Origin of the sequence: Yersinia frederiksenii ATCC 33641, assembly GCF_000754805.1 — a bacterium.
Classification (GTDB): domain Bacteria; phylum Pseudomonadota; class Gammaproteobacteria; order Enterobacterales; family Enterobacteriaceae; genus Yersinia; species Yersinia frederiksenii.
Genome location: NZ_KN150731.1, coordinates 3488660 through 3719345 on the forward strand (window position 1 = coordinate 3488660; position 230686 = coordinate 3719345).

Consider the following 230686-nt stretch of genomic DNA (forward strand, 5'->3'; position numbering starts at 1 on the left):
AGTCTCTCAACTCTGCCATATAAGCTGCGCGCTCTTTCTCGGTGGCATTTTCTTTTAGTGGGCCAAGTTGTTTCTCCGCCGCCTTCAAGCCGTTGATATCGCCCTGTGTGCGCACAATATCACTGACCTGGCTGCCTATCTCACCTATCAGCTGCGCTTCCCGCAGGCGGTTTTGCTCTTTCTCTTTGTCGAAAATAGGCGACAGGGCGTTGTTGGCGTGCTCGACATCGCGACTCAGGTCATCAACATTTTGCTGTTGTTTCTCGGTGTCACGAATGGTGATGGTGCCATCGGAGACTGCCGCATGGGTGATGCTATCGGCGTGACCTTCATTGTTGACGCCCGTCAGCAAGCCGTTGGCCATATTACCGGTAAACTGACCGCCGATATTGCCGCCGGTGCTGATGCCCACACTTTGATGCTCAACCTTGAAATCGGCTTTATTTTCAATATCACTGAAGCCCAGCGTGCCAGTATCCAGTGTGTTTTTATCGGCGGTAGCGGTGGAGCCAATCACTGCGCCGTCAAGCTGAGTATGCTCGCCGACTGTAATATCAAAGCCGCCTTTGCCTGCAAAAATGCCGGTCTGTTCCTGCACCGAATCAAAGTTGCTGTGCATCTTGTCCTGGCTGGCATTGATGCTGGCGCTGCCGGTCATCGAACCGAAATTGAAGCTGCCACCGACACTGGCGTCTTGCTGCTTCGAATCGTAACGGTCGCTGTCTTGCTGGCTTTGCAGCAGCAGGTCACGGCCCACATCCGCTTTGACTGTTTCCCCGCTGACCTGCGCGCCTTGCAGCACGGTGTCGCGGCCACTGGTGATGTTGAGCTGGTTACCGGCATTGACCGTGGTTTCCGTGTAAGAAACCCCGTTGCCGCTTTCACTGCCTTTGCCCTTATTCAGGCTGGCCGACACATTGATGCCCCAGCCACCCTGACCGGCACCAATACCTACGCCCAGTGAGCCGCCGCTGCTGCTGTTACTGCCGTCCAGCGTCTGGCTCTCTTGAGTGGATTGCAGAATCACATCGCGATTGGCTGTCAGACTGGCGTCTTTACCGGCCTGTAACTGGCTGCCCTGTACCACAATGTCGCCATCCTGACCTTTCACGCCGTTACCGGTGGCGGTGATATTCAGGTTATTGCCCGCCGTCAGGGTGCTGCCCTGATGGGTGGTTTGATTAACGGTTTGTTCTGACTTTGACGACTGGCTACCATAAGACAGACTGACACCAATGGCATTTTGGTCACGGGCATCCAATGTGGCCAGTTGCCCGCCTTGCACTGCCTGCATGCCACTGAGTGCCGCCTTCACACCTTGCAGAGCAGCCAGCCGGCCATTGCTTTCTTCGCTGGCGGCTTTGGCGGTGGTAACGGCAGTATTCAGGGCGCTGCCCACCGTGCCGGACAGGGCCAGTGTCAGGCCGCTCGATTTTTGCTCGACGGTATGGGTCTGGCTGCTCTGGTTTTCGGCCGCCAGAATACTGACGTTTTTCCCGGTCAGATTGATGTCTTTACCGGCTAACACCTCGGAGCCTTTTACCGTCAGGTCTTCACCGGCGGTCATGTTGACATTGCCCAGTAGGCTGCCGACGGTGCTGCCCACATTGGACGTCGATTGGCCGGTATCAGTGACTTTGGTGCTGTTACTGCCCACCGTCACACCAATACCCCCGGTGCTCATCAGGCCGGATTTTTTCTCCTCACGCAGATGAGATTCACTTTCACTCTGCTGCGCGGTGCCGATAATGATGTTCTCTTGCGCCCGCAGATTAATATCGTTATCGGCCACCACATTACTGCCAATGACCACGATATTTTTACCGCTGACATCAATAGAACCCGCCGATAGCATTGAGCCCACCGCCAGTGTCTGGCTAATACTGTCTTCAGTGCGGGTGGTAGTGCTGGACGCCAGCCCTTTGCTTGTTCCGGTATGAGTGCGCTGCGCATCATGTTGTTCAGTCTGGGTGGTGAGGTTGACATCCCCGCCCGCCGCCAGTGTCAGCGCACCCGAAGTTTGTACCGCGCTGGCACTGATATTGATGTCGTGTGCCGTGTTCAGGTTGATATCGCCGGTGGCGTTCAACTGGCTGCCAAGCAGGGTTTCATCATAGAGATCCACCGAGCTGCGACTGCGTTTGCTCGACGATTCACCGGTGACATTAAGGCTGTCAGTGGCCGCACTGAGGTTAATATTCTGCGCCTGCACATCAATACTGCCGGCATTAATGGTGGCTCCCACGGCGGCCAGATTGTTAACGTTGGCGGTCAGTGCGCCACCGACATTCACTTCACTGCCCAGATGGCGGATATGCTCACTGGTCGAGCTGCTACGGCCATAATTTGCCGTTATCTGGTCGCGGGTTTGCACCGTATTGAGCAACCAGTCGCCGCCGGTATTGACCTGTAAATCCTGACCGACATTGAGGCCAGCGCCTTGCATGATAAAGTCACGTTCAGTATTGATAACCGCGTTATTGCTGACATTGATGCTGGCCAGCGGCCCCAGCACGGTTTGGCTGCGCTGGACGGCCCCATTATCACTGCTGAGCTGCGCACTGTCGGTGCGCAAAATGATATCGCGGCCGCTGTCCAGTTGCAGGTTGGTGGCAGTTAATCGGCTGCCCGTCAGGTCAATATCACTGTTCAGTGTACTGAGTAACATGTTGCCGCCCGCCTGAAGTAAACCCCCGCGGTTATTCAGGTTGATGTCCTGCGCCATGCTGATTTGCAGGTCATTGGTGGCGTTGATAGCCCCCTGATTGGTGAAACCCTGAACCTCGGTTAAGGCGATATTCTCTGCCGAAATGAGCGCGCCGTTGGCCTGTAAGTCGCCCGGTTTAACACCCGCCAGATAGACCACCGGCACCAGCACAGTTTGCCCGGCGACTTCACGGCTTTCCATCAGCACGATATTGGTGGTTAATGTTGCCATCTGCTCCGCACTAAGGTGGGTGCCGAGGGCAATATTGAAGGCTTCACTATATTCGAGGCCTGCCGCAAATAATTCCTCGAACTGCTCCTGGGCGCTACGGTAATCACTGGCTACCGTCTGACCGGTCAATGCCAGCACCTGATCGCGCACCAGACGCTGTTCATAGGCGTTATCCCCCAGACGTTTGAATATCACATTGGGGTCGTTATTCAACTGCTGCAGCACGTAGTCGGATCCGCGCCAGTTATTCAGGTTGGCAAAGGCAGGATTCGTTTCTATCAAGTACTGGCTGTTGACGGTGTAGTCAGTACTGAACTGATACAGCCCGCCATTAGGCGGTGTCAGAGAAATACCGTTAAACTCGATGGCCAGATCTTTTCCGCTATTGTTACTACCCTGGGGAGGCGCAATGGCACCGGGATTAGCCCCATTGTTGATCGTGGTGCCACTGCCGCTGACGGTTTGTGCGGTGAGGCTGGAGGCATATTGGTTAGTCGCGCGCGCGCTCACCTCGGGGCCCCAATCTCTGTGCCATAACCCGCCTTTATAGTTACGGTAATTCCACTGACCGGAGGAGGTGGTCTGCTCCATCAGGCGTTGTGCACTTCCCCAGCCATCTTGTTGCAGGGTCACTCCGGTGAGGTTAATCTCACCCTGAGCACTGATTTTACTCCAGAAATTCTCCAGCGTGCCCACCTGTGGGGTCAGGTTCCTGCCGGCTAACAGTTGCGCCTCCGGGCTGATGTTATCGATGCTGTTATAGGCGATAGTCGACGTATAATCGGTGCCAATATAATCGCTGTTATCTGCCCCCTCATGAGGCGGCTCGCTATAGCGCCCACCCGGTATATCGGGGTTTTCCACTGTCCAGTAAGCTGACCCATTCACCGTGTCGGCCATCACAAAGTCGCTATTGGCGGTGAGAATATGGCGGCTATTGGTCAGAGTTGTGGCGTAAATCAGCATATCCTGGCCGGATTCAATCAAGCCGGAAATATTGAGCACCTGAGCCGCCTGCTGGTAATTCCCACCACTGTCTTGCCCGCCCGCCAGAATAACCTTACCCATACCTAAAATCGTGGTAGTCGGCGCGGTATCGGTGTCAGTGACGGTATCACTGTTTTCAATCACCGGAGCCAGTAAGGCTAAAGTACCATTTTCATCCGTGGCACCGATCAGGGCGTTCGGGCCGGAGTTAGTGATGCGCTCGCGTGCTTTGAGTGTGGCCTGTGCACTAATAATGGTGCCCGTATTGAACAGGGTATTAACGTCGGTATTGAGCAGGCCGCTGGTCAAGATATCGCCGCTATTTATCAATGCGCCCACAGCTTTGAGATCGGCTTGCGTTGCAATAATCGTGCCGCTATTCAGTAAGCTGTTTGAGTCGGTGCTGAGTTTGCCACCCGCGAGCATTTGCCCGCTATTGGTCACATCGCCAGCGGTGGTCAAAGTGAAATCACGCCCAGCTTGAAGGGTAGAACCCGCCAGATGGTTGAAATCACTCTGCAAGTTGATCGTCAAATCTTCACTGGCCGTCACCTTGCCTGCATTGTTGTTCAGTTGGCTCAGTTTTAAATGGATGCTATTGGCTGCCAGTACGCCGCCCTGATTATTGAGGGTTTGCCCGGCATTGGCACTGGCATTGATGGTGAGAGTACCAAGGGCGAGTATATTGGCACGCTGCGTGCTGATATCTCCCTGAGTGGCAGTGATATTCATCTCACGAGCTTGGGTGTAACTGTCACTCAGATCAATCCGGCTGCCGGTTAATATCATGGTATCGGCGGCGAGGGTTTGTCCTTGGGCGATTAATTCCTGACGAGTATTGACCAGCAAATTACCGGATTCTGTCAGGCGGCCATCACTCTGTATGCCCGCGCCCAGCAGGCTGTTGCTGTTGCTGTTTACACCTTCGGCTTGTAGCGAGAGTGTGCCGGTAGACAGCAGAGTGCCATCACGGTTATCAATATAACCCGGCAGATTTAGGTTGAAATCTGTGGTTCCGGTTTGCGCAATCACGCCGCCCACATTAGAGAGGGTTTGCGCGTTAAAGGTTATTTTATCTGCAATCAAGCGGGCATTATTGGTATATAACACCGAAGTCGTTGATGCCGACAGGCTCTGGCTGGCAAGCACCTCAGCCCCGGTGAGATTGATGTCCCCGCTTTGTGCTGTGAGGGCCACATCACGGCTTTGCGTCTGACTACCGCTCAGATCGATACTGTGCGCATTGAAGCTCTGCGCCGTGCCGCTAATATTTTTCCCTTGGGCGATTAACTTGCCGCTGGCTTCTACTTTCAGTGTGCCACTGGTAATGCTGCTGTTGTCGGATTTTACGCCCGCACCTAACACAGCATTTCGGCTGCTATTAACCTCAGCCGCACGCAACGAAGTGTCACCCGCCGCCGCAATAGTGCCACTGTTAGTCAGTTTACCTGCGGTAGTGAGCTGGGTATTAGCACTGGCATAGAGCACCCCGGTATTCTCTATTTCAGCGCCGGTTTTCACCACTAAGTGCTGTGCGCTGTTGATTTGGCCACTGTTCATCAGCATGCCGTCGGCGGTTATGGTGATATCGCCTGCCGAAGCTCCTATCTCTCCAGCATTGCGTACGCCGACACCAGTTTCAGTACCGATCAAGCGGATTTTACCGGCATACATGCCGCCTAAATTGGCGACATCTACCGCGACGGTAGGACGTGGGCTGCCATCGCTGGCTTTGGCATTAATGCTCTGATGCGCGGCATCCACCTGATTACGTCCGGTGGTAACATTCAGTTCTTTGGCCCAAATACCGGCATTCACTTTGACGGAACGCGCGATCAGATCAGTATGGTCCTGACGGCTGCTGTCCAGGCCGTTGCCCTGAATAACAATTTCGCCTCGTTCTACATCGTAGCCCGTCAGTTGGCCATTAGTGAGTTGTGCCTGACCGGTGGTTAATGTCGCGCGGTTGGCGTTGATAAAACCGCAGCCCTCGCAGGTAATACCTGATGGGTTGGCAATCACCACCTGCGCTTTGCGCCCGGCCACCTCGATATAACCATTGAGTTTGCTTGGGTCGCGGCTGTTCACTTCGTTGAGGATAATACTGGCCTCACCGCGTGCCAGCCACGGGTTGCCATCCACCACGCCAGCAATCTGGGTTTGGTTGGGACCGTGGCCGTTATTGAGGATCACGCCGCGATTATCGACATCGAACTGGTTATAAACGTTACGTGAAACACCGCCGCTGCTCGGTGTTTGGATATTCACCTGTGGTGTGCCATTGGCGCTGTTGATAATGGTCGGTTGCTGATTAGTCGGCGCACTACCATCGGCGACAATATTGGCCTGAGCGGATAATGAGACACAGCCGAATGCCAATAACAGGCTGAAACTGAGAGGAGATAATGCACTAATACGACGGCTTTGAGTGTGCCCGACACCTGATGACGCAGAAGAGGCGGCCTGACCGGAAGCAGCAATATCAGCCACGACCATCAGCATGCCACGCGCCTTGTTAAACACGATACGGTACAGGTTCTTATTCATGGTTCATTCTCAAAGAGTCGTGATTAATCAGGCGCATTAGTATTGCCAGTTCAGGTTAAAGCCCACCGTCACCGAGTCGGTTTTAAAGCCATCGGGCTTAGACAGCGGTTTACCGGCAAACAAGTCATATTGGGTATGAAACACGCGGCCACGCACCCCGACGACACTGCCCGCCAGATGGTGGCCCAATAAGTAAGGGTCGCTACGGCCGCCGACTTCGCCGTAATCCACACCGACATACAGTTCATGCCCCGGCAGTGGGGTATACCAGCCCAGATCATTGCGCACCGTCCAGCCACGATCGGCATTAAGGGTGCGTTCGCCGTCAAACCCGCGCACTGACCAGCGCCCGCCGATACTGAACTGATCCTGCGGCGTCAGTGGGGTGTTAGTGCTTTGGCGCTGATATTGCAGGTTGTAATGGAAGTTTTGTTTTTGAATGGCAAAAGGAATATCCAATTGCGCATTCATGCGCAGAATTTTGCTTAACGCAGTGGCTTCGCCGAAATACTCTTCTTGTGCAGGAACCGCACCAAACCAGCGAGTGCCGCGTTGATAACTGATACCCGCGTCCAGAGTTGCTTGTGAAATAAAGTGCCGATGTTGTAACCCGACACGCCAGGCCGAGGTGCGGCGGCGCTGCACTTCCACTTCGGTATCATTGATGTAGTTTTTCGACGAGCGAGTCAGTACATCATAGGTCAAAGTGGTTTTCTGGCTGGCATTGCGGTGCAACAGGCGGCTAAGTTGCAACGAGACATTCTCACTTTCCCCACGATAGCTATAGTCGCCATTCAGACCCGCTACGGTCTGATGATAGTCATAACTGCTGGCGGTCAACCCGGCGGTCCAGTAGCCGAACGGCAGCGAGTAATGGCCAGTCAGGTTATTGGTGCCTTTATCACCGCGATTCTTCATTGAACCACCGGCAGAGACATAGAACTGGTCACTCAGGGAGAGGGGATTATCCAGAAATAGTGTCGCGCCAGCTTGATAGCGGCCGGTGCTGCGGGTGCCTGAGTCATCCAGTGAAGCCGCCAATCGCCACATTTTGCTCTGTTTCCAGCTCAGGGCGATATCGGTTTCACCGGGTTCAGTACCGGGGATCAACTCCATACTGGCCTGCACGGTGGGCAGACGCTGGAGATTTTCCAACCCTTGTTCAATATCACGTAAATCCAACAGGTTACCGGGGCGGGCAGGGAAGGCACTGAACAGTGTGACATGGCGGTCACTGTCTGGCGTGAGCTCAACACTGCGTATTTTGCCGGGCACAATTTGCAGCGCCAACGTGCCACTGTTCAAATCCTGTTGCGGGGCCAGCACACGGGTGGTGATATAGCCGTGGTCGACCAGACGATTTTGCAACTGGCTCATTAACAGATTGATGCCCTTGGCACCCAAACACTGGCCTTGCGCCTGATTGGCGATACGTTGTAGTGGCAACCAGCGCGGCAATGGCTCTGCGCCACTGATTTTTATGCGATCAATGGCAAAGCAGGGTTTTTCCGCCGGGAAAGAGAGGCGACCCAAAGAGGTTGAGGGTGCAGATAAACGTACATCCGGTATTGCAGGGGCCAGACGTTCTTCCAGGGCGCGTTGTCGTTCCTGTTGGTGAATACTTTGTTGGATAGGTGCTAATTCTGCGCCATAACTAGCATGTGGAATGGCGACCATGGGCAATAATACACCCGCGAGTAAACTCAAATAACAGGAACGCAGCACGATAAAACCCTTCCCCATTGATTGGGGGAAAATAAGTGTAAAATAAATTTCGCGCAGTATGCTTATAAAATCACCATTTACAACGTGTTTTTAAACTCGTAGAAATAAATGAGAAATGGCATCATTAATTGTAGGAAATATCATCAAGATAAATATTAAATCGTGGGAAAAATCTTATTTCTTTAGGTTGATTCTTGTTTTTTTAAAGATGATACGAGTGATGGAACGTAGAATTAAAAAGTAATGCCCCCAAAGAGAGGGCCAAAAAATTTAAAAACGAACACGGAATCCAATATTAGCCGTTATTGGTGTTTCAATTTTTGAACCATGGAGATAATCCACTTCAGCAAAAATAGTGGCATTACTGGCAACGGTGGCATCAACACCCACACCATATTTTCCGACATTACCGGAAAAGTTATTATCGAAGCCAATACCATTAATCGCTACTGCATTAGTTTTGATAAATTCACGGGCAATAGCCAGTTTAACATAAGGTTTGATCGCCATTTGATTCACAGTATAAGAGGCCGCCAATATTGAGCCTAACTCACCTTGAATGCTATCTGCTTTAGCCACGTCCGCAACCATACCGTTATTGAGGGCATAATTTGCACTACCAATACGTGAATAACTTACTTTGCCATAAGGCTCTAGTACAAGATTGGTATAAACAGGCAACTGATAACCACTTTCTAAAGAGGTGGTAAACGCATTCTGGCTGTATTCTGCACGGGCACCCTGAGCACTCAACTCATTATTAAAACGGTTAGCTTTGAGCACCGTATCAATATAAAGCCCGCTTTGATCCAGATAGGTCAGGTAGAAGCCGCCACTGTAACTGCGAATATCGCCATTTCCACCATTACTGCGAGTCGCTTTGACATCGGATGAACTGTAGCCGGTAAATGCGCCGAGCAACACATTACCCCGACTCAATCCGAGTTGTTTATCAGCCCCAATCTCCATGCCGCTTAAAGTATTTTTGAAAGAGACATTTTTATTATCAGACAACCGACTGTCATCAGTAAGATAGCGAGCCCAAACACCAACAGTGCCATCAGCATCCGTTTTTAATTCGCCCTGGCGTTGACGCAAGGTACTCAGTTCCGCATTCAGGATATGCCGCGGTGCTGCGGCCATATTCAGCACATTTTGTGCCGCGGAACTGAGCACTGGGGTTGTAGCGATTTTATTTGGTACTGTAACGGGGAGGTCTGCTGCGTTAGTCGCCAAATACCAGTCAGTGCTGCCATTAGTTTCTTGTTTGTATAGCCCATATTGATAAACGCCTAAATCCACTACACCGCCCGTATTGAGTAAACTGAATTGAGCATCGCCACTATTAACATGTACCAATGCCAGGCTGCTGGCGGATTGCGGCTCTTTACCACTGTCTTGAACAGTAATACCAAATTGACCGGTCGCCTGCTGCGAGACTGTAATAAAATCACCGGCATTGCTGGCAAGCTGGGTGGTCATGGCAAAATTACCCTGACCGGACAGATTCTCTATCTCCAGCCGGTTAAATTGCCCACCGGCAGAATAGGGCTGCAGGTTGATATGCCCCCCTTGCATTGTCACATTGTTGATTCGGGTCACCAGCACCGGCCCCAGGACTTCAGGAGGCGAAACCGGCACCACACTCGTGCCTACCCAGGAAGGGCCAAGGTCGACTAAGCCCGCTACAGTGAGGTTTTCAATGGTGACATTGGCAGGCAGGGCGGGATTGTGGGTGGTCACATCGCTGGTATAGGTATCATTATTGGAAATAAAAAGTTCTGCACCCGCGGCGATATTGAGATAGCCTTTCGACTGGCTATTGAGTCCCAGAGTCATATAGCCGCCATCATTAATCTGGCTATTTGTCACGATCCCCGCAGTTTTAACCCCAAGCAACCCGCCCTGATTAACAATAGTACCGATTGCAAAAGCATCGGTAACCTCGAACCAACCGCCATCATCCACAGTGGTATTATTGGCTGTGCCGGCACTGCTCCCGTTGGTGACAGCAATGTGGGATTTTGAAACAATACCATTATTGATGTGTCCGTGAACCCGGCCATTATTAATGACACCACCGTTACGCACAATTTGTCCGCCATTATCAACGACTTCATTGTTGACGGTTATCCCCTCTACAATCGGTGTAAAAGCCCAGACCTGAACAGGTAATGTGACGAAAGATAGACTGATAATGCCGGCCAATAATGTTTTGTCCATAAAACCCTCAAAAAGATTAAATGCGGTGAGATGATGCCATATCACCCATTACAAAAAGAGACGTACCGTACCCCCTTGGGGCGGTTTGAAAGCAATGTTTATCAGCGGCGATATGCATTGATAAAAATACACTGACACGTAACGAATACTAAATCTCAAGGGCTATTTACCCCAGATAAAAGAATGCTGATTTATATTTTAGCGCGATGAAAGTAGCACAGTTCACCTTGGGTTTATAATAGGTTGAAGTTGTTTTTTTGATAATAATTGGCAAAAAAAATAAAATACGTAAAATTCATAAGAGGATAATCTTAGTTTATATTGAGAATATTCTTGAAAATATCGTCGAATATATTTTATTACATAAAGTGGGATAATTCAGGGATGTCAGTCTTAATATTGCTATTATTCGCTGCAGGCGAGCAGCGTTAACTTAAAAACGAGATTATTAAACAAAGCATGAGAAGGGGAGGTTTTCGATTTTTGAAGGACCAATGGTTCAGTGATGGGCTGATTATGTAGATGACAACCGAGAGAGAATGATTCGATCCAAAAAATAATCTATAAAAATTACCACTGCGCGCGGCTCTTGGGCCTCCAGTTGGTCAGTCTTCCCAAAGGGGCCTTAGCCCCCAATATTTAATCAAGACAGCGTTTATTTACGCTCTTTGTTCGCTTGTGCTAATACAGACGCTGCTAACTGTTTGGTTAATGCACTAGAATGCGGATTATCAAGTGCAACAGATGCTTTATGTTCCATTTCTCCACTTGTCTGATTGGGTGTTCCTCGTTGAGAGAGAGCCGAACCAGCCAGACTTTTCTGGATTGCAGAAGAGTTAGGATCATTTAAAGTCTTGGCTGCAACGGAAGCGACTTTACCAGATGTTTGTTTTGTATTTTTACTCATGGCCTAAATCCTTTTAGTCGAAGTATTGATGTGGAATATATTGTGCTTAAATTTAAATGCAACGCAATATATTGTGCTAATCCTAATGTGTGGTGGTAAATCTTTCAATAGCCACTCAGACCTTTACTGGACTAAATTACAGTTAGTGGCTTACTCGGTATTTTATGTTGTCAATTTAACCAGAAATGATGTTATTTAGATTTTTTAACCACTATGAGTACGTAAATGGGGGGCCACGGACACCTTTTTGTAGCTGAAATCCAGTCCTGTAGGGCTATTTTTGTTTTTCAGTCAACAGCATGAATGGTGCGCATATTTACCAAGCTGCTGTCAGCACCCCATACCATCACTACCACTTATAACTTGCTGTTTCGATTCATAACGATTGCTGTCTGGTTGATTGAGTAGTGCTTAACTGTGGGCTATATCGTCAGATCGGTTCGCTGCCTCATGGCTGTTGCCATCGGGGGATTATGATTATTGTTTGGGCTAAGAGTATGGGCGAAGAAAAAGAATGATGGCTCAGTCACTCTGAAGCCCAAAAACTAATAGCCTGTTATTAGGTTATATTCACGCTGGCAAAGTCCTGATTAAAAAGTTAGGGCTTTTATTGTTTAAAATAGAACTGATTTTGGTTTTAAATTTAGGGGGGGAGTCTTGCTATCGCTCTGTTTTACAAACTTTTGACAACTTTATACAGCAAACAGACAACTCGCCGCATGATAAGATGAATAATCGCTGCACTACTCCCCGAGTCCTGCACAAGAGGTTTTATCATGTTAATAAAACAGGTCGTGAGAATAAAACAGGCAGCAACTTTATTTATCTTATTCATGCTCCCGCTATTTGTTATGGCCAAGGCGATAACTCCCGCCGTCACTGTGAAATCAGAACTTTCTGCGCCAGTCATGTTGGCCAACAGTGAAGATAAAAATTACCTAAAAATATCTCTGACGGGTTTTAATCTCGACAGCAAACGTCGTAGCCCAATTAATCTGGCATTGGTGATTGACCGCTCTACCTCAATGACCGGCGACCGTATCGAGAAGGCGCGAGAAGCTGCAATTCTGGCAGTGAATATGCTTGATGCCAGTGATACGTTATCGGTGGTGGCCTATGACAACAATGCTGAAGTGATTATTCCGGCAACTAAAGTCAATAATAAGCCAGCGCTGATTGCCAAGATTCAACAGCATATCCACCCGATGGGAATGACGGCCTTATTTGCCGGTGTCAGCAAGGGCATTGGTCAGGTGGATAAAAACCTGAATCCTGAGCAAGTGAACCGCATCATTCTGCTGTCTGATGGACAGGCGAATACCGGCCCAACTTCTATCAGTGAGCTCTCCGATCTGGCTCGAATGGCTGCGAAAAAGGGGATTGCTATTACCACTATCGGTCTGGGTGAAGACTATAACGAAGACCTGATGACTGCTATTGCTGGCTACAGTGACGGTAATCACTCCTTCGTGGCCAATTCTGCCGATTTGGAGAGTGCTTTTACCAAAGAGTTTCAAGATGTGATGTCGGTGGTAGCACAAGATGTCATCGTCCAGATTAAAACGAGCAGTCAAGTGAAACCCATCCGGCTGCTAGGTCGTGACGGGGCTATCTCGGGTAATACGGTTAACGTAAAGCTAAACCAGCTTTATTCCAATCAGGAGAAATACATTCTGCTGGAGGTGATACCAGAGAAGGGGAGTGATAATCAGAAAAAAAATCTGGCTGACGTCAGTGTCAGTTACCTTAATCTCAGCAGCAAGCAGCAAGATAATGTCAATGAGCGGGTTATCGTCAGCTACAGCAAGTCGGCCGCCAAGGTCAGTGATGCAGTTTTGGAAGAAGTCTTGGCAGAGTCAGAGATTCAAAAAACGGCTCTGGCCAATGACGAAGCCATCAGGCTTATCGATGCAGGGAATAAGGAAGAGGCGAAGAAAGTATTAGAATCCAATGCTGCCGCATTAGGCTCTATGTCATTCTCCAGCCCTGTCGCCGAGAGAAAAGTGAGAGAGAGCACGACTAAGCAGCTCAAGCTGGCGGAGGATATTGACAGTAAAGATGCCGCCACCTACCGTAAGGAATTAAAAGAACAGAACTACAATGTCAAACAACAGCAGAAGTAACAGTTAATTTTATGCTGAGTCAGTGGGTTGGCTCAGCGTTTCCATGGGATGGAAGATGAAATCGTCGAAAAGTCTGTTTCTTTTTACCTTTATCACATTAGTGATTTTTTCCGCGATTGCCTATTTTGGCTATCGTACGCTGACCCATGAAACTCTGTTACGTCACTACCAAAACCAACGTTTAGCCCAAAGCCATACTGAGCAAGTTAGTACTTTTATTTTGGCTCTACTGAATCAAAATGCTGTGCGCCTTGGCTCGATTGCTTCCTATATTAATTTGGACAGCAAAACTCTCAATGCATTGGTCGCACAGGAGAGCAGTATTGATGCTCTGTTTGTGCTGAAGAAAAATCAGCTTTTATTCCCCAATGCCGAGTTTGCGCTGACGGAAAAAGAAAAAAGCTGGGTGCAGGCCATCACTTCTATTGTGCAAGATCCGAGTCTACTCTACAGCCACCATTTTACCGACGAACAGACCCAGCCAACCTCCGGCTGGTACCTTAGTCGTGATTCTAGCGATCCGTTGCTCATTTATTGGCAGCAGCAGGGCAGCCACGTGGTTGGTTTTAAGGTTTCCTACGTCAAACTATTGTCTGATGTGATTAACTCGCTGGATTTTGACTATGCACCGAACACATTGCAGGTGCTGGATGATGGGCGCTTGCTCTACCAAAGTGATTATCAAACGTTAGCCAGCGATCGGGTGGCATTGAACTCCCAACACCTGCCTTACCCACTAAGCGCCTGGCAGATCGACTATTATGCCAAAGCGGTGAACAGCACTCCTCTGTACCTTTGGGGCGGGCTGATGTTGGGGCTTCTGATGGTGATTATTGGGTTGGCAATGTTGTACCTGTACCGCGAGTACACCCGTCAGTTGCGGCTCGCGCAACAGCAGGTTAGTTTTGTGGGGCAGGTATCTCACGAGCTAAAAACGCCGTTGACCAACATCTCTCTGTATGCCGAAATGCTTCAGGAATTACAACCGGAGGAAAGTCCGCCCTCTAGCCCCAGTCAGCGCTATCTTGCGGTGATCCTCAATGAGAGCCAGCGGCTCTCTCGTCTTATTCAAAATATCCTCAGCTTTACCAATGCGCCAAAAGTCCACTTGCAGCCAGTAATGTTGCGCCCATTGCTCAACAATATTTACCACGCCTTTACTCCCGCTTTTGCCGCGAAAGATATGGAATTGGTGCTAATTGTTAATGGCGATATTCACCTCACAACTGATGTCGATCGGCTGACACAAATTATCAGTAACTTTCTCAGCAACGCCGAAAAATATGCGGCGCAGGGAAAGCGGGTGGAATTGATGGCCGAGCAGTCCGACAGCATGGTATTGATTCGGGTACAAGACTACGGCAGCGGTATTGCCGCCAAAGAACTGAGAGCCATTTTCCAGCCTTTCTATCGCGTGAAAAGCCACATTACCGAGGGTGTTTCAGGTACCGGTATCGGGCTCACTATTGCCAGGCAACTGGCGACAAGTTTGCAGGGCGAAATTTTAGTCAGCAGTGACCCAACAGGCAGCTGTTTTACCCTTAAACTGCCCATCACACCGTATGAAAAAGCCAACATAGGCAAGGAGCCATCAACGTGAAAATATTAATTGCCGAAGATAATGCCCATATTCGCAATGGCCTGATGGAGGTTTTGGCGCATGAAGGTTATCACCCTATCGCGGCAGAAAATGGTGTTCAGGCACTGGCGCTTTACCGTCAACAGCAGCCGGATTTTATTATTCTCGATATCATGATGCCGGAACTTGATGGCTATAAAGTCTGCCGGGAGATCCGCAAGCACAACTGGCAGATACCTATTGTCTTTCTATCCGCCAAGGATGAAGAGATTGACCGGGTGATTGGATTAGAACTGGGGGCGGATGATTACATCAGTAAACCCTTTGGTATTCATGAGATGCGCGCCAGAATCAAGACTATTGCCCGCCGTTGTCTACGACAAGCCCCCCTCTCGGAAGAGGATGCTGGCTTCCCGTTTGGTGATCTGACGGTTATTCCGAATGAGCTGTGCGCGACCCGAGGTGAGCAGCGCCTTGAGCTGTCACTGCGCGAAGTCAATATTCTGCGTTATCTTTATCAACACAAAAATCGAGTCGTTACCCGGGATATGTTATTTGATGCGGTGTGGGGATATGACCATTTGCCGCAGAGCCGGACACTGGACCAGCACATTTCCAAGCTTCGCAAGACTATTGAACTCGACCCCGTTAATCCTGTATTGATTCGCACCGTGCATGGCACTGGTTATCGATATCAAGGTGGCGAGTGTAATCATCCCACATAACTCTCTGCTCACTATTCAGCCTGGCTAAAGCACCAGGCTGATAAAGTTTTAATCGCTAACATGAGTCAGTAGAGCAAACAATTTTCCTTCAAATGTCTTACTCACCGGCCATGCGGTAATATCGACCCGCTGTGGGAGATGAAAACCGCACTCGGTCAGCAATTGCTGATACTCAGCATCTCGCCATGCCGTCATTTGATTACCGAACCGCGTGACAGCACCATTTTCTTCTATTGCCCAGAATAAGGTTGAACTGGTCTGCGCCTCTTCATCCCAAATATTCTCCGTCAGTAATAGGTGAGGATTGGCAAGAAACAGCCCCTGCGGGCAGCGTTGCCAGCTTGGTTCTGCCAGACCCTGACGTTTTATTTCAGCAAAATCATGTACTTCAACTAGCAATTTACCTTTCGGAGTCAGCCACTGTGCGCAGTGGCGCAACAGATCCCGGGCTTCTGTGGCACTGAAAACATTGATTTCACCAAAGGTCATCATAATGAAATCGAATGGTTGAGCCGGGGTATATTCCCGGACGTCCTGCTGTTGGTATTCGATGTTGAGCCCTGCTGCCAGCGACTGTTGGCGGGCATACTCGATAGAGGCGGGCGAGAAATCCACCCCAGTACAGTGAAAGCCGCGTTGTGCCAGTAACTGGCTATAGAACCCTGGACCACAACCGAGATCGAGAACCCGCGCGTTAGCAGGAAGTTGCTGGGTAATCCAGTCGACTTGCTGCTCGATGATCGCTAGCTTCCGGCTGGCCCAATCGTGCTCCTGCGACAGGTGGTTATCCAGCATGCGCTGACTAAAGTCGGGGGCATCCCAAGGGATTTTGCTTTCATCTGCCGACAGTTTTATCGGTTGGCTAATAAGAATGATATCGCTGATATCCATAGAAACTCCTTGTGCCCCAATCCTAAGATAGGGGCGTGATTTTATTTGTTGATGCTTCCGGTCATTTTGGTGAAATTGAACCAGCGCCCATTTTCCGCCTTCATCATGTCGCGATCGCGAATCGCGTAGGGGTTATCGCAGGCCAACCACTCCAACCAGGCTTGCTCACAGCATTCGCTCTCGGTGCACATATCTATCTGTAAAAATGCGCTTTGTTGCCAAAGTTGTCGCCACCAGTCGACAGTAAAGAAGTTTATCTCCGGCTGCCAGAAAGGTGCCAACTCTGGTGGGACTCCTTGGTTAAAAGGTGTTTTTAATCCGGGCACAACAATCGCTACGCGCCCGCCGGGTTTGATAACCGGTGCGAGGTGGCTATCGAAAAACGACGAGCTGGCACCGAAGTAGTGGTACGAATCAATATTTAGCAGCGCATCAAAACTGTTTTCAGGAAACGGCTTCTGGTGTGGGAGGTCAGCCACATCCATATTCAAGGGCGTAATCTGCTGGCTCATTCCCTTCTCTTCAAAGCGCTGTGCGTTATCTGCAGCGGCAATCCACAAATCCATTGCGACCACCTCAACACCAAACTGACTCGCAAGATACATTGACGTCAGACCGGTGCCGCAACCCAAATCGAGCACTCGCATGCCGGGTTTTAGCGCCAGTGACGCGCAGACTTCTTCCGCCAGTAGCAGGGCGTTCGGCCCCATCATATTGGCGTGGACATATTCACGAGAGAACAAGTCACGGGAAAACAAGTCACGGGAAAATATGGCGTCCATCGCTATCTCCTTAGCAGTTATCCAACTGGGCTCGAACATTATTCAGCCCGGTGGTGTTGATGCGGTATGGCTGACCATTAACGGACTTGATCAGTTTTTTGGTTTTGAGTTTTTTGAAGACGGCGAGTGTGCAGTCGCTGAGCAGCAGCCCTTCGCGGCTATAACATTCAACCGATGTGATGCGCCCGGAGGTATCGCGGATGTGCGCAATACGTCCACCTTTGGCGAGAACGTGTAAGGTACGTTGTTCCTGACGGGATAAATTCATACTGGAAAACCTGTTAATCATCATGTGCAAAACGTGCAAACACACAGCGGTGTCCGCATTCGATTTCGGCGCATTGATAACCAGTCCGGCCTGAAAAGGTCGGTAAGCTGATTATCGGATGATTACATTCTCCAGCATCAAGCCTCGGTATGAGTTGAAAGGGATTTACATCGTGAATAATAACACGTGGTTTTTGTGTGGGAATAGCCATGTCCGAAAAATGTGATCCGCAAAAAGAAAACTAGCACACGGTGGCAATCCTCCTATTGCCGGAGCACCGTTTGCCAAGATTCGCACCGCCTTGACCAATGACAAGGCGGCTAAGGTATTAGCCACTTTATAATCAGGGCCGTTTTTCCTCTTACTGGTATGAAAGCATGGCTTATCAACTGAATCTTAATTGGCCCGAATTTTTAGAGAAATACTGGCAAAAACAGCCTGTTGTATTGAAAAATGCCTTCCCGAACTTTGTTGATCCTATTACGCCGGATGAGCTGGCGGGTCTGGCGATGGAAGCTGAGGTTGATAGCCGTCTGGTCAGCCATAAAAATGGCCTGTGGCAGGCCAGTAATGGGCCATTTGAGCACTTTGATAATCTGGGCGAAACCGGCTGGTCGCTGTTAGCACAGGCGGTTAACCACTGGCATGCCCCGTCAGCCGAACTGGTGCGCCCATTTCGGGTGTTACCGGATTGGCGCTTAGACGACCTGATGATCTCCTTTTCTGTTCCGGGCGGCGGTGTCGGGCCCCATATCGACCAGTACGATGTTTTTATCATTCAAGGGATGGGCAGCCGTCGCTGGCGCGTTGGTGATAAGCTTCCACTGAAGCAGTTTTGCCCACACCCAGCACTGCTGCACGTCGAGCCTTTCACGCCGATCATTGATGAAGACTTGGCTCCGGGGGACATTTTATATATTCCGCCGGGCTTCCCACATGACGGTTTTACCCATGAAACCGCTTTTAACTACTCGGTCGGTTTTCGTGGGCCGAACGGCCGGGATTTAATCAGCAGTTTCGCGGACTATGTGCTGGAGAACGATCTTGGCGGTGAGCACTATAGCGACCCTGATTTAACCTGCCGGGAGCATCCGGGGCAGGTAGAGGATTATGAACTTGCGCGTTTGCGCCAAATGATGCTCGACATGATTAATCAGCCGGAAGATTTTAAACAGTGGTTTGGCCGTTTCGCGACAACGCCGCGCCACGAGCTGGATATCGCCCCGGCAGAGCCGCCTTACGAGCAAGATGAGATTGCCGACGCCTTGAAGCAAGGGGCGGTTTTGACGCGCTTGAGTGGGCTACGGGTTCTGCGAGTTGCTGACAGCTTCTTCATCAACAATGAGCGTCTGGATACTGTCGATCCTAAAGCGGCTGATGTACTGTGTCGCTACACCATTATTGGGGAGAAAGAGCTGGGTGAAGCCTTGAAAAATCCAGCTTTTATCGCTGAGTTAACCGACTTGGTGAATCAGGGCTATTGGTTCTTCGACGAGTAATCACGCTATTCTTCGTGGCTTCCGGGGGCGTACACCGTTGCGCATTTCGGAGGCTAACTTTCTTAAAATCCCGGTTATCGCAACATATTCTATTTCCAGTCTGGCGCATGATTCTTGGCCCGAAAATGACGGACATAGAAAAGGTCCATGCTTGTTCCTGCCTCTTAAAGCCAATATTAGCTTATCACCACAGACTATTTGCAATAGGGCCATCAATATTAAGTAGTAGGGTTTATGGATTGCTGCATTGATGAGCGGCTCCTCCCTGTGGCAAGTTGCTCTTGCTCTACGGGTGGAGCCGTGAATTATGAATGGATTCCCCGATGAGGCCCTGGTGAGGCGATATCAGCATTTGTAGACAGAGCTTGATAAAAACAGGATATCCATGCAAATCGTGTTGGTACTTTTTAGCTCTGTCACAATAAATATAGACACTTAACACCATGGGGGGAACGGGTGAAAACCACTCTTGTAACACTTTAAGGAAAATGATATTACAGGTGGTTAAGATTAATTAATTTGATTACAATTATTAACACGGAAGGTATGTTGCGAAAATGAATATCAACGTTACGGATACGCCAAATCCAGCAGACGAAGAGTATGTCATCAATGGACTTTGGGCTCACAATAATAAAACAGAAGTCGTAGACATTCACCCGTTACTCCTCACTGTTACCGATGACAACGGTAAAATTGTTGCAGGATTAGTTGCCAGGACATGGTGGGGCGGGCTTGAAGTCCAATATCTTTGGGTCAGTGATGAATATCGTAAAAGTGGTTATGGTCGCCAGTTAATGGAACAGGCTGAAGAAGAAGCGATTAAGCGTGGATGTCACATGGCTTATGTGGACACTTTCGATTTTCAGGCCAGAGGTTTTTATGAAAAGTTAGGTTATAGCGTATATGGCAATTTAGGAGGGTATGCCAAAAAACATACCAGATTCTACTTGGCGAAAGAACTTTAACCCATTTTTGATCGACGAGGTCATCATGGATTTGCCCGATAAAAATAATGAAATTTATTTCAAGGGCCTTATTGCCATGATGGAACACTTAAGTGAGCCATGGGGCATTAAAGATCTAAACTCTCGTCATATTTATATGAATAAGGCTGCTTACCTCTATACCAATACGCCATTGAGTTTTGAGATAGAAGGGAAGATGGATGATGAGTTTCCAGCTCATTGGGCTGAGTTTTCTCCAGAGTTTATTGAACATGATAAAAGGACAGAAGAGTCCCAAGACCGCGTTACCGTAATAGAAACACATTATTGGTATGGTAAAGATACTCTGACACCCTATATCAGTGAAAAGCTGCCTATTTATAATGATAGAAAAGAAGTTATCGGTGTTATGTGGAGTGCTAAACCACTTAATACTTTATCCCCACTAAAATATATAAACCAACAAAAACCCAGTGTTCTCACAACTGAAATTAATAGCAGTACCTTCACTCGGGCTGAGCTTGACGTTATATTTTTAATGCTGCAAAGATTTTCTGTTAAAGAAATTGCCAAGATATATAACATCAGTACTAAAACGATAGAAAATAGAATATATACTATTTATCAAAAATCTGATGTCCACTCGTTGCAACAATTTGAGGAGTTTTGCAAATTTGCACATTTGGATAATTATATTCCGGATCGACTGGTGGCAAAAGGGATCCAGTTTATCTGACAACTAAGGGTACACCTTATCGTGATCAAAATTGAAGATTATCCATTGAGCCGAGTGCCACAGGATAAAAGGGTTTCGTTTTTAAGTGTTGCTATTGTTCATATGGGAATGTTGACTGCGCTGGATCAATTTATGCTGGGCGCAGTACTCGGTAATTCCATGACTTTGGTTGATGCATTCACTGCGATCCTTATCGGCAGCATAATATTTGGTGTGGTGACTTACGGTCTTGGTCTGGCGGGGATGCGTGAAGGGATTTCCGGCAGTTTGCTGGCCCGTTGGTGTGGTTTTGGTCGTTTAGGCTCTGTACTTATCGGCATTGTCGTTGCTGTCAGTTTGCTCGGCTGGTTTGGCATTCAAAACGCGATTTTTGCTAAATCTCTCGATTTTGCCTTAGGCCATAAACTGGGGTTCGGCTTTGCGGCGGCCTTATCGGGGAGTTTGCTCACCATCTTGGTTGCCTTTGGTTTTAAAGCACTGCGTATTGCTGCCCGCATTGCGGTGCCGATGTTTATTTTGCTGGTGGCTTATATCTCAATAACCACCTTGTCAGGTCATAATATCCACGAAATCATCCAATTAGTTCCACCGGGTGACCCTCTGCCGATTAGCGCGGGTATTACGATTGTTGTGGGGGGAGCCATTGTGGCGAGCCTGATGACCCCTGACCTGACGCGCTACTCCAAAAATGGTAAGCATGTTCTGGGGGTGACAATCTTCACTATCATAGCCGGGGAGTTTATCGTCAACGGCCTGGCTATTCTGATTGCGAAAACTCTTGGTACAGCGGATGTTGTGACCATTATGTCTCAAGCGGCTGGTGGTGCGGGCCTGCTGGTTGTGGTGTTCTCTACATTAAGGGTCAACGACCTCAATTTGTACTCTTCATCACTCGGTATTGTTAACGCAGTTGAAGGCTTAACGGGTAAAAAACTGAAATATACCTTCACCACGTTAGTTATTGGTGTATTGGGTACCACACTGTCTGTTTTGGGAATATTGGATCGTTTTGTCGACTTCCTCACTGTTCTGGGCGTCGTGTTCCCGCCAATTATCGGCATTATGCTGGTGGACTATTATATATTGCGAACTCATCGCAAGATTCTGGATAAAAGCCGCCAGGAAGGAAAACTACCTGACGAAACACCAACCATCGGCTGGGTGGCGATTATTGCCAGTATTGTCGGCAGTGTGGTGGGGTTGGTGACTGAGTGGGGGATTCCGACCATCAACTCATTGGTTGCCGCCAGCGTTATCTACTGGGTATTCAAAGTGGCCATCAGTCGCAATCAAAACCCAGTTGAATCAGAAAAGGCGATTTAATGTTGTTGTAAATCGTATAAAAACTCCTCAGAGCATGGGGAGTTTTTAATTCGATAATGACGACTTGCGATTAGAAATAATAACGTTGTAGTGCATTAAACGCGCTATTGGCGATCGACAGTACTGTATTTGGATCGCCTTCATCTTCAAGATGCCATGCTGCTGAAAACACTTATTGTTCCATCAGACCCTTATTAATTCACAAATCATCAAGATATTGCCTAGTCGGCACATTGTGAAAAGTATAGCTCAGGAAAGCCTCTCAGCTGCTTTTGGTCGCCAATGTGACTGTCGTTATTATTTAATAAAACAAGTGACTCCCTATTTCCTTATGTACCTGGCATAGTTAATCCATTCAATAAAATGGCTCACTAACTTTGGACGGCGATGCATGGCGGCGGCAAATCATTGGACACGAGAACAGCTGTTAGTGGCATTTACACTGTATAGCCAAATCCCCTTTGGAAAATTACATTCCAGGAATCCTGATATTATTCATTATGCCGAGTTGATAGGTCGAACACCTTCAGCATTAGCCATGAAGTTAGTTAATTTCGCCAGTTTGGACCCTTTTATTATCGACTCAGGTCGCAAGGGGCTAACTGGGGCTTCTAACGCCGATCGGCTCTTGTGGCGAGAAATGAATGAGAATACAGAAGCTTTTGAACAGCAATGTCAGCAGGCAATTAGCCAGCTAGAAAAACCGGTGACTCAACTCTTTGATAGCGGGATTAAAGACTTCAGTGGTAAAGAAAGAGTTTCCATTATTAATGCTCGAATTGGTCAGCAGTTGTTCCGTAAAAATGTTCTACAGATCTATGAGAATCGCTGCTGTATTACTGAATTAGAAGAGCCGATGTTATTAGTGGCTAGCCATATTCGCCCTTGGAGCCATGGTGCAGAGCATCGGCTTAACCCCAGCAATGGTTTGTGCCTTTCCAGCTTGCATGACCGGGCTTTTGATAAAGGACTCATTACCTTTAATGAGCATTTGGAAATGGTGTTATCCACGCAAATCAAAAAACTCAAAAGCCGTATCAGCGAAGTTAATTTTACTGAATATGAAGGACGTAAACTGCGTTTACCAGTTCAGTTTTCTCCTGATGAGGGGCAACTGGCCTACCATCGGCAAAATATTTTCTTAGGCGGCAAATAGGGATGAACTAAAAGTGGGATGTTTAGATAGAATATATCCATAAATAAAAAGCGCGACATAAGCCGCGCTTTGCTATTTCTCATTTTGTTAATTCAATAAGAATGATTTACCTTGTTTCAGCACTAAATCACAGGCTTTGGTTTTGATTTTTTCTGTGATTTGCTCACTACCTAGATCATTCAGATTCAAACTCTTGCCTTCGCCCATTTTCAGCAATCCACCTAAACCTTCCTGATAATCCTGACTCTTGGCATTTTCAGTACTGGTGATCCCCAATTTACTCATTAATTGGTCTTTAATGGCAGTGGTACCATTGGCGGATAGCACGTTATTTTGCACGCAATATTGCAATATACCGGTGGCATTAGTCATGGAACTGGCACTCAGGCCTTTATCTCCACCATTAAGTAAACCGGTTAGTGACGACAGTGAAGATGAGCTGTCGCCTGATTTGCTGTACTGGTCTGCGGCACTTTTTACTGAGTCCAATAAGCTATTTGCATTAACTGAACCGGCTAGCAGTGTGGTGGAGAACGCCAGAGCCAGTGTCAGGCGATGAGTGATATTCATAGAAACTCCTGTTTACAGTGGAGAGCACAGCGATAGCGCGCAATATCGCAGAAAGGCTGCCAATCATTATCTTCGGCGCTAAGAATAACGTACAAGATGCATTTTTCTGATAGGCGTTATCTGATAACCGAGCTATTTATTATCATAAGTCGGTTGAGCACGATAACTAGCTCAATGAAATGTTGTCAGCTTCATGCTACTGTTTTATTGGCATTTATCCTAACCGATGCTCTCTATTTCACAGGACTATCATGCGTAACTTATCTTTGCTGCTTTTTCTTCCCATCTCATTATTTTCCAACGCAATTTTTGCCATGGATTGCAGTAAAGCGACGACAGTGACAGAGAAGAATATCTGCTCCAGCAGCCAGTTACTGCAATTGGATGCGGTACTAAATAAAGATTATCAGGCCCATATTAAGCAGCAGGATAAAGTGGTGGCGAAACAGCAACAGCTGGCCTGGTTGAAAGAGCGTGACCTGTGTCAGGATGATGTCTGTCTGAGTAATAGCATGATAAACCGTATTAAAGCGCTGTCTGGCAGTGGCAATGTTTCTGTTATTAAAGGTGCCTCCGAGCAATGGGATTTTATTCTCAGTGTGGCGGGGTGCAATGATGATAAATCCTATCCGACTTGCGAAGGGGCGGGCGCCCTAGATATTTTCAAGAAAGATCGTGGTGAACTATTCCAGCGTATTGCGATGGAGAATATTTTTATTGAGCTGGATACCAAAGGTAAAGCCACAACTAACTTGATAGAGATGTATGGCGATAATAATAGTGGATTGGTTATCGAAGATATTAACTTTGATAACCATGATGATATTGCGCTACGTAATGGTAATAGCGGTGGTTATGGTGGGCCATCTTACGATATTTATCTGTTCGATGTTGCCAAACAACAGTTCCGTATTAATGCTAGTTTGACGGAACTGGCCAGTACTAATCTAGGTCTATTTGGCGTCGACAAAAAAACGAAAACCATTACTACTTTTACCAAAAGTGGTTGCTGTTGGCATCAATCCTCAACTTATCAGCTTGCCAATGATAAGCCGGTGCTGATAGAGGAAGTGACCGAAGCCTATACCGCAGATGGTGAGTCAGTGGTATTGACCACCCGCGAGTGGGTTAACGGAAAATGGAAAGTTACCGAGAAAACGGAAAAGGCTGAATAAAATGCGAGTCGGTAGTGTGGATTATGAATTTATCTGTGGCAGTGATGTTGTGCGCGATGGCATGTATATGGAAGTTCGCATCACAGAGACTAATCCTTCACGGCAGATAGCTGAAGTTTTCTATTCGGATGTGTTGGCCACTTTTACCCTTAGTTGTTTCGAGCAAGATATTCCATTTGAAGTCACAGCGCTGCCTTAGGATTATTTTCTGTCGGTGCCATCCCAGCAGAAACAATGCGAAAATTTGATGAAAGTTGCATTGTTAGTGGACATGAATTCAAACCGGATGAAATTAAACAATTGCGTGAGAGATTTAATCAATGAAACAAAAGAGAAACTACAGCAGAAAATGTGGGCAGCATAAAAGTTCTACTGCCCGTATCGATTAAGGCATCAGACCAATAAAGACTGTTTTCTTACGTGGGCCGGTCATCAACCCTTCCAGTTCTTCGACACATTTTAGGTAATGCGGCGTTTTCTTATGGGCTGCCACTGCATCTTCATCGGCATAGGCTTCATAGATATAAAAGCGGGTTGCAATAGTTTCGTCCCGCAACACATCAAAACGTAAATTTCCGGGCTCGCGAATAGAACCTAAATGATTGGCACGGAAAACCTCAATAAACTGCTCAACTTTGTCATCTTTTACATTAATTTCGACGAGGGTGACATGCATGGCTTTCTCCTTGTCATCGCTTGCCAGCCAAAGGCTGGCAGCTATTTATATTTAACCTTTTTCATGTAGGAACAGCTGATAAGCCGTTTCTGCATTCTCATTGTTATGTACCACAGCATGTACTGCTTTCAGCATGGCAATGGGCGCTTCTGACTGGAAGATATTTCGGCCCATATCCACGCCAGACGCACCTTGGTCGATGGCCTGATAGCACATTTCCAGCGCATCCCGCTCTGGCAATTTTTTACCGCCAGCAATCACAATAGGTACCGGACAACCGGCAGCAATGCGCTCAAAGCCAGTGTCGACATAATAGGTTTTGATCACCTGCGCACCCATTTCGGCGGCGATACGTGTCGCTAAAGAGAAGTAGCGCTGGTCACGGGCCATGTCTTTACCGACGCCAGTTACCGCCATAGTTGGCATACCGTAGCGCAAGCCTTGGTCGACTAACTGGATAATATTCTTGATTGACTGATGCTCATGCTCGGTTCCGATGTAAACCTGTGCCGCCACGGCGCAGGAGTTGAGCCGCAAAGCATCTTCCATCGCTACAGCCACGGCTTCGTTGGATAAGTCGGTCAGAATCGAGTTAGCTCCAGATGCACGCAGCACCACTGGGCGGTTAGCGGCCGCAGGAACGATACTGCGCAAAATACCGCGAGTACACATTAAGACATCGGCATAATCAAACAGCGGGGCGATATTGATATCAATCCGCTCCAAACCGGTGGTCGGCCCCTGAAAATAGCCGTGATCAAATGCCAGCATCACGGTGCGGTTGGTTTTTGGATTGAAAATCCGCGCCAGACGAGATTGCATTCCCCAATCAAGCGAGCCGCAGCCTTTTAGCGTAAACGCAGGATTTTTCTGCGGCACGCCAATTCCGAAGTCTTTACCGTCTTTGATATCGTCTAAATCAGCCATCTGTAATTACTCCAAACGGAGGTGAGAAATAATAGTGTGGCCCGCCGCCACCATGCAGCGGGCCGCCGAGATTAGAAATCGTATTTGTCGATATTCTCTTTGGTGAAAATGACCCGCTGCGGCAGTAAGACAATACCGTTGCCTTTAGCTTCATGGTCATAACCTTGCACGCTGTTTGGTACCACTTCGACGATGCCAATGTTCGGGATATCAATTTTATCGCCAACATTCAGGTCGCCTTTTTTCAGCATTTCATTGGCAACGTACACTGAGATTTTGCCTTGATTCACCACATCCCACAGGCCGAACTCTTTGACTGTGCCGCGTTCAACATAAGGGCGCATCACATTCGGGGTACTGAAGCCGACAATCGCCACATTGTCGCGTTTCAGGTTTTCTGCGGCCTGGGCTGCGGCGGGCAGGGCGTTAGCATCAGGGGCAATAATGGCATCGAGATCACCATATGCTTTCAAAATGCCTTCCGCGGTTTGCAATGATTTGGTGGCGTCGTTATAGCCAAACTGGGTGGTTACCACTTCCCAGCCTGGGTGTTCTTGCTGGATTTTTTTCTTCGCTTCATTCACCCATTGGTTCTGGTCGGTCACTGTTGGGCTGGAATAGAAGAACGCCACTTTGGCTTTGTCTTTTTTCACCTGATTGGCTGCCATATCAACCAACATTGACCCTAATTGATTTGGTGTCCCTTGGTTGATATAAATCGAGCGACATTCTGGTTTGGTGTCAGAGTCCCAAGTCAGAATTTTGACGCCCCGCTGCATGGCGCGTTTTAACGCCGGGCACAGGCCATCCGGTGAAACCGCAGAGACGACAATGGCGTTATAGCCTTGGTTGACGAAGTTATTGATCAACTGAACCTGGCCCGAAACACTGGGCTCTGTCGGTCCATCATAGGTGACATCCACGCCCAGCTCTTTACCCGCATCGACGGCACCTTTACCGCCACTGGTGAAGAAGCCAACCCCGACCAGTTTCGGGATAAATGCGATGCGCTCCGCCGCTTGCGCGGCATGTATAGAGCCAAAAGTGATACAGGTAAATCCGAGGGCACAAACCAGCGCCAGCTTTTTTAATCTTGGTGTTTTCATTGCATTCTCCGAATCACTGTTCTGTAAGGGGTAGAGAGGTGTTGGCATTTCGCTACAATAATTTCTATATTAATTAAAGTGTTAACCTAGGGTGTGTCTGCTGCGACGACGTTGCAGCCATTCATAAATCAGATGCCGATGCAGGCTAATGGAGCGGCCAACCACCACCAGAATCAGTAATGCACCGGACAGTGCGCTGGATATCTGGTTTGGTGTGCCAATCATTTGCAGGCCCTGTTGCAAGTAACCCACCAGTAATACCGCCAGTGCTGTACCCAGGATGGAGCCAGAACCGCCATAAATATTGGCGCCCCCCAAGACGACGGCAGTGATAGCCGGCATCAGGAATGATGCCCCTAAATCAGAGCGCGCAGAGCCGAAGTAAGAAACCAATAAGACGGCTGCAATGGCAGAGGCCACGCCGGTTAGGGCATACAGAATGCATAGGGTGCGCGCGACAGGCAGAGCGCTGTAACGTGCCACTCGGCTGTTTTGCCCAATAAGGAAAACGTTGCGGCCACTGTGGGTGCGGTGCATAAGCAGCCAGAACAGCAATACGCAGACCATAAAGATAACCAATGGTATTGGCAGGCCGAAGAGAGTTTGGTTGGCAAAATCGGTAAAGGCGGTTGGGAAGCCGCCAATCCCTTCATAACCTGTGGCACCCGACATACCTGATAGCAGCAGTGCGCTGCCACCGAACAGATACATGGTACCGAGGGTAATCACAAGCGGGTTGACGCCGGTATACAGAATCAACCCGGCGTTAATCAACCCGCACAGTGCACCGACCAACAATGTCAGTGGGATGGCGATACTCATCGGGATACCGGCTTGGAACATCACGCCTAAGAATATTGAGCACAATCCAATTGTGGAGCCAAATGAGATGTCGATACCGCCGCTCACAATCACCATCGTCAGCGGCAGAGCCACTATGCCGATACAGATAAAGTCACTGGTACTGAACAGCAGCACATTGATATCCAACATGCGCGAATTTGATAAACCAAACAGCAGGATTTCCAGCACCAACAAAGCAGCCAGAGCCAGTTCCCATCCGTAACGCCGGTGAAAGCTCGTGTAAAGACTCATCGTGCCACCTCTTTTTTGATTTTGTTAAAAGGCTTGTTGTTATTAACGGATTTATCGTTCGACGATTTATTGCTATTGGTTTTCTTCTTCTTATCGTCCCTGACTGGATGAGTGGAGAATCTGGCATATTTCTGTTGGCGGAGATTGCGTTCTACTGCGCAGCGCAGGCGGCCATCGAACACCAGCACTCCTAGCAAGACCAAACCGGCGATAAAGTCATTCCACCAAGCCGGGAGGCGCAGTAGGACTAGCACACTGTCGATTTGTGTCAGTAGATAAGCCCCGAGGATCGCGCCAATAATGGTGCCAGTGCCACCCAACAGACTGATCCCACCCAGCACACAGGCGGCGATGGCTTTCATCTCCAGCCCATTGCCAGTCTGGTTCGGGATGAAGCCAATTTGTGAGGCAAAGACGATCCCGGCCAACGCCGCCATCACGCCATTCATTGAGAAAGCAAAAATGCGAATACTGTCAGTGCGGATTCCCAGTTGACGTGCACCTTGCAAGTTATCGCCAGTGGCATAGATGCTGCGGCCAAAGGCTGTTTTCCCCAGTAATAAGGCCATGGCGATAATCAGCAACATAATCAGCCAGCCAATGGGCGAGATAGAAAACAGAATGGGCGTTGATAAGCTTTTGAGATCGGCGGGTAACCCTTCGATCCATTTGCCACCCGTTAGTAAGAGCATCAGGCCGCGATATAACCCCAGCGTACCCAGGGTGGCGACAATCGCCGGGATCCTCAGCCAAGTGACCAAAATGCCATTAAAGAAGCCGGCCAACATGCCCACCAGCAGAGCAAACAAGCAGGAGAGTGCCAATCCGAAACCGGCATTGAGTGCCATACCCACTGTCACTGCACATAAACCGGTAATGGAGCCGACAGAGACATCGATATTGCGGGTTAGCATCACCATCGTGGCACCGATCGCCAACAGGATCAGGATCTGCGCGCTGCTGAAGATCATGGTGAAGGTTTGCAGACTAAAATAGTTACTGTCGATCACGCCGAGTAGGGCAAATAAGGCGAGAATCGCCAGTAGTGCGGTGCCTTCACGGTTATTTTGTATAAATTTCAACATGATGCGCCCTCATTTTCAGCGGACTGATGGGCGTCGGTATGATGTTCACCGAAAGCCAAATGCATAATGGTATCGACGTTCATGGCACTGCCATCCAGTGCGCCACTGATTTCTCCTTGATGCATTACCAACACGCGATCCGCCATCTGCACGACTTCCTCTAGATCTGACGAGATAAAAATGATCGCCACATGCTGCTCGGCAATACTGCGGATCAATTGATAGATATCACTGCGGGCTGACACATCCACACCACGAGTGGGTTCATCAATAATCAGTAAAAGCGGATTGGCCTCCAGACACTTGGCAATCAGCAGTTTTTGCTGGTTACCCCCGGATAAAGTGCGCACCGGTTGCTCGAGGTGATTGAATTTGATGTTCAACGCTCGACGATAACGTTCCAGAATGGCAGCTTCCTGTGCCGGGTGAGTCCATAACCCTTGATTGCTCTGAGTCAATGAGCACACATTCCAACTTAATGGAGCGTCCAGATAGAGGCCGGACGCCTGCCGGTCTTCTGGCAGATAAACCAGGCCCGTAGCCAGACGATTGACGGTTTTCATGGTAGTGATGTCGATATCTTCTAGTAAGACGCGGCCACCACTGGCGGGGCGTAAGCCATAGAGGGTTTCGGCCAACTCAGTTCTGCCCGCACCCACGACGCCCGCTAACCCCAGAATTTCACCAGCACGAACCTCAAAAGAGATATGGGCAAAACCTTCACCACTCAGATCGCTCACTTGTATCACCGGTTGATTTGACTGAGCGCGAGCTTGAGAGCGGCGGTTGCCGGGTAGCTCTAACCATAATTTTTGGGTGTCAGATAATTCACTATTTTTAGCCTGCGGGGTAATAGCCTGAATAATAGTGTCGGTTGAGAAATCGGCGGTTGCCCCACTCAGGGCGATGCCGCCATCGCGCATGACACTGACCCAATCGGCCAACTGACGAATCTCCGGCAATTTGTGGGAGATAAAGACCACGCCGACACCTTGCTGCAATAACATTTTTATCTGGCTGAATAAGCGATTGGTTTCCGCTGGTGTTAGCGAAGCGGTGGGTTCATCAAGAATTAAAATACGTGAGTCACGCATCAAACCACGCATGATCTCCACTAATTGTTGGTCGGCGACATCCAGTGAACCGGCACTGGCCGATAAATCCAAATGACAGCCCAAGCTTTGCAGCAACTGCGCCATCTTCTTTTTATCGGCTTGGTGCTTGGGTAACCGGAACAGAATATTTTCCTGCACTGACAGATTGGCGAATAGCATTGGCTCTTGCGGCACCAGATAAATACCTAGCTGATGAGCCTTGGCAGGCGTGAGGTTAAGACAGGGTTGCCCACTGATCTCGATGGTGCCGCTGTCTGGTGGCAGCACGCCGGCAATAATCTTCATCAATGTCGATTTACCTGCACCATTCCCCCCCAATAGGGCATGGACCTGACCCGGCAGCAGCGTAAAGTCGATACTTTTCAATACCACTACACCAGAAAACTGTTTGCTGATACCACGTACTTGGAGCAGCGGTAGCGGGGGGATGATAGTCTGCGACATCGTAGCTCCAAGTGAACAAAAATAATTTAAAATTAAAAGTGTTCAAAAAAGATAGCTGTATAATCCCATTTATGGCGTAATCAAGATCACATTTCTGTGAATAAAAAAATTTAAATTAAAATATGTTCAAATATGTTGTTTAAGCTGTTAGCGTAGTTATCAAGTGATATTTAACATTCATGGCTCTGGGATTGAGCCGATGAATGATCAGTAAAGTCAGAAGAGAAATGTCGGGAATGATGAAAGAAAAAGCGGTAATGAAAGAAAAACCCATGTCGTCCAACGATGAATACAAATATCCGGGTAATAGCATGAGTGAAGAGGAACTGCTCGCTCGCATTGCGTGGTTTTATTATCACGATGGCTTAACACAAGGGGATATTGGCGAACTGCTGGGGCTGACCAGGCTGAAAGTCTCCAGATTACTGGAGAAAGGCCGTCAGTCCGGGGTAATCCGGGTACAGATTAATTCGCGTTATGAAGGTTGTCTGGAACTGGAAAACCAACTGCAACAGCATTTTGGCCTCAAGCATATCCGCATCCTGCCTTCTCTGGCAGATCTTAGTATCAGTAGCCGGTTGGGTATTGGTGCCGCGCACTTATTGATGGCGTTGATACAACCGCAACAACTGCTGGCAGTGGGGTTTGGCGAAACCACCATGTGTGCACTACAGCATTTGAGTGGTTTTATCGCCTCACAGCAAGTTCGCTTGGTGACACTGTCCGGCGGAGTTGGCTCTTATATGACCGGAATTGGTCAGCTAGATGCCGCTTGTCAGGTCAGTATTATTCCTGCGCCGTTGCGTGCGTCCAGTGCCAAAGTGGCCGAAACATTCCGTCAGGAAAACAGTGTGCGGGATGTGATGCTAGCGGCACGAGCGGCGGATGTTGCGGTGGTTGGTATTGGCTCGGTGAATCAGCAAAAAGAAGCCACTATTTTGCGCTCCGGTTATATCGGTGAAGGTGAACAACTGATGTTCAGCCGCAAAGGGGCGGTCGGCGATATTCTCGGCTACTTTATGCAGGCCGATGGCGCATTAGTGCCAGATATGCAAATTCATCAGGAATTGATCGGTATTTCACTGGCAGAACTGACCAATATCCCGACGGTCATTGGTGTCGCGGGTGGGGTTGAGAAATCAGAGGCAATTGTTGCTGCGCTACAAGGCAAGTATGTGAATGCGTTAGTCACTGATGAGCTAACCGCACGTTCTATTATTAAACTGATTTGATTGGCTATTTTACTTGCCAGCTCCGGTTTTTCCGCGCTGGGCGCACCTAACCTGACTGCGACAATGACGCCAATAGTTTTTTCTTTTACAAAATTTCATTTATGGCAGTAGAGGACTGGTTTATTCATAAATCCATATAAAACAGAGGATAGCGCAATGAGTCAACTCTGTACGACCACCACGTCGGGTGAATACCTGATGGCTCTGGATGCCGGCACTGGCAGTGTTCGGGCTGTGATATTTGATCTTAATGGTCATCAGATAGCAGCCGGGCAGGCTGAATGGCTACATCTTCCGGTGCCTGATGTCCCAGGGTCGATGGAGTTTGATTTAACCACCAACTGGAAATTGACTTGCCAGTGCATTCGCCAGGCACTGCATCAGGCTAAACTCCCGGCCAGCGCTATCCGCGCGGTGGCGGCTTGCTCAATGCGCGAGGGTATTGTGCTCTATGATCGCAGCGGCAAGCCAATCTGGGCCTGCGCCAATGTGGATGCGCGTGCTAGTCGTGAAGTGAGTGAGCTGAAAGAGCTGCATAATGATGGATTTGAACTGGAAGTCTATCAATGCTCTGGCCAGACACTGGCGCTGAGTGCGATGCCACGGCTGCTGTGGTTGGCACATTACCGGCCCGATATTTATCGTCAGGCGGGGACGTTAACCATGATAAGCGACTGGTTGGCGAATATGCTCAGTGGCGAATTGGCGGTTGACCCTTCTAATGCAGGCACCACCGGAATGTTGGATTTAGTCACCCGTAACTGGCAGCCAAACTTGCTGGAAATGGCCGGATTACGTGCCGATATTTTATCGCCGGTCAAAGAGACGGGCACCTTACTTGGCCATGTCACGGTACAAGCAGCAGAAGAGTGTGGCTTGCTGGCAGGAACGCCAGTCGTGATGGGCGGTGGCGATGTACAACTTGGCTGCTTGGGGCTTGGAGTGGTACAACCGGGACAAACGGCGATATTGGGCGGTACCTTCTGGCAACAGGTGGTCAACTTGCCTCAACCAATCACCGACCCCAAAATGAATACACGCATCAATCCCCATGTTATTCCCGGTATGGTGCAAGCAGAGTCCATCAGCTTCTTTACCGGCCTGACGATGCGCTGGTTCCGTGATGCATTTTGTGCCGAAGAGAAATTGTTGGCACAGCGGCTGGGTATAGATACTTACAGTTTGTTAGAAGATATGGCGGCACGCGTCCCCGCAGGCGCTTACGGGGTAATGCCTATATTCTCCGATGTGATGCGTTTTAAATCTTGGTATCACGCTGCACCTTCATTTATCAACCTTTCACTCGACCCTGAAAAATGCAACAAAGCCACCTTATTCCGCGCGTTGGAAGAGAACGCCGCTATAGTTTCGGCCTGTAATCTGGCTCAAATTGCCGAATTTTCTGGCGTCAAAGCTTCTTCCGTCGTCTTTGCGGGCGGAGGATCAAAAGGCAAATTGTGGAGCCAAATCTTGGCGGATGTCATCGGAATTCCCGTGCGCGTGCCGGTTGTTAAGGAAGCCACCGCGTTAGGTTGCGCCATTGCGGCAGGCGTCGGTGTTGGGCTCTATGAGGCGCTGGATAAAACCGGTGAGCGCTTGGTTCGTTGGGAGCGAGAATATACGCCAAATACCGAGCATAAAGCACTCTATCAAGCAGCCAAAACAAACTGGCAAGCGGTGTATACCGACCAGTTGACGCTGGTGGATAGTGGGTTGACGACGTCTTTATGGAAGGCACCCGGCCTCTAAAATTGACTATCTTGTTTGCCAGCTTGAGCTTCGGGGCAGTGCTCATCACCGTCACATACTGATGTATGCTCCGGTTCTTGCGCGCTGTCCTCCCTCAATTTGCCTGTACCGATAACGTCAATTGGTTTCGTGGAGTAAATCGACAACAAAAATATAAAACAAAACGATAGGCGGAAGAGTCAAGCGTCCGCGTCAGGAATGGCGCGGCTCGAGCCTCCGGGATGGATTTACGGCGTCTTTACGATCTACCTGTTCTCTCTGCGCAACACCAAAAACCATTGCTATGTTGCAAGTGCTTGGATAGCATTGTTGCCCCCTTTTGTTGCCGATGATGCCACATCCGATGATGAATACATCAAATAAGACAGAATCACCTGCTGGGCAACTTAACCTGCCAAACATATTGCGGGAGAAAGAGAACGTTCAGCGCATTTTAGTTATTAAATTGCGCCATTTCGGCGATGTTCTCCTCACGACCCCTTTACTGAATACACTAAAAGCGAACTATCCGCAGGCCAAAATTGACGTTCTATTATATGGCGGCACGCAAGACATGCTGCGAGAGAACAACACCGTCAATCACGCGTTTATTGTGGATCGTGGCCTCAAACATGCAGGTTTGAAAGCCCAGATCAGTGGTGAAAAAGCACTGTTTAATGCATTAAAAGAGCACCATTATGATCTGATTCTTAATCTATCTGATCAATGGCGTGCGGCGGCCTATTGCCGCTTATTAAAGCCCGGCTTTAGTATTGGTTTCCACTACCCCAAACGCGACACTTGGCTATGGCGCTACTGCCATTCTACTTTGGTGGATATTCCCAATGCGGGTGAACGGCACACCGTGCTGAATAACCTGGATATCCTCGAGCCATTACAGCTGACTGATATCAACACCGACGTCACTATGTCTTATAGTGCGCAGGATGTTGAGCGGGTAAAACTGCTATGCCAGCAATACGGTATGGGCGATGACCCTATTCATAACTATATCGTGATCCAGCCTTCTGCCCGTTGGAAGTTTAAAACTTGGGCCAGTGAATCATTCAGCCAACTCATAAACCATCTAACTGAACAGAGTGAAACTGTGCTGCTGACCGGGGGCAAAGATCAAGCTGAACTAGACTATATTGCTGAAATCATTGCCGGTTGTACGCAGACAGAAAAAGTTATTAATTTATCTGGTCAGTTGGCACTGCCGGAACTGGCAGTATTGATCGATAACGCTAAGCTATTTGTTGGTGTAGATTCAGTTGCAATGCATATGGCTGCGGCACTACAAACCCCATCAGTCGTGCTGTTTGGCCCCAGCAATCTTAATCAATGGCATCCATGGCAGGCTCCACACACTCTGTTATGGGCGGGTCACTACCGAACGTTGCCACATCCTAATGAGATAGACACTGACACCACCGATCGCTATTTGAATGCTATTCCGGTGAGTGATGTTATAGCGGCTGTTGATACTTGGCGCGCTCAAAGCCAGTGATGTGCAATAGCAGTTAAGATTGCGTAAAAACGCTTATATATCAGTAACATTATTATCTTCTAACCCGCTCAAGCTGAGAGAATTATGATAACCCCATCGACTTCTTCGCCGGTCACTGCACCGGCTAACCGTCGTAGCGAAATGCTGAGCGGTATGACAGCATTGCTGCTAGGTATTTCTTTACCGTCATCCAGTTCCCTTATTAATATATCGCTGGTTTTAGTCTTAATTTGTCTAATTATTAATCGTAAATCATTACAATTCAAACCCTTACTGACAAATCCGTTAATCTACCTACCTGCTGCGATGTTTGCGTTATTGGCATTGTCATTGCTGTTCCATCACAATAGTTATGGCCCGGATATGGTGGGTAAGGATAAGAAATTTCTCTATGTTCTGCCGTTGGCCCTTTTCTTTATTAACCAACCTCGCCTGATAAAGCTATTTTGTATTGGATTCTTAACGGCCAACGCTGTGGCATTGGCCGGTACATTGGCCGTTGGGGTGTTGCACATCCCTATTGGTAATGTGGACCCAACCAATCCCACTATCTTTAAACTGCAAATTACCCAAAACTTCTTTATGGCTTTGGCGGCGACGTTGTGGTTGGCATTGGCGGTGAAAAATCAGGGCTGGAAGCGCTGGGGCTATGGCTTGCTTGTAGTGCTGGCAAGCTACAGTGTTCTGTTCTTGATCTTGGGACGAACAGGTTATGTCGCATTAGTGGTTGGGTTCGGTGTGTGGCTGTTCTTCTCACTGGGTAATCATCAACGCGGGCTATTGGTGGTGTTGGGTGTAATTGCATTCACTGCATTGCTGTTTATTCCTAATAAAGCAACACAGCGTATCACTCAGGGTGTTGATGAGATAAAAGTCTGTATGGCTGCGTCATCAGATAATGTAAACGATGCCTGCCGAACTTCCATGGGGCAACGTTCGGCATTTGCTATAGAGGCAGTGCGATTAATTAAAGAGTCACCGATTCTTGGTCATGGTGCTGGTGGCTTCTATTACGAGAATCCAGAAATAAATTACAAAATAAATAACCCACATAACCAATATCTGCTGGAAACCATTCAATCCGGTGTGGTTGGGTTGATTATCTTCCTCGCATGGATGGTCTGCTGTTATCGAGTTATCTGGCAACAACCACCGGCTCTGCGCAATATCTTGCTGGCAGTACTAACCAGTTATATGGCCTGTAACTTCTTTAACTCATTCTTATTGGATTCCTCTGAAGGTCATCTATTTATGACATTCGTGGCTATTTTGGCGGGTTACTCGGTGACGGGTTCTCAGCCAGCCTTGGATAAGCGGTATAGAGAATAACAGCCTATTCATACAAGATGGCAGGCAATGTAACGGCCCACTATGGGGGCCGTTTTTCGTGGTGTTGTTCTATTTGCCACCGCGACATTTTTAATCGACTACTATGGGGTTTTATCACTCATTAGATCTTGATAATGAGTAGCCTAAAATTAAGATGACGATCTTAACAAACAGAGCAATATGTAGATCTGAATGAAGCATTGTTTAATGTAATGTGAGTTTTTTATACTAAATTTGCCCATTTTATTTACGTCACTTCTTATATAGTAATAATTCCAAGTTAGTATGAAAGGATAATTCCCACACCATTTCATCACTATAGCCTCATCTCCCATCAGACATTTCAACAGAAAATATCAATCTTTTTAATGTGATAACTAGAAGTAATGGATATTTTCTTTATTTCAATTAATTTTCTATTCTGGTGTTTTATGCTGAATTTTGTTGTTTATTTAAGATAATGTACCGATGCATTGTTTTGCTGTGGGGTTAGTGGGTGAGAGTTTGTCTTAGGGTAAATGTAACGATTGTTTTTTAACTTTAAGCTAACAAATGTAAATGAATTCTAAATGAAAGCTAAGTAACACGGGTTATATTGCCCATTTTATTGCTTCTTCGTACAAAAATGACTACCTGAATAAAATATAAGAAAAGTATCAGGCTACTTTTTATAAAAAATGAAACGCAGCCTAAAACCAAGCCTAAAATCCAGCTAATCACCTGCAATAATGAGGTAGGGGGATGCAATGGTTAAGTTAAAAAAGAGATAATCTTTATAAGATATGGACTATTTTTTATTTGAGATGACTTTGTTTTTAACTTATTGATTTTAATGGTTATTTTTTATTTTAACTTATGCGTCAAACTTTTAATATTAGACCATGAAATTATGGTGTGCAAGTCAGTATATATCTTTACCCATTCCTGTTTTATTGAATGAACTCACATACTGTTATAACCCTAAATGACTCATTTAAGAAAAACAGATTTCTATGCTAACTGAGTGACTTTTATGCAGTGAATTATACTGGGTAATAGTCCAATGAATATAGTAAATGATGACTTTGATCACTATTACAAAATTCTGATGTATGTGATAATTTTTGCAACAATTTACATATTGTAAAATTTGGTCTACTTTCCGGGCATTATGCAATAGTTTTAAAGGAAGCTATCATAACTATGTATTTATATTGATAAGTGGGTCCAGGTGAATCTGTTTGTAGGATAAGCAGAATCTACATTCAACTTAATTTATCCAACGTCATTGAGAACATCATGGCCAATTCATCTACGAATAAATTATCTTTACCGGCCCTAACGTCATTAGTGGTCGGTTCAATGATCGGTGCCGGTATATTTTCATTACCAGCAACTTTCGGGCGGGCAACCGGTGGATTCGGTGCACTTATTGCCTGGTGTATTGCTGGGGGTGGGATGTTAATGCTGGCTTTTGTTTTCCAAACATTAGCTCAGCGCAAACCTAATCTTGATTCCGGTGTGTTCATTTACGCAAAAGAGGGCTTTGGGGATTATCTTGGATTCGCTTCTGCATTAGGTTTCTGGGCCGGTACTTGCATTGGCAACGTCTCTTACTTTGTGCTTATCAAATCAACATTAGGGGCATTCTTCCCCATATTTGGTGACGGTAATACCATTCCCGCTGTATTAGTTGCCTCCGTTATTTTATGGGGATTCCATATCCTGATATTGCGGGGAGTTAAAGAGGCGGCAGCGATTAATACTATTGCCACCTTTGCTAAAATTATTCCCATTTTCATTTTCGTCATCGTGCTGATTTTTGCCTTTAAAGGGGATGTATTTGCACTGAACTTCTGGGGTACGCCAGATGTCGTTAAAAGCGTCGATTTATCCCACTTGAATGATTATGGCTATGTTGGACATGCGGCGGCAGTTATGGCCCCGGTAGTGGAACCCGAGTCTTTATTCTCTCAAGTACGTAGCACAATGTTGGTTACCGTATTTGTGTTCTTAGGGATTGAAGGGGCGAGTGTTTATTCACGTTATGCCAAAGAACGTAGCCATGTTGGTATTGCGACTGTCCTCGGTTTTATTGGGGTTCTATGTCTGTTAGTGCTGATCACTATGCTGTCTTATGGTGTTCTGCTGCGTCCAGATCTTGCGGCATTACGCCAACCATCAATGGCCGGTGTACTGGAAGCTATTGTTGGGCGTTGGGGGGCAATCTTTATCAGCATAGGCCTTATTATCTCGGTATTAGGGGCTTATTTATCTTGGTCACTATTGGCCGCGGAAGTGCTGTTCTCGGCAGCTAAGAGTAAAAGCATGCCGAAAGTATTTGCCACTGAGAACAGTAATGCTGTGCCTTCATCTGCGGTATGGCTGACCAATATCTTTATTCAAGTGTTCTTAATTCTGACACTGTTTACTGACTATGCTTTCCAATTAGCATTGGAATTAACCAGTTCATTAACCTTGATTCCCTATCTATTAGTTGGGGCTTACGGATTAAAACTGGCCTGGACCGGTGAGACTTACGAAACAAATGCGCGTGGTCACCGAAAAGATCTTATTTTTGCCCTCATTGCGACCTTCTATTCCGCACTGATGATTTACGCAGGTGGTCTGAAATACTTGCTGTTGTCGGCCATTATCTACGGTCCTGGAACTATCTTGTATTTGATTGCCAAACGTGAACAGCATCAAAAAGCCTTTAATACCTACGAAAGAATACTGTTTATCGTGCTTATTGTGGCGGCGGTTGTTGCGCTTTACAGCATCTTCACCGGAATTATCACCATATAATTTATTGGAGTTCTTATGTCAGATAAAGCTAAGAAAACTCACGCCAAAACGAAGTTTGGTGTTCACTCTGAAGTCGGGAAGTTGCATAAAGTGATGGTTTGCGCTCCTGGTCGCGCGCATAACCGTCTGACCCCCAGTAATTGTGATGAATTATTATTTGATGATGTTCTGTGGGTAGAAAGAGCGAAACGTGACCATTTTGATTTTATGACCAAAATGCGTGAGCGCGGTGTTGATGTGGTTGAAATGCATAATTTGCTGGCGGAAACTCTCGACAATCCTGCAGCGAAAAAGTGGATTCTGGATCAACAAATAGTGCCCAACGAAGTGTCATTGGGTATTTTGCAGGAAACTCGCAGTTATCTTGAAAGTCTGACATCACGCGTATTGGCCGAAGTGCTAATTGGTGGGTTGTCTACCACTGAACTGCATAGAGATGGCAAATGCGACAAAGAAGAACTGAAGCTGATCCGCGAAGCGGTTGGCATCACGGAATATCTATTGCCACCTTTGCCGAATACACTTTATACCCGTGATACCACCTGCTGGATTTATGGTGGCGTGACACTGAATCCACTGTATTGGCCGGCACGTCATGAAGAAACCATCCTGACTACCGCAATCTACAAATTCCACCCAGACTTTGGTGACGCGAATGTGAAAGTTTGGTGGGGAGACCCGACACAGCACCACGGTACCGCGACATTGGAAGGCGGCGATGTTATGCCGATTGGCAATAAAACGGTGTTAATTGGTATGAGTGAGCGCACCTCTCATCAGGCCATTACTCAGTTGGCTCAATCGCTGTTTAAACAAAGTGAAGGGCAAGTCGAGCGCGTCATGATTGCCGCCATGCCAAAACTGCGTGCTGCAATGCACTTGGACACGGTGTTTACTTTCTGCGACCGCGATGTGGTCACTCTCTATCCGGCGATTGTTAATCAGATCCAAACCTTCTCATTGCGTCCAGATAAAGGCCCAACCGGCATTAAGTTAAGCCGCGATAAGGGCACTTTTGTGGAAGCCGTCGCTGGGGCATTGAACCTGAAAAAACTGCGTGTAGTTGAGACGGAGGGTAATGATTACGACACTGAACGTCAGCAGTGGGATAGCGGTAATAACATGGTTGCTCTGTCACCTGGTGTGGTCATGGCTTATGACCGCAATACAAAAACCAACACCCAGTTGCGTAAAGAAGGGGTGGAAGTGATTGAAATTGTTGGCAGTGAGTTAGGCCGTGGGCGCGGAGGCGGTCACTGTATGACGTGCCCAATTATTCGGGATGCCGTTGACTACTAATTCCCTTTGTACTTGAAGTCGTAGGGGGTTAGCTACGTGCACTTACCCGAATCACTGACTTATGTAAGCTTATCGGGATGCGCTTAGTGGCAGCCTACTTACAACGCCAATGACTTTGAGTGTAGATAGAGCTGCTCTTAAAAAAATAGCCGATAGTGAATAGCAAAGTAGCGCTATTTTACTATCGGCTATCTGAATCTATCCCTTGTTTAATGGGTGCCGTGGGATGGCAGGAAAGGAATGTTAACTTATTTTATTAATACTGAAATGTGTTGTGATGAGCTGAAAAGGACTGTCGAGTGAAATACGTTTATGTAGTGTGCTTCTTGCTTATTGTGGTTCTGACCACACTGTTTGCCTTCCAAAATAGTGGTGCGGTTAACTTATCTTTACTTTTCACGCAAATAACACTACCTATTTCTGTACTAATTGTGCTGATCTATTTTTTAGGGATGTTTACAGGGGGATTATTAGTCACACTGATAAGAGCGCTGCTGCGCCGTATGTCACAGAAAACAGATAACAAAGTGTGAATAACTAATCTGCAATAATTTTTTGAAAATCTGACTCAACGAGATCTTATAGTGAAGATAAAAACAGTCGTCACCTTGCTATTAACGTTTCTTCTCGCTGCTTGCGACAGAACTCCCCCAGAAGTCGTGGAAAGTGTGCGTCCGGTAAAAATATTTACCGTCGAAGACAGTGGGCAAAATGGAACTCGTTATTTTCCGGCTCGATTGCAAGCTGGCGATGAAACTCAGCTTTCTTTTAAACGCAGCGGACAATTACAGCAGTTGCTAGTTCGCGAAGGTGAGCAGGTCAAAAAAGGCCAGAGAATTGCCATGCTTAATGATACTGATCTGAATTTGCGGGTCAGGGATCGTCAGTCGACCTTTAACTTGGCGCGAGATCAGTTTAACCGTTTTAATACATTACAAGGGCAAAGAGCGGTTTCACGTGCCGAGCTGGACGTGCGTCGCGCTGAGATGGAATCTGCCCGTGCCGCGTTAGAAATTGCACAAAAAGAACTCAGTGATGCCACTATTACCGCGCCTTTTGACGGCATTATTGCCAATGTTAATGTGCGTAATCATCAGGTTATGGCCCCAGGTCAACCGGTGGCAACATTGAGTGCATTAGATACGCTGGATGTGGTCTTCAGTGTGCCTGAACGTCTGTTTACCACCCTGGATATCAGCAATCGTAGCTACAGGCCTACGGTATTACTTAACCATCTGCCGGGGCGTGAATTTATTGCTGAATATAAAGAGCATACCACCTCAACAACCTCTGCTTCCCAGACCTTCCAGGTGACGCTGACCATGAAGCGTCCACCGGATATGCCATTGCTTTCAGGTATCAGTGGCCGGGTAAGAATTAACTCCGGCAATCTGTCTGGTACCGCCCAACCGACTATCGTGGTGCCGGTAGAAGCGGTATTTAATCCTGACAGTACCCAGTTGAATGATGCGCGGGTCTGGGTCATCAAGAATGATGACGGGCAGATGCACGTAGAAGAACGCAACGTTCAAGTGGGTCAGCTTACCGCGAATGGTATTCAAATCACTTCCGGGTTGGCTGATGGCGAACAAATCGTCTCCGCAGGTACCGGTGAGCTTCGCCCAAATCAAATCGTCCGGGCTTGGGTACGTGAGCGGGGTCTCTAATGAAGCTGACTGATAATTTCATCAATAATAATACCCGTATCTGGCTAACGATTCTGTTGCTGGGTATTGGTGGCGTTATTGCCTATCTCAATATAGGCAGGCTGGAAGACCCAGCCTTTACCATCAAAACGGCAGTGGTTGTGACCCGCTATGATGGCGCTTCGGCACAGCAAGTTGAGGAGGAAGTGACATTACCCCTGGAAAATGCCATTCAGGAGCTCTCTTCTGTTGATGATGTCACTTCAATTTCCAGCGCCGGTTTATCGCAAATAACCATTAATATCCGTGCGCAATATGGCGCGAATGAGTTACCGCAAATCTGGGATGAATTGCGGCGTAAGATAAATGACAACAGTGTGCGCTTGCCTCCTGGAGCCAGTGCTCCGATGGTCAATGACGACTTTGGTGATGTGTACGGCTTCTTCTTCTCACTGACCGGTGATGGCTACAGTAATCAGGATTTACGTAATTTCGCCGAGCAACTGCGGCGTGAACTGGTACTGGTACCTGGGGTCGGTAAAGTGGGGATCGTCGGTATTCTGCCCGAAGAAGTTCAGGTAGAAATTTCCCGCGCACAGATGACGGCAGCTGGCATTACGCCACAACAGCTATCCGATTTGTTGAGCCGCCAGAATGTGGTGTCCGATGCCGGTCAGCTACAGGTGGGCAGTGAGTCGATTCGTTTGCACCCCACCGGTGAATTCCAAAGTGTACAAGAGTTGGGGAACTTACTGGTTAGCCAGCCCGGTAGCCCGAAGAGCGTTTATCTACGTGATATCGCGACGGTAACACAGGGCTTTGGTCATTCGCCCACCAATATTTATCGCGTTAATGGTAAACCTGCACTGGCATTGGGGATCTCATTCGCCCCGAACGTCAACGTTGTTAACGTGGGTAATGCCATAAAAGCTCGACTGGCACAGCTTGAAGGTGAGCGCCCGTCTGGCATGTACATCAACGTGTTCTATGATCAGTCGCATGAAGTTGAAGGGGCGGTAAACGGCTTTATCCTGAACTTCTTGCTGGCACTGTTAATTGTTGTTGTCACCCTACTGATTTTTATGGGGGTACGCAGCGGTGTGGTCATTGCCATCTCGCTGGCGCTTAATGTCCTCGGCACCTTGCTGATTATGTGGCTATTTAATATTGAGTTACAGCGAGTGTCGTTAGGGGCGTTAATTATTGCGCTCAGTATGCTGGTGGATAACGCCATTGTGGTGGTGGAGGGTGTCGTCGTGGGCCGCCAGCGCGGCGAGAGCATCTTTACGGCTATCAGTAATGTGGTTAAGCGCTCAATGATGCCACTATTGGGTGCCACTATTATAGCTATTTTGGCCTTTGCACCTATCGGCTTGTCCAATGATGCAACCGGTGAATACTGTAAATCGTTATTCCAGGTGTTATTGATCTCGCTGATGCTGAGTTGGTTCACTGCACTGACACTGACGCCAGTCTTTGCCAAGTGGGCATTCCAGAACCAGAAACCCGCGCAGGAAGAGGCTGATAAGCCCGCCAAGCAACCTTATGATGGTTGGTTGTTCCGCTATTATCGCGTGATTCTGAACAAGTTGCTGCAACACCGTACCGTCACTTTGGTGCTGTTGGCCGCATTATTGGTGGCATCGGTGGTTGGGTTTGGCAATGTGCGCCAAAGCTTCTTCCCTCCCTCCAACACGCCAGTCTTCTTTGTTGATATCTGGCTACCCTATGGGACGGATATCAGTTATACCGAAGAGGTGGCGAACAAGGTTGAGCGGTATATCAAGCAGCAAAAAGGGGTGGCTGACACCATGGCGACAATTGGTCAGGGCGCGATGCGCTTTATGCTGACCTACAATGCCCAGCGTCACTATCCTAACTATGCGCAGGTTATGGTTCGTACCGACCAACTTGACCAAATACCGGGTTTGATTGATGAAATCGAATCCTACATGCATGACGAATACCCGCAAGTTGATGCACAGATAAAACGCATCATGTTTGGGCCATCAAACAACAGTTCCATTGAAGCCCGCTTTATTGGCCCGGATCCAGAAGTTCTGCGCTCACTGGCCGCGCAAGCGGAGAAAGCGATCATTGCTGATCCAATGGCTGATGGTGCAAGGCATGATTGGCAGGGACGTAGTAAAATGATCCGGCCACAATTCTCCGACTATCTGGGCCGTGAGCTGGGGGTGGATAAACGCGAGGTTGATGGCACGTTGCGCATGAGCTTTGGTGGCCTGCCGGTAGGGTTATATCGTGACGGTACTCGCTTGATGCCGATTGTACTGCGAACGCCGGATGCCGAACGGCTCAATGCCGAACGACTCAATGATGTCATGGTATGGAGCCAGGCTCGTCAGGCCTTTATCCCAATTGATAACGTCGTTACCAGCTTTGAAACCGAGTGGGAAGATCCATTGATTATGCGCCTGGATCGCAAACGCACATTGACGGTACAGACAGATCCGACCCAACAGGGTGGAGAGACGTCGGCGGAACTATTGCGGCGTATCAGACCGGGGGTTGAGGCTGTGCAGTTGCCACGTGGTTATGAACTGGAATGGGGCGGTGACTATGAAAGTACCAAGGAAGCTCAACGCGGTATCTTCATCAGTTTACCTGTCGCATTCTTGATTATGTTTGTGGTGACGGTATTGATGTTCAGCTCTGTGCGCAACGCGGTGGCTATCTGGCTGACAGTGCCCTTGGCATTGATTGGCGTGACCGTGGGCTTCTTGCTTACCGGTATTCCGTTTGGCTTTATGGCCTTGTTGGGGCTGCTAAGTTTAAGTGGGATGCTGATTCGTAACGGTATTGTACTGGTAGAAGAGATAGGCTTGCAGCGGCAGGAAAAACCGCTGCGCGAGGCGATTATTGATGCCTCTACCGCGCGTCTGCGGCCAATCATGCTAACAGCATTTACCACTGTACTGGGGCTGGCACCGCTGCTGAGTGATGCTTTCTTCCAGAGTATGGCGGTGGTTATTATGTTCGGCTTGGGCTTTGCAACCGTGCTGACATTGCTGGTGCTGCCAGTGATTTACAGCAGTATGAATCCAGAACCTAAAGAAAAACTCCATGATGAGCCGGTGAGTGAATAGCTCGCTTATCATGTTATTCCGCTTGTCATAACCTCAGCAGCCCCACTATCGGGGCTGTTTTTTTATCTGGTGATCTTTTTTAGATGGGTAAATAATAAATATCCTGTCATTGCAAGGCCAGTACTGCCAGCGATAACGAATGTTATTGGGATGCCGATATAATGAGCAAAACCGGAGCCGATAACGGAGCCAGCAACCAGTGTTGCTAATTGCGCGCTGCGGCAACTGGTTGAAATGATACCTAACATACTTGTGGGTGCTTCATTCTGTAAAACAATATTAAATGACATCATAATGCAGGAGTAACAAAAACCATTAATAAACCAAATAGTACAGAAAATATAAATATGGAGATTGTCAAAAATCAGACAGAAGGTACCGGCAATAAGTACCGTTATACTAAAGCCAATAAGCCCAAAAATCATCAACCATTGGTTGCCAAATAATGAATGTGTTCTCTTGAATAAAAACCCAGATAAAATAGCACCAGCAGCGGTGCAACTCACAATAATGCCAAATGTATTGGGACCAAACCCCTGTTCTCTTAATAAAGCAGAAAGAATGGAATCATATAAACCAAGTGTAAGCGAGGCGGCCATAACGACTAAAAAAGAAGAGTAAAATCCAGGTTTTTTCCGAATAATATTATATGCTAGTCTGAATCTAGGCAGGGTTTCTGTTGCTGTTTTTGGTTTTTTAACCCATCCAATAATAAAGCCCATTCTTATGGTAAGTAACACTGTGGTTAGTGTCATGATGGCTGTTAAATAAAAAATACTTTGCAAGTTTATTGTTATAGAGATGAAAGATACAAATAAAGGTGAGGCTATTTTTATGCATTGATCACTAATATTACTTAATGCGGTAGTTGATAATATTTGCTCTTTATTTAATAATTCCCTGATAAGTATTTGTTCAGCTGGTGAAAACCCTAAATTACTGATTCCTTTTAAAAAAATCCCAATAAAAAATAATTCCTGATTAGTTTCAGTTGCAAGCCAGAGTGAAGTTGTCAATCGAGCTAATGAACTTGCTAATAATATTACCACCGGCGAGTATCTATCTGCCAATTGACCAATAAATGGCCCTAATAATAGCCCAGGGAAACCATATAATACCGCTGCGATTCCTAGCTGGTAGGCGGGGGCATTAAAATGGAAACTCATTATAGTGAATATAAGAGTAAAATCAATCCAAACTGAGATAGAGTTAAACACTCGAGATGTAAATAAATAAGGGAATCCAGCTATAATAAATAATTTTAGCATTAAAAATATTTCTTATTTATTTCATGTGAATGTTTTTTTGTATAAAACCGATTGTTGATAACAAAACCATCAAGATCTCTTTGCTGCATATACTCTGCTAATTCACTTGTTTTATTAATGAAACCTTTTCCATTAAAATTCAGAGAGGTATTACATAGTACTCCATAGCCGGTTAGCTTTTTAAAAGATAAGAGAAGTTGGTAAATATGATTATTCTGATTTTCATTAACTGTTTGTGGTCTCGCTGAACCATCAATATGAGTAATTGCTTGAAGTTTTTTATCTAAAACATAGGTAAAAAATAACATGTGAGGACTGGTTTTTTTTATACCAAAAATATCAATTGCATCACTTTGTATACAAATGGGAGCTATTGGCCTAAAAGATTCTCTGTTTTTTATTGTATTTAAACGTGCTAGTGTAGATTTATTAAAAGGTGCTGCTAATATTGACCTATTTCCTAATGCTCTTGGGCCGATCTCAGCATTACCACCCACCCAACCGATTATATTTCCCTCGGCTAATGCCGCAGCAATATTGTCATAGTCTAAATTTTTATATTCAAGACCAACTATATCTATTATATCATCATTAAATTTTTGGCCGCAGTAAACGCTCCAATCAATTTTTGCATGACCTGTAAAATAAAGTTGTGCATCAATGGCTGTTCCAATAGCAGAACCTGAATCATTTGTGCATGGAGGAATAAATACATCATCAAATAATCCACAATTTAGCCATTTCCTATTCCAGTCACAATTTAAACCGCAACCACCGCTTATTAATAGTGGTAACTTTTTGTTAACAAGTTTTTTGACTTTATTATAGAATTTTCTGAAAATAGCATCAGAAAAATGCCCTGCAAATTGCTTAAAAACATCACTTTCGACGCCTATATTATATAAGTGTGACTTTACAAATTGAGTTTTACATAGTCGTTCATGACACAATGGTATTGATAATAAATAGGATATTAATTCATCATCCTGAATTGTTCTCTTTTCCCTATTACAGTAAGCTGCCAAAGCCATTATTTTACCAGCATCACCTAACCTTACTTGGCCTTGAGTAAATGGAAAGGTTTTATCAGCAATTCCATATGAGAAAGCATAACGAATGCCTATATCAGGAATAATATCAGCCAGTTTTTTAATTTTAACATATTGGTCTATATAATAGAATGAACCAATACGTCCTTCCCAAAGAAGTGCATAGCAAGGTTTTCCTTGGTGAAAAGGCGACATACCGTAGGCACACAATAAATGTGATCTTTCATGAGAAGAGGTAAAATAAAGAGCGTCATACTTGAGGAAATTTATTTTTGTTGGCTTGGTTAACTCTAATCCGAAGTAACCAGCCCCAATATTAGAACTATGCAAACTATTTCCTGATGACCAACCACTAAGAGAAATAATATCTGGTGAGTCATTAATAGTTGATAATGCTTCTATAATGCACTCTGAAGTAATACCACAATAACGAAATCCAGAACATTTTTCTGCTTCATGAGAGAAAATTAACTGGTTATCTTTAATATAAGAAATGCTGCCATCATGCCCTGGTTTAAACGATAAAATTTTCATTGGTTACTTTTCCCATGGCTAGCTTGACGCTTTATAGTTTCAAGTAATTTAGGGGCAAAGGGGGAACCAGAACTAGGCCCAGCTCCTAAGAAGAACATTACAGATTCTTCGACTTCATTTACGCTAAGTAACTTATTTATTTCCCTATCTAAAAAATAACCTGTTGGCCAAGAGCCTAACTGCATGGCAGTAGTAATTAGTTGAAATGTTTGAACTAAACAGCCTATATCAAACAATGCGACTCGATAGGCTCTGGAGTGAGGATATTTCCACCACATTTTTTTAAAGCATGATGTGATAAATATACCAAAAGCCAAGTCTTTAGCGAACATTTGGGCACAAAGCAGACTACCTAATTTTTCACCACTAATATCGGTACTGATTAGTGTCAATTCATGTCTATGAGAGTGATAGTGATATATTCCTGGTACTAGTCCGATAATATTTAAAGCAACCAAGTAAGCTTCACTCGTTTGTAGGGAACCTCCTGATGGGGAGGTGCGGCGATAACCAATAGGTTTTAGTCCTACGGCTGTCATTTCGGTACGGTTTGGACCATGGGGTATACCAAACGTCCAGAATAATACCTCGGCAACTTTTTGCAGTGAAATCGCTTCTATCTTGAATTCTCTACTGGTTTTTCGTGCCAATAGAGTATCCATCAGTTTTTTATCAGATAAGAAGTTTTTGTTCGGTTTTGGTAATGGGATTTTCTTACCTGAGCGTTGATAGTCTAACTTGGGAATATTCTCTGTTATTGATGCGCAGTAATTTACATATCCTTCATAATTATCATCAGTTGGTAAGTCCATTCCTTTGTTTAAGATAACTTGAGTTCCAATGTGAAATATTTTTGATAGACAATCCCAACCCCAGTAAGACATATCTCTTTCATCATTATCTAATATTTTACTATCCAGAATGTTTTTATCTATTAATGAGTTAGTAAACGAATCTCCATTGACAAGTTCTCTTATTCTTTTTATATAATCATTGTTTATCTCATATTGATTATGATATCTATAATCCCATAAAATAAATTCACCATTAATTATCGCTATAAAAATAAAAGGGTCAGCTTTTTTCATTTTCACTCTACTTATCTATAAGCATGGCAGTCAGGTGGACTGACCGCCGATTGATATTAAAAACTATGGTTACACGGGATTAACGGGGCCTGTATAAGCATCATTGGATTGATATGAAAGGCTTGGCTCTATAGATATTTTGTTCATTATAAATACCTTATGAATTTATTAGGTTGGACTTTATTAATTGGTTGTTTTAGTCACTTAAAATAAATGACTAGAATAGGCTAAGTGATACTCTCAATTTATACAATCTTAAGTTTATTTTTTAAGAGTTTCTTTTTATATTCTTCTGAGGTTTTTCTATGTATAAAATAAGTAATTTAGTCGAATTTTATTAGTTAATATTAGGAGGGTAATTTATGACAATTAAATGAAATTAGTGGACCGCAGATGATCCTCTCGACTGGGCATAGGCGATATTAACTCATACACAAAACCAAATTGTGCGCTACTTCTCTTCCTGCCCCTGAGTCTTCGTCGTGTTGTTCCAATATGAAACATCATTCCTCCATTATTGTTCCATTATGGAACGTTTTCGATATCCATTTTCAGCTTATTTTTTGCGCTTATAGTGGTTCCAGTTTCATCAAATTGACCCTAAAAATTATTCATTAGCACGTTATCTCTTACGCTACAGGAGCAAGGTATGCTGAAAGTCATTCAATCTCCGTCTAAATATATTCAAGGTGCCAATGCACTACAGTCCATTGGTGAATTCTCTAAGTTACTGGCTAATAACTATTTTATCATCGCTGATGATTTTGTGATGAAGTTGACGGCCGATACCGTAGGCTCAAGTTTGCAAAATAGTGGGCTGGAAAATCATTTCAGCCGCTTCAACGGCGAATGTTCTCGTCAGGAGATCGAGCGTCTGACCGTGGAGCTGAAAAAATATAATTGTAATGGGGTGATTGGTATCGGTGGTGGGAAAACCCTCGATACAGCCAAAGCGATTGCTCACTACCAACATATCCCAGTGGTGGTGGTGCCTACGATTGCCTCGACTGATGCGCCAACCAGCGCACTGTCAGTGATTTATACCGAACAGGGGGAGTTTGCCGAATATCTGATTTATCCGAAAAACCCAGATATCGTGCTAATGGATACAGCCATTATTGCCAAAGCACCGGTGCGTTTATTGATTGCCGGTATGGGTGATGCGCTCTCGACTTATTTTGAAGCACAGGCCTGTTTTGATGCTAAAGCCATCAGCATGGCGGGCGGTGCATCAACGTTGGCGGCGGTCACATTGGCCCGTTTATGCTATGAAACATTGCTGGCAGAGGGTTACAAAGCCAAGCTGGCGGTAGAAGCCGGTGTTGTCACCGAAGCGGTTGAACGCATCATTGAAGCCAATACTTATCTAAGTGGTATTGGTTTTGAAAGTAGTGGTTTGGCGGCGGCTCATGCCATCCACAACGGCTTTACGGTTTTGGAAGAGTGCCATCACTTGTACCATGGTGAGAAGGTGGCTTTCGGCACCCTGACACAATTAGTTTTACAAAACAGCAGCATGGAAGAGATTGAAACAGTGCTCTCATTCTGCCAGCAATTAGGTCTACCAATCACATTGGCAGAAATGGGTGTTGAGCAGGATATCGAACGCAAAATTCGCGCGGTAGCCGAGGCCAGCTGCGCGGAAGGTGAAACCATCCACAATATGCCGTTCACCGTCACACCAGACAACGTTTATGCTGCAATTATTGTAGCGGACAGTTTAGGGCAGGCTTTCCTTAACTAAGCTGAGTGACAGATAAGCTAACTGACTGAGCTTGCCGGTGCCCCTCATCATCGGCAGCTCTATTTTCCCGGCATTCCCGTTCGCGGAGCATAAAATGAAAAAATTAATTAATAGCGTTGAGAGTGTATTACAGGAACAAATTCAGGGGCTGGTTGAGGCTCATCCTGAGCTGGTATTGCATCAGGAACCGCTTTTTATCACTCGGATAGATGCTCCGGTAAAAGGTAAAGTGGCATTGATGTCTGGTGGTGGCAGTGGCCACGAGCCAATGCACTGTGGCTTTATCGGAGCAGGAATGCTGGACGGTGCTTGTCCCGGCGAGATTTTTACCTCACCAACCCCAGATCAAATGTATGAATGCGGCCAAGCCATTGATGGCGGGCAGGGGGTGCTGATGCTGATTAAGAATTACACCGGCGACATTCTTAATTTTGAAACGGCCGCAGAACTGCTGCATGCCGAGGGTACGGCGGTTGCCACCTTAGTGATTGACGATGATGTCGCCGTCAAAGATAGCCTGTATACCGCAGGGCGGCGTGGGGTGGCTAATACTGTCATTATCGAAAAATTGCTGGGTGCTGCTGCGGTTCGGGGTGATTCATTGGATGAATGCGTCGCACTGGGCCAGAAAATTAATAATCAGGGGCATTCTATCGGTATCGCACTTGGCGCTTGTACTGTGCCCGCAGCTGGCAAACCGTCCTTTATTCTGGCGGAAAATGAGATGGAGTTTGGCGTGGGAATTCATGGTGAACCGGGTATCGAACGCCGTCCATTTACTTCGTTGAATGAGACTGTCGATGCCATGTTCCAGACCCTGATTGAGCACGGTAGCTATCAGCGCACTTTACGCCATTGGGACCGACAAGCTGGAGATTGGAGCGAAACACGCCAAGCTAAGCAGCCACTGGCAAAAGGCGATCGGGTGGTTGTGCTGGTGAATAATTTGGGAGCGACTCCACTGTCAGAGCTTTATGGTGTTTGGCACCGTCTGGCGGTCTGTTGTGCCGAGTTTGGTTTGACCATTGAGCGCAAGTTGATAGGTTCTTACTGCACCTCGCTGGATATGCAAGGTATGTCTATTACGATGCTAAAAGTGGATGATGAGCTGCTGTCATTGTGGGATGCGCCGGTCAACACCCCGGCACTACGTTGGGGCTGCTAATACTCTGAATTTTTCACATTGTAGGTATGTTGGCGGCAGTTGCTGACCTGAGTCACTGATTTATGTCAGCTTATTTACCGCCTTCCTGCAGTTTGAAATCTATTGGGTGATAATAAATTTAATGTAAAACAATATATTACCTATAAATCAATATATTACCTATAAAATAATGTGCCTGGAGAAAACCATGGGACTTACCAAACAACAAATTGTCAGTTGGTTACAGCTCTGCGCTGAGGTTTTTAGCGAACAACGCGATTTTCTGACGCAGTTAGATACCGAAATCGGCGATGGCGACCATGGCCTGAATATGAATCGCGGTTTTAATAAAGTGGTCGAGAAATTACCTTCATTTGCTGATAAAGACATCGGTTTCATCTTGAAAAATACCGGCATGACCCTGCTTTCAAGTGTTGGTGGAGCCAGTGGCCCTTTATTTGGGACATTCTTTATTCGCGCAGCCCAGAGCACCAATGCTAAGCAGAGCCTGGATTTGCCAGCAGTTTGTCAGATGTTTAAAGATGGAGTTGAAGGCGTGGTGATGCGCGGCAAAGCGGAGCCGGGCGATAAAACCATGTGTGATGTTTGGTGGGCAGTTGTCGCGCAACTTGAACAAGCCAATCAACAGAGTGTTCCGCTAGTAGAGGCTTTACAGCAAACCGTCGAACGCGCCCAGCAGGCACTGGCTGGGACTATCACCATGCAAGCTCGCAAAGGTCGTGCTAGCTATCTTGGTGAACGTAGCATTGGCCATCAAGACCCTGGAGCGACATCCGCGATGTTGATGATGCAAGCTCTATGGCAGGTTGCCAGCCGCTAATGTGGCTGAACCGACAAGATTATCAGGAGGAAAGATGGTCAATCTGGTTGTAGTTTCTCATAGCGCGCTGCTGGCTCAGGGAGTGGCCGAACTGGCACAGCAGATGGCTCAAGGGGGCTGTCAGTTAGCCGTAGCCGCCGGCGTCGACGACCTGGATCATCCTATCGGCACGGATGCTATTAAAGTGATGGAAGCCATTGAATCGGTTTATTCCCCATCTGGCGTACTGGTGTTGATGGATTTAGGCAGTGCCTTGCTCAGCGCCGAAACCGCGCTGGAGTTATTGGACCCAGAGATGGCGCAAAACGTACAACTCTGTGCAGCGCCGCTGGTCGAGGGGACTCTGGCCGCGGTGGTGGCGGCATCATCCGGGGCGTCGCTGGCTGAGGTCAGTGCTGAAGCAATGGGGGCCATGGCGGCTAAGGCAACTCAGTTAGGCGTCAATACCTCAACACCGGCTATTCATGAGACCGAGGCTGCTAAAGCCGCACCTGATGCACAAAGTGTCAGCTGGGTCGTGCGTAATCCTAATGGGCTGCATGTCCGGCCTGCGGCCAAATTGGTTGAAGTTTTGGCACCTTTTGCCGCGGATCTAATGCTGGAAAAGAATGGTCAGTGCGTCAATCCGCGCAGCTTGAATCAGTTAGCGATTCTGCAAGTACGCAAGGGCGATACTATTCGCCTGCTAGCCAGTGGTGCACAAGCCGGAGAGGCACTGGATGCCTTTATGCAACTGGCTCATCAGCATTTTGGCGAGTCAGTCACCACCACCAGTGACAGTGGATTTACTGGCGTAATGGTTCCACGCGGAGCTATTAGGGCCCCTGTATTGCAGTGGCTGCCTGAGCCCCCGGTTTTTTTACCGCAAACCATTCATGCCGGGCAAATTGCGAGTCAGCAACAGCGGCTACATCAGGCTCTGGTGCAAACCACGACCGATTTACAGCAATTGGCACAGCAGGCAGAACAGCAAATTAGTACTGAGGCGGCGGCTATTTTCAATGCACACGCAATGCTAATAGATGATGAAGAGTTACATTTGGCGATGGATAACCGGATAGCGCAGCAGTTGGTGGGTGCCGAATCCGCACTACAAGATGAGTTGATGTCCATGGTGGCGGATTATCAGGCACTGGATGATGACTATTTACGCGTCCGGGAACTGGATATTCGCGATATTCTTAATCGTACATTAGGCCATTTGACGGGGTTGCCTCCTGTTCCGCTCTCAGTTAGCAGTGAGGTTTTATTGTTAGCTGAAGAGCTATTCCCTTCACAGATGGTTGGACTGAGCCATCAGCAAGTCAAAGGCATCTGTTCAAGCAAAGGGCATATTATGTCTCACAGTGCTATTTTGGCTAAAGAGTTAGATATTCCGATGCTAGTGGGAGCGATTGGATGTCTTGAGGCCAGCCGCAATGGACAACAAGCGTTATTAGATACGGCAATCGGTGTTCTTAAACTTCAGTAAAACTCATGGAAATAGCAGCCTAACGTAGGGCTGCTATTTGCGGTACTAAATAACCTAGTGGCGTCAAAATTTGTTTTTTCCAGTTGTATTGTTCTTTTATTAATGTGGCGCTGGCTTGCCTGATCTTATCTATTTCAAATTGGGTTAACTGGCAAATCTGACGAATCACTTGCGCTAAATTAGCCGCATCCCCCGGATTATGTCGAAATCCATTAATACCATGTTCAACTTGCTCACTGAAACCTCCTGAGTCGGCAACGACTAATAGTGCTCCCTGCTTTCTGGCTAACCAGCGTGACTCCATAGGAATCAATCCATTCGGCTCATTCTCAGCAGAAAGAACACATACCCGCGTATTACGCCATTGAATAAGACATGCCATCAGTTCGCGATCAAACGAATGTACGATTGAAGATTGTATGTTGAGTAAGCCAGCTAATGCCGATAGTTCCGGTAAAATAGGTTCGCTCATAATGACAGGATGAATTTCACCATTCAGATAACTGATTGCCTTAAGTAATAAATCATGGCGTTTGTAGCGTACACCTCTTCCGAGTGTAACGGCGAGAGGTTGTTCCAGGGGTATTCCATGAGATGACAATATGTTACTGATTTCGCGATCACTACGGATTCGGAACCAAGGGTCATTAATATCTATTCCGGCGGGAACCGGTAGCAATGTTTGTGGAGCTGCGCCGTATTGTGTCACTAAATGATTAGCGAGAAAGTGGCTGATATGACCAACTTTAATTGTCGAGTCGATCTTAGCCCAATGGATAGGTAATGATTCAGCCATAAGACGTTCTGGATTAGGTAATGGCATTTCATGATTAAATGCGGTGCCATGAGAAATATAGATAATCTTTAAATTAACCCCCTCAAGAGCGGCGTGTAAGCTAGCAATTAAAGGGGTAAATGCGAATGACGGCTCATGACAGAATACCAACGTAATATCATAGTTATCACTGATATCAATGACCTTTGCCGCCGCTGCCGCCGAGGATATTTTCCAATTTTGTAAATCCCCAAGAAAAGTATCCCCATATGGCCATAAACATCCAGTTCCTTTACCGGATGTCATGTTAGGTACAGTGGAAAAGGTCCCGCGCATATGATGAATTTTATCTACATAACGAGCGCGGTTAATTTTATCGAAGAACTCACTGTATTTACTGCATGCAATTTCAATAAAGTGTGGTTCTAAGTGAATGTTGTTATGAGATAAAAATTTAATTACTTCGGGTAAAACCTGAATCTGGCCTCTTATATAAGAGCCGACGCCACCAACAAAAATTTGAATACCCTCAGTGGCTAAATGAATAATGCCAATTTTTAGGCTATTTCTACGATTGTACTTAACTTTATGTCTTGGCATAAAAACCTCGATTTTAACCAGAAAGTAAAATGTTTATTGACTCACATTATCACCTGTCATTTTTTAGATATCTTATAGTTATTGATGAATAAATAGTCTAAACCACAATTTAAAAATAAATGGATTGCATCGGCGGGCGTTTCAACTATTGGCATCCCTTTAGTGTTCAATGATGTATTCAGTAGTATAGGAATTCCGGTCTTATCAAAAAAAGCCGTAATTAATTTATGGAATTTTTTATTAAGATGTTGTTTAACAGTTTGCACTCGAGCACTGCCATCGATATGAACAATTGAGGGGAGATCAGCTCGATATTGTTCTTTTACATAAGCAATAAAGAGCATGTAATCACTGTCATGAGTTAGATTGAAATAGTCATGTACTTTTTCATGTAAAACTGCGGGCGCAAATGGTCTAAAATCCTCCCGGAACTTAACATTGGCATTAATATGATCTTTCATCTGCGGGTTGCGAGGATCAGCAAGAATACTTCTATTCCCTAAGGCTCGTGGCCCAAATTCAGACTCTCCCTGGAACCAAGCAATAACGTGGCCTGCCGCAATAGATTCTGCCGCCCTGGTTTCAATCTCATCATCATAGGTATACTCAATTCTCTCCTTATACTTTTCCAGCTCCGTTAGTACGCTAATATCATTATAATTTTTACCGAAGAATGTTGAGCCACAGTGCCGGGTCCGTCCTTTTTTAAGGACCTCCAGCCAACCATAATAGCAACAACCGATCGAAAGCCCATTGTCACCTGCCGCAGGCTGAATATAGAGATGCTCGAACTCGCAATCATTAATAAGTTTCTCATTAGCCGTTGCATTTAATGCCACGCCGCCAGCGTAAGCAAAATTCGCCATAGGATAAAGCTGGTAGTAATAGTTGAACAGATAGAATAGAGCCTCCTCAAGCTTGGTTTGTGCCCACCAAGCCAGATCTGCATAGTATTGGAAGTTATCATGGAAATGCGTTGGGTGACTGTTTAACTGTGGGTCAATATTTATCCACCAGTCATTACGCAATATGACTTTGCCTGAATTGAAAAAGAAAGGTTGCCAGTCAATAATATCAGGTCTGCCATAGGGTGCTAACCCCATCAATTTACCCGCACAATCAAGTTCCCCAAAAATATACAGTGCAATCCCTTCATAGAATTCACCAATAGAATTTTCTATTTCCCATGTCGCTGCGGGATATTCTTTTCTATCTTTGCGATTAACCCAGCGGGAAAAATCTTTAAATATAGGTGTTATTTTCCCATTTTGGTAAACATAATAACTGCACGTTTCCCAGTAGCGATAGCGATTGTTGATGTGGATATTATTCGTGCCATAGACACCTTCACTCAGATCATTGCAGTTATCCAAGCTGCCACCATGTCCATCAATAACTACAATCCCCATATCATCAAAGGGCGATGTTCCTATTGCACTATAGGCATGAGCCAAATGATGAGAGAGTGTGACTACAGGAACCATAGACGGTAATACTCTATTCTTTCGGTACTCTAATTTTTCGCTGAATAGTGGGTTATGAGAGTTTTGCTCAACTATCAGAGTGAGGTCACTGTATTCAATGCCGGCCGCATCTAAACAGTATTGAATAGTCATGTTATCATTGAATCCATCATGCTTTATTCTTGATATTCTTTCTTTTTCTACAGCGAATATAATTTTTCCATCTTTCATTAAACAAGTTGAACCATCATGAGAGAGAGCTGTGCCAAGAATATAAATAGGTTTTTGCATAATTAATATCCTTATTAATTTAGAGCAAACTCAGTTAAGTAGATAGGCGAGTCGGCGTGATAGTGCCAGCGTGGTTAGGGATGGGTTAGCGGCTCCAGGGCGTGGGAATGTACTTGGACCAACAGCAAATAAATTACTTATATGATTAAACTCTTGGTTTTCATTCAATATATCACCTAGTGGCAGAGTACTACTTTCGTGATTTTCGGTACCAAGAGGGCTTATCCATGTCACTGGAACATTATAATTGACTATCCTTGATGGGGAGCGAAAATGATGATGTACATCTCCCATTGTCCGGACATGTACAATAAATTTGGCTTCAAAAGCCAAAGGTTCAAAAGGGATATTTGCATCATGGCAAATTCCACACCAAAATGTATTTAACTCATCCTTTTCTCTTTGTATTAATGTGTCTTCCGCATTACCTAAATCACAGGATATGGATAACGGCATATCTTTATTATCTATTTCTGTGGTGATACAACCATGAACAGATGGAATTTGTTCACCCATCGTCCAGGCTTCTAATTCAATACCAAAATCTGATGTACTAATAGTAAAGAATAAATTAAACCTCTCACCATACAGGCTGGGGCTAAAAAAGATAGCATCGGGCCTGTTATCCATTAATTCTCTCAACTTGCTAGGGACGTTGTTTCGCTCAAATGTTACATTAAATCCCTGAACAATATGATCAACCAGGCCAGTCATTTTTTTTGCTATAGAATGCCCTGTATCATAGAGCACTTGAGTGGCTAAACGTGAGTTTTCAATAGTACCTAAGGCAAGAACACATTTATCAGCCCAAACATGATGTATCTCATTCGTGCCCATATTCTTGAGTTTGGCTCCCACACATTTTCCATTTCTAATAATAAGTGCGACGGCTTCATATCCAGAAATGATGGGAGGAGGTATCCTTAATTGATTATTTTTTTTCCAGTAGGATAAAGGGGAATAGGCTTCCCAACGATCCGATGAATCAATCATTCTGGTTACTTGAGGTGTAATCTTAAATTCAAAATTAGCAAGTTTAAAAGAATAGTCATTATCATCACTCTTTTCTGCCCATGCCAACAGTTCAGACTGAACTTGTGTATAAAGTGCCGGGCCACCCAACCAACTTTCGGTGAGATCACTGACAACGTTGGTGGGCCAGTATTTAAGAGTATTTGCTTCTATTGGTAGGATTACACCATGCCAATATAGTGAGCGGCCACCTACCCTTCGCCGTAAGCAGGTACCTTTCGAAAAATGAGGTTCACTCAATGAACGCCATGAACGATAGGCATATTTATCGGTACTTTCATTTTTCCAAAATTCATCGGCACGCAGGTAATCCTCTCCAGCATTAATATGATTGAAATCGTCAGCAGGCCCCGCGTCAATAACAACGATATCTTCAATCTCTCTTTCATTTAAATGCTTAGCTAACTCCAAACCTGACATTCCGGCCCCTAATATAAGAATGTGAATTTTTGAGGGGATATCTGGTGCCGTTTTGTGTGTGCTAGAATACCTGATATTCATTGTATATCCTCTAATGTAAAATGTTTTTTTAAAAGTTAATAGTATTAAAACTAAATAATTTCATCTATGCTGCAATCGATATGTAAATTCCTCCCAAGGTTCTTTAGGAAATTTAGCTTGTACAAGTTTTTTATTACTCGCCAATCGAATTCCTATCTCTAATTCCCCTATTGCATGCATTCGTATCCATTCAAATAACTGCTGAGCCGCTTCTGTAGGACGATCTGGCATCACTTTTATATGGTGATATTCTGATCCATAAAACTCAGTGAAAGCGGAATACTCTGTTACTGCGCAAGGGAGACCAGCTATTGCTGCTAGAGCAGGCCCTAAGCCGACACTCTCCACATTTTCCACATTGGGGGTAAATAAAACCGCACCTGATAATACATGGCAAATAATAAGCAAATCAATTTCATCTAAATACCATTTGTTATCTCTATTTTTATACGTCTGAAGTGGAACTTCATCCAAAAATATAATGTCCTCATTAAGGTTCAATAAATCAACTTGTTCTGTTAGATAATATGCATATTCGGGGTCTTCATTCATATTGCCAAATATAAGTAGTTTTGGGGTGTCTAAATTGTTTTCTTTGTAAATATTTAATAGAGAATTAAATATATCGATTGATATCTCTATACCTTTAACTCGAAATATACGAACTGGAACTATAATAATGGACGAATTTGTAGAGATATTATGCTGTTTTAAAAAGTTAACATGAATGTGACTAAAGTTTGAGGTATCTATATCGGGTAATATATTCGGGATCACATCTGCTGTCAGTTTTGTTGGATAACTTTTGCATTCATTTGCTAAAGCCTCTGACGCGACGATCCATCTAGTGTAAATATTATCCTGTGGGATCGGTGTCAAAATATTTGGCATTTCAGGGTATAATCTTTCTGTCTGTTCATAGATAGCGTAGCTATTAAAGAGGTCATGATCCCAGAAAATCACTCCACCATAGTCTTTTTCATCCCAGTATTTTCTCGCCGCATTATGGATTGCCAGATTGACCGGCACGGCATCAGAGAGCGTCATGTTTAAACAGAAAAGCCAATCAATGTCATTATCTTCAAGCCAATGGGTAAAATAATCTTGATAGTATTCAGAAATTGAAATTATCTCTTTTTCAATAGCGATTATTTCCATCTGACTTAAGGAATCATATTTTGCCACTTTACTCCTTATATTAATAAATTGAGAGCTGAAATCCTCACTGCATGTTGAGTATTGGTGAATGGAATTGACTTTCATCCATGTTGGATAATGTGAATCCTGGCTACCGTAAGGGAAGAAATTTACTTTATCTGGCCGCCATGAGAACCCTAAATCTGTTGGTATCACATCAAATATGATGTTTTTTCTTATAGCGATTTCAACCACGTTTCTAAATATGGTTAGCAGGCCGCTTGTAGGAAGACCATCTCCTGATATAAGAGCCCACTTCATTTTCTTCATTATGTATCTCCTAAGGTTAAATATTTAATTTAATCGATTTTGATGATAGTATGCTCGTCAGTGCAAAGGTTGCTATGCAACTGATAAATACATAAAAAAATGCAATTCTCAAGGATGTTTTATCCGCTAGCATACCGATTAGTGGTGGTGTGATTAACAGACCAACTCGTGACATCCAAGTAGCGAAAGTGATCCCACTGGTTGCATTGATATTCGGTAATTGACCAATAAATGATATGGTTAGCGGAAATACAACTGATATACCCAAGCCAATTAACGAAAATCCCAGTATTGTAGAAATAAATGAATTAATACCTATAATTAGAATTACACCTAGAGCCGATAATGTAATCCCACATTTGAGAATTATTATTCTGCCAAATTTATTCGTAAAGTAATCACCAGAAACTCGACCGACAACCATTAATATTTGACATGCAAGATACGGTAAACCTGAAATCACAGATGAAACGTCATATGAGTCCTTCATGTATATTGCGCCCCAGATACTTGCTGTTTCTTCTATTGCACATGTAAATACAAGTATAATTAAAGCAAGGGCAAATAGTTGTTTTTCTGTTTGTCTTACACCTTTTTGCGTATATTTATGTGAAATAAATTTAATGTCTAACTGTTCATTGCAGAAATATACTATATAAATTATAAGCATGATTAAATTGACAAATAGTACCGTAATACTAAATTTTTCCATGGAAAAACCAAAACCAATAGCAGATACAGCGATAAGTCCCCCCCATATTGTCCCAATACTGCCTGCACCATGAAGACGATTGATAAAGCTTTGCCCATATTGTTTTTGTATATTGATGGCCTGTACGTTGATGCAGGTATCACCCCAGGAATCAAAAATACCGAACAGAAACAGTAATAATACAATGGCATACCATGATGACGAAAACGAAACAATTGATATAGAAATAATTAGGAACAGAAAACTTATAATTGTTGCCCAATACAATCCGATAAAGTTAATAAATTTTTTAGAAAGTAACCCAAAAATGATTGATCCAGCAGGAATTGCCGACAACATCACTCCAACCATATAGTTGTTAAGATTGAATTTTTCTTTTATATCTGGAATCCATGGAACTAAACTGGCATATACAACTCCGTGAATAAAAAAGAGTATCGCTAAAGTAATGCTTTTTTTTCTTTGTATTTCTATAGTCATTATGGTTTTTTCGTGGGTTTTATAGTTAAGATATATAATTGAAATCGAAGCCTAATATATTTCTATAGCCTATTCCTAAAGATGTTTTTTTTAATTTTATAGGTGTTACTTTATGCCATATAGTTGAGTTTTTATCTATATGGAATAATCCCTCTCCACATTCTAATGTATGTGATTTAATGATCCGTTTCTTCTCAATACAATAGAGTTCACTGGTGCCACCTTCAATATTGTATTTATCAATAACTAATGCAGATACAATATAGTTGCTCCCATCTTGATGTAAACCTTCGGGTGAGTTACAAGCTGAAAGTGTCGAGCTATCAATAAGTAAAGATATTTGATGGCAAGTGACTTCAACTTTTTTTAGTTTTACCTGAGGTTCGCACTCACATAACATTTCCACACATTTTTTAATAAGAATTTTCAGTAGAATTGAGTGGCTTAATGTCCTGTCCATAGGCGGAAATCTACGTATTAACTTCCGCAAGTCTAATGGGTGGTCTTCATGTTGAGAAAATTCTGTTAACTCTGGGAGAATAATATGATTTACTTCCCATTTTTTATTAACATATTCAACCATAAATCGACTAATACCTCTTTTTCTAAAGGGTTTATAGGCATGAAATTTTCGCTGGTCTTCTATGGATAAACTTGATATTAACTCTTGAATGCTATTGGGGACTAAATTCCCATCAAGAAAGCATTGTGCTTCTTGCAAAATAGTTTTTTTATCATTGATATATTTAGTTATTAGAAATCTCAATTGAGAAAGTTTTATATCATTCTTATCCCATCCTAATGATTCAAATGATAGTTCTTTCTTTACTGCGTCGATATTTACACCAAATTCATTTATATTAAATTGAATTATTTTATATTTAATTCCCATAATTAAACTATCATCCTGTTTTACTGAATGTTATTTAAATTAATATAAATAAATCATATGGATTTAATTATATTTAAAATGAATTTTCTGAATTGTGTTCGTAAGCTTTTTTTAATTTCTTTATTTTTATATATCAAAGATTGCTCTGCGGCAAGTTTTATAAAAATACATTTTTATGCATACTTTTCAAATTATATTTATCTTATTTGTTTTTATCTATTGTTTTATATGAGTCTATTTTTCTTATTATTTTTATAAATAATTTATTCGGATAACACTTTTTCGTTACTATTTTGTTTTATTAGAAGAAGTGTTTTTTAAACCAATAAATTGAATGACTAAATCTAATATGATCTCCTGAGTAATGTGAAAAATGTGATCCACATAAATGGAATTGCGTTTCATTTTGTGTATTGTGTGTTTTCAATACTAAATAATCCTTCAACTAATCAATAATAACGTAATGTGAGTTTAATCTGACGAGTATTAGCGACTAAGGATCATGAGATGCCAATTAATTTTCTGGGTAAAACACTATTGTTAGGATTAATGTCATTTGCTGTATTTGGTGAGGCAAGTGCACAGTATAATGCGGTTGTTTCTACCACTCCTCAGGGTAATGAGTTTTCTTCGATTAATGCTGCGTTGCAATCAGCTCCGCTGGATAATTCTCCTTTTGTTATTTTCCTTAAAAATGGCGTTTATACTGAAAGGCTTGAGATCACTCGTGGGAATGTTACGTTGAAGGGAGAGAACCGAGATAGTACGGTAATTGGTGCCGATACTGCCGCAGGGATGCTCAATTCACAAGGTGAGAAGTGGGGGACTTCAGGCAGCAGCACTGTATTAGTCAATGCACCCAACTTTACCGCTGAAGATCTCACCATTCGTAATGATTTTGATTTTCCAGCCAATAAAAGAAAAGCTGATACCGATCCGACAAAATTAAAAGATACCCAGGCCGTAGCACTATTATTGGCTGAAAAAAGTGATAAAGCACGTTTCAAGAAAGTGAAACTTGAGGGCTATCAGGATACGCTTTATAGCAAAACAGGTAGCCGAAGCTATTTCACTGATTGTGAAATCAGTGGTCATGTTGATTTTATTTTTGGCTCCGGTGTCACTGTATTTGATAATTGCGATATTGTGGCCCGCGATCGCAGTGATATTGAGCCACCTTATGGCTATATTACCGCCCCCAGCACATTAAAAACGTCACCCTATGGTTTGATATTTATGAATAGTCGTTTGACGAAAGAACCCGGCGTTCCCGCCAAAAGTTTTGCTTTGGGCCGTCCATGGCATCCAACAACAGCCTTTGATGATGGCCGTTATGCAGATCCGGCGGCGATTGGTCAGGCAGTATTTATCAATACGACGATGGATGACCATATTTATGGCTGGGATAAAATGTCCGGTAAAGACAAGCAAGGTGAGAAAATTTGGTTTTATCCGCAAGATTCCCGTTTCTTTGAGGCAAATAGTCAGGGACCGGGGGCTGAAATCAATGTAGGGCGTCGCCAGTTATCTGCTGAACAGCTTAAAGCATTCACTTTGCCCATGATCTTTCCTGACTGGATTGTTTATTGAGGATAAATGTTTATTAAGGGCCAGCAATTATTGAGTCTAGACAGGCAGTGACTCGCCCCCTTTAAATTGATGGATATCCAGCCGGTGAAGTTTCACTTTTCGCCATAATGTGGTGCGGCCTATGCCTAATAAGGCCGCCATTTCATTTAACTGGCCTTGGCATACCAGTGCCGCACGAATAATAGCCTGCCGTTCTAATTCTTGTAGTGATAGCACTGGCTGGGGTTGCGGCATATCGGGTTCCAAAAGTAATTTCTCGCCCAATAAATGTTCCGGTAGATCATTGAGATTAATACGATTATTACGGCACGCCATGGCGGCTCGTTCTACCACACTTTTCAGCTCCTGATCATTGCCCGGCCAAGGGTATTGGCATAACTGGCGGATAACACTTTCGTCCGGCTGATACTGGCAGTGGAAATGTTGCCCCAGGCTTGCCAGTGTATGCTGAACCAGCAGTGGAATATCTTGTTGGCGCTGGCGCAATGGCGGAATATGCAGCTCAAAAGATTGTAGGGTATAGAACAGTTGGCGGCGAAAACGCCCCTGTTTTACCAGCAGTGGCAGGTCTGCACCGGTAGCTGTAATTATCCGCACGTCCACCGGGATCACCCGATTGGAGTTCACCCGCATTACCATACCGGTTTTGACGATTTGCAGTAGCGCCGACTGCATTTCTGGTGACAGGTATTCGACTTGCTCCAGATAGAGCGTGCCGCCATTAGCCAATTCAAATTTGCTGGGTTGACCAGATTCCCCCTCGCTGGCATCGCTGCCAAGAAACTCCCGTGCCATTAGATTTTGTGGTAATGCTTGGCAATTCAATACGATATATGGGCCATCGGCACGGGTGCTGGCATTATGAATAGCTTGCCCTAATTGCTGTTTACCGACCCCTTCTTCCCCATGTAATAAAATGGGATGCCGGCCTTTAGCCGCCTGTTTGCCATATCGTACCAGGCGGCGCATCTCCAGTGATGCCACGGGCATATCATCAAAAGTATAACTGGCTCGCCCTAATTGGTTGTGAACCATTTGGCGTAGTAATTCTTGTGGATGCAGTAATGCAATAAAACCGCAGCGATCGCCATCAGGAATCGGCTTAAGGGTTAACAGCGCGGGAATAAATTGCTGTTGATTTTCAAAGGTGACTTCCACATGGCTGAGAGGGTTACGCTGCAAAATAGCATGAGTCAGTAAGGCGGGCAGGGTGAGCAACTCAGTGACTGGTTTGCCAAGGCTACTGGTTTCATCGAGTTGCAAAATAGCCGCGGCACGACGATTAAGGTATAACAGACAGCCACGTTGATCCCACGCCATGACGCCATCTTCCACCCCATCAAGCAGGGCATTTAACTCATTGAGATGGCGGTTAGTTTCTGCCAATAAGGTATCTGCATGGAGGTAATTACCAATTTCACGGGCAATTGCCAGTGTTAGCGGCAAATCACTGGCGGCGTTATCGGCCAGTAAACTGCCCAAGACAATGACTGCGCGTTGACGGCCGCTATTATCATAGACCGGAGTGGCACAAAACCGCCATGGATGCAGGGCTTGCTTGAAATGCTGTTGCCCGCTGACTTGTACCGGATGCCCTTCAGCTATCGCTAGAGCCGGGGCGTTAGTCCCCATTAACCCTTCGGTCCAATAACTACCACAATCAATGCCTAATTCTCGTAACTGGCTTATGGTTTGCGGATGGCCACATTGCCACAAGGTACAGCCACTTTCATCGAGAATGAATAGTACGCAGTGGCGCGATTCCATGTATTCGTAAGCATCTTCCAATGCCGCCTGGCCTAACACTAATAAGTCATTTTTTCGCTGACAAATTGATTGGAAAGTTGCCCCGGCGGCGCGGTGTGGCGCCCGCCATTGCTGAGTTTGCATCAGCTTTTGGCAGCGCAGCCATGAGCCAATCAGCGCGGGTGTTGCGACCGGCTCAGTGTGGCTCATTGAGCGCCTTAGATCCCGGATGACGCCAATGGATCTGGCCTGGCAGAATCAGCTGATTTTGCGCCAGCGGTGTTTCGGCTATTAATGCGGTGATCATCTCAAAACTATGGCGTGCCAGCCCTTGGCAATCTTGTGCGATGGTGTCAATTTTTAGCGGCAAGCAATCAAAAAGATAGTGATCATCAAAGCTGCAAAGGTGAATGTCGCTGTCCATTAATTGATGCTGATTGAGGTAGCGCAGCACCCCTTCGAGCAAGCCACAAGCCGCAGTAAACACCGCTTTGGGCGGACGGCCTAACTGTGCGCATAGCTGAGCAATCATTTCATAGCCAGAGCTGGGTAGGTAATGGCCATTAAGGATCCATTCCGGCCGACATTCGACCCCCGCTTGCTGCAACCCTTGTTGAAAACCGGCCAAACGATCGCGGGTCGGAGAGATGCGGGGCTGGCCACCGAGAAAGTAAAATTCATCTGGATGCTGACGGGCCACGTTTTCAACCAATGCACTGGTCGAGGCCACAGAATCGGTAATCACCAGCGGCAAATCTGACTCGCCAATTAATCTGTCCATCTGCACCACTGGCAGGCGAGCATTAATTTTTTGGTATTCACCATCATTGAGCTGGCTAGAGGCGACAATTAAGCCATCGACCTGGCGCTGCACCAAGCTGTTGACGGCCATCATTTCCTGACCGGGATTTTCATCAGTGCAGGCGATAAGCAACTGTAGCCCTGCTTCGCGGCATAACATTTCCAACTCACGAGAAATCAGGGCAAAACCGTGGTTGGTCATCTCCGGCACCACCAGCCCTATGGTATGGCTGCGAGTTGAACGCAGTGAGCGAGCATGAAAACTGGGTTGATAGTTATGCTCACTGGCCAAGGCTATAATACGATCCCGCGTTTCATCCGAAACACGATACTCCTTGCTGCGTCCATTGAGCACCAGGCTGGTGGTCGACTTCGACACACCCGCCATCTTGGCAATATCGTTGATGGTAATACGTTTGTTATTTTTCACTGAGTGAATCTGTCGCCTTGAAAGATAACTCATTCTATCATGGGCGAAGACAACAACCAGTGTTGCAGGCACAGTTCGGCACTTCCAGTGAAGATTGCCTGTGGGGGTTCTGCCGGGAAGTAGCTTGAGGTCATGACAGCCTCCCCCTGATTAATAAAGATTTCTATACTACAACGGTCACAAAGCAACTGTAATTGATGCAGTTGACCACGCCAGTAACGGAACTCCCGCCCCCCGGTGCGCAGGTTATTGCGACTCAATGTTATGCGCGCGCCATCCCATTCCAACATCAATTTATGACCCAACTCGAGGGTAAAAGGTGCACTGACGTCGACGATTATTTCAGCGCTGCTGATAGGAAAATGTGGAGCATCGTGAGCCGGTCCTTGCCATTGGCGGTGCTCACGACGCAGTGCGGTTAACTCGCGCGCGGGTTGCTGAATCAGTCTGTCACCCTGCAAGCTCAGCTCACGCGGGCAGGTCATGGTATGAATCCAGCCATAGGCCACGGTGGGTTGATACAACTCATCCTCATCTGGAATACCCATCCAGCCGAATAGCAAACGGCGGCCATCAGCGGCTTGCGTGGTTTGGGGCGCGTAGAATTCAAAACCGGCATCCAGTTCATGGAAATCCTGATGGCTGAAGGTCGCGTGGGGATAATCCAATTGACCGAGCAAATAACCCGCTTGGAAAGTATTACGATAACGTTCGGCTTCAGCAGGGATACCCTGCGGGCAGAAAATCAAAATATCCCGCTCGGCTAACCTAAATAAGTCCGGGCACTCCCACATATAACCAAAAGGCCCAAGACCACCGAGGTTCGAACCCGCAATCTCACCTAAATTCTGCCATTGGTGTAAATCATCTGAACGTAGCAGCAGAACTTTGCCTTGCCGTTGCAGGTCTTGCGCCCCTAACACCATGTACCATTGGCCATTGTGCTGCCAGACTTTTGGGTCACGTACATGACCGGTATAGCCCGCAGGCAGTGGGAGTACTGGCCCCAGTTTATCGAACTCCCCCCTGTCATTCTCTTGTGCTAAGCATTGGAATGCGGTGCGTGAACCATCGGGATATTTCACATTACCGGTGTAAATTAGGGTGATAAGGTCATCAGCAATGACGGCTGAACCGGAGTAACAGCCGTGACTTTCGTAGGCTTCACTGGGTACCAACGCCACCGGCTGATGCTCCCAATGAACCAGGTCAGTGCTGCGCCAGTGGCCCCAATATTTACTGCCGTGACGGCAATCCAGCGGGTTCCATTGATAAAACAGATGATAATAGCCAGCATGATAAATAAATCCATTGGGATCATTCAGCAACCCGACACAGGGGGCCAGATGCCAGCCCGGCCGGTGTGGATCTTGCGATGCGCGGATCTGACCGCGCATCACTGCCAGCGTAAGATGTTTGAGTAAACTGGCTTCTTGCATTATTCGCTGTCCGTTTTGTATTTAAGGAGTAAAGAAATAACAAAGGCGGCACCAAAAGCAATTACCAAACCAATCAGGTAGTTAACAATAGAATTGCCTTGCACAATGGCGATACCCGGAATGCCGGTTAAGCCAACGGCGGTCATATTGACATGATTGGCGACTACCCATGCGCCACCTAATGCCCCACCGGCCAGAGCCGCTAAAAATGGCTTAATAAAGCGCAGGTTAATCCCGAAGATAGCGGCCTCGGTAATCCCCAACATGGCGGAAAATGCTGATGGAATGGCAATCGCCTTAATTTTGGCATCACGGGTTTTAAAGTAGACCGCCAGACAAGCGCCGCCTTGTGCTACGTTCGCCATCGACCAGATAGGCAGCAGGAAGTTAACACCGATATTTGGATTACCCAGCAAACCTGCTTCGATAGCATGGAAACTGTGGTGGATACCGGTTATCACAATGACCGAATAAAGCCCACCGAACAGCAACCCGGCCAGCCAACCGGCATGAGTAATTAACGTGCTGAGTACCAGAGAAATTCCATCACCCAAAACTCGCCCGGCAGGGCCGATAAACAGCAGTGCGACGAAACCGGTAATAATCACAGTGAGAAATGGCGTGAGGATCAAATCCAGTGCATCCGGGATCACTTTGCGCAGGCGTTTTTCCAGCATACTCATAAACCACACGGCAAGCAGTACCGGGAATACCGTCCCCTGATAGCCAATCATCGCCACCTCCATACCAAAGAAATTCATGGTATGGAATCCACCGGCGACTCCCCAGGCATTGGTGAGAGCCGGGTGGGTTAGAATGCCGCCTAACGTTGCCCCCAAATAAGGGTTGCCACCAAACTCTTTCGCCGCAGTGAAACCAATCAAAATCGGCAGAATGATAAAGGCGGCGGAGCTGAACATATCCAGCATGATAAACAGTGCGCTGTTGGCATCTGCCCAGCCATAGGTTTTCACCATGCCGAGCAAGCCCATCAGCAAACCAGAGGCAACAATGGCTGGTATGATGGGGACAAAAATATTGGATAGCAGGCGAGCAATACGCTGGAAGGGGTTCAACTTACGGGCTGCGGCATCAGCTGCTTCAGACTTACTGGATTCGTTGATGCCCGCGACTTTGATAAATTCGGCATACACTTTATTCACCAGCCCGGTGCCGAAAATAATCTGTAACTGCCCAGCATTACTAAAGCAACCTTTAACTCCCTCCAGCTTTTCTACCGCGGATTTCTGTATTAGAGAGTCATCAGCCAACACCAAACGCAGCCGGGTGGCGCAATGTGCCGCACTCACAATATTTTCTTTGCCGCCAAGCAATGGGAGCAGAGCCTTTGCGGTCTCATTAATATTCATTATATCCCTCGCATATCCATTCCGAGTTTTGTGCCGCTATTGATCAACGCCAGCCGTTCATCGTCATGGATTGTCATAAAATAGGTTCCCGCCGTCACAGCCAATCCCCTGCGCGGCGGGGGATTATTAGAACCAGGTTTCCATCTGGATACCAAAGTTCCATTGACCGCCGGCAGCAAAATCATTCTTACCGAAGGCATCATCCTTGGCGTAGTTATCCAGATCCTGGCTCCAATCCATATAGGTGGCAAAGAGGCGTATTTCTGGCCGGCTAAAGAAATTACTGATATCACCTGCCTTGAAGGTCGGGGCAAAGGTCAATTTATAGAAGCCGCCACTGACTTTGTGGTAATCCTTATAACCTTGCGGGTCCAGATTCATATACTGATAGCTGCCCTCATAAGCCAGTGCAAAGTTCTCGGTAATTTCTTGAATCAGGCGGGCATTAAATGTTACCCATTTATAGCTATCGCCCTCGACATAGCGATCTTTACTTTGTTGGGCCAAAATTGCTGGAGCCAGGCTCCAATTTTGGCTCAGTGGCGTGGTGCCATAGGAAGCCAGACGCCAAGTGTCGGCACCGCTTGTCAAATTGCCATCAGAGCCAATGGATTTCACCTCTGCACCCAAGCCATGACCATAGAGTAATGCGGTTTTCGCGGTACCCTCGCGTAAGCCATAGAAGCTATCACCGTGATAGGCCAGCATAGCGTGAATACCTTTATCCGCCGCATTCGTATTCACGCTTTCGCCGTTATTGAGGCGTGCTTCATTATCTTTAGCGCGCAAGCCGCTCAACATCCATTGGAATGAGCCGCCGCTGTTATTGACTGCAATATAGTTATTGGTGGTGAAAATATAGCTCTGAATGTCACTGTTAACATTCTCGATTTCGCCATAATTACGGCCATATAACGAGAAGTTGCTTTTCAGATTATCAGCCCATTTGATGTCATAAATACCACCACCGGTCCCGGCAAGGAAGACCACGTCGGAATCAAGCCAATGAATATCAAAGTTATCGCGATCAAAACGCTTACCGGCCCACAAGGTACTGTCTTTAAAGATGCCATTGAACGTCGGTAAAGTGCCCAATTCGACAAATGCCTGGCGGACATTAAGGTCACTGCTATCGGCGGTCCAGTCGTTATAGCTACGTTGACCATCGGCCAGCATCACTTTGTAGCGAGTGGTAGCGCCGTTATCCAGCTTCTGTTTTTTCTCAAGATTAACTTCAACATAGGTGTCAGGCTCATTGCCTAAACGGCCAATGGCGCCACCAGTACTGCCTGCGGGAGAAACATACGGGCCGCCTTGTGTGCCGGTGCCAGAGCTGTTCATTAGCAAGCCAGAGCGGGCATAGCCATGGAACTCAAAGCCATTGTCACTCTGTGCTTTACTTTCTAACTTCTCGGTACGTTTAGCAACCTGAACGGTTTTCTCTTCGGCTGCAACCGTGCGAGTTTCTAGTTTTTGTGCTTGTTTTTCTGCTATTTCGGCCCGTGTCTCTGCATTTTTGGCGCGAAGTTCTGCTTGTTGCAGTCGCTGTTCTAAAGCATTAAGGCGGGCTTCGATATCCCTACTCGAAGAAGAGGCTGCTGAGGTAGAGGCCGCTGCACAAGAAAGGATAAGTCCTATTGATACAGCAAGATAGCTTGGTTTTATCATCATTTTTATATCACTCGGTATGTGATTGATTGTATTTATGCTAAACAGCTAAACCGGTTTTTCATGGCTAACATAAGGGTGATCCTTGGGGATTAGCAAAACATTTTGCTAACCCGATTCAGCTATTGTGATCTGGACTGCAAATCGAGTGATATGGCGTGAGAAATAAGGTGTTGAAAGGGGATAAAACACATAAAAATCGTGAACAGAGTAACCGGATGCTTACGTGGGCATCCGGTTACTCTGTTGGGGTAGGCTAGCGATGTTGTTGTAGAAACCGTGCCAGTTCCTGAGCATTCGGTAAGGCGGTCATAGCGCCTTTGGCGCTGGTGGCTAGAGCACCACAAGCTTGCGCTTGGTCGACAGCGGCGGCCAGATCCGTATCGAGGTACCAATCTGGCTTCTGTGCCAGTGCCGCCAGCAACCCAGCCACAAAAGCATCTCCTGCTCCGGTTGTATCTATTGGCGTGATTTTTCGGCTTGGATATTGTTGCAAACCACGGCGGTTATGCACCCAAACCCCCTCAGCACCTAATGTTACCAGCAGTAATTTGCAGGAATAGTTAGCCATCAGTTGTTCCATGGCGGCAGTGATTTCCTGCTGTGGGCAGATAAAATTCAGCTCTTCCAATGACAGCTTTACCACATCAGCCAGCTGCAATGCTTGTTGTAAGCAGGGCAGTAATTCTTGCGGTTGCCGCCAGATATCGGCCCGAATATTAGGATCAAAACTGACCCAGCCACCATCGGCTTTTATACGGCGCATGGCTTCAAATGCGGTACTGCGGCTAGGCTCCTGACTTAGGGCGATAGAACACAGATGCAGCCATTGATTTGGCTTAAATTCAGGTAAGTCAGCAGGTTGGAGGAACAAATCAGCACTGGGGGTCACCATGAAAGTAAAGGTGCGCTCACCGTGTTCATCTAAATCTACCACCACCGTTGAAGTGTGGTGCTCTGGATCGAGCTTCAGTGCGCGGGTATCAACATTTTCCTGCTGCAACACCTGCTGCATAAAGCGCCCAAAGCTGTCTTGCCCAACCCGACCAATAAAAGCACTTTTGCTACCCAGTCTGGCGATACCAACAGCAACATTGGCCGGTGCTCCACCGGGACATTTAAGGTAACTGTTTGAATTTTCAGGGACCAGATCAATGACTGCATCGCCTAAAACCCAAATGGTGTTTTCCATGATAAACCCCTATCTTCTTCAATCCTATTTGCTGCTAAAAGTAGAAGAATCGGTTTAGCAAAGCAACAAAATAATCTGCAATAGAGAAAAACAGCGAATAACGCGATTCAAAAGAATTTATCGCCACACCGCAGACAATGATTTCAGTGGTGAACGGGCGGTCTCTTTGCAACCCGACCTCATCATTTTTGATACTGGATTGCAGGCAAGACTTAAAGCCAGTGGGTATTGGCGTCGTTGGATAAATCTGCGATTCCGGTGTTGTGTACTGATTTCTGTCAGCCGCTATTGACCAATATTGTTCCCAGTAGGCAACTGCTCGGTAAAGTGTTTGGTGAGGAAAAGAATGCTGAGGATTTTGTGCAATTCTGAATTATCCTTTTAATATAAATGAGAATCATTATTCAAATTTATATAATATGAATAATATTCAAGTTATGAACTGTGTATAACACTGCATTATCGGGAGGATGGGGGGATTTAAATGGAAATAATAGAGTGTGTTATCATTTAAGAACTCATTACTTTTTAATCTACGGGCGTAGAATGACTAGCTTAAATAGATATTACCTATCCACTGATTAACCAGTGATCTATTTTTTATATGTAATGACGCCGTTTAATAACAGAATAACAGATAAATATAATAGTATTAAACTCAACCATTTCCGAGGGGATATTAGTTGAGCATTATGCTGCGTGATTTTATCAAGGTGATGACTCAACACTGGAGAGTTTTTCCTCGGCAAATGCAACCTTATTGCGCCCATTTTTCTTAGCCCGATAAAGTGCTTCATCTGCGGCCTTGAGTGAAGACACCAAATCATAGGATTGTAATGGGGAAATCCCTGCGCTCAAGGTCACAGTTGTGGAGACTTTATGATTGAAAACATGCGGAATATCGAGGCCTAAAACGCGCTGACGCACTCGTTCCGCTAACTGGCTGGCGTATTCTTCACTCACATGTGTCAATAACACCAAAAACTCTTCACCACCATAGCGCACTACGATGTCCCGCGAGCGCACGGCATCACGAATCGCCGCCGCAACCCGGACCAGTGCTTGGTCACCCATCGTATGACCATAGTTGTCGTTGTAAGCCTTAAAATGGTCGATATCGAGTAGCAGCACATAGTGATTACCGGGAGACTGGGCTAATAGGGTCTCGAGTTTATTCTCCAACCCACGGCGATTATATAAGCCGGTTAAGGGGTCTATCATACTTAAATCACTGAATTTTTCCCGCTCGTTATACAGGCGGGCAACCAATTTTCGGGTGAATTCATCACTGCGGCGCAGCATCAAATGATGTAAAGAAAAACCAATCAGAGGCAGCATTAACGTGAATATGATGCGAAAGATACTGTGGAAATCATCCAGCCAAATAACCGTGAATGCAGAAGGGGCAGTATGCAAACAAAAGGCAAGAAAGTTATCGGACAGCGCAATGGTGCCGATGAAGAAAATGGTAAACAAACTGAGTAATAAGTAGTTATTTTCATTAGTACCCAGATATTCATATTTAAGAATGATTTGCCAGGCCCAGAGCAGCCCCATCATAATTGAAAATAAATTCAATTTATCGACATAATTCTTCGAAATGAAAATCAAATAAGCAGCCGCACTGAGACTGATAATCGTGATCATAACAATCGGCAATGTCATCGCTGGCGTTTCAGGTGATGGTAATATCATACTGAAAATAGCTGATGCGGCATTAAGAAAGAGAAAAAGCAGTAAAGAGAGCCGATGTTTACTTTTCAGCAGCTGATCGTAGGAATGGCTATTCATATTCAATTCACTCTGCATAATGGCATGCTGTCAGTAGACAAATAAACAATATCCTCATGAGGCCATTTTATTCAGGCATCACGATAAATGGTTCTTCTAAGTGATTATTTTGATTTGACGCTTTTTATATTGTTTTAGGAATTTTCTTAATTAAAATTACCATTTTTGTTTCAGCCTGTCATCATGATGTCGACCAACTCATCAATTTACTCTGCTAAACCCTATCACCAGACAGTATCAATCAGGCTATTCCTACCAAATCAGGCGTTTTCTATCGACAACTTCATTGTGCAAAGTAGTGCAGATTTTTTCGTGGTGTTATATGATATTGGTTATCATTATCACTTGAGTGAGCCGTCATTATGATTACAGCGAGACTAGCAGCTTACCGTTTATGGGGGGTCAGTGGTTTATTGAGCAGGACAATGTCTAGTGGATGGGGAATATTATTGCCTTTCGCTTTGCTACCGGTGTTGGGCTGGGCTGATGTCACGGTCGGGGAGTTGCGCGTGCTGATCATTGTGGCGATGCTGGCAACCGTCAGCATGTTGTATCACGTTCGATTACGGCATTTTCTGCTATTACCATCTTGCCTGGCACTATTAGGCGGTATGGCGGCGATATTGATGCACAACGGCATACATTGATAAGTAGAGTTTTTAGCCTGAAAAGGCGATGAGATATAAGACTAGAGTGAACAATCATTATAGTTGGCAACAATAACTGAAATCATCGTGGTGCGAAGGGAGGGACTTGAACCCTCACGTCCGTAAGAACACTAACACCTGAAGCTAGCGCGTCTACCAATTCCGCCACCATCGCCCAAATGATTTCTTACTGTCTATCTTGAAGAGAATAAAACTTAGGATTTATATCACCAGCTTGGTGCGAAGGGAGGGACTTGAACCCTCACGTCCGTAAGAACACTAACACCTGAAGCTAGCGCGTCTACCAATTCCGCCACCATCGCATGTGCTGTGCAATATAAATCTTTACTGCTGAAGTTGTTCATTAAGAAAGAAATGTTTGGTGCGAAGGGAGGGACTTGAACCCTCACGTCCGTAAGAACACTAACACCTGAAGCTAGCGCGTCTACCAATTCCGCCACCATCGCGTACCGGAAACATGACTTTTTTGATGCAACCACGGGGGCGAATTCTAGAGATTTTCACGTTCAGGTCAATACTTATTTCCCCTAAGCGGGACGTTTGCTGTAAAAAGCATCATATGTTGAGCAATTGATTTGATTACCCAAGTATTGCCAATTTTAGGCCCTGTTCTTTATATCGGGGGATTCGTGTGGATAATGTGCAAATAGCTCGATTAGCCAATCAATTAGGACTCTGACTCTGGGGGCCAAAAAACGCCCCGGTGGGAACATAATAAACAGTGGCATTGTCGGTGGCGGCATATCGGGTAATACCTCAATCAGTTCGCCTTGTGTTAATTGGCGGTGAATTCCAGGTGTGGGGGCCTGAATTAGCCCCAAGCCCGCGACACCTGCCGCAATATAGGCATCTGCACCACTGACACTCAAGATACTGGGTAATATGCGGCTTTCAATCTTCCCTTGAGAAACAAATTCCAATGGATAATCGCGGCTATTTAACTGCGAGAAATAACCCACAGCCTGATGGCCCGTCAAATCGTCGAGTGATGTCGGGATGCCATATTTCGCGAGATAAGCCGGAGAGGCGCAGGTTATTTGTGGCTGCTGGCCAATATTCCGCGCCGTGAGTTGTTCATCATGGGGCAACCAAGCCCGCAACACACAATCCACACCTTCACGGAGTAAATCAATGGTGGTGTCGTTTGCCCCCAGAATCAATGTGATATGCGGATAACGCTGATAAAAGTCACTCAAGGCCGGGATAACCACATTGCGAGCTAGCGAATGTGGCATATCAATACGCACTTTCCCCTCCGGTTGCAGCCGCTGATGGCTGAACAGTGAGTTAGCCTCTTCAAAAGCTGACAGTAATTGGAGGCAGCGCTGGTAATAGAGGGAGCCTTCGGCGGTAATATTTACCTGGCGGGTGGTACGAACGAATAGACGGACGCCTAGTCGGTGTTCAAGTCGTTTTAGCGTATGGCTGACGGTGGCGCGTGGTAATTGCAGTTTTTCTGCGGCACGACTGAAATTGCCCAACTCAACAATACGGACAAAAATCCGCATGGCTTGTATCTGGTCCATCGGTACACCTGCTTATTGTTGGCGTTTTTTGAACAGTGATGAGCTATCTGCATTATTTATCTTTCTCTGCTAAACAACCACACTTTATTCCGACATCACTAATGGGGAATATCACAATGCAACAACGTCAATTAGGTTCGAATGGTCCGCTGGTTTCTGCTCTCGGCCTTGGCTGCATGGGAATGAGTGATTTCTACTCCACCAATCAAGACAGCAATGAGTCCATTGCCACTTTACATCGGGCACTGGAACTGGGGGTAACCTTGCTGGACACCGCTGATATGTATGGCCCATTTACTAATGAAGAGTTGGTAGGGCGGGCGATTAAGGGAAAACGTGATCAAGTCTTCTTAGCCACCAAGTTTGGTATTGTGCGTGATCCGGCAGACCCGACAGTTCGTGGTGTGAGCAGTCATCCTGATTATATCCGTAAGTCTATTGATGGCAGCCTGAAGCGGCTGGGGGTTGATGTTATTGATCTTTATTACCAACACCGTTGTGACCCAAGTGTACCGGTGGAAGAGGTCATTGGTACTTTGGCGGATTTGGTTACCGCCGGAAAAATTCGTTACATCGGCTTGAGTGAAGTCTCAGCAGCAACATTAGAGAAAGCCCATCAGATACACCCGATTACCGCAGTACAGAGTGAATACTCATTGTGGACGCGAGATGTAGAGACATCGGTCTTGGCAACGTGTGAACGTTTAGGTGTTGGGTTTGTGGCTTATAGCCCATTGGGGCGCGGTTTCCTCACCGGGGCGATTCGTAGCCCGGATGATTTAGCTGCTGATGATTTCCGCCGTAATAATCCACGTTTTCAGGGTGACAACTTTGTCTTGAATCTGACGTTAGCCGATACCGTGACGAAAATGGCACAAGAGAAAGGCATTAAACCGTCGCAATTGGCCTTGGCATGGGTACTGGCACAGAGAAGTTTCATTGTGCCAATTCCTGGAACTAAACGCCGAACTTATCTGGAAGAGAATTTAGCGGCTGTTGATGTGGTGCTCAGCCCGCAAGAGTTGGCAGCACTTGATGCCGTATTCCCCTTGCAGGCCGCAGCGGGTGAGCGCTACGGCGCAGAAGGGATGCTTCATCTTAACGCGTAATATTAACGTTTTTTCTTAGCATCACGTGGCGGGCGCCCGACAGTGGCCTGATACACCTTAAACCGGCCATTCTGTGCCAATACTTCATGGCTGCCAAATGCGGCATCCAGCAGCGCAGGATAAGGCAAGAAGGAGTTCGCCACGATCCGCAATTTACCGCCCACATGCAGGTGTGCGGTCGCACCACGGATCAACATTTCAGCCGCAGTCAGGCTCGTTTGAATCCCATCATGGAAGGGTGGGTTTGAAATAATCATCTCGAAGCGGCCTTTAATGTCAGAGTAGACATTACTGGCAATCACTTGTGCTTCAATATTATTCGCTGCCAATGTTGCCCGGCTGGATTCTATGGCTGCCGCGCTCACATCACTTAGCGTCCATTTGATTTTAGGTAATTGCTGCGCCAGAACCGATGCCAATACCCCGGCACCACACCCGACATCCAGCACACTGCCTTTAAACGGCTCACTGAATGTTGACAGCAGCAGGTGGCTACCCGAATCCAGTGAATCGCGGCTGAAGACACCAGGCAACGTTTTGACTGTCACATCACCGACTTGATAACTCTCCCACCAGGCATCGGCATCAAATTCTGGCTGTTTATCCAGGCGGCCATGATAAAGACCACAACGGCGAGCGCTGTCAATCTTGGTCAGTTGGGCGAAATCGGACAGCATTTCTTCTGCACTGCGCACGCCACTGCGGTTCTCACCCACCACAAAAATATCACTGCCCACCGGCAATAAAGAGAGCAGGTTAGCCAGTTGGAACTGGGCTTCTTGTTTGCTTTTTGGCCAGTAATAAACCAGCGTGTCGCAGGTGGCGACGGTTTCAGCTGTCGCCAAAAGACCGAATTGAACATTCTCTTCCAGCGTATTGCTCAGTAATTGCCAGTGGTGATATTGATTGGTGTGAACCCGTACCCCGGCGGCATCAAATTGCGCTGGCAGCGCATCTTGTAAATCACCGGCAAACAACACGTGGCGGGCTATAAATTCATCACTATGGCGCAGTATCACTTCACTGGCTGGGGTTAATGCTGACATCAGTCTTTGGCTCCTCAATAATATGATCGGGGATTATAGAGGTTTGTTGGCGCATGTTCGATGGGTTTGCTAGCATAGCGTCGAAATAGGGGTTGCTTTGACAGGAAAGGGCATGGCATCAAGACGAGACTTACTGTTACAACAGCTTGGCATCACGCAGTGGACATTGCGCCGCCCAGCCGTCTTGCAGGGTGAAATTGCGATACACTTACCCGAAGATACCCGCCTGTTAATTGTGGCAGACCCGCTTCCTGAACGCGATGACCCGCTGTTGTGCGATGTGTTGCGCAGCTTGGGGCTCACTCCAAGTCAGGCTTATACACTGACGCCGGAGCAGGTGGCGATGTTACCCGAAAAAACACAGTGCAACAGTTGGCGATTGGGCATCAGTGAACCACTTGCCGTTGCGGGTGCACAATTACACAGCCCGGCACTGGCCGGACTTTATCACGACGCGAGCGCTAAGCGCGCACTTTGGCAGCAGATTTGTCATCATGAAGCAGATTTCTATCCTGACGCCAGCCGATCTGGCCACAGCGTATCAAATTGAGCAAGCCAGCCACGCTTTTCCGTGGACGGAAAAAACCTTAGCCAGTAATCAAGGTGAGCGCTATCTCAATTTCAAGTTGAGTGTTGACCAGCACATGGTCGGCTTTGCTATTACCCAAATGGTATTGGATGAAGCCACGCTGTTTAATATCGCCATTGACCCACAGCATCAGCGCCAGGGTTATGGTCGTTTGCTGCTTGAGCATGTGATTGCGCAGTTGGAAACACGTAATATCTTCACACTTTGGCTTGAAGTTCGGGCCTCAAATGCAGGTGCGATAGCCTTGTATGAAAGCCTCGGGTTTAACGAGGTTTCCGTGCGTCGCAACTATTATCCAAGTGTTAATGGGCGCGAAGATGCCATTATGATGGCGTTACCTATGGGGTAGCACCGTTTTGTGGATAATAAATTGTCTATCCCGGTTAAATCAGGGAAAATACCGCGCTATAACACCGATTCCCGCTTTCCTGAATCACGCATTGCACCAGATGCCATGCCAGAGCAGGGCGGCCTAAAAGTAGAAAATTCAAACTATGTCTCCAAGTGAATATGCACAGGAAGTCGCGAAAAGACGTACTTTCGCGATCATTTCTCACCCCGATGCCGGTAAAACCACCATTACCGAAAAAGTGTTGCTGTTCGGGAACGCCATTCAGACCGCCGGTACAGTAAAAGGCCGTGGCTCAAGCCATCATGCCAAATCTGACTGGATGGAAATGGAAAAACAACGCGGTATCTCCATCACGACTTCCGTGATGCAGTTCCCGTATGGCGGTTGTCTGGTTAACTTGCTTGATACCCCAGGGCATGAAGACTTCTCCGAGGATACTTATCGTACTCTGACCGCAGTTGACTGCTGTCTGATGGTGATTGATGCGGCGAAAGGGGTAGAAGACCGAACCCGCAAGCTGATGGAAGTTACCCGTCTGCGCGATACACCGATTCTGACTTTTATGAACAAATTGGACCGCGATATCCGTGATCCGATGGAAGTGTTGGATGAAGTCGAACGTGAACTGAAGATTGCCTGTTCACCGATAACCTGGCCGATTGGCTGTGGTAAGTTATTTAAAGGGGTTTACCACCTTTATAAAGATGAAACTTACCTGTATCAGACCGGTAAAGGCCACACCATCCAAGAAGTGCGCATTGTTAAAGGGCTGAATAACCCGGATCTGGATGTCGCTGTGGGTGAAGATTTGGCTAAACAGTTCCGTCAGGAGCTGGAATTAGTTCAGGGCGCATCTCATGAATTTGATCATGAGGCTTTCCTGTCCGGTGATTTAACACCGGTCTTCTTTGGTACCGCTCTGGGTAACTTTGGTGTTGACCATATGTTGGATGGTCTGGTTGAGTGGGCTCCCGCGCCAATGCCACGTAAAACAGATACTCGTGAAGTGGTTGCGGCTGAAGAGAAGTTTACCGGTTTTGTCTTTAAGATTCAGGCAAATATGGACCCTAAACACCGTGACCGTGTTGCCTTCTTGCGCGTGGTTTCCGGCCGTTTTGAAAAAGGCATGAAGCTGCGTCAGGTCCGCATTAAAAAAGATGTGGTGATTTCCGATGCGCTGACCTTTATGGCGGGTGACCGTTCGCACCTTGAAGAAGCTTATGCTGGCGATATTATCGGTCTGCATAACCACGGTACCATTCAGATTGGTGATACCTTCACTCAAGGTGAAGATATGAAGTTCACCGGTATTCCGAACTTTGCACCTGAATTGTTCCGTCGTATTCGCCTGCGTGACCCATTGAAACAGAAACAATTGCTGAAAGGATTGGTTCAGTTGTCCGAAGAGGGCGCGGTGCAAGTCTTCCGTCCACTGACCAACAACGATCTGATTGTTGGTGCCGTTGGTGTTCTGCAGTTTGAAGTGGTTTCTTCACGACTGAAAAGCGAATATAACGTGGAAGCGGTATATGAGTCGGTCAACGTTTCAACTGCCCGCTGGGTTGAATGTGATGATGTGAAGAAGTTCGAGGAGTTTAAACGTAAGAATGAGGTTAACCTGGCATTGGATGGTGGCGATAATTTGAGCTATATTGCCCCAACGATGGTTAATCTTAATATTACGCAAGAACGTTATCCGGAAGTCCGTTTCCGTAAAACTCGCGAGCATTAATCGAGCTACAAGCCGCATTCTATCGGGGTATTAAGTACCCCGATTCATTAATTTCCTTCACTATTCCACCTCTAAGATAACTCTCACTTAGTGATAAAAATCTGACTTTAGTCCGATTCCGACTGTATTTTTTCCGAGATGCTCTATCTTTATAGGTACCAGCAGGACTGACTTGCATCAAATTAAGATCAGTTAACCTGCAGTAATCGTAAAGTATTCATCAAATACCCACCTACATAAGGTGGCGTAAGAATTTGCAAATCGGGGCGTTATATCCGATTTGGAATTCAAATCAAAAAAGGAAGAAATCGATGACAAACACAAAATTTGCCCGTTCAGTGATGGCTGTTGTTTTAGGTACTGCGCTTATGAGTGGGAGTGTGTTCGCCGAAGACACTATGCTCAATAAAGCCTCCAACGCTGTGGACAGTACCGGTGCTAAACTCGATAGTTCCATGAAGAAAGTTGATAACTACATGGGGGATAGCGCAGCGACAGCCAAAGTAAAAAGTGCGTTGCTGGAAGAAAAGTCCCTTAAAAGCACTGATATCTCAGTTGAAACTAACCATGGCGTTGTTACTCTCAGTGGTTTCGTGACTTCTCAGGCTGAAGCTGAAACGGCAGTTGAAATTGCCGGTAATGTTGAAGGGGTAAAATCCGTCAGCGATAAGCTACATGTGAAAGATCAGAAAACACAATCTGTCAGCGAATATGCTGGCGATGCGGCAACAACCAGCTCAATCAAAGCCAAATTACTGGCAGATGACATCGTACCGTCACGTAAAGTTAAGGTAGAAACGACCGATGGTGTGGTGCAACTGTCCGGTAATGTTGAGAATAAAGCTCAGTCCGAGCGCGCAGAAAGTATTGCTAAAGCCGTTGATGGCGTGAAAAGCGTTAAAAACGATCTCAGCATCAAGCCTTAATTATTATTCGGCTGATGGGTATTTCGTGGACAATAATATCATCCACGAAATACCTTTTAATCACTCCGATAGCCCAATAATTCATCCGATAAACCCAACTAATACAACTTCTGCTATATGCGCTACTGTTAGATAGGCAGAGGTAATTAAATAGTGATTTTCTGAACGAGAGTTTATGAAGTCATTTTTTCAAATGGTAAGGAGAAGCTTATGTTTCGCTGGGGCATTATATTTCTGGTCATTGCGTTAATCGCTGCGGCATTAGGTTTTGGTGGGCTAGCCGGTACGGCAGCCTGGGCCGCAAAAGTTGTCTTCGTTGTGGGTATTATCCTATTCCTCATCAGTTTGTTTACAGGACGTAAGCGGCTTTAGTTAGGCGTGATGGTTACAGCAAAGGTAAGAACGGGTATCCTCAACGCCTGTTGTAACGAATTAAGGATGGATGGTGGGATACAGAATACCTATCACGCTCGGTAATATTGAGCCACTCGCCTATAAGCCATACCAGCCCGGTAAAATGGCGTTGGTTTGTGAGGGCGGCGGGCAGCGAGGGATTTTTACAGCCGGTGTGCTGGATGAATTCCAGCGCGCCCGCTTTAACCCTTTTGATCTAATGATTGGTACTTCTGCCGGGGCACAAAACCTCTCTGCTTTTATCTGTGGCCAACCCGGCTACGCTCGCCGTGTCATTACCCGCTACACAACAACTGCTAACTTCTTCAATCCGCTGCGTTTTGTTCGTGGTGGTCACTTAATTGATCTGGACTGGCTGGTGGATATCACCTCTCAGCAGCTACCTTTGGCAATAGACCATGCCGAACAGCATCTCCAAAATGGCCGCGAGTTTCTCATGTGCGCTTGCCGCAGTGATGATTTCGAGCCCACCTATATATCCCCAACCCGAGAAAGCTGGTTATCCGCCATCAAAGCGTCCAGTGCTATCCCTGGATTATATCGTCAAGGTGTTGATTTAGATGGTATAAGTTATCAGGATGGAGGTATCAGTGATGCCATTCCCGTCGAAGAAGCCTATCGGCGTGGGGCGGATACGATTGTGGTTATTCGTACAGTTCCTTCGCAGGCGTATTATACGCCGCAATGGATGAAACGGATGGAGCATTGGCTGAGTGAAAGTAGCTTGCAGCAATTGGTGCGAATTATGCAGCAACATGAGCAAAGTTATCATCGCATTCAGCAATTTATCGAGAAGCCACCGGGTGATTTACGCATTTTCGAAATTTTCCCCCCTAAACCCCTTGCCAGTAATGCGTTAGGTAGCCGGGTTGCGGCGCTAAATCATGATTACCATTTAGGCCGCCGTTGTGGGCGCTATTTTCTGGCAACGGTCGGTCACTGGTTGCTGCCAAAGGATCCTTTGACGCCGTTTGATATCAAGGGCGAAAAAAACACGATTTCCCTCTCTCGTCGATTGATTCAGCCACAAGATATTAACCAGCCAGATGATATGGCAGAGTTAATTGATGCTGAGGATTCTTCTTTTGATATCAATAAATCGCCAGATATTATCACTCCGGTTAATGCAGTACAGGCCGCGGAAAGTCACCTTCCCCCTCAGATGACCGTGGCTGAGAGTGGGCTGAATATTCCGGCATCGACGCGGAGTAAAAAGAAACCGTTGCCAGCCGAGATTATTCGGTCTGCGGGGGCGGAAAATACCAAAGGTGATACGGCGTAATGGCACCGACTCGTGGGCAGATGCCATGTTTTTCCGACACACTCTATTTTGTTGATACGCATTGTCATTTTGATTTTCCGCCATTCAGTGGTGCAGAAAAGACCAGTTTAGAGAGTGCGGCGCAGGCAAATGTCCGGCAAATTATTGTGCCGGCGGTGAGTGCTGCTTATTTTCAGCGCATTGTTGATTTGGCTGCAAATTATCCACCGCTCTTTGCTGCACTGGGTCTGCATCCCCTCTATATTGCTCAGCATCAAGAAGTGGATTTAGCCCTACTGGCCTCATCGCTGGCGGATAAAACGGACAAACTGGTCGCTGTGGGGGAGATTGGTCTGGACCTCTATATGGATGAGCCGCAGTTACCACGACAACTCGCCTTATTGCATGCCCAATTGAAGCTCGCCAGGCAGCATGACCTGCCAGTTATACTGCATTCACGCCGCTCACACGATCAGTTGGCTGCTGCGTTACGCAAAATAACCTTGCCACGCACGGGGGTGGTACACGGCTTTGCCGGGAGTTTGGCGCAAGCGCAGGCATTCATTCGCTTGGGTTATTACATCGGTGTGGGTGGAACCATCACTTATGAGCGGGCGCAGAAAACCCGAAATGTTATGGCGGCATTACCGTTATCGGCATTATTACTAGAGACGGATGCCCCAGATATGCCACTTGCAGGTTTTCAGGGCCAACCTAACCGGCCAGAGCGGGCGGAACAGGTGTTTGCTGTGTTATGCGAGTTACGGCCAGAAGCACCACAGGAGATTGCCGCCCAGTTATTAGAAAATAGTCAGCGATTATTCCAGTTGCCCTCGCTCAAGACATTCACCTGGTAGATCCCGAGTCAAAACATACAAAACAGGCTAATAGTTAGCTTGCTTTCACTTCTTCCTTCTTTTTAGTGTGATTTGCATCACATTAATTATCTTGCAGTTGCTTCCAGTTGTGTTTATTTGTGACAGAGATTGTTTGATAGCGAGACCATGCCAGTATAATCCTCCCCACACACATTATTTAAATATAAATCATTAACAGGATTATCGACATGCTTATGAGTTTAGTCGGAATGGCGGTACTGATATTAATAGCCGTACTTCTTTCCAGTAATTTTAGGGCAATTAATATCCGCACTGTGGTTGGGGCCTTTATTCTCCAAGTGGGCGTTGGCGCACTGGTATTATATGTGCCAATCGGTCGTCGTATCCTTGGTGGCATGTCTCAAGGAGTGGCGAACGTTATTGCTTATGGTAATGACGGTATTTCATTTATGTTTGGCGGCTTGGTTTCCGACAAAATGTTTGAAGTTTTTGGCGGTGGTGGCTTTGTATTTGCCCTGCGAGTATTGCCCGTCATCGTATTTTTCTCTTCATTAATTGCTGTTTTATATTACCTCGGCGTGATGCAACTGGTTATTCGGGTATTAGGCGGCGGGCTGCAAAAGCTGTTAGGGACATCGCGTACCGAATCCCTTTCTGCAACGGCCAATATCTTTGTTGGGCAAACAGAGGCCCCATTGGTGGTGCGTCCCTATATCGCCACCATGACCCAATCTGAATTGTTCGCTGTAATGTGTGGCGGTTTAGCCTCGGTTGCGGGTTCTGTATTGGCCGGTTATGCGCAAATGGGCGTACCACTGGAGTATCTGATTGCAGCTTCCTTTATGGCAGCACCCGGTGGGTTATTGTTCGCTAAATTGATGGTGCCAGAAACCGAGAAAACCCGTGATACTGTTGATGCTGCTACCTTAATTGCTGAAGATGATCGTCCGGCTAACGTTATTGATGCTGCGGCATCGGGTGCGGCTTCCGGTTTGCAACTGGCGTTGAATGTCGGGGCGATGCTATTAGCCTTTATTGCATTGATTGCATTGCTCAATGGGATCCTCGGTGGGATTGGCGGTTGGTTCGATTATCCGCAACTCTCGATGGAACTGATTCTGGGCTGGGTGTTCTCGCCAATTGCTTATCTGATCGGCATTCCGTGGAGTGAGGCGATGGTCGCGGGGTCCTTTATCGGTCAGAAAATCATCGTGAACGAATTTGTGGCATTTATGAACTTCGGCCAATATCTTCAGGCTGAGGAGCTCGTCAGAGCTGCTGGTTTACAGGTGCTATCTGAACATTCTAAAGCCATTATCTCCTTCGCACTGTGTGGTTTTGCCAACTTGTCGTCTGTCGCCATTTTATTGGGTGGATTAGGCAGTATGGCCCCTAGCCGCCGCCATGACATTGCGCGCTTTGGCCTAAAAGCCGTAGCCGCAGGGACATTATCAAACTTGATGAGCGCCACTATTGCCGGTTTCTTCTTAGCACTGTGATCACTGCTGGTTAACCCTATTCCTGCCCATAAGCTATTCTTGATGCGAGTGGGCATTTATTCTCAATCGGGCTTAAATCAGGTTATTTTGTGATTTTAATCACATATAATTTAGTTTCGTTACAAGTTACTATTGATAAGTGTGAATTTGAACACTCTTCGCAGCCTGGTAACGTGTTCAAATAGAGCTATAAGTTAGTGCGGTGAGATGGATCTCAATTGCTACCCAAGGTGTTATCCGTGGGGCTATCTTCAAGGAACCAAGTCCGCTCGCCAACGTATTGAGCTTAATTATCAGAGAGACCAATCTGGTCTCTTTGCCCGCTCATAAATAAATGCTCAGTTTTGGCAATGTGCTGAAGCTGAAAAGTGTTGGAGAGTTTTATGACCGATTTAACCGCCTGCGCGAATCTAAATGATTATGCCAAACGCGCGCTGAGTTTGATGGATTTAACCACCCTGAATGACGATGATACCGACGATAAAGTTATCGCTTTGTGTCATCAGGCAAAAAGTCCTGCTGGTAATACCGCAGCCGTCTGTATTTATCCTCGCTTTATTCCTATTGCCCGTAAGACATTACGTGAGCAAGGGACGCCTGAAATTCGTATTGCAACGGTGACCAACTTCCCACATGGCAATGATGATATTGCCATTGCACTGGCCGAAACCCGTGCGGCAATTGCCTATGGCGCGGATGAAGTGGATGTGGTTTTCCCTTACCGTGCCTTAATGGCTGGTAACGATAAAGTGGGCTTCGAATTAGTGAAAGTGTGTAAAGAAGCCTGTGCTGCCGCGAATGTGTTATTGAAAGTGATTATTGAAACGGGCGAATTAAAACAAGAACATTTGATCCGTCAGGCTTCCGAGATTGCTATCAAAGCGGGTGCTGATTTCATTAAAACCTCAACCGGTAAAGTGCCGGTCAATGCCACGCTGGAAAGTGCCGACATCATGATGCGCACTATTCGTGACTTAGGTGTGGGGCAAACTGTTGGCTTCAAACCTGCGGGGGGCGTACGCACCGCTGAAGATGCCGCACAGTTCTTGCAACTGGCCGATAAATTGATGGGTGAAGGCTGGGCTGATGCTCGCCACTTCCGCTTTGGTGCCTCCAGTCTGTTAGGCAGCTTGTTGACAACACTGGGTCATCAAAGCGACAGCAAAACCAGCGGCTACTAACCGTTTTCACCGTTATTGAACTGAACAGAGGTATTGCGGGCTAGGTTGCCGCAGTGCCGCTTTTTCCATATTGACGTCAAGCAGGGGGATGCCTTGTTTCTGGCACAAGAAATTATCCGTAAAAAACGCGACGGTAAGCCACTGAGCGAAGAAGAAATTCGGTTCTTTATCAATGGTATTCGCGACAATGTGGTTTCCGAAGGGCAGATTGCTGCTTTGGCGATGACCATCTATTTCCACGATATGACCATGCCTGAACGCGTGGCGCTCACCATGGCAATGCGTGATTCGGGCACAGTATTGAACTGGAAGAGCTTGAAGCTCAACGGTCCGATTGTGGATAAACACTCCACTGGTGGCGTTGGCGATGTGACTTCTCTGATGCTCGGCCCAATGGTCGCTGCTTGCGGCGGTTATGTACCGATGATTTCAGGCCGTGGTTTGGGCCATACCGGTGGAACACTGGACAAGCTGGAAGCTATTCCCGGTTTTGATATTTTCCCCGATGACAGTGCATTTCGCAAAATCATTCAGGATGTCGGCGTTGCCATTATTGGCCAAACCAGCTCACTGGCACCTGCGGATAAGCGTTTTTATGCTACCCGTGATATTACCGCCACAGTGGATTCCATCCCACTGATTACCGCCTCGATTCTGGCTAAGAAACTGGCTGAAGGTCTGGATGCATTGGTCATGGATGTTAAAGTCGGCTCTGGTGCTTTTATGCCGACTTATCAGTTATCTGAAGATTTAGCACAGGCCATTGTGGGTGTGGCAAATGGCGCGGGTTGTAAAACCACCGCGCTGTTGACCGACATGAATCAGGTATTGGCTTCCAGTGCTGGTAATGCAGTTGAAGTGCGCGAAGCGGTGCGCTTCCTGACCGGTGAATACCGTAACCCGCGCTTGCTGGAAGTGACTATGGCACTGTGTGTCGAGATGCTGCTATCAGGTGGCTTGGCGCAAGATGTTGCTGATGCTAGATCCAAGCTGCAAGCGGTATTGGATAACGGCAAAGCGGCGGAAGTGTTTGGTCGCATGGTTGCGGCGCAAAAAGGCCCGAGCGATTTTGTTGAACGCTATGACAGCTATTTACCTGCCGCCATGCTGAGCAAGCCTGTATTCGCTGAGCGACCGGGTATTATCACTGCCATGGATACCCGCGCCTTAGGCATGGCTGTGGTTTCCCTTGGTGGAGGCCGTCGTCGGGCAACCGATCCTATTGATTACAGTGTCGGTCTTACCGATATGGCCCGTCTGGGGGCTCGCGTTGACAGTCAGCAGCCATTAACCGTAATTCATGCCAATAACGAAGATGACTGGCAGCAGGCGGCAGATGCGGTTCGCGCAGCAATTACATTGGGTGATAAAGCCGTGGAAGAAACTCCGGTGGTTTATCGTCGTATTACTGAATAAACGCCATACTTTAAAGGGAGCCGCTAAGCGTGCGACCCTATGCAGGAGAAAATGATGAAACGTACATTTATTATGGTATTAGACTCATTTGGTATTGGCGCCAGTGCTGATGCTAAGAAATTTGGCGACGAAGGGGCCGATACTTTGGGCCACATCGCTGAGGCCTGCGCTCGTGGTGAAGCGGATATTGGTCGTAGCGGCCCGTTGAAATTACCTAACTTGAGCCGTTTAGGCTTGGGTAAAGCAGCCGAAGAATCTACCGGTAAATTCCCGGTAGGGCTGGATAAGAATGCAGACATCATTGGTGCTTATGGTTATGCCAGCGAGTTATCTTCTGGCAAAGACACCCCATCAGGCCACTGGGAAATTGCCGGTGTACCTGTCTTGTTCGACTGGGGCTATTTCAGTGATGTGGAAAACAGTTTCCCACAGGAATTACTGAATAAACTGGTCAAACGTGCCAATTTGCCAGGTTATTTGGGTAACTGCCACTCTTCAGGTACCGTGATCTTGGATCAACTGGGTGAAGAGCATATGAAAACCGGGAAACCGATTTTCTATACCTCGGCTGACTCGGTGTTCCAAATTGCCTGCCATGAAGAGACTTTTGGTCTGGACCGTTTGTATGAATTGTGCGAGATAGCTCGCGAAGAACTGACCGAAGGCGGCTACAATATTGGCCGTGTGATTGCGCGTCCGTTTATCGGCGATAAACCGGGTAACTTCCAGCGTACCGGTAACCGCCACGATTTGGCTGTTGAACCGCCAGCGCCAACCGTGTTGAAAAAACTGGTGGAAGAGAAAGGCGGTGAAGTGGTTTCCATCGGTAAAATTGCCGACATCTATGCCCATGTGGGGATCACTCAAAAAGTGAAGGCCACGGGGTTGGATGCACTGTTTGATGCCACAGTAGAAGAGATGAAAAAAGCCGGTGACAACACTATTGTGTTCACTAACTTTGTTGATTTTGACTCTTCTTACGGTCACCGCCGCGATGTTGCAGGTTATGCTGCAGCATTGGAATTGTTTGACCGTCGCCTGCCAGAATTGATGGCACTAGTGAAAGAAGACGACATCCTGATCCTGACGGCTGACCATGGCTGTGACCCAACCTGGCCGGGCACCGACCATACCCGTGAGCATATTCCAGTCTTGGTTTACGGCCCGAAAGTTAAGCCGGGTTCACTTGGGCATCGTGAAACCTTTGCCGATATTGGCCAGACGGTTGCCAAGTATTTCAATCTGTCACCAATGGATTACGGTAAGAATATGCTTTAAGTCATTCGGCTACGCTGAGCGTGTCATTTTGAACCCGGGCAGTGCTCGCCCTCCTCACGTACTGCGTGTACGCTCCGGGGGCTGAGCACTGGTCGTGTCCAAGCTGCCTGTGCTCATCTACGCTGGTGATGGCTGATTTTATCCAAACTGTGCAAAGCAGCTCAAACTCAAAAATGGTTTGGTTATATAAATTTTAATTCTCTGATTTTTAAGGAAAGTGATTATGGCAACGCCACATATTAATGCTGAAATGGGTGATTTCGCTGACGTTGTACTGATGCCAGGGGATCCGCTACGGGCGAAGTTTATCGCCGAAACCTTCCTGAAAGATGTGCGCGAAGTGAACAACGTGCGTGGCATGTTGGGCTTCACCGGTACTTATAAAGGGCGTCCAATCTCAGTGATGGGCCACGGTATGGGTATCCCATCCTGCTCTATCTACACCAAAGAGCTGATCACGGATTTCGGCGTGAAGAAAATTATCCGCGTGGGCTCCTGTGGTGCAGTTCGTGCTGACGTTAAATTGCGTGATGTGGTTATCGGTATGGGCGCTTGTACGGACTCCAAAGTCAACCGCTTGCGTTTTAAAGACCACGATTACGCGGCAATTGCTGATTTTGAAATGACGCGTAACGCGGTTGATGCTGCTAAAGCAAAAGGGATTGATGTCCGTGTGGGCAATCTTTTCTCGGCTGACCTGTTCTATACGCCAGATCCGCAAATGTTTGATGTAATGGAAAAATACGGCATTCTGGGTGTAGAAATGGAAGCCGCAGGTATCTATGGCGTTGCCGCAGAATTCGGTGCAAAAGCGCTGACTATCTGTACCGTGTCTGACCATATCCGTACCGGTGAACAAACCACTGCAGCCGAGCGCCAAACCACTTTCAATGACATGATTGAGATTGCATTGGAATCTGTGCTGTTGGGTGACAAAGCGTAATTTCCTATCAAGCCTTTCCCCTTTAGCGGCAGAGATCTCTGCCGCTAAATCTATTCATGCCAAATTAGCGCAATGAAGCTATCTCACTATTTATCATCCGGTTTTTTGTCGACTTCCGGCGCAGCATCTGATGCGTCATCTTCATTATCATCTTCTTTGACTGGCGTATTGGCGGTTAGCAGATAAGGTGATTGTTGCCAACGACTACGACGGCCTTGTAGCAGAGTGCGGGCCAAGATAATGCCAACCGCAAGCGCGACCAGTATCATCAGCCGCAACAAATTGGTGGTATTATCCACCTGCTTAGATTCAGTGGCTAACACGTGGGTGTCTAGCGTCATGCGCAAAAAACCACTGGGCCCGCTTTTGCCGGGGATCAGTTCGACAATCTGGTGATTGAAATAACTGCCGGGGCGTTTACCATCTAAGGCTAGCCGGTCACGTACTTTTACGTTCTCTCCGGCGGCGGCAACCAGTGTCCCGTCACTCTGATATACGCTAGCATCCAATATGCGGCTTGATTGGGTTAATTGCTGGAGGATAGCATCGACTTTCTGGCTATCAATATCATCGTCACCGCTATCCATAATGGGGGATAGGCTGAAAGTGACTTGTTTCGCTAATGTTTTCGCCAGTTCTTCAACTTGTTCCGAACGGGCCAGTTGGTGGCTGAGGCTGAAATAGGATGCACCTTGCATTAGCAAAACCAATAATGCCAGACAGATCAGCACAATAGCAGTACGGTGCAATCGAAATTTTAATTTGGCCTTGGCCATGCAGGTTCCTTGCCGTATTTAGTGACTTTATGTTGCCAGAAGTTATGACGATAGGATAGTTTGATGCGTTATTTCTACCCTGCATATTTCATATTGCCGTAACGCGCAATCTACCGGGTTGCAGGTTGCCGAGTTTTGTTTTCTACAGGAGCAGTTCATGTCTAATAGTCTGACCTATTGCGATCTCCCATCGGAGATCTATCAATGGCCGGGTTTGCCACTTTCACTCAGTGGTGATGAAGTCATGCCGCTGGATTATCGTGCCGGTCATACGGGTTGGCTGTTGTATGGCAGAAAACTGGATAAAAAGCGCATTACCCATTTCCAACGTCACTTGGGTGCGGCGATGGTGATTGTTTCCGCTTGGTGTGTGGAAGATTATCAAGTGATTCGCCTGGCAGGTAGTTTGACCCCACGTATTAAAACTCTGGCTGACGAGAGCGGGCTAGATGTGGCGCCGCTGGGGGCGATTCCACACTTGCGCACTCCGGGCCTGTTGGTGATGGATATGGACTCCACCGCCATCCAAATTGAGTGCATCGATGAGATTGCCAAGTTGGCGGGAGTTGGGGAAGAGGTGGCGGCGGTCACTGAACGCGCCATGCAGGGCGAGCTAGATTTCACCGCCAGCTTGCGCCAACGTGTGGCTACCCTGAAAGGGGCCGATGCCAATATTCTTAAGCAAGTTCGTGACGAATTGCCTTTGATGCCGGGGCTAACCAGCCTGGTACGTAAACTTCAGGCATTGGATTGGCATGTCGCCATTGCATCCGGTGGTTTTACCTATTATGCCGAATACCTACGCGATAAATTGCACTTGGTGGAGGTGGCTGCCAATGAGCTTGAAATCAAAGACGGCAAATTGACTGGCAAAGTGCTCGGGCCAATAGTCGATGCGCAATATAAAGCCGACACGCTGCTCAAATTAGCTGAAAAGCTGAATATTCCCATTGCTCAAACCGTGGCGATAGGCGACGGTGCTAACGACCTGAAAATGATGCAAGCCGCCGGTCTGGGTCTGGCTTTCCATGCCAAACCGAAAGTTTATGCCAAAGCAAAAGTGGCAATTCGTCATGGCGATTTGCTGAGTGTGTTGTGTATTTTGACTGGCAGTCTTAAGCACGAAGAACGCTAAAATAGGCTATTTTATTTGCCATTTTGAATTTGGGCGGTGCTCTAAATCCTCACGTACTCCATGTACGTTCCGGTTTTTGCGCGCTGTCCGCATCCAAACTGTCTGCAACAATGACGCCTATTTGAGTCGATGACCAAGTTATCCCAGTAGACTTTGAACAATAAAATGGTGGGTCATCAACTCACTGTTAGGCCGTCATATTGAGGTGAACCGTGGCTAAAGCACCAAAACGGGCATTTGTCTGTAATGAATGCGGGGCTGATTATCCGCGCTGGCAAGGGCAGTGCAGTGCCTGCAATGCCTGGAATACGATTACCGAAATTCGGCTGGCGGCGGCGACGTCATCATCGCGTAATGAGCGTTTTGGTGGCTATGCGGGCGACGCTGGTATTAGCCGAGTACAAAAGTTATCCGATATCAGTCTGGAAGAACTGCCGCGTTTCTCTACCGGCTTTCTTGAGTTTGATCGGGTATTAGGCGGCGGGGTTGTGCCGGGAAGCGCGATCTTGATCGGCGGCAATCCGGGGGCAGGGAAAAGTACTTTACTGTTGCAAACCCTCTGCAAACTGTCCGAAAACATGAAAACCCTGTATGTCACCGGGGAAGAGTCGCTGCAACAGGTTGCCATGCGGGCGCATCGCTTGGGGTTGCCCACCGCCGGCCTGAATATGTTGTCAGAAACCAGCATTGAACAGATTTGCCTGATAGCTGAACAAGAACAGCCACGCTTGATGGTTATCGACTCTATTCAGGTGATGCATATGGCGGATATTCAATCATCGCCGGGTAGTGTGGCGCAAGTGCGTGAAACCGCAGCTTATCTCACGCGTTTTGCTAAAACCCGTGGTGTCGCCATTGTGATGGTGGGTCACGTGACCAAAGATGGTTCGCTGGCCGGGCCAAAAGTCTTGGAGCACTGCATTGACTGCTCAGTGATGCTAGATGGAGACGGTGACTCACGTTTTCGTACTCTGCGCAGCCATAAAAACCGTTTTGGTGCTGTCAATGAGCTGGGTGTCTTTGCTATGACCGAACAAGGTCTGCGCGAGGTCAGTAACCCATCAGCAATCTTCCTCAGCCGGGGTGATGAAGTCACCGCGGGCAGCTCGGTGATGGTGGTGTGGGAAGGGACGCGCCCGCTGCTGGTTGAGATTCAAGCGCTGGTGGATCACTCTATGATGTCGAATCCGCGTCGGGTGGCGGTCGGGCTGGAACAAAACCGGCTGGCAATTTTACTGGCAGTTTTGCACCGCCATGGTGGTTTGCAAATGTCTGACCAAGACGTATTCGTCAATGTGGTGGGAGGCGTGAAAGTAACAGAAACCAGTGCTGACCTGGCATTGCTGATGTCACTGGTCTCTAGCCTACGAGACCGCCCGCTACCACAGGATTTAGTGGTATTTGGTGAGGTGGGTTTGGCTGGTGAAATTCGCCCGGTACCCAGTGGTCAGGAACGTATTTCAGAGGCAGCCAAGCACGGTTTTAAACGCGCTATCGTGCCTTATGCCAATATGCCGAAGAAGCCACTGCCCAATATGCAGGTTTTCGGGGTGAAAAAACTGGCCGATGCTCTGGCGGTTTTGGAAGATTTGTAACGTCATACCGCACATTTAGTCGTGTTAATCTCGCAGCATACTGTGTTATTTTTGTTTAGTGCACTAAACAAGGAGGCGGTATGCTGCAGTTCGACTATCTCAAAACAGCGATTAAGCAAAAAGGCTGTACTTTACAGCAGGTGGCCGATGCCAGTGGCATGACCAAAGGTTACTTAAGTCAGTTACTCAATGACAAAATCAAAAGCCCCAGCGCACAAAAGCTAGAAGCCCTGCACCGTTACCTTGAGTTGGAATTTCCGCGTCGTGAGAAAAAAGTCGGCGTGGTGTTTGGTAAATTTTACCCGCTACATACCGGTCATATCTATCTTATCCAACGCGCTTGTAGCCAGGTTGATGAGCTGCATATCATCCTTTGCTTCGATGAACCGCGTGACCGCGAGCTATTCGAAAACAGTTCTATGTCGCAACAACCGACGGTCAGTGACCGCTTGCGTTGGTTATTACAAACCTTTAAGTACCAGAAAAATATCCATATTCATTCATTTGATGAGCACGGTATTGAACCCTATCCCCATGGCTGGGATGTCTGGAGCCATGGAGTCAAAAAATTCATGGGCGAAAAAGGGATTGTCCCGAACTTTATTTACTCCAGCGAAAGTCAGGATGCGCCGCATTATCATGAACAATTTGGCATTGAAACTATACTGATCGACCCGCAGCGCTCATTTATGAATATCAGTGGCCGCCAGATCCGTCGAGATCCTTTCCGTTATTGGGACTATATCCCAACCGAAGTGAAGCCCTTCTTTGTGCGCACTGTAGCGATATTGGGGGGGGAATCCAGTGGGAAATCTACCTTGGTCAACAAGTTAGCCAATATCTTCAATACCACCAGTGCGTGGGAATATGGCCGTGATTATGTTTTTTCTCATCTGGGTGGCGATGAGATGGCGCTGCAATATTCTGATTATGACAAAATTGCACTGGGCCAAGCACAATATGTTGATTTTGCAGTAAAATATGCCAACAAAGTGGCCTTTATTGATACCGACTTTGTTACCACACAGGCATTTTGTAAGAAATATGAAGGGCGAGAGCACCCATTTGTGCAGGCGCTGATTGATGAGTATCGCTTTGATTTGGTTATTTTGCTGGAGAATAACACGCCGTGGGTCGCTGATGGTTTGCGTAGCCTCGGCAGTGATCGTGACCGCAAATCTTTCCAGAAATTGCTGGAGCAGATGCTGCGCAGCAATAATATTGAGTACGTCCATGTTGAGTCGGCAGACTACGACGAGCGCTTCCTGCGCTGTGTCGAACTGGTTCAACAGTTACTGGCCGCCGACCTGCAAAGGCTAGCCCGCCCATCAGTACTAAGTGAAATACAGCAAGAAGATTGATGTGAATTTAGTATTCAAGGGCGTAATTGTTGCAGCCTTTTTAATTAGTAAGCAATCACGACCTTGCCGCGCATGTGCCCACCAGCTACCTGGCTGTGGGCCGTTTGCAGATTTTCGACCGTCAGGCCATGCAGCGTTGCACTTAGCGTGCCTTGCAGTTTGCCCTCATCAACCAACTGACTGATTTGTTTTAAAATTTCCCCTTGCTGGGCAATATCTGGTGTAGAGAACATGCTGCGGGTGAACATAAATTCCCAATGTAGGGCCGCGCTTTTCAGTTTCAATTGATTCTGATCCAGCGGTTTTTCGTTCTCGACGATGGTGCAGATTTGCCCTAAGGGCGCGATGAGTTCGCTGATGGCGGGCCAGTGACCGTCTGTGTCATTCAGGCAAAGGATATAATCAACTTTATCAATACCTTCTTGCTGCAACTGTGCTTTCAGGCCGCGGTAATCCACGATTAAGTCAGCTCCGCGTTCGCGACACCAAGCCGCAGACTCTGGGCGTGATGCAGTTGCAATCACTTTTACCGGGCTACGTAATGCGGCCAATGGGATCGCCAATGATCCCACGCCACCGGCCCCGCCGATGATGAGTAGACTTTTATCGGCACTGGCTTGCTGAATTTTCAGGTGTTCAAAAAGGGCTTCCCATGCGGTGATGGCGGTGAGTGGCAGAGCTGCGGCTTGTGCCCAGTTGAGTGAGCTTGGCTTGTGGGCGGCGATACGAGCATCGACTAATTGGTGTGTGGCATTGCTGCCGGGGCGGGTGATATCACCGGCGTACCAAACTTCATCACCGGCACGAAAGTCCGCCACTTTCTCACCCACACTGACAACTACGCCAGCAGCATCCCAACCCAGAATCCGCGGCTGTTGTAGGCCATTTTTCTTCAGGCCATTGTGTACCTTGGTATCCACCGGATTGATCGATGCGGCTTTGACATCTACCAGTAAATCAAATGGGCTGGGTGTGAGTGCATCTAATGTGATTTCAATAAAATCAGCGGGTTGTTGCGGGTTTACGGCAATGGCTTTAATGGACATGATGAGGTTCCTGCTCCTGTTTAGCATAGCAACTGAGTCTAGACCTATCTGACGACAGTGATAAGATGGACAATCACTAACGCAGTGTTCGTCTGGGATAAACAATCATGCTTAAGAAGCCCCACTATGTTTAAGCAACTTCAGGATATGGCGCTGTTCGCCAAGGTCGCAGAGTGTGGCAGCTTCACCCGTGCGGCGACAATGGCCGGTTTACCCAAATCTAGCGTTAGCCAGCGCATTAGCCAGTTGGAGCAAAACCTGGGGATTCGCTTGCTCAACAGAACTACGCGTCAATTGAACCTGACGTTTGCCGGAGAGCGCTATCTAGTGCATTGCCAGGAGATGTTGCAAGCTGCCGAGCGTGCTGATTTGGCACTACAACGGCTGAAGGATAACCCCAGTGGGCGTTTGCGCATTTCCACACCAGCAGGGCTAGGGGCCACGTTACTGGCCCGGCTGGCGGCAGACTTTCAGCGACAATATCCGGATGTTCTGCTGGAGGTTTTGGTGTCGGATACCATGGTGGATTTGGTCGAAGATGGCTTTGATGTGGCGCTGCGTACCGGTAAACCACAGGATTCGTCACTGATTGGTCGGCGGCTGGGATATGCCCCGCGATATCTGCTGGCTTCTCCTGCTTATTTGGCACAACACCCGCCATTGCTGCATCCACGCCAATTGGATATTCACCGTTGCATTGCCCATCGTGCCTGGCAGGCGCTGATTTTACGACGCAACGAGGAATTTTATCGCTGGCAAGTGCCGGTGCTACATGTTACCGATAATCTGTTATATGCCCGTGAGTGTGCGCTGAACCATGGTGGCATCACGTTACTGCCGGCTTTCTTAAGCCGTGAAGTGGTGGCAAACGGGCAGTTAATTGAAGTATTGCCGCAATGGCAGGCTGAGGGAAATGAGCTGTATTTGGTCTATCCGAGCCGCAAATTGAACTCACCGGCACTGAGCTGTTTTATTGATGTGGTGATGGGGCATCCGGTATTCGAGGATTATGTGCAGGGGTTGACCAAGTCGTAAAAGAAGTGGAGTGCGGGCTACCGACTCCACTTTGGGCTATCTATTCCTCATTCCAGATAAAACACTTCGCGCAGGGGCTGACTCACTGGGCTGTTATCAGGGTTACTCGGCATGACATCTGCCATATGTTGCCACCAGCGTTGGCACACGGCGGTTTGCGCCACTGCATCCCAGCGCGCTTCTGATTCAATTTCGACAAAACCAAACAGTAAATTGCGCGCTTCATCGAGGAAAATAGCATAGTGGTGAGCGCCATGAGCTTTCAGTACGGCCTCCAGTTCCGGCCAGATTGGCGTGTGTCGGCGCTGATATTCAGCATGAGAATCTGGATTGATCTGCATAACAAAGGCTTTGCGTATCATGAAATTACCTCGGTCAAAGTGCTTGTAAGTACAAGGTCCTGACTTGTTCACGGCTCGCTGGACGTGGGTTACAAGGTGCACAAGGGTCGGCTAGCGCTTTATCTAACCAGCCTTCAATATCATTTTCCTCAATACCTAAGGCGGAGAACCCGGCAGGAATGCCGACTTGCCGCGACAACTGACGAATAGCTGTTATTGCCTGATGGCTAGCTTGCTCATCACTCATTTCTTGAGTGTTTACTCCCATTGCTTGGGCAATACGGGCAAAGCGGCTGACTGCTTGCGGGCGGTTATACTCTTCAATCACCGGCAGTAAGATAGCATTGCAGACACCGTGAGGAAGGTTATGTGTGGCCCCCGGCTGATGGGCCAGCGCGTGAACCAAACCTAGCCCAGCACTATTAAATGCCATGCCCGCCAGATACTGGCCACAAGCCATCATCTCGCGAGCTTGCAGGTTTTTGCCGTCTGCAACCGCTACTGGTAGCCACTGACTAATAAGGCGGATTGATTCGAGTGCTGAATGGTCAGTCAACGTATGTGCGCCAAGCGAAACATAAGCTTCAATCGCATGGGTGAGGGCATCCATTCCGGTTGCGGCGGTGACATTGGCGGGAATATTGAGCATGACTGACGGGTCGTCCACCGCAATATCAGGAATGATATTGGTGTCGATGATGACTTCCTTCACTTGCCGCTGACTATCAATAATAACCGCATTACTGGTCAATTCCGCCGCGGTTCCGGCCGTGGTATTGATGGCGATGAGCGGCACCCCGGCTTGTTTGACTTTACCTACGCCGGAATAAGCCGTCGATGGCCCCGGATTGGCGGTCAGTATCTTAATGGCTTTGGCGGTATCAATGGGGCTGCCACCACCGAAGGCCACTAAATAGTCACACTGATGCTGTGTGAAGGCGCTAAAACCGGCTTGTACTAACTCTTCGGTCGGATTAGGAAATACCTGCGCAAACAGTGCATAAGGTAACTGGTGCTGCTCCAATGCCGCGAATAAGCTGTCCAACAACCCCAGTTCGACCAGTTGCCCATCCGTCACAATCAGTGCTTTTCCCCACTGTTTGCCGCTAAGCAATTTAACCATATCGCCGATAGCCCCGGTGCCGTGCAAGCTAATTTTTGGTAGTGCCAACATGAAACTCATACTGTACTCCTCAAATAACGCATAAGTGATGATTCGCCCCGACGTCATTTGCCGGGGCTTTGGTTGGGAGCTTAGACGTCCAGCGCAGCGGCCAGCGGCGTGACATCAAAACGTGCCGCCAGCGCAATCAGTTGCTCACGAGAAATAGTCTGTCTCTTGCCGCCCATCGACAGAACTTTCACCATGATCTCGGCTGATTTCTCGGCGGTATCAATCAGGCCAAAGGCGTCATCCAGTGTGGGCCCACTGCCGAAAATGCCATGGAAAGGCCAAAGAACCAGACTGTGTTCACGCATCTGTTCCGCTGTCTGTGCGCCAATCCCATCGGTGCCCGGCACCATCCACGGCACAATGCCAATCCCATCAGGGAACACCACCAGGCATTCAGTACTGCCTTCCCATAGCAGGCGAGTGAAACTGGCGTTATCCAGTTTTTGTACATAACTCAGAGCAATTAGATTGGTGGCATGGCAATGCATAATGACTCGGTTGCTACCATCGCTGACTTGCATCCGTACAATGTGGGATTGGAAGTGTGCCGCCAGCTCAGAGGTGGGTAGCCCTCCCTGAGTCAAGCCCCAGTGAATGTGATAAGCCATACCATCATTGCTGACTTGCAGTAGCACCAGATTTTCAGCGGGGTTTAATTCAACATTGCGGAAAAACTTGCCGGAACCGGTGACAAGAAACCAGCTGTTTGCCAGTTCGGGAGCCGGTTGCGTGAGTTCTACGTGACGCGGTTGGGGGTAAAAATCGCGTCGATAAGGTTCCACTTCTTCAGCCAGCAGTCGCAAACTGATATTGCCACCGTTACGTTCGTCCCACCCTTTGCGCCACATATCGCTAGTGGCTTTAATCATTCCCTCAATAAACCAGGAAGATAGAATCGCTTGCATAATCATGAGTCCTTAACGTTGGCTGAGAATCTGTTGTTCATATTCACGTACTGCATCGAGCCAGCGGGCATCGACCGGCATGTCATTGCGCTGACAGTAACCTTCCCAGATGGCTTGCCATGGCAGGGATTTCTGCTCTTCCAGCAGTGCCAGCCGTGCGGTGTAATCACCGCGTAGCTCCAGTTGGCGTAGCATCTCGGTAGGTTCTAGTAAGGCGCGTAACAAAGCTTTCTTCATGTTGCGGGTGCCAATAACCCAAGCGGCAATGCGGTTAATCGAGGCATCAAAGAAGTCCAGACCGATATGAACCCGATCAAACAGGTTGTGGCGGATGATTTCACTGGCAATAGCCTGTGTTTCATCATCCAGCAGCACTACGTGGTCACTGTCCCAACGAACTGGGCGGCTGACATGCAACAGTAGGCGCGGGACATACAGCATGGCGCTGGATATTTTGTCGGAAATCACTTCAGTGGGGTGGAAGTGACCGGCATCCAGACATAGCGCTGTTTGGCGGCTGGCGGCATAGCCCATATAAAACTCGTTGGAACCGACGGTGTAGCTCTCAGCACCAATCCCAAATAATTTGCTCTCCACCGCATCAATGTGATGAGCCGGATTTAACTTTTCACTGATGACTTCGTCCAGAGCTGACAACAGGCGCTGGCGGGGAGCAAGGCGGTCAATAGGAGTGTCTTTCATGCCATCGGGGATCCAGATGTTCATGACGGACGGCGTGCCTAATTGCTCACCAAAATAGGCGGAAACTCGGCGGCTAGCCTGACAGTGTTCAATCCAGAACTGACGGACTTCTGGGTCGGCATGTGACAGGGTAAAACCGTCAGCGCTCAGTGGGTGTGAGAAACAAGAGGGGTTAAAATCGAGCCCCAAATGGTGTTTTTTAGCCCATTCAACCCAGCGGCTAAAGTGGCGTGGCTCGATTTTATTGCGCGCGACTGGGGTGTCAGACTCCAGATAAATGGCATGTAAATTTAGTCGTTTGGGGCCAGGAATTAAGGTCAGCGCCAGTTCCAGGTCAGAGCGTAGCTCGGCAGCATTGCGTGCTTTTCCGGGGTAACTTCCGGTTGCCTGAATTCCCCCGGTTAATACGCCATCTGGATTCTCAAAGCCGGTGACATCATCGCCTTGCCAGCAATGCATGGAGACCGGTAGCGTATCTAGACGAGTCAGTGCGGCATCTACATCAACGCCGACAGCGGCAAAGCGTTGCTTAGCCAGCTCCCAGGCCTGTTCAATAGAGTTCGTCATATGCAAAGTTCCTTAGGTAATTGACTCAGTGACTGGAATTGCGACCAATGGGCAGCAAAGTCAGTGTTGTCGTGAGGGGATAAATGGTGGAGTGGGAAGTTATTCGCCACGATGCGGCGGTAATGAGTGACATCAGCCACCTCTCCCAGCGAAATTAATTGGCTACCAATATTGCCGAGTGTTGAGGCCTCGACCGGCCCCATGCTCACATTCAAACCACAAGCATTGGCGCAGAGTTGATTGAGAAATTGGTTTTGACTGCCACCACCGACAATATGCAAATGGCTGATGGGGCGTCCGCGCAGTTCTGCTAACTCTTGAGCCACTTGACGGTACAACATGGCGAGGCTATCAAAGATGCAGCGGGCCAGTTGGGCGGCAGTGATGGGAACGGGAAGGCTATGCTCGCGGCAGGCGTCTTGGATCTCGCGGCACATATTGGGTGGGTTGATAAAACGGCTGTCATTGGGGTTGATCAACGAGCGGCAAGCCGGTTGTCGTGCCGCTTGTTCAATCAATTGCGGTAAATCGTCAATCTGCAATTCATCGGTGGCGCGTTGCAGTAGCCACAAACCCATAATATTTTTCAGTACCCGATAGCGGCCTTCTGCGCCACCTTCATTGGTGATATTGCTGCACTGTGCTTGATGGTGAGTCAGCGGTACAGCGCTCTCAAAGCCCATCAGTGACCAAGTCCCGGAGCTAAGATAGGCCGCATCAGCATCAATCAGCGGGGCGGCAAGAACCGCGCTGGCGGTATCGTGGGTGGCAACGGCAACCACCGGAACCTGCTGACCGAGGGCGCTGTGCCAGTAGCCGATGGTATTGCCGGGTTTGCCGGGTTTAGCGAACCAGTGCGCCGGTACACCGGCATAAGCCAGTAGGTCGCAATCCCAGTCATCGGTGTCAATATTGAGTAACTGGGTGGTAGTGGCATTGGTATATTCCCAGTTAAGCTGGCCGGTCAGACGAAAATGCAGGTAGTCCGGGATCAGGAGGAGATGGGCCACCTCGGCAAGTAGATGGGGCTGCTGTTCACTTAATGCGCGTAATTGATACAAGGTATTGAATGGCAAAAATTGAATACCAGTACGACGATAAATCGCCTGGCTGCCTAGTGTCTGCTGCGCCTGCGCCATCACACCATGAGTGCGGCTATCGCGATAAGATACCGGTTGCCCGACCCGCTTTCCTTGCTTATCAAGCAAAACAAAGTCTACGCCCCAGCTATCAATACCAATGCTGTCCAGCGCGATCCCTTCACTGTCGAGCTGATTTAGACCCTGACGGATAGATTGCTCAATGGCATCTAGATCCCAGACATCTGAGCCATCAATGGATTTAATCTGATTAGTAAAGCGGCAGACTTCACGCAATGTCAGCTGTTGCTGAGCGGGATAATAGCTTGCCAGCATCACACGCCCGCTAGAGGCCCCAAGGTCAATGGCGGCCATATGCCGTGGGGCATTGGGTGGAGTGACTGTTGATGATGAAAAGGTGGATGGTGTGGGCATAATAAGCGGCCTGTCGTTTCTCGATGTCCAACAGTGTAGAAATTTGCCTGATCTGCGACCTTCTCATCACTGCCAGCTGCTATGGCTTGCTGGCAGAATGACGAAAGTGAAAGTGAAACAGCTCACAATTCCGTATTTATGCGCCACACTCCCCACCTGTGACCTTGCGCATATTTTTCAACATTGCTGCGTCTATCTAAAAAAAAGCGCCGTCAAAGTGGTTTTTAGTGTCAAAAGTTGAAGGTTTAGTCACCGCCGCTGCTTTTACTATCGAGGGCTGAAGCAGGGCGATTTCGCCGTGCCTTTCGCAAGAGGGCAAAAGATGACTGTATTGCACAGTATTGATTTTTTCTCTTCCAGCTTGTCGCCAGTGGCTATTGAGACTCGTGCGCCGCAACCCGAATTTCCCGAGCATCATCATGATTTTTATGAAATCGTTATTGTTGAAGAAGGTGCTGGCGTGCATGTTTTTAATGGCAATCCTTATACATTAAGTAGTGGTTGTGTCTGTTTTGTTCGTGACCATGACCGCCATTTGTTTGAATCAACAGATGATTTGTTTCTCACCAATGTCTTATTTCGTGCCCCTGATGCTTTTCGCTTTTTATCCGGTGTCGGGCACTTCCTTCCCCAAGAGTGTGATGGCGTCTATCCCTCTCATTGGCGGGTGAATGGCCAGGTTTTACAGCAGGTAAAATGCTTAATTGCTTGCCTTGAACACGCGCCGCCAAGTGATCTGGCGGAAGATATCGCCCTGCATGAGAGTATTTTTATGCAGTTATTGGTGAAGTTATGGCAAGGATGCCGGGCGCAGATGGGGGATGATCAGGAAGGGCGCTTATGCCAACTACTGGATTGGCTGCAGAACAACTATAGCGAGGCGATTGAGTGGTCAGAATTGGCCGACCGTTTTGCATTGCCAATGCGGACTTTACACCGCCAGTTAAAAAACCAAACCGGTATGACTCCCCAACGTTATCTAACACGGTTGCGCTTACTGCAAGCTCGCCATCAGTTGTGCTACAGCGACAACAGTGTCACTGATATTGCCTATCAGTGTGGTTTTGGCGACAGCAACCACTTTTCGACCCTATTTAAACGCGAGTTTTCGCAATCACCCCGTGATTTACGTAGCCAACTTTAGCGCCTTGCCGTGCTAACCGGCGAGGGCGTGAATAGCATCACGGTAAAAATCGGCAGATTCAAGATAATGACCTGCTCATTAAATAATCTATAACAATAAGGCTGCATACATGCGGACATCACTGCTGTTAGAAAGCCGGGACTATTTGCCATCGGAACAGATGCCAGTGGCGGTAACCAACCGATATCCGCAGGAAGTCTTTGCAGAGCACACCCATCAATTTTGCGAAATCGTGATTGTCTGGCGGGGAAATGGTTTACATATCCTGAATGACCACCCATACCGCATTACCTGCGGGGACGTTTTCTATATTCAAGCCGCAGACCATCATAGCTACGAATCCGTACATGACTTGGTATTAGACAATATTATTTATTGCCCCGAGCGGCTCCGCCTGAATGCTCAATGGCACAAGTTACTGCCTCCTTTTGGGCATGAACAGAATCAGGGATACTGGCGGCTAACGACACAAGGAATGGCGCAGGCGCGGCCTATTATTCAGCAGCTAGCACAGGAGTCGCGCAAGACAGACTCCTGGTCAATACAATTGACCGAGGCACTGTTGCTGCAACTCGCCATTGTACTGAAACGTCATCGCTACAGGGCTGAACTGGCTCACTTATTGCCCGATGGCGAGCAGCTTGATTTAATTATGGCGGCGCTACAGCAAAGTTTGGGGGCTCATTTTGACATGGCTAATTTCTGCCATAAAAATCAGTTGGTTGAACGATCTATTAAGCAACTATTCCGCCAGCAGACTGGCATGAGTATCAGCCATTATCTGCGCCAGATTCGTCTATGCCATGCTAAGAGTTTATTGCGTTGTAGTGAGCATCGTATCAGTGATATTGCTGCGCGCTGTGGCTTTGAAGACAGCAACTATTTCTCGGCTGTTTTTACTCGTGAAGCCGGTATGACTCCGCGAGATTATCGTCAGCGCTTTGTCCGCTCCCCAGTATCACCGGCTAAAAATGGCAGTGATAGTTGCCGTGCTCTCCTTTAGCCCTATTTTTGTCACTGTTTCCCATAAAATAACGGGCAGGTTTTGCCACTCTGCCCGTCAATAGAATAATTTTTAATAATGGGTATTACGCAGCCATACCCAAGCCAACAATATTGGCTGCCAGAATAATCACCAGACAACCAATACACAGCACTGTCACCGGTTTTCTGGTTGAGCATTTCCATTCTTTGAGTAACAGACCGACAATGCCACCGCACAATACATAGAAACTCATGTGCAGCATCCAGCTCATATAATCATACTGTTGTGGGATTTTGGCGTGGCCCCAAGCATAGAAGAAGAATTGCAGATACCACATCAAACCGGCTAACGCTGAGAACAGAATGTTGGTGATCAGCAATGGCTTGGCAATCGAGAAATCCGCTTTGACTGACAGGTTTTTGAGTGTCGCCAGGCGGATAAAGCAATAACTTAAGTTGATGAGTGCGCCACCACCCATAATAATGACGTAGCTGGGTAGTGCCACATAAAGCGGGTTGATGCCTAATGCACTGGCGGCTTCATGCATTGGTTTGGCGGCATCCATGGCAAATGACATCCCGGCGGAGAAAATACCGCACATCACGGCCAGTATTAGCCCCTTTTTCAGGTTGAACTCTTCTGCCTGAATCCCCATGGCCCGCTCTTTCAGTAACCCTGCATAACTGACGGTGGCAACACCTATTAGGGCCACAAATACTCCTAATAAGGTCATACGTCCGCCCGCGGTACCGAACAGCACATCAAAACGCCCTTGCAGAATAGGCGTCATTAATGTGCCGATAATCAGCGTGATACCGATGGCAATCCCTATTCCCATCGACATGCCGAGATAGCGCATGGTCAGGCCGTAGTTGATATTACCAATCCCCCACATGGCACCGAACAGAAATACTGGCAGCAGGGTGGCAATGCTAAAAGAGCCATAATATTGCCAAAAGTCGGGTAATAACAAATAGCTGACTGTCCATGGCAGAATAAGCCAAGAGACCAGCCCGCCAATGGACCACATGGTTTCCCATGACCATTTTTTAACTTGTTTAAACGGCGCGTAGAAACACGCCGCACTGGCAGCGCCCACCAGATGCCAAATTATCCCCAATATAATCGCATTGTTCATCTTATTATCCTTCGTTGTGATAGTGCGGGGAGGCGCGCAACAGGAAGGGCGCACAAACCGCTGATGACGAAGGAGTCTAAATAGTGTGCCGTGTTGTCACCTTCGGCTGACTGCCTTAAGACAAGGAAAGCTGGCAAAATTCAGTGGGTAACAATGATGATGATCACAGAATGGAATTCTGGTGACGGGCGGCTTAATGGTGAAGGCGATGGCAGCAGAAATTCAGCTCTTTAACATGGCTAATGGGCCAGTTTTCGCCATTAAAAAGGCCTGCAGTCGCAGGCCCTTAATATCACTAAATCATCTTCTTACGGTGTTAGCCGGAAAGAAAACTATTTGGTCATTTTCTTATACTTGATACGGTGTGGTTCCAGTGCCTCGGCACCCAGAGTGCGTTTTTTCCACTCTTCGTATTCAGTAAAGTTACCTTCAAAGAACGCCACTTTACCTTCATCTTGATAGTCGATGATGTGGGTAGCGATACGGTCAAGGAACCAACGGTCATGGGAAATAACCATGGCGCAACCAGGGAACTCCAATAAGGCGTTTTCCAGTGCGCGCAGCGTTTCGATGTCCAGATCGTTGGTCGGTTCATCGAGCAGCAACATGTTGCCGCCAACCTGTAGCAACTTGGCCAGATGGATACGGCCACGTTCACCGCCAGACAACTCGCCAACTCGCTTACCTTGGTCAATCCCTTTAAAGTTGAAGCGGCCGACATAAGCGCGGCTTGGGATTTCAAAGTTGCCGATCTTCATGATGTCCTGACCGCCGGAGACTTCTTCCCAGACGGTTTTGCTGTCATCCATGTTGTCACGGAACTGATCAACCGAGGCCAACAGCACGGTATCACCCAGTGAAATAGTGCCGGAATCAGGCTGCTCCTGACCAGATAACATGCGGAACAGAGTGGATTTACCGGCACCGTTCGGCCCGATGATCCCAACGATGGCCCCTTTTGGCAGTGCAAAAGTCAGGTCGTCAATCAGCACACGGTCACCGTAAGACTTGCTCAAATGCTCAACTTCCAGCACTTTGTCACCTAAACGTGGGCCAGGTGGAATGAATAACTCACTGGTTTCGTTGCGTTTTTGGTATTCCACACTGTTAAGTTCTTCAAAGCGGGCCAGACGTGCTTTACCTTTCGCCTGACGGCCTTTTGGATTCTGACGAACCCACTCCAGCTCTTTCTCGATAGATTTACGACGTGCAGCTTCGGAAGAGGCCTCTAGTGCCAGACGGGCATCTTTCTGTTCCAGCCATGAGGAGTAGTTACCTTCCCATGGAATACCTTCACCACGGTCAAGCTCTAGAATCCAACCCGCCACGTTATCAAGGAAGTAACGGTCATGGGTGATGGCGACGACAGTGCCTTCGTAGTCATGCAGGAAGCGCTCCAACCAAGCCACGGATTCGGCATCCAAGTGGTTGGTCGGTTCATCCAGCAGCAGCATGTCTGGTTTTTCCAGCAGCAGGCGGCAGATGGCGACACGGCGGCGCTCACCACCGGACAAGTTGGCAATTTTGGCATCCCAAGGTGGCAGGCGCAAAGCATCCGCAGCACGTTCTAGTTGGTTATCCAGATTGTGGCCGTCGTGGGATTGGATAATGGCTTCCAGCTCGCCTTGCTCTTTCGCCAGTTTGTCGAAGTCAGCATCAGGATCGGCATACAGCGCATAAACTTCATCCAAACGAGTCAGGGCGCGTTTTACTTCGCCAACGGCCTCTTCAACCGACTCACGCACGGTTTGTTCAAGGTTCAGCTTGGGTTCCTGCGGCAGGTAACCAATCTTGATCCCTGGCTGTGGGCGAGCTTCGCCTTCAATGTCGGTATCGATCCCCGCCATGATGCGCAACAGGGTTGATTTACCTGAACCGTTAAGCCCCAGCACACCAATTTTGGCCCCTGGGAAGAAACTTAAGGAGATGTTTTTCAAAATATGTCGTTTCGGCGGAACTACTTTGCCGACGCGATGCATGGAATAGACGTATTGAGCCACGTTGCGTCTGCCTCTCTATATATCAGTTTTTATAGGATGTCTGGTGCGGAGTGTAGCCCGTTTTACTATACCCGTCATCTTTCAAGTCGCCGGTGTATAAGTTGCTTACGCTTATGGTATGTCAGGTAATGAGCTTCATACTGGAAGCTCATCCGCTAGACTGGCATAAAAAGGTTATGGCACGGTCACTATCATGGCTACGCGGCGGTTTTCTGCCCGGCCTTTTGCACTGCGGTTATCCGCCACCGGTTCTAATTTACCCCGGCCACGCACATCAATATTGGTTCTTGGAATACCAATAGTTGCCAGTGAATCCGCTACTGCGGCGGCGCGCTCGTAAGAGAGCTTCTGGTTATAGCTATCTTCACCCGTTGCGTCAGTGTGGCCATCAACGCGCAGATGATTGATGCCGACATTGTGCAATGCCTGACCAATGTTTTGCACGGTTTGTGTGCCAGACGAGTTTAACTTTCTAACGTCGCTGTCGAATAAGACTTTATTGGTGAGTCCAAATTCCCAGCCATTGTCTGTTAATTTAAAGCCTTGTTCCTGTAATGCGGCAATTTGTTCCGGTGTGAGCCCTTGTGGTTTGGCCTGACACCCCGTTAATACCAACAAACAAATAGCAAAAAAACTGAGCCAAATGGGATTTCTCTGACGAAGACTTTTTAAATCCAGCATGTCACCTACCCTAAGCTTTCTGTTTGAGAATCTTCTGTGTAAATCAAGCCCGACTGATGAACAATGCCTCGTTCGCTTGGCCGGAAACCTTTCTTTGCCTGATACATTGCTTCATCTGCTCTTTGTAATAACTCTTCCGGCGTTTGCGCATGATCAGGGTAAACAGCAATACCAATACTGAGGGAGGTGGTAATTTCAATTCCATCCACCAGTACTATTGGTTGGGTCATACTTTCAATAATATTATCAGCAATGGTGAGCACGTCATCTGTGTCATGAATGGGTGCCAGTAATACCGCGAATTCATCACCGCCCAGACGTGCCACTAAATCAGACTCACGCAATAGCGCGCGAATACGGTCAGCAATGGTCGTCAGCACCACATCGCCTGCGGCATGGCCATAGTTGTCATTGATCTCTTTAAAACGATCGCCATCAAGGAACAAAACCGCCGCGTGTTCGTTGGTTTTACAATCCTTAAGTGTTCGGCTTAAACGGCCTTCAAAGAAAGCACGGTTGGCCAAACCGGTCAGGCTATCATGGGCTGCGCGGTGTGCGAGCGAGTCATTTTCCTGAGTTAAGTGTTTCTGCCAAACTTCAAGTTCTTCTAGCAACCCATTGAAATCATGACTTAACTCATTCAACTCGGCGATTTGCGCCGAAGGAACACGTTGGCCAAAGCTGCGATGGCGACTGACATTATGAGCCACTTCAGTAATGCGATTCAGTGAACCGATGATGCCAAACAGCATGCGGCGTGATAGGAATAGTGCCACCGCAGTACTGAGAACCAGACAGATAAGCAGCCCGGCTAATCCTTGCAGCAGAAAACGCAGCAGGCTGCCGCCATGACCGACAATCACTATTTTGCCGATTTCAGTACCTGCATGAACCATCGGCAGTACCACCGGTTCTGGTAGTGCCCAGCGGGCAACGCTTTGCTCCATATAATGTATCGGGCCATCATCAGGTAGCGTCCAACTGGCTATCTCTCGGCCTTTCACATCTAAAATCTTGGCCTGCGCGACTTCCTCATTGGTCGCAATCAGCGACAGCGCCTCGTTGGCAACTATCTTATCGCCGAAGACCACCGCCGCCTCGGTGGTATAGCTGATGGAGCGGGCGATCAAATGCAGGTTATGGTCAGCATAAACCCGCAGTGCAAATAGAGCCGCTAATGTCAGGAAAATACCCGCTGTCGCGACGGAGACTATTGCCACTGTTAAATGTATTTTTCCCAATACACGGCCAAGTGTGGGGAGCTTTACAGCATTAGTTTGATTTTTTATCTGACTCGCAGATTTATCTTTTATTGAACTCATAATGCGTCAGCCTTTTTACGGGCAAGTTGCAACACGTTGGGATGAACTCGAACCCCACCGCGTGCTAATGCATCCATATTGACTTTGAATGAGGCTTGCTCATCTTCCAGTAGCAGACAAAATGCACTGCCCAAGGTGCATTGCTCATAATCTTCGCTGATAGTAAGAATTGAATGTCCGGCGAGTTGGATAGCCAGTTCCTGGCGCTGTTTATCCCCAATAATACCCAGATAAACGACATCACAATGAGTCGCTATAGAGGCATCAGGCAGTGAATAGCGCTGTGTCTTAATTGGATGTGCCGTTTTCATTAATGCCGGGTTAAATAGCGCTTCTGCGTAGTGGGTGGGGGCTACAACACATAGGCGAGTGACGGGCAGGGGGGTTGGCCAGCGCGAATAGCTGATAATACCCAACACCATTTTTGCGGCCGCATTACTGCGCTCATGTACCACTTCGTCACTGATATTATTTGTGGCCATTAAAGGCATCGATGTAAATAAAATAGCGAGAAATAATAAACCGCAGGCACAGGCGCGCCAGACACGCTGTGATGTCATCAGATTTTGCGGATAATAGCGTTTATAATTGCTGACGCCGTTAATTGCGCAAGGTGCGATATTCATTTCTGCGCTTCCTGTAGGGCGACATGAGTTGCAGCGGTCAAATAATTAATCGCTACCATTCTATTATAAGATTTTATTGATGCAATAATAGTCATGGTATCGGCAATCTGTGATTTATCTTAGCTACAGTGTCAGGCTAATTGGCGATAAATAAAAAGCCCGGCTGATTAGCCGGGCTTGTGTCGTGATGACGGATGGATATTAGATAGGATTCGAGGTGCGTTTGAAACGTCCGATGACCCATTTTTCTACTTCGACCACTAGGAAGATCGCGATAGAAACCAACAGTATCAGGCCCCAGTAATAAGCCGGTAATGGCTCGGTACCGAAAGCGGTATTCATAAATGGCAGATAGATAATAGCTAACTGCAATACGATCAGGACACCAGAAACCAACCACAGCCCCTTGTTAACAAAGACTTCTTTATTCAACGGGAATCTATCCATTACGCGGCAGTTAAACATATAAATCCACTGCGCGGTCACTAATGTTTGCATCAACACAGTCCGGATAAATTCAGTGCTGTAACCGCGTGGTTCCAAATAGGCTTCCAGGGCGAATGCACTACAAGCAATCAAGGTGCCGACAAACGCGATACGCCAGATGGCATGACCATCTAACACGTGTTTTGATGGGTCACGTGGATTACGGCGCATAATGCCTCTTTCTGCCGGTTCAAAGGCCAAACCGAAGGAAAGCGTGGTGGAGGTTGCCATGTTTATCCAGAGGATTTGCAATGGCGTCAGTGGGATCACGGCACCAGCCAGGATGGCAAAGATAATTAACAACCCTTGCGCCAAGTTGGTCGGCAATACAAACAGAATGGTTTTCTTCAGGTTATCGTAAACACGACGGCCTTCTTCAACGGCACTGGCGATGGTGGCGAAGTTATCATCAGATAGCACCATATCGGCAGCTTCTTTGGTGACTTCGGTACCCTTGATACCCATAGCGATACCCACGTCAGCTTGTTTCAGCGCCGGAGCATCGTTTACGCCATCGCCGGTCATTCCGACGATTTCGCCTTTCTCTTGTAAGGCTTTTACCAGACGCAGCTTATGTTCCGGGCTGGTACGGGCAAAAATATCATAACGAACGGCGGCTTCGGCCAGTTCTTTATCATCCATGTGCTCCAACTGACCACCGGTAATGGAGTCTTTCCCATTACCTATCCCCAGCATGGCACCAATCGCCATGGCTGTTTCCTGATGGTCGCCGGTTATCATCTTGACGCGAATACCAGCCTGCTGGCAGGTCGCAATCGCATCGATAGCTTCTGGGCGTGGTGGATCCATCATGCCGGCGATACCGACAAACACCATACCTTGCTGGATATCGCTGTGGTCTAAATCGCTGATCGCTTGCTCTGTTGGGCGGAAGGCGGCGGCGACCATACGCAAGCCCTGCTTGGCATAGCGCGCCATCTCGGCTTCCCAGTAGTCACGACGGAATGGTGCAACACCGGTGTCCGTCAGTTCTTGCTGGCAGAAAGTAAACAGCACATCAGGAGCACCGGTCAGGAAGATACTGTTTTCTGACTGAACTTGATGGCTGGTGGCCATGTATTTATAGGCAGAATCGAAAGGAATTTTACCGTGTTGAGTGATCTGACCCAGATCAATGCCAGATTTGGCAGCCAGCACCTTCAGTGCGCCTTCAGTGGGGCCGCCAGTAATGGCCCAGTGACCTTGGTCATTCTTTTGAATCTGGCTGTCATTACATAAATTCACCGCAGTGATAAATGTTTTTAACGGCCCAGCAAGAGTGGCTTGCTCATCGCTGCCCTCAGGACAAATATTACCGACTGGCTCGTAGCTTTCGCCTTCCACTCGATAGCAATGCTCAGCCAGAATCACCGCTTTGACTGTCATCTCATTCATCGTCAATGTACCGGTTTTATCGGAACAGACGACGGTCATCGCACCTAAGGTTTCTACTGTTGGCAGCTTGCGGATAATCGCGCGGTTGCGCGCCATCGCTTGCACACCCAAGGATAGAATAATCGAAATAATGGCGGGCAGCCCTTCAGGAACCGATGCCACAGCCAGGCTTATCAAGGCCAACAGCAGTTCATTGACTGGCAAGTCACGCAAGATAAAGGCGAAGACGAACAAGAAGGCCATCATCACCAGAATCAGAATAAAGATGGCTTTACCCAACCGGTCCATCTGTTGTAACAGTGGCGTTCGGGTTGATTCGACGGTCGACATCATCTGGTTGATATGACCGAGTTCAGTGTCACCGCCACTGGCAATGACCATACCTTTTGCGGTACCTGCGCTGATAGTGGTGCCTGAGAACAGCAGGTTTTTGCGGTCCCCAATGACTGATTCGTCTTCAATTACCCCGATTTGTTTCTCAACGACGGTTGATTCACCGGTCAGGATAGCTTCTTCAATCTGGAGATTATGGGCTTCGAGTAGCCGCAAGTCGGCTGGAATTTTATCCCCTGGTTTCAATGTGACGATATCACCGGGGACTAAATTCTGTGCATCAATAGTTTGTGCGTTGCCATTACGTATTACGACGGCTTTACTGGAAAGCATATTCTGAATGCTTTTCAGAGATTTCTCGGCTTTATTTTCTTGAATGTAACCAATTAATGCGTTAATGACTGCCACACAAAGGATAATAATAGTGTCAACAGTGTGGCCCATTAGACCTTTAACTAACGCCGCAGCTAATAGAATGTAAATCAGGACATCATTAAAGTGCGCTAAAAACTGCAGTAAGGGATGCTTACTTTTTTTGGCCGGTAGTGCATTGGGGCCGTATTGTTTAAGACGTTCTTCCGCCTCTTGTTGGGTTAAACCTTCTTCGCGGCTATTTAAATGCTGCAAAGATTCTTCCGCAGTAAGCTGATACCAGGCCTTTCCCTCTGGGGGCTTCGCTCCGGACGTATGGTTTGATGAGTTTTGCATTGAAAGAACCTTCTTAAAAATTAATAAATCTGAAGTCTATCTATCCATTTGATTGAGTCATCGGACTATTTCACCAATGTGGGGCAGAGAGAATAATCTTCTTTCTTCCATGAAAAGATCCTGCTCCTTAATTTTTTGATTTTTATTAAAAGACAAAAAATGATTCTGAATGATATATTTACAACAACATAGTTATATTAGACAAGGATAGTAGATTTTTATCAAAATAGTGTCTTGATCTGAGATAATAAAGTCGAAGCATTTGACCATAAATAGCGACTAACATTGTGAATAATAAGTCATTACACGATGAACTCTCCAGCCAGTAATCTCCCTTACTTCGCTTGACGTGAAACCTTCATTCAGAAATATTAATTTTCTCTATCCATTGGTGCGTGTAATCGCTGGCTATCAGGTGAAACTCTTAGTTAGTATGTCCTGCTGCCGGAACTAATTATGACTATGCTAATCAGAAGTTGCGGTAAGCAAAGTGCAGTAGCCAACAACCAGTGAGGAAACAGTAAGTATGGACAAGTGGCGATATCTGGCGATTGGCGTATGTCTGGTGACGACTTCAGGAGTGGCCTTCGCAGACTCCATTGATGCCCAACGGCAACGCTATCAACAAGTTAAACAAGCTTGGGACAGCAATCAGATGGATACCGTGACGCAATTGATGCCGACGTTGCGCGACTATCCTCTGTATCCGTATCTGGAATACCGCCAGTTAACACAAGATTTGAGTCAGGTGAGTGCGGCACAAGTGAACGATTTTCTGACTCGTAACCCGACGTTGCCACCAGCACGTTCGCTGTCATCGCGTTTTGTTAATGAACTGGCACGTCGTGAGGATTGGCGCGGGTTATTAGCGTTCAGCCCGCAAGCTCCGCAACCGGTCGCCGCCCGCTGTAATTATTACTATGCCAAATGGGCAACCGGTGAGCAGCAAGTCGCGTGGGATGGGGCGAGTGAAGTTTGGCTTAATGGTCAGACACTACCCGGCAGTTGCGATAAATTATTCAGTGTTTGGCAGCAAGCCGGACATCAAACACCCTTGGCAACACTGGCACGGATGAAGTTAGCCCTTAAAGAGGGCAATGCCAGTCTGGTGAGTTACTTACTCAAACAATTGCCAGCAGATTATCAGACGATGGGGACGGCACTGGCGAAATTGCAAAGTGACCCTGCTAGCGTTGAAAGCTTTGCCCGTACCGTTGGGCCGACAGACTTTACTCGCTCAGCCACCATTATTGCCTTTACCCGGTTGGCTCGTCAGGACGTGGAAAATGCACGGGCGATGATACCCACGTTGGCACGGCTGCAAAAAATGAGTGACAGCGAAAAGCTGGAGCTGGAAGAAGCGGTGGCCTGGCGTTTGATGGGCAATGATGCGACTTACGACCAAGCCAAATGGCGCGATCAAGTGACCTTACGCAGTCATTCGACACCATTGCTGGAGCGCCGTATCCGCATGTCTCTGGGCAGTGGCGACCGCCAAGGGCTGGCAACCTGGATGGCTCGTTTACCCGCTGAGTCGCAAAACAAAGATGAGTGGCGCTACTGGCGTGCTTCATTGCTGCTAGAGCAAGGTAAGAAAACCGAGGGCGAAGCTATTTTGCGCAGCCTGATGCAGGAGCGTGGTTTTTATCCGATGGTTGCCGCCCAAAAACTGGGTGTTCCTTACCCTATCAATGTGGAGGTTGCCACCAAACCTGATGCTTCACTGGCACAGCGGCCAGAAATCGCTCGAGTGCGTGAACTCATGTATTGGAATATGGATAACCTGGCACGTAATGAGTGGAGCTATCTGGTTGCCAGCCGCAGCAAACCTGAGCAGGAAGCATTAGCGCGCTATGCATTTAACCAGAAGTGGGCAGACCTGAGTGTGCAGGCGACCATCGTGGCTAAATTATGGGACCATCTGGAAGAGCGCTTCCCTCTGGCATGGCCGAAAGAGTTCCGTCAGGCGACTGAAGGCAAAGGAATCACGCCAAGCTATGCTATGGCCATTGCTCGCCAGGAAAGTGCCTGGAACCCGAAAGCACAATCGCCAGTGGGGGCCACAGGTCTGATGCAGGTGATGCCACGAACCGCGGAACACACGGTCAAACTGAATAACATTCCAGGTTATGTTAATAGCAGCCAGTTGCTCGACCCCATTACCAACATAGAGATAGGAACCAGCTATCTGGAAGAGGTTTATCAGCAATTTGGTCGTAACCGTATTTTATCCAGCGCGGCCTACAATGCCGGTCCATCGCGGGTCAATACCTGGCTGGGGAACAGTGGCGGGCAAGTGGATGCCGTGGCATTTATCGAAAGTATTCCATTCTCAGAAACCCGTGGCTACGTGAAAAACGTATTGGCTTACGATGCATTTTATCGCCACTTTATGAATCGCCCAGCGAAGGTGCTGAGTGATGCTGAGTGGCAGCGGCGTTACTGATTCCCCTTCGTCCTTGAAGCCACAGGGGTGTTAGCGGCACGCACTTACCCGAATCACTGACTTGAGTCAGCTCATCGGGGGGCGTTTACTGGCTGCCTACCTGTGGCGCCAATGACTTTGGGGACTCTACTTGGTCCTTGAAGCCACAGGGGTGCTAGTGGCATGCACTTACCCGAATCACTGACTTGGGTCAGCTCATCGGGGTGCGTTTACTGGCTGGCTACCTGTGGCGCCAATGACTTTGGGGATAGGTGAGGTTATGGTATGCTTCTGTACTAGTTAAATAGTATGGCTGCATATCATGACAAAACTACGATTGACCGATCCGAATCTGTCGACTGAGGATAATCAGCACTGGCTGACTTTCGTTGCGCTGTTGCAAGACGCCATTGCGCAAGACCTCCATTTACCCCTGTTGCAATTAATGTTGACACCGGATGAGCGTACCGCGCTGGGGACTCGGGTGCGTATCATTGAGGAGTTAATGCGGGGTGAATTGAGCCAGCGTGAACTGAAAAATCAATTGGGTGCCGGCATTGCGACCATCACCCGTGGTTCAAATAGCCTGAAAGTGGCGCCTCCAGAATTGAAAAGCTGGCTGGAAGCGCAGTTATTGACAGGCAAAAGCTAATTACGCTTCAGGGCGCTGGTAAATTTCATTGTGAAATGGCACCAGTGCCAGCAGTAGGGCCTGATGATAGACACTGGTACGGGTCAGTTTACCGTCAGTAAAAATACCAATCGCGCCGCCCTGTTGTTTTACATTCAATATCCCGGTTAAATCTGCCATTTCGTCGCCCAGCTCACGGCCTTGGCGAATCCCTTGCAATATAATATCCGGCAGCATCAAGCTGGCTGAACGGGATTCCCCTCTGAGCTGCAAGTGTTCAATTACCATCCATGCAAAGGTCATATTATCTTCAATGCCGGCTTCAACTCCGACCCAAAAATCAGCTTCAGGGCACATCTGACGTGCATTGCTCACTCGCTGTCTGGCACCGGTGCGTGTCTCAGTGCTGCCTATGGGTTGCAGTGGAACACCGCTATCAACATTAACACCTTCAATGTGATACTCGCCGGGGCCATAAACATCATCAAATGCGAGGCTAATAGCCTTAATCTTTGCAGGGTTGGTAGTTGCGGCAACAACATGGTACATAATAAGTCTCAGAATAGATTTAAATAGCGTTGGTGTATATTTCACGCAGTATAACGGAAAAATGACATGTTACAGGTATATCTCGTGCGCCACGGCGAAACCGTGTGGAACGCATCGCGCCAGATTCAGGGCCAATCAGACAGCCCTCTGACTGATGTTGGTCTACGTCAGGCACACTTGGTTGCACAACGAGTTCGCAGCCAGGGCATTACCCATATTATTACCAGCGACCTTGGGCGCACGCAGCAAACGGCAAAAATCATCGCTGATGCTTGTGGGTTAGAAATGGTGACAGACCCGCGTCTGCGTGAGCTGAATATGGGGGTGTTAGAAACACGCCCGATAGAAAGCTTAACGCCGGAAGAAGAGCAATGGCGCAAGCAGATGGTCAACGGTACTGAAGGTGGTCGAATTCCTCAAGGGGAGTCGATGACGGAGCTGGGGTATCGGATGCGTGCGGCGCTGGATAGCTGTCTGGAGCTGCCGGCGGGGAGTAAGCCGCTATTAGTTAGCCACGGTATGGCGCTAGGGTGCTTATTGAGTACCTTGCTTGGTTTGCCCGCTTATGCTGAACGGCGGTTACGTTTGCGCAACTGTTCGCTATCACGTGTTGATTATCAGGAAAGCCCTTGGCTGGCTTCCGGATGGGTTATTGAAAGTGCTGGCGATACCGCCCACTTGGATATGCCAGCACTCGATGAACTACAGCGTTAACGCCTGATTGGAATGAGATATTCGCACTTCAACGTGGACGGAGGCCCATCTTTTGGCCTCCCCTGCGGGAAGAATCGCTCGATATCGTATCCACTCCTACGCGTTAATTCTAACTGCGGCAAGCAGGTGCCATAGAGTGTGAGAATGAAATCCTGCAACCCTTCCAGTGGCCCATCATAGCTAAACTGCACATACTCGCCACCTTGCAAGATAATCGGTTGCCCTTCCTGCACATTACCCGGTACATGCTGTGGTTCGATAGCTGTGGTGTAGAAAACCTCTTGCTCGTCATCTTTCTCCTGATTAGGTCGGGAGTGATGTAAACCATAGAGCACTGGCGGCACTTGATCGGCACCACCAAGATACTGTTGCCAGAAATGAGTCCGTAATTCAGTACGATGAGTCGATATTTGCTCTAGTGTACAAGAGTAACTTTGCGTCAGACCCACCAAGTGCTGCTCAGGTAAAGTAATGAATTCAGGCTGAGGTAGAGTATATGACCCGAGCCGGATAGGTGGGCATATTCCCGCTGAATTCCAATCTTCCGCCCGACGGTATAGCGCAGGTGTTTGCGCAAACTGTTTCTTAAAGGCGCGGGTGAAAGTTTGCTGCGAATCAAAACGATATTGCAGGGCAATATCCAGAATAGGGCGACTGGTTAATCGTAATGCGACAGCGGCTTTAGATAGCCTTCTGGCACGGATATAAGCACCGATAGCATTCCCGGTGACATCCTTGAACATTCGCTGTAAATGCCATTTTGAATAGCCTGCTTTGGCAGCGACATTGTCCAATGCTAAAGGCTGGTCTAAATGACTTTCTAGCCAGCTAAGCAAATCACGAATGATACTGGCTTGATCCATAGATCTTCCTCGTAAAGCGGCCTAAATTTAGGGTATTAGTAATATTAAAAGAATAGCTCTGGCGCATAGTAGCAACTTTTTATGTTCACTACTGCTTAAGAATTTACTGACCTTGTGTGTTAAAAAAGTACCTAAGATTTATAAAATGGTTTTTTAACGAGAGCTCTATTGTCAGCAATAAATATTTAACGTTGAATAACGTTATTCAACGACATGGAGTAAGTGTATGAAAAAAAATTGGATATTCCTTGGCTGCCTACTTTCTTTAGGGGCAATAACTGCCCATGCGGAGGAGATTGGTTCCGTTGATACGGTATTTAAATTGCTGGGACCTGACCATAAAATTGTGGTTGAAGCCTTCGATGACCCTGATGTTAAAAATGTAACTTGTTATATCAGCCGGGCAAAAACCGGTGGTATCAAGGGGGGATTAGGATTAGCGGAAGATACTTCTGATGCCGCCATTTCTTGTCAGCAAGTCGGGCCAATCGAGTTAAGTGACAAAATTAAGAATAGGAAATCTGAAGGTTCGGTGGTTTTCCAGAAGCGGACATCATTGGTCTTTAAAAAGCTACAAGTGGTTCGTTTCTATGACCCGAACCGTAATGCTTTAGTTTATCTCACTTACTCAGACAGGATTGTCGACGGTTCACCGAAAAATGCGATAAGTGCAGTGCCAATCATGCCTTGGTAATAATGCTACAAAAGTAAAAGCCAGCATTTGTAGCTGGCTTTTTTTATAGTAGACAGGCAGAGATTTACTCTTCCAGGTCACCACAGAAACGATAACCTTCACCATGGATAGTGGCGATGATTTCAGGGGTGTCCGGCGTAGATTCGAAATGCTTACGAATACGACGGATGGTGACGTCAACCGTACGATCATGCGGCTTCAGCTCGCGGCCAGTCATTTTCTTCAGCAATTCACCACGGGACTGAATCTTGCCTGGATTTTCACAAAAGTGCAGCATGGCGCGGAACTCACTGCGTGGCAGTTTATAATGCTCGCCAGCAGGGCTTATCAGTGAGCGGCTATTGATATCCAGCTCCCAGCCATTGAATTTATAGCTTTCAACCAAGCGGCGTTCTTCACCTACGCTACCCAAATTCATGGTGCGTGACAGCAGGTTACGTGCCCGAATGGTTAATTCGCGCGGATTGAAAGGTTTGGTGATGTAATCATCAGCACCAATTTCCAAACCAAGGATCTTGTCAACTTCGTTATCACGACCTGTCAGGAACATTAGGGCAACACTTGCTTGTTCACGAAGTTCTCGTGCTAGCAACAGGCCATTTTTGCCCGGCAGATTGATGTCCATGATAACTAAGTTGATATCATTCTCAGACAGAATGTGGTGCATTTCTGCGCCATCATTGGCCTCATGAACCACATAGCCTTCCGCCTCGAAAATGCTCTTCAGGGTGTTACGAGTAACGATCTCGTCTTCTACGATCAGAATGTGCGGGGTCTGCATGTTTGCTACCTAAAATTGCCAACAAAATAGAAATAGGAAGTACAGAAGTCTTTGTTATATTAGGATTTTTATTGACTTGTTACTCGTCATCCCGTTCATCACATGACTAAAGTACGTAAACGCGTTCTTGATGCACTTTCCATCAACGTCAACAACATCACTAGCTTGGTCGGGGTGTTACTCCCTACAGCCCCAAAGGTGACAAAAGCGGCGCATATCCTAACCTTATTAACAGCAATATAACAGTGTGAGCCGAATGTACCACCCAACAAAACTACGCTTTGTTGACATATATCAAATTCAATTGTAGCACGTTAACACTTTTGTGAAAAAGACTTACAAGAATACCAGCTTAAGCGATAGTTGGTTAAATTATGTGATCGATTCAGTGTTATTAATATTAAAAATTGGAAGACAGACGTAACAAAAAAATGAAATTTCTAATCTATTGATTTTTATTGTTTAAAATCAATATTCTTTCGACATAAAGCCAATGAACAGCTTTTTCTTGTCAGCGGTCTATTTCATCGAAAAGCATAAGAAGAATTATCATCAATGTTAGTCAAATGTAAAGTGAAGTGACAAAGTTTTCATTTTTGTTGCGTTTAAAACCATTTGAACCCATAGCCAGTCTATTTTGTCCCTTCAATGAGGTTTTATCCTGTAGCGGGTATCGATTGTCTGCCAGGAGGATTCATATCATTAAGGTGAAAAAAAATGAGTAAAGTTAATTGTATTGACCAAGGCTAATTAAATAGTTTTATTCCCTATTATTTTAGGGGGATTTTTATGTGTATCCGCTGATAATGCTTCCTGAATTAGACGATTACCCATTATACGGGGGCTAATTTCTTGGTGGCGGCGGATGAAAAAATTTGACTTGAGAGGACGATTGCTTTAACCAATAGAGGGAGAACTTAATTTACGAGACAGACAGAGACATGCGATACATCAGCCTGAACACAACAATTATTACCACCACCGAAACCACAGGTTACGGGGCGGGCTGACGCGTACAGGAAACAACAAAAAAAAGCCCGCACCTAGACAGTGCGGGCTTTTTTTTTCAATCAAATCTTTGCAAAAAAGTTTGCGATAAAAATAGCGCGAAAGCGGGAGAAAACCAGAAATGCGAGTGCTGAAATTTGGCGGGACATCAGTAGCAAATGCAGAACGCTTTATGCGTGTTGCCGATATCATTGAAAATAATGCGCGTCAGGGGCAAGTGGCTACGGTGTTATCCGCTCCCGCTAAAATTACTAATCACCTGGTTGCGATGATTGACAAAATGGTCGCTGGGCAAGATATCTCACCAAATATTAGCGATGCAGAGCGGATTTTTTCCGAGTTGCTGCGTGGATTGGCTGATGCGCAACCCGGTTTAGACTATGAACGCCTGAAAGCACTGGTGGCCCATGAGTTTGCGCAACTCAAACATGTTTTGCACGGTATCTCTTTGCTGGGTCAATGCCCGGAGAGTATCAATGCCTCAATCATCTGCCGTGGCGAAAAACTTTCCATTGCCATCATGGAAGCGGTATTCCAAGCCAAAGGTTATAAAGTCAGCGTGATTGATCCGGTGGAGAAATTGCTGGCTCATGGCCATTACCTTGAATCCACAGTTGATATCACTGAGTCAACCCGCCGTATCGGTTCCAGTGCTATTCCTGCTGACCACATCATCCTGATGGCGGGTTTCACCGCCGGTAATGATAAAGGTGAGCTGGTGGTGCTGGGCCGTAATGGTTCCGACTATTCCGCTGCTGCTCTGGCGGCGTGTTTACGTGCTGACTGTTGTGAGATCTGGACTGATGTTGATGGGGTATATACTTGTGACCCGCGTGTTGTTCCTGATGCGCGATTGTTGAAATCGATGTCATATCAAGAGGCTATGGAACTTTCCTATTTTGGTGCCTCAGTTCTCCACCCTCGTACTATTGCTCCCATTGCCCAATTCCAAATTCCTTGCCTGATTAAAAATACCTCGAACCCACAAGCACCCGGCACCTTAATTGGTGGCGAGAGCAGCGACGATGGCTTCCCGGTTAAAGGCATCACCAACCTGAATAATATGGCGATGATTAACGTCTCAGGTCCCGGCATGAAAGGGATGGTCGGTATGGCAGCCCGTGTCTTTGCGGTAATGTCTCGCAGCGGTATTTCAGTGGTGCTGATTACTCAGTCATCTTCTGAATACAGCATCAGTTTCTGTGTGCCGCAGTCAGAGCTATCCCGCGCCCGTAGAGCACTGGAAGACGAGTTCTATCTGGAGCTGAAAGACGGCCTGCTGGAGCCTTTGGATGTCATGGAGCATCTGGCGATCATCTCAGTGGTCGGTGATGGTATGCGCACCCTGCGTGGGATTTCGGCCCGTTTCTTCTCAGCGCTGGCCCGTGCCAATATCAATATCATTGCCATTGCTCAAGGTTCATCTGAGCGCTCTATTTCGGTGGTAGTCAGCAATGATGCAGCCACTACCGGTGTGCGTGTTTGCCATCAGATGCTGTTCAATACCGATCAGGTTATTGAAGTGTTTGTCATTGGTGTTGGTGGCGTCGGTGGGGCATTAATCGAGCAAATCTATCGTCAACAACCTTGGCTGAAACAGCGCCATATTGACTTGCGCGTCTGTGGTATTGCCAACTCCAAAGCCATGCTGACCAATGTGCACGGTATTGCGCTGGATAACTGGCGTCACGAGCTGGCCGAAGTGAAAGAGCCGTTTAACCTGAGCCGCCTGATTCGTCTGGTGAAAGAGTACCACTTGCTCAATCCGGTGATTGTTGATTGTACCTCCAGCCAGGCGGTGGCTGACCAATATGCTGATTTCTTGGCAGATGGTTTCCATGTTGTGACGCCAAACAAAAAAGCGAACACATCGTCGATGAATTATTACCGTCAGATGCGGGCAGCGGCGGCGAAATCCTGCCGTAAATTCTTGTATGACACCAACGTAGGCGCTGGCTTACCGGTAATCGAAAACTTACAGAATTTGCTTAATGCTGGTGACGAGCTGATGCGTTTCTCTGGCATTCTGTCTGGCTCACTCTCCTTTATTTTCGGTAAGCTCGACGAAGGGATGACATTATCGGAGGCGACGTTGCAAGCCAAGGCGCTGGGGTATACCGAGCCCGACCCACGTGATGACCTTTCCGGGATGGACGTTGCGCGTAAATTGTTGATCTTGGCCCGTGAAGCAGGGTACAAACTTGAGCTGACGGATATTGAGGTTGAGTCAGTTCTGCCAGCAAGCTTTGATGCTTCAGGTGATGTCGATAGCTTCCTCGCGCGCCTGCCATCACTGGATGCTGAGTTCACTCGTCTGGTGGCAGATGCCAGCGAGCAGGGCAAAGTGCTGCGTTATGTCGGGGTTATCGAAGAAGGGCGTTGTATTGTCCGGATGGATGCTGTGGACGGTAACGACCCACTGTATAAAGTTAAAAATGGTGAGAATGCGTTGGCCTTCTATACCCACTATTATCAGCCAATTCCGTTGGTACTTCGCGGATATGGTGCGGGTAATGACGTGACTGCTGCCGGGGTGTTCGCCGATCTTTTACGCACATTATCATGGAAGTTGGGAGTTTAAATATGGTTAAGATCTATGCTCCGGCATCGATTGGCAATGTCAGCGTCGGGTTTGATGTGCTGGGTGCGGCGGTTTCACCGATTGACGGCACCTTGCTGGGTGATTGTGTCAGTGTGACGGCGGCAGAGAGTTTTAGTCTGCGCAATGAAGGCCGTTTTGTCAGTAAACTGCCTGACGACCCGAAACAGAATATTGTTTATCAATGCTGGGAGCGTTTTTGCCAAGAAATGGGCAAAGAGATCCCGGTGGCGATGGTATTGGAAAAGAATATGCCGATTGGCTCAGGGCTGGGGTCTAGCGCCTGTTCGGTGGTTGCCGGGTTGATGGCAATGAACGAATTTTGTGGCCAGCCGTTGGACAAAGTCACCTTGCTTGGCCTGATGGGGGAACTGGAAGGGCGGGTATCCGGGAGTGTTCATTTTGATAATGTTGCACCGTGCTATTTGGGTGGAATGCAGCTGATTCTTGAGCAGGATGGCTATATTAGCCAAGAAGTGCCTGGTTTTGATGACTGGCTGTGGGTGATGGCATATCCGGGCATCAAAGTGTCAACGGCTGAAGCGCGGGCGATTTTACCAGCACAGTATCGCCGTCAGGATTGCATCACGCACGGGCGCAATGTCGCCGGATTCATTCACGCCTGCCACACTCAGCAACCAGATTTGGCCGCTAAAATGATGAAAGATGTCATCGCCGAGCCTTATCGCACCCAATTATTGCCGGGCTTTGCGGCTGCGCGGCAAGCTGCGCATGATATCGGTGCATTGGCCTGTGGTATTTCCGGCTCCGGCCCGACTCTGTTTGCCGTCTGTAACGACTCAGAAACCGCGCAGCGTATGGCGAACTGGCTACAAAATCATTACCTGCAAAACGACGAAGGTTTTGTTCATATTTGCCGTCTGGATACCGCAGGCGCACGACTACTGGGATAACGCATGAAACTGTATAACCTTAAAGATCACAACGAGCAGGTCAGCTTCGCGCAAGCGATCACACAGGGCCTGGGCAAGCAGCAGGGGCTTTTTTTCCCGCTGGAATTACCTGAGTTTGAACTGACTGAAATTGATAAATTGCTGGATCTGGATTTTGTGACACGCAGCAGCCGTATTCTGTCTGCATTTATTGGTAGTGAAATTGCTCCCGAAGTCTTAACCAAACGCGTGCAGGCGGCTTTTGAGTTCCCGGCACCGGTAGCGCAGGTTGAGAATGATATCGCCGCACTGGAGCTGTTCCACGGCCCGACATTAGCATTCAAAGATTTCGGCGCACGTTTTATGGCGCAAATGCTGGCTGAAGTGGCAGGCGACCAGCCGGTGACTATCCTAACGGCGACCTCTGGCGACACCGGTGCAGCAGTAGCCCATGCGTTCTATGGCCTGAAAAACGTGCGTGTGGTTATCCTCTATCCCCGCGGCAAAATCAGCCCACTGCAGGAGAAACTGTTCTGTACATTGGGTGGCAATATTCACACCGTGGCAATTGATGGCGATTTTGATGCTTGTCAGGCACTGGTGAAACAAGCCTTTGATGATGAAGAGTTAAAGCAGGAATTGAGCCTTAACTCTGCTAACTCAATCAATATCAGCCGTTTATTGGCGCAAATCTGCTATTACTTTGAAGCCGTAGCCCAACTGCCACAAGAGGCACGTAATCAACTGGTTATCTCTGTGCCAAGTGGTAATTTTGGTGATTTGACGGCTGGCCTGCTGGCTAAATCCTTGGGATTGCCGGTTAAGCGTTTTATCGCCGCCACCAATGCCAATGATACCGTGCCGCGCTTCTTGGTTAATGGCCAGTGGCAGCCAAAACCTACGGTGGCGACGTTATCGAATGCCATGGATGTCAGTCAGCCAAATAACTGGCCACGGGTTGAAGAACTCTATCGCCGTAAAATCTGGCAGTTGAAGGATTTGGGCCATGGTGCGGTCAGTGATGATGTAACCAAAGACACCATGCGTGAGCTGGCTGGCTTGGGCTATATCTCAGAACCTCATGCTGCCATTGCTTACCGTGTTCTGCGTGACCAATTGCAAGATGGTGAATTCGGGTTGTTTATCGGAACTGCACATCCGGCGAAATTCAAAGAGAGCGTAGAAGAGATTCTGGGGCAAGAGTTGCCGTTGCCAAAACCACTGGCGGTACGGGCGAAATTACCTTTGCTATCCCACGATTTGTCAGCAGATTTTGCCGAATTACGTGGTTTCTTGATGGCCTTGCCGAAGTGATTTTTATGAGTTAGTTATTTAGCCAGGCTGTTGAGTAGGAGGGCCGGTCGGCCTCCTACTCCTGTGGCTGGCACGAGATATTGCCCGCTCACTCAACCCTCCATCCTTCAAACTCAGTCCCTAAACAACTTAATACCAAAACCTAATTTTCGCTTCGCTTAAATACCAACTCGTTTTTAGCTGATAACCCGGCATCAAATTCATAACCTTCCAAATTAAAATCAACCAGTTGCTCTGGTTTGGTCAATTTGTTTTGAATGATAAAACGACTCATAAGCCCGCGCGCTTTTTTGGCGTAGAAACTGATGATTTTATACTTCCCGTTTTTCTCATCCAAAAAGACCGGCTTAATCAGTGAACCGGTTAATTTGGCTGGTTTTACTGCCTTAAAGTACTCATCAGAAGCCAGATTAATCAGCACGTTATCGCCTTGCTGCTCCAGTGCCTGATTCAGTTTTTCGGTTATCTGATCACCCCAGAATGAATAGAGATCTTTGCCGTTTGGATTAGCCAGCTTAATCCCCATTTCCAGCCGATAAGGCTGCATCAGATCAAGCGGCCGTAGCACACCGTATAGACCAGAGAGCATACGCAAATGTTGTTGGGCAAAATCAAAATCAGCAGCGCTGAAATCTTGTACTTGCATCCCGGTGTAGACATCACCTTTAAAGGCCAGGATAGCCTGGCGCGCATTGTCCGGCGTGAAATCTGGCTGCCATTCGCTAAAGCGGGCGGCATTTAATCCCGCTAGTTTGTCGCTAATCCCCATCAGACTGCTGATTTGCGCGGGCGTCAACTCACGGCAAATCTCGATAAGTTGTTGTGATTTATCCAACATTTCAGGCTGAGTAAACTTCTTGGTCGCTAATGGACTTTGAAAATCAAGGGTTTTGGCTGGGGAAATAATAATAAGCATGGCGACATCCTATTTATTCCCGTCATACTTCAAGCTGCAGGTGTTGGCTGCATTCGTTCACCCCAGTCACTTACTTATGTAAGCTGCCAAGGACTCACTTATTTGCCATCTTCCTACTACTCGAATTATTTAGGGTATATCCAAATAACACACTGTAGCAAAAAGCAGCCGTCAGCTAAAAGAAGATTGGTCGATTGCTAAGATAGGTAGGCGGTCTGCCTGATAAGGGATATAGTTTTTACAACTTAGGTCTCCAATGACTGAAAACGTTGTTTGGCTAAATCGTCTCAGCACCACAATAATGGACTAAGTTGCTATTAACCTGCCGGTTTCCAGCTGTTTTAAAAGGCGAAAACGGTTGCGAATCGGATAGTGTTGGTTTGCGCCTTTTTTAGTCTGTTTAACTGCCTTGCACCGAGGCTTACGCATGTTATTATCAAGACAAGGCAGAGTGTCGAAATAGCCAATTGTGAGAAATAGCTAACATTGGAAAAGGGGTGATTAGCTGTTTCAACAGAGATAAAAAGCAGCGACATGCCAAAAGTTCATGCACATACGATGAGAAACGACAACATGACCGATAAACTTACTTCCCTACGTCAAATCACCACGGTAGTAGCAGATACTGGGGATATCGCGGCAATGAAACTGTATCAGCCGCAAGATGCAACCACCAACCCATCACTGATTCTGAATGCTGCGCAAATTCCTGAATACCGCAAACTGATTGATGAGGCTGTTGCTTGGGCGCGTGAACAAAGTAGCGACCATGCTCAACAGATCGTTGATGCGACAGACAAACTGGCTGTCAATATTGGTTTGGAAATTCTGAAGCTGATCCCAGGCCGTATTTCTACTGAAGTTGATGCCCGTCTGTCTTATGACACTGTTGCCAGCGTGGCAAAAGCCAAGCGTCTGATCAAAATGTATAACGAAGCTGGCATCAGCAATGACCGTATTCTGATCAAACTGGCTTCTACTTGGCAGGGTATTCGTGCTGCGGAACAGCTGGAAAAAGAAGGCATCAACTGTAACCTGACTCTGCTGTTCTCCTTCGCTCAGGCGCGTGCTTGTGCTGAAGCGGGTGTGTTCCTGATTTCACCCTTTGTTGGCCGTATTCTTGACTGGTATAAAGCCAATGGCGACAAAAAAGAGTTCGCACCAAACGAAGATCCAGGTGTTGTTTCCGTCACCGAGATTTACCAGTATTACAAAAAACACGGTTATAAGACTGTGGTTATGGGCGCAAGCTTCCGTAATCTGGGCGAAATCATCGAGTTGGCAGGTTGTGATCGCCTGACTATCGCGCCATCTTTGCTGAAAGAGCTGGCAGAAAGTGAAGGCCCGGTAGAGCGTAAATTGTCTTATACCGGTGAAGTCCAGGCTAAACCTGCTCCATTGACTGAAGCTGAGTTCTACTGGCAGCACAACCAAGACCCAATGGCGATTGATAAACTGGCTGATGGCATCCGTAAATTTGCCATCGACCAAGGCAAACTTGAGAAAATGATCTCAGACCTGCTGTAATTTCTATAGCTTGCAGTAATTGATTATCCGCAGTTATTCGATGAAAAGGTGGCGTAAGCCGCCTTTTTTATTGCCTGTCACTCGCGCCGGAGAGCAGTTCCAATGACGTTGAATATGCTATTATTCGCTACAGATAAAAGGCTTTTCGTCGAGGTAGTCATATGAATACATTACGTATCGGTTTAGTTTCAGTCTCAGATCGCGCGTCGAGTGGGGTATATCAAGATAAAGGAATTCCAGCATTGGAAGCGTGGTTGGCGAGCGCGTTAACGACCCCTTTTGAAATCGAAACCCGTCTTATCCCCGATGAACAAACGCTGATTGAGCAAACCCTGTGTGAGTTAGTCGATGAAATGGGTTGCCATTTGGTGCTGACTACGGGGGGAACGGGGCCGGCAAGACGTGATGTCACTCCTGACGCCACTCTGGCTATCGCTGATCGTCAAATGCCAGGTTTTGGCGAACAAATGCGTCAAATCAGCCTTCATTTCGTTCCTACCGCGATATTGTCTCGTCAGGTGGGGGTTATTCGTAAGCAAGCATTGATTATTAACTTACCTGGGCAGCCTAAATCGATCAAAGAAACCCTTGAAGGAGTGAAAGATGCTCAGTCAAAGGTTGTCGTCGCCGGTATTTTTGCCAGTGTACCTTATTGCATCCAATTATTGGACGGACCTTACGTCGAAACTAACAGTGAAGTGGTAGCGTCTTTTCGTCCTAAGAGTGCTGTTATTGGTGCAAAAGGCTAAATTAGAATTTTCTATAGCATAAAACTCCGTTGTAAGCGTGTGGGGAATTTTGTACGGTATAGTCATGTTTACTTTACAAAAAGTTGGAAATATTTTTCTTCCCCTACTCTGGTTTACTACGGTGTCATATGCCTCAAGAACTCAACTCAACTCAAAATGACTTATCCCAGTCTCATACTGGCCAACAGCATAATCATAATCGCCGGTTGAATAAGCAAGATTACAAAACACTCACGCTGGCCGCACTGGGCGGGGCGCTAGAGTTTTATGATTTCATCATCTTTGTCTTTTTTGCGGCGGTTATTGGTGACCTATTCTTCCCGACAGATATGCCAGAGTGGCTACGTCAGGTCCAAACATTCGGTATTTTTGCCGCCGGTTATCTGGCTCGTCCGCTGGGTGGCATCATCATGGCGCACTTTGGTGATTTGGTCGGCCGTAAAAAAATGTTCACTTTGAGTATTTTGTTAATGGCATTACCAACGCTGGCGATTGGTATGCTGCCAACTTATGCCTCTATCGGTATTGCTGCACCATTACTGCTGTTGCTGATGCGGGTATTACAAGGTGCGGCAATCGGTGGTGAAGTTCCCGGTGCATGGGTCTTTGTAGCTGAACATGTACCACGCCGGCGTATTGGCATCGCCTGCGGCACCTTAACAGCAGGCTTAACTGCTGGGATCTTGTTAGGTTCACTGGTAGCGACGGCGATGAACACCATGCTGAGTCATCAAGCTATTTTAGATGGCGGATGGCGGGTACCGTTCTTCCTCGGTGGGATTTTCGGCTTGTTTGCGATGTATTTACGCCGTTGGTTGCAAGAAACACCTATCTTCAAAGAGATGCAGGCCCGTAAAACCTTGGCAGACGAATTGCCCTTGAAATCTGTCGTGGTCAATCATAAGAAAGAAGTGTTTGTTTCAATGCTGCTGACTTGGCTGCTCTCGGCCGGTATTGTGGTCGTTATCCTGATGACGCCGACTTATTTACAGAAACAGTTTGGTGTTTTACCGGCACTGGCATTACAAGCTAATAGCTTGGCCATTGTTGCGTTGGTATTTGGCTGTGTGGTTGCAGGATTAGCGATTGATCGCTTTGGTGCCAGTAAGACCTTTATTATTGGTAGCTTGATGTTGGCTGTATCCACGTGGTCGTTTTATCACTCTAATTTGACTGATCCGACTCAACTGTTTAGCCATTATATGATGGCTGGCTTTTGTGTCGGTATTGTTGGGGCGGTACCTTATGTCATGGTGCGCGCTTTCCCTGCTGAAGTCCGTTTCACCGGTATTTCCTTCTCCTACAATGTGGCGTATGCCATTTTTGGTGGCCTGACACCTATTCTGGTGACTTTATTGATGAAGGTGACCCCAATGGCTCCAGCGTATTACATGTTGTTATTATCACTGGTAGGGCTGTTGTTAGGGATTTATCTGCGTAACGATATTAACAGTGATGTAAAAGTTCAGATAACCAAGAAGGTGATGGGCTAAATAACACTATCATCCAATAAGTCTTCGCACCAATAGCCCATGAATTTATGGGCTATTTTTTGCTCAAATAATTTTAAAACTCGTTTTTAAAATTAAAACCGAGTTTCTGTTTGACTCGTGCTGAAGGGTGAGAAATGACTTCAGAAAATAAAGTCCGAGCCCCTTGTCGTTGTAAATAGCGGGCAAGCTCACTGACTGCGGCGGTTCCTGCTCCCCTTACTGTTCCTTCACGTTCGGGGAATAACACATAATCTGGCAGTGTTGCTGATGCGACCAGTTCAACTTCACTTTGACTATTAAAACGGTCAGCCAGAATAATGGCTATAATTCTGCCATGTAGCTTGATGACTACATAAATTTCACCAGGACGGCGAATAATTAATCTCCGATGGATTATCCCGGTAACAATATGCCCAGCATGTAGGATTTTACTGAGCACGGTCTGTGTATCATCAGTAGTGGGATCTGCTCCCATATGTGTGCCTTGATACTGTTCTCCCCATTGAGCAATAGTTTCGCTGAGTCTTCTGCGCATAGCTTGCGCATTCTGAATTTCGGCATCTGACAGCTTTTCCTCTTCCTCAGGGGAGAGTGTTGTCAATATTTCCACTTCAAAGTTTAAGTCATGTTGCACAATAGGCTCATTTTGCACTATGAAAGTAGGTGGGATTGGTCTGTATATAAATGTATCTAATATTAACTCATAGACACCTAGAGGTAATAATTCCACTTGTGAGGGAGACTCATCCGATAAATAACGAAATCTGTTTCCTAAATAGCTAAGCTGCGCATAGTCAAAGGCGGTTCTGACATGATTAAAAGCATCTTCCGTATTTTTTTCCATTATTTTTTCTTTTACAGCATTGATTAATCGCTTTTCCACATCATGGTCTTTTACCTCGACCCCAGTGCTTCCCGTTCTAGTAATAGAATCTATAATTTGGCCAAAAAATACGGCATTCCAAGTTTCCAAACTATGGCCGAATAATAAGGTGAAATCAGTCATGATTTCTAGTGTCCAATCGATACAGTGAGGCTTTATTTGGCGAGTCTGACGTGAATTGAATAAAGAATAGATAGAAACCATGCAGGCTTTTGCGACGGCAGGTAAACTTAGTGATTGATTATGCTTAGTACTGTCAATATAGGTTAATAGCGCATAACTATTAAAGCTATTTATATCAGGTGGTTTTGTTCCGGTTAATGATTCTTTACTAAGTGGGCGACTGCTTCCGGCAATATGTAAAGTCTTACCTGCCGTATTATTATTGAAATATTGATGTGCACTAAATACAATGTTATCTAATTGTTGGCATTTACCTTGTGTAATATAGTTGTAAATATTTAGAAAAGGAGTGAAGGCACATATTATTTTGCTTGCTTTACTTATTTGATTTGCGTCTCTTTTTTTCTCTGATTTGATGCCAGTATCTGCTGTTAGTATCGTTTTGGCTAAAATGAGTGGTTTTTCTATATTGTAGTTTATTATTTCTATTTCTGGATTTTCTTTGATTGTATTTTGCCATTCAAATAATATGATGGGCGATATATCAACTAAGTTATTATTTAATGTTTGTATATATTGGGTTTTTACGATGCCATCTTCTATCTGTATAATAAATGATAGTCTATCTATCTCCTTGTGAAGACTAAAATAAAACTTACTGATCATACTCAGATCGGAAAATATAATATTACCTTTATTCAGGCTAATTGTCGGGCCACCGAATAATTTAATGTCATAAGTGGTATCTCTATAAATTCCTTCACTATTAAAAACAAGGAGTAATTGTTTGTTTTTTAGAAGAGTATTATCCCAATAACTACCGAATGCATCAGTTAGGTTTATCCTACGCCTTCCTATAATAATACATTGTTGATCACAATTAAGTTCTTTGCTTTCTGTTGCTTTCATGCCGGTTATTTCACTGTCCATTCCTAGTGATTTTAAACCATTAACAGTAATACTTTCGGTTAGCTCGAAAAAAGGTGCATTGAAATTGTCATTTTTATAAATTGTCGCCATCATCCCATCAGGGATGGTAATTGATTTGATACTATCGTTATGAACAAGAAGTACATTTCGGTCAGAATTAATTATTCCCTGACTGTCATGATATAAGTCTATTTGTTGATTTGACGCTAAGCAAGTACTGTCGCCTTGATAATTGTCTTCAGTATAAAAACAGATTGCAGGTTCTATTTGATAGGATTTTATTTTTTGATATAAACCTGATGATATTAATTCTGGTAGATTAATATCATTCTTTAACTTTTTCTTGGTGCCGGAAAAATTAATACCATCATAAATAGTGATAATCATTCCCGGTGGTACTGAAATAGAAGCGATACCATGATCAAAATTATCATCATAGTTATAGGTGGAGTTTGCCTCACTTTCTTCCGCACAAAATGACTCTCCTTGATAATCGGCTAATTCATAAAAACAGATTTTTGCCTCATCTGACCAAGTTGATTGTGAAATTATTAATATAGTGCTAGCGAATAGTTTTGTGACTATCTTCATAGGTGACCTTTAGGTTTCTTGTTATTCATTCAATATTATCAACGGTATTGATATGTTATCTGACGAGTTCTTTATTTTCTTTATCTATTTTAATTATTCTATTTAACTATTTTATAGTATTAATAAATAGATATGTTTTCATATGTAATAATCAGGTTATATATAAGAGCTGCTTGCAGAGGTGCTACGATAAATTAAGTATAAAAAAGCCCCCTAAATATTAACACTTAGGGGGCTAGAAAATATAAACTCTTTAAGTGAGTTGTAATTAAGCTACAGCTTGTGCTGGTAAAGTTTGGCTCGGTTCGCCAATTGGCAGCACTGTACGGCCATATTGTTCATTCAATACTTCTGCCATTGCCAGGTAAATTGCGCTAGCACCACAGATAATGCCTTCGAAACCAGCGAAAACCAGCAGCGAATGGTTACCGGTGAAGTTACCGACCGCCAGCAGAGCAAACAACAGCGTCAAGCTACCGAAAACAAACTGTAAGGCACGGTTAGCTGGCAAGGTGCCGAAGAACATAAACAGCGTGAAGATACCCCATAGGCCTAAATAAACGCCAAGGAATTGCGCATCAGTTGCTTCCGCCATGCCCATTTTCGGCAACATTAGCAAACCGACCAGGCTCAACCAGAATGCACCATAGGAGGTAAATGCTGTTGCAGCAAAAGTATTGCCTTTCTTATATTCCAGCATACCCGCTAGAATTTGTGCCAGACCGCCGTAAAAAATCCCCATACTCAAAATAACAGAGGTCAGGGGAAAGAAGCCTGCGTTGTGCAGGTTAAGCAAGACGGTGGTCATCCCAAAGCCCATCAGGCCTAATGGGCCAGGATTCGCCAACTTGGTGGTGTTCATAAGTCCTCTGCAAGTAACAGAATGCCAATAAAAAAGGATAATTATCCGAATAAGTATAAGGCGCCTGAATGACTAAAAAGTCGTCTATTCCCTCAGTGCGCGCGGCATCATAATGATCTGCGCGATTGGAAACAATGATCTTGAAGGTGATAAAAAGTAATTTTTTTTCATCTCCCCCCTTGATGCTGCGTTTCGTGGCCCCATCTTATTCCCAACCGCAAGGACTAATCGTGGATCAGCGGAAACATACATCAGTAGAAATCTGGGTGTGAAATCATTGATTGTGAAAATACGGGCAGTTGAAAATAAACAATCCGCCCACATATAGATTAGTAACTTGACCGAATATGACTTTTTAGTGGAGGCGTTCTAGATGGGTAAAATTATTGGTATCGACTTGGGTACTACCAACTCTTGTGTAGCAATTATGGATGGCACAACTGCGCGCGTGCTGGAAAACGCCGAAGGCGATCGCACAACGCCTTCTATTATTGCGTATACCCAAGATGGTGAGATTCTGGTTGGTCAACCAGCTAAACGTCAGGCTGTCACTAACGCAGAAAACACACTGTTTGCTATTAAGCGTTTGATTGGCCGTCGTTTCCAAGACGAAGAAGCACAGCGTGATAAGAGCATCATGCCGTACAAAATCGTTGCTGCTGATAATGGTGACGCTTGGCTGGAAGTGAGAGGCCAGAAAATTGCACCACCGCAGATTTCTGCTGAAGTGCTGAAGAAAATGAAGAAAACGGCTGAAGATTATCTGGGCGAACCAGTGACTGAGGCAGTTATCACTGTACCTGCATACTTTAACGATGCTCAGCGTCAGGCAACCAAAGATGCTGGCCGTATCGCAGGTCTGGAAGTAAAACGTATCATTAACGAGCCAACCGCAGCAGCATTAGCCTATGGTTTGGATAAAGAAGTCGGCAACCGTACTATTGCGGTTTATGACCTCGGTGGTGGTACTTTCGATATCTCAATTATCGAAATCGACGAAGTTGATGGCGAAAAAACCTTTGAAGTTCTGGCAACCAACGGTGACACCCACTTGGGTGGTGAAGACTTCGATAGCCGCTTGATCAACTACTTGGTTGATGAGTTTAAGAAAGACCAGGGCATGGATCTGCGTACCGATCCACTGGCAATGCAGCGCCTGAAAGAAGCGGCTGAAAAAGCGAAAATTGAGCTGTCTTCAGCTCAGCAGACCGACGTCAACCTGCCGTACATCACGGCTGATGGCAATGGTCCAAAACACATGAACATCAAAGTGACCCGCGCTAAATTGGAGTCACTGGTAGAAGATTTGGTAAACCGTTCTATTGAACCACTGAAAGTGGCTCTGCAGGATGCTGGCCTGTCTGTTTCCGACATCCAGGACGTTATCCTGGTTGGTGGTCAGACTCGTATGCCAATGGTTCAGAAGAAAGTTGCTGATTTCTTCGGTAAAGAACCACGTAAAGACGTTAACCCAGATGAAGCTGTAGCTATTGGTGCGGCAGTGCAGGGTGGTGTTCTGTCTGGTGAAGTGAAAGACGTTCTGTTGCTGGACGTTACCCCACTGTCACTGGGTATTGAAACCATGGGTGGTGTGATGACTCCGCTTATCACTAAAAACACCACTATCCCAACTAAGCACAGCCAGGTGTTCTCTACTGCGGAAGACAACCAGTCTGCAGTAACCATCCATGTGCTTCAGGGTGAGCGTAAACGTGCCCAGGATAACAAATCTCTGGGTCAGTTCAATCTGGACGGTATCCAAGCTGCACCTCGCGGCATGGCGCAAATCGAAGTGACCTTTGATATCGACGCCGATGGTATTTTGCATGTGTCTGCTAAAGACAAAAATACCGGTCGTGAGCAGAAGATCACTATCAAGGCATCTTCTGGTTTGAACGAGGAAGAGATCCAGAAAATGGTACGCGATGCGGAAGCTAACGCTGAAGCAGACCGCAAGTTTGAAGAGCTGGTACAGACTCGCAACCAGGCTGACCATCTGATTCACGGCACTCGTAAACAGTTGGAAGAAGCCGGTGACAAGCTGCCAGCTGAAGATAAAACTGCAATCGAAGATGCGGTGAAAGCTTTGGAAGCTGCGCTGAAAGGCGAAGACAAAGCTGAAATTGAAGCGAAAACTCAGGCTCTGGTGCAAGTTTCTGGCAAGTTGCTGGAAATGGCTCAGCAGCAGCAAGCTGCCGCAGGCGGTGATGCTGGTGATACCAGTGCCAAGAAAGAAGACGACGTCGTAGACGCCGAATTCGAAGAAGTGAAAGACAAAAAATAATCGCCCTTAAGCGGGCACAGCAGTGGTAGGCCTTACTGTTGCTGGAAACCAGCACGGGCGTCGAGGAAACTCTACGCCCGTGCACGCATGTTAAGGGTAGGAAAAAAAGAGAATGGCGAAGAGAGATTATTACGAGGTTTTAGGCGTTAAAAAGGACGCCGATGAACGTGAAATCAAAAAGGCCTATAAACGCCTGGCGGTAAAGTATCATCCGGACCGTAATCAGGACGAGAACGATACCGGCGAAAATTTTAAAGAAGTTAAGGAAGCTTACGAAATTCTGACCGACCCACAAAAACGCGCAGCCTATGATCAATATGGTCATGCAGCCTTTGAACAAGGTGGCATGGGCGGTGGCGGTTTTGGTGGCGGTGGTGCCGATTTTAGCGACATTTTTGGTGATGTTTTCGGTGATATCTTTGGTGGTGGCCGTCGTCAACGTGCCTCCCGTGGTTCAGACCTACGCTACAACATGGATCTGACACTGGAAGAAGCTGTCCGGGGTGTGACCAAAGAAATCCGTATTCCGACGCTAAATGAGTGTGATGTTTGCCACGGTAGCGGTGCTAAACCAGGTAGCTCTCCGGTAACGTGTTCGACTTGCCGTGGGGCAGGTCAGGTTCATATGCGCCAAGGGTTCTTCACCGTACAGCAGGCATGTCCGACTTGTCATGGCAGTGGTCAAATTATTAAAGACCCGTGCAATAAATGTCATGGACATGGTCGGGTTGAGAAATCAAAAACTCTGTCGGTTAAAATCCCAGCAGGCGTGGATACCGGTGACCGGATTCGTTTAAGTGGTGAAGGTGAAGCCGGCGAACATGGTGCACCAGCGGGCGATTTGTACGTTCAGGTTCAGGTCAAAGCGCACCCAATCTTTGAGCGCGAAGGCAATAACCTCTATTGCGAAGTTCCTATTAACTTTGCAATGGCAGCCTTGGGCGGCGAGATTGAAGTTCCGACGTTAGATGGCCGAGTTAAGCTGAAGGTACCGGCGGAAACGCAAACAGGCAAACTGTTCCGTATGCGTGGCAAAGGGGTTAAATCTGTTCGCGGTGGTAGTCAAGGCGACTTGCTATGCCGTGTAGTAGTTGAGACTCCGGTCCATCTGAATGAAAAACAGAAACAGTTGCTACGTGAACTGGAAGAAAGCTTTGTAGGTGCGGCGGGTGAGAAAAATAGCCCTCGCTCTAAAAGCTTTTTAGATGGCGTAAAGAAATTTTTTGATGATCTGACTCGCTAGTCGTGATTTAGCTGCTAACAAGCAAATATTGCAGATGAAAATTAAAATCCTCGATAATTATCGGGGATTTTTTTCATCATCATAGTGGAATATCTGTGATGCACATCAGCAACGACTCGGTTTTGCCGAGTATTTATTGCCATAAAAACGACTTTTTTCGAGTTAAGGATTATCCTAATATTTATGAATTGATTTGCCGAGCATAAGCTCACTGTCCGATGTAAGGAGTCATTCATTGTGACAAATATTATTCGTCAATTTTTACGCCAAGAGGCTGCAGGCGGCTTAATTTTAATTTTTGCCGCTCTAGTGGCCTTATTTATGGCAAACAGCCCACTCCAAGGGCTGTATCAATCATTTCTTGATGTACCGGTGTCGGTAAAGATAGCGTCACTGGATATTAGCAAGCCGCTGTTGCTATGGATTAACGATGGCTTAATGGCGGTATTCTTCCTGGTTGTCGGGCTGGAAGTGAAGCGCGAACTGATGGAAGGATCACTGGCAGGGCGCGATAAAGCGGTGTTCCCGGCCATTGCCGCATTAGGCGGCATGTTGGCTCCAGCCCTGATTTACTTACTGTTTAATGGGGCGGATGATGTTACCCGCCAGGGTTGGGCCATACCCGCCGCCACCGATATTGCCTTTGCATTGGGTGTGATGGCATTGCTGGGGAATCGGGTTCCAACCAGCTTGAAAGTCTTTTTACTGGCATTAGCCATTATTGATGACTTGGGTGTCATCATTATTATTGCGTTGTTTTATACCCATGAGGTTTCCGTGCAAGCCTTGGCAATTGCTGCTGCGGCCATCGCGCTATTGGGTTACATGAACTGGCGTGGTGTCGGGAAAACCTCAGCCTATTTACTGGTGGGATTGGTTCTGTGGGTCTGTATTCTTAAATCCGGGGTACATGCGACGTTAGCCGGCGTGATTGTTGGCTTTATGATCCCGCTGCACACAAAAGATAAGCGCTCGCCTTCGGAATCTCTGGAGCATGGTTTGCATCCGTGGGTGGCTTATTTGATTTTACCGTTATTTGCTTTTGCTAATGCGGGCGTTTCATTGCAAGGCGTGTCTCTCTCAGGATTGACCTCGCTACTGCCTCTTGGAATTGCCAGCGGCTTGTTTATTGGTAAACCGCTGGGAATTTTCTTATTTAGTTGGCTAGCGGTTAAGTTAGGGATTGCTAAAATGCCTGAGGCGATAAACTTTAAGCAGATTTTTGCAGTATCCGTGTTATGCGGTATCGGCTTCACCATGTCGATATTTATTGCGTCACTGGCGTTTGAAGGCGGCGATATTGCCCTGACGACTTATTCTAAATTGGGTATATTGCTAGGTTCGACCTCCGCAGCCGTTGTGGGCTATTGTTTACTGCGGTCGGCGTTGCCCGCGAACAAAAAAGTGACTCACTAATTCAGAACTAAATTCCCAGTGCTGCAGGCTGCGGCACTGGCGTTTTACTTGATGGATTTCCTGGCTTTCATTTTGTGAAGTCTCGGAACAGGGAATGTTTAGTCGTGCATGGAGCCCTCTATTTGGCTCGGCGATATGTTAAGGAGATAACAACATGCGAATGTCACATATCAATTTTAATCATCTGTATTATTTTTGGCAGGTGTGTAAGGAAGGTTCAGTCGTTGGTGCTGCGGAAGCTTTATTTCTGACACCACAGACCATAACCGGGCAAATTAAAGCTTTGGAAGAACGTCTGGGCGGCAAATTATTTAAGCGCCAAGGGCGCGGGCTGGTGCCATCAGAGCTAGGGCAGTTGGTTTTTCGCTATGCCGATAAAATGTTTATGCTCAGCCATGAAATGCTGGATATCGTTAATTACCGTAAAGAAGCTAACTTACTTTTTGATGTCGGTGTTGCCGATGCACTATCCAAGCGGCTGGTTAGCCAAGTGCTAGAGACTGCCGTGGCAGACCATGAAAAAATTCACTTGCGCTGTTTTGAATCAACCCATGAAATGCTACTGGAGCAGTTAAGCCAGCATAAACTGGATATGATTTTGTCTGATTGCCCTGTCGATTCCAGCCAACAAGAAGGGCTATTCTCTGTGAAGCTTGGCGAGTGCAGTGTCAGTTTTTACTGTCGTCAGCCCATTCCGGAGTTACCGTTCCCGGCTTGTTTACAGCAAAAGCGTTTGTTGATTCCAGGGCGCCGTTCTATGTTGGGACGTAAATTATTGAACTGGATTAATAGCAAAGGGCTCAAAGTGGAGATTTTGGGGGAGTTTGATGACGCGGCATTGATGAATGCTTTTGCTCTCTATAACAATGCCATTTTTGTTGCACCGACAATATATGCAGCTGACACCTATGCTAAAGATGACAAAATTGTAGAAATTGGCCGCTTAGATAATGTACAGGAAGAGTATTACGTTATTTTTGCTGAGCGTATGATCCAGCACCCGGCGGTACAGCGGGTATGTAACAAAGATTTTTCTGCACTCTTTAGGGGCTAAAATTTGCAGACTAAAAAGAGTTTGTGGGTTTGCAAAATATGTAAAAAAACCGGCCTAGGCCGGTCTTTTTACTAAGCAGTCGACGTAATGCAATTACTGCATTGCGTTGATTTGCGCTACTAAGTTTGACTTATGGCGCGCTGCTTTGTTTTTGTGGATCAGACCTTTACAGGACTGACGATCCACGATTGGTTGCATTTCATTAAATGCTTTTTGCGCTGCGTCTTTATCGCCAGCTGCAATTGCCGCATACACCTTCTTAATGAAGGTACGCACCATTGAGCGACGGCTAGCGTTATGCTTGCGGCGTTTCTCAGACTGTACGGCGCGTTTCTTAGCTGATTTGATATTAGCCAAGGTCCAACTCCCAAATATATTCTATTGAGGACAATTCAAAGGCCGAGGAATATGCCCTTTTAGCCTTCGTTTGTCAATGGATTTGTGCAAATAAGCGCCGTTTGTACGGGCGGCACTTGCTACGTTGTGATGGAGCGGGATTTTACCAGCTTCGCGCTGCGGAATACAGTCTTTCGAAAGAAAATTCCACAGTTCACTGCCTCGAAGGGATTCGACAGTGATTCTTGCGGATGGTGATTCTTGCAAAAATCTCAGCCTGCTTCTGTATTCAACGGCGAACGTATTCTACAGGATAAAGTCAGTAAAAGGGATTTTACCTGCAGATTATTGGCAAAATGGTATGACTTTCGATTAAAGGTGCCAATCGCGGGTTAACCTTAACCGCTGTACAAGGTATAATCCGGCGATTTCCACTGTTTTGAGCCAGCTATGGAGCTAATTCGCGGTATACATAATATCCGGGCACGCCACCATGGTTGCGTGTTAACTATCGGTAATTTTGATGGTGTCCATCGCGGACATCAGGCCTTATTGGAGCAGCTAAAGCGTGAAGGTCGGCGCTTGGGGCTGCCTGTTATGGTAATGATATTTGAACCGCAACCACTGGAATTGTTTGCTGCAGATAAAGCACCAGCACGGCTGACGCGTTTGCGTGATAAAGCCAAGTATCTGGCCGAGGCCGGTATTGACTATTTATTGTGCGTTAAATTTGATCCGCGTTTTGCTGCTAATACTGCGCAAGCTTTCGTTGCTCAGTTGCTGGTAGAGAAGTTGGGTGTTAAGTTTTTAACCGTTGGTGATGATTTCCGCTTTGGTGCTGGGCGTCAGGGTGATTTTCATCTATTACAGCAAGCGGGAGCTGAGTTTGGTTTTGATGTTATCAGCACCGACAGCTTTTGTGATGCCGGGTTGCGTATTAGCAGCACCGCGATTCGTCAGGCACTTAATGACGACGATTTGGTATTGGCCGAGACACTGCTAGGCCATCCATACAGCATTTCTGGCCGCGTGGTTCACGGTGACGAACTGGGGCGCACAATGGGTTTCCCGACGGCGAATTTGCCGTTAAAACGTTTGGTTGCTCCGGTAAAAGGAGTGTATGCAGTTGATGTGTATGGCTTGGGTCCAAAGCCATTGCCCGGCGTTGCCAATATTGGCACTCGGCCTACCGTTGCGGGCATTCGCCAGCAGCTAGAGGTTCATCTGCTTGATGTAACTATGGATCTCTATGGGCGCCATATTGATGTGGTGCTCCGCGCAAAACTGCGCAATGAACAGCGTTTTGCTTCGCTCGATGCGTTGAAGCAGCAAATCGCCAATGATGTGGTGACGGCCCGAACATTTTTCGGGCTAAAGACACCGGTTTAATATTTCTAGCCGAAACGGAACCGAGAATCTAATGAGTGACTACAAGAATACCCTGAATTTGCCTGAAACAGGGTTCCCGATGCGCGGCGATCTGGCTAAGCGTGAACCTGACATGCTGAAACGTTGGTATGAGCAGGATCTGTACGGGATTATTCGTACGGCCAAGAAGGGTAAAAAGACCTTTATTTTGCACGACGGCCCTCCATATGCGAACGGCAACATTCACATTGGTCACTCTGTTAACAAAATTCTCAAAGATATTATTATTAAATCGAAAGGAATGGCTGGCTACGACTCACCTTATATTCCAGGTTGGGACTGCCATGGTTTGCCGATCGAGTTAAAAGTTGAGCAGTTAATTGGTAAGCCGGGTGAGAAGGTCAGTGCCGCGGAATTCCGTGCTGCCTGTCGTAAATACGCCGCTGAACAAGTTGAAGGCCAGAAAGCCGACTTTATCCGTCTGGGCGTGTTGGGCGATTGGGACCATCCTTACCTGACGATGGATTTCAAGACTGAAGCCAATATCATTCGCGCATTAAGCAAAATCATTGATAACGGGCACCTGCACAAAGGCGCGAAGCCTGTGCACTGGTGTACAGATTGCGGTTCGTCACTGGCTGAAGCTGAAGTCGAATATTACGATAAAACATCGCCGTCTATTGATGTGCGTTTTAACGCGATTGATGTCGCCGCAGTGAGCGCAAAATTTGGTGTAACTCAGGTCAATGGTCCGATTTCGCTGGTTATCTGGACTACCACTCCGTGGACCTTGCCTGCTAACCGCGCCATTTCCCTGAATGCCGAATACGCTTATCAGTTGGTGCAGGTTGAAGGTGAATGCCTGATTTTAGCCGCTGATTTGGTTGAAAGCGTTATGAAGCGCGCGGGTATTACCCAGTGGACGGTATTGGGTGAATGTAAAGGTGCTGATCTTGAACTGCTGCGCTTTGCTCATCCATTTATGGGCTTTGATGTTCCAGCGATTTTAGGCGATCACGTCACTCTGGATGCCGGTACCGGCGCAGTCCATACGGCACCAGGTCATGGCCCGGATGACTTTGTTATCGGCCAGAAGTACGGTTTGGAAGTTGCCAATCCGGTGGGGCCGAACGGCTGCTACCTCGCAGGAACCTATCCAACGCTGGACGGCCTGTTTGTATTTAAAGCCAACGATGTGATTGTGGAGCTGTTGCGTGAAAAAGGCGCATTGCTGAAAGTCGAAAAACTGGTCCACAGCTACCCATGTTGCTGGCGTCACAAAACGCCAATCATCTTCCGCGCTACCCCGCAATGGTTCATCAGTATGGATCAAAAGGGTCTGCGTAAGCAGTCTTTGGAAGAGATCAAAGGTGTGCAGTGGATCCCGGATTGGGGTCAGGCGCGTATCGAAACCATGGTGGCAAACCGCCCAGATTGGTGCATCTCACGTCAGCGTACTTGGGGCGTGCCGATGTCTCTATTTGTCCATAAAGAGACCGAAGTGCTCCACCCACGCAGCACTGAACTGATGGAAGAAGTGGCCAAGCGCGTAGAGCAAGACGGTATTCAGGCGTGGTGGGATCTGGATCCTGCTGAAATCCTGGGCGCTGACGCCGCAGATTACGTTAAAGTTCCCGACACTCTGGACGTCTGGTTTGACTCTGGTTCAACCCACTCTTCAGTGGTTGATGTGCGTCCTGAGTTTAATGGCCACAGCCCGGATATGTATCTGGAAGGTTCTGACCAACATCGTGGCTGGTTTATGTCGTCATTGATGATTGCGACGGCGATGAAAGGTAAAGCGCCATATCGCCAAGTGCTGACTCATGGTTTCACTGTTGATGGTCAAGGGCGCAAAATGTCCAAATCCATCGGCAACACCATCAGTCCGCAAGATGTCATGAACAAACTGGGTGGCGATATCCTGCGTTTGTGGGTGGCATCAACGGATTACACCGGTGAAATTGCTGTATCTGATGAAATTCTGAAACGTTCCGCTGATTCATATCGTCGTATCCGTAACACCGCGCGCTTCTTGCTGGCGAACCTGAATGGTTTTGATCCCGCACAGCATCAGGTGAAACCGGAAGATATGGTGGTGGTTGACCGTTGGGCCGTAGGCCGTGCACAGGCCGCACAAGCCGAAATCATGGCAGCGTATGAAAATTATGATTTCCACTTAGTGGTACAGCGTTTGATGCAGTTCTGCTCGGTTGAGATGGGTTCTTTCTATCTCGATATCATTAAAGACCGTCAGTACACTGCAAAAGGTGACAGTGTTGCCCGCCGCAGTTGCCAGACTGCACTGTTCCATATTGCCGAAGCATTAGTGCGCTGGATGGCACCTATCATGTCCTTCACTGCGGATGAAATCTGGAATCAATTACCAGGTCAACGTCCACAGTATGTCTTCACTGAAGAGTGGTATGAAGGGCTATTCGGGTTGGCGGGTGACGAAAGTATGAACGATACTTTTTGGGCTGAGCTGTTGAAAGTCCGTGGCGAAGTCAACAAGGTGCTGGAGCAGGCTCGTAGTGACAAACAGATCGGTGGTTCACTGGAAGCCGCTGTGACCTTGTATGCCACACCGGAACTGGCTGAACGTCTGAACAGCTTGCAAGATGAGTTGCGCTTCGTGTTGCTAACCTCAGGGGCTAAAGTCGCCGATTACGCTGATGCGGGTGATGATGCGCAGCAAAGCGAACTTATTGCCGGGCTGAAAATTACCTTTAATAAAGCTGATGGTGAGAAGTGCCCACGTTGCTGGCATTACACTCAAGATATCGGTTTGGTAGCGGAACATGCTGAGCTGTGCGGCCGCTGTGTCACTAACGTTGCCGGAGACGGTGAAGAGCGTAAGTACGCCTGATGAGTAAACCTATTTGTTCGACCGGATTGCGCTGGTTATGGCTGGCAGTACTGGTGGTGATTTTGGATCTCGGTAGCAAACAGTGGGTCATGACCCACTTTGCTCTGTATGAATCTGTGCCACTGATTCCTTTTTTCAACCTGACCTATGCCCAGAATTTTGGTGCAGCATTTAGCTTCCTTGCGGATAAAAGTGGTTGGCAGCGTTGGTTCTTTGCGGGGATAGCTATCGGTATTTCAGTCATATTGATGGTGCTGATGTATCGCTCTACCGCTAAACAACGTCTACTTAATTGCGCTTATGCTCTGATTATCGGTGGGGCATTGGGTAACTTGTTTGATCGTATGGTGCATGGCGCGGTGATCGATTTTATCGATTTCCACGTCAATAACTGGCATTTCCCAACCTTTAACATTGCCGATACAGCAATCTGTATCGGTGCTGCGTTGGTGATATTTGAAGGCTTCTTAAGCCCGGCTGAAAAAACGGCGATCGATAAAGGTGAATGAGATGTCCGAGCACGTACAAGGCAATCAAGTACAAGAGAACAGCGCTGTATTAGTGCATTTCACTCTGAAGCTGGAAGATGGCTCGACGGCAGAATCAACCCATATCCACGGGAAACCCGCGCTGTTTCGTTTAGGCGATAACAGCCTTTCCGATGCGCTGGAACAGCAGTTGATGGGTTTAAAGGCAGGCGATAAGCACGCTTTTACCTTGCAGCCTGAAGATGCTTTTGGTTTGGAAAGTCCTGATTTGATTCAATACTTCACTCAGCGTGATTTTGCACAAACCGGTGTGCCGGATGCGGGGACTATCATGCTGTTTACTTCTCGCGATGGCAGTGAAATGCCGGGCGTAGTGCGCGAAGTGGCTGAAGAATCTATTACTGTTGATTTTAATCACCCGTTGGCCGGGCATATCGTCAGCTTTGAAATTGAAGTGCTGGAGATTGACCCCCAACAGGAGGAAATGCATGCAGATATTGCTGGCTAATCCACGTGGCTTTTGTGCCGGGGTTGATCGGGCTATCAGTATTGTGGAGCGCGCGATCGAGATGTATGGCGCGCCGATTTATGTCCGTCACGAAGTGGTGCATAACCGCTATGTGGTTGATAGCTTACGCGAGCGCGGTGCTATCTTTATCGAGGATATCTCTGAGGTGCCAGATGGCTCCATTCTGATTTTCTCGGCCCATGGTGTGTCGCAGGCGGTTCGAGCAGAAGCCCGTGCGCGGGATTTAACCATGTTGTTTGATGCCACTTGTCCATTGGTGACCAAAGTTCATATGGAAGTTGCGCGCGCCAGCCGCAAAGGGAAAGAAGCTATCCTGATTGGCCATGCTGGCCATCCTGAAGTGGAAGGCACGATGGGGCAATACAGCAATCCGAAAGGGGGAATGTATCTGGTTGAATCCCCTGATGATGTTTGGAAACTGGATGTTAAAGACGAGAACAATCTCTGCTTTATGACCCAAACAACATTGTCAGTTGATGATACCTCTGCTGTTATCGATGCCTTACATAAGCGTTTCCCTAAGATTATCGGTCCGCGTAAAGATGATATCTGCTATGCCACGACCAACCGGCAGGAAGCGGTGCGGAATTTGGCAAGTGATGCGGATGTGGTCCTGGTGGTTGGCTCGAAAAACTCATCTAACTCAAATCGTTTAGCCGAGTTAGCACAGCGAATGGGTAAGTCGGCTTATCTGATTGATTCTGCGGATGATATCCAAGAGTCATGGCTACAGAATGCGGCATGTATTGGCGTTACTGCTGGCGCATCTGCCCCTGATATTTTGGTACAACAGGTCATCGAGCGCTTGCAATCCTTTGGGGCGGGCGGGTCGGTTGAACTCCGTGGCCGAGAAGAGAATATCGTCTTCGAAGTCCCCAAAGAATTGCGTGTTGAGGTTAAGCAGATCGACTGATCTGGCATTGATTATCTCTGACATAAATTCATTAATGCACATCAAGCAGCCCTCAGTGGCTGCTTTTTTATGCTTACAGATACTGTTTTCTCGTTAGAACTCGTCTAGCCCGTTGGTGGAGTATTACGAATGATAGAATGTATAGCATCATAACTGCATGAATATGCGGAATAAGCGCAATTTGCCCTATAGAAGACTATGGCATCAGATTAGGATAAATAGGGGGTTGGGTTACTCATGAAATCCACTGGATTACAGGTTACTGAATGTAATGTAAGGAATTAAGTGGTTTCACTGATAAAAGTCGGCGTATATCATTTTTTTCTAATACAGATTAAATAGGCTGGCAGAGTCCATAGCAGGCAGCTAATCTGAACCCTTGTCAGGGCAGATGACACAATATTGGGAGAACTAATGACTGATTCAACAATTCGTATCGCAGTAGTTGGTGCGGGTGGACGTATGGGGCGACAGCTTATTCAGGCCATTACACAAACAGAAGGTGTTGTGCTGGGTGCTGCTGTTGAACGCGCAGGCTCCACATTAGTGGGAAGTGATGCGGGTGAGCTGGCCGGTACGGGTTTACTAAATATCCAGGTAAATGATGATTTATCTAAAGTAACTGATCATTTCGATGTGTTGATCGACTTTACTCGCCCTGAGGGCACGCTAGAACATTTAGCTATTTGCCGCCAGCAGGGTAAAGCTATGGTGATTGGCACCACTGGTTTTGATGATGCGGGCAAAGCAGCCATCAGCGCTGCGGCGTCTGACATAAGTATTGTCTTCGCTGCGAACTTTAGTGTTGGTGTAAACGTCGTGCTTAAGCTACTTGAGAAAGCGGCTAAAGTGATGGGTGATTACACCGACATTGAGATTATTGAAGCACATCACCGTCATAAAGTTGATGCGCCATCAGGTACCGCGCTGGCAATGGGGGAGGCTATTGCTGATTCGTTAGGGCGGTCACTGAAAGATTGTGCGGTTTATAGCCGGGAAGGCCATACCGGAGAGCGTAAACCAGGCACTATTGGCTTCGCGACAGTACGGGCTGGCGATATCGTCGGGGAGCATACGGCGATGTTTGCTGATATCGGTGAGCGGGTTGAAATCACACATATTGCCACTAGTCGTATGACTTTTGCTAATGGAGCAGTTAAATCGGCTATTTGGGTCTCTAAGCATGATAATGGCTTGTTTGATATGCGAGATGTGCTGAGTTTGAACGAACTTTAAAGGTGTAAAGCACAGCCAGTGATGTGGTTGTTTTTATCATAATTATTTGATAATAGGGCAATATTTTATTGTCCTTTTTTATATTTTCATAAAAATGGCTTGTTTTGACTGATTGTATGTTTATAGCTTTGTTTATGTATGTTTATCTTCGTTTTTTTGTTGTTTGTTATCTTGGTTTAGCATTTACCCTCATTTATCCCTACCTGGAATGGTATTTTTCAGTCACCTACCCCCGCAACCGTTTACTATGTTAAGTTAGCTTGTATTTTTGCCGCTATAATTAGCTCATTTTAACGAGAACCGCAAAAAACAGAGAAAAAATGGTGCTTTGGCTAGACAAAAGCGTCACTCATCATTAAAATGCGCCCAATTTGCCAAAAATTAGCTTTGAGGGCGGTTTTTGCATTGATTTAGATCGTTAGATGTGAATTAATATGCAAATAATGTGACTGTTTATTCCTTGGAGGGTGTTTTGATTAAGTCAGCGCTATTGGTTCTCGAAGACGGAACCCAATTTCACGGTCGGGCCATCGGGGCAGAGGGTACGGCAGTGGGGGAAGTGGTCTTCAATACGTCGATGACCGGTTATCAAGAAATCCTCACTGATCCTTCCTACTCCCGCCAGATCGTTACTCTTACTTATCCCCATATCGGCAATGTCGGCACCAATGCTTCCGATGAAGAATCCTCCGCAGTACACGCCCAAGGTCTTGTCATTCGCGACCTGCCATTGATTGCCAGCAACTACCGTAATGAAGAAGGCTTATCTGAATATCTCAAGCGGCACAATATTGTGGCGATTGCGGATATCGATACCCGTAAGCTGACCCGGTTGCTACGCGAGAAAGGCGCTCAAAATGGCTGCATTATTGTGGGTGACTTATCTGATGCCGCTTTGGCACTGGAAAAAGCCAAAGCATTCCCTGGCTTGAAGGGGATGGATCTGGCGAAAGAAGTGACCACTAAAGAAGTTTACAACTGGCTGCAAGGCAGTTGGACTCTGGAAGGTGATTTACCGGCGGCGAAACAGCCAGAAGAACTGCCATTCCATGTTGTGGCATATGACTACGGTGTAAAACGCAATATTCTGCGCATGCTGGTGGATCGCGGCTGCCGTTTGACCGTGGTTCCAGCACAAACGCCCGCTGAAGAGGTTCTGAAGCTGAATCCAGATGGCATTTTCTTATCCAATGGTCCAGGGGATCCAGAGCCATGCGATTATGCTATCGCGGCGATTAAACGCTTCTTGGAAACGGATATTCCAGTGTTTGGTATTTGCTTAGGCCATCAATTACTGGCTTTGGCGAGTGGCGCGAAGACGGTAAAAATGAAATTTGGTCACCACGGTGGTAACCACCCAGTCAAGGATTTGGATGCAAACTGTGTGATGATCACCGCACAGAACCACGGTTTCGCGGTTGATGAAACCACATTGCCATCCAACCTGCGCACGACACACGTTTCTCTATTCGATGGTTCCCTGCAAGGGATTCACCGCACTGATAAAGCAGCTTTCAGCTTCCAGGGACACCCTGAAGCCAGCCCAGGGCCGCACGATGCCGCTCCGCTGTTTAATCACTTTATCGAACTGATTGAAGCCTATCGCGCATCATCAGCAAGCACTAATAGCAAGTAATCAGGAGCTAAGACCATGCCAAAACGTACCGATATAAAAAGCATCCTGATTCTCGGCGCTGGCCCAATCGTCATCGGCCAGGCTTGTGAGTTTGACTACTCCGGTGCTCAAGCTTGTAAGGCCCTGCGTGAAGAGGGTTACCGCGTCATACTGGTAAACTCTAACCCTGCCACCATTATGACCGACCCAGAGATGGCCGATGCGACCTATATCGAGCCAATTCACTGGGAAGTGGTGCGCAAAATCATTGAAAAAGAGCGCCCAGATGCAGTGCTGCCAACCATGGGCGGGCAAACCGCGCTGAACTGCGCGTTGGAACTGGAACGTCAGGGAGTTCTGGCTGAATTTGGCGTCACCATGATTGGTGCGACCGCCGATGCTATCGATAAAGCAGAAGACCGTCGTCGCTTTGATATTGCGATGAAGAAAATTGGTCTGGATACAGCTCGTTCAGGTATCGCGCATAACATGGAAGAAGCTCTGGCCGTAGCGGCTGATGTCGGCTTCCCATGCATTATTCGCCCATCCTTTACCATGGGTGGCACCGGTGGTGGTATTGCGTATAACCGTGAAGAGTTTGAAGAGATTTGCGAGCGCGGTCTGGACTTATCGCCAACCAAAGAGTTGCTGATTGATGAGTCACTGATTGGTTGGAAAGAGTATGAAATGGAAGTTGTCCGCGATAAAAATGACAACTGTATCATTGTCTGCTCCATCGAGAACTTCGATGCCATGGGCATCCATACCGGTGACTCTATCACGGTAGCTCCAGCTCAGACGCTGACCGACAAAGAATATCAAATCATGCGTAATGCCTCGATGGCAGTACTGCGTGAAATCGGTGTCGAAACCGGTGGCTCTAACGTACAGTTCTCGGTTAACCCGAAGAATGGCCGTTTGATCGTCATTGAAATGAACCCGCGTGTATCCCGCTCTTCTGCTCTGGCCTCTAAAGCAACCGGCTTCCCCATTGCCAAGATTGCCGCCAAGCTGGCTGTGGGTTATACGCTGGATGAGTTAATGAATGACATCACGGGGGGCCGCACTCCAGCTTCCTTCGAGCCCTCCATTGATTATGTTGTGACCAAAATTCCGCGTTTTAACTTCGAAAAATTTGCGGGAGCGAATGACCGTCTGACCACACAGATGAAATCTGTTGGTGAAGTGATGGCGATTGGCCGCACTCAGCAGGAGTCACTGCAAAAAGCCTTGCGCGGTCTGGAAGTTGGCGCCACCGGCTTTGATCCTAAAGTCAGCCTTGATGACCCTGAAGCACTGACTAAAATTCGCCGTGAGTTGAAAGAAGCGGGTGCGGAGCGTATCTGGTATATCGCCGATGCATTCCGCGCAGGAATGTCTGTTGACGGTGTCTTCAACCTGACCAATATTGACCGCTGGTTCTTGGTGCAGATTGAAGAGCTGGTTCGTTTGGAAGAGAGCGTCGCAGAATGCGGTATCAATGGTCTGACTGCCGAGTTTATGCGCCAACTGAAACGCAAAGGCTTTGCTGATGCCCGTCTGGCGAAATTGGTCGGTGCGGCTGAAAGTGAAGTGCGCAAACTGCGTTACAAATATGGTTTGCATCCAGTTTATAAGCGCGTTGACACCTGTGCGGCAGAATTCTCTACCGATACTGCCTATATGTACTCAACTTATGAAGAAGAGTGCGAGTCCAACCCAACTAGCGACCGCCCGAAAGTGATGGTGCTAGGTGGCGGGCCGAACCGTATCGGCCAAGGGATTGAGTTCGACTATTGCTGTGTTCATGCATCACTGGCACTGCGTGAAGATGGTTATGAAACCATTATGGTGAACTGTAACCCAGAAACTGTTTCCACTGACTATGACACTTCCGACCGCCTCTATTTTGAGTCTGTCACACTGGAAGATGTACTGGAAATTGTCCGCATCGAGAAACCGACCGGCGTAATTGTGCAGTACGGTGGACAAACGCCACTGAAACTGGCTCGTGAGCTGGAAGCTGCTGGTGTGCCGGTGATTGGTACCAGCCCGGATGCTATTGACCGTGCCGAAGACCGCGAACGTTTCCAACAGGCGGTAAACCGTCTGGGCTTGAAACAACCGGCTAACGCCACTGTTGCCACCATTGAACAGGCAGTTGAGAAAGCCTCCGGTCTGGGTTACCCGCTGGTGGTCCGCCCATCTTATGTACTGGGTGGGCGTGCGATGGAAATCGTGTATGACGAAGTTGACCTGCGTCGTTACTTCCAAAATGCTGTCAGTGTGTCGAATGATGCGCCTGTATTGCTGGACCGTTTCCTTGATGACGCGGTTGAAGTGGATGTGGATGCCATTTGTGACGGTGAGCGGGTATTAATCGGCGGCATCATGGAGCATATCGAGCAAGCAGGGGTTCACTCCGGTGACTCAGCCTGTTCATTGCCTGCTTACACCCTGAGCAAGGAAATTCAGGATGTTATGCGCCAGCAAGTTGAAAAACTGGCCTTTGAGCTCTGTGTTCGCGGCTTGATGAACGTGCAGTTTGCTGTGAAGAATAACGAAGTTTACCTGATTGAAGTGAACCCACGAGCGGCGCGTACTGTGCCTTTCGTCTCTAAAGCGACCGGTATGCCGCTGGCAAAAATTGCCGCGCGCGTAATGGTAGGGCAGAGTTTGGCAGAGCAAGGCATTCTGGAAGAAATTATTCCTCCTTATTACTCTGTAAAAGAAGTGGTGCTGCCATTCAATAAATTCCCAGGTGTTGACCCGATTTTAGGGCCAGAAATGCGCTCTACCGGTGAAGTTATGGGGGTTGGGCGTACCTTCGCTGAAGCATTCTCTAAAGCGATGCTGGGTAGCCAGTCTGGTATGAAAAAGAGTGGCCGGGCACTGTTATCGGTGCGCGAAGGTGACAAACATCGTGTGGTTGATTTGGCGGCAAAACTGCTTAAACAGGGCTTTGAATTGGATGCGACTCACGGCACTGCGGTGGTGCTGGGTGAGGCGGGTATCAATCCACGCTTGGTCAACAAGGTGCATGAAGGGCGTCCACACATTCAAGACCGTATCAAGAATGGTGAATACACTTATATCGTGAATACAACGGCAGGACGTCAGGCAATTGAAGACTCCAAACTGATCCGCCGCAGTGCTTTACAATATAAGGTGCATTACGACACTACGCTAAATGGCGGTTTCGCAACAGCCATGGCACTGAATGCAGATCCAACTGAACAAGTGATTTCAGTGCAAGAGATGCATGCCAAGATTAAGAATATGAAAGGCTAATGCGGGTGATAAGCCAGTAAATGAGAGGGCGATGGCGACATCGCCCTTTTTTATGCTCACTATTTATAGAATTACGGCTTTTATCCATAAAAACAGTATTTTTCATAAACAATAATATTGTTCATAAACAACATTGATCTTTACCAATGTTACCGCCCACGGGATTGTGGATAGTATCTAACGGATTGCGAATCAAAAGCCGCTATAGCTAGCTTAATGCCACTTTGATGCCTAAGCCGATCAACAGGCCGCCCAGTAATTTATCGACAACTTTTTGTGCTTTCGCCAAACCACGGCGCACGGGTGCACTTTGAATCAGAATCACCAGCAAAGGCCACCAGATAACGGCCAGTACCCAGATGATTGAGGCGTACCACAGTTTTTCACCCACGCCGGAGTTAATCTGTAATATTTGCGTGAAAACGGCGAGGAAGAAAAGAGTCGCCTTGGGATTCAATAGATTGCAAAGGTATCCCTGCAAAAATGCGGCTTTTAGTGTGATGGGATACTGTGCTGCGCTATCAAGGCTAAGTTTACTTTCCCCGCGCGAAAGCAGTGCCTGGATACCAATCCAAATCAGATAACAGGCTCCGGCATATTTCAGAAAATTGAATAACCACGGGGTGGTGGTGATAACCACTGCCAGACCTGCTACGCAGTAAGACATATGTGTCGCGACACCTAAAATTACACCGAGCGCTGTCATCATGGCTGCAGGGCGACGATAGCGGGCGGCGTTTTTAATGACCAGAAAAAAATCGGGTCCAGGAGAGAGCATCCCCAATGTAGCAATGGTGGCGACGAATATAGAGGTTTCAAGCATAGGAATTACCGAGTAAGAAATGGTGCGTTATGGCGATAATAGCGCCACTTGGCTTTCTGTGCATTATTGTTATTGATGGTAGGTGGTGGTTTTGTTGTCTGCAGTGATGGAATTGAGCCTTTATCTTTTACTCTTTTGATGGATAGTGATGCACGAATATGAGCCAGGCGAATGTAATAAACAGTGAGGAACCGCATCAGCAACAGCGGGAAATTACCCGGTTGTGCATTAAATGTGCCCTGTTACTGCTGCAGCATGGGGCCGAAAGTATGCTAGTTGAGCAGTTATCTGCCCGACTGGGTATGGCTTTAGGGATGGATAGTGTCGAGAGCTCCATCTCAGCCAATGCCGTGGTGTTAACTACCATTAGTCAAGGGAACTGTCTGACATCGACGCGCAAAAATACGGATCGCGGCATCAATATGCAAGTGGTGACCGAGGTGCAACATATTGTCATCTTGGTTGAACATCACTTGTTGGATGCCAAGGGTGTAGACAAGCGTTTTGAGAACATCAAACCGCTGCGTTATCCGCGCTGGTTGGTTGTGGTGATGGTTGCGTTGTCATGTGGCTGCTTTAGCAAGTTAAATGGTGGTGGTTGGGATGCCTTTTCCATCAGCTTTTTCGCCAGTGGGCTGGCAATGTACGTGCGCCAAAGCCTGACTGCCCGCCATATGAACCCACTGATTAACTTTTGTATCACTGCTTTTGTAGCGACCTCTGCATCTGGCTTATTAATGCGTTTGCCGTTTTTCCAAGGGGCGTCCAGTGTGGCGATGGCGGCCAGCGTATTGCTGCTAGTCCCCGGCTTCCCACTGATTAATGCAGTTGCAGATATGTTCAAAGGACATGTTAATACCGGTCTGGCCCGCTGGGCAATGGCAAGCTTATTAACCTTATCAACCTGTATTGGGGTGGTATTCGCCATGGCTTTGTGGGGATTGCGGGGGTGGTCGTGAGTTTACTTTGGGCGTTATTACAGGACATGGTACTGGCTGCCATTCCGGCACTTGGCTTTGCCATGGTATTCAATGTGCCAGTTCGTGCATTGCGCTATTGTGCTTTGCTGGGGGCTATCGGCCACGGCTCGCGGATGTTGATGATTCATTTTGGTATGAATATCGAGCTGGCTTCTCTATTGGCATCAATAATGATTGGCGTCATCGGGATTAATTGGTCACGTTGGTTACTGGCACATCCTAAGGTCTTCACTGTCGCGGCAGTCATCCCCATGTTCCCTGGGATCTCGGCGTATACTGCAATGATCTCGGTGGTGGAGATTTCTCATCTAGGTTATACCGAAGAATTAATGTCCGTTATGGTGACCAATTTCTTGAAAGCTTCATTTATTGTTGGTGCGTTGTCGATTGGTTTATCTTTACCAGGGCTGTGGCTTTATCGCAAACGTCCTGGTGTATAAGGTTTTTTTTCTTCCCTGTTTTTGTACCGGGCTAAGAGCAGTCTTATATATGCGATTAGCCTGCTTATCTCTATCGACGCTTGATTAGGCTTTACGTATAGTGTGAGCAATTTTTCGGTACTGGCTCTTGCAGCCTACAGGGTTTAATAATGATTATCAGCCTGATTGCTGCTCTGGCAGCGGATCGCGTTATTGGTATGGAAAACGCCATGCCATGGCACTTACCGGCTGATTTAGCGTGGTTCAAACGTAACACGCTAAATAAACCGGTAATTATGGGTCGTAAGACCTTTGAATCTATTGGTCGTCCGCTACCAGGTCGACTGAATATTGTTATCAGTAGCCAACCAGGGGTTGATGACCGGGTGACGTGGGCTAACTCTATTGATGAAGCACTTGCTTTAGCGGGTGATGTGGAAGAAGTGATGGTGATGGGCGGTGGACGAGTCTATAAGCAATTCTTAGACCGCGCGAATCGCATGTATCTCACTCATATCGATGCTGAAGTTGGTGGGGATACACACTTCCCTGATTATGAGCCAGATGAGTGGGAAAGTACCTTTAGTGAATTCCATGATGCTGACGAAGTTAATTCGCATAGCTACTGTTTTGAGATTTTGGAACGTCGCTAGAAGTGAATTGATATATATTCTATTTTCGCTTGAAGGCCCATTTTTATGGGCTTTTTTTATTTATTACTCACGGGGAAACGTATTAATTAATAGTGTTAATTAGTTATTTTTTAAGGTTTTTGACTTTCTACTCTAATGTTACGCTCTGCTCGTTACACATGAAAATATATTTATTTAACTTTAAATTATATTATCTATGGAGTGTGAAATGGGAAAGATAAAATACATCGTCACCTGTGGATTACTTTTATTATCACCTTTGGCTTCGGCAATTGAAATAACCGCATGTCCAGAATCGAATGAAATTAGTCGAGTAATGAGTACGTATATATCGGACAATCAACGTTGGCATGGCTCTGCTCAAGGCGCTGAAAATAAAGGCGATACAGTCCGTTTTCTTGAGGCATTTTACTACCCGCATGGGGTAAATGACCGAGCTTTAGGGGTATTGGTACAATGTAGTTATCAGCTTGATGTCGGTATTCTACAAATGAAACTAAGAGACAACAAAGCGTTGGTTAATAATGGGCTATATATCTCTATAGTAGATAAGCCTGCCTGGATTAAGAATGAAGAAACTGCACCTTATATTAGTTATACTTGTCGAGCAGATAAGGCGAAAGATTGCTCATTTAATCGGGTGTCAGACCTCGCTATTGCTGCGATAACATCAGACATTCAGGTTGTTTTACCCCAAATGGCTTCAGAAAAATAGTGTTTGATAGTCATCAATTAAGTAAGAAATAACTGTCTTATATAGATTAAAATAAAGGCACCGATGAATGGGTGCCTTTATTTTAATATGATTATAAGTAATTAGGCGGGTCTTCTGATATATCAGAAGGCCCATCAATCTGATTTATGGTGGCTTCAACACTGAATGCATGCTGGGTAAAGTAACGTTTATCTTCCCAGCGGAGTAGGGTTAAATTGCCTCCCCAGCAACAGCCTGTATCCAGCCCATAAATACCCTCGGGAACACCTTTACCTTCCAGTGAAGCCCAGTGGCCAAAGATAATCGAATACTCAGGATTAACTAAGCGTGGTAAGTCAAACCAGGGTTTGAGTGGTGCCGGAGCATTTTCTGGTGTGTCTTTACAGATCATATCCAACTGCCCGTTAGGGAAGCAAAAGCGCATACGGGTCAATGCGTTAGTACTAAAGCGTAAACGCGCTAGCCCTGTCAGTTCGGGTGACCAGTTATTCGGCATATCGCCGTACATTGCATCCAGAAAGAGTGGATAGCTGTCACTGCTTAAGACGGCTTCGACTTCACGGGCACACATCTGGGCGGTTTCGACATCCCACTGTGGGGTGATACCCGCGTGAGCCATGATCAACTTTAGCTCATCATCAACTTGCAAAACTGGCTGGCGACGTAACCAATTAATCAACTCATCAGCATCAGGGGCTTCCAGTAGTGGAGTAATACGATCTTTGGGTTTATTACGGCTAATGCCCGCATAAACTGCCAGTAAATGCAGGTCATGGTTACCCAAAACCATACGTACCGCAGGCCCCAATGAACGAACATAACGTAAAACATCCAGTGAAGCTGGGCCACGAGCAACTAAATCACCCGTCAGCCACAGAGTATCGTGCTGCGGGTCGAAGTTTACCTGCGCTAATAGCGCCAGCAATTCATCAAGGCAGCCATGAACATCGCCAATAAGATAAGTAGACATAATTGAGGTCAGGGTTAGTGGATCAGCGCTGGGATCGCTAAGCGGAAGACCGGAATCGCAGTACGGAAGGCCTGACCGAGGTGATCAACCATCTCATAATGTCCTTCCATGGTACCCAGCGGAGTTTCTAAAACAGCACCGCTGGTGTATTGGAACTCATTACCTGGCAGGATCAACGGCTGCTCACCAATGACCCCTTCGCCCTGAACTTCAGTCTGCCGACCATTGCTATTAGTGATTAACCAGTAGCGGCCGATTAGCTGCACATTTGAACGGCCCAAATTACGAATCGTCACAGTATAGGCAAAGACGAAACGTTCTTCGTCGGGTATCGATTGGGTTTCTACATAGATACTTTGCACCTGTACACAAACGCGGGGCTGTTCAATCATAATGTGCTCCTGCTTATTCTTGCGGTGTCGATTGAGCTGAAAGCCAATTAGCCAGCTTACAGTATTGCGCTACCGAAATATTCTCTGCCCGCAAAATCGGGTCAATACCTAATTCGATTAACTGCTCTGGGGTGAATAAGTCACCCAAGCTGTTGCGCACTGTTTTCCTACGTTGATTAAACGCTTGCGTAGTAATACGGCTAAGCATACGCACATCGCCCACTGGGTTCGGCATTTGTACGTGAGGAATCAAACGCACCACAGCTGAATCAACTTTTGGGGCTGGAGTAAACGCGGTTGGCGGTACTTCCAGCACCGGGATGACATTGCAATAGTATTGCGCCATAACCGTCAGACGGCCATAAGCTTTACTGTTCGGCCCAGCCACCAAACGGTTAACCACCTCTTTTTGCAACATGAAATGCATATCGCGTATTGCATCAGTATAGCTGAAAAGATGGAACATCAGCGGGGTCGAGATGTTGTATGGCAAGTTGCCAAACACCCGTAATGGCTGCCCTGCAAGCTTGGCCAACTCAGAAAAATTTACTTTCATCGCATCTTCTTGATGGATGGTTAGCTTGTCTTTCAGTTGAGGATGGCTTGCCAAACGAGCGGCTAAATCACGGTCCAACTCAATGACAGTCATGTGATCCATGCGAGCAGCGACCGGTTCGGTCAATGCACCTAAACCGGGGCCAATTTCAACGACCGCTTCACCAGGGACGGGATGGATCGCGGAAACAATACTATCGATGACAAACTGATCATTTAAAAAGTTTTGTCCAAAGCGTTTGCGGGCAAAATGCCCTTGGTGGACTCTATTATTCATTGCTGTTATTTATCATTTTAATGGCTAAGTTTAATGCCGTAATGAAACTGCCAACGTCGGCAGAACCGGTTGCGGCGAGTTCTAAAGCGGTACCGTGGTCTACTGATGTGCGGATAAAAGGCAAGCCGAGAGTGATATTGACTGCTCGACCAAACCCTTGGTACTTCAGCACGGGTAGCCCTTGATCATGATACATCGCGAGAACAGCATCTGCATGCTGCAGATATTTGGGCTGAAATAATGTATCTGCCGGTAGAGGGCCGATAAGATTTACCCCTTGCTGACGCAGTGCATCGAGCGCAGGAATAATTGTATCGATCTCTTCATGGCCCATATGGCCACCTTCACCCGCATGAGGATTAAGCCCACACACATAAATCTGTGGCTGGCGAATACCAAATTTAGTTTTCAGGTCATTATCAAGGATAGTGATCACTTCATGCAGACTGGCTTGTGTAATTGCCCCCGGCACGGCCAGCAAAGGCAAGTGGGTGGTCGCCAGAGCAACACGCAGTTCTTGTGTCGCTAACATCATCACCACTCGTGGGCAGTGGCTGCGGTCAGCAAAAAACTCGGTATGCCCAATAAAAGGGATACCCGCATCATTGATAATACTCTTTTGTACCGGGCCGGTAACCAATGCAGCAAATTCGCCGCTGATGGCACCATCACAGGCTTTAGCTAGAGTCTCAACAACATAGTGGCTGTTATTGACGTTGAGCTTGCCTGGCGCCACCTCAGTGGCTGTTTTTACGGGCAAGATGGTGAGCGTCCCAGCTTGTTGCGCCAATGGTGGCAGGTCTGGCTGATACTCACGTAATTGCAAGGGCAGGTTAAGCTGACTGGCGCGCGCAAGGAGTAAGGCCGGATCCGCGCACACCACTAACTCAACAGGCCAATCCTGTTGAGCCAAGGCGACGACTAAATCCGGCCCAACCCCGGCAGGCTCGCCGGGGGTAATAACAATTCGTTTATTGTGGTTGTGCATTACTACCATCAAGAATTTTTACATAAGCAGCAGCACGCTGCTCTTGCATCCAGGTTTGAGCTTCTTCAGCAAATTTACGGCTAAAGAGCATACGGTACGCCCGATCTTTCTGGGCGGCATCAGTTTTGTCTACCTGACGGTTATCAATCACCTGAATCAAGTGCCAACCGAAAGAAGAATGAACCGGTGCACTGATTTCACCTTTTTGCAGCTTCATGACGGCATCACGGAACGCGGGGTCATAAATGTCTGGCGATGCCCAACCAAGATCACCGCCTTGCATTGCAGAACCAGGGTCCTGAGAGATCTCTTTGGCAATAGTAGCGAAGCTGGATTTCCCACTTTTAATATCGGCAGCCGCCGCTGATAACTTGGCGCGAGCTTGCTCGTCAGTCATCACTGGTGACGGTTTTAGCAAAATGTGGCGTGCATGAATCTCTGTGACTGAAACGGTTTTATCAGCACCACGGATATCATTAACTTTCAAAATGTGGAAACCCACACCAGAACGAATCGGGCCGACCACATCACCTTTGTTCGCCGATTGCAGTCTTTCAGCAAACAAAGAAGGTAACTCCTGTAATTTCCCCCAGCCCATTTGGCCGCCTTTCAGCGCCTGAGAGTCTGCGGAGTTTGCAATCGCCAGTTTACCAAAATCAGCGCCACCTTTAATGTCAGACACTAATTTATTAGCCAGATCTTCAGCTTGATCAACTTGCTGCTGGGATGGATTCTCTGGCAATGGGATCAGAATATGGCTGAGGTTAAGCTCTGCATCACCGCTAGTTTGATTGCCAATTTGCTTAGCCAATGACTCAACTTCTTGCGGCAGGATAGTTATCCGGCGGCGCACTTCGTTATTACGTACTTCGGACGTTAGCATTTCTTTGCGGATCTGCTCGCGGTAAGTATTGTAATTCAGACCATCAGCGGCCAGACGGCTGCGCATCTGATCCGGTGTCATACGGTTTTGCGCGGCGATATCAGCAATGGCTTTATCCAATGCTTCATCACTGACGGTAATCCCCATCTTCTTGGCCATCTGCAATAGGATATTATCCATGATCAGACGCTCAAGCACTTGATGACGCAATGTTCCATCATCTGGAACTTGTTGCCCTGCCTGCTGTGCATTCAGCTTTACTGACTGTAACAGGCCGTCGACATCACTTTGCAGAACTACACCGTTATCAACCACAGCGGCAACTTTATCAACTTCTTGTGGTGCTGCGAACGCGGTATTGGCACAGACAACCAATCCGAGAATAAGCGTTCTCCAGTTCTTCATACCTTTTCCATTTATGTAATCCGCTTTTGCGGGTTAAAATTCACTGTATTCAGTGTGTTACACAGTATCAGAATGCACTTTGATAAGGCAGGATACCTGAACCAAGCATTTGTGCGGTACCTAAGCTATGGTCGCTGCTCAGACCACGTAATTCGATGTTGAAGCTAACTCTGTTGTCATATTTACTGGTTTCATTCTGTGAATTCCAGCCAGTGATTTTCCGTTCATAGCCCAAGTTAATCGCCCAGCAACAGGTATTGTATTGAATGCCAACCAATTGACTGGCTGGTTGATTCGCTTTGGTATCGTAGTAATAAGCACCGACCAACGCCCAACGGTCAGCAATCGGCCAACTGGCGGTGGTCCCCACCTGAGAAATACCCTGCTGATAGCCAGGACTTTTCACGTTCGATACTGCTGCCTGAATATATTCTGGGCTGGCATAGCGATAATTCAATTGAATCATACGCTCTGAGTCTTTTCTATACTCCATTACCGCATTACCGAGGGTTAGACTCCCCAGGCGAGTATCATACTGTGCGCCGCCTTTCAGGCCCAGTTGATCACTAATGCGCCAGAATGTATCACCAGCCCAAACCAGGCTGCCAGTGTCATTACTGTTATCAATTGTCTCGCTTTTACCCGTACGGGAACGACTGAAGTAATAGATTTGACCTACTGAAACGTTAAAACGTTCAACCAGCGCATCATCATATATGCGAGAAGTTAAACCGGTAGACACTTTGTTGGCCGAAGCGATGCGGTCCAAGCCACTATAGGTACGGTCACGGAATAGGCCGGAGTAGTCCGACTGCATCAGCGTGGTGTCGTAAATATAGATATCATCCTGATTCCGGTAAGGAACATAGAGATACTGGGCGCGCGGTTCCAAGGTTTGAGTAAAACCTGTTGCCCAATCCATTGGCCGATCAAATACGACTTTACCATCCACTTTAAACTGCGGCATCACTCGATCAACCGAGTCTTTCAAATTAGGTGCAGTTTCACCATTATTAGCACCGGAAAAGTAGCTGGCAAAACCTTGCGGAATATCTTGCTGATAGTGTGTTGCCAGTAATTTTGCTTCTGTATTGAGGCTACCCCACTCGTTGGATAACGGCAGGTTGATCGATGGTTCAATGTGGAAACGGCTAGCTTCCGGATTATCCGGATTAACACTGGTGAATTTGGCCGCCTGACCATAAACATGCATATCAAACAGACCGATATCATTTTTATAGTAGTTCATGTCCAACTGTGGTTGGGCACGATAAGCATTACTGTTACCAGCATTCGTAAATACTTGGAACTGTTTGGATGCTAAGGTGGCATCCCAGTTCTGATCCGCATAACCAACACTGAAAATCTGTGTGGCATAGCCATCAGTGGTAGAGCCGTATTGTGATGTTAAATCAGTAAAATAGTTCGGATCACTGACTCGGGTATAGTTGACATTGAAACGCCAAACTTTATCCATCACACCTGAATGGCCCCAGTAGTACAACCAACGGGTCGGATCTTGCTCTGTGCCATCAACCCCTTTGTATAGGCGGTCACTCGGTAGCCAGTCCAACGCCATAGTACCCGAGCCCGGTGCCAGCAAGTAGCGGAACTCATTTTGCCACTGCATACCACGTCGTTCCATATAATGTGGCGTAATGGTGGCATCGAAGTTTGGTGCAATATTCCAGTAATACGGCAACATAAATTCCAAGCCGTTATTACTGGTGTATTTAGCGTTAGGGATCAAGAAACCAGAGCGGCGTTTGTCACCGACTGGTAACTGCATATACGGGCTGTAGAACACCGGGACTTTGCCAATTTTAAACCGGGCATTCCAGATTTCAGCCACTTGCTCTTCACGGTCGTGGATAACTTCAGTACCCACCACACTCCAGCTATTATCACCTGGCAAGCAAGAGGTAAACGTCCCGTTTTCCAGAATGGTATAGCGGTTTTGACCGCGTAATTTCATTAAATCTGCATCACCACGCCCCTGACGGCCGACCATCTGATATTTGCCTTTATCCATATCAGTGTCTTTGGTATTCAGGTTTGACCAAGCTGTCGGGCCTTTCAGCTTGATTTGCGGATCGTCGTAATTTACATCACCGGTCGCTGTTACAGTACGAACCGGGATAGCTTCACCCGATTTTTGTACTTGGGTTAGTTTGACCTGATCGGCGGTTAGGGTGCTATTGCCTTGCTGGACAATGACATTGCCAGTGAACAGGGCATTATCCGGGTAATTAGCTTCGGTTTTATCCGCATTAATGCGAACCGGTAGCTGATTCGGATCGCCTGTGACCAGTGGCTGGTCATAGGTAGGTACACCGAGCATACATTGCTCAGCAAGGTCTGCCAGAGTGTGCTGGCTATAGAGTGCCGTCCATATTAATGTGGCCAGCAGTGTTGGGAATCTTTTTTTCATACGCGGTTTTGGTGTTCCGTCATCGGGTGGCATCATGCCGGCAAACGGTCTGAGACTATATTACTCATCACAGTTGCGCTAGTGTTAAATCCGGCCGCTTACACGTCTCGCTGTTAGGCGCTGAGCTGAATGCCGAGTATGATAATGCAAATTTTGACTGACGGCATGATGAATTGAGGAGTATATGCAGTATTGGGGAAAACTGCTCGGTCTGGTACTGGGCTTTATGTCCGGTGGAGTCTGGGGTGCGATACTAGGGTTGCTTGTCGGCCATATGGTCGACAGGGCGCGCAGCACAAAGCGCCGCGGCTTTTTTGCCGATCAACAAACACGACAATTAATTTTTTTCCGAGCGACTTTTCAGGTCATGGGGCATTTGACCAAGGCGAAAGGGCGGGTTACGGAGGTTGATATTCAGCTTGCCAGTCAATTGATGGATAGAATGCAATTGCATGGCGAGGCCCGAACAGCGGCACAGCAAGCATTTCGTGAAGGGAAAGAGAGTGGATTCCCATTACGTGAAAGGCTGCAAGAATTACGCGGTGTTTGCTTTGGTCGTTTTGATCTGATTCGGATGTTTCTGGAAATTCAGCTACAAGCTGCATTTGCGGATGGCTCTTTACATCCTAATGAGCGTCAGGTGCTGTATGTGATTGCTGAAGAGCTAGGAATCTCTCGCGGTCAGTTTGATCAGTTCCTAAGCATGATTGAAGGGGGACGCCAGTTTGGTGGCCAGGGTGGTTGGCAGGGGCATCAGGGAGGATATTCTCAGGGAGGCTACCAGCAAGCATCAAATGGCCCGACACTGGAGGACGCCTGCAAAGTGCTCGGGGTAAGTAGCTCTGATGATAGTGTGACCATCAAGCGTGCTTATCGTAAGCTTATGGGTGAGCACCATCCGGATAAATTGGTGGCGAAAGGTTTACCGCCTGAAATGATGGACATGGCGAAGCAAAAGGCCCAAGAGATTCAAGCTGCGTATGATTTGATCAAACGTGAGAAAGGATTTAAGTAACACTGAGCGAAAGATGTCTGGTATTTGACCTCTTTCGCTTTTTATTGAAATGCTGAAAGTAGTTTTAAAGTATTAATGTATGCATAATTAAGGCTGCTTCTGGCATGATTGACTGACTGCCAAGACTTGGTGGTTCTACACTATGTTCATCTACATTGAAGGTAGCAATAGCATCAAGTAATAGATTATTTTCGGTTAAGGGCACTGGACTGGTATTATTTCCTGCTATTATTGGTGACGGGTATTTATAATGTGCTTCTTTAAAATTATCAAAACTGACTTTAGAGTCACTAAGACCCTCTTTATTCTTCTGCTGAGCAGCATAAACACCATATTTACTATAAAACTTCGTCGAATCTGAAGCTCCAAAGGGGGTGTCTCGTTGGAATATTAGTTCATCATCAACTGAGATCTTAATCGATGGATGATCCCGGTGCATGATTATATCAATTTTTATATTATAATATTTCCCCAGTTCAAGTTTATTTAGCGGTATATTTTCGTTTTGGAAAGTATTACTACTAAATTCAGTGGGTAAAATGTGTTGATTGACGCTGTTGAATGAGCACATTAACGTCCCATCATGTTTTATACGTAAGGCAAAAGAAGGACGGTCTCCTCCCAATGTATGCATACTCCCTTCAAGCTCTCTTATTTGATATATAATCAAGTCGTTAGGTACTGATATAGGTTTAAAGTCAAATGAGTAGGATGACTCTGAATCTATTTTTATCGCGCCAGGAGCTGAGATTTCACTACGATAGTTACCCTTTTCTTTAGGTAAATAAAAAGTGATTTCTTTATCGTTTTCATCTGATTCTTCTTTCTGCTGGATAGCGATATTTTGCGATTCAAGAGCCTTTTTTTTCTCTCTTTCCGCTTCGGTTGGTGTGGTGTTTTCCCGCTGGTGCCAGTTTTGTGAGTGAGTATTCATACTAACTGAATACCCTGCCAATGCGTCAATGCCACCTTGATCAAACCGATGGGTACGGCTTCTTATTTTTTCGCCTTTAATACTTTCTGAATTAATAGAGTTTTCTAAGCTAGTTTCTATTGCTGACATAATATCATTCCATTATTTTATACAATGAATGGATGATTATTATTCAACTTATTGCTTTTGTATTTATTTGCAATGTGAAAATATTATATTTATTCTCTTATCATTAATAGAGGAATAATGAGGCCGCCCCTAAATTAAGAAGATGCAGCTCATTACGATTAATAAATATTAAAAAGGGGCTTCACATTTAAAATGCATTACTGTTCCAAATTCTGGATGAGTAATACATAGTTCCTGTGCATGTAGCTGTAATCGGGATGCCATCGCTTTAGCCTCCGGATGCGCATAAAAGCGATCACCCAGAATGGGGTGGCCTATGGCGAGCATATGAACCCGTAGTTGATGTGAGCGACCGGTAATGGGGGATAATTTCACTCGCGTACTGCCGTCAGTATCACGTGAAAGCACCAGATATTCAGTTTGTGAAGATTTTCCGGTTTCATAACAGACTTTCTGTTTTGGCCGATTCGGCCAATCGCAGATTAAAGGCAGGTCGATCAAGCCTTCGTCTTGCGCCAGATGGCCCCAGACTCGTGCAACATAAGACTTTTTAGGCTCACGTTCGCGAAATTGGCGTTTCAGTTCACGTTCGGCCGCTTTCGTCAGCGCCACCACAATCACACCACTGGTCGCCATATCCAACCGATGCACAGACTCAGCATGAGGAAAATCGGCTTGGATGCGAGTCATTACACTGTCTTTATTTTCTGGTGCGCGGCCAGGCACGGAAAGTAACCCGCTAGGTTTATTGACCACCATGATGTGCTCATCCTGATAGAGGATGTGTAGCCAGGGGTCGCGTGGGGGGTTGTAAGGTTCCATCATAGTTTCCAATACCCTTCATCTTTCACGCCGCAGCGGTGTTGGCTGCCATCACTCACCCCAGTCACTTAGTGAACTAAGCTCCTAGGGATTCTCTCAGTTGCCGTCTTGCTGCAACGCGAAATCTATCGGGTTTTATTTGTTTTCTTCATTTTGTACGTCGTAGCAGTGTTGGCTACCAGGGCTAAGACTATCGAGTCTTATTGTGTTCATAAAATGGATAAAAGAGCCGAATGATTTTCGGCTCTTTCTGACACGAGAGAATTACTGGTGTGTGACCACAACCAGACGAATAGCATCTAAACGCCAGCCCGCCTGATTCAAGTTTTCCAGCACCATTTTGCGATTGTGCTCCAATGTTTCTATTTCGTCATCGCGAATATTGGGGTTTACCGCTTTCAGGGCTTCCAGGCGCGCCAGCTCGGTGCTCAGCTTATCGTCAGCTTCATGCTTGGCCGCCTCAATCAAGACGCGTGCTTGTTCTTCAACCAACGCCTCTGCTTGCTGCAGCATGGTGTGAACTTCTTGCTGAACGGCGTTGACTAATTTGCTGGAAGTATGGCGATTGACTGCATTAAGCTGACGGTTGAAACTTTCAAATTCAACCTGTGCCGCCAGATTAGTCCCATTACGATCCATAAGCATCCGCACTGGCGTTGGTGGCAAGAAGCGGGTCAATTGCAGATGTTTCGGCGCTTGTGCTTCTACCACATAAACCAATTCGGCCAGCAGAGTACCCACAGGCAATGCCTTGTTTTTCAACAGAGAAACAGCGCAGCTGCCAGTATCGCCGGACAAGATCAGATCCAAACCATTGCGGATGATTGGGTGTTCCCAACTGACAAACTGAGCATCTTCTCGCGATAAAGCTTGTTCGCGATCGAATGTCACTGTGCAGCCATCCTGTGGCAAGCCCGGGAAGTCCGGAACCAGCATATGGTCAGAGGGTGTCAGCACGATCAAGTTGTCACTGCGATCTTCTTGATTGATACCCACAATATCAAATAGATTGAGCGCAAAACTGACCAAGTTAACATCATTGTCTTGGTCGGCAATGATTTGTGCCAGCTCTTGTCCATGCTCACCACCATTGGAATGCATTTCCAACAGGCGGTCACGACCCTGCTCCAACTGGAGTTTTAGCCCTTCATGCTGTTGACGGCAGGTGTGGATGAATTCATCCAAGCCTTCCTGTTCATTCGGGGTTGCCAGATAGCCAATCAGTTCTTGATAGCCACTATCATAAATGGTGCGGCCAGTCGGGCAGGTGTGCTCAAAAGCATCCAAACCTTCGTGATACCAACGCACCAATATGGCTTGGGCGGTATTTTCCAGATACGGCACCATTATCTGGATTTCACGGTTCTGACCAATCCTGTCCAGACGGCCAATACGCTGTTCCAGCAAGTCCGGATTAAATGGCAAATCGAACATCACCAATTGGCAAGCAAACTGGAAGTTACGCCCTTCAGAGCCGATTTCTGAACACAGCAACACCTGTGCACCATCTTCTTCAGAGGCAAAGTAGGCGGCTGCGCGGTCACGTTCAATCAGAGACAAACCTTCATGGAACACTGCCGCACGGATAGCTTCGCGCTCACGTAGCACTTGCTCAAGTTGCAAAGCCGTGGCGGCTTGCGCACAGATAACCAGCACTTTCTCATTGCGATTAGCAATCAGATAGTTAAGCAACCACTCAACGCGAGGATCGAAGTTCCACCAGGTGGCGTTTTCACCCTCAAATTCTTGGTAGATTTGCTCAGGATAAAGCATATCTTTGGCACGAGCTTCCAGTGTCTTCTTCGCGCCCATAATCCCGGACACTTTAATCGCTGTTTGATACTGCGTCGGCAATGGCAACTTAATCTGGTGCAAGACGCGATGCGGGAAACCCTTCACGCCATTACGGGTGTTGCGGAATAAGATGCGGCTGGTGCCATGTCTGTCCATCAGCATGGTCACCAACTCTTGGCGCGCGGCTTCGCTATCTTCACTTTGGCTATTTGCGGCTTTCAGCAATGGCTCAATATCTTGCTCATTAATGAGTTCACCAAGTAGGTTCAGCTTATCATCCGCTAAACGTTCGCCACTCAGCAACAGTGTCACTGCATCGGCAATTGGTCGATATTTCTGCTGCTCATTGACGAACTCTTCGTAATCGTGAAAGCGATCTGGATCCAGCAAACGCAGACGGGCAAAGTGACTCTGTTGGCCTAATTGTTCTGGTGTTGCGGTCAGCAGTAAGACACCGGGAATATGTTCGGCCAGTTGTTCAATTACTTGATATTCGCGGCTTGGTGCCTCTTCGCTCCAGGCCAGGTGGTGCGCTTCATCCACCACCAACAGATCCCAAGAGGCATCAGCCAACTGTTCCAGGCGCTGCTTATTACGGCGCACAAAGTCTAGTGAGCAAATCACCATTTGTTCGGTTTCAAACGGATTGGTGCTATCGAGCAACGCTTCGGAATAACGGCTGTCATCAAACAGGGAGAAACGCAGATTGAAGCGGCGCAGCATTTCGACCAGCCACTGGTGCTGCAGGCTTTCCGGTACCACAATGAGTACGCGCTCAGCGCGGCCAGCCAGCAGTTGCTGGTGGATTATCATCCCGGCTTCGATGGTTTTACCCAATCCTACTTCATCAGCCAGCAATACACGCGGTGCATGGCGTTGGCCCACTTCATAAGCGATATGTAATTGGTGCGGGATTAAGCTGGCACGGATACCGCGCAGCCCGCTCCATGGCAGACGGAATTGTTCACTCTGATACTTCCGGGCACGAAAACGCAGGGCAAAGCGATCCATACGATCGATTTGGCCGGCAAATAACCGATCCTGTGGTTTGCTAAAAGTCAGTTTGCTATCGAGCAAAACTTCACGCATTGAAACGCCGGTTTCCTCAGTATCCAAACGGGTGCCAATATAGGTAATCAACCCATTTTCTTGAGTCACTTCTTCCACTTTCAGCTGCCAGCCTTCGTGGTTGGTGATGGTATCGCCCGGATTGAACATTACTCGGGTGATTGGCGAATCATTTCTGGCGTAAAGGCGGTTTTCACCGGTTGCGGGAAACAGTAAGGTGACCATGCGTACGTCAATGGCAACGACCGTACCCAATCCAAGTTCGCTTTCTGTGTCGCTGATCCAGCGTTGACCAAGTGTAAAAGGCATAAATTATCGGCTCGATTTTTTTGTTGGACAGTTATTGGTAGATAATATTTTGGTAAATAATCACTTATAGACATCAATAATCAAGTTACTGGCAATAGTTTACCGTCCCCGTAAGCTGCGTGGCTAACGAGTCTGTCTGAAAAAGCACGCATAGACAGAATTCGGGTCGGTGATGTAAATGTGATTGATGCGAATTTTGGCAAGGGCGCTATGGTAATGGAAGGAGAGCGCTTCGTCACCTTTAAAACAACCCAATTACGATTAAAATAACCCCATCTGACCGGTTATCAGTGTTGTAAAGTCGTCGTGCATAAAGGGAAGTATAGCGTCTGCCACCGGTTGCAGCTGGCGAGTGAGGTAGTGATCGTAATCGATAGGGGATTGTCGGATTTCTAATGGTTCAGGTCCCGCAGTGGTCATGACATAGCTTATCCAGCCGCCATTTTGGTATTGCAACGGGCGGCCGAGCTTACGGTTGTATTCATCAGCCAGACGTGCGGCTCTGGCATGTGGCGGGACATTGCGCTGATAATCATCTAGCCGTCGGCGCAGGCGCTTACGATAAATGAGCTGCTCATCCAATTCACCTTTTAAGGTACGGGCCACATAGTCGCGCACATAGTCTTGATAAGGCTGCTGTTGGAAAATGCGTAGATACAGCTCACGCTGGAATTGCTGGGCCAGCGGTGTCCAGTCAGTACGAACCGTCTCCAGCCCTTTGTATATCATCTGATCGCCGGTCGGGGTTGAAATTAGTCCGGCATAGCGTTTTTTACTGCCTTGCTCCGCTCCGCGAATGGTGGGCATCAAAAAGCGCCGATAATGAGTTTCAAACTCCAGTTCCAGTGCACAGGGTAAATCATAAGTTTGCCGAATATGCGCCTGCCACCATTGATTGACATGCTGTACCAGCGCTTTGCCAATACGGGATGCTTGCGTCTCACTATGTGCACTTTTCAGCCAGACAAAGGTTGAGTCCGTATCGCCATAAATTACCTGATAGCCCTGTGCTTCAATCAATTCACGGGTTTGGCGCATGATATCGTGGCCGCGCAAGGTGATTGATGAGGCCAGTCGGGGATCAAAAAATCGGCAGCCACTGGAACCCAAGACGCCATAAAAGGCATTCATGATGATTTTTAATGCTTGTGATAATGGTTTATTTTGCTGGCGTTTCGCGGCTTCTCGCCCCTGCCAGATTTGGTTAACGATGGCGGGTAAGCAATGTTTTTCGCGTGAGAACCAGGCACCGCGAAAACCGGGTACCGAATGCTTTTCATCCGGCTGGGACATGCCCTCCACTAAACCGACCGGATCAATCAAAAAGGTGCGAATAATTGATGGATACAGGCTTTTGTAGTCCAACACCAGCACTGAGTCATATAAACCGGGCTGGGAGTCCATTACAAATCCACCAGGGCTGTGCTCTTCCGGTAACTCACCTAAATTGGGGGCAACATAGCCGATACGGTGCATCCGTGGCAGATAAAGATGGGTAAATGCGGCAACGGATCCGCCACTGCGATCAGCCGCCAGCCCGGTGACTGTCGAGCGCTCAAGCAAGAAACTGAGCAGCTCGGTTTTGGCAAAAATCCGCGTTACCAGTTCACAATCTTTCAGGTTATAGCGGGCCAGCGCCGGTTTATCATGGGCGAAACGCTGGTTGATTTCATCCATCCGCTGATAGGGGCTATCACTGGCTTTGCCTTCACCCAGCAAGGTCTGTGAGACAGATTCCAGACTAAATGAGGGGAAATTCCAGGTGGCGGATTTGAGTGCTTCAATGCCATCAATAATCAGCCGACCCGCAGCGGAGGCAAAGAAATGCCCTTGCTTAAAACCATGCTCCCGCCACTCCAGCAGATTACCTCCACGACCAAAGCGCAGTGGAATCTGATAGCGATCAGCATGTTTTTGTAATACTCGTAAATCAAACTGCACCAGATTCCAGCCAATAATGGCATCAGGATCATGCTCTGCCAGCCACTGATTCAATTTCTCTAGTAGTAGCGGGCGGCTGGCGACATATTCCAGTTTAAAATCCAATGCGGCTTCATCCGCTGCATTGCCATTCGGCGGGCCGAGCATGTAAACCTGGCGCTGACCACAACCTTCCAAACCAATACAATAAAGCTCGCCATTTTCACTGGTTTCGATATCCAGCGACAGCAGTTTCAGGGTAGGACGATAGTCATCAGCGGGTTTCATTTGGCTATTAAGTAGCGGGCCATTGCCATTTTCTTCACCACTAAACCATACCGGTGCAGTAATGAAACGCTCCATCAGGAATCGTTCTGGCGGACGAATATCACCTTCATAGACATTCACACCGCTTTCTCTGAGCAGTTTTTCCAAGCGGATTAATTGGCGATGTTGGCTACAATATAGCCCCAGAACCGGGCGTTGATGGAAGTCGGTGAGTTCAAGAGGGCGCAATTGCCAGCGGCGTTCATTACGCAGCACGGTTTCGGCCCGTTGGCGTTGTTCGGCCGGGATAAAAGCCACCGAGGGTTGAGGGGGTAACCTCACTTGTTGTGGCCCCTCATCGGTTGCTAACCAGAATTCAACTTCGGTGCCGGCCTGCGTGTCGCGCCAGTGGCGAGTGAGCAGGAAGCCCTGACGGGTTTGACCCACGAAACTACCTTAATAAGAAAAATGATTAAACTATGTATAGGCTATTTTATTTGTCATTTTGAACTGGGGCAGTGATCGAAATCCTCACGTACTTGTGTACGCTGCGGTTTCTGCGCGCTGTCCGCATCCAAACTGACTGCAACAATAACGCCTGAATGTCTGAGATCTTTATTATGGTTATTTATACAGTAATTGTCTATTTTAATGGTTTTCCCATTAATTTTTTTTTGGCTAAAGCCATTGGCGTTGCAGCTAGAATCCTAGCGCTTCATGGATGAAGGGGTGAATTGATGATTGACTCATTTGTCGGTGGGCTGGACAATCCACTCGTTGTTAACTGACGGACACATTTATGGAAGCCTATTTATTACATTTACTGACACAATCTCTGGCTTTCACGCTATTTGTCGTCATGTTAGTCACTTTTCTTGAATCTTTAGCGCTGGTGGGCATGTTATTGCCCGGCACGGTGATGATGACCAGTGTGGGTGCACTGATTGGCAGTGGGGAAGTCGGGTTTTATTCGGCCTGGGCCGCCGCGACAGTGGGTTGCCTGATGGGAGATTGGGTTTCCTATTTTATTGGCCGCCGTTTCAAAGAGCCACTGCACCGCTGGTCTTTTCTGAAAAAACATAAATCAATGCTGAATAAAACCGAACATGCGCTGCACAATCACAGCATGGCGACGGTACTGCTGGGGCGCTTTATTGGCCCGGCGCGGCCTATTGTTCCGATGGTGGCGGGAATGCTAAACCTGCCGCCAATAAAATTCGCATTACCGAATATTATCGGTTGCCTGACATGGCCGCCAATCTATTTCTTCCCCGGCATATTGGCAGGGGTGGCGATTGATATTCCACCAAGTGCTAATAGCTATATGTTCAAGTGGCTATTATTTGTGGTCGTGGTGCTGATTTGGCTGGCATTGTGGTTGTCATGGCGCTGGTGGCGTTTTGGTAAACGTAGCCCGGACCGCCTGAATCAATGGCTACCTCTGGCCCGTTTGCGCTGGGTGACTGCATTGACCATTGTTGCGGCTATCGCCAGTTTTGTGTGGTTACATATGCAGCCACTTATGCCGGTGTATCGGCATTTGTTGTGGAAGGTTCTGGCCGGATAAATACCCTTCGTCCTTGGCGTCGCAGGGGTGTTAGCTGCGCTCACTTACCCGAATCATTTACTTGTAGTTGGCCCTATTTGAACCGGCTCATCGGGATGCATTCACTTGCTGCCTACCTGCAACACCAATGACTTTAGGTATTGACCATAATTCAACCACTACTGATGGATAGCAATACCCAGCACGCTGGCTTCTTGGGCACTGCCGCTTACCAGTGCTTGTGTTGGGCCGTCGTAGTAAATTCGCCCATCGACCACCAATAAGGTGCGCTCGGCGATACGGGCGGCATCATCCAGATTATGCGACACCATCAATAACGTCAGTTGGCGCTGAGTGCAGACTTGGTTAACTAATTGCAGCATTTCATTACGCAGGGCCGGATCCAGCGCGGAAAACGGCTCATCCAGCAGCAGAATAGGTTGGCTGCGTACTAGGCAACGTGCCAATGCGGCTCGTTGGCGTTGACCACCGGAGAGCTGCGCCGGTAGCCGGTCGAGGCACTCTTCCAATCCCACTTGTTGAGCAATTTGGCGTAACAATAACTTTTGCTCATGATTGAGTTTCAGCCCCGGATGTAAACCCAGCCCAATATTCTGTTCGACAGTTAAATGTGAAAACAGATTATTTTCCTGAAACAGCATAGATACCGGCCTTTGGGCAGGCGCGGTTTGAGTGTGATCTTGATTGTTCAGCAGCATTCGGCCACTGACTGGCTGTAAAAAACCGGCAATCAAGCTCAGCAGGGTACTTTTGCCTGCGCCACTGGGGCCAAGGATAGCCACTCGCTCACCGGGTTGAACGCGCAAATCAAAACGCATTGGTAAGTGGTCATACAGGTAGGTGATTTTCTCAAGCTTTAGCATGGCGGCTCGGCAGTCGTTCAATAAGAGTAAACAGTAGGAAACAGAGCAATAGCAACAGCAAGGCAGTGACTGCGGCATCATTGCTGCGATAAGAACCTATCTGCTGATAAAGATAAAATGGCAAGGTGCGGAAGTGTTCATTACCAAACAGCGCCACGACGCCAAAATCGCCGATGGAGAGAACACTGGCAAAGGCCAGCGCCTGAGCGAGCGGGCGTTTCAGCGCACTTAACTCAATATGGCGTAAACGGTGCCAACCACGAATATCCAGTGATAAGCATAGTGGTGTGTAGCGCTCGGCCAAGTCACGCATTGGGTTATCCAACACTTTCAAGGCATAGGGTACCGCCATCAGTGCATTGGTCAAAATCACCAGAGCATAGGGGGATTGCGGTAAGCCAAAAGTATCGTTGAGCAATAAGAAAAAGCCCGTCGCCAGTACAATACCCGGCATTGCCAGAATCACCATGCCACTGACTTCCAATGCTTGCCCGTAAGCAGCACGTTGGCGTAGCTTTAGCTCCCGGCTACTCCATAGCAGCATCATGGTCAAGGTGACACACAATAATCCGGCACCAATGGCGATGACCAGAGAGGTGAAGAAAGCTTGCCACAGTGCGGGTTGTTGCAACACTGTCAGTATCGTTTTATTGCTGCCATCAACCACGACAGCGAGCAATGGCGGCACCATCAATAATAATGCGGCTCCAATTAACACAGTGTCGCTGATGCGCGACCAGGCGCTATCTTGTGGGTTGCGCCAAATTTGCCCGTGAGTATTTCCCACTGCCAATACTGAGCTTAGCCGCTGGCTTAGCACCACCAATCCCAGGCAGCAGCCCAGTTGGATCAGTGCCAGTAATGCGGCGCGACCGAGATCATAGTCATAGCTAAGCGCCTGATAAATAGCTAATTCGATCGTGGTGGCTTGTGGTCCGCCCCCCAGAGATAGCACAGTGGCAAAACTGGCAAAACAGAGCATGAAAATCAGCGCGCCAGTGGGCAAAATTTGGCGGCGTAGATAAGGCCATTCGACCAGCCGAAAATTCTGCCAGCCGTTCATGCCCAGTTGTGCGGCTAATTGGCGCTGCTCCACTGCAATGCTTTCCAATGACTGCAATAACAGGCGAGTCGCCAGTGGCATATTAAAGAAGATATGTGCCAGCAAAATCCCCTGTAAGCCATAAGGAGAGAAACGATAATTCACTCCCAGCCAGCCAAATAACCCTGCTAGCCAGCCTTGGCGGCCATAAACCGTCAGGATGCCAAAGATGGCAACTAACACCGGGAGTACCAGTGTCATCGCGCATAATCGCAGCATCAGTTGACGGCCGGGAAAACGGCGGCGATATAAGGCGCGGGCCAGAAAAATCGCAGGTGTTACCGACAGCAGTGCAGAGAGAAACGCCTGCCAGAAGGTAAAGCGGATCACATGCCACAGATAGCTATCCTGCCAGATACCGTGCCAGTCTGCGGTGGGGGCATGGAGCCAGATAGCGGTGAACGCCAGTAGCGCGACACCGACTATCAGTCCGGCAGCCAATAGCCCCGGCCACAACCATGTTGGGATCAGCGGCTGACGGCGGATTGCCATGCCTGAGTCCATTTAGCGCGATGATCAGCCACCTCTTTAGCATCAAATTGCAATGCTTTTTGTGGCACCGTGAGTGTTTCAAATCCAGCCGGTAGTGTCATTTTGATCACCGGATACATCCAGTTGCCGGTCGGAATATTGTCCTGGAAGGCGGGAGTAACAATAAATTGCATAAAGCGTTGCGCCAGTTCTGGCTGCTTGCTTGAGGCAACCTGACCTGCGACCTCAACTTGCAGATAGTGACCTTCGCTAAAATCAGCTGCGGCATAGTTGCTTTTCTTCTCTTCAATCAGATGATAAGCCGGAGAGGTGGTGTAGCTCAGGACCAAATCCCCTTCACCTTTCAGGAACAGGCCGTAAGCTTCACTCCAGCCTTTGGTGACAGTGACGGTTTTCTTCGCCAATTGTTGCCATGCTTGTGGGGCTTTATCGCCATATACTTTTTGCATCCACAACATTAAGCCAAGGCCAGGGGTACTGGTGCGCGGGTCTTGATAAATTATTTTCCACGGCTCTTTGCTGTCGACCAATTCCTGCAAGCTTTTTGGCGGGTTTTTCAATTTGTCTTTGTTATACACAAAGGCAAAATAGCCATAATCATAAGGGACGAAGGTTTTATTTTGCCACTTTTCCGGCAAAGTAAGGTGGCTGGTGTCTACCTGACTTGGGGCGAACAATCCGGTTTGCTCCGCCGCCTGTACCAGGTTGTTATCTAAGCCTAAAATCACATCGGCCTGACTGTTTTTTCCTTCCATTCTCAGACGGTTTAGCAGTGACACGCCATCTTCCAGCGCCACAAATTTAAGTTGGCAATCGCACTCGGCTTCAAAGGCTTTTTTAATTGCCGGCCCTGGCCCCCAGTCGGCAGCGAAGGAGTCATAGGTATAGACCGTCAGTGTCGGTTTATCAGCAGCAACAGCGGCTGCAGACAGTAAGAACAAGCAGGGAATAATGCGTTTAAACACTTTGCACTCCTTAAAGATAAAGGTGGCAAAGGTATCTGAGGCGGTAGCTAACAGCAGTATCCGTGGGGTACCAGTGTTATCTTTCTCAAATCCCTCCGCCGGTGTTAACCGGATCAGGTTCGACGGGTTTGCTCTCAGCAAAAACGTGCTGCGCCGTGGTTGATACAGTGTGTTGGGCAGTACTCGAAATCCTCACGTAGTCATGATTTACAAGGTCATGTGTACGTTGCGGTTTCTGCGTGCTGTCCGCCACTGTCTGAACCCGGTTCGCTGTGTTTTTAACACTCACGACACTGGGTAAAACCTGGCTAGCGATATTCTTGCACCCCGTTGAGACGGCGCTATTGTAGAGATTAATCTGGGCGGGTGAAAGTGACTTTATCCCTCTGGTGGTGTGAACCAAGCCGATTTGAAATCAAACCAGCCGAGGGTATTCATGCGCACCCCGCGCATACTGTGCTGTCCATATAACTCAAGCCAGTGATGGAACAGCGGATGGAATTGATTCTGACTGACCAGTCGCTGGCTCCAATCGGCCATTGGCAAAGCATTATTCCGCCATAATTCAACATCGTGATGCAGTTCTTCATCCAGGCAATATTGCAGCAGCGGCAGTTCATACAAGGTCGCAAACAGGGAAAACTCCAGCGGCAGATAGAAATTTGCGCTGCCAAGCCAGATATCACTCTGCGCATCACCCTGATACCACTGGGTGTAATCCAACACCTGTGTTTTTAAGGTGACACCATGGGCTGCCAGCAGTTGGGTTAACGTTTGGCTGATGGCATCAAATTCAGAATGGTCGCTGTAAAAAGTCAGTGTCAGTTCAGTTAGCCCGGCGGGTTTCGGCTCCAGTGCGGTGAGCCGGTTGTGATGCCAGCGCGGTAACATGCCATAAGCGGGTGACCAGTAACGTTGATAAAAGGGATCGGCAAAGCTGAGTAGGGCGACTGGCGTGATCAATTCACATAGCCAGCGGCGGATCTCTGGATGGCAGGTTTGGGGCGAGCGCTGGTCAAATAACAAAAAATAGCAGCCCTCTTCCAACCGGCTTTCCAGTTCATTTTTACTGGTGTCATCAGCCTGCAGCTGGACTCCGGTGTAAATCAGCTCATCAGACAGATCGGGTAGTACCCAGATATTGACCTCATCAATTAATGCACGAAAGCCAAAATAGTTATCGAAGGCCTGAATTTTCAATTGGCTATGGTGATTACGAATTACGGAATAGGGGCCAGTACCAATAGGATGCCGACGAAAATCCGGCTGATTTTCCCACTCTTGCGGCAAGATCATGGCGTGCGCACTGCCCAACAACCACGGCAACCAGCTATCTGGGGTGCTGAGATGCACATCAAGCACATAGGGTGTCGGTGAGCGCACCGCCGTAATATGCGAAAACAGCGGCTGAGGGATTAATCGCGTCAGGCTGGTAATCACATCATTCATTTCCAGTTCACGACCATGGTGAAAATGAATCGCTGGGCGTAAATAAAAGCGCCAATGCAAAGGACTAATGGCCTGCCAGTGATGAGATAAGTCCGGTTCCAGTTCCCCATTTTCCTCATTTATCCGGGTCAGACCGTTAAAAATCTGCCGCACCATATGGGTTTCTGAACGACGCAGCGCGGTGCCGGGTAATAAGTTTTGTAGTGGGCGATAATAGAGCACCCGTAGGATATGTTTACCTTGCCGAAAGCTGCGCCCTAGCTGGGATAGCAGCATTTGGCGTACAGCTTTTTTATCTCCAACCAGTTGTACTAATTGGTCAATATGGTCTTGTTCCAGCAACTCTTCGGCCCGTTGCTGTTGCAATGCTAACCCGGAATAAAGGAAAGTCAGTTGTGAGCGCTTACCTCGGCCAGCTTCCGCTTGCCAGCTTAGCCAGCCCTCTTGCTGCATGCTACCTAGTAAGGAACGAACATGGCGGCGCGAGCAACAAAGCACTTCGGCCAGTTCCTGTAAGGTGGTTTCTGTGTGTTGACCATTAAAACGTTGCCAGAGGCGAATAAACTGTTGTTGCAAGCGTGAGGCAGACATAAAAGAGGAACTCCGCAGCAAATTTCATCAATTTTTCTTTCCCTATATTACGCAGATACTGGTTACCAATGAAAGTGAATAGTCACAGCGATGCCAGTGCAGTCACAGCGAATGGGAGGGGTAAGATGATTTTTAATTTACAGCGTTATTCCACTCATGACGGCCCCGGTATTCGCAGTGTGGTTTTCCTGAAAGGCTGCTCGCTAAGCTGCCGCTGGTGCCAAAACCCAGAAAGTCGCTCACGCAAACCTGAGGTGCTATTTGATCCTCGCCTGTGTTTATCCGGTTGTGATTTATGCCATCAAGCTTGCCCGCAAGCGATTCAGCGCGTTGATAATCAAATTGTTATTCATCGCCAGTTGTTGGCAGAAAATGATATTCAGGCGCTGGCGGTTAGCTGCCCCAGTGGCGCTTTGACGCAGTGCGGCAACCCGATTGATATTGATGCCACCATGGACACATTATTGCGCGACTTGCCATTTTATCGGCGCAGTGGCGGCGGCGTGACGTTATCCGGCGGTGAACCTTTCATGCAACCCGAAGTGGCTGCAGAATTATTGCAGCGCTGTCATAAGCTTGGTATCCATACTACGGTTGAGTCTTGCCTGCATACGCCGTGGCGCTATATCGCCCCCTCTTTACCGTGGCTTGATTTGATGTTGGCGGATTTAAAACATACCGATGAAAACCGTTTTCAGCAGTGGACCGGCGGTTCAGCCAAACGCGTCATGGATAACTTTCGCCAATTAGCCGCCGCAGGCACCAATATCACGGTACGGGTGCCGCTAATCCCGGATTTCAATGCTGATAACCACTCGGTGCAAGGAATTGTTGATTTTGCCGCCGATGAAATTGGCGCGAAAGAGATTCACTTTTTGCCTTATCACACACTGGGTATCAATAAATATTCACTGCTGGGTGAAAAATATCTGGCAGCCAGTACCCCTTTAGACTCTCCTGACCTGCTGGCCTTCGCGGAAAGTTATGCCCGTGACAAGGGCCTTACCGCAATTTTAAGAGGATGACGCAATGACCACTCTCGATTTGGTAACCTTAAGCGAACGGACAAAACAGCATAAAAACGCGCTAATTCACATTGTAAAACCGCCAGTTTGTACTGAGCGAGCGCAGCATTATACCGAAGCTTATCAACAGCATCAGGATAAACCTTTACCTGTCCGGCGCGCGCTGGCTCTGGCCCATCACTTGCAGCAACGTACGGTGTGGATTAAAAATGATGAGCTGATTATTGGTAATCAGGCTAGCCAATTACGCGCCGCGCCGATTTTCCCTGAATATACCGTCAGTTGGATAGAAAATGAGATTGACGAATTAGCCGACCGTCCCGGCGCGGGCTTCTCGGTCAGCGAACAAGATAAAGCGGTATTGCACCAGATATGCCCGTGGTGGCGTGGTCAAACAGTGCAAGATCGCTGCTATGGCATGTTCACCGATGAACAAAAGGCGCTGCTGGCAACCGGCATCATCAAAGCGGAAGGCAATATGACCTCCGGTGATGCGCATTTAGCGGTTAACTTCCCGCTGTTGTTGGAAAAAGGGCTGGATGGCTTACGCGCTAAAGTGACCCACCGTCGCTCTCGTCTGCAACTCACAGACTGGAGCGACCTGCATAAAGAACAATTCCTGAAAGCGATTGATATTTCGCTGGTGGCATTGAGCGAACATATTGAGCGCTATGCTGCAGTTGCGCGGCAAATGGCAGCGGAAGAAACTCGCGAATGGCGGCGGATTGAGTTGCAAACTATCGCCGTAAACTGTGACTTAATCGCCCATCAGCCGCCGCAGACTTTCTGGCAAGCTTTGCAATTGTGCTATTTCATTCAGCTAATTCTACAAATTGAATCCAATGGCCATTCAGTCTCATTTGGTCGTCTGGATCAATATTTGTATCCGTGGTATCGCCGTGATGTTGAGCTGGAAAACACCCTGAGCCGCGAGAAAGCGATTGAGATGCTACATAGCTGCTGGCTGAAACTGCTGGAAGTGAACAAAATCCGCTCAGGCTCGCACTCCAAAGCTTCGGCGGGCAGCCCGCTGTATCAAAACGTCACTATTGGTGGGCAAAAACTGGTGCAGGGCAAGGCCATTGATGCCGTCAACCCACTCTCTTATGCGGTGCTGGAATCATGCGGGCGCTTAAGATCAACTCAGCCTAACCTCAGTGTTCGCTACCATGCCGGAATCAGCGATGACTTCCTTGATGCTTGTGTACAAGTGATCCGCTGTGGGTTTGGTATGCCGGCCTTTAACAATGACGAAATTGTTATTCCAGAATTCATCAAGTTGGGTGTCGAGCCACAAGATGCCTACGATTATGCCGCCATTGGTTGCATTGAAACCGCGGTCGGCGGCAAGTGGGGCTATCGCTGCACCGGTATGAGTTTCATTAACTTTGCCAGAGTGATGCTGGCGGCCTTGGAGCAGGGCCGAGACGCAACCTCCGGGCAGGTATTCTTGCCGCAGAAGCAGGGGCTATCGAAGGGGAACTTCGCTGATTTTTCTCAAGTGATGGCGCAATGGGACGAACAGATCCGTTATTACACTCGCAAATCCATCGAAATCGAGTGTGTGGTGGATACCGTGCTGGAAGAAAACGCCCACGATATCGTCTGTTCCGCGCTGGTGGATGACTGTATTGAGCGCGGGAAAAGTATCAAACAAGGTGGCGCGCGCTATGACTGGGTTTCTGGTTTGCAAGTTGGGATTGCTAACTTGGGGAACAGTTTGGCGGCGGTACGTAAGTTGGTTTTTGAGCAACAACTTATTGGTCAGCAGCAACTGGCAACCGCATTAGCCAATGATTTTGCAGGTCTGAATGGCGAGCAACTGCGCCAGCATCTAATTAATTCAGCACCTAAATATGGCAATGATGTTGATGATGTCGACCAACTGTTAGTGCGTGCTTACCAGACTTATATTGATGAATTGAAGCAATATCATAATACCCGATTTGGTCGTGGACCTATCGGCGGCACCTATTATGCCGGAACATCATCAATTTCTGCCAACGTTCCCTTTGGGGCTGCAACCATGGCAACACCGGATGGTCGCAAGGCTCACAGCCCACTGGCAGAGGGCGCAAGCCCAGCGTCTGGTACTGACCATTTAGGACCAACGGCGGTGTTTAACTCACTGTCGAAACTGCCGACAGCCTCTATTCTGGGGGGCGTACTGCTCAATCAGAAGCTGAATCCATCGACACTGGATAACCCGCGGGATCGTGAAAAACTGATGATGATGCTGCGCACCTTCTTTGAGGAGTATCTGGGCTGGCACGTGCAGTACAACATTGTATCGCGCGAGACCCTACTTGATGCCAAGCAGCATCCCGATCGTTACCGTGACTTAGTGGTTCGGGTTGCCGGTTATTCGGCCTTCTTCACCGCGCTATCTCCAGATGCGCAGGACGATATTATCGCCCGAACCGAACATACCCTGTAATTTTCTGTTTTAGTTGATGTAGTTAAGTGTTGTGAGTCTGCTGTAGTAGTGAGAAAACCTGTACTAAAATTTCTGAGTAATGGTGTGTTTCACCAGCCAGTGGGCTAGCCTGCTGGCTTTTTTTCTTTTTTCTCTGCGTCCTTAACACCACAGCGTTGTTAGCGGCTGCAATATTTGGGTATAGAATCTATTCGGTTTTTCTATTTATTTCTGTAGCATGATCGGCAATAGCTGTTTCTGGCGTTGGAGCCTGGAATGAAATCTGCATTAACCTTTTCCCGTCGTATTAACCCGGTTTTTCTCGCGTTTTTTGTAGTGGCCTTTCTTTCCGGTATTGCTGGGGCTTTACAAGCACCGACGTTAAGCTTGTTTCTCAGCACCGAAGTGAAAGTGCGCCCGCTGTGGGTTGGGCTGTTTTACACCGTCAATGCCATCGCCGGGATCAGCGTCAGTTTTGTGTTGGCAAAGCGTTCAGATTTGCGCGGCGATCGCCGCAAACTTATTTTGGTCTGCTATTTGATGGCGGTGGGAAACTGTCTGTTATTTGCTTTTAATCGTGATTACCTGACATTAATCACTGCGGGTGTGCTGCTTGCCGCTGTCGCCAACACCGCAATGCCACAGATTTTTGCCTTGGCGCGCGAGTATGCCGATAACTCGGCCCGTGAAGTAGTGATGTTCAGCTCGATTATGCGTGCTCAGTTATCATTGGCCTGGGTTATTGGCCCACCGCTGTCATTTATGCTGGCGCTAAATTATGGCTTTACCCTGATGTTCTGCATCGCCGCCGGTATTTTTGTGCTCAGTGCCTTGGTGGTGTGGTTTATTTTGCCTTCAGTGCAGCGGGTGGAGCCAGTGGCAGATACGCCAGCCATTGCTCAGGGTAGCTTATTTGCCGATAAAGACGTCTTGCTGCTGTTCATTGCCTCAATGTTGATGTGGACATGCAATACCATGTATATCATTGATATGCCACTCTATATCACGGCGAGCTTGGGGTTGCCTGAGCGGTTGGCGGGCTTATTGATGGGAACCGCCGCCGGGTTGGAAATCCCTATTATGCTACTGGCGGGCTATTCGGTTCGGCGTTTTGGTAAGCGCAAAATTATGCTCTTCGCGGTACTGGCTGGCGTGCTGTTTTACACCGGACTAGTACTGTTTAAATTCAAATCTGCGTTAATGCTATTACAGATTTTTAATGCCATCTTTATTGGTATCGTCGCCGGTATTGGCATGCTCTATTTTCAGGATTTAATGCCGGGCAGGGCGGGGGCCGCTACCACTTTGTTTACCAATAGCATTTCTACCGGGGTGATTCTGGCTGGGGTGCTACAAGGGGTCTTGACGGAGACTTGGGGGCATAATTCGGTCTATGTGATGGCGATGATCCTGGCTATTATCTCACTGATCATTTGTGCGCGGGTAAGAGAAGCTTAGCGCCCCGCAGGGCGCTTGTTATCGGATTTTAATAGGTCGGCAACAGGTTGAAGCTGGACAGAATATGGGCGATGGCATTAATCGCCCCAAACAGTAAAATCAATACAATCAATGGAGTGCCGCCCCAAACGCGATACAGCGGGCTACCAAAGCGCTTACGGGAAGCTCGGGCCAACAGTGCTGGCACAATGGCGGCCCAGACAGTGGCAGCCAGCCCGGCATAGCCAATGGCGTAAATAAAGCCATCTGGATATATCAACCCACCCAATATCGGCGGCAAGAATGTTATGACAGCCGTTTTCCCCCGGCCAAAGCGGCTGTCGTCAAATTTAAATAAATCAGCAAGATAATCAAATAATCCTAATGTCACGCCTAGGAATGAACTGGCAACGGCGAAGTTTGAAAACACCGTCAGTAGCAGATCCATCGACGAGCTTTGTAAGATCCCGCCCAAGGCACTCACCAGCACATCAATATTTCCGCCCTGACTGGCTATTTCGCGAAATTGTGGTCGCGGAATATTCCCCATGGTGCCGACCAACCAGATGATATAGAGCGTCAGGGCGAGCAGCGTACCAATCAGCAGACAGTTGCGGATGCGGCGGGGATTTTTGCCGTAATACTTCATCAGGCTGGGGACGTTACCGTGATAACCAAATGAGGCCAGACAAAATGGTAGAGTCATCAGCAGGTAGGGCAGGTAGCTGGGGTTGGCTTCACTGAGATTGAACAATTTCACCGGCTCGACGTGCCCTAACAACCCACCAAAGGTCATAAAGAAGGTGAGGATCTTGGCACCCAGCACAATGGTAGTCATTCGGCTTACCGCGGTGGTACTGAGCCAAACAATAAAAGCGACGAATAATGCAAAGAATAGACCGCCAAGCCGAGCCGGAAAGTCTATTCCCATTCCGCGCAGGGTATGTTGAATCACTGAGCCGCTGGCAGAAATATAGGCGTAAGTCAGAATATAGAGCACAAAGGCGACAGTCAGGCCATTGACGATATTCCAGCCGTTACCCAGTAAATCTTTGGTGATGGTGTCGAAACTGGCACCGGTGTGGTAGTTGAGGTTGGCTTCGAGGATCATCAATCCGGAATGAAGCATACAAAACCAGGTGAAAACCAGAACAGCAATAGACCAATAAAACCAGATCCCTGACATAACAACGGGTAATGAAAACATCCCTGCGCCGACGATGGTGCCGGCAATAATCATTGCACCACCGAGCAGAGAAGGATTTTTAATTTTTGCGGCTGTGACCTGATCTTCTAGTGTAGTTTGGGCCATAGTAGGGTGTCCTCGTGTGGTTTTACCACTTATAGAGGTAGCAATTTGGTCGCTGTATTCCCCCTGTCTGTGCGGCAGGGGGCGTGCTCTTGGAGTCGCGGTTGCCGATTATTCGATTGGTTTTAATCGAGCAACAAAGTGGCGCAGAACAGGAGGTTCGTAGGTGAAGGTGAGGCCTTTGATTTCCTCGGCCCGTGATTTGAGTGAAATCAGGGCATCGGCAATATAGTCCATGTGGTCATTGGTGTAGACTCGACGCGGGATAGTCAGGCGTAGCAGTTCCAATGGGGATGGTTTTTGTTTGCCGGTTTCTGGATCTCGACCTAATAGCAATGAACCGATTTCAACACTGCGAATACCGGCTTCCAGATACAATGCATTGTTAAGCGCCTGTGCCGGGAATTGCTCAGCCGGAATATGCGGCAGCAAAAGTTTGGCATCAACAAACACCGCGTGGCCGCCAGTAGGGTACTGAATAGGAATGCCCCCAGCGCGCAGACGTTCGCCCAGATACTCCACTTGACCGATACGGTAAGTCAGGAAGTCTTCATTCATCCCTTCTTCCAGCCCGATGGCCAGTGCTTCCATGTCGCGACCCGCCAGGCCACCATAAGTTACAAAGCCTTCCATAGGGACACAACGGATGCGAACGTCGTTGAACAAGTCCTCATCAGTGCGGAAACAACACAAACCGCCAATATTAACCATCGGATCTTTTTTGGCTGACATGGTCAGCATGTCACCATACTGGTACATCTCCAGAATGATCTCTTTGATCGATTTATCGCCATAACCCGGTTCACGTTGCTTAATAAACCAGGCGTTTTCACAGAAGCGGGCTGAGTCAATGACCACCGGAATATTATGCTGCTGAGCGATACGATACACTTCGCGCATATTACTCATTGATATCGGCTGTCCACCGGAGCTGTTACAGGTGACGGTGGTAATAATAGACACCACGTTTTCAGCACCATGTTCTGCAATGGTGGCTTTCAGCTGATCTAAGTCGAAATCGCCTTTCCAGTCATAATAAGAGACGGTATCAAAGGCTTTTGGTGTGACCACGTTAATGGCTTTGGCGCCATTCATCTCGACGTGGGCGGCAGTGGTATCAAAGTGGAAGTTAGAAATAAATACCGGCTTCTTACCGCCACCTGCTTTTTGTTTTTTTGCAATCAGGCAAGGGAATAGGATTTGCTCTGCACCACGGCCTTGGTGTGTCGGGATAGTAAATGGGTAGCCAATTAGTTTTTTCACTTGGTCACACAAGTGATAATAGTTACGTGAACCGGCATAGGCTTCATCACCCATCATTAATCCAGCCCACTGACGGTCACTCATGGCACCGGTGCCTGAGTCAGTCAGTAAATCAATATAGACATCTTCGCTAGGCAGTAAGAATGGGTTATAACCTGCCTCAATTAATGCTTTCTCACGATCTTCCCGGTTGGTCATCCGAATATTTTCTACCATTTTAATACGGAAGGGTTCAGGAATGCGTTTCATGGCTTATTACTCCAAATATTATTTTTTTGGGTATAGTTATGCCGTGGATAATAAGAACCGTTAAAATAAGAAATAACAGTTCGTATTGCCCATGATGGCAATAAAAATAAAAGAAATGAGTTTTTCAGCCGAAGCTGAATAAGCAGCAGGAAACTAGCGAGGGAAATCGTTGGCGAGGCGGTAATCTATATTAAACCAAGCTCGGCTATCGCCGGAGATGCGTGCTTCATAACGCAAGGTAATGCGTGTCATAAGGCGCCCTCTAGGAGTGGATGATGAGTTGACAGCATAGCGTTGTTTAAGAAATAAAAAGTGACCGTCAGCACAAAATACAATCAATATAAACTATATTAGAGTGGCTAATATGTATGTAAACTAATGGCTTGCCGTTCTGTTATATAACAGATTGATTGTGCGGATATTTATATTTTTGAGTGATAAAGGAAAGGAAATGGGAGATATATTTGATTAATATTCTAGGCGGGTTTTAATTGTTGGGTCAGGATGACCTCTGACACCAACAATATACTCACAGAATGGGTTAGCGTAATATCGCCAACCTTAAAGATAATTAACGCAGAAACTCTGGTTGTTGTTTTTCGTAAGCTGAAATATTACTTTCGTGTTGTAACGTCAAGCCAATACTGTCTAAACCGTTAATCATGCAATGGCGGCGGAAGCTATCTATTTCGAAAGAATAACTTTTTCCACCGGCATTAACGGTTTGTTTTTCCAAATCGACAATAAACTCAATGCCTTCATTCTCTTTAACCAACTGGAATAAAGTATCAATATCCGCTTCGCTTAATGTTACCGGTAATAACTGGTTATTAAACGAGTTGCCATAAAAGATATCGGCAAAGCTTGGCGCGATAACAACTTTAAAACCAAAATCGGTCAAAGCCCAAGGCGCATGCTCACGGGATGAACCACAGCCGAAGTTCTCGCGTGCTAACAAAATGCTCGCGCCCTGATAGCGGGGTTGATTCAGCACAAATTCAGGGTTTGGCTCTTTGCCGGCATCGTCGAGAAAGCGCCAGTCATTAAACAGGTGTTGACCAAAGCCGGTGCGAGTCACTTTCTGCAAAAACTGTTTTGGGATAATTGCATCAGTATCGACATTCGCCGCATCCAACGGAGCGACCAAACCGACGTGTTGAGTAAATTTTGCCATGGTGGTGTCTCCGGTTAGTGGGTGGCGGTAGATAAATCGCGAACATCAGCAAAATGGCCACTGACAGCAGCCGCAGCAGCCATCGCCGGGCTAACCAAATGGGTACGGCCCCCACGGCCCTGACGCCCTTCAAAGTTACGGTTGCTGGTGGAAGCACAACGCTCGCCTGGTTCCAGACGGTCGTTATTCATCGCCAGACACATAGAGCAACCTGGTAAGCGCCACTCAAAACCGGCTTCGATAAAGATTTTATCCAAACCTTCCGCTTCGGCCTGCGCTTTCACCGGGCCTGAGCCGGGAACCACAATGGCCTGCACACCGCTGGCAACTTTACGCCCTTGTGCCACCGCCGCCGCCGCACGTAAATCCTCAATGCGTGAGTTGGTGCAAGAACCGATAAACACTTTATCAATGGCTACTTCGGTTAACTTGATGCCAGGGCGCAAGTCCATATAAGCCAAGGCTTTTTCTGCTGAAGCGCGCTCCACCGGATCACTGAAAGATTCAGGGGCTGGGATCATTTGATTCACTGCAATCACTTGCCCAGGATTGGTGCCCCAAGTGACTTGTGGCGCGATATCCGCAGCATTTAAGGTCACAATGGTATCAAATTTGGCATCAGCATCAGACTTCAAGCTACGCCAATAGGCTACACCTTGTTCCCATTGCTCGCCGGTCGGGGCAAACTGACGGCCTTTGAGATAGTTAAATGTGGTGTCGTCCGGTGCAACTAAACCCGCCTTGGCTCCCATTTCGATAGCCATATTGCATAATGTCATGCGGCCTTCCATGCTCAGCGCTTCAATGGCGCTACCACAGAATTCCACCACATGGCCGGTCCCGCCAGCGCTGCCGGTTTTACCGATAATGGCTAACACGATATCTTTGGCGGTAATGCCGGGGCCGACATCACCATTCACTTCAATTTTCATGGTCTTGGCTCGGCCCTGTTTCAGGGTCTGGGTGGCCAGCACGTGCTCAACTTCAGAGGTGCCGATACCAAATGCCAATGAGCCAAATGCGCCGTGAGTCGCAGTATGGGAGTCGCCACAGACGATAGTCATGCCCGGCAGGGTCATACCCTGCTCTGGGCCAATGACGTGTACGATGCCCTGGAATGGATGGTTCAGGTCATATAATGACACGCCGAACTCAGCACAGTTTTTGATCAACTCTTGCATCTGAATGCGGGCCATTTCGCCGCTGGCATTGATGTCTTTGGTTTGTGTTGAAACGTTGTGGTCCATGGTGGCAAAGGTTTTACCCGGTTGGCGTACCGGGCGGCCCATAGCCCGTAAGCCATCAAAGGCCTGCGGCGATGTCACTTCATGCACCAAATGACGGTCGATATACAACAACGGGGTTTCATTCGGCGCTTCGTGAACAATGTGCGCATCATACAGTTTTTGATATAAAGTCTTGCCCATTTTAAACCCCCTCAGCCACAAATTTAGCGATGATATCGCCCATTTCGTTGGTGCCAATGGCGTTGCCATCACCGGCTAAATCAGCGGTGCGATAGCCTTGTTCCAATGCTTGATTAATTGCATTTTCAATAGCGTCGGCAGCATCGTCTTTACCTAAACTGAAACGCAACAGCAGGGCTAAAGAGAGAATTTGAGCAATGGGGTTGGCAATATCTTTACCCGCGATATCAGGAGCGGAGCCGCCTGCCGGTTCGTATAAACCGAAGCCTTGCTCATTCAGACTGGCCGACGGCAACATCCCCATGGAGCCGGTGATCATGGCACACTCATCAGACAAAATGTCGCCAAACAAGTTAGAACACAACAAAACGTCGAACTGGGAAGGATCTTTAATTAACTGCATGGTGGCATTGTCGATATACATATGGGACAACGCGACATCAGGATAATCCGCTGCAATGGCAGTAACCACTTCACGCCACAGAATTGAACTTTGCAACACATTGGCTTTATCTATTGATGTTACCTTGCCACGGCGCTTGCGAGCAGATTCAAAGGCAATGCGAGCGATTCTTTCAATTTCAAAGCGATGATAAACTTCGGTATCAAATGCACGTTCGTGCATGCCTTGGCCTTCACGGCCTTTGGGTTGACCGAAATAGATACCGCCAGTTAATTCACGTACGCACAGAATATCGAAGCCTTTGGCGGCAATATCACTGCGCAATGGGCAGAAATCTTCTAACCCTTGATACAAACGCGCTGGGCGCAAGTTACTGAATAATTTGAAGTGTTTACGTAATGGCAACAAGGCTCCACGTTCAGGTTGTTCCGCCGGTGGCAAATGCTCCCATTTTGGGCCGCCCACAGAGCCGAACAAAATGGCGTCAGCCTGCTCGCACCCACTGACAGTAGCTGGTGGTAACGGGCTGCCATGACGGTCGATAGCTGCGCCACCCACATCATAAGCACTGGTTGAAATCTTGATACCGAAGCGCTGACGAACAGCATCCAATACTTTATTTGCCTGAGTCATTACTTCAGGGCCAATACCGTCTCCGGGTAAAACGGCAATATGATAAGTCTTAGTCATGTTCACACCATTTCCTGATTATTTTGTTGCAGACGCTGCTTCTCGATTTCTACCTGATGAGCGCGCCAGATGTTATTTAATACGTTAACCAATGCTTTGGCTGATGACTCGACAATATCAGTTGCCAGGCCGACACCATGGAAACGGCGGCCTTTATGGTCAACCACGATATCAACCTGGCCCAATGCGTCTTTACCCTGACCATTGGCAGACAGTTGATATTTCACCAGTTCAATCGGGTAGTCGGTAATACGGTTGATTGCTTGATACACCGCGTCAACCGGGCCATTACCTGTGGCAGCTTCTGATTTGATCTCTTCACCACACACCAATTTGACTGATGCCGTCGCCATGACACTGGAACCCGATTGGACACTGAAATAGTCCAAACGGTAATGTTCCGGCTCTTCCTGCTGCTTATTAATGAAAGCTAATGCTTCTAAATCATAATCAAAGACTTGACCTTTTTTATCCGCCAGCTTCAAGAACGCGTCATACAGGGAGTCCAAATTGTAATCTTTATCTTGATAACCCATTTCTTCCATGCGGTGTTTGACTGCCGCACGGCCAGAGCGTGAAGTCAGGTTCAACTGCACACCTTTCAGGCCAATAGATTCTGGGGTCATGATTTCGTAGTTTTCGCGATTTTTCAGTACACCATCCTGATGAATACCGGATGAGTGAGCGAAAGCATTGCTACCGACAATGGCTTTGTTAGCCGGTATTGGCATATTGCATAATTTACTGACCAATTGGCTGGTGCGATAAATCTCTTGATGATTGATGTTGGTATGCACGCCCAACATGTTTTCGCGCACTTTAATTGCCATGATCACTTCTTCCAGTGAGCAGTTACCGGCGCGCTCACCTAAGCCATTAATCGTCCCTTCAACCTGACGAGCCCCTGCTTGTACCGCGGTAATGGAGTTGGCGACCGACATACCTAAATCGTCATGACAATGGACGGAGATAATGGCTTTATCGATATTTGGCACTCGTTCATACAAGTCGGTGATGATTCCACCGAACTGATATGGTGTGGTGTAGCCTACGGTATCAGGGATATTGATGGTTGTAGCACCGGCATTGATCGCAGCCTCTACGATGCGGCACAAGTTATCAATCGGCGTACGGCCAGCATCTTCACAGGAAAACTCTACGTCATTGGTATAGTTACGAGCGCGCTTCACTGAATGCACGGCCATTGCCAATACATCGTCAAACGAGCGCTTTAACTTGGATTCGATATGTAAGGTAGAGGTCGCCAAGAACACGTGAATACGGAATGCTTCGGCGATGCGCAAAGCTTCAGCAGCCACATCAATATCTTTGTCGACACAGCGTGCCAGAGCGCAAACCCGACTATTTTTGACTTGCTGGGCAATGGTGCGTACTGACTCAAAATCGCCAGGGGAGGAAACCGGGAAGCCGACTTCCATTATATCGACACCCATTCTCTCCAGTGCCAGCGCGATTTGCAGCTTCTCTTTTACACTCAGGCTGGCTTGCAATGCTTGTTCACCGTCACGCAATGTTGTGTCGAAAATAATGACTTGTTGGCTCATTGGATATTCCTTGTCGTGTTTACATTTGCGCTTTGCGGGTAAAAAAAAACCCGCGCATTTGCGCGGGCTTGTTAATCTTGATGACTGAATCAGTTCTGATTTCCGTCCACCAACATACCGCGCAAGAGAGATGCGTTAAGTAGTAGGCCTAGTAGACGGGTTGAGTAGAACATAATTTTTCAGTTTCTCATCAGTTAAATTATTGCGTTGCCTAAATTGATACGTGAATTCTATGGGTATGTCAATATTTGTTTAAAATGGCGTGTTCAACTGGTTTGGTAGAGACTTGATTCCATGGAGTGGCATAAAAGTCTTAAAAGTTAAAATTTTTAGTATTTAATTCTAAATAATCAAGCGGTTGATTTTGCTTTGTTTGGTATAATGCTCGGAATATGGATTATTGTGCTTTTTAACGACTTTATGAACCCGTAGACTGTTTACTTCCTGTTGATGACTCTGTTAGAAGATTTGCCCTCAGCTTTATCGAAGGGCGGAAAACAATAGCCTTTATAGATTAATCGTTAGACAGATGAACAACAGGAGATTTTATTTTAATTTATACATACAATATATTTATATATTAATTATTTTTCCTTAGTAGCCAATTTCATTCTTTATTTTTATGCTTTATAGTTTTTGTCGCTAATTATAATTAAATAAAATGAGATATTTGATTTTATTTGTGTTCTTTTAAATGTAATTAAGGGTTGGTAAGTTTTAAATGAAGAATTTATTATTCATTAATGCCATAGTTGTTAATCTTCTCATCTTGTGATGTGATCATATCGTGAGTCTTATTATTGATGCTTATGATGTGCCGTCTTGGTATTGATAATGTAAATTGGTTATATTTATGATGCAAAATACTTTGCATATTTTTCTTGTTTATATTTTTATCTATGGGTGTTGACTGAATCACCAAATGCATTGAGTGTGGTTTATATTTCACACTTATACAAGGATGAGACTCGATTTTACCTCGTCGAGGTATTAAAGAGAATATTGGCATCATTAATAATAAGTATTCAAAGATATTTTGAAGTCACAATAAGTATCTGTGAGGTTTTTTATTAATCACGCCATCTGCATAAAGCTTAGTGGAGTTAAGCATGTTTGAACACAACTTAGTAACCGACAATCAAGTCACTAAAAAGGAAGGCAATGATGTTCATTTACGCAGTGTCGACCTCAATTTATTAACTGTTTTCGATGCTGTGATGCAAATGCATAATGTGACACGCGCAGCACAGTCACTTGGCATGTCTCAACCGGCCGTCAGTAATGCGGTTGCTCGCCTAAAAGTGATGTTTAATGATGAACTATTTGTCCGTTATGGCAGAGGTATTCAGCCTACCGCTAGAGCGCGTCAACTTTTTGGCCCAGTTCGACAGGCTTTGCAATTAGTACAAAATGAGTTACCAGGCGCGGGGTTTGAAGCCAAAAACAGTGGGAGAATATTTAATTTATCTATTTGTAGTCCATTAGATATCAGGCTGACTGCGCAAATTATACAGCGTGTTAAACAATCAGCACCTCATGTTCAGCTCATTATCAAGTCTTATCTTAATGAAAATATTGAACATCAATTACGTTATCAAGAAACCGAATTTGTTATAGGCTATACCAAGTTCGAACGTCCCGATTTTCATGATATATCGCTCTCGAATGATGAGTCAGTTTTGGTTGTTGCTAAAGATCACCCGCGTATTGATAATTTAATTACTCAAGAGCAACTCCTTGCAGAGTTACATGCGGTAGTATCATTAGATAAAGTAGGTTCTTTTAGTGAACTCTATTATGCCTCCGCCATAAATGCTCAAACTATTGCTTACGAAAGTACGGATATGAATAGCATACTGAATATCGTATCTCAAACTTGCTTTGTCGCAATCGCCCCCCGCTGGTTAGCTCAAATATACAGTGAAACCCTTAATATAAAAATGATCCCGCTACCTTGGGAAGAAACATGTCGTCCATGCTATCTCACTTGGCACGAATCTACCGATAGGGATAAGGGACATCAGTGGATGAAAGAGCAACTCAGCCAACTTAGTATTTCGTCTTAATTTTTTGTTAAGTCCTGCTACTGAAATCGTATTTTGATCAGTAGCAGGCAAGAACTTAATCTGAATTCAGCATTGGATTTATTATTTGTTTTCTATCCCATTCGGCAAAAAACGATTATCTACTTTAACTCCTTCCTCATTGCTCCCAATTGCTGTGTTTTTCATCAAAATCGATTTCAGCTCACACTTCTACGCTGAATTTTATTTGCCATAACCGATAGAGTGGGTAGACTGCGCGAAAAAAAGTGAACGCATGTAAGCTGAATGCTAATAGGTAAAAAGTAGCGGTCCACTTAATGAATAATCTATACCCGATGGATTTCATGATGCAGGGAAGGGCTAAGTTACTGAGCACCACTACCGCACTTGTGACTTGAAAGATAAAGGGTATATAGCGAGCGGCAATTTTATGATCCCCACATTAGACCAATATCACCTTGTGCGCCGTTTGCGCCAACAAATAGACCAGAGAACTGACCATATTGCTTTTCGTGAATGGTCTCCAGAAGGCGAAAAGCAACTGAACTGGCGACAAGTTGACACTCATGTCACGCGGATTTCAGCAGCGCTGTTAGCGTTGGGCGCAGCAATCCAAGAGCGTATTGGGATTTTTGCCAATAACAGTATGGCCTGGTCATTGGCTGACTTAGCCATTTTACAATTGCGCGGCGTGAGTGTGCCGTTGTATGCCACCAATACCGTAGCTCAGGCCGCTTATGTAATTAATGATGCCGATGTACGTATTTTATTTGTTGGCGGGCAAACTCAATTTAATATTGCCATCACGTTAAAAACGTTATGTCCGCAATTGACTCATATTATTGTGTTAGATCCGGCAGTAGATCTGTGTGGTTGTGAATATGCACAGCATTTGGCCGATTTCGAGCAGCAGCCCGATGAAGTACAGCAGCATCTTTTAACCGCACGAATCGAAAGCTGTGATTTAAACGATTTATTCACGCTGATTTATACTTCTGGGACTACGGGTGAGCCTAAAGGTGTGATGTTGGATTACCGTAATATGGCAGCCCAACTCTATTTGCATGACCAGCGCCTAACCCTGACAACAGAAGATGTTTCTCTGAGCTTCCTGCCATTATCTCATGTGTTTGAACGGGCCTGGAGTTTCTATGTGATGCATACCGGTGCGCAAAATGTGTATATCAGCAACACTGATTGGGTGCGTGCAGCGATGCAGGCCACAAAACCAACCGTCATGTGTGCGGTTCCCCGCTTTTACGAGAAAGTTTTCAGTGCCATCCATGACAAAGTTGCGTTAGCAAAATGGCATCGCCGCCTGTTGTTCCGTTGGGCTATTGGGTGTAGTGAGCGCCAGTTCCAAAGTCTGCAAAATGGGCAAACATTGTCACCGCTTTCCAGGCAGATGTATAAGCTGGCAGACCGTCTGGTATTGAGCAAGTTGCGCGGGATATTGGGTGGCAAAGTGCGCTTCTTACCGGCAGCTGGCGCGCGATTAGATGACAATATCATTCTGTTTTTCCAGTCTATTGGTATCAATATTAAATACGGCTACGGCATGACTGAAACTTGTGCCACGGTCTCTTGCTGGGAAGAAAAAGACTTCTGCTTTGGGTCTATTGGTAAACCATTACCAGGGATTGAGGTGCGTCTTGGGGCCGAAAACGAAATTCAGGTACGCGGCCAGATTGTGATGCGCGGCTATTTTAATAAGCCACAAGAGACAGCAGAATCCTTCACCGAAGATGGTTGGCTCAAAACCGGTGATGCGGGTGCATTGGATACTCAGGGTAATTTGTTCATCACCGAGCGCTTGAAAGATCTAATGAAAACTTCTGGTGGGAAATACATTGCGCCGCAAATGATCGAGGGCACGCTGGGTCAGGATCGTTTTATCGAGCAGATCGCCATTATTGCTGATACCCGCAAGTTTGTTTCGGCGCTGATTGTTCCGTGTTTCGAATCACTGGAAGAGTACGCCCGCTCGATAAATCTGAAATATCACGACAGATTAGAGCTATTGCGTCATAGCCATATTGTCGCTTTGTTCGAACAGCGGCTAAAAGATATGCAAAAAGAGTTGGCGAAATTCGAGCAAGTGAAGCGTTTTACCCTCTTGCCACAGGCATTTACTATGGAAACCGGCGAGCTAACGCCAACCATGAAATTACGCCGTAAAATCATTCTCCAGCGTTATCAGAATGAAATTGACTCTATGTACCGCGATTAATCTATTCACATGTTAACGGCGACGGCATGTATCGGTCTGACGATATGCACCGTCGCTGCCTTTCTGAGCAATCCGCCTAATTCTTACCTCTTTCTGTGTAGTTGTTACCGTTTTACTGTAACCAAGGTGTAAAAACCCTTAGCCTGATTTAGTTCTATAATTAGCGACCGCTACGGTGTGAAGAACAAGATTATATCCATCTGGGTAGTGTTTTATTTTTGTGAAGTGGGAAAATTCAGTGGGTGTGGTGCAAGATTGCCTTTAGTGCAGAGAATTGCTGTTTGCCTGCCAGAAATTCTGACGTTATGTTAATAAGTTAGTTACGTTAATAAACATTCGAACTATAACAAAGAATAGGAATATGGGGCGTCGTGCCTTTCCTACAGGATCGCGTGGAAATGATTTCCCGTTATCCAATGAGCAAACTAAGTCTGGAGGCAAAACCCATGGAGATGTTGTCAGGAGCCGAGATGGTGGTCCGATCGTTAATCGATCAGGGCGTTAAGCATGTATTCGGTTATCCCGGCGGGGCCGTACTTGATATCTACGATGCCCTGCACACGGTCGGAGGCATCGATCACGTGCTGGTACGCCACGAACAAGGTGCGGTTCACATGGCCGATGGTTATGCGCGAGCCACTGGCGAAGTGGGCGTAGTGCTGGTGACGTCTGGCCCCGGTGCAACCAATGCGATTACCGGTATTGCGACGGCCTATATGGATTCAGTGCCCATGGTGGTGCTTTCTGGTCAGGTACCGAGCTCACTCATTGGCTACGATGCTTTCCAGGAATGTGACATGGTGGGTATCTCCCGCCCGGTCGTCAAACACAGCTTTCTGGTCAAACGTACCGAAGATATTCCGAGTGTATTGAAAAAAGCTTTCTATCTGGCCTCTACTGGCCGCCCAGGCCCGGTGGTTATCGACTTACCGAAAGATATTGTTGGCCCTGCGGTAAAAATGCCTTATGCCTATCCTGACCAGGTTAGCCTGCGCTCATATAATCCGACGGTGCAGGGCCATCGCGGGCAGATCAAACGCGCGTTGCAAACCATTCTGGCCGCGAAAAAACCTATCATGTATGTCGGTGGTGGAGCGATTAACTCAGCCTGTCATGCGGAGTTACTGACACTGGCTGAGCAGCTTAATTTACCTGTGACCAGTTCTTTGATGGGATTGGGCGCTTTCCCCGGAACACATCGCCAAAGTGTTGGCATGCTGGGGATGCATGGGACGTTTGAAGCCAATATGGCCATGCATAATACCGACCTTATTTTTGCTGTTGGTGTGCGCTTTGATGACCGTACCACCAATAATTTGGCGAAGTATTGCCCGGATGCGACTGTATTGCACATTGATATCGACCCAACTTCAATATCCAAAACCGTTACGGCGGATATCCCGATTGTTGGCGATGCCAAGCAAGTACTGACGCAGATGTTAGATCTGCTGTCTCAAATTGATTGCGTACAAGATTTTGATAGCTTACGTGACTGGTGGCAATCCATTGAACAGTGGCGCGCCCGTGATTGCCTGAGTTACAGCAAAGACAGTGGCAAAATCAAACCACAAGCGGTGATTGAAACACTGCACCGCCTGACGAAAGGTGATGCATACGTCACATCTGATGTTGGCCAACATCAGATGTTCGCGGCACTTTATTATCCATTTGATAAACCGCGCCGTTGGATCAATTCAGGTGGACTTGGCACTATGGGCTTTGGTTTACCGGCAGCTTTGGGGGTGAAATTGGCTCTCCCGGATGAAACGGTGGTTTGTGTCACGGGGGATGGTAGCATCCAGATGAATATCCAGGAATTGTCTACCGCTCTGCAATATAACTTGCCGGTATTGGTTCTGAATCTGAATAACCGTTACCTCGGTATGGTGAAACAGTGGCAGGATATGATCTATTCGGGTCGACATTCACAATCTTATATGGATTCTCTACCTGATTTCGTCAAATTGGCAGAAGCCTATGGCCATATTGGTGTTTCTATCCGCACGCCGGATGAGTTGGAAAGCAAACTCGCCGAGGCATTGACACAATTATCCGAGACCAATCGTCTGGTATTTGTGGATGTGACTGTCGATGAAACCGAGCATGTTTACCCGATGCAGATTCGCGGTGGTGGCATGGACGAAATGTGGCTTAGTAAAACGGAGAGGACATAATTATGCGCCGCCGGATTTTATCAGTTCTGCTGGAAAACGAATCAGGGGCCTTATCAAGAGTGGTAGGCCTGTTTTCTCAGCGCGGTTATAACATTGAAAGTTTGACGGTTGCGCCGACCGACGATCCAACACTGTCTCGCATGACTATTCAAACCGTGGGTGACGCCAAAGTTCTGGAACAGATTGAAAAACAGCTGCATAAGCTGGTGGATGTGTTACGTGTCAGTGAATTGGTTTCTGGCTCACACGTTGAGCGCGAAATCATGCTGGTGAAACTACAGGCTAGCGGTTACGGGCGTGAGGAAGTGAAGCGCTGCGCTGAAATCTTCCGTGGGCAGATTGTTGATGTTACCGCCACGCTTTATACCGTCCAACTTGCCGGTACGAGCGACAAACTCGATGCATTCTTAAATGCTGTGCGGGAAGTGGCCGAAATTGTTGAGGTTGCTCGCTCCGGTATTGTCGGTGTGTCTCGTGGTGACAAAATCATGCGTTAACCATGGTGATTAATACTGGCTAATCTCCAATTATCAGGCTCAGCAGGTATGTTGAGCTTTTTTTTTCTTATTTTTTAACCTGTATAGCGTTATATGACAGTTAAAGCGGTTGCTCAATAGTGAGTTCTGCTGTTAGATCATATCCATGGTTAAACTATGTCTATACCGACATTTTTCAAGTTGCTGATGGTTGGTTGCTCTCGGGTACCGGAATGATTTACTTAATGTAAGTTTATCGGGATTTTCTCGTTTGCTGCCTTTCTGCGAGATGACGTTCATTCGGTATATCAGTTGGTCTAGCCTACAACATCATTTTTTTAGGTTTATAAGGGGATAATGTGAAACTGGATGAAATCGCGCGCCTTGCGGGTGTTTCGCGCACAACGGCCAGTTATGTCATTAATGGCAAAGCGAAACAGTACCGGGTCAGCGATAAAACAGTAGACAAAGTTATGGCGGTTGTTAGGGAACATAACTATCACCCAAATGCTGTTGCGGCAGGACTGCGCGCGGGTAGAACTCGCTCGATCGGTTTGGTGATCCCCGACCTGGAAAATACCAGCTACACCCGAATTGCTAATTATCTGGAACGTCAGGCTCGTCAGCGTGGTTACCAGCTGCTGATTGCCTGTTCTGAAGACCAGCCAGATAATGAAATGCGCTGTATTGAGCACTTGTTGCAGCGCCAGGTTGACGCCATTATTGTTTCCACGGCTTTACCGCCAGAGCACCCTTTCTACCAGCGCTGGGCCAATGATCCGTTGCCAATCATTGCCTTGGATCGCGCGCTTGATCGGGAGCATTTCATCAGTGTCGTAGGGGCGGATCAAGAAGATGCCCTGATGTTGGCGCAAGAACTACGTTCTTTCCCCGCGGAGTCCATATTGTATCTGGGGGCATTACCCGAGCTGTCAGTTAGCTTCTTGCGGGAGATGGGGTTCCGTGAAGCGTGGAAAGATGACCCACGCAAAGTGGATTACCTGTATGCCAATAGCTATGAGCGCGAGGCTGCCGGTGCACTGTTCGCCGAATGGTTGAAGACTCACCCAATGCCGCAGGCATTGTTCACCACCTCATTCCAGCTATTACAGGGCGTTATGGATGTCACTTTAAAACAAAATGGGCGTCTGCCGAGTAATCTGGCGATTGCCACTTTTGGTGATAACGAACTGTTGGATTTCCTTGAGTGTCCAGTGCTGGCTGTGGCGCAACGTCATCGGGATGTTGCCGAACGAGTGTTGGAGCTAGTATTAGCCAGTTTGGATGAGCCGCATAAGCCAAAACCGGGGCTGACCCGAATTCGGCGTAATCTGTTCCGGCGCGGTAGTTTAAGCCGAAAATAGACAGTAAAACGAGTTTCATAACGAATCAGGGCGCACTAAGCGCCCTGATTGTTTTGGTCTGGATATATTTTTGTTCCCTCATACAAAGATGAAGGGAATATCAGACATAGCCCGCGACGCGGAACAGCCTGCGGCAGTATTCCAAAAAGTAACCATAAGCCACGCCCATTGCCATTGAAACCAAAGCATTACTGGTAACCGCTGTGGTTATCTGTTCTATATCCGCCCCAACAGACCATAAAATCATGGCATAAACTGGCGACTGAAAAGTGACATAAGCCAGTAAGTCGGCCAGATTCTTCGCCCAAAAATGCTCACCCGCATGGCGCTGGGCAAAACGGATGAATGCATCCCGATACACACCGTAAGGCCAGGCAATCAGGATGTTGACTGGAATTGAGACCAGCCGAGAAGAGAGCGACTGCTGGAATGTCATTCCTGAAATCACTATTTCAATTAGCATGCCGATGACAAAACAATACACCACGAGCGCAAAAGTATCGGCTGCGGCACTACGCAGACGGGACCCAGTTGAAAACATTGTCATTAACTCCCTAATTGGGGGAAAAATCTGTTAAATCGCCTAGCATTGAAATTAATGATAGGGTTTATGTATTGCTCATCATTTAACTTGCAGGTGATTGTATTGTGATATTGCTTTTTGTGTAGTTTACAGTGCTATTGTTTGTAATATAACCAGCTTAAAATTTTTATTTTTAACATTTGCCTGATTTTTATACTTTGTACTGCAAGGAATTGAGCTTTTCGTGGTTTTTTAAATGGTGATGTAAGCCTTTTTTATTTAAAAACAAAATGTTACGTTTCCTTGTGCGCTAACTGAGGAAAACTGCTTCGCTTAAGCCAAATTTAAAATAACAGGTAAGAAAAATACTAATTTGCAGTATTTTCCTAATTTAAGATTTATCTGTCTGAAGATATTCATATTTCAGTGATGCTCGGAAATATGTCTCAATAATTTATTTCAAAATAGATTAATCCCAACCGGTTAATTGAAGTAAAATGTCCCATCAGTAACACTCATTGTTCCAAAGGGTATTATTGTATTGACGTGGTTTTTGCGGTCGTTATCCTCAGCTCTTCCTTAGGAAACGCCAGTTTCCGCGGGTTTTGTGCTCGGGCTGTCTAATTTTGAACCGTACAATTTTCATACTAGAAATGAGACATTCCTTGCAGAAGGAAATAATGGGTCAATTAATTGACAATTTATTATTTATTTAAGTTGCTGGAATTACTGGCGGAAAAATAGCCCGTTTATCATGACGTTAATTTCTATTCCAACCGCGAAAATAGCCTCTTATACGAGATATATCTCAAAAACAGCCCATAAATATTGTCAAAGCGCATCCGCTCTGGCTTGACAAGGTTTTCATACCATCCGTAAACTCTTTAATGTGGGGATTTGTGGGATAAAGTGGCGAATTGGGTCATGAAGAGGTAACTCAGTCATGTTTCGTGGGGCAACGATGGTTAACCTCGACAGCAAAGGGCGGCTTGCCGTACCTACCCGTTATCGGGATTTGCTGAACGAGGAATCGCAAGGGCAGATGGTCTGTACTATAGACCTTCACCAACCATGCCTGTTGCTTTATCCACTTCCTGAGTGGGAAATCATTGAACAAAAGCTATCCAAGCTGTCGAGCATGAACCCAGCTGAACGTCGAGTTCAGCGTTTGCTGTTAGGGCATGCCAGTGAATGTCAGATGGATGGCGCTGGGCGCTTATTGATTGCGGGAACATTGCGTCAACACGCCGGGCTGAATAAAGAAGTGATGCTGGTTGGACAGTTCAATAAGTTTGAACTGTGGGATGAACAGACCTGGTATCAACAAGTCAAGGATGATATTGACGCAGAACAGTCCACTCAGGAACCTTTATCTGAGCGGCTACAGGACTTATCGCTATAAGCATGGTAGATGATAAAAACGTGGTTGATAACAACTACAAACATACAAGCGTATTACTGGATGAGGCGGTTAATGGCCTGAACATCCGTGATAACGGTATCTATATTGACGGAACTTTTGGCCGTGGTGGCCACTCGCGTCTGATTTTGTCCCAACTTGGGCCAGAAGGGCGCTTGATAGCAATTGATCGTGACCCACAAGCTATTGAAGCTGCAAAATCTATTACAGACCCACGGTTTTCTATCGTGCACGGTCCCTTTTCTGATTTGGCGCATTATGTGCGGGAACTGGATTTAGTCGGTCGTATTGACGGCGTGCTGTTGGATCTGGGCGTTTCATCGCCTCAATTGGATGATCCTGAACGCGGATTTTCTTTCATGCGTGACGGGCCGTTGGATATGCGGATGGACCCAACCCGTGGGTTATCTGCTGCCGACTGGCTAATGAAAGCGAGCGCCGATGATATCGCGTGGGTGCTGAAAACCTTTGGTGAAGAGCGTTTTGCTAAACGTTTAGCCAAGGCTATTGTTGAGCGTAACCTCACACAGCCTATGACTCGCACCAAAGAACTGGCTGATTTGATCGCTAACGCCAGCCCATTCCGTGAAAAACACAAGCATCCGGCAACGCGAAGCTTCCAGGCTATCCGCATCTATATCAACAGTGAATTGGAAGAGATAGAGCGTGCACTTGATGGTGCACTTGAAGTTTTGGCACCTGAAGGCCGTTTGTCTGTTATCAGTTTCCACTCTCTTGAAGACCGTATTGTGAAAAACTTTATTCGTCATCACAGTCGGGGCCCGCAGGTTCCAGCGGGGCTGCCATTGACGGAAGCACAGTTACGTAGCATGGGTGGGCGCAGCTTGAAATCTGTCGGCAAGATGATGCCCCCGGATGCCGAAGTGGCTGAAAACCCACGCGCGCGCAGCTCGGTATTGCGTTTTGCCGAGAGGCTTAAAGCGTGATAGGCAACGAACGCCACGGTCTGGTGGGGGTTATCGGCGGGGATTTACTCCGTAATGCGAAAATCCCATTGATTCTACTGACTGCGGTGTTGGTGTCGGCCATTTTTGTTGTGACCACTGCCCACCGTACACGTTTGCTGACTGCAGAACGTGAGCAGTTGGTACTGGAGCGGGATGCGCTGGATATTGAATGGCGCAACTTGATTCTGGAAGAAAATGCCTTGGGTGACCACAGCCGTGTCGAAAGTATCGCAACCGACAAGCTGAAAATGCAACATGTTGATCCATCACAAGAAAATATTGTGGTTCAGCAATAGGTTTTTCTAATAAATAAAGGAATTTGTCGCCACCATGACTCGTAGTAGCCAAGGTAACGCATGAAAGCAGCGCGCCCCGGGAAGTTAAAGCGCCAAGAAGAACAAGCCAGCTTTGTAAGCTGGCGTTTTGCGTTGCTGTGCGGCTGTATTTTGCTGGCATTGGTTGGGTTGATGCTGCGTACCGCCTATCTGCAAGTGATTAACCCCGATAGGCTGGTGCGTGAGGGAGATATGCGCTCACTGCGGGTACAGGAAGTGCCGACGGCTCGTGGCATGATAAGTGATCGTTCCGGTCGTCCTTTGGCTGTTAGTGTTCCGGTGAATGCGGTTTGGGCCGATCCGAAAGAGCTAATCGAACGCGGTGGGATTACGCTAGATACTCGCTGGAAAGCTCTGTCGGATGCTCTGGAAATCCCGCTGGATCAACTGGCTACCCGCATTAATGCCAACCCGAAAGGGCGTTTTGTCTATCTGGCTCGTCAGGTTAACCCCGCGATAGGCGACTACATCCACAAGCTGAAATTACCCGGTATTTATTTGCGTCAGGAATCTCGCCGTTACTATCCGGCAGGTCAGGTGATGGCGCATATCATCGGTGTGACCAACATCGACAGCCAAGGTATTGAAGGTGTAGAAAAAAGTTTTGACCGCTGGCTTACTGGGCAACCTGGCGAGCGTACGGTACGTAAAGATCGCTATGGCCGCGTCATTGAGGACATCTCCTCGGTAGATAGTCAGGCGGCGCACAATCTGGTGTTGAGCGTCGATGAGCGCTTACAGGCGCTGGTATATCGCGAACTGAACAATGCCGTCGCCTTCAACAAGGCTGAATCGGGTACCGCAGTGCTGGTTGATGTTAATACTGGCGAAGTGCTGGCGATGGCGAACAGCCCATCGTATAACCCGAATAACTTAACCGGTACCCCGAAAGACGCCATGCGTAACCGGGCAATAACCGATATTTTTGAACCCGGCTCGACAGTTAAGCCAATGGTAGTAATGACGGCATTGCAGCATGGCGTAGTGAAAGAAAACAGCGTGCTGAATACCTTGCCGTACTTTGTAAACGGTCACCAAATTAAAGACGTGGCCCGTTACGCAGAGCTATCCGTGACCGGGATCTTGCAGAAGTCGAGTAACGTCGGTGTTTCTAAGCTGGCGTTAGCGATGCCATCCTCAGCCTTGGTAGATACTTACTCAAGGTTTGGGTTTGGGAAAGCGACCAATTTGGGGTTGGTCGGAGAAAGCAGTGGCTTATATCCTAAAAAACAACGGTGGTCTGACATAGAGAGGGCCACCTTCTCTTTCGGCTACGGGCTAATGGTAACACCGTTACAACTAGCGCGAGTCTATGCAACCATCGGCAGCATGGGGATTTATCGCCCGCTGTCGATAACCAAAGTTGACCCGCCAGTGGCAGGTGAACGCGTCTTCCCTGAACCGCTGGTACGTACCGTGGTTCATATGATGGAAAGCGTGGCATTACCTGGCGGCGGGGGCACCAAAGCTGCCATCAAAGGCTACCGGATTGCCATCAAAACCGGTACAGCCAAAAAAGTCGGGCCAGATGGTAAATATATCGACCGATACCTCGCTTACACCGCTGGCGTAGCGCCCGCGAGTAACCCTAGATTTGCTCTGGTTGTGGTCATCAATGACCCGCAGGCAGGGAAATATTACGGTGGTGCGGTTTCTGCACCGGTGTTTGGTGCCATCATGGGCGGCGTATTACGCACCATGAACATTGAGCCAGATGCATTACCCACTGGTGATAAAAGCGAATTAGTGATTAATACAAAAGAGGGTTCAGGTGGCAGATCGTAACTTGCGCGACTTACTCGCTCCTTGGGGGCTAGACGTCCCGGAGCGTGCGCTACGGGAAATGACATTAGACAGCCGTGTTGCCGCTGCCGGGGATTTGTTTGTCGCTGTTGTCGGCCACCAAACGGATGGGCGTCGTTATATCCCACAAGCCATCGCACAAGGTGTGGCGGCAGTGGTCGCTGAAGCTGATGGTGTCGCACCTGATGCTAGTATGGCTGAGATGCATGGTGTTCCGGTTATTTATCTGCGTAATTTGAATCAACACTTATCCAAATTAGCGGGGCAGTTTTACCATCAGCCGGGTGCGGCATTACGTTTGGTTGGCGTGACCGGAACTAACGGCAAAACCACCACCACCCAACTGTTGGCGCAGTGGGGTCAGGCGCTGGGCGAAACCAGTGCGGTGATGGGAACTGTGGGTAATGGTTTGTTGGGGCAAGTTATCCCAACGGAAAATACCACGGGCTCAGCCGTAGATATCCAGCATTTATTGCGAAACTTGGTTGACCAGGGTGCCACTTTTGCGGCGATGGAAGTTTCTTCCCACGGTTTGATTCAAAACCGTGTTGCTGCATTGCCGTTTGCTGCCGCAGTGTTCACTAACTTGAGCCGCGACCATCTGGATTACCACGGCAATATGGCGAGTTACGAAGCGGCGAAATGGCTGCTGTTCTCTACCCATCAATCTGAACACAAAATTATTAATGCTGATGATGAAGTGGGCCGCCGCTGGTTAAGCCAGTTGCCGCAAGCTGTTGCTGTCAGCATGGAAAACAATGTTCCCGCTGGCTGGAAAGGCCCGTGGTTATCGGCCACTCAGGTCGACTATCACGACAACGGTGCCAGCATCTCCTTTGATTCAAGCTGGGGCCAAGGTCAATTCGAAAGCCGCCTGATGGGGGCATTCAACGTCAGTAATCTGTTGGTGGCACTGTCAACATTGCTTTCTCTGGGTTACCCGCTGGCCCAGCTATTAGCTGCTGCACCTCAGTTGCTGCCGGTGTGTGGGCGGATGGAAGTGTTTAACGCGCCGGGTAAACCGACGGTGGTGGTGGATTATGCCCACACTCCAGATGCGTTGGAAAAAGCATTGGCGGCAGCTCGTTTACATTGTAAAGGTCAACTGTGGTGTGTATTCGGTTGCGGTGGCGATCGAGACAAAGGTAAGCGCCCACTTATGGGCGGTATCGCGGAACAACTGGCTGACCGTGTCGTGGTCACCGACGATAACCCACGCAGCGAAGAGCCACAGGCGATTGTGGCTGATATTCTCAGTGGCTTGTTGGATGCTGGGCATGCGCAGGCCATTCATGGCCGTGCCGAGGCCGTCACCAGCGCCATTATGCAAGCCAAAGAAGACGATGTGGTGGTCATTGCGGGTAAAGGACATGAAGATTATCAATTAGTGGGAAACCGCCGTCTGGATTACTCCGATCGTGTCACTGTCGCCCGCTTGTTGGGGGTGATGGCATGATTAAGGTCTCCCTGCATTTTTTGTCCACGCTGCTTAACGCTGAATATGTTATGGGCGATAAAGCGCACGATAACGTCGATATCACTGAAGTGACCATTGATACCCGTCAGGTCACTGCGGGGTGTTTGTTTGTTGCGCTAAAAGGCGAGCGTTTTGATGGACATGACTTTGCAGAAGATGCTGTTGCCGCTGGAGCCGGAGCTTTGCTGGTAAGTAAACGCTTACTGGTGGGGGCTCCACAATTAGTGGTTAAAGACACTCGTCTGGCATTGGGGCAATTTGCTGCCTGGGTACGCCAGCAAGTGCCAGCTCGGGTGGTTGCATTAACCGGCTCATCAGGTAAAACCTCAGTAAAAGAAATGGTTGCGGCGATTTTGCGCCAATGTGGCAATGTGCTGTATACCGCCGGTAACTTCAATAATGACATCGGCGTGCCACTGACTCTGCTGCGTTTGACGCCAGAACATGACTTCGCGGTCATTGAGTTGGGTGCCAATCATGTGGGTGAAATTGCCTACACCACAGATTTAAGCCGCCCGGAAAGTGCCTTGGTAAACAACTTATCTGCCGCACATCTGGAAGGATTTGGCTCATTGGCGGGTGTCGCGCAAGCTAAAGGTGAGATTTTTGCCGGATTGCCTGCAAACGGTACTGCAATTATCAATGCTGATAGCCACGACTGGCCGCATTGGCAGGAAACTTTGCATAACAAACGAGTCTGGCGTTTTTCACCCCATGCCGCAGAAGATATCGATTTCTATGCCAGTGACGTGCGTATTACGCCACAAACGACGTATTTCATTCTGCATTCCCCCTTCGGCATTGTGGATATTGAATTGCCTTTGCCGGGGCGACATAACATTGCCAATGCGTTAGCCGCCGCGGCGTTAGCCATGTCAGTTGGCGCTGATTTAGCCGCCGTCCGTCAAGGGCTGACTCAGCTACAGGCTGTTCCGGGCCGCTTATTCCCCATTCAACTCGCCGCAGGTAAGTTGCTGCTGGATGACAGCTACAACGCCAATGTGGGTTCGATGACTGCCGCAGCCCAAGTGCTGGCTGAGATGCCGGGCTATCGGGTGATGGTGGTCGGCGATATGGCTGAACTGGGCGATACCGCAGTCGATTGCCACCGTCAGGTGGGTGAAGCGGCAAAACAAGCTGGCGTTGATAAAGTGCTGAGTGTTGGCACCTTGAGCCTGGCTCTGAGTGATGCAAGCGAATGTGGCGAACATTTTCAGGATAAGAGTGCAATAGTCACCCGTGTGAGTGAATTGCTGCTCGAACATCCGGTTATCACTGTTTTAATTAAAGGTTCACGTAGCGCCGCCATGGAAAATGTCGTGCGTGCGTTACAGGAGAAGGCATCATGTTAGTTTGGTTGGCTGAATACTTAGTAAAATTTTACTCAGGCTTTAACGTCTTTTCTTATTTGACGTTCCGCGCCATTGTTAGTCTGTTGACGGCATTAGTGATTTCATTGTGGATGGGGCCGCACCTGATTTCTTACTTGCAGAAATTACAGATTGGTCAGGTTGTACGTAATGATGGGCCAGAGTCTCACTTCAGCAAGCGCGGTACGCCAACCATGGGCGGCCTGATGATTCTGTTCTCCATCACTATTTCAGTTCTAATGTGGGCTTATCCCTCTAATCCTTATGTCTGGTGTGTGTTGTTCATTCTTGTCGGTTATGGGATTGTCGGCTTTATTGATGACTATCGCAAAGTGGTGCGTAAAGACACTAAAGGTCTGATTGCTCGCTGGAAGTATTTCTGGCAGTCAGTGATTGCGCTGGCGGCTGCCTTCGCTATGTACAGTATTGGTAAAGATACCCCGGCAACCGAGCTGGTGGTGCCCTTCTTTAAAGACATCATGCCGCAGTTGGGGCTGCTCTATATCCTGCTAGCTTACTTCGTGATTGTAGGTACCAGTAACGCGGTCAACTTGACTGACGGGCTGGATGGGCTGGCAATAATGCCAACGGTTTTCGTCGCGGGTGGTTTTGCATTGGTGGCCTGGGCGACGGGTAACGTGAACTTCGCGGCATATCTGCATATTCCTTATTTACGCCACGCTGGCGAACTGGTCATTGTCTGCACCGCGATTGTCGGGGCCGGTTTAGGCTTCTTGTGGTTTAACACCTATCCAGCCCAAGTATTTATGGGCGATGTTGGCTCGTTGGCATTGGGCGGTGCGCTGGGCACTATTGCGGTATTGCTGCGCCAAGAGTTCTTATTAGTGATTATGGGCGGAGTATTTGTGGTTGAAACGCTGTCGGTAATCTTGCAAGTCGGCTCCTTTAAGTTACGTGGGCAGCGAATTTTCCGCATGGCCCCGATTCACCACCATTACGAACTTAAAGGCTGGCCAGAACCACGGGTGATTGTGCGCTTCTGGATTATTTCGCTGATGCTGGTGCTGATTGGCCTGGCGACGCTGAAGGTGCGGTAATTATGGTTGATTATCAGGGTAAAAAAGTCGTCATTATCGGGCTAGGGCTAACCGGCCTTTCCTGCGTTGATTTCTTTATGGCTCGTGGTGTTACACCGCGTGTTATGGATACCCGTATCAATCCTCCGGGCCTGGATAAGCTCGCTGAAAGTGTCGAGCGCCATGTAGGTGATCTCAATCAGCAGTGGTTGCTAGAGGCTGATTTGATTGTTGCCAGCCCCGGCATTGCTCTGGCGCATCCCGCGTTGAGTGATGCGGCGGATGCCGGTATCGAGATTGTCGGTGATATCGAGCTGTTCTGTCGTGAGAATCAAGCCCCCGTGGTCGCCATTACCGGCTCTAACGGTAAAAGTACTGTGACCACGCTGGTTGGCGAGATGGCAAAAGCAGCTGGCTGGCAGGTTGGTGTTGGCGGCAACATCGGTGTCCCGGCTCTCACGCTATTGAAACAAGAAAACCAACTGGTGGTGTTGGAGCTGTCCAGCTTCCAGTTAGAAACGACCTCCAGTTTACGGGCTAGCGCTGCCACCATACTGAACGTCACGGAAGATCACACTGACCGTTATCCATTCGGTTTGCAGCAATATCGTGCAGCCAAACTGCGGGTTTATGAAAACGCTAAAGTTTGTGTCGTGAATGCCGATGACGCGCTCACCATGCCGGTACGTGGTGCTGATAGCCGCTGTATTAGTTTTGGTGTGGATGTCGGTGATTATCATCTGAATAAGCAACAGGGCGAAATCTGGTTGCGCGTACGTGGCGAGAAAGTACTGAATACCCGAGAGATGAAATTGAGTGGGCGTCATAACTACACCAATGCACTGGCAGCCCTCGCGCTGGCTGACGCTGTTGGTATTCCGCGCTCATCAAGTTTGAAAGCATTGACGACCTTTACTGGCCTGCCACACCGTTTCCAATTGGTGTTCGAGCACAATGGTGTGCGTTGGATTAATGATTCCAAAGCCACCAATGTGGGTAGCACCGAAGCGGCACTGGATGGATTACAGGTCGATGGCACTTTGCATCTGTTGCTGGGTGGCGACGGCAAATCCGCTGATTTCTCTGGTTTGACTCGCTTCTTGCAAGGCGAGCATATCAAGATTTATTGCTTTGGTCGTGACGGTGAGCAACTGGCTGAACTTCGTCCTGAAGTCTCGCAACTGACAGAGACAATGGAACAGGCCATGGTGCTACTGGCAAAAAATTTAGCGCCGGGAGATATGGTTTTACTCTCACCAGCTTGCGCCAGTTTGGACCAGTTCCGCAGCTTTGAGCAGCGCGGTGATGAATTTGCTCGTTTGGCAGAGGAGTTGGGCTGATGCGCATGCCGGGGCTGGGGCTGTTTAATACCCTAAAGCATTTTGTGATGGGATCGCGGGAGAGCGATACCACCAGTATGGTGCTTTACGACAGAACCTTGCTGTGGCTGACATTCGGTTTGGCGATTATCGGTTTCGTGATGGTGACCTCTGCGTCAATGCCAATTGGTCAGCGTCTGGCCAGTGACCCGTTCCTGTTTGCCAAGCGTGATGCATTATATCTGACGTTAGCATTCGGTTTGTCGTTGGTAACTCTACGTATCCCGATGGAAATCTGGCAGCGCTACAGTAATATTATGTTATTGATTTCAATAGTGATGCTGTTGGTTGTATTAGTGGTGGGGAGTTCGGTAAACGGGGCATCCCGCTGGATTGCACTGGGGCCACTGCGTATTCAGCCTGCGGAGCTCTCCAAGCTGTCACTGTTTTGCTATCTGGCCAGCTATCTGGTGCGCAAAGTTGAAGAGGTCCGCAGTAACTTTTGGGGCTTCTGCAAACCGATGGGCGTGATGGTTATTCTGGCGGTATTACTATTGGCTCAGCCTGACCTAGGTACCGTGGTGGTGCTGTTTGTCACTACGCTGGCGATGTTGTTCCTCGCGGGAGCAAAAATGTGGCAGTTTCTGGCCATCATTGGCTCCGGTGTCTTTGCCGTGTGTTTGTTGATTGTTGCCGAACCATACCGTATGCGCCGTGTGACATCCTTCTGGAACCCATGGGCTGATCCGTTCGGCAGTGGTTACCAGCTAACCCAATCACTGATGGCGTTTGGTCGCGGTGAGTTATGGGGACAAGGACTGGGGAACTCGGTGCAGAAATTAGAGTATTTGCCGGAAGCGCATACCGACTTTATTTTCTCGATTTTAGGTGAGGAACTCGGGTATTTCGGTGTGGTTCTTGCATTGTTAATGGTATTCTTCGTCGCTTTTCGTGCTATGTCCATTGGGCGCCGCGCATTAGAGATAGATCAGCGATTTTCTGGCTTTTTAGCCTGTTCGATTGGCATCTGGTTTAGCTTTCAGGCGCTGGTTAACGTTGGGGCTGCTGCCGGGATGTTGCCAACCAAAGGTTTGACATTACCACTGATAAGTTACGGTGGTTCGAGCCTGATTATTATGTCAACCGCGATAGTGCTGTTGTTACGTATTGATTTTGAAACACGTTTGGCAAAAGCCCAAGCGTTTGTAAGGAGTGCCAGATGAGTGGCAAGACCAAGCGTTTAATGGTGATGGCGGGTGGCACTGGGGGACATGTCTTTCCCGGTTTGGCCGTTGCACATCATCTAATAGCGCAAGGCTGGCAGGTGCGTTGGTTAGGCACCGCAGACAGAATGGAAGCGTCATTGGTACCCAAGCACGGCATTGAAATTGATTTCATTCAGATTTCTGGTTTACGTGGTAAGGGGCTGATGGCCCAGTTGACTGCCCCAGTGCGCATTTATCGCGCGGTGTGTCAGGCGAAGAAAATCATGCGTGATTACCAGCCAGATGTGGTGCTGGGGATGGGCGGTTATGTATCTGGCCCAGGTGGTTTGGCTGCGTGGCTATGTGGTATCCCGGTGGTTCTGCATGAGCAAAACGGGATTGCGGGTTTGACTAACCGCTGGCTAGCCAAAATCGCGAAAAAGGTTTTACAGGCATTCCCAGGCGCATTTCCTCATGCAGAGGTGGTAGGGAATCCGGTTCGAACCGACGTATTAGCATTGCCATTACCAGCTGAGCGCCTCAGTGGCCGTGAAGGGCCGATTCGTGTGCTCGTTATCGGTGGTAGCCAGGGTGCGCGGGTACTGAACCAAACTCTGCCACAAGTTGCTGCCACACTGGGTGAGCAGATTACTGTCTGGCATCAAGTGGGGAAAGGCGCTTTACCAGATGTATTAGAAGCTTACCAGCAAGCAGGGCAGGGCGGTAAACATCAGATTGTCGAGTTTATCGATGATATGGCTGCGGCTTATGCTTGGGCTGATGTGGTGGTCTGTCGCTCCGGTGCTTTGACAGTCAGTGAAGTGGCAGCCGCAGGGTTACCGGCGATTTTTGTGCCTTTTCAGCATAAAGACCGGCAGCAATATTGGAATGCACTACCGCTAGAGAAGGCGGGCGCAGCCAAAATTATTGAGCAACCACAGTTTACTGCGCAGGCCGTGAGTAACCTACTCGCACAGTGGGACCGCGACACTTTATTGGCGATGGCTGAGCAGGCAAGACAGGTAGCCATTCCTGATGCAACTGAACGTGTGGCCGCCGAAGTGGTTGCCGCCAGTAAGTAAAATAGATAATGAATGGCTGGCAGTTAATGCGGGCTGTGAATATGCAACAGATAAAAAAGTGAAGAGAAACGTGAATACACAACAATTGGCGAAACTACGTACTATCGTGCCCGAGATGCGTCGCGTCCGGCACATTCACTTTGTTGGCATCGGTGGTGCTGGCATGGGTGGTATCGCTGAAGTGTTGGCAAACGAAGGTTATCAGATTAGCGGTTCAGATTTGGCACCCAACCCGGTAACTCAGCATTTGGCTTCATTGGGCGCACAGATTTATTTCCACCACCGTCCAGAAAATGTATTGGATGCCAGTGTGGTCGTGGTTTCGACCGCAATTTCTGCGGACAACCCGGAAATTGTTGCCGCTCGCGAGGCACGTATTCCAGTGATCCGCCGTGCAGAGATGTTGGCAGAATTGATGCGTTATCGCCATGGGATTGCAGTTGCAGGCACACACGGTAAGACAACCACCACAGCAATGGTCTCCAGTATTTATGCTGAAGCGGGTCTGGATCCAACGTTTGTTAATGGTGGTTTGGTGAAAGCTGCCGGTACCCATGCTCGTCTGGGTTCCAGCCGTTACCTGATTGCGGAAGCTGATGAGAGTGATGCGTCATTCTTACATTTACAGCCGATGGTGGCGATTGTCACCAATATCGAAGCCGACCATATGGATACCTATCAGGGCGACTTTGAGAATTTAAAACAGACATTTATTAATTTTTTGCACAACTTACCGTTTTATGGCCGTGCCGTAATGTGTATCGATGACCCTGTGGTGCGTGAGTTATTACCGCGCGTGGGCCGCCATATCACCACTTACGGCTTCAGCGATGACGCTGATGTGCAGATTGCCAGCTATCGTCAGGACGGTCCGCAGGGGCACTTTACCCTGAAGCGTCTGGATAAGCCGTTAATGACAGTGACCTTGAATGCACCGGGCCGCCATAACGCACTAAATGCGGCAGCGGCGGTGGCGGTGGCAACCGAAGAAGGTATTGCAGACGATGACATCCTGCGCGCGCTGGCAGGATTCCAGGGAACAGGTCGCCGTTTTGATTTTCTTGGTAACTTCCCACTGGCACCGGTTAACGGCAAAGAGGGTAGCGTGATGTTGGTCGATGACTATGGTCATCATCCGACAGAAGTGGATGCCACAGTTAAAGCGGCGCGCGCGGGCTGGCCGGATAAACGTATCGTGATGGTTTTCCAGCCGCACCGTTATACCCGTACTCGTGATCTGTATGACGATTTTGCCAATGTGTTATCGCAGGTTGATGTTTTACTGATGCTGGATGTGTATGCCGCCGGTGAGCCGCCGATCCCAGGGGCTGATAGCCGGTCGTTGTGCCGTACCATTCGTAATCGTGGCAAGTTGGACCCGATTTTGGTTTCAGACAGCGAGACCGTACCCGAAGTATTGGCGCAAGTGCTGAATGGTAATGACCTAATTCTGGTTCAGGGCGCAGGCAACATTGGTAAAGTTGCCCGTAAATTGGCTGAGCTTAAATTGCAGCCACAGAGAAAAGACGAGGAACATCATGGCTGAGAAAGTCGCGGTACTGCTGGGTGGCACCTCTGCTGAACGTGAAGTGTCATTGCTTTCAGGTCAGGCTGTTTTAGCGGGCTTAAGAGAAGCGGGTATTGATGCTCATGGCGTTGATACTAAAGACTCTCCCGTCACTCAGCTGAAAGAACAGGGTTTTGATAAAGTCTTTATCGCTCTGCATGGCCGTGGCGGTGAAGACGGTACGCTGCAAGGTGTGTTGGAGTTTTTGCAACTGCCTTATACCGGCAGCGGCGTGATGGCTTCAGCGCTGACGATGGACAAATTACGCACTAAATTGGTGTGGCAAGCTTCAGATTTGCCGATTTCGCCTTATGTCGCACTAAATCGTCAACAGTTTGAAACACTTTCGTCAGAGGAATTGTCGGCATGTGTCGCTAAGCTTGGCCTGCCCTTAATTGTTAAGCCCAGCCACGAAGGCTCGAGTGTCGGGATGAGCAAGGTTGACCAAGCCAGTGAGTTGCAGGCTGCCTTGGTTGAAGCTTTTCGCCATGATACAGATGTATTGATTGAGAAATGGTTGAGCGGGCCGGAATTCACGGTCGCTATTCTGGGTGACGAAGTTTTACCGTCTATTCGGATTCAGGCTCCCGGCGTGTTTTATGATTATGAAGCGAAATATCTGTCTGACGAGACCCAGTACTTCTGCCCAAGTGGCTTGAGTGCCGAGTTGGAACAACAGTTGGCAGAATTGGCATTACAGGCTTATCAGGCGCTGGGTTGTAGTGGCTGGGGGCGGGTTGATGTCATGCAAGACAGCGATGGCCGTTTCTATCTGCTTGAAGTGAATACTTCTCCGGGTATGACCAGCCACAGTTTAGTGCCGATGGCTGCACGCGAGTCAGGGTTGAGTTTCTCCCAACTGGTGGCCCGAATTCTGATGTTGGCTGACTGATATGTCGCAAGCTGCCCTGAATGCGCGTGAACGTGCGGCTGAAAATAGCGTAGCCCGGCGCAGTAACGGAGGCCAATTAGCAGGGTTGATTTTCCTGCTGATGGTGCTGGGGACCATCCTCTGGGGTGGATGGGTAGTTGTGGGGTGGATGAAAGATGCCAGCCGACTACCACTGTCAAAATTGGTGGTGACGGGTGAGCGCCATTACACCACCAATGATGATATTCGCCAGGCGATTCTGGCATTGGGCGCTCCGGGTACTTTTATGACGCAGGATGTCAATATCATCCAGCAGCAGATTGAAAGATTACCCTGGATTCAGCAGGCCAGTGTGCGTAAACAGTGGCCGGATGAGCTGAAAATCCATCTGGTAGAGTATGTGCCCTTTGCCCGCTGGAATGATTTGCATATGGTTGATGAACAGGGGCGTTCATTCAGCGTACCGTCTGAGCGAGCCGGAAAGCAGCAATTGCCATTACTGTATGGCCCGGAAGGTAGCGAACAGGATGTTCTGGAAGGTTACCGGGCAATGAGCAAGGTGTTAGCGGCCAATAAGTATCAGCTAAAAATGGTGGCGATGAGCGCCAGACATTCTTGGCAGTTGGCCTTAGATAATGATGTTCGGCTGGAGCTGGGACGAGATGACCGGATGGGACGTTTGCAGCGTTTCATCAAGTTATATCCGATGTTGCAACAGCAGCCAGATAAACGGGTCAGTTATGTTGATTTGCGATATGAGACAGGGGCTGCAATAGGTTGGGCTCCGGTATTTATCGGCAGTCAGGGTGGTGAACCACCAATAAATGGCCAGCAGAACAGTAATCAGCAACAGAATCAGGCACAGGCAAAACAACAATGATCAAGTCGACGGACAGAAAATTGGTAGTAGGTCTTGAGATCGGAACGGCAAAGGTCTCCGCATTGGTAGGGGAAGTTCTGCCCGATGGCATGGTCAATATTATTGGGGTTGGCAGTTGCCCATCCCGTGGCATGGATAAGGGTGGGGTTAACGATCTTGAATCGGTAGTGAAATGCGTTCAGCGCGCTATCGATCAGGCTGAGTTAATGGCTGATTGCCAAATTTCATCTGTCTATCTGGCATTGTCGGGCAAACATATTAGTTGCCAGAATGAAATAGGGATGGTTCCTATTTCAGAAGAGGAAGTAACTCAGGAAGATGTAGAAAACGTAGTGCATACCGCGAAGTCGGTGCGTGTGCGTGATGAGCATCGAATCTTGCATGTTATTCCGCAGGAATATGCCATCGATTATCAGGAAGGTATTAAAAATCCTGTAGGTCTTTCTGGTGTGCGGATGCAGGCCAAGGTACATCTGATTACCTGCCATAACGATATGGCAAAGAATATTGTTAAAGCGGTAGAACGTTGTGGTCTGAAAGTGGACCAACTGATTTTCGCCGGTTTGGCCGCAAGTTATGCAGTATTGACCGAAGATGAACGTGAGCTGGGTGTCTGTGTCGTCGACATCGGCGGTGGCACCATGGATATGGCGGTTTATACCGGTGGGGCATTGCGCCATACCAAAGTTATCCCTTACGCCGGGAACGTGGTCACCAGCGATATAGCTTATGCCTTCGGGACACCGCCAACAGATGCGGAAGCGATTAAAGTTCGACACGGCTGTGCGCTCGGGTCGATAGTCAGCAAGGACGAAAGTGTAGAAGTGCCAAGTGTTGGCGGACGCCCTCCTCGTAGTCTGCAAAGACAGACACTCGCTGAGGTTATAGAACCACGCTACACCGAGTTGCTGAATTTGGTTAATGACGAGATTTTACAATTGCAGGAGCAATTACGTCAGCAAGGCGTGAAGCATCATCTGGCAGCCGGTATCGTGCTGACGGGGGGAGCGGCACAAATTGATGGTTTGGCGGAATGTGCTCAACGGGTGTTTCATGCCCAAGTGCGTATCGGTCAACCGCTCAATATCACCGGGCTGACGGATTATGCACAGGAACCTTATTACTCCACTGCTGTTGGGTTGTTGCACTATGGTAAAGAATCTCATCTCAGTGGTGAGTCAGAAGTAGAAAAACGTGCCTCAGTGGGCAATTGGTTTAAACGTATCAATAGCTGGCTGAGAAAAGAGTTTTAATGTTTCAACAAAGAGATCATGCTGAACATATTTTTTGATCTCGAAGCGACAGGCACAAAACGGAGAGAAACTATGTTTGAACCTATGGAACTAACCAATGACGCGGTGATTAAAGTCATCGGCGTCGGTGGTGGCGGTGGCAATGCCGTCGAACACATGGTGCGCGAGCGCATCGAAGGTGTTGAATTCTTCGCCGTTAATACAGACGCTCAGGCGCTACGTAAGACGGCTGTTGGCCAAACTATCCAAATTGGTAGCGGTATTACCAAAGGTTTGGGTGCTGGCGCAAACCCAGAAGTGGGCCGTACTTCGGCTGAAGAAGACCGTGAAGCTCTGCGTGCAGCCCTTGAAGGCGCAGACATGGTGTTTATCGCCGCAGGTATGGGCGGTGGTACTGGTACTGGAGCTGCTCCTGTTGTTGCAGAAGTGGCAAAAGAACTGGGTATTCTGACAGTTGCTGTGGTTACCAAGCCTTTCAATTTCGAAGGCAAGAAACGCATGGCATTTGCTGAGCAGGGTATTGCTGAACTGTCCAAACATGTGGACTCACTGATCACTATTCCGAACGATAAGTTGCTAAAAGTTCTGGGTCGTGGCATCTCTTTACTGGATGCATTCGGTGCAGCTAACGACGTATTGAAAGGCGCTGTTCAGGGTATCGCCGAGCTGATTACCCGCCCAGGCCTGATGAACGTCGACTTCGCTGACGTGCGCACTGTGATGTCCGAAATGGGTTATGCCATGATGGGCTCGGGTGTTGCTTGTGGTGAAGATCGTGCTGAAGAAGCAGCAGAAATGGCTATTTCTAGCCCATTACTGGAAGATATCGACCTGTCTGGTGCCCGTGGCGTTCTGGTTAACATCACGGCTGGTTTCGACTTGCGTTTGGATGAGTTTGAAACTGTGGGTAACACTATCCGTGCATTCGCGTCTGATAATGCGACCGTGGTTATCGGTACATCATTAGACCCGGAAATGAACGATGAACTGCGCGTAACTGTTGTTGCGACCGGCATCGGCATGGACAAACGCCCTGAAATTACGCTGGTTACCAACAAGCAAACACAGCCTGTTATGGACCACCGTTACCAGCAGCATGGTATGTCTCCTTTACCTCAGGAAGTTAAACCTGCGGCTAAAGTGGTCAATGATCCAACTGCTCAAACAAATAAAGAGCCCGATTATTTGGATATTCCGGCATTTTTGCGTAAGCAAGCCGACTAATTTCCGAAAAAATTGGAATCTCCGCTCTTTGTGCTAAACTGTCCCGCCGATCTTGTTATAAACTTGGTCGGTAGGATGGATAACATTGCGAGATAAAACGATGATCAAACAAAGGACTTTAAAACGTATTGTTCAGGCGACTGGCGTCGGTTTGCACACCGGTAAGAAAGTCACACTGACAATGCGACCCGCGCCGGCTAATACCGGGGTCATCTATCGTCGCACTGACTTGAATCCACCGGTTGATTTTCCGGCAGATGCAAAATCCGTGCGTGATACCATGCTCTGTACTTGCCTGGTCAATGAGCATGACGTGCGTATTTCTACTGTTGAGCATCTCAACGCTGCTCTGGCAGGGTTAGGGATTGATAACATTATTATTGAAGTTAACGCTCCCGAAGTACCTATTATGGACGGTAGTGCCAGTCCATTTGTGTACTTGCTGCTGGATGCCGGTATCGAAGAGTTAAACTCTGCGAAGAAATTCCTGCGTCTGAAAGAGACTGTGCGGGTTGAAGACGGTGATAAATGGGCTGAATTGTCTCCATTCAATGGATTCCGTTTAGATTTTACCATTGATTTTAATCACCCGGCGATAGACTCAAGTACTCAGCGTTACCGTTTAGATTTCTCGGCCGATTCATTCGTCCGTCAAATCAGCCGCGCGCGTACTTTTGGTTTCATGCGTGATATCGAGTATCTGCAGTCCCGTGGTTTGTGCCTGGGCGGTAGTTTCGATTGTGCCATCGTGGTAGATGATTACCGCGTGTTGAACGAAGATGGCCTGCGCTTCGAAGATGAATTTGTTCGTCATAAAATGCTGGACGCCATTGGCGACCTGTTTATGTGCGGCCATAATATTATTGGCGCATTTACTGCGTTCAAATCTGGTCATGCACTTAACAACAAGCTATTGCAGGCTGTTTTAGCTAAGCAAGAAGCTTGGGAATATGTGACGTTCCAAGACGAAGCCGAAATGCCATTGGCATTCAAAGCGCCGTCTACAGTATTAGCTTACTAAGCTTATTTATCACTTTTGGTTGCGTTGGCACTCTCTCCGGCCAACGCAGCCAATCGTTCCAATATTGTCCTCAGTTTTTCAGGGCTACGGCTCGCTAATCCTCTTAATTCCTTAGCACTTTCTAAGCTTAAATGACGTAATGGCGGCGATTTCTCAGAATTTTGCGCAGATTTTGCGACATCTTGCGTAATGTTATGACCCTTAGCCATTAACGACGGATTAATCCTGATGTCGATTGAAGACAATGATGGTAGAATTTGCGCTCGTAGTGCAGAGAGTAGAGCGGGCTGTTCATAACGTAGTCGCATTAACCAACTGGCGTTCGCGGTCTCTAGCACTAAAACACTCTGTCGATAGTTAGCGACACGGCACCACGGCTGCAACTGTGAAGGGAGTAATCCTTTTACCGCACGGTTAAGTTTTAACAGTGCTGTAGCGCGTTGTTGTACGTTATGCAGCGGTCCGTTTTCTGCTGCAATGGCATCATCGAACAGAACATCTAATAATTGTGGGCGGCTTTCACGCATTGACAAGGCTCCGGCGGATTTTAAACTCGTGATCGGTATTCTAAATCGTTGGCGACAATTTGGTAGACGTTATTTCTGGCCGCATCTCCTATTGGGGATGGTAGCGGCGAGTCTTGGCGTGCCATCAAATCTGTCTGGCGTTCCTGATCAAGCTGCGATACCCAATACCTCATCAAGCCAGAGCCGTCAGAATTACGGTGCAACAAACTTTAACAGTTTGGCATTGCTGCATGATATGCATCGTCGCCCTTCATTCAGCGTAGACTACTGGCAACAGCATGCACTGCGTACGGTCATTCGTCACCTTTCATTTGCACTGGCTCCCCAAGCCGCTTATGCAAGAGGGCAAGAGGTTGCTGAAGTTGAGCGGGTGCAGCCATCACAAATTCAGCAACTTGCATTGTTGGATACGCTGAATGCACTCCTGACTCATGAGTTCAAACCACCCGCTATCATTCGTTATACCGAGCAGGTTGAACGGCCAGTTCTTTCGTTACATAAACCCGGTCTTTGGCTTGCACAAGTGCAAGGTATCCGAGCCGGACCTGCCAATTTAAGCTAACTATTCTCTTGGTTTACCCCAATTTTATACAACCTTTGGCCGCCGGTTTGGTGGTCTTGTAAGAGATATTAAGAATCATGCTAATCAAATTATTAACCAAAGTTTTTGGCAGCCGTAACGATCGTACCCTGCGCCGTATGCGCAAAGTGGTTGATCTTATCAACCGGATGGAACCAGAAGTTGAAAAACTGACAGATGCTGAATTACGCGCCAAAACTGATGAGTTCCGTGAGCGCTTGGCAAAAGGTGCAGTGCTGGAAACTCTGATTCCTGAGGCTTTTGCTGTGGTGCGCGAAGCCAGTAAACGTGTGTTCGGTATGCGTCACTTCGACGTGCAGCTGTTAGGCGGTATGGTACTGAACGAACGATGCATCGCAGAAATGCGTACGGGTGAAGGTAAAACACTGACAGCAACACTGCCAGCCTACCTGAATGCCTTGAGTGGCCGCGGTGTGCACGTGGTTACCGTCAACGACTACTTGGCGCAACGTGACGCCGAAAATAACCGCCCATTATTTGAGTTCTTGGGCCTGAGTGTTGGTATCAACCTGCCGAATATGACGGCACCGGCTAAGCGCGCTGCTTATGCTGCGGATATCACCTACGGTACTAACAACGAATACGGTTTTGACTACTTGCGCGATAACATGGCGTTCAGCCCTGAAGAGCGTGTGCAACGTAAATTGCATTATGCGCTGGTGGATGAGGTTGACTCCATCTTGATCGATGAAGCCCGTACCCCGCTGATTATCTCTGGTCCGGCTGAAGATAGCTCCGAGATGTATATTCGGGTTAATAAACTGATTCCAAAACTGATTCGTCAGGAAAAAGAAGATTCCGATACCTTCCAAGGTGAAGGGCACTTCTCAGTAGATGAAAAATCGCGTCAGGTCCATTTAACTGAACGTGGTCTGATTCTGATAGAACAGATGTTAGTGGAGGCGGGCATTATGGATGAAGGGGAATCGCTGTATTCTCCAACTAACATCATGTTAATGCACCATGTTACTGCGGCTCTGCGTGCTCACGTGCTGTTTACCCGTGATGTTGATTACATCGTGAAAGATGGTGAAGTTATCATTGTTGATGAACACACCGGCCGTACCATGCAAGGTCGTCGCTGGTCTGATGGTTTACATCAGGCAGTTGAAGCGAAAGAAGGTGTGGAAATTCAGAACGAAAACCAGACGCTGGCTTCTATCACTTTCCAGAACTACTTCCGTCTCTATGAAAAATTGGCTGGTATGACCGGTACTGCGGATACCGAAGCGTTCGAATTCAGCTCTATTTATAAGCTGGATACCATCGTTGTACCTACCAACCGCCCAATGATCCGTAAGGATTTGGCTGATTTGGTCTATATGACGGAACAGGAAAAAATTGGTGCAATTATCGAAGATATCCGTGAGCGTACTGCGAACGGCCAGCCAGTATTGGTGGGGACTATCTCGATTGAGAAGTCTGAAGTGGTGTCTGCTGAGTTAACCAAAGCCGGTATCGAACATAAAGTTCTGAACGCTAAGTTCCACGCCATGGAAGCAGAAATTGTTTCTCAAGCTGGTCAGCCAGGAGCCGTCACTATTGCGACCAACATGGCAGGTCGTGGTACTGACATCGTGTTAGGTGGCAGTTGGCAGAGCGAGATTGCCCTGCTGGAAGACCCAACTGAAGACCAAATTGCTGCTATTAAAGCGGCATGGCAGATTCGTCATGATGCGGTACTGGCATCAGGTGGTTTACATATCATTGGTACCGAGCGTCATGAATCGCGTCGTATCGATAACCAGTTACGTGGTCGTGCGGGTCGTCAGGGTGATGCGGGTTCTTCACGCTTCTACCTGTCAATGGAAGATGCCTTGATGCGTATTTTTGCCTCTGACCGAGTGTCCGGCATGATGCGTAAATTGGGAATGAAGCCGGGCGAAGCGATTGAGCACCCATGGGTCACCAAAGCTATTGCTAACGCGCAACGTAAAGTTGAAAGCCGTAACTTCGATATTCGTAAGCAATTGCTGGAATATGATGATGTGGCAAGCGACCAACGCCGGGCGATTTACAGCCAGCGTAACGAGTTGTTAGACGTGTCTGATGTTAGCGAAACCATCAACAGCATCCGTGAAGACGTCTTCAAAACAGTTATCGACAGCTATATCCCAACCCAGTCGCTGGAAGAAATGTGGGATGTTGATGGTCTGGAACAGCGCCTGAAAAACGATTTTGACTTGGATATGCCGATTGCTCAATGGCTTGAAGACGAGCCACAGTTGCATGAAGAAACATTGCGTGAACGGATCCTGCAACAGGCTATTGAAGTGTATCAGCGCAAAGAGGAAGTTGTTGGCCTTGAAATGATGCGTAACTTCGAAAAAGGCGTGATGCTACAAACACTTGATTCCTTATGGAAAGAGCATTTGGCTGCTATGGATTACCTGCGTCAGGGTATCCATCTACGTGGCTACGCGCAAAAAGATCCTAAGCAAGAATATAAGCGTGAATCTTTCGCCATGTTTGCTGCCATGTTGGAATCACTGAAATATGAAGTGATCAGTGTACTGAGCAAAGTACAGGTGCGGATGCCAGAAGAAGTTGAAGCACTGGAGGTCCAGCGTCGTGAAGAAGCAGAACGTCTGGCTAAGCAGCAGCAACTAAGCCATCAGTCTGATAACAGCGCATTGATGTCGCAGGAAGAAGTTAGTGTTGCTGCCAGCCTTGAGCGCAAAGTGGGTCGTAATGATCCGTGCCCATGTGGTTCAGGCAAAAAATACAAACAGTGCCATGGCCGTTTACAGTAATATTTTAGGCTAGGATTGATACTGTTAATGGGGGCGGTGTAAAAACCGCCCTTTATTTTGGCTCTTTTTTGCCGATAGATTTTAGGACAAACAGCCAGGCGAATGCTTAGAGCCCCTTTCAGGAGCAAGATAATTGAAACACCTACCTATTGCAGTGGGGATTATTCGTAACCCACAGCGGGAGATTTTTATTACTCAGCGCGCGGTTGATTCCCATATGGCCGGATTTTGGGAATTTCCCGGCGGGAAAGTTGAACCAGGTGAGACGCCAGAGCTAGCTTTGAAGCGCGAACTGTTGGAAGAGACCGGCATTGTGGTGCGAAACGCCACTTTATTTAACGTGCTTGAACATGCTTATGCAGATCGTATCGTGACACTACATTTTTATATAGTCGACGCTTGGGATGGTGAACCTTTTGGTCGTGAAGGGCAACCGATGCGCTGGGTGAAACAATCTGAGTTGTTGGCGCAAGAATTCCCTCCTGCTAATACCACAATCATAGAATTACTCACCGCATAGCGCGCGCCACAAATATGATTGGTATTTGATCTGAGGTGAATGGAGCAGATGATTTGCTCCACCCATGTAAAACGGTAACTAGTGGTTAAAACGATCAGTGCTTGATAGGGTCTTCTTCACCCCATTCATCACTGTCGGATTGTTCACCATGGCTAGGTATACGTTTTTCTTCATCGGCCCATTCACCTAAGTCAATAAGCTGGCAACGCTTGCAACAGAACGGGCGATAAGGGCTTTGTTCACCCCAGACAACAACCTTTCCACATGTTGGGCAGTTAACCTTTATTTCTTCGGTTTCCATGTTTTTTCTCCTAAAATCTATCAACTCAGCAGCAGGCCAATTCAAACGATAAACGAGCGGGCACGGTACCATTTTCACTATCGAGTGGTAAGAAGCGAATGGCATATCGTGTTTTATGACCAGAAATCTGCGGGTACAGTTGCGGCTCCTGCGGTAGACGCAATCTGAGCAAGTCAGCGCCTTCCGCATTATCCTGGAAGAAGCCATTTAAGCTGATTTGTGCTCGTAATGGGCCTGATTGGCGAATTAAATCTAAAATGATGGTCAGTGACTGATTGAGTGGAGTCAGGCTTTCCAGCAATTTAGCAATATGCTGATTACGCTGATCTTGTGGTTGATGCAACCAGGTATGCAAAGTGGGCAAGTCAAAACTACAGCAGCCACCAGGGATGCTCAGACGCTGGCGAACAACACTAATTAAACGGTCTTCTTTTAGCGACTGGCCGATACGTGGTGCAGACATCAATACTGAAGCCCGGTTTTTTAGCTGACTGCGCAGAGAATCTACCCGAGAGATATCTACACCGGGTATATCAGCCCATTGCTGCAACTTTTGCTGTTGGCGCTCAAGCTCTTTAAGTAGATCAGTACGAACTTCACCGCGCTCAAGAACATCGATTAAATCAGATGCGGTTCGGAAAAACGTCAATGCATTGGCAATATTATTTAACGAACGCTGGCTTTCTAATTGTTGTAGTAAAAACTCCATTCTTAACCAGGTACGCATCTTTTCATTAAGCGGATGTTCAAAAAGTATTGTTGAGGTGAGGTCACTCATCGATATAGATCCTGTTGGGCCGCAGCTGCCAATTTTAAATACTGTTGGTGTAACGCAGCAACTTGCGGGGCGATAACTAAGGGATCGCCGCTATTGTCAATAATGTCATCAGCACAGGCCAGTCGCTGTTGCCGCGAAGCCTGTGAGGCTAAAATATGTTCTGCCTGTTGGCGGGTAATACTATCTCTCGCCATCGTTCGAGCGAGTTGTATTTCAGGTGCTACATCTACCACTAACACACGATTAGCACGTTGACGTAAACCATTCTCGACCAACAGAGGAACAACCCAAAGTACATATGGTTTATCAATAGCAGCGAGTTGGCGCTGAGTTTCCTGCTGAATCAATGGATGCAACAATGAATTTAACCATGCTTTTTCCTGCGGCTCACTGAAAATTTTTTCGCGCAATGCTGCTCGGTTCAACGTGCCATCCGCTTGTAAGATAGTTTCACCATAGTGAGAGGCGATAGCCGCTAATGCAGGCATCCCCGGTTCAACGACCTGACGAGCAATAATATCAGCATCCACAAGGGGCACACCGAGATTGGCGAATGCATTTGCTACTGTACTTTTACCGCTGCCAATTCCACCGGTGAGGGCCACAATATAGGTCATTGCCTAGCCTTGTATACTGTGAATGAGTGGCCGAATTGTATCTGAAAGCAGGTAAGAAGGCATAGTAAGGTATGCATTCTGTTTGAGCTACGTGGAAAAATATATGAAGTGAACACGGTGATAAATGAGCTGATAGCACTCTTCAGGTAATTTGTGGAATTGTAGCGTAAATAAAGGTGTATTCGCAGTCTTGCCGTAGAATTATTCATGCGTATGATAGCTTCACTGGGATGGCGTGATTTACGCCCGATCACATTTTGCGATCTATCGCCACTAACCAGGAAATAATTAGCCATGCGTATTGAAGAAGGTTTGAAATTAGGCTTTAAAGATGTGTTAATCCGTCCTAAGCGTTCAACACTGAAAAGTCGCTCTGAAGTAGAACTGGAACGCCAGTTTACCTTCAAACATTCAGGTTGGAATTGGTCTGGTGTGCCTATCATCGCCGCTAATATGGATACTGTTGGCACCTTCCGCATGGCAGAAGTCTTAGCATCATTTGATGTTCTTACTGCAGTTCATAAGCACTACAGCGTTGAGCAATGGGGCGAGTTTGTAAAACGGGTTCCTGAATCTGTATTGCGCCATGTCATGGTCTCAACCGGGACTTCCTCTGCCGATTTCGACAAAATGAAGCAAATTTTGGCGTTATCACCAGCATTGAAATTCATCTGTATCGATGTCGCTAACGGCTACTCTGAGCATTTTGTCTCTTTCCTGCAAAAAGCGCGTGAAGCTTGCCCAGATAAAGTTATTTGTGCAGGTAATGTAGTGACTGGCGAGATGGTAGAAGAGCTAATTCTCTCTGGTGCTGACATTGTTAAAGTAGGTATTGGCCCAGGTTCTGTTTGTACGACTCGGGTTAAAACCGGTGTCGGTTATCCACAATTATCGGCAGTGATCGAATGTGCTGATGCTGCTCATGGTTTGGGTGGTCAGATTGTCAGTGATGGTGGCTGCTCAGTACCGGGTGATGTGGCAAAAGCTTTTGGTGGCGGTGCCGACTTTGTCATGCTTGGCGGTATGCTAGCTGGGCACGACGAGTGTGAAGGCCGTGTGGTTGAAGAGAATGGCGAGAAGTTTATGTTGTTCTACGGTATGAGCTCTGAGTCTGCGATGAAACGTCATGTGGGTGGTGTTGCTGAATACCGTGCCGCAGAAGGCAAAACAGTTAAATTGCCATTACGTGGTTCTGTTGATAATACAGTACGCGATATTATGGGCGGCTTGCGTTCCGCTTGTACCTACGTGGGTGCTTCGCATTTGAAAGAGCTCACCAAGCGCACAACATTTATCCGTGTTGCAGAGCAAGAAAACCGAGTATTCGGCAGTAATTAATCCCTGATTTTCGATGACGTTTAGATATTGATATGAAAAGGGCGTATTCACTCAGCGCCCTTTTTCTATGTTTTCCTCTTAATTCTTAGGCTCAATTCTTTGTTGTAAACTCCTTTATCCTGATGACTTTATTTATCCGATAACATCTCCTAACTGGAATATGGGTAAATACATCGCGATCACTAAAATCCCAACAATACCGCCAATGATTAGCATTAAAAGTGGTTCCAACATTTGAGTCAGATTATCGGCCAAATCTTGGGTCTGTTGCTGATGCCAACTTGCCAACTTTTCTAGTAGCACATCCAGTGCGCCAGACTCCTCACCGACACGGACCATTTGCTGGCACAAGGCAGGAAATAACGTCTGCTGAGCAAGGGCCACATGCAGAGGAACCCCTTGGTTGATTTGTGTGCGAATATGTCTCAGTGCTTGCTGATAGCTGCTGTTATTGATGGATACGAGAGCAGTTTCCAACCCAGCTGTTAGTGGTAGCCCTGCATGTTGAGTCATCGCCAGTGTTTGAAATACTTGGCTCAGGCAGCTACCGCGAATTAACGCAGAAACGACGGGGAGGCGTAATAAAAGCCGTTGCTCCCTTTGTCGCCAGTGGGCTTGATGTTTTCGTATATACAGATATCCAATACCCAGTGACGCTAATGACAATGCTATAAATGGCCCATGGGCAGTAATAAATGCTGACATCAAGAGCAGTGTGGCTGTTAGTACTGGCAATGGAGTATCGAATGATTGATATATCTTAGCAAATTCAGGTAGTACCATGACCAGCATGAGAATGCTGACTGTCAGTGCGATAACACAGACAAATATCGGGTACTTAAGTGCCTTAACCACTTTCTTTTGTAGTTTTTGCTGTCTCTCCTGATGATGTACTAACTGAACACAGCATTGTTCAAGATTCCCGGTCATTTCCCCCATAGCAATCACTGGGGAATATAATCTGGGAAAGGTATTAGGGTAGCGTGCTATTACTTCTGATAATGATTGCCCCTGTGATACCTGCTGACTTATCTCCTGCAATAAGCATTGCCAGGGGAGGGTATCCATTTCTTTGGCTAATAGTTGCAGACTATTGACCAAAGGTAGTCCAGCTTGCAGTAAAGTGGCTAATTGGCGAGTAACAGTGAGCAAATGCTCGCCACGCCAGTAGCCAATTGATAACCGTTTGCCACCCTTGACGCCTAAGGGTTGTAATCCATGACGGAACATATGTTCGTAGACAGTATTTTTCTCTGTTGCCAATAGCGCGCCTGTTTGTAGCTGGCCTTCAGTATTAATTGCTCTCCAGTGAAATAATCGCTGATAACTCAATGAACTACCTCGCCTTCAGTTAGTAACCCCACAACACGATTAATTTCACCAAGACTAGTTACACCGTTCTCGACCAATACTAAGCCAGCGGAGAGTAATGTTATTTGCTCTTGGTCTTGTGCCATTCGAGTGAGTTCTGGCGGGCTAACATTATTGAGTAAAGCTTGTTGAATTGATGGAGTTATATTTAACATCTCGTAAATTCCAGTTCGTCCATAATAGCCCGAACAACAGTGTTCGCAGCCGACAGCAAGATAATGCTGTAATGGAGCGGCCCGCACGCCAGAGGAAGCTTGAAAAGGTGTGGGGGATGGTTGCCGGCAGTGCCGACAGAGTTTGCGTACCAAACGCTGAGCGATAACTAATATTAAGCTGGACGCAATTAAGTGACGTTCTATTCCCATTTGTGTCAGACGTATTAGCGTCTCAGCCGTTGAGTTGGTATGTAATGTAGAAAGAACCAAATGCCCAGTAAGCGCCGCTTTAACGGCTATTTCAGCTGTTTCATTGTCACGAATCTCACCGAGCATAATCACATCCGGATCCTGTCGCAGCATCGCACGTAATATGCTAGAGAAGTCGAGCCCAATCTTATTGTTGGTCTGAGTTTGATTGATACCATCAACCTGGATCTCGATAGGATCTTCAGCACTACAGATATTTATCTGTGGCTGGTTAAGTTGGTCCAAACTGCAATAAAGGGTCACTGTCTTGCCACTGCCTGTCGGCCCAGTGACTAGAACCAAGCCCTGTGGTGCGGATAATGCTTGTGATAGCTGTTGATGGGCGATTGTGGTTAACCCCAGCTTTTCTAGAGTCGGTTGTTGCTGCGTATTGAGAATTCTCAGCACTACTTTTTCGCCATACTGTACCGGGAGAGTCGCTATTCTCATGGAATAGCGGGTACCATCTAATTGTAGAGTGAGTTGGCCATCCTGTGATAACCGCTTTTCAGCAATGTTCAGTTTAGACATCACCTTCAGACAGCTACTGATTCGACTGGCTAATTCGGTTATGGGTGGTGGAGCTTCATGCAATACACCATCAATTCTTAAGCGG

The 230686-nt window shown here is 47.4% G+C and carries 182 protein-coding genes, 3 tRNA genes, 4 pseudogenes, 1 riboswitch and 1 other annotated feature (2 of these 191 cut by a window edge); of the genes and pseudogenes, 105 read left to right on the forward strand and 84 right to left on the reverse strand.

What is annotated here, in order from left to right; genetic code table 11:
* From DJ58_RS06265 to DJ58_RS06250, 4 genes are all read right to left on the reverse strand, one after another.
* On the reverse strand, positions 1-6472 hold the 5' portion of the coding sequence (locus DJ58_RS06265; protein WP_080725786.1) for a hemagglutinin repeat-containing protein. Its footprint begins 1124 nt before the window's first position; 6472 of the gene's 7596 nt are visible here — the first part of the coding sequence; the start codon lies at positions 6470-6472; the stop codon falls past the left edge of the window.
* 36 nt (positions 6473-6508) lie between these two features.
* Positions 6509-8215 carry a ShlB/FhaC/HecB family hemolysin secretion/activation protein gene (locus tag DJ58_RS06260; protein WP_004712736.1) on the reverse strand — a complete coding sequence of 569 codons (1707 nt, stop codon included), beginning with the start codon at positions 8213-8215 and terminating at the stop codon, positions 6509-6511.
* Positions 8216-8467: 252 nt separating this feature from the next.
* On the reverse strand, positions 8468-10420 hold the full coding sequence (locus DJ58_RS06255; protein WP_032913264.1) for an autotransporter outer membrane beta-barrel domain-containing protein: 1953 nt from the start codon (positions 10418-10420) through the stop codon (positions 8468-8470).
* A gap of 655 nt (positions 10421-11075) precedes the next feature.
* Positions 11076-11327: a hypothetical protein gene (locus DJ58_RS06250; RefSeq protein ID WP_032911664.1), complete on the reverse strand. Its 252-nt coding sequence runs from the start codon at positions 11325-11327 to the stop codon at positions 11076-11078.
* 776 nt (positions 11328-12103) lie between these two features.
* Here DJ58_RS06250 and DJ58_RS06245 point away from each other — a divergent pair.
* Genes DJ58_RS06245 through DJ58_RS06235 form a run of 3 tightly spaced genes read left to right on the forward strand, consistent with a single transcriptional unit; the run spans position 12104 to position 15754 of the window.
* Positions 12104-13450: a vWA domain-containing protein gene (locus tag DJ58_RS06245; RefSeq protein ID WP_004711412.1), complete on the forward strand. Its 1347-nt coding sequence runs from the start codon at positions 12104-12106 to the stop codon at positions 13448-13450.
* A 55-nt stretch (positions 13451-13505) separates the two neighbouring features.
* On the forward strand, positions 13506-15050 hold the full coding sequence (locus DJ58_RS06240) for a sensor histidine kinase (protein WP_004711414.1): 1545 nt from the start codon (positions 13506-13508) through the stop codon (positions 15048-15050).
* Entirely contained in the window at positions 15047-15754 is a 708-nt protein-coding gene (locus DJ58_RS06235) for a response regulator transcription factor (RefSeq protein ID WP_032911665.1), read from the forward strand. The genes DJ58_RS06240 and DJ58_RS06235 overlap by 4 nt, the downstream gene beginning before the upstream one ends.
* 66 nt (positions 15755-15820) lie before the next feature.
* Here the strand turns inward: DJ58_RS06235 and DJ58_RS06230 are convergent.
* The 3 genes and pseudogenes from DJ58_RS06230 to DJ58_RS06220 all read right to left on the reverse strand — a co-directional run.
* Positions 15821-16645: pseudogene (locus DJ58_RS06230) on the reverse strand (class I SAM-dependent methyltransferase); the annotation flags it as partial.
* Between the two features lie 41 nt (positions 16646-16686).
* Positions 16687-17427 carry an SAM-dependent methyltransferase gene (locus DJ58_RS06225; protein ID WP_004711420.1) on the reverse strand — a complete coding sequence of 247 codons (741 nt, stop codon included), beginning with the start codon at positions 17425-17427 and terminating at the stop codon, positions 16687-16689.
* 10 nt (positions 17428-17437) lie between these two features.
* Positions 17438-17695: a YjhX family toxin gene (locus DJ58_RS06220; protein ID WP_004711421.1), complete on the reverse strand. Its 258-nt coding sequence runs from the start codon at positions 17693-17695 to the stop codon at positions 17438-17440.
* A gap of 377 nt (positions 17696-18072) precedes the next feature.
* Here DJ58_RS06220 and DJ58_RS06215 point away from each other — a divergent pair, with 377 nt between their 5' ends.
* The 5 genes from DJ58_RS06215 to DJ58_RS06195 all read left to right on the forward strand — a co-directional run bounded on the left by DJ58_RS06215 (position 18073) and on the right by DJ58_RS06195 (position 23356).
* Positions 18073-19194, forward strand: coding sequence for a ribosomal protein uL16 3-hydroxylase (locus DJ58_RS06215; RefSeq protein WP_004711423.1), 1122 nt, complete (start codon positions 18073-18075; stop codon positions 19192-19194).
* 557 nt (positions 19195-19751) lie between these two features.
* Positions 19752-20162, forward strand: coding sequence for a GNAT family N-acetyltransferase (locus DJ58_RS06210; RefSeq protein WP_004711425.1), 411 nt, complete (start codon positions 19752-19754; stop codon positions 20160-20162).
* A gap of 25 nt (positions 20163-20187) precedes the next feature.
* Positions 20188-20877 carry a helix-turn-helix transcriptional regulator gene (locus tag DJ58_RS06205; protein WP_004711427.1) on the forward strand — a complete coding sequence of 230 codons (690 nt, stop codon included), beginning with the start codon at positions 20188-20190 and terminating at the stop codon, positions 20875-20877.
* 21 nt (positions 20878-20898) lie between these two features.
* On the forward strand, positions 20899-22200 hold the full coding sequence (locus DJ58_RS06200; RefSeq protein WP_004711429.1) for a cytosine permease: 1302 nt from the start codon (positions 20899-20901) through the stop codon (positions 22198-22200).
* Between the two features lie 391 nt (positions 22201-22591).
* Positions 22592-23356, forward strand: coding sequence for an HNH endonuclease (locus DJ58_RS06195; RefSeq protein WP_004711432.1), 765 nt, complete (start codon positions 22592-22594; stop codon positions 23354-23356).
* An 87-nt stretch (positions 23357-23443) separates the two neighbouring features.
* On the opposite strand, the gene DJ58_RS06190 is transcribed toward DJ58_RS06195, so the two are convergent.
* Positions 23444-23926, reverse strand: a complete 483-nt coding sequence (locus tag DJ58_RS06190; protein ID WP_004711434.1) for a YjjA family protein — start codon at positions 23924-23926, stop codon at positions 23444-23446.
* A gap of 251 nt (positions 23927-24177) precedes the next feature.
* Between DJ58_RS06190 and DJ58_RS06185 the strand changes: the two genes are divergently transcribed.
* The 3 genes and pseudogenes from DJ58_RS06185 to DJ58_RS23920 form a co-directional block, all read left to right on the forward strand.
* Positions 24178-25101 (forward strand): lysozyme inhibitor LprI family protein, encoded by a 924-nt coding sequence (locus tag DJ58_RS06185; protein WP_004711437.1) that lies wholly within the window; start codon positions 24178-24180, stop codon positions 25099-25101.
* A 1-nt stretch (position 25102) separates the two neighbouring features.
* Positions 25103-25300, forward strand: coding sequence for a hypothetical protein (locus tag DJ58_RS06180; RefSeq protein WP_004711438.1), 198 nt, complete (start codon positions 25103-25105; stop codon positions 25298-25300).
* Positions 25285-25419 (forward strand): annotated as a pseudogene (locus tag DJ58_RS23920) (helix-turn-helix domain-containing protein); the annotation flags it as partial. The gene DJ58_RS06180 and the pseudogene DJ58_RS23920, both read left to right, overlap by 16 nt.
* Before the next feature lie 67 nt (positions 25420-25486).
* Here the strand turns inward: DJ58_RS23920 and lsrG are convergent.
* From lsrG to lsrA, 6 genes are all read right to left on the reverse strand, one after another.
* Positions 25487-25777, reverse strand: a complete 291-nt coding sequence (gene lsrG, locus DJ58_RS06175) for a (4S)-4-hydroxy-5-phosphonooxypentane-2,3-dione isomerase (RefSeq protein WP_004711442.1) — start codon at positions 25775-25777, stop codon at positions 25487-25489.
* Between the two features lie 51 nt (positions 25778-25828).
* Positions 25829-26704 carry a 3-hydroxy-5-phosphonooxypentane-2,4-dione thiolase gene (gene lsrF / locus DJ58_RS06170; protein ID WP_004711444.1) on the reverse strand — a complete coding sequence of 292 codons (876 nt, stop codon included), beginning with the start codon at positions 26702-26704 and terminating at the stop codon, positions 25829-25831.
* 71 nt (positions 26705-26775) lie between these two features.
* Complete coding sequence (gene lsrB, locus DJ58_RS06165; RefSeq protein WP_032911666.1) at positions 26776-27810, reverse strand: autoinducer 2 ABC transporter substrate-binding protein LsrB; 1035 nt, start codon at positions 27808-27810, stop codon at positions 26776-26778.
* Positions 27811-27891: 81 nt separating this feature from the next.
* Positions 27892-28905: an autoinducer 2 ABC transporter permease LsrD gene (lsrD, locus tag DJ58_RS06160; RefSeq protein ID WP_032911667.1), complete on the reverse strand. Its 1014-nt coding sequence runs from the start codon at positions 28903-28905 to the stop codon at positions 27892-27894.
* On the reverse strand, positions 28902-29990 hold the full coding sequence (gene lsrC / locus DJ58_RS06155; protein WP_032911668.1) for an autoinducer 2 ABC transporter permease LsrC: 1089 nt from the start codon (positions 29988-29990) through the stop codon (positions 28902-28904). Before lsrC ends, lsrD begins: the two co-directional genes overlap by 4 nt.
* Positions 29984-31549, reverse strand: coding sequence for an autoinducer 2 ABC transporter ATP-binding protein LsrA (gene lsrA, locus DJ58_RS06150; RefSeq protein WP_004711452.1), 1566 nt, complete (start codon positions 31547-31549; stop codon positions 29984-29986). The genes lsrC and lsrA overlap by 7 nt, the downstream gene beginning before the upstream one ends.
* A gap of 236 nt (positions 31550-31785) precedes the next feature.
* On the opposite strand from lsrA, the gene lsrR reads away from it, so the two are divergent.
* From lsrR to DJ58_RS06105, 9 genes are all read left to right on the forward strand, one after another.
* Positions 31786-32781, forward strand: a complete 996-nt coding sequence (gene lsrR, locus DJ58_RS06145; protein ID WP_172460452.1) for a transcriptional regulator LsrR — start codon at positions 31786-31788, stop codon at positions 32779-32781.
* A gap of 156 nt (positions 32782-32937) precedes the next feature.
* Positions 32938-34530 carry an autoinducer-2 kinase gene (gene lsrK / locus DJ58_RS06140; RefSeq protein WP_004711455.1) on the forward strand — a complete coding sequence of 531 codons (1593 nt, stop codon included), beginning with the start codon at positions 32938-32940 and terminating at the stop codon, positions 34528-34530.
* A gap of 343 nt (positions 34531-34873) precedes the next feature.
* The gene (gene rfaQ / locus DJ58_RS06135) at positions 34874-36019 is read left to right on the forward strand and encodes a putative lipopolysaccharide heptosyltransferase III (RefSeq protein ID WP_032911683.1); all 1146 of its coding nucleotides are present in this window, start codon (positions 34874-34876) and stop codon (positions 36017-36019) included.
* A gap of 84 nt (positions 36020-36103) precedes the next feature.
* Complete coding sequence (waaL-ps, locus tag DJ58_RS06130) at positions 36104-37348, forward strand: O-antigen polysaccharide ligase WaaL-ps (protein WP_004711458.1); 1245 nt, start codon at positions 36104-36106, stop codon at positions 37346-37348.
* Between the two features lie 1278 nt (positions 37349-38626).
* On the forward strand, positions 38627-40135 hold the full coding sequence (locus DJ58_RS06125) for an amino acid permease (protein ID WP_004711461.1): 1509 nt from the start codon (positions 38627-38629) through the stop codon (positions 40133-40135).
* Between the two features lie 15 nt (positions 40136-40150).
* Positions 40151-41434 carry an arginine deiminase gene (gene arcA, locus DJ58_RS06120; RefSeq protein WP_004711463.1) on the forward strand — a complete coding sequence of 428 codons (1284 nt, stop codon included), beginning with the start codon at positions 40151-40153 and terminating at the stop codon, positions 41432-41434.
* Between the two features lie 299 nt (positions 41435-41733).
* Positions 41734-41967 carry a lipopolysaccharide assembly protein LapA domain-containing protein gene (locus DJ58_RS06115; protein ID WP_032911669.1) on the forward strand — a complete coding sequence of 78 codons (234 nt, stop codon included), beginning with the start codon at positions 41734-41736 and terminating at the stop codon, positions 41965-41967.
* 51 nt (positions 41968-42018) lie between these two features.
* Positions 42019-43101, forward strand: coding sequence for an efflux RND transporter periplasmic adaptor subunit (locus DJ58_RS06110; RefSeq protein ID WP_032911670.1), 1083 nt, complete (start codon positions 42019-42021; stop codon positions 43099-43101).
* On the forward strand, positions 43101-46187 hold the full coding sequence (locus DJ58_RS06105) for an efflux RND transporter permease subunit (protein ID WP_004711465.1): 3087 nt from the start codon (positions 43101-43103) through the stop codon (positions 46185-46187). The genes DJ58_RS06110 and DJ58_RS06105 overlap by 1 nt, the downstream gene beginning before the upstream one ends.
* Positions 46188-46249: 62 nt before the next feature.
* Here DJ58_RS06105 and DJ58_RS06100 read toward each other — a convergent pair whose 3' ends face one another.
* Genes DJ58_RS06100 through DJ58_RS06090 form a run of 3 tightly spaced genes read right to left on the reverse strand, consistent with a single transcriptional unit; the run spans position 46250 to position 50126 of the window.
* Positions 46250-47455 carry an MFS transporter gene (locus DJ58_RS06100; protein ID WP_032911671.1) on the reverse strand — a complete coding sequence of 402 codons (1206 nt, stop codon included), beginning with the start codon at positions 47453-47455 and terminating at the stop codon, positions 46250-46252.
* On the reverse strand, positions 47455-49038 hold the full coding sequence (locus DJ58_RS06095; RefSeq protein WP_032911672.1) for a carbamoyltransferase C-terminal domain-containing protein: 1584 nt from the start codon (positions 49036-49038) through the stop codon (positions 47455-47457). The genes DJ58_RS06100 and DJ58_RS06095 overlap by 1 nt, the downstream gene beginning before the upstream one ends.
* Positions 49035-50126, reverse strand: coding sequence for a SagB/ThcOx family dehydrogenase (locus tag DJ58_RS06090; protein WP_004711469.1), 1092 nt, complete (start codon positions 50124-50126; stop codon positions 49035-49037). The genes DJ58_RS06095 and DJ58_RS06090 overlap by 4 nt, the downstream gene beginning before the upstream one ends.
* A gap of 649 nt (positions 50127-50775) precedes the next feature.
* Here DJ58_RS06090 and DJ58_RS06085 point away from each other — a divergent pair.
* From DJ58_RS06085 to dhaM, 4 genes are all read left to right on the forward strand, one after another.
* Entirely contained in the window at positions 50776-51870 is a 1095-nt protein-coding gene (locus DJ58_RS06085) for a glycerol dehydrogenase (RefSeq protein WP_004711472.1), read from the forward strand.
* Positions 51871-51964: 94 nt separating this feature from the next.
* The gene (gene dhaK, locus DJ58_RS06080) at positions 51965-53035 is read left to right on the forward strand and encodes a dihydroxyacetone kinase subunit DhaK (protein ID WP_032911673.1); all 1071 of its coding nucleotides are present in this window, start codon (positions 51965-51967) and stop codon (positions 53033-53035) included.
* Positions 53036-53222: 187 nt separating this feature from the next.
* On the forward strand, positions 53223-53855 hold the full coding sequence (gene dhaL / locus DJ58_RS06075; protein ID WP_032911674.1) for a dihydroxyacetone kinase subunit DhaL: 633 nt from the start codon (positions 53223-53225) through the stop codon (positions 53853-53855).
* 34 nt (positions 53856-53889) lie between these two features.
* On the forward strand, positions 53890-55326 hold the full coding sequence (gene dhaM, locus DJ58_RS06070) for a dihydroxyacetone kinase phosphoryl donor subunit DhaM (protein WP_004711477.1): 1437 nt from the start codon (positions 53890-53892) through the stop codon (positions 55324-55326).
* Positions 55327-55345: 19 nt separating this feature from the next.
* Here dhaM and DJ58_RS06065 read toward each other — a convergent pair whose 3' ends face one another.
* Genes DJ58_RS06065 through DJ58_RS06040 form a run of 6 tightly spaced genes read right to left on the reverse strand, consistent with a single transcriptional unit; the run spans position 55346 to position 63539 of the window.
* A complete protein-coding gene (locus DJ58_RS06065; protein ID WP_004711480.1) occupies positions 55346-56701 on the reverse strand; it encodes a glycosyltransferase family 4 protein in 1356 nt (451 codons plus the stop codon).
* Between the two features lie 56 nt (positions 56702-56757).
* Positions 56758-58455: a carbamoyltransferase family protein gene (locus DJ58_RS06060; RefSeq protein ID WP_004711482.1), complete on the reverse strand. Its 1698-nt coding sequence runs from the start codon at positions 58453-58455 to the stop codon at positions 56758-56760.
* Between the two features lie 30 nt (positions 58456-58485).
* Entirely contained in the window at positions 58486-59988 is a 1503-nt protein-coding gene (locus tag DJ58_RS06055; RefSeq protein ID WP_004711483.1) for a hypothetical protein, read from the reverse strand.
* A 60-nt stretch (positions 59989-60048) separates the two neighbouring features.
* Entirely contained in the window at positions 60049-61455 is a 1407-nt protein-coding gene (locus DJ58_RS06050) for a glycosyltransferase family protein (protein WP_004711485.1), read from the reverse strand.
* Positions 61456-61471: 16 nt separating this feature from the next.
* Positions 61472-62647 (reverse strand): MFS transporter, encoded by a 1176-nt coding sequence (locus DJ58_RS06045; protein WP_004711486.1) that lies wholly within the window; start codon positions 62645-62647, stop codon positions 61472-61474.
* A gap of 25 nt (positions 62648-62672) precedes the next feature.
* Positions 62673-63539, reverse strand: coding sequence for a 2OG-Fe dioxygenase family protein (locus DJ58_RS06040; protein ID WP_004711489.1), 867 nt, complete (start codon positions 63537-63539; stop codon positions 62673-62675).
* 507 nt (positions 63540-64046) lie between these two features.
* Here DJ58_RS06040 and DJ58_RS06035 point away from each other — a divergent pair.
* Complete coding sequence (locus tag DJ58_RS06035) at positions 64047-65129, forward strand: pectinesterase family protein (RefSeq protein ID WP_004711492.1); 1083 nt, start codon at positions 64047-64049, stop codon at positions 65127-65129.
* A gap of 36 nt (positions 65130-65165) precedes the next feature.
* Here DJ58_RS06035 and dhaR read toward each other — a convergent pair whose 3' ends face one another.
* The 7 genes from dhaR to DJ58_RS06000 form a co-directional block, all read right to left on the reverse strand.
* Complete coding sequence (gene dhaR / locus DJ58_RS06030; RefSeq protein WP_032911675.1) at positions 65166-67085, reverse strand: dihydroxyacetone kinase operon transcriptional regulator DhaR; 1920 nt, start codon at positions 67083-67085, stop codon at positions 65166-65168.
* A complete protein-coding gene (locus tag DJ58_RS06025; protein ID WP_004711496.1) occupies positions 67072-68106 on the reverse strand; it encodes a LacI family DNA-binding transcriptional regulator in 1035 nt (344 codons plus the stop codon). The genes dhaR and DJ58_RS06025 overlap by 14 nt, the downstream gene beginning before the upstream one ends.
* 29 nt (positions 68107-68135) lie before the next feature.
* A complete protein-coding gene (locus DJ58_RS06020) occupies positions 68136-69545 on the reverse strand; it encodes a glycoside hydrolase family 32 protein (protein WP_004711498.1) in 1410 nt (469 codons plus the stop codon).
* On the reverse strand, positions 69545-70915 hold the full coding sequence (locus tag DJ58_RS06015; RefSeq protein ID WP_032911676.1) for a sucrose-specific PTS transporter subunit IIBC: 1371 nt from the start codon (positions 70913-70915) through the stop codon (positions 69545-69547). The genes DJ58_RS06020 and DJ58_RS06015 overlap by 1 nt, the downstream gene beginning before the upstream one ends.
* A 126-nt stretch (positions 70916-71041) precedes the next feature.
* Positions 71042-72586 (reverse strand): carbohydrate porin, encoded by a 1545-nt coding sequence (locus DJ58_RS06010; RefSeq protein ID WP_004711500.1) that lies wholly within the window; start codon positions 72584-72586, stop codon positions 71042-71044.
* Between the two features lie 253 nt (positions 72587-72839).
* Positions 72840-73775 carry an aminoimidazole riboside kinase gene (locus DJ58_RS06005; protein WP_004711501.1) on the reverse strand — a complete coding sequence of 312 codons (936 nt, stop codon included), beginning with the start codon at positions 73773-73775 and terminating at the stop codon, positions 72840-72842.
* A gap of 708 nt (positions 73776-74483) precedes the next feature.
* Entirely contained in the window at positions 74484-75584 is a 1101-nt protein-coding gene (locus tag DJ58_RS06000; RefSeq protein ID WP_004711506.1) for a GGDEF domain-containing protein, read from the reverse strand.
* A 344-nt stretch (positions 75585-75928) separates the two neighbouring features.
* Between DJ58_RS06000 and DJ58_RS0121890 the strand changes: the two genes are divergently transcribed.
* Positions 75929-76213, forward strand: a complete 285-nt coding sequence (locus tag DJ58_RS0121890; RefSeq protein ID WP_032911677.1) for a DUF1435 domain-containing protein — start codon at positions 75929-75931, stop codon at positions 76211-76213.
* Between the two features lie 88 nt (positions 76214-76301).
* Here the strand turns inward: DJ58_RS0121890 and DJ58_RS05995 are convergent.
* From DJ58_RS05995 to DJ58_RS05980, 4 genes are all read right to left on the reverse strand, one after another.
* Positions 76302-76388 (reverse strand) — tRNA-Leu (locus DJ58_RS05995).
* A 61-nt stretch (positions 76389-76449) separates the two neighbouring features.
* Positions 76450-76536 (reverse strand) — tRNA-Leu (locus DJ58_RS05990).
* A 57-nt stretch (positions 76537-76593) separates the two neighbouring features.
* Positions 76594-76680, reverse strand: a tRNA-Leu gene (locus tag DJ58_RS05985).
* A 153-nt stretch (positions 76681-76833) separates the two neighbouring features.
* A complete protein-coding gene (locus DJ58_RS05980) occupies positions 76834-77760 on the reverse strand; it encodes a LysR family transcriptional regulator (protein WP_004711511.1) in 927 nt (308 codons plus the stop codon).
* Between the two features lie 116 nt (positions 77761-77876).
* On the opposite strand from DJ58_RS05980, the gene DJ58_RS05975 reads away from it, so the two are divergent.
* The gene (locus DJ58_RS05975) at positions 77877-78869 is read left to right on the forward strand and encodes an aldo/keto reductase (RefSeq protein ID WP_032911678.1); all 993 of its coding nucleotides are present in this window, start codon (positions 77877-77879) and stop codon (positions 78867-78869) included.
* 2 nt (positions 78870-78871) lie between these two features.
* On the opposite strand, the gene rsmC is transcribed toward DJ58_RS05975, so the two are convergent.
* The gene (gene rsmC / locus DJ58_RS05970) at positions 78872-79915 is read right to left on the reverse strand and encodes a 16S rRNA (guanine(1207)-N(2))-methyltransferase RsmC (protein WP_004711514.1); all 1044 of its coding nucleotides are present in this window, start codon (positions 79913-79915) and stop codon (positions 78872-78874) included.
* Between the two features lie 112 nt (positions 79916-80027).
* Here rsmC and DJ58_RS05965 point away from each other — a divergent pair, with 112 nt between their 5' ends.
* The 13 genes from DJ58_RS05965 (at position 80028) to deoD (ending at position 92345) form a co-directional block, all read left to right on the forward strand.
* Positions 80028-80465 (forward strand): DNA polymerase III subunit psi, encoded by a 438-nt coding sequence (locus DJ58_RS05965; RefSeq protein ID WP_004711517.1) that lies wholly within the window; start codon positions 80028-80030, stop codon positions 80463-80465.
* The gene (gene rimI / locus DJ58_RS05960; protein ID WP_032911679.1) at positions 80410-80853 is read left to right on the forward strand and encodes a ribosomal protein S18-alanine N-acetyltransferase; all 444 of its coding nucleotides are present in this window, start codon (positions 80410-80412) and stop codon (positions 80851-80853) included. The genes DJ58_RS05965 and rimI overlap by 56 nt, the downstream gene beginning before the upstream one ends.
* A gap of 9 nt (positions 80854-80862) precedes the next feature.
* The gene (locus DJ58_RS23495; RefSeq protein WP_153802880.1) at positions 80863-81012 is read left to right on the forward strand and encodes a hypothetical protein; all 150 of its coding nucleotides are present in this window, start codon (positions 80863-80865) and stop codon (positions 81010-81012) included.
* Positions 80999-82588 (forward strand): peptide chain release factor 3, encoded by a 1590-nt coding sequence (gene prfC / locus DJ58_RS05955; protein WP_004711520.1) that lies wholly within the window; start codon positions 80999-81001, stop codon positions 82586-82588. The genes DJ58_RS23495 and prfC overlap by 14 nt, the downstream gene beginning before the upstream one ends.
* A gap of 311 nt (positions 82589-82899) precedes the next feature.
* On the forward strand, positions 82900-83514 hold the full coding sequence (osmY, locus tag DJ58_RS05950; protein WP_004711522.1) for a molecular chaperone OsmY: 615 nt from the start codon (positions 82900-82902) through the stop codon (positions 83512-83514).
* 210 nt (positions 83515-83724) lie between these two features.
* Complete coding sequence (locus tag DJ58_RS22830; protein WP_004389381.1) at positions 83725-83886, forward strand: DUF1328 domain-containing protein; 162 nt, start codon at positions 83725-83727, stop codon at positions 83884-83886.
* A 70-nt stretch (positions 83887-83956) separates the two neighbouring features.
* A complete protein-coding gene (locus tag DJ58_RS05945; RefSeq protein ID WP_004711525.1) occupies positions 83957-85210 on the forward strand; it encodes a patatin-like phospholipase family protein in 1254 nt (417 codons plus the stop codon).
* Complete coding sequence (locus tag DJ58_RS05940; RefSeq protein WP_050413911.1) at positions 85210-86046, forward strand: TatD family hydrolase; 837 nt, start codon at positions 85210-85212, stop codon at positions 86044-86046. Before DJ58_RS05945 ends, DJ58_RS05940 begins: the two co-directional genes overlap by 1 nt.
* Positions 86047-86255: 209 nt before the next feature.
* Positions 86256-87527, forward strand: coding sequence for a NupC/NupG family nucleoside CNT transporter (locus DJ58_RS05935; RefSeq protein ID WP_072088127.1), 1272 nt, complete (start codon positions 86256-86258; stop codon positions 87525-87527).
* 383 nt (positions 87528-87910) lie between these two features.
* Positions 87911-88708 (forward strand): deoxyribose-phosphate aldolase, encoded by a 798-nt coding sequence (gene deoC, locus DJ58_RS05930; RefSeq protein ID WP_032909888.1) that lies wholly within the window; start codon positions 87911-87913, stop codon positions 88706-88708.
* A 93-nt stretch (positions 88709-88801) separates the two neighbouring features.
* Positions 88802-90124 (forward strand): thymidine phosphorylase, encoded by a 1323-nt coding sequence (deoA, locus tag DJ58_RS05925; protein WP_032909892.1) that lies wholly within the window; start codon positions 88802-88804, stop codon positions 90122-90124.
* A 54-nt stretch (positions 90125-90178) separates the two neighbouring features.
* Positions 90179-91402, forward strand: coding sequence for a phosphopentomutase (gene deoB / locus DJ58_RS05920; protein WP_032909894.1), 1224 nt, complete (start codon positions 90179-90181; stop codon positions 91400-91402).
* Between the two features lie 223 nt (positions 91403-91625).
* Entirely contained in the window at positions 91626-92345 is a 720-nt protein-coding gene (deoD, locus tag DJ58_RS05915) for a purine-nucleoside phosphorylase (RefSeq protein ID WP_032909895.1), read from the forward strand.
* An 86-nt stretch (positions 92346-92431) separates the two neighbouring features.
* On the opposite strand, the gene DJ58_RS05910 is transcribed toward deoD, so the two are convergent.
* Positions 92432-93121 carry a YtjB family periplasmic protein gene (locus tag DJ58_RS05910; protein WP_004706003.1) on the reverse strand — a complete coding sequence of 230 codons (690 nt, stop codon included), beginning with the start codon at positions 93119-93121 and terminating at the stop codon, positions 92432-92434.
* Between the two features lie 157 nt (positions 93122-93278).
* On the opposite strand from DJ58_RS05910, the gene serB reads away from it, so the two are divergent.
* The 3 genes from serB to nadR all read left to right on the forward strand — a co-directional run bounded on the left by serB (position 93279) and on the right by nadR (position 97212).
* The gene (gene serB, locus DJ58_RS05905) at positions 93279-94256 is read left to right on the forward strand and encodes a phosphoserine phosphatase (protein ID WP_032909896.1); all 978 of its coding nucleotides are present in this window, start codon (positions 93279-93281) and stop codon (positions 94254-94256) included.
* Between the two features lie 212 nt (positions 94257-94468).
* On the forward strand, positions 94469-95851 hold the full coding sequence (gene radA, locus DJ58_RS05900) for a DNA repair protein RadA (RefSeq protein WP_004706006.1): 1383 nt from the start codon (positions 94469-94471) through the stop codon (positions 95849-95851).
* A gap of 80 nt (positions 95852-95931) precedes the next feature.
* On the forward strand, positions 95932-97212 hold the full coding sequence (nadR, locus tag DJ58_RS05895) for a multifunctional transcriptional regulator/nicotinamide-nucleotide adenylyltransferase/ribosylnicotinamide kinase NadR (protein ID WP_004706009.1): 1281 nt from the start codon (positions 95932-95934) through the stop codon (positions 97210-97212).
* A 44-nt stretch (positions 97213-97256) separates the two neighbouring features.
* Here the strand turns inward: nadR and DJ58_RS05890 are convergent, their stop codons facing one another.
* Positions 97257-98258 carry a zinc-binding alcohol dehydrogenase family protein gene (locus DJ58_RS05890; protein WP_004706011.1) on the reverse strand — a complete coding sequence of 334 codons (1002 nt, stop codon included), beginning with the start codon at positions 98256-98258 and terminating at the stop codon, positions 97257-97259.
* 126 nt (positions 98259-98384) lie between these two features.
* Between DJ58_RS05890 and DJ58_RS05885 the strand changes: the two genes are divergently transcribed.
* On the forward strand, positions 98385-99293 hold the full coding sequence (locus DJ58_RS05885) for a LysR family transcriptional regulator (RefSeq protein ID WP_004706013.1): 909 nt from the start codon (positions 98385-98387) through the stop codon (positions 99291-99293).
* A gap of 47 nt (positions 99294-99340) precedes the next feature.
* On the opposite strand, the gene rhaM is transcribed toward DJ58_RS05885, so the two are convergent.
* The 5 genes from rhaM to rhaB form a co-directional block, all read right to left on the reverse strand.
* Positions 99341-99655 (reverse strand): L-rhamnose mutarotase, encoded by a 315-nt coding sequence (gene rhaM, locus DJ58_RS05880; protein ID WP_004706015.1) that lies wholly within the window; start codon positions 99653-99655, stop codon positions 99341-99343.
* A gap of 13 nt (positions 99656-99668) precedes the next feature.
* On the reverse strand, positions 99669-100817 hold the full coding sequence (gene fucO / locus DJ58_RS05875) for a lactaldehyde reductase (protein WP_032909898.1): 1149 nt from the start codon (positions 100815-100817) through the stop codon (positions 99669-99671).
* 71 nt (positions 100818-100888) lie between these two features.
* Complete coding sequence (rhaD, locus tag DJ58_RS05870) at positions 100889-101713, reverse strand: rhamnulose-1-phosphate aldolase (RefSeq protein ID WP_032909901.1); 825 nt, start codon at positions 101711-101713, stop codon at positions 100889-100891.
* A 12-nt stretch (positions 101714-101725) separates the two neighbouring features.
* On the reverse strand, positions 101726-102982 hold the full coding sequence (locus tag DJ58_RS05865; protein ID WP_032909902.1) for an L-rhamnose isomerase: 1257 nt from the start codon (positions 102980-102982) through the stop codon (positions 101726-101728).
* Complete coding sequence (gene rhaB, locus DJ58_RS05860; protein ID WP_032910055.1) at positions 102979-104436, reverse strand: rhamnulokinase; 1458 nt, start codon at positions 104434-104436, stop codon at positions 102979-102981. Before rhaB ends, DJ58_RS05865 begins: the two co-directional genes overlap by 4 nt.
* Here rhaB and DJ58_RS23670 point away from each other — a divergent pair.
* The 3 genes and pseudogenes from DJ58_RS23670 to rhaR all read left to right on the forward strand — a co-directional run bounded on the left by DJ58_RS23670 (position 104435) and on the right by rhaR (position 106643).
* A pseudogene (locus tag DJ58_RS23670) lies at positions 104435-104597 on the forward strand (phosphoribosylaminoimidazole synthetase). The gene rhaB and the pseudogene DJ58_RS23670 overlap by 2 nt on opposite strands.
* A 221-nt stretch (positions 104598-104818) precedes the next feature.
* On the forward strand, positions 104819-105640 hold the full coding sequence (rhaS, locus tag DJ58_RS05855) for an HTH-type transcriptional activator RhaS (RefSeq protein ID WP_004706026.1): 822 nt from the start codon (positions 104819-104821) through the stop codon (positions 105638-105640).
* Between the two features lie 109 nt (positions 105641-105749).
* Complete coding sequence (gene rhaR / locus DJ58_RS05850) at positions 105750-106643, forward strand: HTH-type transcriptional activator RhaR (protein WP_004706027.1); 894 nt, start codon at positions 105750-105752, stop codon at positions 106641-106643.
* Positions 106644-106728: 85 nt separating this feature from the next.
* On the opposite strand, the gene rhaT is transcribed toward rhaR, so the two are convergent.
* The 6 genes from rhaT to DJ58_RS05820 form a co-directional block, all read right to left on the reverse strand.
* Complete coding sequence (rhaT, locus tag DJ58_RS05845; RefSeq protein WP_004706029.1) at positions 106729-107763, reverse strand: L-rhamnose/proton symporter RhaT; 1035 nt, start codon at positions 107761-107763, stop codon at positions 106729-106731.
* A 332-nt stretch (positions 107764-108095) separates the two neighbouring features.
* A complete protein-coding gene (ettA, locus tag DJ58_RS05840) occupies positions 108096-109763 on the reverse strand; it encodes an energy-dependent translational throttle protein EttA (protein ID WP_032900922.1) in 1668 nt (555 codons plus the stop codon).
* A gap of 174 nt (positions 109764-109937) precedes the next feature.
* Positions 109938-110444 (reverse strand): outer membrane lipoprotein YfiB, encoded by a 507-nt coding sequence (yfiB, locus tag DJ58_RS05835; protein ID WP_004706033.1) that lies wholly within the window; start codon positions 110442-110444, stop codon positions 109938-109940.
* Positions 110445-110449: 5 nt separating this feature from the next.
* Positions 110450-111766, reverse strand: a complete 1317-nt coding sequence (gene dgcN / locus DJ58_RS05830) for a diguanylate cyclase DgcN/YfiN (RefSeq protein ID WP_032909905.1) — start codon at positions 111764-111766, stop codon at positions 110450-110452.
* Positions 111763-112392 carry a regulatory sequestration protein YfiR gene (gene yfiR, locus DJ58_RS05825; protein ID WP_004706037.1) on the reverse strand — a complete coding sequence of 210 codons (630 nt, stop codon included), beginning with the start codon at positions 112390-112392 and terminating at the stop codon, positions 111763-111765. Before yfiR ends, dgcN begins: the two co-directional genes overlap by 4 nt.
* A gap of 201 nt (positions 112393-112593) precedes the next feature.
* Positions 112594-115314, reverse strand: a complete 2721-nt coding sequence (locus DJ58_RS05820) for a cation-transporting P-type ATPase (protein ID WP_004706038.1) — start codon at positions 115312-115314, stop codon at positions 112594-112596.
* A 526-nt stretch (positions 115315-115840) separates the two neighbouring features.
* Between DJ58_RS05820 and sltY the strand changes: the two genes are divergently transcribed.
* On the forward strand, positions 115841-117760 hold the full coding sequence (gene sltY, locus DJ58_RS05815) for a murein transglycosylase (protein WP_004706040.1): 1920 nt from the start codon (positions 115841-115843) through the stop codon (positions 117758-117760).
* A 322-nt stretch (positions 117761-118082) separates the two neighbouring features.
* Positions 118083-118391: pseudogene (gene trpR, locus DJ58_RS05810) on the forward strand (trp operon repressor); the annotation flags it as partial.
* On the opposite strand, the gene yjjX reads toward trpR, so the two are convergent.
* On the reverse strand, positions 118392-118919 hold the full coding sequence (gene yjjX / locus DJ58_RS05805) for an inosine/xanthosine triphosphatase (protein WP_004706045.1): 528 nt from the start codon (positions 118917-118919) through the stop codon (positions 118392-118394).
* A gap of 66 nt (positions 118920-118985) precedes the next feature.
* On the opposite strand from yjjX, the gene gpmB reads away from it, so the two are divergent.
* Positions 118986-119633, forward strand: coding sequence for a 2,3-diphosphoglycerate-dependent phosphoglycerate mutase GpmB (gene gpmB, locus DJ58_RS05800; RefSeq protein ID WP_032909909.1), 648 nt, complete (start codon positions 118986-118988; stop codon positions 119631-119633).
* On the opposite strand, the gene robA is transcribed toward gpmB, so the two are convergent.
* The gene (robA, locus tag DJ58_RS05795; protein WP_032909910.1) at positions 119630-120496 is read right to left on the reverse strand and encodes an MDR efflux pump AcrAB transcriptional activator RobA; all 867 of its coding nucleotides are present in this window, start codon (positions 120494-120496) and stop codon (positions 119630-119632) included. The two genes, gpmB and robA, sit on opposite strands and share 4 nt — an antisense overlap.
* A gap of 226 nt (positions 120497-120722) precedes the next feature.
* Between robA and creA the strand changes: the two genes are divergently transcribed.
* Complete coding sequence (gene creA / locus DJ58_RS05790; protein WP_004706048.1) at positions 120723-121190, forward strand: protein CreA; 468 nt, start codon at positions 120723-120725, stop codon at positions 121188-121190.
* 64 nt (positions 121191-121254) lie between these two features.
* Here the strand turns inward: creA and arcA (DJ58_RS05785) are convergent, their stop codons facing one another.
* Positions 121255-121971 (reverse strand): two-component system response regulator ArcA, encoded by a 717-nt coding sequence (gene arcA / locus DJ58_RS05785; RefSeq protein WP_004706052.1) that lies wholly within the window; start codon positions 121969-121971, stop codon positions 121255-121257.
* Positions 121972-122073: 102 nt separating this feature from the next.
* Here arcA (DJ58_RS05785) and yjjY point away from each other — a divergent pair, with 102 nt between their 5' ends.
* The 5 genes from yjjY to thrC all read left to right on the forward strand — a co-directional run bounded on the left by yjjY (position 122074) and on the right by thrC (position 127785).
* Complete coding sequence (gene yjjY / locus DJ58_RS23925) at positions 122074-122214, forward strand: YjjY family protein (protein WP_004706054.1); 141 nt, start codon at positions 122074-122076, stop codon at positions 122212-122214.
* A 698-nt stretch (positions 122215-122912) separates the two neighbouring features.
* Positions 122913-122981 carry a thr operon leader peptide gene (thrL, locus tag DJ58_RS22845; RefSeq protein ID WP_002231504.1) on the forward strand — a complete coding sequence of 23 codons (69 nt, stop codon included), beginning with the start codon at positions 122913-122915 and terminating at the stop codon, positions 122979-122981.
* Positions 122920-123038 (forward strand) — a sequence feature (Thr leader region). (Overlaps the previous gene by 62 nt.)
* 62 nt (positions 123039-123100) lie before the next feature.
* Positions 123101-125560, forward strand: a complete 2460-nt coding sequence (gene thrA, locus DJ58_RS05780) for a bifunctional aspartate kinase/homoserine dehydrogenase I (RefSeq protein ID WP_004706056.1) — start codon at positions 123101-123103, stop codon at positions 125558-125560.
* 2 nt (positions 125561-125562) lie between these two features.
* Positions 125563-126492, forward strand: a complete 930-nt coding sequence (thrB, locus tag DJ58_RS05775) for a homoserine kinase (RefSeq protein WP_004706057.1) — start codon at positions 125563-125565, stop codon at positions 126490-126492.
* A 3-nt stretch (positions 126493-126495) separates the two neighbouring features.
* Positions 126496-127785, forward strand: a complete 1290-nt coding sequence (gene thrC / locus DJ58_RS05770) for a threonine synthase (protein WP_004706060.1) — start codon at positions 126496-126498, stop codon at positions 127783-127785.
* Between the two features lie 142 nt (positions 127786-127927).
* On the opposite strand, the gene yaaA is transcribed toward thrC, so the two are convergent.
* On the reverse strand, positions 127928-128701 hold the full coding sequence (gene yaaA, locus DJ58_RS05765) for a peroxide stress protein YaaA (RefSeq protein ID WP_004706063.1): 774 nt from the start codon (positions 128699-128701) through the stop codon (positions 127928-127930).
* Between the two features lie 573 nt (positions 128702-129274).
* Here yaaA and tal point away from each other — a divergent pair.
* The 3 genes from tal (at position 129275) to DJ58_RS05750 (ending at position 132470) form a co-directional block, all read left to right on the forward strand.
* Entirely contained in the window at positions 129275-130228 is a 954-nt protein-coding gene (gene tal / locus DJ58_RS05760) for a transaldolase (protein WP_004706065.1), read from the forward strand.
* 161 nt (positions 130229-130389) lie between these two features.
* Positions 130390-130977: a molybdopterin adenylyltransferase gene (mog, locus tag DJ58_RS05755; RefSeq protein ID WP_004706066.1), complete on the forward strand. Its 588-nt coding sequence runs from the start codon at positions 130390-130392 to the stop codon at positions 130975-130977.
* 128 nt (positions 130978-131105) lie between these two features.
* The gene (locus DJ58_RS05750; protein ID WP_004706069.1) at positions 131106-132470 is read left to right on the forward strand and encodes an MFS transporter; all 1365 of its coding nucleotides are present in this window, start codon (positions 131106-131108) and stop codon (positions 132468-132470) included.
* Positions 132471-132543: 73 nt separating this feature from the next.
* Here the strand turns inward: DJ58_RS05750 and DJ58_RS05745 are convergent, their stop codons facing one another.
* Both DJ58_RS05745 and satP read right to left on the reverse strand, forming a co-directional pair.
* Positions 132544-134997 (reverse strand): GNAT family N-acetyltransferase, encoded by a 2454-nt coding sequence (locus tag DJ58_RS05745; RefSeq protein ID WP_032913266.1) that lies wholly within the window; start codon positions 134995-134997, stop codon positions 132544-132546.
* A gap of 268 nt (positions 134998-135265) precedes the next feature.
* Positions 135266-135859 carry an acetate uptake transporter gene (gene satP / locus DJ58_RS05740; RefSeq protein ID WP_004706074.1) on the reverse strand — a complete coding sequence of 198 codons (594 nt, stop codon included), beginning with the start codon at positions 135857-135859 and terminating at the stop codon, positions 135266-135268.
* 373 nt (positions 135860-136232) lie between these two features.
* Between satP and dnaK the strand changes: the two genes are divergently transcribed.
* The 4 genes from dnaK (at position 136233) to nhaR (ending at position 141856) form a co-directional block, all read left to right on the forward strand.
* On the forward strand, positions 136233-138143 hold the full coding sequence (dnaK, locus tag DJ58_RS05735) for a molecular chaperone DnaK (protein WP_004706076.1): 1911 nt from the start codon (positions 136233-136235) through the stop codon (positions 138141-138143).
* Positions 138144-138255: 112 nt separating this feature from the next.
* Positions 138256-139386: a molecular chaperone DnaJ gene (gene dnaJ, locus DJ58_RS05730; RefSeq protein WP_004706078.1), complete on the forward strand. Its 1131-nt coding sequence runs from the start codon at positions 138256-138258 to the stop codon at positions 139384-139386.
* A gap of 237 nt (positions 139387-139623) precedes the next feature.
* Positions 139624-140802 (forward strand): Na+/H+ antiporter NhaA, encoded by a 1179-nt coding sequence (gene nhaA, locus DJ58_RS05725; RefSeq protein ID WP_004706080.1) that lies wholly within the window; start codon positions 139624-139626, stop codon positions 140800-140802.
* A 154-nt stretch (positions 140803-140956) separates the two neighbouring features.
* Positions 140957-141856, forward strand: a complete 900-nt coding sequence (nhaR, locus tag DJ58_RS05720; protein WP_032909912.1) for a transcriptional activator NhaR — start codon at positions 140957-140959, stop codon at positions 141854-141856.
* 93 nt (positions 141857-141949) lie between these two features.
* On the opposite strand, the gene rpsT is transcribed toward nhaR, so the two are convergent.
* Complete coding sequence (rpsT, locus tag DJ58_RS05715; protein WP_002220715.1) at positions 141950-142213, reverse strand: 30S ribosomal protein S20; 264 nt, start codon at positions 142211-142213, stop codon at positions 141950-141952.
* A gap of 429 nt (positions 142214-142642) precedes the next feature.
* On the opposite strand from rpsT, the gene ribF reads away from it, so the two are divergent.
* From ribF to carB, 8 genes are all read left to right on the forward strand, one after another.
* On the forward strand, positions 142643-143581 hold the full coding sequence (gene ribF / locus DJ58_RS05710; RefSeq protein ID WP_032909916.1) for a bifunctional riboflavin kinase/FAD synthetase: 939 nt from the start codon (positions 142643-142645) through the stop codon (positions 143579-143581).
* Positions 143582-143612: 31 nt separating this feature from the next.
* Positions 143613-146429: an isoleucine--tRNA ligase gene (gene ileS, locus DJ58_RS05705; protein WP_004706090.1), complete on the forward strand. Its 2817-nt coding sequence runs from the start codon at positions 143613-143615 to the stop codon at positions 146427-146429.
* Positions 146429-146938: a signal peptidase II gene (gene lspA, locus DJ58_RS05700; RefSeq protein WP_032909919.1), complete on the forward strand. Its 510-nt coding sequence runs from the start codon at positions 146429-146431 to the stop codon at positions 146936-146938. The genes ileS and lspA overlap by 1 nt, the downstream gene beginning before the upstream one ends.
* Before the next feature lies 1 nt (position 146939).
* Positions 146940-147425: an FKBP-type peptidyl-prolyl cis-trans isomerase gene (gene fkpB / locus DJ58_RS05695; RefSeq protein ID WP_004706095.1), complete on the forward strand. Its 486-nt coding sequence runs from the start codon at positions 146940-146942 to the stop codon at positions 147423-147425.
* Positions 147406-148359: a 4-hydroxy-3-methylbut-2-enyl diphosphate reductase gene (gene ispH, locus DJ58_RS05690; RefSeq protein ID WP_032909922.1), complete on the forward strand. Its 954-nt coding sequence runs from the start codon at positions 147406-147408 to the stop codon at positions 148357-148359. The genes fkpB and ispH overlap by 20 nt, the downstream gene beginning before the upstream one ends.
* A 414-nt stretch (positions 148360-148773) precedes the next feature.
* A complete protein-coding gene (gene dapB / locus DJ58_RS05685) occupies positions 148774-149595 on the forward strand; it encodes a 4-hydroxy-tetrahydrodipicolinate reductase (protein WP_004706099.1) in 822 nt (273 codons plus the stop codon).
* A gap of 472 nt (positions 149596-150067) precedes the next feature.
* Positions 150068-151231 carry a glutamine-hydrolyzing carbamoyl-phosphate synthase small subunit gene (gene carA / locus DJ58_RS05680; protein ID WP_032909925.1) on the forward strand — a complete coding sequence of 388 codons (1164 nt, stop codon included), beginning with the start codon at positions 150068-150070 and terminating at the stop codon, positions 151229-151231.
* Positions 151232-151246: 15 nt separating this feature from the next.
* A complete protein-coding gene (gene carB, locus DJ58_RS05675) occupies positions 151247-154480 on the forward strand; it encodes a carbamoyl-phosphate synthase large subunit (RefSeq protein ID WP_004706103.1) in 3234 nt (1077 codons plus the stop codon).
* Between the two features lie 208 nt (positions 154481-154688).
* On the opposite strand, the gene DJ58_RS05670 is transcribed toward carB, so the two are convergent.
* The gene (locus tag DJ58_RS05670) at positions 154689-155303 is read right to left on the reverse strand and encodes a LysE family transporter (RefSeq protein WP_004706104.1); all 615 of its coding nucleotides are present in this window, start codon (positions 155301-155303) and stop codon (positions 154689-154691) included.
* 158 nt (positions 155304-155461) lie between these two features.
* Here DJ58_RS05670 and DJ58_RS05665 point away from each other — a divergent pair, with 158 nt between their 5' ends.
* From DJ58_RS05665 to DJ58_RS22860, 4 genes are all read left to right on the forward strand, one after another.
* Entirely contained in the window at positions 155462-156262 is an 801-nt protein-coding gene (locus tag DJ58_RS05665; RefSeq protein ID WP_004706107.1) for a threonine/serine exporter family protein, read from the forward strand.
* On the forward strand, positions 156259-156723 hold the full coding sequence (locus tag DJ58_RS05660) for a threonine/serine exporter (protein WP_032909928.1): 465 nt from the start codon (positions 156259-156261) through the stop codon (positions 156721-156723). Before DJ58_RS05665 ends, DJ58_RS05660 begins: the two co-directional genes overlap by 4 nt.
* A 149-nt stretch (positions 156724-156872) precedes the next feature.
* Positions 156873-157355 (forward strand): type 3 dihydrofolate reductase, encoded by a 483-nt coding sequence (gene folA, locus DJ58_RS05655; protein WP_004706110.1) that lies wholly within the window; start codon positions 156873-156875, stop codon positions 157353-157355.
* Positions 157356-157563: 208 nt separating this feature from the next.
* Positions 157564-158070: a DUF3757 domain-containing protein gene (locus DJ58_RS22860; protein ID WP_004706111.1), complete on the forward strand. Its 507-nt coding sequence runs from the start codon at positions 157564-157566 to the stop codon at positions 158068-158070.
* A 91-nt stretch (positions 158071-158161) separates the two neighbouring features.
* Here DJ58_RS22860 and apaH read toward each other — a convergent pair whose 3' ends face one another.
* The 6 genes from apaH to lptD form a co-directional block, all read right to left on the reverse strand.
* Entirely contained in the window at positions 158162-159040 is an 879-nt protein-coding gene (gene apaH, locus DJ58_RS05650; protein WP_004706113.1) for a bis(5'-nucleosyl)-tetraphosphatase (symmetrical) ApaH, read from the reverse strand.
* Positions 159041-159054: 14 nt separating this feature from the next.
* Positions 159055-159432, reverse strand: coding sequence for a Co2+/Mg2+ efflux protein ApaG (apaG, locus tag DJ58_RS05645; protein WP_005193008.1), 378 nt, complete (start codon positions 159430-159432; stop codon positions 159055-159057).
* A gap of 13 nt (positions 159433-159445) precedes the next feature.
* Positions 159446-160264 (reverse strand): 16S rRNA (adenine(1518)-N(6)/adenine(1519)-N(6))-dimethyltransferase RsmA, encoded by an 819-nt coding sequence (gene rsmA / locus DJ58_RS05640; RefSeq protein WP_032909932.1) that lies wholly within the window; start codon positions 160262-160264, stop codon positions 159446-159448.
* Complete coding sequence (gene pdxA / locus DJ58_RS05635) at positions 160257-161252, reverse strand: 4-hydroxythreonine-4-phosphate dehydrogenase PdxA (RefSeq protein ID WP_032909935.1); 996 nt, start codon at positions 161250-161252, stop codon at positions 160257-160259. The genes rsmA and pdxA overlap by 8 nt, the downstream gene beginning before the upstream one ends.
* Positions 161236-162540 (reverse strand): peptidylprolyl isomerase SurA, encoded by a 1305-nt coding sequence (surA, locus tag DJ58_RS05630; RefSeq protein ID WP_004706120.1) that lies wholly within the window; start codon positions 162538-162540, stop codon positions 161236-161238. The genes pdxA and surA overlap by 17 nt, the downstream gene beginning before the upstream one ends.
* Positions 162541-162607: 67 nt before the next feature.
* Entirely contained in the window at positions 162608-164971 is a 2364-nt protein-coding gene (gene lptD, locus DJ58_RS05625) for an LPS assembly protein LptD (RefSeq protein ID WP_032913267.1), read from the reverse strand.
* 184 nt (positions 164972-165155) lie between these two features.
* Here lptD and djlA point away from each other — a divergent pair, with 184 nt between their 5' ends.
* On the forward strand, positions 165156-165986 hold the full coding sequence (gene djlA / locus DJ58_RS05620) for a co-chaperone DjlA (protein ID WP_004706124.1): 831 nt from the start codon (positions 165156-165158) through the stop codon (positions 165984-165986).
* Positions 165987-166050: 64 nt separating this feature from the next.
* Here djlA and DJ58_RS05615 read toward each other — a convergent pair whose 3' ends face one another.
* The 4 genes from DJ58_RS05615 to DJ58_RS05600 form a co-directional block, all read right to left on the reverse strand.
* On the reverse strand, positions 166051-167049 hold the full coding sequence (locus DJ58_RS05615) for a heparin lyase I family protein (RefSeq protein WP_004706126.1): 999 nt from the start codon (positions 167047-167049) through the stop codon (positions 166051-166053).
* Between the two features lie 168 nt (positions 167050-167217).
* A complete protein-coding gene (gene rluA / locus DJ58_RS05610; RefSeq protein WP_004706127.1) occupies positions 167218-167871 on the reverse strand; it encodes a bifunctional tRNA pseudouridine(32) synthase/23S rRNA pseudouridine(746) synthase RluA in 654 nt (217 codons plus the stop codon).
* Between the two features lie 264 nt (positions 167872-168135).
* Complete coding sequence (rapA, locus tag DJ58_RS05605; RefSeq protein ID WP_032909940.1) at positions 168136-171042, reverse strand: RNA polymerase-associated protein RapA; 2907 nt, start codon at positions 171040-171042, stop codon at positions 168136-168138.
* A 261-nt stretch (positions 171043-171303) separates the two neighbouring features.
* Positions 171304-173676, reverse strand: coding sequence for a DNA polymerase II (locus DJ58_RS05600; RefSeq protein ID WP_004706130.1), 2373 nt, complete (start codon positions 173674-173676; stop codon positions 171304-171306).
* A gap of 352 nt (positions 173677-174028) precedes the next feature.
* Between DJ58_RS05600 and DJ58_RS05595 the strand changes: the two genes are divergently transcribed.
* Positions 174029-174796, forward strand: a complete 768-nt coding sequence (locus tag DJ58_RS05595) for a DedA family protein (protein WP_004706132.1) — start codon at positions 174029-174031, stop codon at positions 174794-174796.
* A gap of 158 nt (positions 174797-174954) precedes the next feature.
* On the opposite strand, the gene thiQ is transcribed toward DJ58_RS05595, so the two are convergent.
* The 4 genes from thiQ to sgrR form a co-directional block, all read right to left on the reverse strand.
* Complete coding sequence (gene thiQ / locus DJ58_RS05590) at positions 174955-175659, reverse strand: thiamine ABC transporter ATP-binding protein ThiQ (RefSeq protein ID WP_032909942.1); 705 nt, start codon at positions 175657-175659, stop codon at positions 174955-174957.
* Positions 175646-177253 (reverse strand): thiamine/thiamine pyrophosphate ABC transporter permease ThiP, encoded by a 1608-nt coding sequence (thiP, locus tag DJ58_RS05585; RefSeq protein ID WP_032909944.1) that lies wholly within the window; start codon positions 177251-177253, stop codon positions 175646-175648. The genes thiQ and thiP overlap by 14 nt, the downstream gene beginning before the upstream one ends.
* On the reverse strand, positions 177229-178218 hold the full coding sequence (gene thiB / locus DJ58_RS05580) for a thiamine ABC transporter substrate binding subunit (protein WP_032909946.1): 990 nt from the start codon (positions 178216-178218) through the stop codon (positions 177229-177231). Before thiB ends, thiP begins: the two co-directional genes overlap by 25 nt.
* A gap of 73 nt (positions 178219-178291) precedes the next feature.
* A riboswitch (TPP riboswitch) is annotated at positions 178292-178386 on the reverse strand.
* Between the two features lie 210 nt (positions 178387-178596).
* The gene (gene sgrR / locus DJ58_RS05575; RefSeq protein ID WP_004706140.1) at positions 178597-180258 is read right to left on the reverse strand and encodes an HTH-type transcriptional regulator SgrR; all 1662 of its coding nucleotides are present in this window, start codon (positions 180256-180258) and stop codon (positions 178597-178599) included.
* A gap of 125 nt (positions 180259-180383) precedes the next feature.
* Here sgrR and DJ58_RS05570 point away from each other — a divergent pair, with 125 nt between their 5' ends.
* From DJ58_RS05570 to DJ58_RS05560, 3 genes are all read left to right on the forward strand, one after another.
* Positions 180384-181283, forward strand: coding sequence for a glycyl-radical enzyme activating protein (locus tag DJ58_RS05570; RefSeq protein WP_004706143.1), 900 nt, complete (start codon positions 180384-180386; stop codon positions 181281-181283).
* 4 nt (positions 181284-181287) lie between these two features.
* Complete coding sequence (locus tag DJ58_RS05565; protein ID WP_004706144.1) at positions 181288-183720, forward strand: formate C-acetyltransferase/glycerol dehydratase family glycyl radical enzyme; 2433 nt, start codon at positions 181288-181290, stop codon at positions 183718-183720.
* Positions 183721-183975: 255 nt separating this feature from the next.
* Positions 183976-185157 (forward strand): sugar efflux transporter, encoded by a 1182-nt coding sequence (locus tag DJ58_RS05560; protein ID WP_004706147.1) that lies wholly within the window; start codon positions 183976-183978, stop codon positions 185155-185157.
* A gap of 28 nt (positions 185158-185185) precedes the next feature.
* Here DJ58_RS05560 and mtr read toward each other — a convergent pair whose 3' ends face one another.
* The 7 genes from mtr to leuA form a co-directional block, all read right to left on the reverse strand.
* Entirely contained in the window at positions 185186-186448 is a 1263-nt protein-coding gene (gene mtr / locus DJ58_RS05555) for a tryptophan permease (RefSeq protein ID WP_004706150.1), read from the reverse strand.
* Positions 186449-186556: 108 nt separating this feature from the next.
* Positions 186557-187957 carry a tryptophanase gene (gene tnaA / locus DJ58_RS05550; RefSeq protein WP_004706151.1) on the reverse strand — a complete coding sequence of 467 codons (1401 nt, stop codon included), beginning with the start codon at positions 187955-187957 and terminating at the stop codon, positions 186557-186559.
* 153 nt (positions 187958-188110) lie between these two features.
* On the reverse strand, positions 188111-188209 hold the full coding sequence (tnaC, locus tag DJ58_RS22865) for a tryptophanase leader peptide (protein ID WP_071984998.1): 99 nt from the start codon (positions 188207-188209) through the stop codon (positions 188111-188113).
* Positions 188210-188528: 319 nt separating this feature from the next.
* Complete coding sequence (gene leuD / locus DJ58_RS05545) at positions 188529-189131, reverse strand: 3-isopropylmalate dehydratase small subunit (protein WP_004706153.1); 603 nt, start codon at positions 189129-189131, stop codon at positions 188529-188531.
* Positions 189132-189145: 14 nt separating this feature from the next.
* Positions 189146-190558, reverse strand: a complete 1413-nt coding sequence (gene leuC, locus DJ58_RS05540) for a 3-isopropylmalate dehydratase large subunit (protein ID WP_004706155.1) — start codon at positions 190556-190558, stop codon at positions 189146-189148.
* A 1-nt stretch (position 190559) separates the two neighbouring features.
* On the reverse strand, positions 190560-191651 hold the full coding sequence (gene leuB, locus DJ58_RS05535) for a 3-isopropylmalate dehydrogenase (RefSeq protein ID WP_004706157.1): 1092 nt from the start codon (positions 191649-191651) through the stop codon (positions 190560-190562).
* Positions 191652-191653: 2 nt separating this feature from the next.
* On the reverse strand, positions 191654-193216 hold the full coding sequence (gene leuA / locus DJ58_RS05530; RefSeq protein WP_004706159.1) for a 2-isopropylmalate synthase: 1563 nt from the start codon (positions 193214-193216) through the stop codon (positions 191654-191656).
* Between the two features lie 1109 nt (positions 193217-194325).
* Between leuA and leuO the strand changes: the two genes are divergently transcribed.
* The 5 genes from leuO to cra all read left to right on the forward strand — a co-directional run bounded on the left by leuO (position 194326) and on the right by cra (position 201505).
* Positions 194326-195282, forward strand: a complete 957-nt coding sequence (gene leuO, locus DJ58_RS05525; protein WP_004706163.1) for a transcriptional regulator LeuO — start codon at positions 194326-194328, stop codon at positions 195280-195282.
* A 409-nt stretch (positions 195283-195691) separates the two neighbouring features.
* Positions 195692-197491 carry an AMP-dependent synthetase/ligase gene (locus DJ58_RS05520; RefSeq protein ID WP_004706165.1) on the forward strand — a complete coding sequence of 600 codons (1800 nt, stop codon included), beginning with the start codon at positions 195692-195694 and terminating at the stop codon, positions 197489-197491.
* 446 nt (positions 197492-197937) lie between these two features.
* The gene (gene ilvI / locus DJ58_RS05515; RefSeq protein WP_032910058.1) at positions 197938-199665 is read left to right on the forward strand and encodes an acetolactate synthase 3 large subunit; all 1728 of its coding nucleotides are present in this window, start codon (positions 197938-197940) and stop codon (positions 199663-199665) included.
* A gap of 2 nt (positions 199666-199667) precedes the next feature.
* Positions 199668-200162, forward strand: a complete 495-nt coding sequence (ilvN, locus tag DJ58_RS05510; protein ID WP_004388986.1) for an acetolactate synthase small subunit — start codon at positions 199668-199670, stop codon at positions 200160-200162.
* Between the two features lie 338 nt (positions 200163-200500).
* On the forward strand, positions 200501-201505 hold the full coding sequence (gene cra, locus DJ58_RS05505) for a catabolite repressor/activator (RefSeq protein ID WP_004706170.1): 1005 nt from the start codon (positions 200501-200503) through the stop codon (positions 201503-201505).
* 100 nt (positions 201506-201605) lie between these two features.
* Here the strand turns inward: cra and DJ58_RS05500 are convergent, their stop codons facing one another.
* Positions 201606-202046: an L-alanine exporter AlaE gene (locus DJ58_RS05500; RefSeq protein WP_004706172.1), complete on the reverse strand. Its 441-nt coding sequence runs from the start codon at positions 202044-202046 to the stop codon at positions 201606-201608.
* 925 nt (positions 202047-202971) lie between these two features.
* Between DJ58_RS05500 and mraZ the strand changes: the two genes are divergently transcribed.
* The 16 genes from mraZ to lpxC all read left to right on the forward strand — a co-directional run bounded on the left by mraZ (position 202972) and on the right by lpxC (position 220860).
* Positions 202972-203430 carry a division/cell wall cluster transcriptional repressor MraZ gene (gene mraZ / locus DJ58_RS05495; protein WP_004706174.1) on the forward strand — a complete coding sequence of 153 codons (459 nt, stop codon included), beginning with the start codon at positions 202972-202974 and terminating at the stop codon, positions 203428-203430.
* 2 nt (positions 203431-203432) lie between these two features.
* Positions 203433-204395 carry a 16S rRNA (cytosine(1402)-N(4))-methyltransferase RsmH gene (rsmH, locus tag DJ58_RS05490; protein ID WP_004706176.1) on the forward strand — a complete coding sequence of 321 codons (963 nt, stop codon included), beginning with the start codon at positions 203433-203435 and terminating at the stop codon, positions 204393-204395.
* On the forward strand, positions 204392-204712 hold the full coding sequence (gene ftsL / locus DJ58_RS05485) for a cell division protein FtsL (RefSeq protein ID WP_032909949.1): 321 nt from the start codon (positions 204392-204394) through the stop codon (positions 204710-204712). The genes rsmH and ftsL overlap by 4 nt, the downstream gene beginning before the upstream one ends.
* 60 nt (positions 204713-204772) lie before the next feature.
* Positions 204773-206536, forward strand: a complete 1764-nt coding sequence (locus tag DJ58_RS05480; protein WP_004706180.1) for a peptidoglycan glycosyltransferase FtsI — start codon at positions 204773-204775, stop codon at positions 206534-206536.
* Positions 206523-208010 (forward strand): UDP-N-acetylmuramoyl-L-alanyl-D-glutamate--2,6-diaminopimelate ligase, encoded by a 1488-nt coding sequence (gene murE, locus DJ58_RS05475; RefSeq protein WP_032909951.1) that lies wholly within the window; start codon positions 206523-206525, stop codon positions 208008-208010. The genes DJ58_RS05480 and murE overlap by 14 nt, the downstream gene beginning before the upstream one ends.
* Entirely contained in the window at positions 208007-209383 is a 1377-nt protein-coding gene (gene murF / locus DJ58_RS05470) for a UDP-N-acetylmuramoyl-tripeptide--D-alanyl-D-alanine ligase (RefSeq protein ID WP_032909953.1), read from the forward strand. Before murE ends, murF begins: the two co-directional genes overlap by 4 nt.
* Complete coding sequence (mraY, locus tag DJ58_RS05465) at positions 209377-210459, forward strand: phospho-N-acetylmuramoyl-pentapeptide-transferase (protein ID WP_032909956.1); 1083 nt, start codon at positions 209377-209379, stop codon at positions 210457-210459. Before murF ends, mraY begins: the two co-directional genes overlap by 7 nt.
* Positions 210460-210461: 2 nt before the next feature.
* Positions 210462-211778: a UDP-N-acetylmuramoyl-L-alanine--D-glutamate ligase gene (gene murD / locus DJ58_RS05460; protein ID WP_004706187.1), complete on the forward strand. Its 1317-nt coding sequence runs from the start codon at positions 210462-210464 to the stop codon at positions 211776-211778.
* Positions 211778-212980 carry a cell division protein FtsW gene (gene ftsW / locus DJ58_RS05455; protein ID WP_032909957.1) on the forward strand — a complete coding sequence of 401 codons (1203 nt, stop codon included), beginning with the start codon at positions 211778-211780 and terminating at the stop codon, positions 212978-212980. The genes murD and ftsW overlap by 1 nt, the downstream gene beginning before the upstream one ends.
* Positions 212977-214044: an undecaprenyldiphospho-muramoylpentapeptide beta-N-acetylglucosaminyltransferase gene (gene murG, locus DJ58_RS05450; protein ID WP_032909958.1), complete on the forward strand. Its 1068-nt coding sequence runs from the start codon at positions 212977-212979 to the stop codon at positions 214042-214044. Before ftsW ends, murG begins: the two co-directional genes overlap by 4 nt.
* Positions 214045-214114: 70 nt before the next feature.
* Positions 214115-215590 (forward strand): UDP-N-acetylmuramate--L-alanine ligase, encoded by a 1476-nt coding sequence (gene murC, locus DJ58_RS05445; RefSeq protein ID WP_004706191.1) that lies wholly within the window; start codon positions 214115-214117, stop codon positions 215588-215590.
* The gene (locus DJ58_RS05440; protein WP_032909959.1) at positions 215583-216503 is read left to right on the forward strand and encodes a D-alanine--D-alanine ligase; all 921 of its coding nucleotides are present in this window, start codon (positions 215583-215585) and stop codon (positions 216501-216503) included. Before murC ends, DJ58_RS05440 begins: the two co-directional genes overlap by 8 nt.
* Position 216504: 1 nt before the next feature.
* The gene (gene ftsQ / locus DJ58_RS05435; protein ID WP_004706195.1) at positions 216505-217362 is read left to right on the forward strand and encodes a cell division protein FtsQ; all 858 of its coding nucleotides are present in this window, start codon (positions 216505-216507) and stop codon (positions 217360-217362) included.
* Positions 217359-218615 (forward strand): cell division protein FtsA, encoded by a 1257-nt coding sequence (gene ftsA / locus DJ58_RS05430; RefSeq protein WP_002210431.1) that lies wholly within the window; start codon positions 217359-217361, stop codon positions 218613-218615. The genes ftsQ and ftsA overlap by 4 nt, the downstream gene beginning before the upstream one ends.
* Positions 218616-218687: 72 nt before the next feature.
* Entirely contained in the window at positions 218688-219839 is a 1152-nt protein-coding gene (gene ftsZ / locus DJ58_RS05425; protein ID WP_004706197.1) for a cell division protein FtsZ, read from the forward strand.
* Positions 219840-219939: 100 nt separating this feature from the next.
* A complete protein-coding gene (gene lpxC / locus DJ58_RS05420) occupies positions 219940-220860 on the forward strand; it encodes a UDP-3-O-acyl-N-acetylglucosamine deacetylase (protein ID WP_004706198.1) in 921 nt (306 codons plus the stop codon).
* Positions 220861-220862: 2 nt separating this feature from the next.
* Here lpxC and DJ58_RS05415 read toward each other — a convergent pair whose 3' ends face one another.
* Positions 220863-221387: a DUF721 domain-containing protein gene (locus DJ58_RS05415; RefSeq protein ID WP_004706199.1), complete on the reverse strand. Its 525-nt coding sequence runs from the start codon at positions 221385-221387 to the stop codon at positions 220863-220865.
* A gap of 28 nt (positions 221388-221415) precedes the next feature.
* Between DJ58_RS05415 and secM the strand changes: the two genes are divergently transcribed.
* The 3 genes from secM to mutT all read left to right on the forward strand — a co-directional run bounded on the left by secM (position 221416) and on the right by mutT (position 225261).
* A complete protein-coding gene (gene secM, locus DJ58_RS05410) occupies positions 221416-221949 on the forward strand; it encodes a secA translation cis-regulator SecM (RefSeq protein WP_032909961.1) in 534 nt (177 codons plus the stop codon).
* A 77-nt stretch (positions 221950-222026) separates the two neighbouring features.
* A complete protein-coding gene (gene secA / locus DJ58_RS05405; RefSeq protein WP_004706201.1) occupies positions 222027-224741 on the forward strand; it encodes a preprotein translocase subunit SecA in 2715 nt (904 codons plus the stop codon).
* Between the two features lie 133 nt (positions 224742-224874).
* Positions 224875-225261: an 8-oxo-dGTP diphosphatase MutT gene (gene mutT / locus DJ58_RS05400; protein WP_032909963.1), complete on the forward strand. Its 387-nt coding sequence runs from the start codon at positions 224875-224877 to the stop codon at positions 225259-225261.
* Between the two features lie 94 nt (positions 225262-225355).
* On the opposite strand, the gene yacG is transcribed toward mutT, so the two are convergent.
* Genes yacG through coaE form a run of 3 tightly spaced genes read right to left on the reverse strand, consistent with a single transcriptional unit; the run spans position 225356 to position 226957 of the window.
* Positions 225356-225562, reverse strand: coding sequence for a DNA gyrase inhibitor YacG (gene yacG / locus DJ58_RS05395; RefSeq protein WP_004706203.1), 207 nt, complete (start codon positions 225560-225562; stop codon positions 225356-225358).
* Between the two features lie 25 nt (positions 225563-225587).
* On the reverse strand, positions 225588-226340 hold the full coding sequence (gene zapD / locus DJ58_RS05390) for a cell division protein ZapD (RefSeq protein WP_032909964.1): 753 nt from the start codon (positions 226338-226340) through the stop codon (positions 225588-225590).
* Positions 226337-226957, reverse strand: a complete 621-nt coding sequence (gene coaE, locus DJ58_RS05385) for a dephospho-CoA kinase (protein ID WP_004706205.1) — start codon at positions 226955-226957, stop codon at positions 226337-226339. The genes zapD and coaE overlap by 4 nt, the downstream gene beginning before the upstream one ends.
* A gap of 294 nt (positions 226958-227251) precedes the next feature.
* Between coaE and DJ58_RS05380 the strand changes: the two genes are divergently transcribed.
* Entirely contained in the window at positions 227252-228295 is a 1044-nt protein-coding gene (locus DJ58_RS05380; RefSeq protein WP_004706206.1) for a GMP reductase, read from the forward strand.
* 132 nt (positions 228296-228427) lie between these two features.
* Here DJ58_RS05380 and hofC read toward each other — a convergent pair whose 3' ends face one another.
* Both hofC and gspE read right to left on the reverse strand, forming a co-directional pair.
* Positions 228428-229627: a protein transport protein HofC gene (hofC, locus tag DJ58_RS05375; protein WP_032909966.1), complete on the reverse strand. Its 1200-nt coding sequence runs from the start codon at positions 229625-229627 to the stop codon at positions 228428-228430.
* On the reverse strand, positions 229624-230686 hold the 3' portion of the coding sequence (gene gspE / locus DJ58_RS05370; RefSeq protein WP_032909968.1) for a type II secretion system protein GspE. The gene runs 458 nt beyond the window's last position; only the last 1063 of its 1521 coding nucleotides appear in the window; its start codon lies off the right edge, out of view; it ends in the stop codon at positions 229624-229626. Before gspE ends, hofC begins: the two co-directional genes overlap by 4 nt.

Bases quoted from the DNA above. Each gene is read 5' to 3' on its own strand.
- sltY (WP_004706040.1), top strand. From the start codon at position 115,841: ATGGACAAGTGGCGATATCTGGCGATTGGCGTATGTCTGGTGACGACT.
- ftsQ (WP_004706195.1), top strand. From the start codon at position 216,505: ATGTCGCAAGCTGCCCTGAATGCGCGTGAACGTGCGGCTGAAAATAGC.
- rhaT (WP_004706029.1), bottom strand. From the start codon at position 107,763: ATGAACAATGCGATTATATTGGGGATAATTTGGCATCTGGTGGGCGCT.
- creA (WP_004706048.1), top strand. From the start codon at position 120,723: ATGAAAAAAAATTGGATATTCCTTGGCTGCCTACTTTCTTTAGGGGCA.
- fkpB (WP_004706095.1), top strand. From the start codon at position 146,940: ATGTCCGAGCACGTACAAGGCAATCAAGTACAAGAGAACAGCGCTGTA.
- DJ58_RS05665 (WP_004706107.1), top strand. From the start codon at position 155,462: ATGAGCCAGGCGAATGTAATAAACAGTGAGGAACCGCATCAGCAACAG.
- DJ58_RS06055 (WP_004711483.1), bottom strand. From the start codon at position 59,988: ATGAATATCAGGTATTCTAGCACACACAAAACGGCACCAGATATCCCC.
- leuA (WP_004706159.1), bottom strand. From the start codon at position 193,216: ATGAGCCAACAAGTCATTATTTTCGACACAACATTGCGTGACGGTGAA.
- DJ58_RS06090 (WP_004711469.1), bottom strand. From the start codon at position 50,126: ATGAAAAAAGCTGACCCTTTTATTTTTATAGCGATAATTAATGGTGAA.
- DJ58_RS06065 (WP_004711480.1), bottom strand. From the start codon at position 56,701: ATGCCAAGACATAAAGTTAAGTACAATCGTAGAAATAGCCTAAAAATT.
- DJ58_RS06010 (WP_004711500.1), bottom strand. From the start codon at position 72,586: ATGATGATAAAACCAAGCTATCTTGCTGTATCAATAGGACTTATCCTT.
- DJ58_RS05415 (WP_004706199.1), bottom strand. From the start codon at position 221,387: ATGCGTGAAAGCCGCCCACAATTATTAGATGTTCTGTTCGATGATGCC.
- satP (WP_004706074.1), bottom strand. From the start codon at position 135,859: ATGAACACCACCAAGTTGGCGAATCCTGGCCCATTAGGCCTGATGGGC.
- tnaA (WP_004706151.1), bottom strand. From the start codon at position 187,957: ATGAAACGCATTCCTGAACCCTTCCGTATTAAAATGGTAGAAAATATT.
- DJ58_RS06020 (WP_004711498.1), bottom strand. From the start codon at position 69,545: ATGCAAGAAGCCAGTTTACTCAAACATCTTACGCTGGCAGTGATGCGC.
- DJ58_RS05865 (WP_032909902.1), bottom strand. From the start codon at position 102,982: ATGACGAACTCTATTGAACAGGCCTGGGAGCTGGCTAAGCAACGCTTT.
- rsmC (WP_004711514.1), bottom strand. From the start codon at position 79,915: ATGTCAGCATTAACCCCAGCCAGTGAAGTGATACTGCGCCATAGTGAT.
- thiQ (WP_032909942.1), bottom strand. From the start codon at position 175,659: ATGCTAAAGCTTGAGAAAATCACCTACCTGTATGACCACTTACCAATG.
- lsrB (WP_032911666.1), bottom strand. From the start codon at position 27,810: ATGAAAACACCAAGATTAAAAAAGCTGGCGCTGGTTTGTGCCCTCGGA.
- tnaC (WP_071984998.1), bottom strand. From the start codon at position 188,209: ATGACACGCATTACCTTGCGTTATGAAGCACGCATCTCCGGCGATAGC.
- ilvI (WP_032910058.1), top strand. From the start codon at position 197,938: ATGGAGATGTTGTCAGGAGCCGAGATGGTGGTCCGATCGTTAATCGAT.
- yaaA (WP_004706063.1), bottom strand. From the start codon at position 128,701: ATGCTTATTATTATTTCCCCAGCCAAAACCCTTGATTTTCAAAGTCCA.
- lsrD (WP_032911667.1), bottom strand. From the start codon at position 28,905: ATGAGTCTTTACACGAGCTTTCACCGGCGTTACGGATGGGAACTGGCT.
- mraY (WP_032909956.1), top strand. From the start codon at position 209,377: ATGTTAGTTTGGTTGGCTGAATACTTAGTAAAATTTTACTCAGGCTTT.
- leuO (WP_004706163.1), top strand. From the start codon at position 194,326: ATGTTTGAACACAACTTAGTAACCGACAATCAAGTCACTAAAAAGGAA.
- dnaK (WP_004706076.1), top strand. From the start codon at position 136,233: ATGGGTAAAATTATTGGTATCGACTTGGGTACTACCAACTCTTGTGTA.
- DJ58_RS06000 (WP_004711506.1), bottom strand. From the start codon at position 75,584: ATGCAGAGTGAATTGAATATGAATAGCCATTCCTACGATCAGCTGCTG.
- yfiR (WP_004706037.1), bottom strand. From the start codon at position 112,392: ATGAATATCGCACCTTGCGCAATTAACGGCGTCAGCAATTATAAACGC.
- DJ58_RS05615 (WP_004706126.1), bottom strand. From the start codon at position 167,049: ATGTCAGCAATAGAAACTAGCTTAGAAAACTCTATTAATTCAGAAAGT.
- rimI (WP_032911679.1), top strand. From the start codon at position 80,410: ATGAAGCAGATTTCTATCCTGACGCCAGCCGATCTGGCCACAGCGTAT.
- DJ58_RS05565 (WP_004706144.1), top strand. From the start codon at position 181,288: ATGACCACTCTCGATTTGGTAACCTTAAGCGAACGGACAAAACAGCAT.
- thrC (WP_004706060.1), top strand. From the start codon at position 126,496: ATGAAACTGTATAACCTTAAAGATCACAACGAGCAGGTCAGCTTCGCG.
- DJ58_RS06105 (WP_004711465.1), top strand. From the start codon at position 43,101: ATGAAGCTGACTGATAATTTCATCAATAATAATACCCGTATCTGGCTA.
- DJ58_RS06095 (WP_032911672.1), bottom strand. From the start codon at position 49,038: ATGAAAATTTTATCGTTTAAACCAGGGCATGATGGCAGCATTTCTTAT.
- deoD (WP_032909895.1), top strand. From the start codon at position 91,626: ATGGCAACGCCACATATTAATGCTGAAATGGGTGATTTCGCTGACGTT.
- DJ58_RS06240 (WP_004711414.1), top strand. From the start codon at position 13,506: ATGAAATCGTCGAAAAGTCTGTTTCTTTTTACCTTTATCACATTAGTG.
- coaE (WP_004706205.1), bottom strand. From the start codon at position 226,957: ATGACCTATATTGTGGCCCTCACCGGTGGAATTGGCAGCGGTAAAAGT.
- DJ58_RS05560 (WP_004706147.1), top strand. From the start codon at position 183,976: ATGAAATCTGCATTAACCTTTTCCCGTCGTATTAACCCGGTTTTTCTC.
- DJ58_RS06040 (WP_004711489.1), bottom strand. From the start codon at position 63,539: ATGGGAATTAAATATAAAATAATTCAATTTAATATAAATGAATTTGGT.
- DJ58_RS05965 (WP_004711517.1), top strand. From the start codon at position 80,028: ATGGCATCAAGACGAGACTTACTGTTACAACAGCTTGGCATCACGCAG.
- DJ58_RS06250 (WP_032911664.1), bottom strand. From the start codon at position 11,327: ATGAGTAAAAATACAAAACAAACATCTGGTAAAGTCGCTTCCGTTGCA.
- carB (WP_004706103.1), top strand. From the start codon at position 151,247: ATGCCAAAACGTACCGATATAAAAAGCATCCTGATTCTCGGCGCTGGC.
- mraZ (WP_004706174.1), top strand. From the start codon at position 202,972: ATGTTTCGTGGGGCAACGATGGTTAACCTCGACAGCAAAGGGCGGCTT.
- lptD (WP_032913267.1), bottom strand. From the start codon at position 164,971: ATGAAAAAAAGATTCCCAACACTGCTGGCCACATTAATATGGACGGCA.
- dhaM (WP_004711477.1), top strand. From the start codon at position 53,890: ATGGTCAATCTGGTTGTAGTTTCTCATAGCGCGCTGCTGGCTCAGGGA.
- DJ58_RS05480 (WP_004706180.1), top strand. From the start codon at position 204,773: ATGAAAGCAGCGCGCCCCGGGAAGTTAAAGCGCCAAGAAGAACAAGCC.
- DJ58_RS05885 (WP_004706013.1), top strand. From the start codon at position 98,385: ATGTTTAAGCAACTTCAGGATATGGCGCTGTTCGCCAAGGTCGCAGAG.
- DJ58_RS06015 (WP_032911676.1), bottom strand. From the start codon at position 70,915: ATGAATATTAATGAGACCGCAAAGGCTCTGCTCCCATTGCTTGGCGGC.
- DJ58_RS0121890 (WP_032911677.1), top strand. From the start codon at position 75,929: ATGATTACAGCGAGACTAGCAGCTTACCGTTTATGGGGGGTCAGTGGT.
- DJ58_RS06060 (WP_004711482.1), bottom strand. From the start codon at position 58,455: ATGCAAAAACCTATTTATATTCTTGGCACAGCTCTCTCTCATGATGGT.
- DJ58_RS06185 (WP_004711437.1), top strand. From the start codon at position 24,178: ATGCGTAACTTATCTTTGCTGCTTTTTCTTCCCATCTCATTATTTTCC.
- ribF (WP_032909916.1), top strand. From the start codon at position 142,643: ATGGAGCTAATTCGCGGTATACATAATATCCGGGCACGCCACCATGGT.
- lsrF (WP_004711444.1), bottom strand. From the start codon at position 26,704: ATGGCTGATTTAGACGATATCAAAGACGGTAAAGACTTCGGAATTGGC.
- dhaK (WP_032911673.1), top strand. From the start codon at position 51,965: ATGAAAAAATTAATTAATAGCGTTGAGAGTGTATTACAGGAACAAATT.
- DJ58_RS06210 (WP_004711425.1), top strand. From the start codon at position 19,752: ATGAATATCAACGTTACGGATACGCCAAATCCAGCAGACGAAGAGTAT.
- DJ58_RS06005 (WP_004711501.1), bottom strand. From the start codon at position 73,775: ATGGAAAACACCATTTGGGTTTTAGGCGATGCAGTCATTGATCTGGTC.
- DJ58_RS05670 (WP_004706104.1), bottom strand. From the start codon at position 155,303: ATGCTTGAAACCTCTATATTCGTCGCCACCATTGCTACATTGGGGATG.
- DJ58_RS05500 (WP_004706172.1), bottom strand. From the start codon at position 202,046: ATGTTTTCAACTGGGTCCCGTCTGCGTAGTGCCGCAGCCGATACTTTT.
- DJ58_RS06255 (WP_032913264.1), bottom strand. From the start codon at position 10,420: ATGGACAAAACATTATTGGCCGGCATTATCAGTCTATCTTTCGTCACA.
- ftsZ (WP_004706197.1), top strand. From the start codon at position 218,688: ATGTTTGAACCTATGGAACTAACCAATGACGCGGTGATTAAAGTCATC.
- sgrR (WP_004706140.1), bottom strand. From the start codon at position 180,258: ATGTCTGCCTCACGCTTGCAACAACAGTTTATTCGCCTCTGGCAACGT.
- murD (WP_004706187.1), top strand. From the start codon at position 210,462: ATGGTTGATTATCAGGGTAAAAAAGTCGTCATTATCGGGCTAGGGCTA.
- yacG (WP_004706203.1), bottom strand. From the start codon at position 225,562: ATGGAAACCGAAGAAATAAAGGTTAACTGCCCAACATGTGGAAAGGTT.
- gpmB (WP_032909909.1), top strand. From the start codon at position 118,986: ATGTTACAGGTATATCTCGTGCGCCACGGCGAAACCGTGTGGAACGCA.
- murG (WP_032909958.1), top strand. From the start codon at position 212,977: ATGAGTGGCAAGACCAAGCGTTTAATGGTGATGGCGGGTGGCACTGGG.
- serB (WP_032909896.1), top strand. From the start codon at position 93,279: ATGTCTAATAGTCTGACCTATTGCGATCTCCCATCGGAGATCTATCAA.
- mtr (WP_004706150.1), bottom strand. From the start codon at position 186,448: ATGGCCCAAACTACACTAGAAGATCAGGTCACAGCCGCAAAAATTAAA.
- arcA (WP_004711463.1), top strand. From the start codon at position 40,151: ATGTCAGATAAAGCTAAGAAAACTCACGCCAAAACGAAGTTTGGTGTT.
- DJ58_RS06180 (WP_004711438.1), top strand. From the start codon at position 25,103: ATGCGAGTCGGTAGTGTGGATTATGAATTTATCTGTGGCAGTGATGTT.
- DJ58_RS05980 (WP_004711511.1), bottom strand. From the start codon at position 77,760: ATGGACCAGATACAAGCCATGCGGATTTTTGTCCGTATTGTTGAGTTG.
- DJ58_RS05910 (WP_004706003.1), bottom strand. From the start codon at position 93,121: ATGGCCAAGGCCAAATTAAAATTTCGATTGCACCGTACTGCTATTGTG.
- lsrK (WP_004711455.1), top strand. From the start codon at position 32,938: ATGAGTCAACTCTGTACGACCACCACGTCGGGTGAATACCTGATGGCT.
- lsrC (WP_032911668.1), bottom strand. From the start codon at position 29,990: ATGTTGAAATTTATACAAAATAACCGTGAAGGCACCGCACTACTGGCG.
- thrB (WP_004706057.1), top strand. From the start codon at position 125,563: ATGGTTAAGATCTATGCTCCGGCATCGATTGGCAATGTCAGCGTCGGG.
- DJ58_RS05750 (WP_004706069.1), top strand. From the start codon at position 131,106: ATGCCTCAAGAACTCAACTCAACTCAAAATGACTTATCCCAGTCTCAT.
- deoC (WP_032909888.1), top strand. From the start codon at position 87,911: ATGACCGATTTAACCGCCTGCGCGAATCTAAATGATTATGCCAAACGC.
- fucO (WP_032909898.1), bottom strand. From the start codon at position 100,817: ATGAGTTTCATGTTGGCACTACCAAAAATTAGCTTGCACGGCACCGGG.
- thiP (WP_032909944.1), bottom strand. From the start codon at position 177,253: ATGGCAATCCGCCGTCAGCCGCTGATCCCAACATGGTTGTGGCCGGGG.
- rhaM (WP_004706015.1), bottom strand. From the start codon at position 99,655: ATGATACGCAAAGCCTTTGTTATGCAGATCAATCCAGATTCTCATGCT.
- DJ58_RS22860 (WP_004706111.1), top strand. From the start codon at position 157,564: ATGGGAAAGATAAAATACATCGTCACCTGTGGATTACTTTTATTATCA.
- rhaD (WP_032909901.1), bottom strand. From the start codon at position 101,713: ATGCAAGCGATTCTATCTTCCTGGTTTATTGAGGGAATGATTAAAGCC.
- ilvN (WP_004388986.1), top strand. From the start codon at position 199,668: ATGCGCCGCCGGATTTTATCAGTTCTGCTGGAAAACGAATCAGGGGCC.
- DJ58_RS06085 (WP_004711472.1), top strand. From the start codon at position 50,776: ATGCTGAAAGTCATTCAATCTCCGTCTAAATATATTCAAGGTGCCAAT.
- yjjX (WP_004706045.1), bottom strand. From the start codon at position 118,919: ATGTACCATGTTGTTGCCGCAACTACCAACCCTGCAAAGATTAAGGCT.
- ileS (WP_004706090.1), top strand. From the start codon at position 143,613: ATGAGTGACTACAAGAATACCCTGAATTTGCCTGAAACAGGGTTCCCG.
- djlA (WP_004706124.1), top strand. From the start codon at position 165,156: ATGCAGTATTGGGGAAAACTGCTCGGTCTGGTACTGGGCTTTATGTCC.
- rhaR (WP_004706027.1), top strand. From the start codon at position 105,750: ATGCGGACATCACTGCTGTTAGAAAGCCGGGACTATTTGCCATCGGAA.
- leuC (WP_004706155.1), bottom strand. From the start codon at position 190,558: ATGGGCAAGACTTTATATCAAAAACTGTATGATGCGCACATTGTTCAC.
- yfiB (WP_004706033.1), bottom strand. From the start codon at position 110,444: ATGCTGGATTTAAAAAGTCTTCGTCAGAGAAATCCCATTTGGCTCAGT.
- lpxC (WP_004706198.1), top strand. From the start codon at position 219,940: ATGATCAAACAAAGGACTTTAAAACGTATTGTTCAGGCGACTGGCGTC.
- DJ58_RS06220 (WP_004711421.1), bottom strand. From the start codon at position 17,695: ATGAATTTATCCCGTCAGGAACAACGTACCTTACACGTTCTCGCCAAA.
- DJ58_RS06195 (WP_004711432.1), top strand. From the start codon at position 22,592: ATGGCGGCGGCAAATCATTGGACACGAGAACAGCTGTTAGTGGCATTT.
- DJ58_RS05975 (WP_032911678.1), top strand. From the start codon at position 77,877: ATGCAACAACGTCAATTAGGTTCGAATGGTCCGCTGGTTTCTGCTCTC.
- DJ58_RS06035 (WP_004711492.1), top strand. From the start codon at position 64,047: ATGCCAATTAATTTTCTGGGTAAAACACTATTGTTAGGATTAATGTCA.
- yjjY (WP_004706054.1), top strand. From the start codon at position 122,074: ATGACTAAAGTACGTAAACGCGTTCTTGATGCACTTTCCATCAACGTC.
- lsrG (WP_004711442.1), bottom strand. From the start codon at position 25,777: ATGCATGTCACCCTCGTCGAAATTAATGTAAAAGATGACAAAGTTGAG.
- DJ58_RS05520 (WP_004706165.1), top strand. From the start codon at position 195,692: ATGATCCCCACATTAGACCAATATCACCTTGTGCGCCGTTTGCGCCAA.
- lsrA (WP_004711452.1), bottom strand. From the start codon at position 31,549: ATGTCGCAGACTATCATCCCCCCGCTACCGCTGCTCCAAGTACGTGGT.
- lsrR (WP_172460452.1), top strand. From the start codon at position 31,786: ATGATGAAAGAAAAAGCGGTAATGAAAGAAAAACCCATGTCGTCCAAC.
- apaG (WP_005193008.1), bottom strand. From the start codon at position 159,432: ATGATTGAACAGCCCCGCGTTTGTGTACAGGTGCAAAGTATCTATGTA.
- dgcN (WP_032909905.1), bottom strand. From the start codon at position 111,766: ATGAGTTCAATAAAAGATAAATCTGCGAGTCAGATAAAAAATCAAACT.
- rluA (WP_004706127.1), bottom strand. From the start codon at position 167,871: ATGGAACCTTACAACCCCCCACGCGACCCCTGGCTACACATCCTCTAT.
- ftsA (WP_002210431.1), top strand. From the start codon at position 217,359: ATGATCAAGTCGACGGACAGAAAATTGGTAGTAGGTCTTGAGATCGGA.
- DJ58_RS05745 (WP_032913266.1), bottom strand. From the start codon at position 134,997: ATGAAGATAGTCACAAAACTATTCGCTAGCACTATATTAATAATTTCA.
- prfC (WP_004711520.1), top strand. From the start codon at position 80,999: ATGTCTCCAAGTGAATATGCACAGGAAGTCGCGAAAAGACGTACTTTC.
- DJ58_RS06215 (WP_004711423.1), top strand. From the start codon at position 18,073: ATGGCTTATCAACTGAATCTTAATTGGCCCGAATTTTTAGAGAAATAC.
- DJ58_RS05440 (WP_032909959.1), top strand. From the start codon at position 215,583: ATGGCTGAGAAAGTCGCGGTACTGCTGGGTGGCACCTCTGCTGAACGT.
- tal (WP_004706065.1), top strand. From the start codon at position 129,275: ATGACCGATAAACTTACTTCCCTACGTCAAATCACCACGGTAGTAGCA.
- murF (WP_032909953.1), top strand. From the start codon at position 208,007: ATGATTAAGGTCTCCCTGCATTTTTTGTCCACGCTGCTTAACGCTGAA.
- arcA (WP_004706052.1), bottom strand. From the start codon at position 121,971: ATGCAGACCCCGCACATTCTGATCGTAGAAGACGAGATCGTTACTCGT.
- zapD (WP_032909964.1), bottom strand. From the start codon at position 226,340: ATGAGTGACCTCACCTCAACAATACTTTTTGAACATCCGCTTAATGAA.
- DJ58_RS06225 (WP_004711420.1), bottom strand. From the start codon at position 17,427: ATGGACGCCATATTTTCCCGTGACTTGTTTTCCCGTGACTTGTTCTCT.
- rhaS (WP_004706026.1), top strand. From the start codon at position 104,819: ATGACTGTATTGCACAGTATTGATTTTTTCTCTTCCAGCTTGTCGCCA.
- rsmA (WP_032909932.1), bottom strand. From the start codon at position 160,264: ATGAATAATAGAGTCCACCAAGGGCATTTTGCCCGCAAACGCTTTGGA.
- ispH (WP_032909922.1), top strand. From the start codon at position 147,406: ATGCAGATATTGCTGGCTAATCCACGTGGCTTTTGTGCCGGGGTTGAT.
- DJ58_RS05935 (WP_072088127.1), top strand. From the start codon at position 86,256: ATGCTTATGAGTTTAGTCGGAATGGCGGTACTGATATTAATAGCCGTA.
- DJ58_RS06125 (WP_004711461.1), top strand. From the start codon at position 38,627: ATGGCCAATTCATCTACGAATAAATTATCTTTACCGGCCCTAACGTCA.
- DJ58_RS05940 (WP_050413911.1), top strand. From the start codon at position 85,210: ATGGCACCGACTCGTGGGCAGATGCCATGTTTTTCCGACACACTCTAT.
- secA (WP_004706201.1), top strand. From the start codon at position 222,027: ATGCTAATCAAATTATTAACCAAAGTTTTTGGCAGCCGTAACGATCGT.
- dhaR (WP_032911675.1), bottom strand. From the start codon at position 67,085: ATGAGCCACACTGAGCCGGTCGCAACACCCGCGCTGATTGGCTCATGG.
- DJ58_RS22830 (WP_004389381.1), top strand. From the start codon at position 83,725: ATGTTTCGCTGGGGCATTATATTTCTGGTCATTGCGTTAATCGCTGCG.
- rfaQ (WP_032911683.1), top strand. From the start codon at position 34,874: ATGATGAATACATCAAATAAGACAGAATCACCTGCTGGGCAACTTAAC.
- leuD (WP_004706153.1), bottom strand. From the start codon at position 189,131: ATGGCAAAATTTACTCAACACGTCGGTTTGGTCGCTCCGTTGGATGCG.
- dapB (WP_004706099.1), top strand. From the start codon at position 148,774: ATGACTGATTCAACAATTCGTATCGCAGTAGTTGGTGCGGGTGGACGT.
- DJ58_RS05570 (WP_004706143.1), top strand. From the start codon at position 180,384: ATGATTTTTAATTTACAGCGTTATTCCACTCATGACGGCCCCGGTATT.
- DJ58_RS06045 (WP_004711486.1), bottom strand. From the start codon at position 62,647: ATGACTATAGAAATACAAAGAAAAAAAAGCATTACTTTAGCGATACTC.
- pdxA (WP_032909935.1), bottom strand. From the start codon at position 161,252: ATGCACAACCACAATAAACGAATTGTTATTACCCCCGGCGAGCCTGCC.
- DJ58_RS06190 (WP_004711434.1), bottom strand. From the start codon at position 23,926: ATGAATATCACTCATCGCCTGACACTGGCTCTGGCGTTCTCCACCACA.
- DJ58_RS06260 (WP_004712736.1), bottom strand. From the start codon at position 8,215: ATGGGGAAGGGTTTTATCGTGCTGCGTTCCTGTTATTTGAGTTTACTC.
- leuB (WP_004706157.1), bottom strand. From the start codon at position 191,651: ATGACTAAGACTTATCATATTGCCGTTTTACCCGGAGACGGTATTGGC.
- surA (WP_004706120.1), bottom strand. From the start codon at position 162,540: ATGAAGAACTGGAGAACGCTTATTCTCGGATTGGTTGTCTGTGCCAAT.
- dnaJ (WP_004706078.1), top strand. From the start codon at position 138,256: ATGGCGAAGAGAGATTATTACGAGGTTTTAGGCGTTAAAAAGGACGCC.
- ftsW (WP_032909957.1), top strand. From the start codon at position 211,778: ATGCGCATGCCGGGGCTGGGGCTGTTTAATACCCTAAAGCATTTTGTG.
- rapA (WP_032909940.1), bottom strand. From the start codon at position 171,042: ATGCCTTTTACACTTGGTCAACGCTGGATCAGCGACACAGAAAGCGAA.
- DJ58_RS06050 (WP_004711485.1), bottom strand. From the start codon at position 61,455: ATGAAGAAAATGAAGTGGGCTCTTATATCAGGAGATGGTCTTCCTACA.
- DJ58_RS05820 (WP_004706038.1), bottom strand. From the start codon at position 115,314: ATGCAAAACTCATCAAACCATACGTCCGGAGCGAAGCCCCCAGAGGGA.
- deoB (WP_032909894.1), top strand. From the start codon at position 90,179: ATGAAACGTACATTTATTATGGTATTAGACTCATTTGGTATTGGCGCC.
- DJ58_RS05890 (WP_004706011.1), bottom strand. From the start codon at position 98,258: ATGTCCATTAAAGCCATTGCCGTAAACCCGCAACAACCCGCTGATTTT.
- DJ58_RS06100 (WP_032911671.1), bottom strand. From the start codon at position 47,455: ATGCTAAAATTATTTATTATAGCTGGATTCCCTTATTTATTTACATCT.
- robA (WP_032909910.1), bottom strand. From the start codon at position 120,496: ATGGATCAAGCCAGTATCATTCGTGATTTGCTTAGCTGGCTAGAAAGT.
- thrA (WP_004706056.1), top strand. From the start codon at position 123,101: ATGCGAGTGCTGAAATTTGGCGGGACATCAGTAGCAAATGCAGAACGC.
- apaH (WP_004706113.1), bottom strand. From the start codon at position 159,040: ATGTCTACTTATCTTATTGGCGATGTTCATGGCTGCCTTGATGAATTG.
- osmY (WP_004711522.1), top strand. From the start codon at position 82,900: ATGACAAACACAAAATTTGCCCGTTCAGTGATGGCTGTTGTTTTAGGT.
- folA (WP_004706110.1), top strand. From the start codon at position 156,873: ATGATTATCAGCCTGATTGCTGCTCTGGCAGCGGATCGCGTTATTGGT.
- DJ58_RS06205 (WP_004711427.1), top strand. From the start codon at position 20,188: ATGGATTTGCCCGATAAAAATAATGAAATTTATTTCAAGGGCCTTATT.
- nhaR (WP_032909912.1), top strand. From the start codon at position 140,957: ATGCGAATGTCACATATCAATTTTAATCATCTGTATTATTTTTGGCAG.
- mog (WP_004706066.1), top strand. From the start codon at position 130,390: ATGAATACATTACGTATCGGTTTAGTTTCAGTCTCAGATCGCGCGTCG.
- DJ58_RS05595 (WP_004706132.1), top strand. From the start codon at position 174,029: ATGGAAGCCTATTTATTACATTTACTGACACAATCTCTGGCTTTCACG.
- lspA (WP_032909919.1), top strand. From the start codon at position 146,429: ATGAGTAAACCTATTTGTTCGACCGGATTGCGCTGGTTATGGCTGGCA.
- rhaB (WP_032910055.1), bottom strand. From the start codon at position 104,436: ATGGCCGCCATTGACCTTGGGGCCTCTAGCGGGCGTGTGATGCTGGCA.
- DJ58_RS05380 (WP_004706206.1), top strand. From the start codon at position 227,252: ATGCGTATTGAAGAAGGTTTGAAATTAGGCTTTAAAGATGTGTTAATC.
- nadR (WP_004706009.1), top strand. From the start codon at position 95,932: ATGCTGCAGTTCGACTATCTCAAAACAGCGATTAAGCAAAAAGGCTGT.
- waaL-ps (WP_004711458.1), top strand. From the start codon at position 36,104: ATGATAACCCCATCGACTTCTTCGCCGGTCACTGCACCGGCTAACCGT.
- DJ58_RS06245 (WP_004711412.1), top strand. From the start codon at position 12,104: ATGTTAATAAAACAGGTCGTGAGAATAAAACAGGCAGCAACTTTATTT.
- rsmH (WP_004706176.1), top strand. From the start codon at position 203,433: ATGGTAGATGATAAAAACGTGGTTGATAACAACTACAAACATACAAGC.
- dhaL (WP_032911674.1), top strand. From the start codon at position 53,223: ATGGGACTTACCAAACAACAAATTGTCAGTTGGTTACAGCTCTGCGCT.
- DJ58_RS05945 (WP_004711525.1), top strand. From the start codon at position 83,957: ATGGTGGGATACAGAATACCTATCACGCTCGGTAATATTGAGCCACTC.